Annotated in this window: 217 protein-coding genes, 4 tRNA genes, 13 pseudogenes, 1 CRISPR repeat array and 1 riboswitch (2 of these 236 cut by a window edge); of the genes and pseudogenes, 195 read left to right on the forward strand and 39 right to left on the reverse strand. The window is 52.2% G+C overall.

Annotated features, from left to right (window positions below; translation table 11 throughout):
- The 15 genes and pseudogenes from carB to ET464_RS02715 form a co-directional block, all read left to right on the forward strand.
- Positions 1-1,850: the 3' portion of a carbamoyl-phosphate synthase large subunit gene (carB, locus tag ET464_RS02650; RefSeq protein WP_129438016.1), read on the forward strand. 1,369 nt of this gene lie to the left of the window's left edge; only the last 1,850 of its 3,219 coding nucleotides appear in the window; its start codon lies off the left edge, out of view; its stop codon occupies positions 1,848-1,850.
- Positions 1,851-1,950: 100 nt separating this feature from the next.
- Positions 1,951-2,682, forward strand: coding sequence for an orotidine-5'-phosphate decarboxylase (pyrF, locus tag ET464_RS02655; RefSeq protein ID WP_129438018.1), 732 nt, complete (start codon positions 1,951-1,953; stop codon positions 2,680-2,682).
- Positions 2,675-3,322: an orotate phosphoribosyltransferase gene (gene pyrE, locus ET464_RS02660; protein WP_129438019.1), complete on the forward strand. Its 648-nt coding sequence runs from the start codon at positions 2,675-2,677 to the stop codon at positions 3,320-3,322. The genes pyrF and pyrE overlap by 8 nt, the downstream gene beginning before the upstream one ends.
- A gap of 227 nt (positions 3,323-3,549) precedes the next feature.
- Entirely contained in the window at positions 3,550-5,217 is a 1,668-nt protein-coding gene (locus ET464_RS02665) for a methyl-accepting chemotaxis protein (protein WP_165279874.1), read from the forward strand.
- A 269-nt stretch (positions 5,218-5,486) separates the two neighbouring features.
- Entirely contained in the window at positions 5,487-6,203 is a 717-nt protein-coding gene (locus ET464_RS02670; RefSeq protein WP_244226642.1) for an ABC transporter ATP-binding protein, read from the forward strand.
- The gene (locus tag ET464_RS02675) at positions 6,169-7,224 is read left to right on the forward strand and encodes an efflux RND transporter periplasmic adaptor subunit (protein WP_129438025.1); all 1,056 of its coding nucleotides are present in this window, start codon (positions 6,169-6,171) and stop codon (positions 7,222-7,224) included. Before ET464_RS02670 ends, ET464_RS02675 begins: the two co-directional genes overlap by 35 nt.
- A gap of 3 nt (positions 7,225-7,227) precedes the next feature.
- Complete coding sequence (locus ET464_RS02680; protein ID WP_129438027.1) at positions 7,228-10,083, forward strand: ABC transporter permease; 2,856 nt, start codon at positions 7,228-7,230, stop codon at positions 10,081-10,083.
- 2 nt (positions 10,084-10,085) lie between these two features.
- Positions 10,086-10,970: pseudogene (locus ET464_RS02685) on the forward strand (ABC transporter ATP-binding protein); the annotation flags it as partial.
- Between the two features lie 10 nt (positions 10,971-10,980).
- Positions 10,981-12,486, forward strand: coding sequence for an ABC transporter substrate-binding protein (locus ET464_RS02690; protein ID WP_129438029.1), 1,506 nt, complete (start codon positions 10,981-10,983; stop codon positions 12,484-12,486).
- A gap of 214 nt (positions 12,487-12,700) precedes the next feature.
- Positions 12,701-12,865: a hypothetical protein gene (locus ET464_RS19690; RefSeq protein ID WP_165279875.1), complete on the forward strand. Its 165-nt coding sequence runs from the start codon at positions 12,701-12,703 to the stop codon at positions 12,863-12,865.
- Positions 12,866-12,969: 104 nt separating this feature from the next.
- A tRNA-Met gene (locus ET464_RS02695) sits at positions 12,970-13,046 on the forward strand.
- A gap of 27 nt (positions 13,047-13,073) precedes the next feature.
- Positions 13,074-13,150, forward strand: a tRNA-Ile gene (locus ET464_RS02700).
- Positions 13,151-13,165: 15 nt separating this feature from the next.
- Positions 13,166-13,251: transfer RNA gene (locus tag ET464_RS02705), tRNA-Leu, on the forward strand.
- Between the two features lie 226 nt (positions 13,252-13,477).
- A complete protein-coding gene (locus tag ET464_RS02710; protein WP_129444014.1) occupies positions 13,478-13,768 on the forward strand; it encodes a MazG nucleotide pyrophosphohydrolase domain-containing protein in 291 nt (96 codons plus the stop codon).
- Between the two features lie 65 nt (positions 13,769-13,833).
- Positions 13,834-14,646: an SPL family radical SAM protein gene (locus ET464_RS02715; protein ID WP_129438031.1), complete on the forward strand. Its 813-nt coding sequence runs from the start codon at positions 13,834-13,836 to the stop codon at positions 14,644-14,646.
- A gap of 366 nt (positions 14,647-15,012) precedes the next feature.
- Here the strand turns inward: ET464_RS02715 and ET464_RS02720 are convergent, their stop codons facing one another.
- The gene (locus tag ET464_RS02720) at positions 15,013-16,005 is read right to left on the reverse strand and encodes an S-layer homology domain-containing protein (RefSeq protein WP_129438033.1); all 993 of its coding nucleotides are present in this window, start codon (positions 16,003-16,005) and stop codon (positions 15,013-15,015) included.
- 190 nt (positions 16,006-16,195) lie between these two features.
- On the opposite strand from ET464_RS02720, the gene ET464_RS02725 reads away from it, so the two are divergent.
- A tRNA-Val gene (locus tag ET464_RS02725) sits at positions 16,196-16,268 on the forward strand.
- Positions 16,269-16,321: 53 nt separating this feature from the next.
- Here ET464_RS02725 and ET464_RS02730 read toward each other — a convergent pair.
- Positions 16,322-16,558, reverse strand: a complete 237-nt coding sequence (locus ET464_RS02730; protein ID WP_129438035.1) for a hypothetical protein — start codon at positions 16,556-16,558, stop codon at positions 16,322-16,324.
- A gap of 34 nt (positions 16,559-16,592) precedes the next feature.
- Complete coding sequence (locus ET464_RS02735; protein ID WP_129438037.1) at positions 16,593-16,796, reverse strand: DUF6199 family natural product biosynthesis protein; 204 nt, start codon at positions 16,794-16,796, stop codon at positions 16,593-16,595.
- Positions 16,797-17,003: 207 nt separating this feature from the next.
- Between ET464_RS02735 and ET464_RS02740 the strand changes: the two genes are divergently transcribed.
- The 6 genes from ET464_RS02740 to ET464_RS02760 all read left to right on the forward strand — a co-directional run bounded on the left by ET464_RS02740 (position 17,004) and on the right by ET464_RS02760 (position 22,019).
- Complete coding sequence (locus ET464_RS02740; RefSeq protein ID WP_129438039.1) at positions 17,004-18,053, forward strand: ABC transporter substrate-binding protein; 1,050 nt, start codon at positions 17,004-17,006, stop codon at positions 18,051-18,053.
- Positions 18,053-19,195, forward strand: a complete 1,143-nt coding sequence (locus tag ET464_RS02745; protein WP_244226731.1) for a periplasmic substrate-binding domain-containing protein — start codon at positions 18,053-18,055, stop codon at positions 19,193-19,195. The genes ET464_RS02740 and ET464_RS02745 overlap by 1 nt, the downstream gene beginning before the upstream one ends.
- Positions 19,196-19,362: 167 nt before the next feature.
- Positions 19,363-19,830 carry a GNAT family N-acetyltransferase gene (locus tag ET464_RS02750; RefSeq protein ID WP_129444016.1) on the forward strand — a complete coding sequence of 156 codons (468 nt, stop codon included), beginning with the start codon at positions 19,363-19,365 and terminating at the stop codon, positions 19,828-19,830.
- Between the two features lie 265 nt (positions 19,831-20,095).
- A complete protein-coding gene (locus ET464_RS19695) occupies positions 20,096-20,242 on the forward strand; it encodes a hypothetical protein (RefSeq protein WP_165279876.1) in 147 nt (48 codons plus the stop codon).
- A gap of 47 nt (positions 20,243-20,289) precedes the next feature.
- Entirely contained in the window at positions 20,290-21,387 is a 1,098-nt protein-coding gene (locus ET464_RS02755; protein ID WP_129438043.1) for a glycosyltransferase family 2 protein, read from the forward strand.
- A complete protein-coding gene (locus ET464_RS02760; protein ID WP_129438045.1) occupies positions 21,387-22,019 on the forward strand; it encodes a glycerol-3-phosphate acyltransferase in 633 nt (210 codons plus the stop codon). The genes ET464_RS02755 and ET464_RS02760 overlap by 1 nt, the downstream gene beginning before the upstream one ends.
- Before the next feature lie 108 nt (positions 22,020-22,127).
- Here ET464_RS02760 and ET464_RS02765 read toward each other — a convergent pair whose 3' ends face one another.
- From ET464_RS02765 to ET464_RS19700, 3 genes are all read right to left on the reverse strand, one after another.
- Positions 22,128-22,259, reverse strand: a complete 132-nt coding sequence (locus ET464_RS02765; RefSeq protein ID WP_129438047.1) for a sporulation protein YjcZ — start codon at positions 22,257-22,259, stop codon at positions 22,128-22,130.
- A 232-nt stretch (positions 22,260-22,491) separates the two neighbouring features.
- Positions 22,492-23,208 (reverse strand): DUF2642 domain-containing protein, encoded by a 717-nt coding sequence (locus ET464_RS20170; RefSeq protein WP_244226643.1) that lies wholly within the window; start codon positions 23,206-23,208, stop codon positions 22,492-22,494.
- A gap of 223 nt (positions 23,209-23,431) precedes the next feature.
- Complete coding sequence (locus ET464_RS19700) at positions 23,432-23,599, reverse strand: hypothetical protein (RefSeq protein ID WP_165279877.1); 168 nt, start codon at positions 23,597-23,599, stop codon at positions 23,432-23,434.
- Between the two features lie 213 nt (positions 23,600-23,812).
- On the opposite strand from ET464_RS19700, the gene ET464_RS02775 reads away from it, so the two are divergent.
- The 4 genes from ET464_RS02775 (at position 23,813) to ET464_RS02790 (ending at position 26,166) form a co-directional block, all read left to right on the forward strand.
- On the forward strand, positions 23,813-25,081 hold the full coding sequence (locus ET464_RS02775; protein ID WP_129438049.1) for a DNA polymerase IV: 1,269 nt from the start codon (positions 23,813-23,815) through the stop codon (positions 25,079-25,081).
- Positions 25,078-25,407 (forward strand): YolD-like family protein, encoded by a 330-nt coding sequence (locus ET464_RS02780; protein ID WP_129438051.1) that lies wholly within the window; start codon positions 25,078-25,080, stop codon positions 25,405-25,407. The genes ET464_RS02775 and ET464_RS02780 overlap by 4 nt, the downstream gene beginning before the upstream one ends.
- 90 nt (positions 25,408-25,497) lie before the next feature.
- A complete protein-coding gene (locus ET464_RS02785; protein ID WP_129438053.1) occupies positions 25,498-25,683 on the forward strand; it encodes a hypothetical protein in 186 nt (61 codons plus the stop codon).
- 198 nt (positions 25,684-25,881) lie between these two features.
- Entirely contained in the window at positions 25,882-26,166 is a 285-nt protein-coding gene (locus ET464_RS02790; protein WP_129438055.1) for a phage holin family protein, read from the forward strand.
- 84 nt (positions 26,167-26,250) lie between these two features.
- On the opposite strand, the gene ET464_RS19705 is transcribed toward ET464_RS02790, so the two are convergent.
- On the reverse strand, positions 26,251-26,532 hold the full coding sequence (locus tag ET464_RS19705; protein ID WP_165279845.1) for a hypothetical protein: 282 nt from the start codon (positions 26,530-26,532) through the stop codon (positions 26,251-26,253).
- Positions 26,533-26,687: 155 nt separating this feature from the next.
- On the opposite strand from ET464_RS19705, the gene ET464_RS19710 reads away from it, so the two are divergent.
- Together ET464_RS19710 and ET464_RS02800 are read left to right on the forward strand one after the other, a co-directional pair.
- The gene (locus ET464_RS19710; RefSeq protein WP_165279846.1) at positions 26,688-26,843 is read left to right on the forward strand and encodes a hypothetical protein; all 156 of its coding nucleotides are present in this window, start codon (positions 26,688-26,690) and stop codon (positions 26,841-26,843) included.
- A gap of 137 nt (positions 26,844-26,980) precedes the next feature.
- On the forward strand, positions 26,981-27,229 hold the full coding sequence (locus ET464_RS02800; RefSeq protein ID WP_129438057.1) for a DUF3892 domain-containing protein: 249 nt from the start codon (positions 26,981-26,983) through the stop codon (positions 27,227-27,229).
- Between the two features lie 60 nt (positions 27,230-27,289).
- Here ET464_RS02800 and ET464_RS02805 read toward each other — a convergent pair.
- A pseudogene (locus ET464_RS02805) lies at positions 27,290-28,002 on the reverse strand (MBL fold metallo-hydrolase).
- 155 nt (positions 28,003-28,157) lie between these two features.
- Here ET464_RS02805 and ET464_RS02810 point away from each other — a divergent pair.
- The 3 genes from ET464_RS02810 to ET464_RS02820 all read left to right on the forward strand — a co-directional run bounded on the left by ET464_RS02810 (position 28,158) and on the right by ET464_RS02820 (position 29,533).
- Positions 28,158-28,364: a hypothetical protein gene (locus ET464_RS02810; protein WP_129438059.1), complete on the forward strand. Its 207-nt coding sequence runs from the start codon at positions 28,158-28,160 to the stop codon at positions 28,362-28,364.
- Positions 28,365-28,529: 165 nt separating this feature from the next.
- Entirely contained in the window at positions 28,530-29,093 is a 564-nt protein-coding gene (locus ET464_RS02815) for a stalk domain-containing protein (RefSeq protein ID WP_129438061.1), read from the forward strand.
- Positions 29,094-29,221: 128 nt separating this feature from the next.
- On the forward strand, positions 29,222-29,533 hold the full coding sequence (locus ET464_RS02820) for a DUF1292 domain-containing protein (RefSeq protein WP_129438063.1): 312 nt from the start codon (positions 29,222-29,224) through the stop codon (positions 29,531-29,533).
- 202 nt (positions 29,534-29,735) lie between these two features.
- On the opposite strand, the gene ET464_RS02825 is transcribed toward ET464_RS02820, so the two are convergent.
- On the reverse strand, positions 29,736-31,205 hold the full coding sequence (locus ET464_RS02825; protein ID WP_129438065.1) for an aminotransferase class I/II-fold pyridoxal phosphate-dependent enzyme: 1,470 nt from the start codon (positions 31,203-31,205) through the stop codon (positions 29,736-29,738).
- Positions 31,206-31,409: 204 nt separating this feature from the next.
- Between ET464_RS02825 and ET464_RS02830 the strand changes: the two are divergent.
- A pseudogene (locus tag ET464_RS02830) lies at positions 31,410-32,593 on the forward strand (MFS transporter).
- A gap of 251 nt (positions 32,594-32,844) precedes the next feature.
- Here ET464_RS02830 and ET464_RS02835 read toward each other — a convergent pair.
- From ET464_RS02835 to ET464_RS02845, 3 genes are all read right to left on the reverse strand, one after another.
- Positions 32,845-33,870 (reverse strand): ABC transporter permease, encoded by a 1,026-nt coding sequence (locus tag ET464_RS02835; RefSeq protein ID WP_129438067.1) that lies wholly within the window; start codon positions 33,868-33,870, stop codon positions 32,845-32,847.
- Entirely contained in the window at positions 33,867-34,634 is a 768-nt protein-coding gene (locus ET464_RS02840; protein ID WP_129438069.1) for an ABC transporter ATP-binding protein, read from the reverse strand. The genes ET464_RS02835 and ET464_RS02840 overlap by 4 nt, the downstream gene beginning before the upstream one ends.
- A gap of 198 nt (positions 34,635-34,832) precedes the next feature.
- A complete protein-coding gene (locus tag ET464_RS02845) occupies positions 34,833-35,483 on the reverse strand; it encodes a DUF1054 domain-containing protein (protein WP_129438071.1) in 651 nt (216 codons plus the stop codon).
- Positions 35,484-35,734: 251 nt separating this feature from the next.
- Between ET464_RS02845 and ET464_RS02850 the strand changes: the two genes are divergently transcribed.
- Both ET464_RS02850 and gndA read left to right on the forward strand, forming a co-directional pair.
- Complete coding sequence (locus ET464_RS02850; RefSeq protein WP_129438073.1) at positions 35,735-36,331, forward strand: hypothetical protein; 597 nt, start codon at positions 35,735-35,737, stop codon at positions 36,329-36,331.
- A gap of 324 nt (positions 36,332-36,655) precedes the next feature.
- The gene (gene gndA / locus ET464_RS02855) at positions 36,656-38,068 is read left to right on the forward strand and encodes an NADP-dependent phosphogluconate dehydrogenase (protein WP_129438075.1); all 1,413 of its coding nucleotides are present in this window, start codon (positions 36,656-36,658) and stop codon (positions 38,066-38,068) included.
- Here the strand turns inward: gndA and ET464_RS02860 are convergent.
- Positions 38,065-38,409 (reverse strand): hypothetical protein, encoded by a 345-nt coding sequence (locus ET464_RS02860; RefSeq protein ID WP_129438077.1) that lies wholly within the window; start codon positions 38,407-38,409, stop codon positions 38,065-38,067. The genes gndA and ET464_RS02860 overlap by 4 nt on opposite strands.
- A gap of 136 nt (positions 38,410-38,545) precedes the next feature.
- Here ET464_RS02860 and ET464_RS02865 point away from each other — a divergent pair, with 136 nt between their 5' ends.
- The 9 genes from ET464_RS02865 to ET464_RS02905 all read left to right on the forward strand — a co-directional run bounded on the left by ET464_RS02865 (position 38,546) and on the right by ET464_RS02905 (position 47,848).
- Positions 38,546-39,067, forward strand: coding sequence for a shikimate kinase (locus ET464_RS02865; RefSeq protein ID WP_129438079.1), 522 nt, complete (start codon positions 38,546-38,548; stop codon positions 39,065-39,067).
- 173 nt (positions 39,068-39,240) lie between these two features.
- Complete coding sequence (gene aroA / locus ET464_RS02870) at positions 39,241-40,536, forward strand: 3-phosphoshikimate 1-carboxyvinyltransferase (protein WP_129438082.1); 1,296 nt, start codon at positions 39,241-39,243, stop codon at positions 40,534-40,536.
- Positions 40,537-40,613: 77 nt separating this feature from the next.
- Positions 40,614-41,048: a CoA-binding protein gene (locus ET464_RS02875; protein ID WP_129438084.1), complete on the forward strand. Its 435-nt coding sequence runs from the start codon at positions 40,614-40,616 to the stop codon at positions 41,046-41,048.
- Positions 41,049-41,279: 231 nt separating this feature from the next.
- Positions 41,280-43,169 carry a glucose PTS transporter subunit IIA gene (locus tag ET464_RS02880; RefSeq protein WP_129438086.1) on the forward strand — a complete coding sequence of 630 codons (1,890 nt, stop codon included), beginning with the start codon at positions 41,280-41,282 and terminating at the stop codon, positions 43,167-43,169.
- On the forward strand, positions 43,166-44,908 hold the full coding sequence (gene ptsP / locus ET464_RS02885) for a phosphoenolpyruvate--protein phosphotransferase (RefSeq protein WP_129438088.1): 1,743 nt from the start codon (positions 43,166-43,168) through the stop codon (positions 44,906-44,908). The genes ET464_RS02880 and ptsP overlap by 4 nt, the downstream gene beginning before the upstream one ends.
- Positions 44,909-44,945: 37 nt before the next feature.
- Positions 44,946-45,398 (forward strand): VanZ family protein, encoded by a 453-nt coding sequence (locus tag ET464_RS02890; protein WP_129438090.1) that lies wholly within the window; start codon positions 44,946-44,948, stop codon positions 45,396-45,398.
- Positions 45,399-45,558: 160 nt separating this feature from the next.
- Positions 45,559-45,975 (forward strand): hypothetical protein, encoded by a 417-nt coding sequence (locus ET464_RS02895; RefSeq protein ID WP_129438092.1) that lies wholly within the window; start codon positions 45,559-45,561, stop codon positions 45,973-45,975.
- A 164-nt stretch (positions 45,976-46,139) separates the two neighbouring features.
- Positions 46,140-47,150: a catabolite control protein A gene (ccpA, locus tag ET464_RS02900; RefSeq protein ID WP_129438094.1), complete on the forward strand. Its 1,011-nt coding sequence runs from the start codon at positions 46,140-46,142 to the stop codon at positions 47,148-47,150.
- A complete protein-coding gene (locus ET464_RS02905) occupies positions 47,150-47,848 on the forward strand; it encodes a 5'-methylthioadenosine/adenosylhomocysteine nucleosidase (protein WP_129438096.1) in 699 nt (232 codons plus the stop codon). The genes ccpA and ET464_RS02905 overlap by 1 nt, the downstream gene beginning before the upstream one ends.
- A gap of 40 nt (positions 47,849-47,888) precedes the next feature.
- Here the strand turns inward: ET464_RS02905 and ET464_RS02910 are convergent, their stop codons facing one another.
- Both ET464_RS02910 and ET464_RS02915 read right to left on the reverse strand, forming a co-directional pair.
- Entirely contained in the window at positions 47,889-49,103 is a 1,215-nt protein-coding gene (locus ET464_RS02910) for an acetoin utilization protein AcuC (RefSeq protein WP_129438098.1), read from the reverse strand.
- Between the two features lie 25 nt (positions 49,104-49,128).
- Positions 49,129-49,764: a GNAT family N-acetyltransferase gene (locus ET464_RS02915; protein ID WP_129438100.1), complete on the reverse strand. Its 636-nt coding sequence runs from the start codon at positions 49,762-49,764 to the stop codon at positions 49,129-49,131.
- A gap of 259 nt (positions 49,765-50,023) precedes the next feature.
- On the opposite strand from ET464_RS02915, the gene acsA reads away from it, so the two are divergent.
- Complete coding sequence (gene acsA / locus ET464_RS02920; RefSeq protein ID WP_129438102.1) at positions 50,024-51,751, forward strand: acetate--CoA ligase; 1,728 nt, start codon at positions 50,024-50,026, stop codon at positions 51,749-51,751.
- 206 nt (positions 51,752-51,957) lie between these two features.
- Here acsA and ET464_RS02925 read toward each other — a convergent pair whose 3' ends face one another.
- Complete coding sequence (locus ET464_RS02925; RefSeq protein ID WP_129438104.1) at positions 51,958-55,047, reverse strand: transglycosylase domain-containing protein; 3,090 nt, start codon at positions 55,045-55,047, stop codon at positions 51,958-51,960.
- 216 nt (positions 55,048-55,263) lie between these two features.
- Between ET464_RS02925 and ET464_RS02930 the strand changes: the two genes are divergently transcribed.
- Both ET464_RS02930 and ET464_RS02935 read left to right on the forward strand, forming a co-directional pair.
- The gene (locus ET464_RS02930; RefSeq protein WP_129438106.1) at positions 55,264-55,803 is read left to right on the forward strand and encodes an NfeD family membrane protein; all 540 of its coding nucleotides are present in this window, start codon (positions 55,264-55,266) and stop codon (positions 55,801-55,803) included.
- Positions 55,804-55,823: 20 nt separating this feature from the next.
- Positions 55,824-57,368: a flotillin lipid rafts scaffold protein FloT gene (locus ET464_RS02935; RefSeq protein WP_129438108.1), complete on the forward strand. Its 1,545-nt coding sequence runs from the start codon at positions 55,824-55,826 to the stop codon at positions 57,366-57,368.
- A 103-nt stretch (positions 57,369-57,471) separates the two neighbouring features.
- Here the strand turns inward: ET464_RS02935 and rpsD are convergent, their stop codons facing one another.
- Positions 57,472-58,074, reverse strand: a complete 603-nt coding sequence (gene rpsD, locus ET464_RS02940; RefSeq protein ID WP_129438110.1) for a 30S ribosomal protein S4 — start codon at positions 58,072-58,074, stop codon at positions 57,472-57,474.
- A 394-nt stretch (positions 58,075-58,468) separates the two neighbouring features.
- On the opposite strand from rpsD, the gene ET464_RS02945 reads away from it, so the two are divergent.
- Both ET464_RS02945 and ET464_RS02950 read left to right on the forward strand, forming a co-directional pair.
- Positions 58,469-60,457, forward strand: coding sequence for a sensor domain-containing diguanylate cyclase (locus tag ET464_RS02945; RefSeq protein ID WP_244226644.1), 1,989 nt, complete (start codon positions 58,469-58,471; stop codon positions 60,455-60,457).
- A gap of 108 nt (positions 60,458-60,565) precedes the next feature.
- The gene (locus ET464_RS02950) at positions 60,566-61,288 is read left to right on the forward strand and encodes a hypothetical protein (RefSeq protein WP_129438112.1); all 723 of its coding nucleotides are present in this window, start codon (positions 60,566-60,568) and stop codon (positions 61,286-61,288) included.
- A 41-nt stretch (positions 61,289-61,329) separates the two neighbouring features.
- On the opposite strand, the gene ET464_RS02955 is transcribed toward ET464_RS02950, so the two are convergent.
- Positions 61,330-62,445, reverse strand: coding sequence for an aminopeptidase (locus tag ET464_RS02955; RefSeq protein ID WP_129438114.1), 1,116 nt, complete (start codon positions 62,443-62,445; stop codon positions 61,330-61,332).
- Between the two features lie 246 nt (positions 62,446-62,691).
- On the opposite strand from ET464_RS02955, the gene ET464_RS02960 reads away from it, so the two are divergent.
- Together ET464_RS02960 and ET464_RS02965 are read left to right on the forward strand one after the other, a co-directional pair.
- Complete coding sequence (locus ET464_RS02960) at positions 62,692-62,934, forward strand: HPr family phosphocarrier protein (RefSeq protein WP_129438116.1); 243 nt, start codon at positions 62,692-62,694, stop codon at positions 62,932-62,934.
- A gap of 135 nt (positions 62,935-63,069) precedes the next feature.
- Positions 63,070-63,357 (forward strand): Fpa/YlaN family protein, encoded by a 288-nt coding sequence (locus ET464_RS02965; protein ID WP_129438118.1) that lies wholly within the window; start codon positions 63,070-63,072, stop codon positions 63,355-63,357.
- Positions 63,358-63,397: 40 nt separating this feature from the next.
- Here ET464_RS02965 and cax read toward each other — a convergent pair whose 3' ends face one another.
- On the reverse strand, positions 63,398-64,456 hold the full coding sequence (gene cax, locus ET464_RS02970; RefSeq protein WP_129438119.1) for a calcium/proton exchanger: 1,059 nt from the start codon (positions 64,454-64,456) through the stop codon (positions 63,398-63,400).
- Between the two features lie 204 nt (positions 64,457-64,660).
- On the opposite strand from cax, the gene ET464_RS02975 reads away from it, so the two are divergent.
- A complete protein-coding gene (locus ET464_RS02975) occupies positions 64,661-65,041 on the forward strand; it encodes an Asp23/Gls24 family envelope stress response protein (protein ID WP_129438121.1) in 381 nt (126 codons plus the stop codon).
- 53 nt (positions 65,042-65,094) lie between these two features.
- Here ET464_RS02975 and ftsW read toward each other — a convergent pair whose 3' ends face one another.
- Together ftsW and ET464_RS02985 are read right to left on the reverse strand one after the other, a co-directional pair.
- On the reverse strand, positions 65,095-66,282 hold the full coding sequence (ftsW, locus tag ET464_RS02980) for a putative lipid II flippase FtsW (RefSeq protein ID WP_129438123.1): 1,188 nt from the start codon (positions 66,280-66,282) through the stop codon (positions 65,095-65,097).
- Between the two features lie 17 nt (positions 66,283-66,299).
- A complete protein-coding gene (locus tag ET464_RS02985) occupies positions 66,300-66,641 on the reverse strand; it encodes a YugN family protein (protein WP_129438125.1) in 342 nt (113 codons plus the stop codon).
- A 293-nt stretch (positions 66,642-66,934) separates the two neighbouring features.
- Here ET464_RS02985 and ET464_RS02990 point away from each other — a divergent pair, with 293 nt between their 5' ends.
- The 11 genes from ET464_RS02990 (at position 66,935) to ET464_RS03040 (ending at position 78,362) form a co-directional block, all read left to right on the forward strand.
- A complete protein-coding gene (locus ET464_RS02990) occupies positions 66,935-68,128 on the forward strand; it encodes a M20 metallopeptidase family protein (protein WP_425271738.1) in 1,194 nt (397 codons plus the stop codon).
- Between the two features lie 138 nt (positions 68,129-68,266).
- On the forward strand, positions 68,267-68,710 hold the full coding sequence (locus ET464_RS02995) for a CBS domain-containing protein (protein ID WP_129438127.1): 444 nt from the start codon (positions 68,267-68,269) through the stop codon (positions 68,708-68,710).
- 141 nt (positions 68,711-68,851) lie between these two features.
- The gene (locus tag ET464_RS03000) at positions 68,852-70,555 is read left to right on the forward strand and encodes a DNA repair helicase XPB (protein ID WP_129438129.1); all 1,704 of its coding nucleotides are present in this window, start codon (positions 68,852-68,854) and stop codon (positions 70,553-70,555) included.
- A gap of 15 nt (positions 70,556-70,570) precedes the next feature.
- Positions 70,571-72,061 (forward strand): helicase-associated domain-containing protein, encoded by a 1,491-nt coding sequence (locus ET464_RS03005; RefSeq protein WP_129438131.1) that lies wholly within the window; start codon positions 70,571-70,573, stop codon positions 72,059-72,061.
- An 11-nt stretch (positions 72,062-72,072) separates the two neighbouring features.
- On the forward strand, positions 72,073-72,591 hold the full coding sequence (locus ET464_RS03010) for a hypothetical protein (protein WP_129438133.1): 519 nt from the start codon (positions 72,073-72,075) through the stop codon (positions 72,589-72,591).
- An 88-nt stretch (positions 72,592-72,679) separates the two neighbouring features.
- A complete protein-coding gene (locus tag ET464_RS03015) occupies positions 72,680-73,159 on the forward strand; it encodes a YlbF/YmcA family competence regulator (protein ID WP_129438135.1) in 480 nt (159 codons plus the stop codon).
- A gap of 19 nt (positions 73,160-73,178) precedes the next feature.
- Complete coding sequence (locus ET464_RS03020; protein WP_129438137.1) at positions 73,179-73,442, forward strand: YlbG family protein; 264 nt, start codon at positions 73,179-73,181, stop codon at positions 73,440-73,442.
- A 206-nt stretch (positions 73,443-73,648) separates the two neighbouring features.
- Positions 73,649-74,083, forward strand: coding sequence for a hypothetical protein (locus tag ET464_RS03025; RefSeq protein WP_129438139.1), 435 nt, complete (start codon positions 73,649-73,651; stop codon positions 74,081-74,083).
- A gap of 175 nt (positions 74,084-74,258) precedes the next feature.
- Entirely contained in the window at positions 74,259-75,170 is a 912-nt protein-coding gene (locus ET464_RS03030) for a selenium metabolism-associated LysR family transcriptional regulator (protein WP_129438141.1), read from the forward strand.
- The gene (locus ET464_RS03035) at positions 75,161-76,033 is read left to right on the forward strand and encodes a PHP domain-containing protein (RefSeq protein WP_129438143.1); all 873 of its coding nucleotides are present in this window, start codon (positions 75,161-75,163) and stop codon (positions 76,031-76,033) included. Before ET464_RS03030 ends, ET464_RS03035 begins: the two co-directional genes overlap by 10 nt.
- A gap of 16 nt (positions 76,034-76,049) precedes the next feature.
- Positions 76,050-78,362 (forward strand): DUF4962 domain-containing protein, encoded by a 2,313-nt coding sequence (locus ET464_RS03040; protein ID WP_129438145.1) that lies wholly within the window; start codon positions 76,050-76,052, stop codon positions 78,360-78,362.
- 188 nt (positions 78,363-78,550) lie between these two features.
- On the opposite strand, the gene ET464_RS03045 is transcribed toward ET464_RS03040, so the two are convergent.
- Entirely contained in the window at positions 78,551-80,365 is a 1,815-nt protein-coding gene (locus tag ET464_RS03045; RefSeq protein ID WP_129438147.1) for an Rqc2 family fibronectin-binding protein, read from the reverse strand.
- 171 nt (positions 80,366-80,536) lie between these two features.
- On the opposite strand from ET464_RS03045, the gene ET464_RS03050 reads away from it, so the two are divergent.
- The 16 genes and pseudogenes from ET464_RS03050 (at position 80,537) to ET464_RS03120 (ending at position 96,589) form a co-directional block, all read left to right on the forward strand.
- Entirely contained in the window at positions 80,537-83,320 is a 2,784-nt protein-coding gene (locus ET464_RS03050) for a calcium-translocating P-type ATPase, SERCA-type (RefSeq protein WP_129438149.1), read from the forward strand.
- 132 nt (positions 83,321-83,452) lie between these two features.
- A complete protein-coding gene (gene dapF, locus ET464_RS03055) occupies positions 83,453-84,283 on the forward strand; it encodes a diaminopimelate epimerase (RefSeq protein WP_129438151.1) in 831 nt (276 codons plus the stop codon).
- Positions 84,284-84,799: 516 nt separating this feature from the next.
- Positions 84,800-85,060, forward strand: coding sequence for an extracellular matrix/biofilm regulator RemA (gene remA, locus ET464_RS03060; protein ID WP_005548256.1), 261 nt, complete (start codon positions 84,800-84,802; stop codon positions 85,058-85,060).
- A 13-nt stretch (positions 85,061-85,073) separates the two neighbouring features.
- Positions 85,074-85,693: pseudogene (gmk, locus tag ET464_RS03065) on the forward strand (guanylate kinase).
- A gap of 16 nt (positions 85,694-85,709) precedes the next feature.
- On the forward strand, positions 85,710-85,913 hold the full coding sequence (gene rpoZ, locus ET464_RS03070; protein ID WP_129438153.1) for a DNA-directed RNA polymerase subunit omega: 204 nt from the start codon (positions 85,710-85,712) through the stop codon (positions 85,911-85,913).
- 174 nt (positions 85,914-86,087) lie between these two features.
- Positions 86,088-86,477 (forward strand): DUF2500 domain-containing protein, encoded by a 390-nt coding sequence (locus ET464_RS03075; protein WP_129438156.1) that lies wholly within the window; start codon positions 86,088-86,090, stop codon positions 86,475-86,477.
- Between the two features lie 10 nt (positions 86,478-86,487).
- Positions 86,488-86,646, forward strand: a complete 159-nt coding sequence (locus ET464_RS19715) for a hypothetical protein (protein WP_165279879.1) — start codon at positions 86,488-86,490, stop codon at positions 86,644-86,646.
- A 150-nt stretch (positions 86,647-86,796) separates the two neighbouring features.
- Entirely contained in the window at positions 86,797-88,866 is a 2,070-nt protein-coding gene (locus tag ET464_RS03080; protein WP_129438158.1) for a bifunctional aldolase/short-chain dehydrogenase, read from the forward strand.
- A gap of 30 nt (positions 88,867-88,896) precedes the next feature.
- Positions 88,897-89,274 carry a sensory rhodopsin transducer gene (locus tag ET464_RS03085; RefSeq protein WP_129438160.1) on the forward strand — a complete coding sequence of 126 codons (378 nt, stop codon included), beginning with the start codon at positions 88,897-88,899 and terminating at the stop codon, positions 89,272-89,274.
- 33 nt (positions 89,275-89,307) lie between these two features.
- Positions 89,308-90,527: pseudogene (gene rhaI, locus ET464_RS03090) on the forward strand (L-rhamnose isomerase).
- Positions 90,524-91,992, forward strand: a pseudogene (locus ET464_RS03095) (rhamnulokinase). Before rhaI ends, ET464_RS03095 begins: the two co-directional pseudogenes overlap by 4 nt.
- 29 nt (positions 91,993-92,021) lie before the next feature.
- Complete coding sequence (locus ET464_RS03100; RefSeq protein ID WP_129438161.1) at positions 92,022-92,780, forward strand: DeoR/GlpR family DNA-binding transcription regulator; 759 nt, start codon at positions 92,022-92,024, stop codon at positions 92,778-92,780.
- A 112-nt stretch (positions 92,781-92,892) separates the two neighbouring features.
- Positions 92,893-93,621: a (Fe-S)-binding protein gene (locus tag ET464_RS03105; RefSeq protein WP_129438162.1), complete on the forward strand. Its 729-nt coding sequence runs from the start codon at positions 92,893-92,895 to the stop codon at positions 93,619-93,621.
- Positions 93,618-95,141 carry a LutB/LldF family L-lactate oxidation iron-sulfur protein gene (locus tag ET464_RS03110; RefSeq protein WP_129438163.1) on the forward strand — a complete coding sequence of 508 codons (1,524 nt, stop codon included), beginning with the start codon at positions 93,618-93,620 and terminating at the stop codon, positions 95,139-95,141. The genes ET464_RS03105 and ET464_RS03110 overlap by 4 nt, the downstream gene beginning before the upstream one ends.
- A complete protein-coding gene (locus tag ET464_RS03115) occupies positions 95,131-95,856 on the forward strand; it encodes a LutC/YkgG family protein (protein ID WP_129438164.1) in 726 nt (241 codons plus the stop codon). The genes ET464_RS03110 and ET464_RS03115 overlap by 11 nt, the downstream gene beginning before the upstream one ends.
- A 25-nt stretch (positions 95,857-95,881) precedes the next feature.
- Positions 95,882-96,589, forward strand: a complete 708-nt coding sequence (locus ET464_RS03120) for a FadR/GntR family transcriptional regulator (protein WP_129438165.1) — start codon at positions 95,882-95,884, stop codon at positions 96,587-96,589.
- Between the two features lie 145 nt (positions 96,590-96,734).
- Here the strand turns inward: ET464_RS03120 and ET464_RS03125 are convergent, their stop codons facing one another.
- Positions 96,735-97,373: a helix-turn-helix transcriptional regulator gene (locus ET464_RS03125; RefSeq protein WP_129438166.1), complete on the reverse strand. Its 639-nt coding sequence runs from the start codon at positions 97,371-97,373 to the stop codon at positions 96,735-96,737.
- Between the two features lie 26 nt (positions 97,374-97,399).
- On the reverse strand, positions 97,400-98,308 hold the full coding sequence (trhO, locus tag ET464_RS03130) for an oxygen-dependent tRNA uridine(34) hydroxylase TrhO (protein WP_129438167.1): 909 nt from the start codon (positions 98,306-98,308) through the stop codon (positions 97,400-97,402).
- A gap of 238 nt (positions 98,309-98,546) precedes the next feature.
- Here trhO and ET464_RS03135 point away from each other — a divergent pair, with 238 nt between their 5' ends.
- Positions 98,547-98,834, forward strand: coding sequence for a LysR family transcriptional regulator (locus ET464_RS03135; protein WP_129438169.1), 288 nt, complete (start codon positions 98,547-98,549; stop codon positions 98,832-98,834).
- 92 nt (positions 98,835-98,926) lie between these two features.
- Here ET464_RS03135 and ET464_RS03140 read toward each other — a convergent pair whose 3' ends face one another.
- Positions 98,927-99,841: a J domain-containing protein gene (locus tag ET464_RS03140; protein ID WP_129438171.1), complete on the reverse strand. Its 915-nt coding sequence runs from the start codon at positions 99,839-99,841 to the stop codon at positions 98,927-98,929.
- 243 nt (positions 99,842-100,084) lie between these two features.
- Here ET464_RS03140 and coaBC point away from each other — a divergent pair, with 243 nt between their 5' ends.
- The 12 genes and pseudogenes from coaBC to spoVM all read left to right on the forward strand — a co-directional run bounded on the left by coaBC (position 100,085) and on the right by spoVM (position 113,033).
- Positions 100,085-101,305, forward strand: coding sequence for a bifunctional phosphopantothenoylcysteine decarboxylase/phosphopantothenate--cysteine ligase CoaBC (gene coaBC, locus ET464_RS03145; RefSeq protein WP_129438173.1), 1,221 nt, complete (start codon positions 100,085-100,087; stop codon positions 101,303-101,305).
- Positions 101,302-103,796, forward strand: a pseudogene (gene priA / locus ET464_RS03150) (primosomal protein N'). Before coaBC ends, priA begins: the two are co-directional and overlap by 4 nt.
- A 42-nt stretch (positions 103,797-103,838) precedes the next feature.
- Positions 103,839-104,342 carry a peptide deformylase gene (gene def / locus ET464_RS03155; RefSeq protein WP_129438175.1) on the forward strand — a complete coding sequence of 168 codons (504 nt, stop codon included), beginning with the start codon at positions 103,839-103,841 and terminating at the stop codon, positions 104,340-104,342.
- A 4-nt stretch (positions 104,343-104,346) separates the two neighbouring features.
- On the forward strand, positions 104,347-105,297 hold the full coding sequence (gene fmt, locus ET464_RS03160; RefSeq protein WP_129438177.1) for a methionyl-tRNA formyltransferase: 951 nt from the start codon (positions 104,347-104,349) through the stop codon (positions 105,295-105,297).
- Positions 105,294-106,757 (forward strand): 16S rRNA (cytosine(967)-C(5))-methyltransferase RsmB, encoded by a 1,464-nt coding sequence (gene rsmB / locus ET464_RS03165; protein WP_129438179.1) that lies wholly within the window; start codon positions 105,294-105,296, stop codon positions 106,755-106,757. The genes fmt and rsmB overlap by 4 nt, the downstream gene beginning before the upstream one ends.
- A gap of 107 nt (positions 106,758-106,864) precedes the next feature.
- Positions 106,865-107,911, forward strand: coding sequence for a dual-specificity RNA methyltransferase RlmN (gene rlmN / locus ET464_RS03170; RefSeq protein WP_129438181.1), 1,047 nt, complete (start codon positions 106,865-106,867; stop codon positions 107,909-107,911).
- Entirely contained in the window at positions 107,908-108,678 is a 771-nt protein-coding gene (locus tag ET464_RS03175; protein ID WP_341869740.1) for a Stp1/IreP family PP2C-type Ser/Thr phosphatase, read from the forward strand. The genes rlmN and ET464_RS03175 overlap by 4 nt, the downstream gene beginning before the upstream one ends.
- Before the next feature lie 5 nt (positions 108,679-108,683).
- Positions 108,684-110,879 carry a Stk1 family PASTA domain-containing Ser/Thr kinase gene (gene pknB / locus ET464_RS03180; RefSeq protein WP_129438183.1) on the forward strand — a complete coding sequence of 732 codons (2,196 nt, stop codon included), beginning with the start codon at positions 108,684-108,686 and terminating at the stop codon, positions 110,877-110,879.
- Positions 110,880-110,892: 13 nt separating this feature from the next.
- Positions 110,893-111,816, forward strand: a complete 924-nt coding sequence (rsgA, locus tag ET464_RS03185) for a ribosome small subunit-dependent GTPase A (protein WP_129444024.1) — start codon at positions 110,893-110,895, stop codon at positions 111,814-111,816.
- Between the two features lie 5 nt (positions 111,817-111,821).
- Positions 111,822-112,466, forward strand: a complete 645-nt coding sequence (gene rpe / locus ET464_RS03190) for a ribulose-phosphate 3-epimerase (protein WP_129438185.1) — start codon at positions 111,822-111,824, stop codon at positions 112,464-112,466.
- Between the two features lie 14 nt (positions 112,467-112,480).
- Positions 112,481-112,777 carry a hypothetical protein gene (locus tag ET464_RS03195; RefSeq protein WP_129438188.1) on the forward strand — a complete coding sequence of 99 codons (297 nt, stop codon included), beginning with the start codon at positions 112,481-112,483 and terminating at the stop codon, positions 112,775-112,777.
- A 175-nt stretch (positions 112,778-112,952) separates the two neighbouring features.
- A complete protein-coding gene (gene spoVM / locus ET464_RS03200; protein WP_040711006.1) occupies positions 112,953-113,033 on the forward strand; it encodes a stage V sporulation protein SpoVM in 81 nt (26 codons plus the stop codon).
- 91 nt (positions 113,034-113,124) lie between these two features.
- Here spoVM and rpmB read toward each other — a convergent pair whose 3' ends face one another.
- Positions 113,125-113,313 (reverse strand): 50S ribosomal protein L28, encoded by a 189-nt coding sequence (rpmB, locus tag ET464_RS03205; protein ID WP_129438190.1) that lies wholly within the window; start codon positions 113,311-113,313, stop codon positions 113,125-113,127.
- Positions 113,314-113,553: 240 nt separating this feature from the next.
- Here rpmB and ET464_RS03210 point away from each other — a divergent pair, with 240 nt between their 5' ends.
- From ET464_RS03210 to ET464_RS03230, 5 genes are all read left to right on the forward strand, one after another.
- The gene (locus ET464_RS03210; RefSeq protein WP_129438192.1) at positions 113,554-113,916 is read left to right on the forward strand and encodes an Asp23/Gls24 family envelope stress response protein; all 363 of its coding nucleotides are present in this window, start codon (positions 113,554-113,556) and stop codon (positions 113,914-113,916) included.
- Positions 113,917-113,932: 16 nt separating this feature from the next.
- Entirely contained in the window at positions 113,933-115,723 is a 1,791-nt protein-coding gene (locus tag ET464_RS03215; protein WP_129438194.1) for a DAK2 domain-containing protein, read from the forward strand.
- A gap of 24 nt (positions 115,724-115,747) precedes the next feature.
- Positions 115,748-116,611, forward strand: a complete 864-nt coding sequence (locus tag ET464_RS03220; protein ID WP_129438196.1) for a DegV family protein — start codon at positions 115,748-115,750, stop codon at positions 116,609-116,611.
- A gap of 7 nt (positions 116,612-116,618) precedes the next feature.
- Positions 116,619-118,676, forward strand: a complete 2,058-nt coding sequence (gene recG, locus ET464_RS03225; protein WP_129438198.1) for an ATP-dependent DNA helicase RecG — start codon at positions 116,619-116,621, stop codon at positions 118,674-118,676.
- A gap of 67 nt (positions 118,677-118,743) precedes the next feature.
- Positions 118,744-119,031, forward strand: a complete 288-nt coding sequence (locus ET464_RS03230) for a stage VI sporulation protein F (protein WP_165279880.1) — start codon at positions 118,744-118,746, stop codon at positions 119,029-119,031.
- A 45-nt stretch (positions 119,032-119,076) separates the two neighbouring features.
- Here the strand turns inward: ET464_RS03230 and ET464_RS03235 are convergent, their stop codons facing one another.
- A complete protein-coding gene (locus tag ET464_RS03235) occupies positions 119,077-119,772 on the reverse strand; it encodes an SOS response-associated peptidase (RefSeq protein WP_129438202.1) in 696 nt (231 codons plus the stop codon).
- Positions 119,773-119,868: 96 nt separating this feature from the next.
- On the opposite strand from ET464_RS03235, the gene ET464_RS03240 reads away from it, so the two are divergent.
- The gene (locus ET464_RS03240; protein ID WP_129438204.1) at positions 119,869-121,212 is read left to right on the forward strand and encodes a DUF2515 family protein; all 1,344 of its coding nucleotides are present in this window, start codon (positions 119,869-119,871) and stop codon (positions 121,210-121,212) included.
- A gap of 62 nt (positions 121,213-121,274) precedes the next feature.
- On the opposite strand, the gene ET464_RS03245 is transcribed toward ET464_RS03240, so the two are convergent.
- From ET464_RS03245 to ET464_RS03260, 4 genes are read right to left on the reverse strand one after another with little or no spacing between them, the layout of a single operon-like run.
- Positions 121,275-123,518 (reverse strand): glycosyltransferase family 4 protein, encoded by a 2,244-nt coding sequence (locus ET464_RS03245; RefSeq protein WP_165279881.1) that lies wholly within the window; start codon positions 123,516-123,518, stop codon positions 121,275-121,277.
- Positions 123,515-124,705 carry a DegT/DnrJ/EryC1/StrS family aminotransferase gene (locus ET464_RS03250; protein WP_129438208.1) on the reverse strand — a complete coding sequence of 397 codons (1,191 nt, stop codon included), beginning with the start codon at positions 124,703-124,705 and terminating at the stop codon, positions 123,515-123,517. Before ET464_RS03250 ends, ET464_RS03245 begins: the two co-directional genes overlap by 4 nt.
- Positions 124,706-124,717: 12 nt before the next feature.
- Positions 124,718-125,794 carry a glycosyltransferase family 4 protein gene (locus ET464_RS03255; RefSeq protein ID WP_129438210.1) on the reverse strand — a complete coding sequence of 359 codons (1,077 nt, stop codon included), beginning with the start codon at positions 125,792-125,794 and terminating at the stop codon, positions 124,718-124,720.
- A 25-nt stretch (positions 125,795-125,819) separates the two neighbouring features.
- The gene (locus tag ET464_RS03260; RefSeq protein ID WP_129438212.1) at positions 125,820-126,581 is read right to left on the reverse strand and encodes a glycosyltransferase family 2 protein; all 762 of its coding nucleotides are present in this window, start codon (positions 126,579-126,581) and stop codon (positions 125,820-125,822) included.
- Between the two features lie 195 nt (positions 126,582-126,776).
- Between ET464_RS03260 and gmd the strand changes: the two genes are divergently transcribed.
- Both gmd and ET464_RS03270 read left to right on the forward strand, forming a co-directional pair.
- A complete protein-coding gene (gmd, locus tag ET464_RS03265) occupies positions 126,777-127,892 on the forward strand; it encodes a GDP-mannose 4,6-dehydratase (protein ID WP_129438214.1) in 1,116 nt (371 codons plus the stop codon).
- 44 nt (positions 127,893-127,936) lie between these two features.
- A complete protein-coding gene (locus ET464_RS03270; protein ID WP_129438216.1) occupies positions 127,937-129,010 on the forward strand; it encodes a tetratricopeptide repeat-containing glycosyltransferase family 2 protein in 1,074 nt (357 codons plus the stop codon).
- Positions 129,011-129,165: 155 nt separating this feature from the next.
- Here the strand turns inward: ET464_RS03270 and ET464_RS20950 are convergent, their stop codons facing one another.
- Complete coding sequence (locus tag ET464_RS20950) at positions 129,166-129,558, reverse strand: BclA C-terminal domain-containing protein (RefSeq protein WP_244226733.1); 393 nt, start codon at positions 129,556-129,558, stop codon at positions 129,166-129,168.
- A gap of 3 nt (positions 129,559-129,561) precedes the next feature.
- Positions 129,562-130,518, reverse strand: a pseudogene (locus ET464_RS20525) (collagen-like domain-containing protein); the annotation flags it as partial.
- 283 nt (positions 130,519-130,801) lie between these two features.
- Between ET464_RS20525 and ET464_RS03280 the strand changes: the two are divergent.
- Positions 130,802-131,917, forward strand: a complete 1,116-nt coding sequence (locus ET464_RS03280; RefSeq protein WP_279630119.1) for a DegT/DnrJ/EryC1/StrS family aminotransferase — start codon at positions 130,802-130,804, stop codon at positions 131,915-131,917.
- Positions 131,918-131,974: 57 nt separating this feature from the next.
- On the opposite strand, the gene ET464_RS03285 is transcribed toward ET464_RS03280, so the two are convergent.
- Both ET464_RS03285 and ET464_RS03290 read right to left on the reverse strand, forming a co-directional pair.
- Entirely contained in the window at positions 131,975-132,640 is a 666-nt protein-coding gene (locus ET464_RS03285) for an acetyltransferase (RefSeq protein WP_129438222.1), read from the reverse strand.
- Positions 132,641-132,652: 12 nt separating this feature from the next.
- Positions 132,653-134,338: a DUF4214 domain-containing protein gene (locus tag ET464_RS03290; protein WP_165279882.1), complete on the reverse strand. Its 1,686-nt coding sequence runs from the start codon at positions 134,336-134,338 to the stop codon at positions 132,653-132,655.
- Positions 134,339-134,580: 242 nt separating this feature from the next.
- Here ET464_RS03290 and ET464_RS03295 point away from each other — a divergent pair, with 242 nt between their 5' ends.
- From ET464_RS03295 to ET464_RS03325, 7 genes are all read left to right on the forward strand, one after another.
- Positions 134,581-135,627 (forward strand): mannose-1-phosphate guanylyltransferase, encoded by a 1,047-nt coding sequence (locus tag ET464_RS03295; protein WP_129438226.1) that lies wholly within the window; start codon positions 134,581-134,583, stop codon positions 135,625-135,627.
- A complete protein-coding gene (locus tag ET464_RS03300) occupies positions 135,624-136,577 on the forward strand; it encodes a GDP-mannose 4,6-dehydratase (protein ID WP_129438228.1) in 954 nt (317 codons plus the stop codon). The genes ET464_RS03295 and ET464_RS03300 overlap by 4 nt, the downstream gene beginning before the upstream one ends.
- 72 nt (positions 136,578-136,649) lie before the next feature.
- A riboswitch (TPP riboswitch) is annotated at positions 136,650-136,759 on the forward strand.
- A 213-nt stretch (positions 136,760-136,972) separates the two neighbouring features.
- The gene (locus ET464_RS03305; RefSeq protein ID WP_129438230.1) at positions 136,973-138,004 is read left to right on the forward strand and encodes an ABC transporter substrate-binding protein; all 1,032 of its coding nucleotides are present in this window, start codon (positions 136,973-136,975) and stop codon (positions 138,002-138,004) included.
- A gap of 35 nt (positions 138,005-138,039) precedes the next feature.
- A complete protein-coding gene (locus ET464_RS03310; RefSeq protein WP_129438232.1) occupies positions 138,040-138,342 on the forward strand; it encodes a thiamine-binding protein in 303 nt (100 codons plus the stop codon).
- The gene (locus ET464_RS03315) at positions 138,332-139,111 is read left to right on the forward strand and encodes an ABC transporter permease (RefSeq protein ID WP_129438234.1); all 780 of its coding nucleotides are present in this window, start codon (positions 138,332-138,334) and stop codon (positions 139,109-139,111) included. Before ET464_RS03310 ends, ET464_RS03315 begins: the two co-directional genes overlap by 11 nt.
- Positions 139,108-139,923 carry an ABC transporter ATP-binding protein gene (locus tag ET464_RS03320; protein WP_129438236.1) on the forward strand — a complete coding sequence of 272 codons (816 nt, stop codon included), beginning with the start codon at positions 139,108-139,110 and terminating at the stop codon, positions 139,921-139,923. The genes ET464_RS03315 and ET464_RS03320 overlap by 4 nt, the downstream gene beginning before the upstream one ends.
- Positions 139,910-140,728, forward strand: a complete 819-nt coding sequence (locus ET464_RS03325; RefSeq protein WP_244226645.1) for a TatD family hydrolase — start codon at positions 139,910-139,912, stop codon at positions 140,726-140,728. The genes ET464_RS03320 and ET464_RS03325 overlap by 14 nt, the downstream gene beginning before the upstream one ends.
- A gap of 28 nt (positions 140,729-140,756) precedes the next feature.
- On the opposite strand, the gene ET464_RS19720 is transcribed toward ET464_RS03325, so the two are convergent.
- On the reverse strand, positions 140,757-140,918 hold the full coding sequence (locus ET464_RS19720) for a hypothetical protein (RefSeq protein WP_165279883.1): 162 nt from the start codon (positions 140,916-140,918) through the stop codon (positions 140,757-140,759).
- 159 nt (positions 140,919-141,077) lie between these two features.
- Between ET464_RS19720 and ET464_RS03330 the strand changes: the two genes are divergently transcribed.
- The 5 genes from ET464_RS03330 to coaD all read left to right on the forward strand — a co-directional run bounded on the left by ET464_RS03330 (position 141,078) and on the right by coaD (position 146,319).
- Positions 141,078-141,503 carry a NucA/NucB deoxyribonuclease domain-containing protein gene (locus ET464_RS03330; protein WP_129444028.1) on the forward strand — a complete coding sequence of 142 codons (426 nt, stop codon included), beginning with the start codon at positions 141,078-141,080 and terminating at the stop codon, positions 141,501-141,503.
- A 182-nt stretch (positions 141,504-141,685) separates the two neighbouring features.
- Positions 141,686-142,651: a glycoside hydrolase family 25 protein gene (locus ET464_RS03335; protein ID WP_129438238.1), complete on the forward strand. Its 966-nt coding sequence runs from the start codon at positions 141,686-141,688 to the stop codon at positions 142,649-142,651.
- Between the two features lie 364 nt (positions 142,652-143,015).
- Positions 143,016-143,378 (forward strand): HD domain-containing protein, encoded by a 363-nt coding sequence (locus ET464_RS03340; RefSeq protein WP_129438240.1) that lies wholly within the window; start codon positions 143,016-143,018, stop codon positions 143,376-143,378.
- Between the two features lie 245 nt (positions 143,379-143,623).
- Positions 143,624-144,548: direct repeats of the CRISPR family, unit length 33 nt; unit sequence GTCGCACTCCGTATGGAGTGTGTGGATTGAAAT.
- Positions 144,549-145,235: 687 nt separating this feature from the next.
- Positions 145,236-145,823 (forward strand): 16S rRNA (guanine(966)-N(2))-methyltransferase RsmD, encoded by a 588-nt coding sequence (rsmD, locus tag ET464_RS03350; RefSeq protein ID WP_129438244.1) that lies wholly within the window; start codon positions 145,236-145,238, stop codon positions 145,821-145,823.
- Complete coding sequence (gene coaD / locus ET464_RS03355) at positions 145,798-146,319, forward strand: pantetheine-phosphate adenylyltransferase (protein WP_244226646.1); 522 nt, start codon at positions 145,798-145,800, stop codon at positions 146,317-146,319. Before rsmD ends, coaD begins: the two co-directional genes overlap by 26 nt.
- 93 nt (positions 146,320-146,412) lie before the next feature.
- Here coaD and ET464_RS03360 read toward each other — a convergent pair whose 3' ends face one another.
- Positions 146,413-147,681, reverse strand: coding sequence for a nucleoside recognition domain-containing protein (locus tag ET464_RS03360; RefSeq protein WP_129438246.1), 1,269 nt, complete (start codon positions 147,679-147,681; stop codon positions 146,413-146,415).
- A 168-nt stretch (positions 147,682-147,849) separates the two neighbouring features.
- Between ET464_RS03360 and ET464_RS03365 the strand changes: the two genes are divergently transcribed.
- Positions 147,850-148,329 (forward strand): hypothetical protein, encoded by a 480-nt coding sequence (locus ET464_RS03365; protein ID WP_165279884.1) that lies wholly within the window; start codon positions 147,850-147,852, stop codon positions 148,327-148,329.
- Entirely contained in the window at positions 148,296-148,880 is a 585-nt protein-coding gene (locus ET464_RS03370) for a S16 family serine protease (protein WP_129438250.1), read from the forward strand. Before ET464_RS03365 ends, ET464_RS03370 begins: the two co-directional genes overlap by 34 nt.
- On the opposite strand, the gene ET464_RS03375 is transcribed toward ET464_RS03370, so the two are convergent.
- Positions 148,874-150,142 (reverse strand): nucleotidyltransferase, encoded by a 1,269-nt coding sequence (locus ET464_RS03375; RefSeq protein ID WP_129438252.1) that lies wholly within the window; start codon positions 150,140-150,142, stop codon positions 148,874-148,876. The two genes, ET464_RS03370 and ET464_RS03375, sit on opposite strands and share 7 nt — an antisense overlap.
- Before the next feature lie 167 nt (positions 150,143-150,309).
- On the opposite strand from ET464_RS03375, the gene ET464_RS03380 reads away from it, so the two are divergent.
- The 25 genes and pseudogenes from ET464_RS03380 to ET464_RS03500 all read left to right on the forward strand — a co-directional run bounded on the left by ET464_RS03380 (position 150,310) and on the right by ET464_RS03500 (position 172,388).
- Positions 150,310-150,828, forward strand: a complete 519-nt coding sequence (locus ET464_RS03380; RefSeq protein WP_129438254.1) for a YceD family protein — start codon at positions 150,310-150,312, stop codon at positions 150,826-150,828.
- Between the two features lie 37 nt (positions 150,829-150,865).
- Entirely contained in the window at positions 150,866-151,039 is a 174-nt protein-coding gene (rpmF, locus tag ET464_RS03385) for a 50S ribosomal protein L32 (RefSeq protein ID WP_116043433.1), read from the forward strand.
- 288 nt (positions 151,040-151,327) lie between these two features.
- A pseudogene (gene fapR, locus ET464_RS03390) lies at positions 151,328-151,917 on the forward strand (transcription factor FapR).
- Positions 151,901-152,890, forward strand: a complete 990-nt coding sequence (gene plsX / locus ET464_RS03395) for a phosphate acyltransferase PlsX (protein WP_129444032.1) — start codon at positions 151,901-151,903, stop codon at positions 152,888-152,890. Before fapR ends, plsX begins: the two are co-directional and overlap by 17 nt.
- A 9-nt stretch (positions 152,891-152,899) precedes the next feature.
- Positions 152,900-153,886, forward strand: coding sequence for a beta-ketoacyl-ACP synthase III (locus ET464_RS03400; protein WP_129438256.1), 987 nt, complete (start codon positions 152,900-152,902; stop codon positions 153,884-153,886).
- 15 nt (positions 153,887-153,901) lie between these two features.
- Positions 153,902-154,834 (forward strand): ACP S-malonyltransferase, encoded by a 933-nt coding sequence (gene fabD, locus ET464_RS03405; RefSeq protein ID WP_129438258.1) that lies wholly within the window; start codon positions 153,902-153,904, stop codon positions 154,832-154,834.
- A 50-nt stretch (positions 154,835-154,884) separates the two neighbouring features.
- On the forward strand, positions 154,885-155,634 hold the full coding sequence (gene fabG, locus ET464_RS03410) for a 3-oxoacyl-[acyl-carrier-protein] reductase (RefSeq protein ID WP_129438260.1): 750 nt from the start codon (positions 154,885-154,887) through the stop codon (positions 155,632-155,634).
- A gap of 93 nt (positions 155,635-155,727) precedes the next feature.
- Positions 155,728-155,961, forward strand: coding sequence for an acyl carrier protein (acpP, locus tag ET464_RS03415; protein WP_042160396.1), 234 nt, complete (start codon positions 155,728-155,730; stop codon positions 155,959-155,961).
- 157 nt (positions 155,962-156,118) lie between these two features.
- Entirely contained in the window at positions 156,119-157,357 is a 1,239-nt protein-coding gene (gene fabF, locus ET464_RS03420; RefSeq protein WP_129438262.1) for a beta-ketoacyl-ACP synthase II, read from the forward strand.
- On the forward strand, positions 157,347-158,045 hold the full coding sequence (gene rnc / locus ET464_RS03425; protein WP_129438264.1) for a ribonuclease III: 699 nt from the start codon (positions 157,347-157,349) through the stop codon (positions 158,043-158,045). The genes fabF and rnc overlap by 11 nt, the downstream gene beginning before the upstream one ends.
- A 123-nt stretch (positions 158,046-158,168) precedes the next feature.
- Positions 158,169-161,750, forward strand: a complete 3,582-nt coding sequence (smc, locus tag ET464_RS03430; RefSeq protein ID WP_129438266.1) for a chromosome segregation protein SMC — start codon at positions 158,169-158,171, stop codon at positions 161,748-161,750.
- Between the two features lie 153 nt (positions 161,751-161,903).
- Positions 161,904-162,911 (forward strand): signal recognition particle-docking protein FtsY, encoded by a 1,008-nt coding sequence (gene ftsY, locus ET464_RS03435; protein ID WP_129438268.1) that lies wholly within the window; start codon positions 161,904-161,906, stop codon positions 162,909-162,911.
- A 118-nt stretch (positions 162,912-163,029) separates the two neighbouring features.
- Complete coding sequence (gene ylxM / locus ET464_RS03440; protein WP_129438270.1) at positions 163,030-163,392, forward strand: YlxM family DNA-binding protein; 363 nt, start codon at positions 163,030-163,032, stop codon at positions 163,390-163,392.
- 23 nt (positions 163,393-163,415) lie between these two features.
- Positions 163,416-164,795, forward strand: a complete 1,380-nt coding sequence (gene ffh / locus ET464_RS03445; protein ID WP_129438271.1) for a signal recognition particle protein — start codon at positions 163,416-163,418, stop codon at positions 164,793-164,795.
- Positions 164,796-164,841: 46 nt separating this feature from the next.
- Positions 164,842-165,114 carry a 30S ribosomal protein S16 gene (rpsP, locus tag ET464_RS03450; protein WP_129438273.1) on the forward strand — a complete coding sequence of 91 codons (273 nt, stop codon included), beginning with the start codon at positions 164,842-164,844 and terminating at the stop codon, positions 165,112-165,114.
- Between the two features lie 25 nt (positions 165,115-165,139).
- Positions 165,140-165,370, forward strand: coding sequence for a KH domain-containing protein (locus tag ET464_RS03455; RefSeq protein ID WP_129438275.1), 231 nt, complete (start codon positions 165,140-165,142; stop codon positions 165,368-165,370).
- A gap of 148 nt (positions 165,371-165,518) precedes the next feature.
- Positions 165,519-166,046 carry a ribosome maturation factor RimM gene (gene rimM, locus ET464_RS03460; protein ID WP_129438277.1) on the forward strand — a complete coding sequence of 176 codons (528 nt, stop codon included), beginning with the start codon at positions 165,519-165,521 and terminating at the stop codon, positions 166,044-166,046.
- Positions 166,047-166,050: 4 nt separating this feature from the next.
- Positions 166,051-166,785, forward strand: a complete 735-nt coding sequence (gene trmD / locus ET464_RS03465) for a tRNA (guanosine(37)-N1)-methyltransferase TrmD (RefSeq protein WP_129438279.1) — start codon at positions 166,051-166,053, stop codon at positions 166,783-166,785.
- 159 nt (positions 166,786-166,944) lie between these two features.
- Entirely contained in the window at positions 166,945-167,286 is a 342-nt protein-coding gene (gene rplS, locus ET464_RS03470; RefSeq protein WP_129438281.1) for a 50S ribosomal protein L19, read from the forward strand.
- Between the two features lie 181 nt (positions 167,287-167,467).
- A pseudogene (lepB, locus tag ET464_RS03475) lies at positions 167,468-168,055 on the forward strand (signal peptidase I); the annotation flags it as partial.
- Positions 168,056-168,081: 26 nt separating this feature from the next.
- Positions 168,082-168,972: a ribosome biogenesis GTPase YlqF gene (gene ylqF, locus ET464_RS03480; protein WP_129438285.1), complete on the forward strand. Its 891-nt coding sequence runs from the start codon at positions 168,082-168,084 to the stop codon at positions 168,970-168,972.
- Between the two features lie 21 nt (positions 168,973-168,993).
- Positions 168,994-169,608 carry a ribonuclease HII gene (locus tag ET464_RS03485; RefSeq protein ID WP_129444034.1) on the forward strand — a complete coding sequence of 205 codons (615 nt, stop codon included), beginning with the start codon at positions 168,994-168,996 and terminating at the stop codon, positions 169,606-169,608.
- A gap of 233 nt (positions 169,609-169,841) precedes the next feature.
- The gene (locus ET464_RS03490) at positions 169,842-171,695 is read left to right on the forward strand and encodes a hypothetical protein (protein WP_129438287.1); all 1,854 of its coding nucleotides are present in this window, start codon (positions 169,842-169,844) and stop codon (positions 171,693-171,695) included.
- On the forward strand, positions 171,692-172,000 hold the full coding sequence (locus ET464_RS03495) for an EscU/YscU/HrcU family type III secretion system export apparatus switch protein (protein WP_129438289.1): 309 nt from the start codon (positions 171,692-171,694) through the stop codon (positions 171,998-172,000). The genes ET464_RS03490 and ET464_RS03495 overlap by 4 nt, the downstream gene beginning before the upstream one ends.
- Positions 171,993-172,388, forward strand: a complete 396-nt coding sequence (locus tag ET464_RS03500; protein ID WP_244226647.1) for a YraN family protein — start codon at positions 171,993-171,995, stop codon at positions 172,386-172,388. The genes ET464_RS03495 and ET464_RS03500 overlap by 8 nt, the downstream gene beginning before the upstream one ends.
- 157 nt (positions 172,389-172,545) lie before the next feature.
- On the opposite strand, the gene ET464_RS03505 is transcribed toward ET464_RS03500, so the two are convergent.
- Positions 172,546-174,099, reverse strand: coding sequence for a YifB family Mg chelatase-like AAA ATPase (locus ET464_RS03505; protein WP_129438292.1), 1,554 nt, complete (start codon positions 174,097-174,099; stop codon positions 172,546-172,548).
- Between the two features lie 323 nt (positions 174,100-174,422).
- On the opposite strand from ET464_RS03505, the gene sucC reads away from it, so the two are divergent.
- From sucC to nusA, 56 genes and pseudogenes are all read left to right on the forward strand, one after another.
- Positions 174,423-175,583 carry an ADP-forming succinate--CoA ligase subunit beta gene (gene sucC, locus ET464_RS03510; protein WP_129438294.1) on the forward strand — a complete coding sequence of 387 codons (1,161 nt, stop codon included), beginning with the start codon at positions 174,423-174,425 and terminating at the stop codon, positions 175,581-175,583.
- Positions 175,584-175,671: 88 nt separating this feature from the next.
- Positions 175,672-176,604 (forward strand): succinate--CoA ligase subunit alpha, encoded by a 933-nt coding sequence (gene sucD / locus ET464_RS03515; protein WP_129438295.1) that lies wholly within the window; start codon positions 175,672-175,674, stop codon positions 176,602-176,604.
- A 211-nt stretch (positions 176,605-176,815) separates the two neighbouring features.
- A complete protein-coding gene (gene dprA, locus ET464_RS03520) occupies positions 176,816-177,943 on the forward strand; it encodes a DNA-processing protein DprA (RefSeq protein ID WP_129438297.1) in 1,128 nt (375 codons plus the stop codon).
- Positions 177,944-177,971: 28 nt separating this feature from the next.
- Positions 177,972-180,062 (forward strand): type I DNA topoisomerase, encoded by a 2,091-nt coding sequence (topA, locus tag ET464_RS03525; protein WP_129438299.1) that lies wholly within the window; start codon positions 177,972-177,974, stop codon positions 180,060-180,062.
- Positions 180,063-180,214: 152 nt separating this feature from the next.
- Entirely contained in the window at positions 180,215-181,546 is a 1,332-nt protein-coding gene (gene trmFO, locus ET464_RS03530; RefSeq protein ID WP_129438301.1) for an FADH(2)-oxidizing methylenetetrahydrofolate--tRNA-(uracil(54)-C(5))-methyltransferase TrmFO, read from the forward strand.
- A 36-nt stretch (positions 181,547-181,582) separates the two neighbouring features.
- Positions 181,583-182,128 carry an ATP-dependent protease subunit HslV gene (gene hslV, locus ET464_RS03535; RefSeq protein WP_129438303.1) on the forward strand — a complete coding sequence of 182 codons (546 nt, stop codon included), beginning with the start codon at positions 181,583-181,585 and terminating at the stop codon, positions 182,126-182,128.
- Between the two features lie 27 nt (positions 182,129-182,155).
- Positions 182,156-183,556: an ATP-dependent protease ATPase subunit HslU gene (gene hslU / locus ET464_RS03540; RefSeq protein ID WP_129438304.1), complete on the forward strand. Its 1,401-nt coding sequence runs from the start codon at positions 182,156-182,158 to the stop codon at positions 183,554-183,556.
- 133 nt (positions 183,557-183,689) lie between these two features.
- Entirely contained in the window at positions 183,690-184,460 is a 771-nt protein-coding gene (codY, locus tag ET464_RS03545; protein WP_129438306.1) for a GTP-sensing pleiotropic transcriptional regulator CodY, read from the forward strand.
- A 225-nt stretch (positions 184,461-184,685) separates the two neighbouring features.
- Positions 184,686-185,095 (forward strand): annotated as a pseudogene (gene flgB, locus ET464_RS03550) (flagellar basal body rod protein FlgB).
- Positions 185,096-185,097: 2 nt separating this feature from the next.
- On the forward strand, positions 185,098-185,553 hold the full coding sequence (gene flgC, locus ET464_RS03555; RefSeq protein ID WP_129438308.1) for a flagellar basal body rod protein FlgC: 456 nt from the start codon (positions 185,098-185,100) through the stop codon (positions 185,551-185,553).
- Between the two features lie 27 nt (positions 185,554-185,580).
- Positions 185,581-185,883, forward strand: a complete 303-nt coding sequence (gene fliE, locus ET464_RS03560) for a flagellar hook-basal body complex protein FliE (RefSeq protein WP_129438310.1) — start codon at positions 185,581-185,583, stop codon at positions 185,881-185,883.
- A gap of 38 nt (positions 185,884-185,921) precedes the next feature.
- Positions 185,922-187,487, forward strand: a complete 1,566-nt coding sequence (gene fliF, locus ET464_RS03565; RefSeq protein ID WP_129438312.1) for a flagellar basal-body MS-ring/collar protein FliF — start codon at positions 185,922-185,924, stop codon at positions 187,485-187,487.
- Positions 187,488-187,498: 11 nt separating this feature from the next.
- Complete coding sequence (gene fliG, locus ET464_RS03570) at positions 187,499-188,512, forward strand: flagellar motor switch protein FliG (protein ID WP_129438314.1); 1,014 nt, start codon at positions 187,499-187,501, stop codon at positions 188,510-188,512.
- Positions 188,505-189,323, forward strand: a complete 819-nt coding sequence (locus ET464_RS03575) for a FliH/SctL family protein (RefSeq protein WP_129438316.1) — start codon at positions 188,505-188,507, stop codon at positions 189,321-189,323. The genes fliG and ET464_RS03575 overlap by 8 nt, the downstream gene beginning before the upstream one ends.
- The gene (fliI, locus tag ET464_RS03580) at positions 189,320-190,660 is read left to right on the forward strand and encodes a flagellar protein export ATPase FliI (RefSeq protein ID WP_425271739.1); all 1,341 of its coding nucleotides are present in this window, start codon (positions 189,320-189,322) and stop codon (positions 190,658-190,660) included. The genes ET464_RS03575 and fliI overlap by 4 nt, the downstream gene beginning before the upstream one ends.
- A gap of 7 nt (positions 190,661-190,667) precedes the next feature.
- Positions 190,668-191,114, forward strand: a complete 447-nt coding sequence (fliJ, locus tag ET464_RS03585) for a flagellar export protein FliJ (protein WP_129438318.1) — start codon at positions 190,668-190,670, stop codon at positions 191,112-191,114.
- A gap of 36 nt (positions 191,115-191,150) precedes the next feature.
- Positions 191,151-192,077: a MotE family protein gene (locus tag ET464_RS03590; RefSeq protein WP_129438320.1), complete on the forward strand. Its 927-nt coding sequence runs from the start codon at positions 191,151-191,153 to the stop codon at positions 192,075-192,077.
- 35 nt (positions 192,078-192,112) lie between these two features.
- The gene (locus ET464_RS03595) at positions 192,113-193,483 is read left to right on the forward strand and encodes a flagellar hook-length control protein FliK (protein WP_129438322.1); all 1,371 of its coding nucleotides are present in this window, start codon (positions 192,113-192,115) and stop codon (positions 193,481-193,483) included.
- Positions 193,484-193,518: 35 nt separating this feature from the next.
- A complete protein-coding gene (locus ET464_RS03600; RefSeq protein ID WP_129438324.1) occupies positions 193,519-194,052 on the forward strand; it encodes a flagellar hook assembly protein FlgD in 534 nt (177 codons plus the stop codon).
- Positions 194,049-194,447: a TIGR02530 family flagellar biosynthesis protein gene (locus ET464_RS03605; RefSeq protein ID WP_129438326.1), complete on the forward strand. Its 399-nt coding sequence runs from the start codon at positions 194,049-194,051 to the stop codon at positions 194,445-194,447. Before ET464_RS03600 ends, ET464_RS03605 begins: the two co-directional genes overlap by 4 nt.
- Before the next feature lie 65 nt (positions 194,448-194,512).
- Complete coding sequence (gene flgG / locus ET464_RS03610) at positions 194,513-195,325, forward strand: flagellar basal body rod protein FlgG (protein ID WP_129438328.1); 813 nt, start codon at positions 194,513-194,515, stop codon at positions 195,323-195,325.
- Between the two features lie 60 nt (positions 195,326-195,385).
- Positions 195,386-195,607 (forward strand): flagellar FlbD family protein, encoded by a 222-nt coding sequence (locus tag ET464_RS03615; RefSeq protein ID WP_129438330.1) that lies wholly within the window; start codon positions 195,386-195,388, stop codon positions 195,605-195,607.
- Between the two features lie 5 nt (positions 195,608-195,612).
- On the forward strand, positions 195,613-196,074 hold the full coding sequence (locus ET464_RS03620) for a flagellar basal body-associated FliL family protein (protein ID WP_129438332.1): 462 nt from the start codon (positions 195,613-195,615) through the stop codon (positions 196,072-196,074).
- A 40-nt stretch (positions 196,075-196,114) separates the two neighbouring features.
- Entirely contained in the window at positions 196,115-197,116 is a 1,002-nt protein-coding gene (gene fliM / locus ET464_RS03625) for a flagellar motor switch protein FliM (RefSeq protein WP_129438334.1), read from the forward strand.
- On the forward strand, positions 197,106-198,320 hold the full coding sequence (fliY, locus tag ET464_RS03630) for a flagellar motor switch phosphatase FliY (RefSeq protein ID WP_129438336.1): 1,215 nt from the start codon (positions 197,106-197,108) through the stop codon (positions 198,318-198,320). Before fliM ends, fliY begins: the two co-directional genes overlap by 11 nt.
- Before the next feature lie 22 nt (positions 198,321-198,342).
- On the forward strand, positions 198,343-198,705 hold the full coding sequence (locus ET464_RS03635) for a response regulator (protein WP_129438338.1): 363 nt from the start codon (positions 198,343-198,345) through the stop codon (positions 198,703-198,705).
- Positions 198,677-199,330 (forward strand): flagellar biosynthetic protein FliO, encoded by a 654-nt coding sequence (locus ET464_RS03640; protein ID WP_129438340.1) that lies wholly within the window; start codon positions 198,677-198,679, stop codon positions 199,328-199,330. The genes ET464_RS03635 and ET464_RS03640 overlap by 29 nt, the downstream gene beginning before the upstream one ends.
- Positions 199,320-200,075, forward strand: a complete 756-nt coding sequence (gene fliP / locus ET464_RS03645; RefSeq protein WP_129444038.1) for a flagellar type III secretion system pore protein FliP — start codon at positions 199,320-199,322, stop codon at positions 200,073-200,075. The genes ET464_RS03640 and fliP overlap by 11 nt, the downstream gene beginning before the upstream one ends.
- A 20-nt stretch (positions 200,076-200,095) precedes the next feature.
- Positions 200,096-200,365 carry a flagellar biosynthesis protein FliQ gene (gene fliQ, locus ET464_RS03650; protein ID WP_129438342.1) on the forward strand — a complete coding sequence of 90 codons (270 nt, stop codon included), beginning with the start codon at positions 200,096-200,098 and terminating at the stop codon, positions 200,363-200,365.
- A complete protein-coding gene (gene fliR, locus ET464_RS03655; RefSeq protein WP_129444039.1) occupies positions 200,365-201,156 on the forward strand; it encodes a flagellar biosynthetic protein FliR in 792 nt (263 codons plus the stop codon). The genes fliQ and fliR overlap by 1 nt, the downstream gene beginning before the upstream one ends.
- A gap of 15 nt (positions 201,157-201,171) precedes the next feature.
- Positions 201,172-202,266 carry a flagellar biosynthesis protein FlhB gene (gene flhB / locus ET464_RS03660; protein WP_425271740.1) on the forward strand — a complete coding sequence of 365 codons (1,095 nt, stop codon included), beginning with the start codon at positions 201,172-201,174 and terminating at the stop codon, positions 202,264-202,266.
- A 40-nt stretch (positions 202,267-202,306) separates the two neighbouring features.
- A pseudogene (gene flhA / locus ET464_RS03665) lies at positions 202,307-204,339 on the forward strand (flagellar biosynthesis protein FlhA).
- Complete coding sequence (gene flhF, locus ET464_RS20675) at positions 204,336-206,492, forward strand: flagellar biosynthesis GTPase FlhF (protein WP_341869741.1); 2,157 nt, start codon at positions 204,336-204,338, stop codon at positions 206,490-206,492. The pseudogene flhA and the gene flhF overlap by 4 nt, the downstream one beginning before the upstream one ends.
- 26 nt (positions 206,493-206,518) lie before the next feature.
- Positions 206,519-207,850: a protein-glutamate methylesterase/protein-glutamine glutaminase gene (locus ET464_RS03680; RefSeq protein ID WP_129438346.1), complete on the forward strand. Its 1,332-nt coding sequence runs from the start codon at positions 206,519-206,521 to the stop codon at positions 207,848-207,850.
- Positions 207,851-207,887: 37 nt separating this feature from the next.
- Complete coding sequence (locus ET464_RS03685) at positions 207,888-209,978, forward strand: chemotaxis protein CheA (RefSeq protein WP_129444043.1); 2,091 nt, start codon at positions 207,888-207,890, stop codon at positions 209,976-209,978.
- A gap of 85 nt (positions 209,979-210,063) precedes the next feature.
- The gene (locus ET464_RS03690) at positions 210,064-210,525 is read left to right on the forward strand and encodes a chemotaxis protein CheW (protein ID WP_129438348.1); all 462 of its coding nucleotides are present in this window, start codon (positions 210,064-210,066) and stop codon (positions 210,523-210,525) included.
- Positions 210,526-210,527: 2 nt separating this feature from the next.
- A complete protein-coding gene (locus tag ET464_RS03695; protein ID WP_129438350.1) occupies positions 210,528-211,145 on the forward strand; it encodes a chemotaxis protein CheC in 618 nt (205 codons plus the stop codon).
- Complete coding sequence (locus ET464_RS03700) at positions 211,139-211,636, forward strand: chemotaxis protein CheD (protein ID WP_129438352.1); 498 nt, start codon at positions 211,139-211,141, stop codon at positions 211,634-211,636. The genes ET464_RS03695 and ET464_RS03700 overlap by 7 nt, the downstream gene beginning before the upstream one ends.
- A 1-nt stretch (position 211,637) precedes the next feature.
- A complete protein-coding gene (locus tag ET464_RS03705) occupies positions 211,638-212,072 on the forward strand; it encodes a hypothetical protein (RefSeq protein WP_129438354.1) in 435 nt (144 codons plus the stop codon).
- A gap of 20 nt (positions 212,073-212,092) precedes the next feature.
- Positions 212,093-212,860 carry a FliA/WhiG family RNA polymerase sigma factor gene (locus ET464_RS03710; protein ID WP_425271754.1) on the forward strand — a complete coding sequence of 256 codons (768 nt, stop codon included), beginning with the start codon at positions 212,093-212,095 and terminating at the stop codon, positions 212,858-212,860.
- A gap of 15 nt (positions 212,861-212,875) precedes the next feature.
- Positions 212,876-214,281 (forward strand): annotated as a pseudogene (locus ET464_RS03715) (DUF342 domain-containing protein).
- Positions 214,282-214,332: 51 nt separating this feature from the next.
- Positions 214,333-214,650, forward strand: a complete 318-nt coding sequence (locus ET464_RS03720; protein ID WP_129438359.1) for a hypothetical protein — start codon at positions 214,333-214,335, stop codon at positions 214,648-214,650.
- A gap of 139 nt (positions 214,651-214,789) precedes the next feature.
- The gene (locus ET464_RS03725; protein WP_129438361.1) at positions 214,790-215,431 is read left to right on the forward strand and encodes a DUF6115 domain-containing protein; all 642 of its coding nucleotides are present in this window, start codon (positions 214,790-214,792) and stop codon (positions 215,429-215,431) included.
- The gene (locus ET464_RS03730; RefSeq protein ID WP_129438363.1) at positions 215,424-216,059 is read left to right on the forward strand and encodes a hypothetical protein; all 636 of its coding nucleotides are present in this window, start codon (positions 215,424-215,426) and stop codon (positions 216,057-216,059) included. Before ET464_RS03725 ends, ET464_RS03730 begins: the two co-directional genes overlap by 8 nt.
- Before the next feature lie 190 nt (positions 216,060-216,249).
- Positions 216,250-216,948 carry a 30S ribosomal protein S2 gene (gene rpsB, locus ET464_RS03735; protein ID WP_129444045.1) on the forward strand — a complete coding sequence of 233 codons (699 nt, stop codon included), beginning with the start codon at positions 216,250-216,252 and terminating at the stop codon, positions 216,946-216,948.
- A 143-nt stretch (positions 216,949-217,091) separates the two neighbouring features.
- A complete protein-coding gene (gene tsf, locus ET464_RS03740; protein ID WP_129444047.1) occupies positions 217,092-217,742 on the forward strand; it encodes a translation elongation factor Ts in 651 nt (216 codons plus the stop codon).
- Positions 217,743-217,873: 131 nt separating this feature from the next.
- On the forward strand, positions 217,874-218,602 hold the full coding sequence (gene pyrH / locus ET464_RS03745) for a UMP kinase (protein ID WP_129444049.1): 729 nt from the start codon (positions 217,874-217,876) through the stop codon (positions 218,600-218,602).
- Positions 218,602-219,156 carry a ribosome recycling factor gene (gene frr, locus ET464_RS03750; protein ID WP_129438365.1) on the forward strand — a complete coding sequence of 185 codons (555 nt, stop codon included), beginning with the start codon at positions 218,602-218,604 and terminating at the stop codon, positions 219,154-219,156. Before pyrH ends, frr begins: the two co-directional genes overlap by 1 nt.
- A gap of 66 nt (positions 219,157-219,222) precedes the next feature.
- Positions 219,223-219,987, forward strand: coding sequence for an undecaprenyl pyrophosphate synthase (locus ET464_RS03755; RefSeq protein ID WP_129438367.1), 765 nt, complete (start codon positions 219,223-219,225; stop codon positions 219,985-219,987).
- 38 nt (positions 219,988-220,025) lie between these two features.
- Positions 220,026-220,820 (forward strand): phosphatidate cytidylyltransferase, encoded by a 795-nt coding sequence (locus ET464_RS03760; RefSeq protein ID WP_129438369.1) that lies wholly within the window; start codon positions 220,026-220,028, stop codon positions 220,818-220,820.
- An 11-nt stretch (positions 220,821-220,831) separates the two neighbouring features.
- On the forward strand, positions 220,832-221,971 hold the full coding sequence (locus tag ET464_RS03765) for a 1-deoxy-D-xylulose-5-phosphate reductoisomerase (protein WP_129438371.1): 1,140 nt from the start codon (positions 220,832-220,834) through the stop codon (positions 221,969-221,971).
- An 87-nt stretch (positions 221,972-222,058) separates the two neighbouring features.
- Entirely contained in the window at positions 222,059-223,345 is a 1,287-nt protein-coding gene (gene rseP, locus ET464_RS03770; RefSeq protein WP_129438373.1) for an RIP metalloprotease RseP, read from the forward strand.
- Between the two features lie 7 nt (positions 223,346-223,352).
- Positions 223,353-224,801 (forward strand): proline--tRNA ligase, encoded by a 1,449-nt coding sequence (proS, locus tag ET464_RS03775; protein WP_129438376.1) that lies wholly within the window; start codon positions 223,353-223,355, stop codon positions 224,799-224,801.
- A gap of 39 nt (positions 224,802-224,840) precedes the next feature.
- Complete coding sequence (locus ET464_RS03780; RefSeq protein WP_129438378.1) at positions 224,841-229,157, forward strand: PolC-type DNA polymerase III; 4,317 nt, start codon at positions 224,841-224,843, stop codon at positions 229,155-229,157.
- A 179-nt stretch (positions 229,158-229,336) separates the two neighbouring features.
- Entirely contained in the window at positions 229,337-229,798 is a 462-nt protein-coding gene (gene rimP, locus ET464_RS03785) for a ribosome maturation factor RimP (RefSeq protein ID WP_129438380.1), read from the forward strand.
- 125 nt (positions 229,799-229,923) lie between these two features.
- Positions 229,924-230,686 carry the 5' portion of a transcription termination factor NusA gene (gene nusA, locus ET464_RS03790; RefSeq protein ID WP_129438382.1) on the forward strand. 335 nt of this gene lie beyond the right edge of the window, so only the first 763 of its 1,098 coding nucleotides appear in the window; it begins with the start codon at positions 229,924-229,926; the stop codon falls past the right edge of the window.

Consider the following 230,686-nt stretch of genomic DNA (forward strand, 5'->3'; position numbering starts at 1 on the left):
GGTTCCTGGATAAAATCGAAGGCATCGTAGCGTTTGAAGATAAAATCCGCAAAGAAACGGCGTTGTCGAAAGAAACGCTGTATGCGGCAAAACGGAAAGGCTTCTCGGACCGTTCCATTGCGGAACTGCGCCGCGAAGGCAATCCGAAAGGCAGCAATACGGACGAGCATGAAGTGCGCGCGACGCGTCTTGAACTCGGCATCAAGCCGGTTTACAAAATGGTTGACACATGTGCTGCCGAGTTTGAAGCAACAACGCCTTACTACTACTCGACTTATGAAGTCGAAAACGAAGTAACCGAAACTAACAAGCAAAAAGTGCTTGTGCTTGGTTCCGGCCCGATTCGGATCGGCCAAGGCATCGAGTTCGACTATTCGACTGTGCATGCGGTTTGGGCGATTCAAAAAGCGGGTTACGAAGCGGTGATTATTAACAACAACCCGGAAACCGTATCGACGGACTTCAGCACGTCCGACCGCCTGTACTTCGAGCCGCTTTTCTTCGAAGATGTAATGAACGTCATCGAGCAGGAGAAACCAATCGGCGTTATCGTTCAGTTCGGCGGCCAAACGGCGATCAACCTGGCTGCGCCGCTGGTCAAAGCCGGCGTTCGCATCCTCGGTTCGAGCCTGGAAAGCATCGACGCTGCGGAAGACCGCAAAAAATTCGAAGCGCTGCTTCGCAAGCTTGACATCGCTCAGCCGCAAGGCAGCACGGTAACAAGCGTTGACGAAGCGGTTGAAACGGCGCAAAGCCTTGGCTATCCGGTACTGGTGCGTCCTTCGTACGTCCTTGGCGGACGCGCGATGGAAATTGTATACTCCGATCAAGAGCTGCTGAGCTACATGGAAGTAGCGGTTAAAATCAATCCGGAGCATCCGGTCCTGATCGACCGTTACATGCTGGGCAAAGAAGCTGAAGTTGACGCGATTTGCGACGGCGAAACGGTTCTTATCCCAGGCATCATGGAGCATGTGGAACGCGCAGGCGTTCACTCCGGCGACTCGATCGCGGTATATCCGCCGCAATCGCTGTCGGAGGACATCAAAGCGCAAATCGTCGACATCACGGTTAAAATCGCAAAAGAGCTGAAAGTTATCGGCCTTGTGAATATCCAGTTCGTTATTCATAACGATAACGTATATGTTATCGAAGTGAACCCGCGTTCGTCCCGTACAGTTCCGTTCCTGAGCAAAGTAACGAATCTGCCGATGGCGAACCTGGCAACCAAAGCGATTATGGGCACGAAGCTTGCCGATCTTGGCTATGAAGACGGCCTGTGGCCGGAAGATGACTTCGTATCGGTGAAAGTGCCGGTATTCTCCTTCGCGAAGCTGCGCCGCGTTGACCCGACGCTGACGCCGGAAATGAAATCGACGGGCGAAGTAATGGGCCGCGATCAGCAATATGCCAAAGCACTGTATAAAGGGCTTGTAGGCGCAGGCATGAAAATTCCGCAGCAAGGCGCAATTATTGCGACTGTAGCTGACAAGGATAAAGAAGAAGCGACGGAACTGCTCCGCGGATTCTACCAGCTCGGCTACAAAATTCTCGCAACCGGCGGCACGGCAACAGCTCTTGAAGCGGCCGGCATTAAAGTCGAACGCGTCAACAAGCTGAGCGAAGGTTCGCCTAACATTCTGGACATGATCCGTGAAGGCAAAGCGCATTTTGTAGTGAACACGCTCACCAAAGGCAAAACGCCGGAGCGCGACGGCTTCCGTATTCGCCGCGAAGCGGTTGAGAACGGCGTCGTGTGCATGACCTCGCTGGATACGGTCCGCGCACTGCTTCGGATGATTGAGACGATTAACTTCGCGTCCCGTCCGATGCCGGTTTTGCAAAAATAAATGATTGAGCACGGTCAAACGATTCGTTCCCGGTACAGCGCCTTAGCGGCGCTTGCCGGTGGACGGCGGTTGGCCGTTTATTATGAGAGGAGCGGGAGCAATGTTAACCAAAGATCAGGCAGCCGGCCGGATTATGGTCGCTTTGGATTATCCGGATGCGGGTTCCGCGGACAAGCTGCTGCGCGAGCTGGAAGGCATCCCTTGTTATATGAAGGTTGGCATGCAGCTGTTTTACGCCGCTGGCCCTTCTTTTGTGGACAGCTTGAAACGGCAGGGCTACCGGGTTTTCCTCGATGTGAAAATGCATGATATTCCGAATACCGTCAAAGGCGGCGCGAACAGCATTACAAAGCTGGGCGTCGATATGTTTAACGTTCATGCCGCAGGCGGGTCGGCGATGATGAAGGCGGCGCTTGAAGGCGTGGAGGCTGCTGTTGCAGGCGGCGCCGAACGCCCTGCGGTTATCGCCGTAACCCAGCTGACCAGCACAAGCCAGGAAGTGCTGAACGGCGAGATCGGCATCGCAGGAACGGTGGAGCAAGCGGTGCTCCGCTATGCCAAACTTGCCCAAGAGGCCGGGCTTCATGGCGTAGTGGCTTCGCCAATTGAGGTCGAAGCCATTAAAGCGGCGTGCGGCGCTTCGTTCCAGACAGTGACGCCGGGCATTCGCCCAAGCTGGGCAGCCGTTAATGACCAGTCGCGCATTATGACGCCAAGCGATGCACTGGCGCAAGGTACGGACTATATGGTAATTGGCCGTCCGATTACGGCAGCACCGTCGCCAAGAGAAGCGCTTGAAAAGATCATTGAGGAGATGACTACGCATGAGTAACGTAACATTACAAGAACTTCCGCAGCTGATTGCATCCAAGCTGCTTGAGATCGGAGCGGTAGCGCTTCGCCCGAACGAACCGTTTACCTGGACCTCCGGTTTAAAATCGCCGATTTATTGCGATAACCGCCTGACGATGGCTTATCCAGAAATTCGCGATGCGATTGCCGAAGGGTTCGCGGCGGTTATCCGCGAGCGTTACCCGGACGCCGAAGTGATTGCCGGAACGGCAACGGCGGGCATTCCGCATGCGGCATGGGTAGCGCAAAAGCTGAATTTGCCGATGGCTTACATCCGCGACAAAGCAAAAGGCCACGGCAAGCAAAACCAAATTGAAGGCCGTATCGCACCCGGCCAAAAGGTCGTTGTGATCGAGGACCTGATCTCGACAGGCGGAAGCTCGCTGAAAGCCGCTTTGGCCGTTCGCGAAGCCGGTGCGGAAGTAAGCGCCGTCCTGGCGATTTTCTCGTATCAGTTTACCCAAGCGGTCAATGCGTTTGCAGAAGCGGATATGCCGCTTGAGACGTTGTCCAACTACACGGAACTGATCCAGGCGGCTGTTAAAGCAGGCGCCGTCGCGGAAGCAGACGTGGCCGCTTTGCAAAGCTGGAGAGAAGACCCGCAATCGTACGGCAAATAACCTGAGCCTCGCAAATAACGATAAGCGCATCATGCAGCTTCTGGCATGGTGCGCTTTTTTGTGCAAAATTTATTGGATTTTGTCGAAAATCCATGTAGAGAACCCGCTCGTATACCGATATATAGGGTACAACCTAAGTGAAAACCATGTGCAGGAGAGGCGGGCTATATTTGTTTAGAATGAGTTTGAGATGGTGGCTGAGTTTGCTGGTAGGAATTCCGATTGTAATGTATGCATTTTCAAGCTTTTATTTGCTGAGCGTGCAATCAGACAATGTGAACAAAATGAAGACCAGTATATATGACATCTCCTATCAGGTCGATACGTTAGTATTAAACGCAGACCGTGATATGTATCAGGCGCTTGTTGCGTATTCCAACCTGGCAGCCGGGCAGTTTAACGGCAGCTCCAAAGAGCAGGAATTAAAAAATTTGAACGACAACCTGAAGGAAACGGAAGACCGCATGATGGGGGTCACTCAAATTGTAAACACGCAGCAGCTGCTGGATATGAAAGCGGAGAACGGCAAAAAGGTGAGCGAGCTGCTTGCCGATTTTAACGAGCAGTATAATGCGTGGTCCGATATGATTCAAAAAACGGTTCAAACCGGCCGCTTCGAAATAAGCGCCGACATGAAGCAAAAATTTGAAGCTGGCCGCGCATCGCTTGATGCGCTTGGCAATATGACGGACAATTACGCAGATTCGCAAATTAACGATATCCAGGGCAATGTCGATACGACTGAAAAATCGATTTATGTTTCAATCGTAGTGATATCGGTGGTACTGATCGGATTGGCTATTGCTGTGCTGGTTCCGATATTAAGGACGATTCGTAAGGTGGTCATGAAGACGGTCCGGTTGGCGGATGGAGATTTGACTGTTGAAGCGGACAGCAAGTACCGCCGCAACGAGCTTGGCGATATGGCCAAGGCGCTGGACCGGATGATCAGCTCTATACGCGGGCTTGTTGGCGGCATTGCAGCAACCGCGGAAGTCGTGTCGCAATCCGCGTCCCAGATGCAAACCGCATCGCATAAGTCTGCCGAAGGCGCGGAGCATATTGCGGCCAGCGCTAAAGAAGTATCGCAAGGCTCGCGCGTACAGGCGAATGCAGCCGGCGAAACCGCAAAAGCGATTGAAGAGATGACGGTTGGCATCGGGCGGATTGCCGAAAACACGCTTTCGATTGCAGACCATTCGACACTTACATCGGAGCAGGTAGAAGAAAGCCATACCGCGGTTATGAATATTTCGGTGCAGATGGGCCGTGTACGGGAAGAAATCGATCAGCTGACGCAAATTATTCAATCGCTGGAGCTTCGCTCCGAGCAAATTGCCGCCATTGCGGAAAGTATTACGGCATTTGCCAACCAGACGAATATTTTGTCCCTTAACGCTTCCATTGAAGCAGCCAGAGCCGGCGAGCATGGCAAAGGGTTTGCTGTAGTAGCGGAAGAAATCCGGAAGCTGGCTTCCAGTTCGCTTCAATCCGTGGACGGCATCGGGGAACTTGTAAGCGAAACGAAACAGGAGATCAGCCAGGTGTCGGGTTCGATGGACCGGACATCGGCCGCATTCCAGCAAGGCAGCGTGCTTGTCCAGGACTTGCGGTCAAGGCTTGACGCCATCGTCCAATCCATGCAGCTTATGACGGAACAGCTGCAGGAGAACTCGGCGATAACCGAGCAAATGTCGGCCAGCTCGGAGGAAGTAAGTGCAGCTATGGAGCAGTCGGCTTCCGCCGGCGTAAGCAATTTGGCATTGACTGAACAGGTAACGCACGAAACGGACGAGCAGATTAAGCTGCTTGAACGCATTTCGGAAGGAAGCAGCCGTCTGAACGAAGTCGTTGCAGAGCTGACTGAACAGCTTAACCAATTTAAATTGAAATAAAACGGTATTGTAAACCCCTGCCATCTTTACGGATGGCAGGGGTTTTTTATATGCCAAGAAAGAGGTTCACGGCAAATTATTTTTTTTCAAAAATATTGTAATTGTACGTAACTTTTCCGGAACGTACCGCGTCTAGGGGATGTAGATGAGAATTATGAGATGGATGCTGTCACGGCAAGTGCATCGTATGCTTCCGAATTCTTATCCAGTTGAACAATTGCGATAATTGGGGAACAGAGAGATTAGGGACGAAAGGAGAGGGACAAGGCGTGAAGTCACAGGCAGTTCTGAAGGAGGAGGGTAATGAAAGCGTTGACCGGCCGCTGCTGGAAGTTCGGGGCGTGGAGCGGACGTTCCAGGTCGGAGGCGCGCCGCTTCATGTGCTGAAGTCGATCCGTATGGAGCTGCAGCCCAATCAGCTCGTTATGCTGCGCGGGCGTTCCGGCTCAGGCAAAACAACGCTTCTCAATTGCTTGGGCGGGCTGGATACGCCGTCCAAAGGCGAAATCTGGTTTAACGGACTGCCTTTTCACCGAATGAGCGATCACGAGCGAACGCTGGTGCGGCGGAATGAAATCGGCTTTATTTTTCAGGCCTATGCACTTATGCCGCTGCTGTCCGCCCGTGAGAATGTCGAGCTGTCGATGCGGATGGCAGGTATCAAAAAATCGCTCTGGAAGGAGCGCGTGGAGTATTGCCTGTCGCTTGTCGGCCTGGAAAAGCGGATGCATCACCGTCCGTTTGAGCTTTCCGGCGGCGAGCAGCAGCGCGTGGCGATTGCGAAGGCCATTGCTCACCGGCCCAAAATGCTGCTTGCGGATGAACCTACAGCTGAGCTGGATTCCGCAATGTCAGCGCAAATTATGGCGGTCTTTCAAAATATTATTCGAACCGAACAAGTGACCATTTGCATGACTACACATGATCCTACAATTTTGGAGGTTGCCGACCATGTATACGAAATGGTGGACGGGAAGTTTTTATAAAGGGGCGGCAGCGGCCATTCTTTGCGCTTCGCTGCTGTTCATGAGCGCCTGCTCGCTTCTCCCGGATGAAGCGGAAGAGGAGGTGCTGCCTTCCATCGCACCGCCTCAAATATCCAAAAAACCCGAATACGAGGTAACGACGGCTACGCTGGAGACGAAAGTGCAGGTTGTAGGCAAGCTGCTGTCGACGAAGGAAGAGCCGCTTTATTTTCCAATCGGCAACAAAAATTTAAAGACGCTTTATGTCAAAAGCGGCGATACGGTAACGGCCGGACAGCCGATCGGCGAGCTGGATGTAGACGATTTGCAAAAGCAGCTGAAGTCGCAGCAGCTGGACTTCCGCAAGGAAGAGCTGTCGATGAAGGAAACGCTCCGCAATAAGGATACGATGGACCCGATTGAATTCGAGGAGTTGTCCATCGCATTTGAAGAGAAACGGCAAGCGATCGCCGATCTGCAGGAAGAAATCGGTAAAGCGCAGCTTGTTGCGCCTTTTGCCGGAACGATTATGGATTTGAACGTGCAAAAGGGTGATTTGATTACGGCCTATAAGCAAATCGGGGTGCTGGCCGATACAGCCGCACTTATTCCGGCAGCGAAGCTGACGAAGGACCAGCTGTCCAAAGTGGCGGTTGGCATGCCTGTTGTTGCAAATATCAACAGTGTGGGCGAACTGAAAGGCACCGTCAAGGTGCTTCCGCTGTCCAGCGGCTCCGATTCCGGCAACAACGGGGAACAAAATTTGGACCGGCCTGAAGACTACATGCAGGTGGAACTGAAAGATATGCCCAAAGGGCTGACCCGCGGCATGCCGATTTCGATCAGCATTATCATTAACCGGAAAGAAAACGCCGTCGTTATCCCGCCTTCCACGCTTCGGACGATCGGGTCGAGGACATATGTGCAAGTCGTCGATGACAGCGGTAAACGCGAGGTGGACGTAGAGGTCGGCCAGCAGACATCCACGCAAATTGAAATTTTGCAGGGGCTGACGCCGGGGCAGAAAGTGGTAGGTCGTTAGCCTATGGGGATCCCGCTCTTTCGATTTCTGTTCCGTAAAATGTGGAATACCCGCTGGCTGACCATCAGCACGCTTATGGGACTTATTATTGCAGTTGCTTTTGCGACAAGCATCCCGATGTATGCGGACGGCGCCTTGAAGCGGGTGGTCACGGAATCGCTGAAGGAAAAAAGCGAAGGCATGCCGGCAGGTTCGCTCCTGATGCGCTATCAAGCGCCGGGCGGCGCCAAAACCGATTTGAAAGCACTGGATAGCGTCGACCAGTATATTCGGGAAGGCGTTCCCGCCGCCATTGGTTTTCCAAGCGGAACCTATGTCCGCAACTATTCCATCCGCAGCGCGGATGTTGTGCCGGAAGATTCCTCGAAGGTGGATGCCAGCCGCAGCCGGCAGCTGACGATTACGAGTATGACCGGTCTGCAGGATAAGGTGGAGCTGACGCAGGGCAAATGGTATTCCGAGACGGCCGGCAGCGACGGCACGCTGGAGGCGGTGCTGCTTGAAGAGGCGATGTACCGCAACGACATCCATATCGGCGATGTCTATGAATATCCCGTATACGGCGGTTTAAACTTGACGCTGCGCGTCAAAATCGTAGGCGCCTATAAGCCGCTGAACGATACCGATCCTTATTGGTATCAAGGGCTCGAGTCGATGATGGGCGCCGTTCAAATCGGCGACAAGGCGTTTAACCAGACGCTGCTGGAACAGCAGCATGTGCCGATCCAGAACGCCGGCTGGTATTACGTCTTTGATCTGTCGGACATTCATACCAGCGAGCTTACCCCGCTTGGCCGGACGCTGGAGCGGCTTAATATCGAGCTGTATCAGCGGCTGAAAGATACCCGGATTGAAATATCGTTTGCGAATACATTGAAGGAATTCCGCTCGCAAAGCGTGCAGCTGCAGACGATGCTGTTTATGCTGGCGGCGCCGATGCTGGCGATGGTGTTTTATTTTATCGCAATGAACGCCCGGCAGGCGCTTGATAAGCAGCGAAGCGACATTGCCGTGCTGCGGAGCCGGGGAGCGGGCACACGGCAAATTATATGGATATATTTGCTGGAAGGGCTGCTGCTTGGCATTATCGCGCTGCTGACCGGGCCGTTTCTCGGCTGGTTTATGGCGAAAAGCATCGGTTCGGCGAACGGTTTCCTGTCGTTCGTGAACCGGAAGTCGATTCCGATCGGCTTCGGAACCGAAGCGATCATAGCCGGCGCAGCGGCCGTGCTGCTGGCCATTCTGGCCACATTAATTCCAGCCGTGCTGTATGCCCGTTCCTCTATCGTCAGCTACAAGCGGGACCTCGCCCGTTCCGACCGGGGACCGTTATGGCAGCGCTGGTTTCTTGACATCGTGCTGCTGGGCATCGCGGGTTACGGGTGGTATTTGTTTAACGAAAGGCAAATGCTGACGTTCCAGACCGGGATGACAACGGATCAGCTCAACGTGCAGCCGTTTCTGTTTTTTGTACCGGCGATATCCATTTTTGCGATCGGGTTGTTCTGCTTGCGGTTGTTCCCGTGGCTGCTCAAGCTGTTTAACTGGCTCGGGCGCAAGTTTTTGCCGGTGCCGCTTTATTTAACGCTGACGCAGCTGTCCCGTTCGTCCAAAGGATATTATCCGCTTATGATTTTGCTCATTTTGACGCTGGGGCTTGGCGTGTATAATGCTTCCGCTGCCCGGACGATCGATTTGAACTCCGAGGAGCGCACGCTGTACAAATACGGATCGGACGTCATCGTGCAGACCGTATGGGAAGGCACGGCGGAGTTTACGGGCAACAGCGGAGGAGCCGGCGGTGGAGCAGGCGGAGGTGGCGGCGGGAACGGCGGCGGTCAGCAGGCTGCACCGACCAAAATTTTGTACAATGAGCCGCCATTCGAAATTTTTCGCGGCCTGGAAGGCGTTGAAGCCGCTGCCCGGGTGCTTCAGGCAAAAGCAAGCATTGTCGTATCGAACCGTTCCATTGGCCAAGGTACCGTCATGGGCATTGATAACGTTGATTTTGCCACTGTCGGCTGGTTTCGGGAAGACCTGTTCCCGGTCCACCAAAACTATTATTTGCGCAATATGGGGCTGTATGAAGAAGCAGCGCTTATTCCGACGAGCGTAGCGGAGAAATATCAGCTGAAGCTGGGGGATACGATATCGGCCGGATTCCCCGACGGCAAAATCGACTTTGTCATCGTGGGCATATTGCCGTATTGGCCCAGCCAATATCCGGAGCAGTCGCCGTTTATTATCGCGAATCTCGATTATATTTTTGACCAGCTCCCGCTTATGCCGTACGAGGTATGGCTCAAGATGAAGGATGGCGCCAAGGTCGCTCCGATCCTGGAGAAGCTGAGCGACAGCCACATTGCTGTCGCCTCCGTCAAGGATGTGCGCAACGAGCTCATTACGCAGGCGAAGCTGCCGACCAGAGGCGGCATATTCGGCATATTGAGCTTAGGGTTCCTCGTTTCTGTTATCGTCACGCTCGTTGGTTATGTGCTGTATTGGTTTTTCAACTTGTCGGGACGGGTTGTGCAGTTTGGGGTGCTGCGGGCCATGGGGCTTTCACGCGGCCAGCTGACCGGCATGCTGCTGCTGGAGCAGCTGCTGACGGCCGGCTTGTCAATCGGGCTGGGCATTGTTATCGGCAAGGTAACCAGCCTGCTGTTCCTTCCGTTCCTGCAAACCGCCGAGAACGTCACCGATACGGTGCCGCCGTTCCGCGTCGTCTTTAACTCGCAGGATATGCTGCAGCTGTATGGTGTGGTGGGCTTCATGATCGCGTTCGGCGCGATTCTGCTCTTCGTGCATATACGCCGGCTGCGTGTCCATCAAGCGGTCAAAATGGGAGAGGAGCGGTAACGTTGATCGAATGCGAAGGGCTTGTCAAAATTTACAAAACAGACGATCTCGAGGTCGTTGCCCTGCAAGGACTGAACTTGACGGTGGAGGACGGCGAGCTGATGGCCATTATCGGCAACAGCGGCAGCGGCAAATCTACTTTGCTGAATATATTAGGCGGCCTGGACCGCCCCTCCGCCGGGCAAGTGAAGGTAGGACCGTGGGATTTGCTCAAAATTACCGAAGAGCAGCTTGTCCAGTATAAGCGCGATACGGTAGGCTTCATCTGGCAAAACAATGCGCGCAACCTGCTTCCTTATTTATCGGCGCTGGAAAACGTCGAAATGCCGATGATGCTGTCCGGCAAATCGGATCGTGCTTACGCCAAGCAGCTGCTGGAATGGGTGGGCCTGAAAGAGCGGATGCACAACAAGCTCCATCAGCTGTCCGGCGGAGAGCAGCAGCGTGTTGCGATTGCGATTTCGCTTGCGAACCGGCCGAAGCTGCTTCTCGCTGATGAGCCTACCGGCTCGGTGGATACGGCGACATCCGATATGATTATGGGCATCTTCCGGCGGCTGAACAAAGAGATTGGCGTAACAATCGTCATTGTTACCCACGACTTGACGCTGGCGGGAAAGGTCGACCGCGTTGTAGCGATCCGCGACGGCTTGACGAGCACAGAGTTTATTAAGCGCAATCCGAATATGCTGTCCGGTGAAGAAGCGGTGCAGCTGGCCGACAAGTCGAAGGGGCTGCAGTCCACGGTGCATGAAGCCTATGTTGTGGTAGACCGAGTAGGCCGGCTGCAGGTACCAAAAGAATATTTAACCGCACTGCAAATTAAAGACAAAGCATCGATGGAATTTGACGGTGAGCGGATTATTATTACGCCGCCGAAATCATTGGGGGCTGAAGATGGAGAAGGGGAAACAGTTGGGCAAATGGGCGGCGGCGCTTGTATCGGTGACGCTGTTGGCAGGCGTATTATCGGCTTGCAGCGGCGGCAACGACAGCTCGGCGGAGAAGCGGGTGCTGCGCATCGGCGTTCTTTACGGCAGCGCAGACAATGAGTCCTACACGCGCCAGCAGTATACCGACACGTATGAATATACGCATAAAAATATCGACATCGAAATCGTATCGGCCATTGACTACAACGATACGCGGTTTGAAACACCCGATCCGAACGGCGTAGTAAAGCAGCCGGATCCGTATGAGGAAATGACCAAAATGCTGACCGGAGACAATCCGGTGGACGTTATTATTTTCGGTTACGACTATTTGAAGCGGTTAACGCAGGATAATATGCTTAAGCAGCTTGATCCGCTGATCGCCCAAGATAAATTCGATATTGCCGATTATGTGCCGACGGTAATCGACGGCATCAAGACGGCCGGAGACAATAACATTTATGCGCTGACGCCGTCGTTCAGCTCCTCTGCGCTTTATTACAACAAATCGATGTTTACCGAAGCTGGCGTAGATTTCCCAACGGACGGCATGACCTGGGATCAAGTGTTTGACCTGGCCCGCCTTGTCAGCAAAGGGGACGGAGAAGAGCGCCAATTCGGCTTGACAATGAACCGCTGGGGTTCCGATGCTTATTCCGATCTGATGACGTACAGCGCTCCGCTTGGCTTGAAGAAATGGGACGACAAGCTGGAAAAGATGACGGTTAACGAGCCGGGCTGGCAGGCGGTATGGGAGAAAATCGCCGGCATTTACAAGGACCATATTTCTCCGACTCAGGAAGATATGCAGGCGTTCTATAATAAGCTGAACCAGCCTAACGGCGACGGCAGCTATTATTACAACCCGATTGGCAATGATTTATTCCTGAACGGGCGTGTTGCGATGACCATCGGGGAATACAACTATACGAATGAGATCAAAACTACTATGGACAACGCCAGCAAAATTAAAGACTTTAAGCCGTTTGAATGGGATGTCGTAACGCCTCCGACCCATGCGGAAGCGCCTGGTGTCGGCAACGTGTACTTGAGCGATCTGATGGGCATTAATGCCAATGCGCAAAATGCCGACGACGCTTGGGATTTCATCAAGTTCACGAACAGCAAGGAATGGGCGGAGCTGAAATCCCGCAGCATGACAGAACTGTCGGCCCGTCAAGAATTCATTAAACCGCGCGACGGCCTCAACTTTAACATTAAAGCCTTTACGACACTGAAGCCGATTCCGCCGCAATCCGTGGATCTGAACAAACAGTATATGGAGAACCCTCGTCTGTATGAAGCGGAGCAGCCGGCATATAACCTGTTCCAAGAAGTGCTGCAGGGCACGAAGACTGTGCCGGAAGCTCTGGCCGCATGGGAAACGGAAGGCAATAAAATATTGACCGATATTAAAAACAACCCGACTGGCAGCGGCGTAGGCATCGCAAAGCCGGGTATCCGTTATTAATTCGGCAGGCGTTTAACCGCCGCCAGTCGATGATAAGCTGGAAAGCTGAATAGGAGCAAAGAAGCTGCCCGCTGTGCGCTGTAAGCCGCGCTACATGCGGCTTCTTTGCTTTTTTGGCGCGAAAACAGAAATAGGTTAGCCGCAGCTGCCGATCTCGAATGGTTCTTTCCTTGTTTGGGGAAATATAACTTCAAATAAAGGAGGGAGCTTAGACATGAGGTGGATTTATTGGGTTCGGCTGTATGATACCAAATTTCAGGCGGGATGCCTGGTCAGGCGGATGGAGAACGACTGGTGGGTTTACGGCTACGATTGCCCCAAAGAAATCGAAGTGTTTCGTTCGCGCAAAGGAAGATATGGCGTCCGTTATTTGCCTTGATCAATCGGTTTAAACGAAACTTCCATAAAAAAATGCTTGACTTCCACTAGCACATTCCTGTATATTTATTTTTGTCGCCGTTTCTAAACGGTGGGTATAAATGACGCGGGGTGGAGCAGCCCGGTAGCTCGTCGGGCTCATAACCCGAAGGCCGCAGGTTCAAATCCTGCCCCCGCAACCAACCTTTCGAAATCATGCACATTCGTTAGGGCCCTTAGCTCAGTTGGTTAGAGCGGTCGGCTCATAACCGATTGGTCGGGGGTTCGAGTCCCTCAGGGCCCACCATTTGAAACACCATTCGCCGGGGTGGCGGAATAGGCAGACGCACAGGACTTAAAATCCTGCGGTGAGTGATCACCGTACGGGTTCGACCCCCGTTCCCGGCATACTTAAACTTCAAAAGTTTTTGAGGTTTTGCCTGATCTACATAATCCAAGTCTTGTACAAGACTTACGGAAAGCCTTCATTATAGTATCCTAAGCCGGATGCCTGTAATGCAGGCTTTTTCGTTATGCTTTTTTGGATTGGTTCATGGTTTAGCCGACATATGCAGGGCGTTGAGAATTTGGTAGGATAGTGGTTAATTGATGAATAGGAGCGGAGCAGAACATGATGAACGCAATGGAATTTCAATCGTATGTAAAACAGTTTAGTGAGGATAAAGGTTTTGATACGAGCACGATCGAGCAGCGGATGTTGTATTTGATGACGGAGGTTGGGGAGCTGGCAAAGGAAGTGTTATCCGTTTCTTTTCACCCGGACCGGGAGAAGAGCGAAAATCTTGGATATGAGATGTATGACGTCGTATGGAATATTTTTGACCTGGCTAATAAGCTGGATATTGATCTGGCGGAAGCATTCCGGCAGAAGATGGAGATCAACGATAAAAGAACTTGGGCGTAAAGCCTGCAGTGCCAGCAGACTGGGGATTGTAATGGGCAGTAGCCAAAAAGGAAGGAGCAGCCGGTATGGAAATTAGAGAACGCGAGCCGTCCAAATGGCTGACCAAGGCATCCGGTTATTTGGAAGGGTACAGCCATACGCTAAATCCGTATGCAGGCTGCTCCTTTGGCTGTTCTTATTGCTACGTGAGGCAAATGCCGGTCGGGTTGTTCCGCGGGGAGCCGTGGGGCAGCTGGGTGGACGTCAAACGGTTTGACGCGGACCACTTCCGCAAAGAGTGGTTACGGGAGCTGGGCAAAGGACCGGTCACCGTATTTATGTCCTCGGCAACGGACCCGTACCAGCCGATGGAATACGAGAAAAAAATTACGCGTTCCTTGCTGGAGACAATGGCGGAGCAGCCGCCGGATTTTCTTCTCGTGCAGACGCGGAGCCCGCTGGTGACACGGGATATCGATCTGCTGCTTGCGCTGGGAGCGCATGTGCGCGTCAGCATGACGGTAGAGACGGATCTGGAGCCGATGCGGAAGGCACTTACGCCTTCGGCTCCTCCGCTTGCCGCACGTTTTGCAGCGATGGAACAGCTGCAGGAGGCGGGCATCGCCGTTCAGGCGGCGGTGTCGCCGCTGCTGCCCTGCTCGGAGCAGTTCGCCGGCAAGCTGCTCGCAGCCGCGCCCCGTATCGTCGTCGACGATTATTTTCGCGGGGACGGGAGCGGAGGCAAGCGCACGGGCCGCCTGGCAGTGCGGGAGACGTACGAAAGTCTGGGCATGGGCGATTTCTACCGTCCGGCTTATGCCGACGAGTTCTACGAGCGCTTAAGCGCTGCAGCGCCTCCTAGCATTGTTTATTTCGGACAGGCGGGCTTTCTGCCGTAACGGGCAATAAAGGGGCTTTTTTCGGTAATGGAGCTTGGCCCAAGCGGAGAGAGGCTTTTGCCGTGACGGAACCGGGCACTCAGGAGGGGGCTTTTGCCGGGACAAGCCGGCGGAGTGAGTGTGGGGTCTGCTGTGATGAGCCGGGACGAACTGAGCAGGCTTTACCGTAACAGACTGAGGCTGAGCCTTGGGAGCAGATGGTAGTGAGCTGCAATAGAGTCGTTACGTTTTGCCCCACCCGCACGGCACACTCGCCCCAAAGTAAAAAAGCTTCACCTGCTTCGCTTGCGGGAAACGGATAGGTTTGCCTGCAAGAAACGGGTGAAGCTTTTTTTTTTGAAATAAAGCGTGGCTTATTGCTAATGCTTATTGCGCCGCCGCTTGATCACTGCTGCTCACCGGTTCGGAAGGCTGGGAGCCTGAGCCGGCCGAAGGGGCTGAATCTGTTTTCAGCACTGGTTTGAATTTCGCGTCTACGTATGTTTCTGCTTTTACCGTCGTCACAACTTGCGGATACATCACCCCAGGCTGCGGCAATACGGTTTCAACCGTAATGAGAGCCAGATCGCCTTCAAACGCAATGGAGCTGATCCGCAGCCCGTAGCCCGGGTGCGGCGCTTGTGCCGACACCGTTACTTTGTTGACCTGCTCATTGACCGCATCCACCTGCAGAGACAAGTCGGTCAGCGGTTTGCCTGCCGGATTGCCCGGATCATTGCCGTCAATTGGCGTGAGCTTGATTTTTTCGTTAACATCGTACAGCCAGCCGGCCGCTTCACTGCGGGTAATCGGATTTTTCGGATAAAATTTGTTCGCCGAGTCCGTTTGCGCAATGTTCGTAATCAGGAGGACCTGAATGCTGCTGGAATACGCCGGGTTAATGTCCGCTTCATCCGCTACAATACGGTACAAGTCAATAAGAGGAAATGTGCCCTTGTGCAGCAAGCCTTGAACCAGGTGGTAGGCGAACTGTTCTTTGGTCATCGGGGTTTCGGCTTTGACATCTTTAGGAATGTCGAGACCGTTCAGCTGCCCCACGATAAAAGCATCGGCGTACCAGGCGCCGTCCTTCAGGTTGGCGAAATAGTCCGTAACCTGCGGCTCGCGGATAAAACGGATGTTGTCGATGTTCAGATCGAGCCCTTTTACAATAAGTGAAATGCCGGAGGCATAATCCAGAGTGCCCTGCGGGTTAAACAGCCCGTCTCCCGTGCCCGAAATAATGCCCTGCTTCTCAAGTGCGCTGATTTTGGAATCGTTAGGATCGGCGCTCGTATCGCTAAACGCAAACACGGTCTGCCCAACCATCGTCAGCATAAGACCAATCAGCACAACTGAAAATAAACGTCGGAGTTTCATGCAGTATCACCTCATCATCAATTTGTTGGTCATGTCTTATGAACGTTTAGGGTCTGGAAAATGTTGCAGCATTATTTGATTGGGTGGGGAAAAGTATGAAGCGGATAAATCGGGGTAAAAAATTGAAACTATTAATATTGACTTCCGCCCGGAATATTGGTATATTATTTCTTGTCACTACTTCATTTCTGATCTGTTAGCTCAGCTGGGAGAGCACTATCTTGACAGGGTAGGGGTCAGTGGTTCGAGCCCACTACAGATCATACTTAAAAAACCCGAGAAACGTTGATTTCTCGGGTTTTTTTCTGTTTCAAACTCACAATCCTTGTATGACATAGGTGATAATAAGAAGCGGAGTCATAGCAAGAAATCCTGTTGTGCCCGATATGGACCTGTCTATTTTTTTGAATTTATAGGCGGCGGGCCAACCTAGTGATACAAAAGCGCCAACGATGATGCTTCGCAGCCATGTATGGCTGTCCGGCACGAGCATTGCCGTTGTATAAATGATTAGATAAAGCAGGTTGAATAAAATGACCGTTCGTAAATTCATTGCAAGTTCCCCTTTGTAAACCCATTCTGTCGCCTCATAAAATCAGCCTCAACAGCCATGCTATGATGAAAATTGCCCCTGCAATCAGGCAAACGAGCCCGCGTAACTTGGTGAAGGCGATATCTGAGTCGGTGATTTCTTCCCGGCCTGTTCTTTTAAATATCCATAAATCCGGCTGTTTAACGGCTAATATACCTAATCCCAAAAAGAGACTGCCAAGCACAAATAATAGGATCATGATCTTCGCCTCCTTCATCATGCAATTTTGCACCTGCACGTTTGTACATATTATATTTGTCATTTGTTGTCTAATCTCCTGCCGGCATAAGGTTGAACTCAGCTTGGCCAACCGGCTGCCAGCGTATGTCGCGGCTGCGGCCAAACCTATGATAAGCTGTACGTAAAGGAATTGGCTTTGATAGGCCATAGACGAAAGGGATTACGGATGTCTTTAACGTATGATTATTTACGGCTTTATAAAACGTTTGCCGTTAGGAGCGGCGTGGACATAGCGGTTCAGGCGACGTCGGAGCAGCTGGCGCTGGCGCTTGGCTGTTCGGCCCGCAACGCCAAGCTGATTATCCGCAAAATGGAAGCGCGGGGCTGGGCCCGCTACACGCCGGGCCGCGGCAGGGGAAACGTATCGGAGATTCGTTTTCTGCTTCCTTTTGAGACAACTTTGGAGCAGGAAGCGAAACGTCTGGTTAAGGACGGGAAGGTTGAAGAAGCCTTTAAAATGGTACAGGCGTACGGCGAGCTGTCTTCTTTTCAGGAGGAGACGTTTATGCGGTGGCTGTCCGGTTATTTTGGCTATTCGGTCGAAAGCCGGCGCGGTGAGTATGTGGAAACGTTAAAGCTGCCGCTTTTCCGGGAGCTGAACGGGAGCAGCACGCTGGACCCTGCGCAATCGTTTTATGCGCTCGATATGCATTTGATTCGGCAGCTGTACGATACGCTTGTGGTGCGGGATGCTGCTGCCGGCCGGTATGCAGGGGCGCTCGCCCATCATTGGAAGCGGGATGATTCGGCTGCCGAATGGACGTTTTATTTGCGCAAAGGGGTGCTTTTTCACCATGGCGGGGAACTGACAGCGGAAGATGTACGGTTCAGCTTGTTGCGGCTAAGGGATAACGGATCGCAGCAGCGATGGCTGGCCGAGGACATTGAATCGGTGCATGTGCTGAACCGCTATGCGGTCAAGGTAAAGCTTAAGCGGCCGAATTTTCTGTTTCTCGCTTATGTGAGCTACCCGCCGATGTCGATCGTCCCGCAGCAGCTGGCTGCCCGACCCGCTGTATTGCCGATGCAGACTGTGCCGGCTTCAGACCGGAGTCCGTCAGGTACGGTCCAAAGTTCAGCTGCGGCTCCCTCGGGGATAATGCCCCGGATTCAACTCCAAGCCTGTCGGATACGGCGGTGTCAAATTCGAATCTGCCCTTCACTGAGCTGTTCGCAACTGCGGCTCCGCCCGGTACGGGACCGTATCGTTATGTGATGCAGGACAGCGGAAAATATATAATGGAAGCTTTTGACCGCCATTATGCGGGAAGGGCGATGATTGACCGCATTGAGCTGACGGTTGTGCCGTCCGGCCAAGGACTTGCCCTGCATCCCGCCGCTTCGCTGCTGGTGGATACGGATGATATTCCGGGCAGCGTTCCGGCGCTTGTTCCGGATTGGAGACGGCAAGAGCAATTAACCGGCTGTACGCTCCTTACGTTCAACCAAAATAAACAAGGGCCGCTGGCCGATTATATGGTGCGGCAAGCCATTCGAATGGCGGTAAACCGCTGGAAGATGGCCGAGGAGCTTGGCCGCTCCAGAGTTTGCCCTGCCGACGGCTTTGGCCTAGAGGAGGGGGCTGGCCTCCTTGGAGAAGTTGGCGGCTTGGAAGGAGCTGAGCGCCTTGGGGGAGTTGGTGACCTAGCGGGCGCTAACGGTCCTGGGGAAGTTCGTAGCCGTGCCGATGAGGAGCTTGAAGCAGTTGCCCTCCCTGGCGAAGCGGTCAATCTTGGCGGCGTTGCCCGCCTTGACCTTGCCAGCGCCGCCCCCCTAGCAGGGGCTGCCCGCCGTGCCGCTTCGGCCGCGTACATGGACGCAGACTGGAGCCTGGAGCAGGCTGTTCAGCTGCTGGCCCAGTCCTCGTACGGCGGAGAAGCGCTGCGCCTGATCACTTATGAGCGGCATGCGCCGGATGCGTACTGGTTGAAGCGGGAATTAGCCATCGCCGGCATTTGTTTGGACGTTGAAATTGTTCCTTGGAAAAGGCTGCTGCAGCCTTCTCTCATGGCGCTGGCGGATATGATTTTGTTTGAGCTGCCCAGCAGCGAAGGAATTATCCGGCTGCTCGAAAGCCTCAAATCGCATTTTATCCGCGCGCATTTGAGCGAAGCTCAGGCCGCCGCCATAGATGAGGCGGTTGAATCGCTTTTGTCCGTCCCGGACGAAGAGGAGCGGCAGCGCCTGTTCCGCGGAATCGAGCAGCGGCTGAAGGAGGAAGCGGCGCTGCTGTTCCTGGTACGCAAAAGCGTCCGCAGCCACACGCATCCGTCCCTTCAGGGCGCAAGCCTGAATGCCGGGGGCTGGGTTGATTTTAAACGGTTGTGGTTTGAGCCCGAAGCATACGATGCCGAATAGCCGGAGCAGGAGGGGCGGGCTGGGCATGAACAGGCGGAGCACGCTTAAAAGGTGAAATCCGCTCTTGCGATTTGCCCTTTTTTTCGCTGCATTTCGGCCGCATAATAGGAGCTGCAGAGTATAGGAAACCATAAGTGGAGCGAGGGACTGTGGCGATGGATTTGAAACTGGATATAAAAGAAGACGATTTGACGGGAGACCAGGTGATCGCTCTAATTGCCGAGCATCTTCATGGGATGACGCTTCATTCCCCGCCGGAAAGCATCCATGCTTTACATTTGGACGGGCTGAAGGCGCCGGAATTGACATTTTGGAGCGCATGGGACGGCGGCCGGCTGGCCGGGATGGGCGCGCTGAAGGATCTCGGCGGCGGCCACGGCGAAGTGAAGTCGATGCGGACGAGCGCCGATTATTTAAGACGGGGCGTGGCAACGCAAATGCTGGCGCATATTATTCAGGAAGCGGAACGGAGAGGCTACAGCCGGATCAGCCTGGAGACGGGTTCAATGGATGCTTTTATGCCCGCCAGGAAGCTGTATGCCGGGTTTGGCTTTCACTGCTGCGGGCCGTTCGCAGATTATAAGGAAGATCCGTACAGCGTGTTTATGACCAAGCAGCTGAACCTGCATCCTTGACGGACAGGTATTTCATTGTACGATAATCCCCGCATGTCAAACAAGGCAAGCTTACAAGCGCCTCAATCGGAGCCGCGCAAGCTTTCCTGCTTCTGGAACGCCTGGACAAGGCGTTCTTTTCTTTTATTTTATGGGACAAAATAACTATTCTCCAGTATAATTGAGTTAAATTGTGAATTTATGACATCCTGCGTAACTTCTAGCACCTGTAAGACAATGCCCGTACAGCGGAGTAACGATAGGAATAGGAGGGAAGCAGCTTCGGATGTGGAACGTGCTTGCAAGCGAAATTGAATTCGAAGTGATGTCGTTAAACGAACTGCGTAAATTTTTGAAAAAAAGCAATGTCATCGTCATTGATATTAAACCAGCGCATTCCGACACGGTTATCGTTTTCTATAAAGGAAACTAAATCTTGTCAGCCTGTCATATGTATATTTATATGAAGGGGGCTAAAGTATGGGGATATGGCTGTTAATTCCAGTACTGGCCGGATGTTTCTCCGGCTTTTTTCTGTTCCGCAAACGCACTCTTGTGCTATCCGAGGCGACAGATCAGCAACCCCGCAACATCTCCATTATCATTCCCGCCCGGAACGAAGAACGCAATTTGCCGTTTCTTCTGGATTCACTTAAGTCGCAGACGCTGCAGCCTTATGAAGTGATTGTGGTGGACGATTTCTCGGAAGACCGGACCCGGGAAATTGCCGAAAGTTACGGCGTGAAGGTCATTGCCAACAGCGAGCTGCCGGACAGATGGACCGGCAAAAGCTGGGCGGTTTGGAACGGCTACCAGCATGCTTCCGGCGATATGTTCGTTTTTTTGGATGCCGATATCCGGCTGGCACCGGGGGCGCTTGCTTCTTTGATGAAAGCGAAGGAGAAGTCGGGCGGCGTTATTTCGGTCGTTCCGTTTCACCAAACGGAAAAGTTTTATGAGAAGCTGGCTCTTGTTATGAATGTATTGGGGTTGTTTGCTTTTACGTCGGTGTTCGAAGGCCGCAACCCGCGCAAAGGGCTGTACGGCTCCTGCATTGTCGCTTCCCGTGACGATTACGAGAACATTAACGGCCATGAAAGCATCAAATCCGAGGTGCTGGACGACTTGTTCCTTGGCGCCAAATTTATCGGAGCGGGCATCCCGGTTACTAATTTTATCGGCTACGGGCTTGTGTCGTTCCGGATGTACCCGGGCGGCATCAAAGACGAAATCGAAGGTTTCAGCAAAGGAGCGGTATTAAGCACCTCGACGCTGAATCCGTGGACGATTGTGTTTGTTGCGCTATGGGTGCTCGGGCTGATCGTATCGGAATCCGTATTTGCTTTCATCGGCACCTCTTTCCTTGTTCCTCTGCTGATCGGTTATGTCCTGTATATGCTCCAGCTGTTTTATTTCGTGAAGTATGTAGGCGTTTTTGGCATTGTGATGCCTGTCCTTCATCTTTTCTCTGCGCTGTTTTTTATTGCGGTTATGCTGTATTCGGCTTACCAGGTCGTCTTTCTGGGCCATGTAAGATGGAAGGGAAGGCATGTTCAGGTAGGGGGCAAGCAAAGCTGATGATCGTATTGCTGACGGCGTGTACATTTATTTCCGGCTCTCTGATGTTCTCCTATTGGTTTGGGCTGCTGGCCAAAAAAAATATTAAAACGGTCGGCGACGGCAATCCGGGCGCGCTCAATTTATGGAAAGCAAGCGGGTATAAGTGGGGGATTGCAGGACTGATGCTTGATTTTCTAAAAGGCTACCTGCCGCTTGCGGCCGTGATGCTTGGAAGTGGATACGCCGGCCATTACGGCATGATCCCGATAGCTGTCGCTCCGATCGCCGGGCATGCGTTCAGCCCTTTCCTGAAAGGGAAAGGGGGCAAGGCGATTGCGGTCACCTTCGGCGTCTGGAGCGCCATAACGTGGTTCGAGGCTTCCCTTGCATATGCGGTCATTCTGGCCGTGATGGTTGCCGTCACCCGCGTGGCCAACAAGGGCAAACCGATATCGAGCGAAACGGACGGCTTGCATATTGTGTGCGGCATGCTGCTGCTGCTGGTTTATTTGGCGGTAAGGCCGTTCGCAGCCGCCGTGCTTTGGGTATGGGCCGGAAGCTTCCTGATATTGGCGTATAAACATCGCCGCGAGCTTGCATCTTTCATCAGAAAAAAAACATCCAAAAATGATTTTAACAGCGGAGTATGACAGGCGTTTAAAGCCGCCGCAAGTTTCCCGCTGGCAACTGACGCAATGCCAAAAGGCCCGGAGAAGGGCCTTTTGGATTGTAATGCTATGCGATAGCTAATCTGCAGATTAGCAGCCTTTTCCGTAGCCGCCGCCAAATCCGCCGACGCCACAGCTACATGCGATGATCACCAGCAGAATGAAAAGCACCAGTACAAAACCAGCGCCGCCAAACCCTACACCACCATAACCAAAAGACATTGTTCATTGCACCTCCTTGCGTTGGAGTACTGTATATAATATGTAGGGGATTCCAGAATGTATGGGTGTTTGCCGGGGAGGCATTTGACCATTTCCAGAAGTCATGGCTGATCAGCAGCCATTACGCTTGGGAGAAGGCCGGCGTCAGACGGGTAACGGCATTTGGTACACGCACAGGAGGTTTTTTAACTAAACAAGGCATGGGAGCGGGCAGCTCCCATGCCTTGTTTAGTTACTGCGGCATAAACCATACGATTTCGGAAATGCGGACGTACGTGCGGCGGAAACCGGTCTGCAGGACGACATAGGTTGGCGTCACTTCAAGCAGAACGCCTTCCAGCGGTCCACGGGTTGTCATAAGCACTACGCAGCATCCAAGGTAGCGGCTTAAGGCTTCCGCCGTATACGGCTCCACGTTCGTAACGGCCTGCACCGGGCCGGCCGGTTCCGGGAAGGTTTGCGCGGGACCTGTCTGAGCCGGGCTTACTTGTTCCGGGTTCCACGGATTCCACGGATTCCATGGGTTTTGACCCCATGGCGACGATGGATTGGCTCCTGCCGGCCCCAGCATGGAATTGGGCTGTGCGGCCGGCCCCCATGGCGAAGGACCAAGCTGCGCCGGTCCCGTTTGTGTTCCTCCGGGAAACGGGCTCGCCGATATCGGGGCGGTGCTCGTTTTGTGCGCGCCGCCAAACGGCTCCATCGTTTGCGCAGGAAGAACTTGCGCCGGAGCGGCCTGCAGCGGGTTTATCGGCGCTGGCGCTCCCAGATTGGCTTGAGACGGTCCAAGCAAAGTCGCGCCGGTTGCCGGCAGCGTTTGGGCTTGAACCTGGCCGGGCAATAATTGCGGAATTTTTTGCGCCGCAGCGCCGCCAAGCGGCAATAAGCTTTGTGCCGCGCTGAACGGCACGGATACGAGCTCGCTGCGTTCCTCATTTGGTTGATACAAGTTATCAGCTCCCTGAAGATATAGACTCGAACCCATCATATGCAGCAAATGCCCAGCCGTTCAGCAATTGGGCGTTTGCCTTATAGTCTGCATCCATGTGCAGCTGCAGCTCTCGGCTTGTCCGTTTCCGCACCAAAATAAGAGGCCCGTTAAACGGGCCTCTTAGCGGAATGATGCACGGGAATGTTTTTAAATACAGGGAGGTTTAAGCATTCGGCGGGTATTAGTAGCCTTTACCATAGCCTTCGCCGTAGCCGCCGCCGTAACCGCCGTAACCGAGTCCGCCGCCAAAGCCGAAAATACCGCAGCTGCAAGCAATGATTACGAGCAGAATGAAAAGTACCAATACGAAACCAGCACCGCCAAAACCGCCGCCAACAAATCCTGACATATTGAGTGCACCTCCTTGTGGATTGACTACTCTTTACATTATGAAGCTGGTTCTGCAAAAGCTTGGGTGTTTGTCGGGGAGGCATTTGACCAATTCCGGCAGCCCGCTTTTTCGGCAGGGAAGGAAAACCAGAAAAAACCTGTGGAATAAGAACTGGTGTTCGTCATATAATAATAGCGAACACCAGTTCTTACAGTGGAGGGTGGCATCGCAATGCCGGATAAAGGGGAACGAGTCATTATGCTCGCGGACTGCCAGTCGTTTTATGCTTCGGTAGAAAAGGCTGAGCATCCCGAATATGCAGACAAACCGCTTGTTGTTGCCGGCGATCCCGAGCGAAGGTCCGGGATTGTGCTGGCTGCATGCCCGATTGCCAAGGCATATGGCGTTACGACCGCCGAGCGTCTCGGAGAGGCGCTTGCCAAATGCCCTTCGTTAGTCGTTGTAAAGCCGCATATGCAAAATTACATTGATGTATCAATGCAAATTACGAATATTTACACCAGCTACACCGATCTGGTAGAGTCCTATAGCATCGACGAGCAGTTTCTGGATGTGACAGGTTCACTCCATCTGTACGGTACGGCGGAGGAGTTGGCCCGGATCATTCAGCGCCGGATTTTATCGGAAACGGGCGTGTATGCGCGTTTCGGCATTTCGGGCAATAAAATTTTAGCCAAAATGGCTTGCGACAATTACGCCAAGAAAAGCGATTTGGGCATTTATACATTGCCAAAGAGCAATTTGGCCGGGCTATGGAAGCTTCCGGTCAACAACATGTTTATGGCCGGCAGCCGGATGACCCGGCATTTTCACGCGATGGGGCTTTCGACGATCGGCCAGGTGGCAGAGACGCCGCTGTCCAAGCTGAAGCAGATGATGCGGCGCAAATTTGGCAAAAACTCCGATATTCAGGCGGAGTTATATTGGCGTATTGCCAACGGCATTGATAACAGCCCGGTTACGCCGGGCACGCATGGGACGGACCCCCAATCGGTCGGGCATATGATGACCTTGCCCCGCGATTATGCAACGCTGGCGGATATTAAGGTCGTTCTCCTGGAGCTGACCGAGCTTGTATGCCAGCGCTGCCGGGGCCTCGGCTATATGGGGAATGTGATCTCGGTTGCCTGCATGGGCGCCGACTTCGAACGCCCTTCAGGATTCAGCCGCCAAATGAAGATGGAGGAGCCCACCAATATTACGAATCAGGCGTACCGGGCTGCCTGCAAGCTGCTGGAACGGCATTGGGACGGCTTGCCTGTCCGCAAGGTTGGCGTCAGCGTGTCTCAGCTCAGCTCCGATGAGGAGTACCAGCTTTCGTTGTTTGATTTGGATAAGGAAAAGTTCAAAGCGCTTGAACGGGCTACTGACATGATTAAACGGAAATACGGCGACGCAAGCATTATGCGGGCGGTTTCCAAAACTTCTGCCGGCCAAGCGATCGACCGCTCCGCTAAGATCGGAGGGCACTACAAATGACTAGAAAAAAACTGGAAGGAAACGGAATGTGGGAATCCAGCCGGATGATGCTTCCCGAGCACAAAGCAGCTATTAATGAACGGGAGCGGGAACTGCGGCGCAGGAAACGGATTGAGCTGGATGAGAGCGAATGGGAGCGAATCTCCGCTATGATGGCGGAGTCGCTGGAGCGGCGCAAGCCGATTACGCTGCGCTTGTACGACCCGTACGAGGCGCGAGCGGCCGAAGGGGTGGTGGAACGGATTGACGTGCCGGGCGGGCGTGTACGCTTGGATGGCGTGTGGGTGCGGGTAAAGGATGTGGAAAGCGCGGCGCTGGCCGATTAAATGTGCGGGCAGCATGACAGCGCCCAATCAAAACCGCTGATCCGGGCATAGGCTACTATCATCAATGAACAACAGGAAGGGGCTTCTCCTATGGCTTCGTCCGATACGGAAATTGGCACGATTAGCGCGGATGATTTGGCGGTTATTGCAGCAGTAGTGGTCATTATTGGCGATGCGCTTGCCTTGTGGGCAGTGTGGCGCGCCCGGGCTGAAAATTTGGAGTCCTCATCAGCGGGGAGCAAAGCAGGGGACCGTTCATCCCGAAAAAAATCATAGTCCTGCAAGAGGCTGCGCCTGTAGCTTCTTGAAGGGCTTTTTGCATAAACAATGCGGACAAGCTCAAGCAAGCGTGAAGCATATCAGAAAGAGCGGCGCATACAATGAATGCACAAGGACGTGCTTGCAAGGCGTGTCCGCATCCGGTCCGCGCGCAGGATTTCATAACGGAAGTGAAATCGGGAGGAGTGGTCGCTAATGTGGGATGAAGTGAAAGACCTGATTGACCCTAACCTGTTCATTGTGGTTGCCGCCTGCTGGGCAATCGGCTACATTTTGAAGCAGACGCCCAAAATACCGGATTGGACCATTGTTTATTTGGTTACGATCGCTGCTATTTTATTTACGCTATGTATACTTGGATTTCATGTGCAAAGCGTGCTCCAGGGCATATTATGCGGAGCGTTCTCTGTTTACGGCAACCAAATTTTGAAGCAGACGACGGAAGGCATCACTTTAAACAGGAACAGAGGAGCCAAATAAAAAAACAGCCGCTGGACGGATGTTTCCCGATCCAAGGAAAGGGAAGCGCCTTACAGCGGCCGTTTGTTATGCTGCCCTATAAAGTTACAGCGGCCGATGGCCGCCGCCATGGAAACCTCCGCCGCCGTGGAAGCCGCCTCCGAAGCCGGGACCGCCATGGAAACCTCCGCCAAAACCCGGGCCGCCGTGGAAACCGGGACCGCCGTGGAAGCCTGGTCCGAAGAAAGGGCCGTGGAAGCCGCCGAAGCCGAAGCCGAACGGGAAAGGAATAGGAAGCGGAAACGGGTACGGATAAGGATACGGCGGATAATAAGGCGGATAAGGGGGATACGGGCCAACACCAACGCCAACTGGGCCGATAGCCATTGAGATTGCCTCCTTGCAAAGATGAAAGTGATGAAATAGCCTATGCGGCCGTGCGGAAAAGCGTGAAATAAACTTCCTAATTTGCAGCGCCCCTGCATATACATAACTATAGGACGGATCGGCGGAGGCGAACGCGGTTGGAGGAATACGCCTATATGGCGGTATGGCTTATCGGCTTATTTGGCCTAGTAGGCATTGTAATCGCCGAGGTGGCCAAAGTTGTTGCTCAAGACCAGGATGCAGCGGAACATTCAGAACAGCCGTCCAGGCTGTATAAGCTGTGGAAAGCTTCGCGGAAGAAAAAAGAGTAACGCAATCGTAAATATCATAGCTGCGGCCGGCCGAGCTGGCCTGACGAATGCATAATTTAGCCTGCCCCGGTTTATACTAATTGCCGTTCCAGCTAGGAAGCGGTTGTAGAACCGCTATAACAAAAGGAGCGAGAGCGATGAACGAGACAGGCGCATCCAACGAAAGAGAACATTTTGTTGCGGTACAAAAAAACGGGGACGGTGATTTAACCGCCTTCCAGACGTCTGCAGGCAGAGTGCTGGATTACGGCACGGCGTTAACCGAAGTGCAGGCGGGGAATATCGCGGGTGTCAATGCGTTTAAAGGACGCGATGGCGAAACCTATATTCGCGGGGATGCCGACGGCGACCCGACTAACAATTTAGATAATCTGCCGATCTTTTGACCGGAAACGTATAGGAAGAGGCGCCAGCATCCAGCGATGCGGCGCCTCTTTGCTTTGCGGTCAGACCGGCTGTACCTCTCCGGTGCGAATAAAGCGCATCCGGCCGGTCCGGCCTTCAAACTGCTCCATGGCATCTCCGTAATGCATGAGCCACAGCCGGCTTTGAATCGAATCCGGCAGCGTGAGCAGCTCGTCCAGCGTTGCATGAACTTCTCCGGGGCCGGCAAGCTGGCAGTCGTGATAAATCGTTTGAACACCGTCCTGCACCAGCTTCTCCAGCAGCCCAGGGTTAAAACGCATATCGGCGGAGTAAAAGAAGCGGCCGTTAAATAAAAAAGAATAACTGTTTTTGCCGTCGATATGGTCGGTACGGATCGGCTTCACGACGATGCCGGGTGCAATTTCGTTATTCTGATCCGCTTCAAGCGGGCGTACGTCAAAAAAATGCTCAAGCTTGTTCAGCTCCCCTTGCGTCAGCCCGCCGCGCAGCGTATGCTCCCACAGCGGTTCCGCCAGCGTCGATGCCAGGTAAAGCACAGGCTTGCGCTTATGCACAAACATCATTTGAAACGCATATTCCTCGAGCCCGCCGACATGGTCGGCATGGATGTGGCTGATCAGGACGCCGTCCAGCTCGCCGAAGGAAATTCCCCGGTTATGCAGGGCGCGCGGCAGTGTAATGCCGCAGTCCAGCAGCAGCTTAAAGCCCCCGCTTCCAATAAAGCGTTATTATTGTCGTACATTTTGGCAAATGCGCTTCCGGTGCCAATCATTTCAATGTTCACCCCGGATCCTTCCTTTCCGCTTTAGCTTCTTCATTAAATGTAACAATAATTTTAAGCAGCGGCAATGCGAATACGGGCGCAAACCGTCCTCCGCCTGCATACGATGCATCATCATACATGCAGCCGGAGGGCGGGATTTTATAATGGCAAAAGGGAACAGCAAAGCCAAGGTCGTCAAAAAAACAAAATCAACTGAACGGAAGCAATATCATTATAAGCTGGTATTATCGGATACTTGCGCCGTATGCAAAACGCCGTGTGAACGCGGAATGAGCTATTTGGCGCGCATGAAAAAGCCAGGGGCCGTCGGCAAAGGGGTGCCGTGTATTCTGACTCGTACGTATTCCTGATCATTCGCGGGCGTCATTTCCCGGGCAACCGCAGCTTTCAGCATGATTTGACATCCGCTCAGAAGCAAGGCGCAGGACAAATATTTTATAGGGACAGCCGCAACTTTACCTGATAGGCAGAGTATAACTTTACATCCAATACAGCGGATGGAGGGTTTTGCCATAATGAAATACAGGAAAGTCGTTGTATGGCTGTGCGTGCTGATGCTTGTCGGGGGAACGGCTATATTTGCGGATGCGGCAGTACAGAAAGTGCGGGTCATTATTAACGGACAATCGGGCGATGGCGGCCTCGTCATGGACGGCAAGACGTATTTGCCGCTTCGCGAGGTGGCGAGCGGACTGAATGCCATTGTCGACTGGGACAATCAGAATAAGAAAGCGACGATTATTAAGCCGAACGTTCATTTGGTATTGTTTAAGGACAACGCGATATTCGGCAAAGTGTCCAAAGGCAATAAATATACGTTTAACGTATTTGCCCAGGTGGATAATTTGAAAACAAGCATATCTGCGGTCAAAGTATCCATATTTGATCCATACGGCAACGAGAAGACGATTCAATCGCAGACGCTTGATATGAACAAAGATAACTTCTGGTACCGGACGCAGGATATTCAGTACAGCTTTGATTATACAGGCAAATACGCGGTCCGGTTTTTTATGAAAACAAGTCCGGACGCTGAATGGACTTCTGTATCGGAAATTTTGATCTCTTCGGAGACGTAATGGAAGGCGCTTTTTGCTTGCAAGGAAGCAAAGGCGCCTTTTTTGGCATACGGTTAATGTTTGACCGGAGATGGTTCACGTGGTACGATACGGAAGAAAAGCATCAATTACTGAAATGGGGTTAATCAATGAGCGAGCATGTGCATGATGAGAATTGCAACCATGACCACGATCATGAGCATGAAGAGCATGTATTCGTCGTCACGAACGATGAAGGCGAAGAACGTGAGATGGTAATGGTATATACATTCGAATCCGAGGACCAAGTGTATGCAGTTCTGCTGGATCGTAACGATATTGAAGCAGACGGCGTTATTTTCCGCATTGAGGAAGAGAACGACGAAGCGTTCCTTGTCGGTATTGAAGACGACGAAGAATGGGATCGCGTTGCAGCGATTTATGAAGAAATCGCCCGCACCGAAAACGAAAAAAACAGCTAATGCAAGGAAAGGGGCCAACCGGCCTCTTTTTTGTTGAAAATCATATGATGGGCTGCGGCTGCGGCGAAGCGCCCAAAGCCAAACAAAAAGCTGCAATTCCTTGTGAACGGCTCCCCGATGGCAGGTTAACGCTATCGGGGAGCCGTTCCTTTTTTTCAAGGAAAGCAGCTTGTTGTGTTGGAGGCAACAGCCAAACCGGCGTTTAAAAAATAGCCGTTTCTTCTACAATGACTTTAACAAATTCGATGCTGCGGTCTTCCGGGCCTTTCACCGGCAGCCCAACCTCAACATGATCAACGATGTAATCAATATTTTTTTGCGAAATGACTTCGCCCGGGAGCAGGATCGGAATGCCCGGCGGATAAACGTAAATAAATTCCGCAATAATGCGTCCGGCCGATTCCTTGAATGGAATCGTTTCCGTCTCGGCGTAAAAGGCGTCGCGCGGCGTCAGCGAAAGCTGCGGAATATCCGGGATTTTGACCACAAGCTCGCGAGCTTCAGCGCCTTCATGGTATGCAGCGGACAAATCCCGCAGCGCGGTTAACAGCTTTTCAATGGTTTCTTCTGTATCACCAGGCGTTACCAGGCAAAGAATGTTATACATATCGCTCATTTCGATTTCCAGGTTATGGTTATCGCGGAGCCAGTTTTCCGTGTCGTAGCCCGTTAGGCCGAGGTGGCGGATATGGATCGTTACCTTCGTCGGATCATAGTCATACGTAGCTTCACCGCCCAGCAGCTCCTCGCCGAAGCAATACAAGCCCGGGATCTGGTTGATTTGCTCGCGTGCATAGGTCGCCAGCCTGATCGCTTTTTCCGCCATGTCATGGCCGTTAATCGCCAGATTGCGGCGGGATGTATCCAGCGAACCAAGCAAAATATAAGAGGTCGACGTTGTCGTCAGCATGCTTATAATCGTTTGTACCCGATAAGGATTAATAAAGCCTTTGCGTACGTTCAGAATGGAGCTTTGCGTCATCGAGCCGCCAAGCTTATGGACGCTTGTTGCCGCCATATCGGCGCCGGCTTGCATCGCGGACATCGGCAGTTTCTCATGGAAGTGGATCAATACGCCATGCGCTTCGTCAACCAGCACCGGAATGTCGAAGGAATGGACGAGCTCCACGATTTCTTTCAGATTGGCGCAAATGCCGTAATAGGTCGGGTTGATGACGAGCACGGCTTTGGCGTCCGGATGGCGCTCCAGCGCCCGCCGAACGGAACGGGTTGTAATGCCGTGGTCGATCCCGAGGTTTGCGTCACGGGCGGGCGATATAAATACCGGGCGCGCGCCCGCGAAAATAATGGCGGACATAACGGATTTATGAATATTGCGCGGGACGATGATTTTATCGCCTGGCGAGCAAACCGTCAAAATCATCGTCATAATCGCGCCGCTCGTGCCTTGTACCGAAAAATATGTATAATCGGCCCCAAAAGCATCGGCTGCCAGCTTCTGAGCTTGTTCGATAACGCCCGTCGGCTGGTGCAGGTCGTCAAGCGGGGCAATATTGATCAGGTCGATTGACAGTGCGTTATCGCCGATAAATTCCCGGAATTCCGGGTCTGTGCCTTGTCCTTTTTTATGTCCGGGAATATGGAATTGTACCGGATTATTAGCCGCGTGGTTGCGTAGTGCTGTGAACAGCGGGGTTTTGTTGTGATCCATCGCTTTCATCCCTGCCTTTTCTGCTGAAATCAAAATATCTAATCAATCATTCAATGCGCAAACAAACTAGGATGAGTATAGCAAAAACAGTTCGGAATGCAAGAATCATTTTTTGCAGGCGGCTATGATTTCGCATAATGTTCAATTGTAAAACCGGCATGGCGGAGTAATTGTGTTACGATAACGAAAGGAGGCTGGAAAAAAATGAAGGATAAACGGATATTAATTGTAATGAGCGTGCTGGCCATTACCTTTATCGGATTTGGCATTATTATTCCGGTTATGCCGCAAATTATAAGCGAAGCGGATCCGGCTGGAGCGGAACGCCATACGGGTTATATGCTTGCGCTTTATTCGGCCATCTCCTTTGTGCTGTCGCCGCTTTGGGGAGGCTTGTCGGACAAGATAGGAAGAAGGCCGGTTATTTTAATAGGCATCGCCGGTTTTGCCGTCAGCTTTTTGCTGTTTGGGCTAGCATCGGGGAACCTCCCCCTTATGTATTTGTCGCGTGTGCTGGGAGGCTTGTTCTCCGGGGCGGTCACATCGGTTATTGTTGCTTATGTAGCAGATATTACGCCGCCTGAACGCCGGACCAAAGGGATGGCGCTTGTCGGCATGTCCATCGGCCTCGGGTTCACGGTAGGGCCGGGCTTTGGCGGGCTGCTCAGCTTGATTTCGCTGGAGGCGCCGTTTTATGCCGCATCGGCGCTTGCGTTTGTCACGCTTGTGCTCGCATTCCTGAAGCTGAACGAATCGCTTGCTCCGGATAAGCGCCGGCAGGCGTCGGTGAAGCGTCCGTCGCGGTGGACGGCGTTTGCCGGGCCGCTTAAATATTTGTATGTGCTGGCGTTTTTTGTGACCTTTACGCTGGCGGGCATGGAAGCTACGCTGCAGTTTTTTGGCATGCGCCGGTTTGATGTAACTCCGATGCAGGTTGGCATTCTCTTTTTTGTATGCGGGCTTGTCGGGCACTGGTGCAGGGCGGCTTTGTCCGCAGACGGATTAAAAGAGGGGAAGAGCCCCGTTACATCGGAGCCGGACTCATTGTTTCCGGCATCGGCTTTTTCCTGCTGCTGGAGGCGCATTCGCTGGGATGGGCGATTTTGTCGCTTGCTGTTTTCGGTATCGGCAATTCGCTGATCCGCCCATGTGTAACATCGCTTATTACGCAAAAAACGACCGTCAGCCAAGGGGTTGCTTCCGGCTTAAGCTCTTCCATGGACAGCCTGGGGCGTATTGCCGGACCGCTGATGGGTACGGCTTTGTTTACCGTGGATATGCGGCTGCCTTATTTGCTGGGCGGCGTATTATGTTTTGCCGCCGTGCTGCTGCTGCTTCAATTCAGGCGGCTGGACAGCCAAAGGCTGGCTGCGGCGCAGCCGGAATAGACGGCAGCCGCGGCAGTTTGCGCGCGGCGATAAGAGAGAAGCCCCTGGCTGCAGCGCTTTAACAAGCGCTGCAGCCAGGGGCTTTTGCTGTTGCGGGCATGCATGCGGCAGGCCGAAGCACGCCGCCTCACCGCTCTTTGCGCAATTTGCGGCAAAGGAACGGTCCGGCGGTGCCGATTTCGCAGCTTTTGTTGCCGCTGCATGCGGCAGCGTTCACATAACTTCCGGCACAGTTACAATCTCTGCACAGCCTACATTCGGCGATGCTTGCGCAATGCCAAAATATTCAGCAGCACAAAGGCAAGCGACAACCCGATCAACACGAAGGCGTCCGTCTGGATGCGCGCCCATCCTTCGCCGCGCACCATAATGCTTCGCATGGCGTCCGCGCCGTAATAAAGCGGCATGATGTAGCTGAGCTTTTGCAGCCACGGATTCATGGCGTCCAGGTTGAACAAGCCGGAGAAAAACACTTGCGGCACAATGACAAGAGGGATGAACTGCACGATTTGAAACTCGCTGCTTGCAAAGGAGGAGAGCAGTGTCCCTAATGTTAATGCGGCCAGCGCAAGCAAGAAATTCACAAGCAGCACATAGGCCATGCTGCCGTTCATATACAGTCCCAGCACATCAACGGCGAACCAGGCGATAAGCGAAGCCTGCAAAATCATAAAAACGCCGAAGCCGGCCAAATAACCGGCAACCACTTCCGACCGGCGGATTGGCGTGGCCAATAGCCGTTCCAGCGTTCCGGTCGTGCGCTCGCGCAAAAACGAAACGCCCGCCAGTAAAAAAACAAAGAAAAAGGAAAAAAAGCCGATCAGCACCGGGCCGTAATAATCAAAAGGAGCCATTTGCGGTCCGCCGTGCAAATACGTGACAGCCGGCATCGCAGCAGAACTGCCGCTTTCCCCCGGCAGGGCGTTTTGTACAAAAGCCAGCAGGCTGCGGCTTTCGCTTGGATCACTGCCTTCCAAATGAATTTGAAGCCCTGGCGGGCCGGATGCGGCGTAACCGTCCAGCGTTCCGTCCTTCAGAGCAGCGTTTGCTTCTTCCTCGTTTGAGTAAACCGTTATGGCAGCGCCTTGCGTCTGCATGAGCGATATAGCTTGTTCAGGCAATCCGACGGCGCCGATCCGCGGGGAAACCGATTGCCCGTCAAATACCAGCTTCATTAGCGTTAATATAAGAAGCGGGGCTATAAATAGAAGCGCCATGGTCCGCTTATCGCGGATAAATTGCTGCCAGATGCGGATAGCGAGCGCGCGTATGCTCATGGGCGTCCTCCTTTGCCCAAAGCGATAAACGCTTCTTCTATCGAAGCGGCTCCGGCGCTGAATTTGATTTCATCCGGCGTGCCAAGCGCAATAAGCTTGCCGCTCTGAATGAGGCCAAGCCGGTCGCATTTTTCCGCTTCATCCATGACGTGGGTGGTCACAATGATGGTGGTGCCGGAGCTCCGCAGCCCGCTCAGCTCCTGCCAGATCGTCCGGCGCAGCAGCGGGTCAATGCCGACGGTCGGCTCGTCGAGAACAAGCAGCTCCGGTTCGTGCAGCAGGGCGATTGCGAGCGAAAGCCGGCGTTTCATACCGCCGGAGTAGGTACGCACTGCCCGGGCCAGATCGCCGGAAAGGTCAACAAGACGTGCGCAGTCCTCAATACGGGCTTGCAGCTGTTTTCCCTGAAGCCCGTACAATGCGCCGAAAAAAGCCATGTTCTGCCTGCCGGTCAGCTCGTTGTACAGGGCATCGGCTTGCGCCATATAGCCGAACCGCCGCAGCATCGACCGCTGAGGCATCCGCTCATGCAGCAAGGTGACGGTGCCGCTGTCGGTTTGCTCAAGCCCGGTGATGGCGCGGATCAGTGTTGTTTTCCCGGAGCCGGACGGGCCAAGCAGGCCAAACAGCTCTCCTTTCGGTATCGACAGAGTAATACGGTCCAGGACGGTTTTGTCCCCGTAGGTACGGGTAATACTTTGAACGATGACCGCTGACGCCTTTTGTCCAATAAAATCTTCGCTGCATACTTTCGTTTCTTCCATCCGGAATCGCTCCTCTCTGGAACAGAAATCCATCTACCTTCGATTATCAGGAGAGCGGAGGCGCTTGTAAAGCAGGTTTTGCAGCAGCAGGCTAAAAGCCGGTTGGCGTCGGCGGCGGAGCGGCTGATGAAACCAAAAGACCTGCATCGTTTGCAGGTCTTTTTTAGGGAGCTGTTTCGGCAGGGCGCCGCCAGCCGTTTACAGCAGCGAACGCCGGTAGATCGGCATAAGCGTCTCGAATGTTTCTTCCGCCAGCCGGATTAATCCGGGGCCGTCTTGAAGCAGCTTGTCGCCGGCCGGAATATGGCGCCCGATCAGCAGCTCGGCTTTTTTGACGTCGCGGAAACGGACGAGCGTATGTTCCCAAGTCTCTTTCGTGAAGGAAGAGGTAGGAACGGCTTCTTTTTTCATATGGTCCATGGAAAGCATATAGCCGTCCGGAACTTCGGCTGCGAGATTGTCCGCCTGGGCAAGCAGCGCGGAAGCGATGGCGGCTTTATTCGGCACCTCATAAATGAAAGCGAGCCACATAAACAAATGGTCGTCGAACAAGCCGATTTGAAAATGCGGGTAAGCTTTGTAGCCGCGTTTGTTATGACATAACGCCAGCCACGTATCTTTGGGCGGATTGACGGTCCGGCGCGCATGTTTGGCGATGTGCAGAAACAGCTCCTGCCCGGCCGCAGGCGCCAGCTTGCCGGCCAGCTCTTCCCCGATTTGCTTGAATTTAGGCTGAATGCGCTGCTGAATCGCGTTCATTCGGTCCTCAAGCCCTTCAATTTGAAACGTATCGAAATCAATTTGGCTGAATCCGGTAAATCCGGTCGCCGTTTGAGTTGGTGTTGGCATAGTTGTCCATTCCTCCGTCTGCCTATACAGAATTGATATCTTTTTTATTTTGCCGTTTTGCAGCTGTTTCCGCAAGTGGAGACATCGGACGGATCGCGGATTTTTTGTTAGGCATGGCGGTTTGCCGCCCCTTTCCGCGAAAATTAGTCAATAAACCAAGTTGCCAGAACATAAGATGGAGTATAAGATATGGATAAGAACAAATTGTCAGACAATTCAGTTAACTATTCCGTAGTAAGGGAGGGATTGCCGTGAACAAAAGCTACGAAGTCGAGTATTGTAATCTGGAGCTGCGATTTGACCGCCGGCAAATCCAAAATCTCATCCGCGATCTTATTCAGGAAGGGTACTCCTTGTATTGGAGCGAAACGGAATATCAGTTTCTCATCTCCATACGAACCGGTCGGAAGCTGGTCAAACTCAGGTTTCAACGCATGAAAAACCGTTACAAAATTGTGGGCGATTATATTATTAAGGACGAAAAGCTGTCGGAGCTGATCGAAAAGCTGATCAATGATACACGTGGACATGCGGTGGTCAAGCGGATCAAGGATCGTCAGATCGTCATTGAAAACATAATGTTCGGCGAAATTATAAGACTTGTGGAGGTGTCCGGCATGGAACATCGCATCGTGTATCAAAAGAAACCCTTTGTTACAATAGAGGAAATGATCAAAGCTTATCAATCGAAACGCGCGGAGGAGCGGGCGCCTGTATTACGCTATGAGCTGGATTATGAGCTGTCCGTCTTGTTTGAGGCGCTTCAAAATGGACAGGATGAGGCGGCTGCCGCATCCAAAGAGAAGCTGACGGCATTACGTTCGGAAATGCTTCAGCTGGAGCTATGAGCGGTTTATGAGTTGTACGGCAACTAAATACCACACATAACCCCGCCGGCAGCCGGCGGGGGTTATGTGTCTGCAGCTGTTTTCCAAATTTTCATCCCGGGCTCCGGGCAGCTTCCTGCAGACGGCCGTCTCCATTCTGGAATTCCGCAGCGGGAATTTGGAGCCGGATGGCGGTTTGCGCCGCTTTATAAGATAAACTTTTCAGCAGGGTCAAATTTATTGATTGCGAAAATCATCTTTTTACAGCGAATTCGGTTTTCAATTGTCAGAAAAAACGGTAGAATGAAACTGACTTAAAATTACAGATGAAGGATGGATAACCAGATGTCAAAACAGCAAGTTGGTGTTGTAGGCCTCGCAGTTATGGGTAAAAATCTGGCTCTCAATATTGAAAGCAGAGGGTTTACCGTGTCCGTGTATAACCGTTCCCGCGAGAAAACCGATGATCTCATCCAAGAATCCGCCGGCAAAAATCTGTTTCCGACATACAGCGTGGAGGAGTTCGTCCAGTCTCTGGAAACACCGCGCAAAATCCTCATTATGGTACAAGCAGGCGCCGGTACGGACGCGACGATCAATGCGCTTGTTCCTTATCTGGACGAAGGCGATATCATTATTGACGGCGGCAACGCTTATTTCCCTGATACGCAGCGGCGCAGCAAGGAGCTGGAGGCGAAAGGTTTCCGCTTTATCGGCACCGGCGTATCCGGCGGCGAAGAAGGCGCGCTGAAAGGCCCGGCCATTATGCCAGGCGGCCAGGAATCCGCTTATAAGCTTGTAGAGCCGATCCTTACCGCTATTTCCGCTAAAGTCGGCGATGATCCGTGCTGTACATATATCGGACCGGACGGTGCCGGCCATTACGTTAAGATGGTCCATAACGGCATTGAATACGGCGATATGCAGCTCATTTGCGAAGCTTATCATTTGCTCGAATCGGTTGCCGGCTGCTCGACGGAAGAGCTGCAGTCCATTTTTGCCGAGTGGAACAAAGGCGAGCTGGACAGCTACCTGATTGAAATTACGGCCGATATTTTCTCCAAATACGACGCCGAAACGGGCAAGCCGATGGTGGATGTCATCTTGGATTCCGCCGGACAGAAAGGTACGGGCAAGTGGACCAGCCAAAGCTCGCTTGATCTTGGCGTGCCGTTGTCCATCATTACGGAGTCGGTATTTACCCGGTTCCTGTCTGCGATGAAAGAAGAACGCACGGCCGCAAGCCGGGTGCTGAAAGGCCCGGACCAAGCGCCGTTCCAAGGCGACAAGGCGGCGTTTATCGAATCGGTCCGCAAAGCGCTGTTCGCGAGCAAAATCGCTTCGTACGCGCAAGGCTTCGCCCAAATGCGCGCGGCTTCCGACGAATACGGCTGGAATCTCCGCTACGGCGATATCGCGATGATTTTCCGCGGCGGCTGCATTATCCGTGCAGGCTTCCTGCAAAACATTAAAGACGCGTACGACCGCGATTCGAACTTGCGCAATCTTTTACTTGATCCGTATTTTAAAAATATCGTGGAATCGTACCAAGGCGCATGGCGCGAAGTCGTGGCAACCGCTGTTGTAAACGGCGTCCCCGTTCCTGCTTTTGCCAGCGCGCTGGCTTACTTCGACAGCTACCGCACGGAGCGGCTGCCTGCCAACCTGCTGCAAGCGCAGCGCGACTATTTTGGAGCGCATACTTTTAAACGTGTAGACAAGGAAGGCGTATTCCATCACAACTGGATGGAAGCTTAATAGTTTTTGGAGGAGCTTGTCCGGAGAGAATCCCGGAGCCCTTCCGGCGAAAGGCCGTCAACGGCGTCGCGCAGCCATCTGCGCAGCCGGTCTGCCTCTTGGTCGGAGTAATGATGCCGGTGCACAAGAGACATGGCGGCTTCGGCAAAGGAATGGAAGCTTTGAATGAGGCGTGGCTGCGCAAGTCCCAGTAATTCAGGGGCTGCGTCGGCCACCTTTTTTTTAATATATTCGAGCATCCAGATGACATCTTCCCGGCAAAGCGGATGATCGGGATTCATAATGGTGTTTATCCGTTTTTCGGTTGGATGCGCGTCCCATAACTCGGATTTGGGAATCATGCGCGTCACTCCTTTTCGAAATAAAAGGTATCACTATCATCCATACGGCAGTTTAAACTTTTTTATACCCGGTCACTATGAAAAATGATATGATAATACGAAAAACGCAAGAACGATAAAAAAGGTGGCCATTGACGTGTCAGCAGTGACTAACAAAATTGTTCTGGTCGGTTTTATGGGAACCGGCAAATCAACCGTCAGCCGGCTGCTTGCGGACGAGCTGGGCTGGCAGCGCATTGACTCCGATGAGGAAATTGTCCGCAGGGAAGGCCGGACGGTTGCTTCCATCTTCGAAGAGCATGGGGAAGCCGGCTTCCGGCAAATTGAAAGCGAGGTCATCGCTTCCATCATGAATGCGCCCGAGCCGGCCGTTGTCGCTACCGGAGGCGGAGCGCCGCTTGCTGCGGCGAACCGTGAGGCGATGCTCGCAGGCGGTTATGTGGTCGCGCTCAAAGCGGATGCGGCGCATATTATTAGCCGCGTGAAGGCAGATACGGCGAGGCCGCTGCTTGCCGGCGACGCAGAAAGCCGTGTGCCGCTGCTGCTGGAGCAGCGCAAGACGCTTTATGATTTTGCGCACCATATGATCGATACGACGGAGTTGACGGCAGAAGAGGTTGCGGCGCTTATTGTGAAAGGCTGGAATGAAACCCGTTGAATCATATCCGTAAGCAGGCGGCGACGTATACCGGTCTGCTTTAAGCGTGGAAAGCGTTGCACCGGTGGGGTGCAGTTATTTTCGGCGCTGCAGTTTCGTTCCCGCTTACGATGAACCTTACTATGCAATTTGCGAGATTGTCATTTACGACATTATAAAGGAGAAATAGACTTATGGACGTTATTGTTACCCCGACTCCGCGATTAAACGGAGAAATTCAGGCGCTTTCCTCCAAAAACTACACGACGCGCTACCTGCTTGTAGCGGCACTAGCCGAAGGGACCAGCACGATCTATTATCCGGCGCACAGCGAGGACAGCGATGCGATGCGGCGCTGCATTCGCGATTTGGGCGCCAAAGTGGAAGAAGATGACGAAAAAATCGTCATTACCGGCTTTGGCCGCCATCCGCTTCCGGTCAGCGAGCTGGATGTGGGCAACGCCGGCGCGGTGCTCCGCTTTTTGATGGCGATTGCATCCCTTTGCCCGGACGTAACCTTCATTAACCGTTACCCGGATTCCTTGGGCAAACGCCCGCATGATGATCTGATTGATGCATTGGGCCAGCTGGGCGTATCCGTTACGCACCGCGAAGGCAAGCTGCCGATTACGATTAAAGGCGGCAGCCCGCGCGGCGGCAAAATCCGTGTATCGGGCAATGTCAGCTCGCAATATTTGAGCGCACTCTTGTTCCTGACGCCGCTGCTGGAAGAAGACAGCGAAATTGAAGTGCTGCATGATTTGAAATCGAAAGTGGTTGTAGGGCAAACGCTTGAAGTGCTGGAGCAAGCCGGAATTCAGATCGAAGCGAGCGAAGACTTGATGTTCTACCGTGTTCCGGGCCGCCAAAGCTACAAAGCGCAAAACTATACCGTGCAAGGCGACTATCCGGGATCTGCCGCGATACTGGCTGCAGCGGCGGTTACCGAATCGGATGTAACGGTGCACCGCCTTGCGGAAAACAGCAGACAAGGCGAGCGGGCAGTTGTCGATGTGCTGCGCATGATGGAGACGCCGCTGACGCATGAGAACGGCATTGTCCATGTGCAAGGCAACGGCAAGCTGAAAGCTGTTGAATTCGACGGCGACCAGGCGACCGACGCCGTGCTGGCTATGGTGGCGGCAGCAGTATTTGCGGAAGGAACTTCCCGTTTCTACAACGTAGAAAATCTGCGGTACAAGGAGTGCGACCGCATTACCGATTATTTGAACGAACTGCGCAAAGCAGGGGCGAACGTGGAAGAGCGCCAAAGCGAAATTATTGTACACGGCCGACCGGAAGGCGTTGAAGGCGGCGTGGAAATTAATGCGCATTACGACCACCGCGTCATTATGGCGCTGACGGTTGTCGGCTTGCGTGCGAAAGCGCCGATCCGTATCAAGGACGCGCATCACGTTGCGAAATCGTATCCGATCTATTTTGACCACTTAAAGGCATTAGGCGCTAAGGTGGAGTGGGTCGAAGCCTAATCGGAGGTTACCCGCCGATTGCCGCTAACCTTTGTCCATTTGCCGCCGTATAATGGTTGCGAAGGAGGGGATGAACGATGGCATTTGAAAATCCGCCGAGAGACCAAATCCGGGAGCTGCTGAAAGCCAGCAGCGTAATTGCGGTTGTCGGGTTGTCCGATAACCCGGACCGGACGTCGCATATGATCGCCAAAGCCATGCAGCAAAAAGGGTACCGGATTATTCCGGTTAATCCCGGCGCCAGCTCCATTCTGGGCGAACGCTGCTACGGAACGCTGGCCGAAATTCCGTTCAAAGTCGATATTGTCAACGTATTTCGGCGCAGCGAGTTTACGCCGGATATTGCGCGGCAGGCGGTTGCAATCCGCGCCAAGGCGCTGTGGCTTCAGCTTGGCGTCGTTAACGAGACGGCGGCGCGTGTTGCCCGCGCTGGCGGGCTCACGGTAATTATGGACCGCTGCATTAAGGTCGAGGATTCGATTCTGCTGCCGAACGGCAAAGGGAGAAACTGACCGCGATCAAAAAAAAGACCCCCTTCTTCAACAAGAAGTTAGCCTTGGACGGCCAGAAGCGGGCTTCACGAACATGGACCAATTAACATTCGGCGGGCTTTTACGGGCTCGCCGTTTTATTTTGACAAATATCAGGTGAACGCTTACCATCTGTAGTAGAGAAACGATCGAATAGAGCAGTGATTGCAGTTAATGCCGCGGCTTATTTGTAACAGGCACTGGAGGTGCGCAATGAATTTCATGGGTAGCCTGCAGCATCTCGGGAGAGCGTTTATGCTGCCGATGATTGTGCTGCCGGCCGCAGCCATTTTTTTGTTTTTAAGCCAACTGCCGTGGGGGTACGTCGGGCTCGACCCGATGGCGGGTTACTTGTCCTCGGCAAGCAAGGCGATCTTTGCATTTTTGCCTTACATATTTGCTTTAGGCGTCTCGCTTGGCCTTACGGGCAACGCTCTTGCCGCAGGCATGTCCGCTCTTGTCGGGATGGTCATTTACAGCGGCATTACGAGCGCGGCGAATCCGGCGATCGAACCGACGGTATTCGTCGGCTCGGTTATCGGCATTATTTCGGGATTTAGTTACAGCCGGTTTAAAAATTTGCGCCTGCCGGAATCGATCCAGTTTTTTGGCGGCCCGCGTTTTGTCCCGTTGTTTGTCAGCTTTATCAGCTTCGTCATGTCCCTTGTGATGATCGGCCTCGCGCCCAAAATTCAATGGCTGCTGGAGGAGCTGGGGCGTGTGGTGGACTCGGGCGGCGGCTTCGGGGTATTTTTGTTTGGTTTTGTGCAGCGTATCCTTGTTGTTTTTGGCCTGCACCATCTGGTCAGCAACGTATTCTGGTTCCAGATCGGCGCTTATGAAACGGCGGACGGCACAACCGTATACGGCGACCTGCCGCGTTTTTTTGCCGGCGATCCGTCGGCAGGTGCTTATATGGCAGGCCTTTATCCGACGATGATGTTTGCGCTGCCGGCCATTGCTTTTGCCATCATTCACGAAGCGCGCGAAGATTTGAAACCCAAAATCCGGAAAACGTTTTTGACCGCCGCGTTATCCTCGTTTTTGACCGGCGTAACCGAACCGGTTGAATTTGCTTTTTTGTTTGTAGCGCCTTATTTGTACGTCGTCCACGCTTTTTTGTCCGGCTTTATTATGTGGGTCACCTACGAGCTTGGCATCCGGCATGGATTTTCGTTCTCGGGCGGCGCCATTGATTATGTGCTGAATGAACATTTGGCAACCCGGGGGCTGCTTATCATCCCTATCGGCATTGCGGTTGGCGGCTTGTATTATTTTCTGTTCCGCTGGGCGATCCGCCGGTTCCGCATTCCGACGCCCGGACGGGAAGAAGGCTCCCAGCTTGACGATTGGGCGGAGGATATTCCGTACCGGGCTCCGCTTGTGCTTCAGGCGATTGGCGGCAAAGAAAATGTGCTTCATATGGAAGCCTGCATTACAAGGCTCAGGCTGAAAGTGTCGAATGAGAAGCAAATCGATACGAATGCGCTCCGCAATTTGGGCGCAGCCGGCGTAATCCGCCTTGGCGGCGGGCATGTGCAGGTTGTCTTTGGCACTTATTCCGAACTGATTCGGGAAGCCATTATGAAATCGATTCACCGCGACCAGGAGCAGGTATCATTCCATGCGCCGGTGCAAGGCCGGATGATTCCGCTGGAGGAAGTGCCGGACCCGATTTTCTCGGGCAAAATGGTTGGCGGTGGCGTTGCTTTTTTACCGGAAAAGGGTGAGCTTGTTTCTCCGATTCACGGCACGGTAGTGCATATTTACCCGACGATGCATGCGATCGGCATTCGCTCGAAGGACGGGCTTGATGTTCTGCTGCATATCGGCATCGATTCCTCCCAGCTCGGGAACAAGGGCGCTTTCCACGCTTATGTGGAGAAAGGAGATACGGTAAAACCCGGAACGCTGCTTATCCGCTTTGATCTGCTGATGGTCCGGAGGGAAAGCAAATCGATTGCAACGCCGATGGTCATTACGAACTCGGACAATATGGTTCAATCGTGGCGGTTCGGCCCGTTCAAAGCAGTCAAGAAAGGGCAGGCATCCGTCATGTCGGTGGTGCTTAAAGAGAGAAACGGTGGAGGGGTTAAACCATGATTCAAGCTGTAGGAGCATCGGCTGGAGTAGCGATCGGCAAAGGCTTTGTGCTCCCCAATTGGGAATGGGAGTTGCCTGAGCAGCGGATTGGCGTAGCGGATTTCGCCCGCGAATTCGAACGGGTATATGAAGGGATCCGCACATCGAAGCAGGAAATCGAATTGATCCGCGACGAACTGAAAGATGTTGTTGGAGCTGACGAGTCGACTATTTTTGATGCCCATTTGGCGATATTGGACGATCCGGTGTTTATGAATGAGATTGAAGGGATTATTCAGCGGCAGTATAAAGCAGCGGAAGTTGCGGTCAAAGAAGCGATTGACCATTTTGTCACCATGTTTGATTTGCTCGACGACGATTATATGAAGGAACGCGCGCTCGATATTAAAGACGTCGGCAACCGGCTGCTGAAGCATCTGCTTGGCGCTCCGGAAATTACGCTTCCTTCGGATACACAGCCGTTTATTTTAATCGCGAAGGAACTGTCGCCTTCTCAGGCAGCCCACTTAAATCCGAATCATGTACTTGGAATTGTCACGCTTGGCGGCAGCTTGACATCCCACTCCGCCATTATGGCGAGAGCGCTCGGCATTCCGCTCATCGTTGGGGTAGAGGGCAAGCTGGAAGAGCAGCTTCAGACCGGACAGCTTATTGTAATGGATGGAACCGACGGCAAGCTGTACATCGATCCCGACGAAGAAGTGATCAAGCGGTACAGCGAGCTGCAGCGTGTGCAGAATGAGCAGAAACACGCCCTTCATCTGATTGCCGGGCACAAGCCGGAAACGCCTGACGGCAAAACGTTAAAGCTTGGAGCTAACATCAGCTCGTATAAAGAGCTGGAGATCGCTTTGTCCAGCGGCGCGCAAGGCGTCGGATTATTTCGCACCGAGTTTCTGTATATGGACCGCAGCCGCTTTCCGAAGGAAGAAGAGCAGTTCGAAGTATACCGCGACGTAGCCGTTCGTCTGGATGGCGCGCCGCTTACGATTCGTACGCTTGATATCGGCGGCGATAAGCAGCTGGATTATTTTGAACTGCCGGAGGAAGATAATCCGTTTCTAGGCTTCCGGGCGATCCGCATTTCGCTGGAGAGAACCGATTTGTTCAAAACGCAGCTTCGTGCGATCTTGCGTGCGAGCCACTACGGCACCGTTAAGGTGATGTATCCGCTAATATCCTCGGTAGACGAGGTGCGGGCAGCCAATGCGGTCATGAACGAAGCCAAACGCGAGCTGGAGCGTGAAGGGAAGCCGTTCGACAAAAACTTGAAAATCGGCGTTATGATCGAAGTGCCGGCGGCAGTTATGATAGCCGATTTGCTGGCGCAGGAAGTCGATTTTTTCAGCATCGGAACTAACGATCTGGTACAGTTCACGCTGGCGGTCGACCGGATGAACGAAAGTATCGCCCACTTGTACGAACCGTATCATCCGTCCATTATCCGCATGCTGAAAGCAACGGTGGATGCGGCCAAACGGCATGGCACGACGGTAGGCGTATGCGGCGAGCTTGCAGGAGACGTTAAAGCCCTCCCGTTATGGCTGGGATTGGATGTGGATGAGATCAGCATGTCCGCCCATTCGATTCTCCCGGTAAAAGAAAGGCTGCTGCGCACGAAGCAAAGCGACAGCCGCCAGCTGCTGCCGCAGCTGCTGGAATGCGCCACAAGCGCCGATATTGTCGCCGAGCTGATGCGGTTTATGGCAAATCATGATTCTACAGGAAAGGCCTCCTAATCAGAGGCCTTATTTCTTGCTTAAAAGGAGCATTTTTATGAAACAGGTTGAGGATCATCAAAGCAGCGGATCGTCATGGCGGATTGTCCGGTGGCTTCCGGCAGTTGTCTGGATGGCTGTTATTTTTTTTCTTTCGTCCCGTACAGGAGATGACGTCAATTCGTTCCTGCCGTTTTTCCATCACTTTTTCCCGCAAATGCAGGATTTTAACTGGGGCCATTTTATTTCTTATTTTGTGCTTGCTGCAACGTTGGATTACGGATTCGGAGCGAAGGCGCAGAAAGCCGGATTCAAAATCGGCATAATTCTGCTGTGCGGTTTGTACGGCGTAACGGATGAATACCATCAATCGTTTGTCGACGGCCGCTCGTCGGACTGGCATGATATCCGCAACGATATGATCGGCGCTTCCATTATGGTGCTGCTGATCATGGTGCCGGCACTGCAACAATGGTGGCGGAAGCTGAAGCGGCTAAACCGCACGCGGTAACCAGCTGGATTAAAGCCAGTAAAGGGTATTTTTTTTGAAAAATTTACAAACCGCCGCAAGCAGGGTTTCTGCAAAAAAGGTCGAATTATTTATCCGTGTGTTTCAGAAATGCTCGGTATGAGGCGGCTCTTGCAGCTTCTGTACGAAGGAGAGGACAAATGTGCAAAAGACTTGTTCTTGCGGCAATTCGATGAAAATGAAATTGCGCACTGTGATTTATTCAGGCAAAGTGGAAATTGACAACGTTCCGATTTTTTCTTGCTCGGCCTGCACCCGAAGCGAAGTCATCCCGGAGGTCAAGCCGGACTTGACCGGGCTGATATCGCAGCTTGGCGCCGAACCTGCGAAACAAACCTTTTTGTTTAATGAATGCAATGAATGGGCAAATTTGCTAGTAGAAGCAAGCGAAAGCCGCCGGAAGCTTCCGGATGAATCGGTGGTCCGGCACCTTGCTCAGGCCAGAGTGGATGAATTATTGGATCTGTATTTGCTGGCCCAGTCATTAAACGATCAGGCATGGATGGAAGATTTGAACAAACGCCTTGGACAGCTTAGCCGAAAAGTGCTGCATACATAATGAAAGCGGTCACGGAACACGGAATCCTAATCTCGAATGACAAATCGTTACATCGCTTTCAGATAAACATGCGTCAACATTGATTAAAGTAATATTTTGTCGTATGATTATTCTAATATGCAGCGTGCGAAAATAAAAATTTGAGGGTAATGGAGAGAAGATCCGTGACGGTAACCATTTATGATGTAGCAAGAGAAGCAGGAGTATCAATGGCTACGGTATCCCGGGTTGTCAACAACAATCCGAACGTAAAGCCCGCTACTCGCAAAAAAGTATATGAAGCGATCGAACGCCTCGGCTATCGGCCGAACGCAGTTGCACGCGGATTGGCAAGCAAAAAAACAACGACGGTTGGCGTCGTTATTCCTGATATCTCCAACTCGATTTTTGCCGAGGTTGCTCGCGGAATCGAAGATATAGCGAATATGTACCATTATAATATTATCTTGTGTAACGCGGATAAGAAAAAAGAAAAAGAAATCCGGGTTATTAATACGCTGCTTGAAAAACAAGTGGACGGGCTCCTCTTTATGGGCGGCGCCGTAACCGAAGAGCATGAGCAAGCGTTTCGCACCGCTAATGTGCCGATCGTGCTTTGTGCGACAACGGACGAGAAGGGGCAAATCCCTTCCGTTGATATTGACCACGAGGCTGCCGCATACGATGCGGTCGGCAAACTGATCAGCAACGGTCATACACGGATTGCGATGATCAGCGGCACGCTGCAGGATCCTGCAAACGGCTATGCCCGTTTCCAAGGCTACAAACGCGCTCTGCAGGATGCAGGTTTGCCGTATGACGACGAAATCGTCCGCGTAGGCAACTACCGTTACGAGTCCGGCGTTGAAGCGATGAAATATTTCGTAGAGCTGGCTGATCGTCCGACGGCTGTTTTTGCTGCAACGGACGAAATGGCAATCGGCGCGATTCATTGCATTCAAGATTCCGGTCTTCATGTACCGGAAGATATTTCGGTCATCAGTGTGGACAACAGCCGTATGGCGTCGATGGTTCGTCCGCAGCTTACGGCTGTAGCGCAGCCGATGTATGACATCGGCGCGGTTTCGATGCGTCTGCTGACGAAGCTGATGAAGAAAGAGAATGTGGAGCGCGGCACGGTTGTGCTTCCGCATGAAATCGTGGAACGCCAATCGGTTGGAGGAATTTCGAAATAATGGGTTACGGCACAATCGGCATTATTGGTGCCATGGCAGAAGAGATTGAACTGCTGCATCAACATGTGCAAGTATCAAGCGAAACGGCCGGTGCCGGGATTACGTACTACGAAGGCACTTTGCATGGGAAACCGGTTATTTTTTGCAAGTCGGGCGTCGGTAAAGTAAACGCAGCCGTTTGCACCCAGCTGCTTATTCATCTGGGAGCAGATTGTGTATTGTTTACCGGCGTAGCCGGAGCGCTTGATCCTACGCTCAATATCGGCGATATTGTCGTTTCATCAACCTGTATGCAGCATGATATGGACGTGACGCCGCTTGGCTATAAGCGTGGCGTAATTCCTTATCAGGAACGCTCGGAATTTGCGGCGGACCCCAAGCTGGTGGAGCTTGCTGTGCAAGCGGGAGACAAGCATTTTGCCGGACGAACGCTCGTTGGCAAGGTGCTGTCCGGCGATCAGTTTATTGCAAGCCGTGAAATCGTGCACGATTTATACGAGTCGATGAACGGAGCATGCGCCGAAATGGAAGGCGCGGCGGTTGCCCAAGTATGCGATATGAACAATACGCCGTTTGTTGTGATTCGCTCCATGTCGGATAAAGCGGATGGTTCCGCACATATTAATTTTGCCGAATTTACGATTCAGGCAGCTAATCATTCTTATACGATGATTGAAGAAATGGTTAAAAATATGTAAAACAACCCGCCTATGTGAAGCATAGGCGGGTTGTTTTACGTTATAAGTCCTGAACCGCGATTTGGCAAATATCGCGGTTTTTGCGTTCGATTTCCGCCCGGCGCGGAATAGGCGGAACCTCGCTTAAATCGTCCATCCAATACAGAGGCAATGGAACCGGGCTTTGGGCAGCCCACGCTTCCGTCCAGGAGGAAGGCAGCCGGACGGTTGGCACAGCCCCGCCGCGGCGTGAAGACTCGTCTGCGCCGATCTCGGCAATAAGCGGGTGATCTGTCATCGCAAGCCATACGAGCGCCCAGGCGCGGGGCACTACGCGCCATATGTCATAACCGCCGCCGCCAAGGGCGACCCAGCGTCCGCCAGCATATTGATGCGCAAGCTCATGAATCAATTTGGGGATTGTGTAATAGATACGAGTGCTGCAATACATATGAGATAAAGGGTCAAACGCATGAGCGTCGCAGCCATGTTGGCTGACGATAATGTCCGGCTTGAAAGCTTTCGCTACTTTGCCGATGGTTGACTGAAAGCTTTCAATCCAGGAATCGTCTTCCGTATAAGGCTCAAGCGGAATATTAAACGTTGCTCCGAAGCCGCGGTCGGAGCCTTTTTCATAAACGAAGCCGGTTCCCGGAAACAAATATTTGCCTGTTTCATGAATGGAATATGTACATATATCCGGATCATCGTAAAAGGCCCACTGGACGCCATCGCCATGATGGACATCGGTGTCGATGTACAATACCCTTGCGCCATAGCGGGCTTGCAAATGTTTGATTGTGATAGCCGTATCGTTATAGACGCAAAATCCGGCTGCTTTATGCGGAAAGCCGTGATGCAGCCCTCCGCCCATATGGTAGGCATGAGCGGCATGTCCTTTCATAACCGCGTCCGCTGCTGCAGTGGAGCCGGCAACAATCGCTGCCGCAGCGTCATGCATGCCTTCAAAATAAGGCGTATCCTCTGTGCCAAGGCCATATTGCTCAGCTTGCGCGATAACGTTTTGCGGCGGCGCTTTCGAGCTGAGCTGGCGTACGATGCCGATGTAATCGTCTCGGTGAACGAGGCGCAGCAGGCGTTCGGTCTCTTCATCGGAACAGGCGGAGGGCTGCATCATCAGTTGTGCCGGCAGCGCGCCTGTTTTCGATAACAGATCTTGTGATAACGTTAAACGAAGCGGGTCAAATGGATGGTGAACCGCAAATTGATAGCGGGCAGAATCCGGATGATGAACGAAAACAGCATCGTATGGCATAACGCTTTCATTTCCTCTCTGCGGATTAATACATAAATCGCTGTCTGAACCGGACCCGGTCAAATTGTTCGACCGATTGCAAAGGCACCTCTTTGCCAATGCGCACCATAAGACAATTGGCGGGATGGGAGCAAATTTCGGGATCATCTGTCGCAAACCAAACCATACCTACGGATTTCATCAAATGCTCCATCATTTTACGATAGTCCCATACGCTTAGTTTTGTGCCCTCCAAGTCCCAATGCCAATAATATTCCGTTGTGTAGACAATCGCGTTCTCCAGCTGGCCGTCCTCAAACGCAAGCTGAATCATTCGCTTGCCCAGCCCGAAAGAGCGGTAGCTGCCGGCAACTTCGATGGCTCCTAATTCAATTAAATCTTCCATGCCGCCTTCGGACCAGCGCTCCAGTTCATCGGGATAATGGAACGTGACATAACCGACGATAAGGCTATTTTCACGCGCAATAATGATACGCCCTTCTTCCAGCTCGGCAATTTCAATCAGAGCCTCATGCTGGTCTTTAGGCCTGCGAAATGCGTCAAGGTCGTCGTGCATGGACATTTGCTTCAAACGTTCAGACGGCACCGGCCCTTCCAAAAAAAGCTCCCGCCCGTCCGGAAGCAGCAGCGGCAGCTGTCTAAAGCGCTTCCGATGTTCCAATGTCGGTGGCCTCCTTTCCAGCCATTACGCTTCCTATCATGGTCTGGCTATCTTGGTTATAACAAACTATGGTACTAATGAAAAGCATAGCTCCTTTAAAAGCGGATATGGTATAATGAGACATGTGGCGGTTAAGTGAATTTTTTAGCAAGATGGGCAATAATCGATATCAATCCATGTGCCAGCATGGGGTGATGACTTGTTTGTAAGCGCATACCTTAATTAAAATTGCATGATTTTAATGGGAGAGTGATAGTGTATGATCAACTTGCATCAAGAACGTATTCCTGCTGTAGCGAAACATTCCAACTTGCTTAACTACGAAGAAACAGCGGCTTCCTTTGACTGGAAGGAAATAGAAAAACAATTTTCCTGGTACACGACGGGCAAAGTTAATATGGCCTATGAAGCAATTGACCGCCATGTTGAAGAAGGGCGCGGCAATAAAATCGCATTGTATTATAGCGATTCTGCCCGCGATGAATCGTATACGTTTGCACAGTTAAAAGAACAATCCGACCGGTTTGCTAACGTGCTGCGCAAGTTTGGTCTTGCCAAAGGAGACCGCGTCTTTATATTTATGCCGCGTACGCCGGAGCTTTATTTTGCAGCGCTGGGCGCTTTCAAGATTGGTGCAGTTGTCGGTCCGCTGTTTGAAGCGTTTATGGAAACGGCCGTTAAGGACCGTTTGCTGGACAGCGAAGCGGCTGCCATTGTGACGACGCCGGCTCTGCTTGGACGTATCCGCCGCGAGGAGCTTCCTGATCTGAAACAGATCATTGTAGTTGGCGACGAGGTACCGGCAGGGGAAGGAATCGTTGATTTTAAAGCGGAGATGGCGCAAGTTTCCGATCAATGCGACATCGAATGGCTGGACCGTGAGGACGGGCTGATCCTGCATTATACGTCCGGGTCTACCGGCAAGCCGAAAGGCGTTTACCATGTTCAAAATGCAATGATCCAACATTATTATACAGGCAAGGTTGTCCTAGATTTGAAGGAGGACGACATCTATTGGTGTACGGCCGACCCGGGCTGGGTAACCGGTACCTCCTACGGTATTTTTGCCCCATGGCTGAACGGTGTTACCAATGTTATTCGCGGAGGACGGTTTAGCCCCGCAGACTGGTACGGCACATTGCAAAAATACGGCGTGACCGTATGGTACAGCGCGCCAACGGCGTTCCGCATGCTGATGGGAGCAGGAGACGATGTTGTATCCCAATTTGACCTGAGCAAGCTGCGCCATGTGCTTAGCGTAGGCGAGCCGCTTAATCCGGAAGTCGTCCGCTGGGGGCTTAAAGTATACAACCAGCGCATCCACGATACGTGGTGGATGACGGAGACCGGCGGCCAGCTCATTTGCAATTATCCGTCAATGGATATTAAACCCGGCTCCATGGGCAAGCCGCTGCCGGGCATTCAAGCGGCTATTATCGACGATAATGGCAATGAAGTGCCTCCATACCGGATGGGCAATCTGGCCGTAAAGACGCCATGGCCGTCCATGATGCGCAAAATTTGGAAAAACCCTGCCAAATACGAAGAGTATTTCCGCTTGCAAGGCTGGTATATTTCCGGCGACTCGGCTTATATGGACGAAGACGGCTATTTTTGGTTCCAGGGCCGGATCGATGATGTTATTAATACGTCAGGCGAGCGCATAGGGCCGTTTGAAGTAGAAAGCAAGCTGGTTGAACATCCGGCGGTAGCCGAAGCAGGCGTTATCGGCAAACCGGATCCGATGCGCGGTGAAATTATTAAAGCATTTATTGCGCTTCGTGAAGGCTATTCACCGTCCGAAGAGCTTAAACAAGATATTTCGAAGTTTGTCAAAATCGGTTTGTCCGCACATGCTGCGCCAAGGGAGATCGAATTTAAAGATAAACTTCCTAAAACGAGAAGCGGAAAAATTATGCGCCGCGTATTAAAAGCGTGGGAGCTGAACCTGCCTACGGGCGATTTGTCCACAATCGAAGACGACTGATAGGGCCGAAAGGCAGCAGCGCTGCAAGCGGATGGATTTCCGCCTGCAGCGCTTTTTGCTGAAACGCGATTGCAGCAGCAGCAAGGTCAGGGAAATAGATAAAATTCAAAACAAAGAAGCTTCTTCCTTTTCCTAAGAAAGGGAGAAGCTTCTTTGTTTTGAATGGACTGCCACACACCCGAGACTACGGTAGGTGACGATCCGTCTTATTGAAGGTTAATGGATTTGGAAGGGGAGGACTCTCCCCATAAGTTTTTGGCTGTTACATATACGGAACCGCCCATTGGAGCTTGGATATCCACCGAAGGGTCCGATACGGACGAGATCAGCTTAAAGTCGCCGTCTTTCCCTTTGAAATAAACATTGTATTCAATGACCGATTCTCCGGCGGCATTCGCATTCCAGGTCACATGGTAGCTGGATCCGCTGTTTGTTGCATGCAGCCCGGATGGGGCGTCAGGCGCCGTCATATCCGTGCCGGAATGGTTATTACCGCCAGGAGTAGTCTCAGGGCTGTCTTCACCGTTGCCGTCTCCCGCAGGAGGCATCGTTGGCGGAGTTAAAATACCGCCGTATTGCACGGTCGTGCTTGGTGACGATTCATGGCCAGCCACATCCACTGCTTTGACATAGAAAGCGGCTGCTTGCATTCCGCTTAATGAGATCGTGGTCTCGTAAGGATTGCCTGCAAGAATCGAATTGCCGGCCTGCTGGAAGCTTACGCCGTCCGTCGTTTCATAAACCCGGTAACCTACAACATCCTCGGATGTGCTGGCTGCAAAACTAATGGTCACGTTGCCGCCGCTGGCGTTAATTGCTACATTGGTTGGCGCTGCAGGAGGCTGACCGTCGTCCGTTCTTGGGTCCTGCTTGGAAGGCGCTGATTTGTCTGCGTCCATCGGCAAGTAATAGGACATGTTGCGGCGGCTGCTTGCCGGCAGCTTGTCTTGAGCGGCTTGAATTTCATCCATCAGCTCATCCAGCGGCTTCTCACGTTTAATGAGCAGCTTTTGCTGCGTCATGTCGGCAGGCGTCGCCGGATTTGGAATATAGTTCACGCCGTTATACGTTACAATTTGCATGTTAACTAACGATTCATCCGTTTTGGTCGGTATAAATGGCTTGTTGAACCAATCCGTTACGAGCATGCCGGAATCTTTGGCAAGCTGGCTTGGAAGAAGCCCGCTGGCGCTCGAAACAGTCGCTTTCACAATACCGGAAGGCTGACTGAACTCCTTGGTCGGGAACAAATCCGGTTTCTTGCTGGTTACTTCATTCATAATATCCGCCCAAATGGAACGGGCGCGTTTTTTGCCGCTGTCGGACAGCGAGTAAGCTTGTTTCTCGTAGCCGGCCCAAACGCCAAGCGTAATGTCCGGCGTGAAGCCCATAAACCAGACGTCGCCATAGCTTTGGGTTGTTCCTGTTTTGCCGGCAATCGGAATCTTTTTATAATTTTTAAAGTCGCTTACAAGCGAATGTGCCGTGCCAGCCGAGCTGGAGACAACGGTACGAAGCATGTCCGTCATCAGGAATGCGGTTTGCTCGGAGAACACTTTCTTCGGCGCCGCTTGATGCTGATAAACGATATTGCCGTCGGCATCCGTAATATGGTCAATCATATATGCATCGTTAAAGACGCCGTTATTCGGAATGGAACCGTAGGCATTGGTCATCTCTTCAACGGTAACGCCTTTGCTCAAGCCCCCGATTACGCCGGTTTGAGCATATTCATCTTCAGGCTGCAAGGTTGTGATGCCCAGATTACGGACAAAATCCCATGCGTTTTTGATGGTTACTTTATCGTTGAAAATTTTTAGCGCCGGCAGGTTCAGCGACCGGTTAAGCGCATCGCGTGCTGTTACGAGGCCCCGGTAGTTATCGTTCGAGTTTTTCGGGATATGGAATCCTTTTTGCCCGTCCTTCAGCACCATCGGCGAGTCGTCCAAAATGCTGGCCGGCTGAATCATGCCTTTATCAATCGCAGGCAAATAAGCGGCGAGCACTTTCATGGCCGAGCCCGGCTGCCTTGTCATTTGAGTCGCAAAGTTCATTTGCTCTTCATAGAAGTCTCGTCCTTCAATCATGCCCAGAATAGCGCCGGTTTTATGGTCGATCATAACGGCAGCCGTTTGCTCCATCCCTTTGGTTTTACTGTCGGGCGAGAAGTTATCCGGGTTGGACGAGATGCCCTGCATAATTTGATATACCGCCGGGTCGATTGTTGTGTAAATATGATAACCGGCATGCAGCAGCTGCTCTCGGGATTCCTCCAGCAGTGTTGCGTTCTCCGGTTTGCTCAGATCAGCTTGCGTAAGCGTTTTGTTTTGCTGAAGCAACAAAATTTGAGCAGCTTCGCGTTCGGACTCCAGCATCAGGTAAGGGTACGTGGTGTACGCTTTTTTCGCAGGCTTGGCCAGCGACGAGCGGAGGTCAAACGCTTTGGCCTCATCATATTCGGCCTGCGTAATTCTTCCGGTCTCCAGCATGCGGGTCAGAACTGTACCTTGGCGTTCAACGGCAAGCTTAAATCCGTCCTCGTTAAATTCGCCTTTGCTTGTAAAAGCGGTGTAAGCGGAAGGGCGCTGCGGCAGCCCCGCCAAATAAGCTGCTTGCGCAATATTTAACGACTTCAAGTCGTCGATATTAAAAATGCCCTTTGCTGCGGCTTTAATGCCGTAAAGGTTATAACCTGTAGAGCCGTTGCCAAACGGAACTTTATTCAGATAAGCGGTTAATATTTCCGGCTTCGTCAAATAACGCTCCATGCGCAAAGCGAGAAAAATTTCTTTTACTTTGCGGGAATCGGTTTTATCCAGACTTAAAAATACGCGGCGCGCCAGCTGCTGAGTAAGGGTGCTGCCGCCGGTTTGCGTATCTTCATTCAAGAGCTTTTGTTTCACAGCCCGTCCAAGACCGCTGATATCAACGCCATGATGCTCGAAGAAATTGTTGTCTTCGGTTGCAACAACGGCATTAATTACATTTTGCGGCAAGTCCTCATAGGTGATCGGAAGCCTGTCCTCTTCGGTTCGAAGCTGGCCGACAAGCGAGCCGTCATTAAAATACACAAAGCCTGTTATCGAGTTTTCATTTACTTTTTCTTCAATTAAGGCTCTTGGTCTTACCGGTTCATCTTTGACGAGGGCTGCTACATATCCGGTTAAAGCACCTCCGACTAATAAAGCGATAAAAATTGCGAAATAGACCAGCCACTTGACTGTAATGAGAGAAACGATTCCGAACGTTCGCCATTTGCCTTTACGAGGCGGCGATGGCTTGCGATCTTCCTGCATATGCATAACTCCTCCTCTGAATAACAGATCTATTATAGCAATAAATTGGTCTTAGGAATAGCGGGAGCGGAAATCGAAAACCAGCTTCTAAGCGGGAGTTCTCTCCAAATAAACGTTCGCCCAAATGAATTTGTTGCAAGGTGAAACTATACGGGGAAATAGGCGTATTAAAGAGTAAGATATAACAATTAATGGGAGATGAGAAAGGAGGAGGAAATGGAGGCGTTATTATGGGGGTGTTTGATTGGCGGCGCGTTATATGCGATTGTGTTCGTCGTATTTGGAGACGGGATCAGCCAAGCAATTGACGGCATGTTTGAGTTTTTATCATGGGACGGCCATCCGTGGGCGGAACCTACCACCATTGTAGGCGGCATTACGGTATTCGGCGGCGCAGGGCTGCTGCTGCGGCAATATTCTTCGCTTGGAGCATTAGCCGTAATCGTTCTGGCGCTTGTCATTGCGGCAGTTGTAAGCGGCGCTCTGTTTTTCCTATATGTCCGGCCGATGAAAAACAGCGAAAACTCCATCGCTTATTCCCTTCGGGAGTTCACGGGCGCTTTGGCCGAAGTCATAACCCCCATACCTGAACAGGGCTACGGCGAAGTGCTGGTTAAGGCTGGGGCGGGATATACGAACCAGATTGCGGCCAGTTTCGAAGGGAAGCCTATTCCCGGCGGTGCCCGGGTTGTCGTAGTTGAAGTAAAAGAGGATACGCTGTATGTTTCGGAGCTGGACTTGGGACAAATTCAATAAGCGGCAAAGGAGCTGGATAAATGGAGCAGTATATGGTTGTACCGGTTATCGTAATAGGGGTGTTGGTTGTACTGGCGCTTGCATTCTGGGCGCGTTACAAGACGGTAAGCCCGGATGAGGCGATGATTGTGACGGGTTCATTTTTAGGCAGCAAAAATGTAGCAGTTGATGAGACAGGCCGACGCATTAAAATTGTGCGGGGCGGCGGCGCATTTATTCTTCCTATTTTCCAAAAATCGGAATTTTTATCGTTATTATCCCATAAATTGGATGTCTCTACGCCTGAAGTTTATACGGAACAAGGTGTTCCGGTTATGGCGGACGGCGTTGCTATCATCAAAATCGGCGGTGTAGTTGAAGACGTAGCGACAGCAGCCGAGCAATTTATGGGCAAGCCGGTTGAAGCGCTGAAAAGCGAAGCGCAGGAAGTGCTGGAAGGCCATCTGCGTGCCATTCTTGGCACGATGACCGTTGAGGAAGTATACCGCAACCGCGACAAGTTTGCACAGGAGGTGCAGGGCGTTGCGGCAAAGGATTTGAAGAAGATGGGGCTGCAGATTGTATCGTTTACAATCAAAGATTTGCGCGACAAACATGGCTATCTGGATGCGCTCGGCAAGCCGAGAATCGCAGCGGTGAAACGGGATGCCGATATCGCGGAAGCGGAAGCGATCCGGGATTCCCGGATCCAGAAGGCTCGCGCGGAGGAAGAAGGGCAAAAAGCCGAGCTGCTGCGTGACACGAATATTGCGGAAGCGTCGAAAGAAAAAGAAATGAAGGTTGCTTCATTTAAGAAAGAGCAGGATATGGCGCGGGCGGAAGCGGACCAGGCGTATTCGATCCATGAAGCGCGGGCGAAGCAAAGCGTGGTCGAAGAACAAATGCGCGTCGAAATTGTCCGCAAGGAACGGGAAATCGACATTGAGGAAAAAGAAATTTTACGCCGCGAGAAGCAATATGATGCAGAAGTGAAGAAGAAGGCCGACGCCGACCGTTATGCCGTTATACAGGCAGCGGAGGCTGATAAGGAGAAACGTCTGCGCGAGGCTGACGCGCTGCAGTACCGGATTGAAGCGGAAGCAAGAGCGCTCGCCGAGCAAAAAAAGCTGGAGGGCCTCGCAATTGCGGAAGCCGAGAGAGCGAAGGGTACCGCAGAAGCGGAGGTTGTCCGGCTGCGCGGCTTGGCGGAAGCGGAAGCGAAAGAAAAGCTCGCCGAAGCGTTCGGCAAATTTGGCGAAGCGGCCGTTCTCGACATCGTTGTGCGGATGCTGCCGGAGCTTGCCGGCAAAGTGGCTGAGCCAATCGCCGCCATTGATAAGCTGACCGTTGTGGATACCGGCAACGGTGAAGGAGCCGCGCGGGTGAGCAATTACGTCACTTCGCTTATGGCGACAGCGCCGGAGATGTTGAAGAGCGTATCCGGGCTTGATGTGAACGCCTTGATTCAAGGGCTGACCAGCAAGGCGGTTTCTGCTCCTGCCCGTAAGTCATCCGCGGTTCTGGCGGCGCCAGCTGGCGCTGCTCCGTCGCCGGCTGCTGCAGTACCGCCTGCGCCGGAAGCTTAAGCATAAAGAATTGCATCCAAATCAAGGTGCGCTGCAGGATAAATGAGCAGCGTACGAAAATGAAAAACCCCTGCTGATCCTAGGATCAGCAGGGGTTTTGTCATTAACGGCTGTAGAACTCGACGATTTGTTTTTCGTCGATCTCTTGCGACAGCTCAGCACGTTCTGGCAGGCGAACGAATTTGCCTTCCATCGACGTGTCGTTGAACTCGAGGTAGTTCGGAAGGTGATGCAAGCCTTCACGAGCTTCCTTGATCGATTTCAGACCGCGGCTGCGTTCACGCAGGCCGATTACGTCGCCTACGGAAACCGTGTAAGAAGCGATGTCTACTTTTTTGCCGTTTACCGTAACGTGACCGTGCGATACCAATTGGCGAGCACCGGCGCGGGAGTTTGCAAGGCCAAGACGGAACACAAGGTTGTCCAGACGGCTTTCAAGCAAGATCATGAAGTTTTCGCCGGAGATACCTTTCAGTTTCGTAGCTTTGTCAAACAGGTTGCGGAATTGTTTTTCGCCCAAGCCGTACATCAGGCGAAGTTTTTGTTTTTCTTGCAATTGAACGCCATAACCGCTCAGCTTTCTGCGTTGGTTAGGGCCATGTTGGCCTGGAGGGAATGGGCGTTTTGCAAGTTCTTTGCCAGTACCGCTCAGGGAAATGCCAAGGCGGCGGCTCAGTTTAAATTTAGGTCCGGTATAACGTGCCATGTGTCGTATTAACTCCTTCATCAAAGAAAAGTATTTTGAGAATGGGGTTAGGTTTCGCCGATTGCATTCTATGCAGCATAAATGCCGCCTGAAGGACAGTTCAGCCGCTGGCCCGTCAGCGAATTGCAATCATGAGGGTGACACAAAACGATTTGCCCATGCATTCATCTATTGATATTATATGAATTTGAGGTGTAATGTCAAGGAGAAGCGGTCGGCGAAAGCTTCCAGAAGCAGCTGACTTTTTCCTGCGAAAACAGGAACTAAAGTCCTATAATCTTCATCAGATATAGTGCAAAATTCTTAAGAATGCAGTATGATACTTATATTATAAAAGTTTCCATTAATCATTGGCTGGCTCCTTGGTACAAGAGAGAAGGGCTGGGTGTTACATATGAAGAGCGGTAGAAGAGAAAACGGACCGTCTGCCTCCGGTCCGGTGCAGGATGAGAAGTTCGCGCGCCTATGGGAAACGGACAAGCCGGCGGCGCGCTCGTTGCTCGCGGAAAGTTATAAAGAATGGGTAAATGAAGCGGCGGAACTGCCGCTGTTTCAGCATGTTACAATTATGCTTCTCGACCCGTCCGGCGAGCTGAGCGGATGGAACGGCTCTTCTTCGGCGGCAGATATAGCAACCCGGTCTATCCGGACAATGAGGGGCCAGTTCAATCACGATGAGCCGGGACAGATTCATCTTATAAATGCGCACGGATTGGACGCGGCTGTTATCGAAATCAAGCTGCCGGCCTCCGAACCTGCGTCCATCTATTGGATTGCAGCCACCGAATCCGGCGGGCTGCCGGACGGCCAGGTTGTTCAGCTTGGAGCTAAGTGGTGGCGCAGCTGCTTTTACCGGCTGCTGGACCGGCTGCATATTCGCGAACTGGAAGCGGAGCTGCAGCAGACCGTTCAAAAAGCGTCAGCCAACGAAACGTTGCACCTGGCTGCCAAGCGGCTGTACGATCAGTTCGAAGTATCGGCCGTTTTGACGGAGCTGCTTGCCAGCCTGGCAGCTTTTTACCCCCGCGCCGAGGTGCTGCTGTTTTTATCCCAGGATTACCGGCATGAAGACCCGCGTGTCAAACCTTTAATGTTCAAAAATACAACCCATGATCTGGTTGCCAAAGCTTTTCTCGAAGGACGCCGCGTAATGGAGCGCCGGCCGGACGGCTCCGTAGATATCGCTCTGCCAATGTCGGGCAAGCAGGCCAATTATGGCGTCTTGTGCGCTGCTTTTGCTCCTGATGAATGGGATGAAGCCCATATGGCTTCCTTTATGCTGCTGGCGGATTCGGGCGGAACGGCTTTCGAGAATGCAAGGCTGTATGAGCAGTCCAATGTGATGATCGACGAGCTCCGTTTAATTAACGAGCTGGCGAAGCAGCTCAACCAGTCGTTGAAGCTGAGCAAAATTTTTAATTATGTCACAACGGAGCTGCTTCGAATTTTTAATGCGGATTATTGTTGTGTTCTCCAGCTCGACAAACGGCAGGGCCGTTTTACGGTAATGAGCAGCAACATCCCGGCTATGAGCGAATTCAACTTTTTGCCGGACTACGGCTTTAGCGGCATCGTCTGCCGAACGAAGGAACCGATCATTATTTCAGACTACTGGCAAACGCGAGTGGTGGATTCTGCGCTGATGGATCAGACGGGTGCGCGATCGCTGATTGCATCGCCGATTTTGATCGAGAATGAAGTAGCTGGCGTTGTCATGACGATGCATAACGATCCGAACTATTTCTCTTACGACAATTATAAGCTGCTCCAGGTTATTTCCACACATATCGGTCTTGCGGTGACGAATGCTTCGCTGCATGCGGAAGTGCGGCGTATGGTCATTACGGATACGTTAACCGGCCTTCATGCGCGCCATTATTTGAATGAGCAGATTCAAAGCCGCCAGCGGAAAGATACATTAGGTTCACTTATCCTGGTGGATATTGATTATTTCAAACAGGTGAACGATACGTTCGGCCATCAAGTGGGCGACCGGATATTGGTGCAGGTCAGCGAAATTATAAAAGCGAGTATTCGCCAAGGCGATATTGCGGCAAGATGGGCGGGGAAGAGCTGGCCATCTACTTGCCGGGCATCCCGTCGGATCAGGCTTACCGCATTGCGGAACGGATTCGGACCCGTGTTCAAGAAGAGACGCTGCCGGAAGTATCGGTATCTTGCGGCGTATCGGAGTGGACGTTCGAACATGAGAAGATTAGCGTCGAATCTTTGTTTTACCGGGCGGACATGGCCTTATATGAAGCCAAACATAAAGGGAAAAACCAAATCTGCATTCGTACGGGATGATCAAGCGAGCAGGTCGCTTCGATGCCCGTTACGGCCCCAAACGCTGCTGCTGCAGCGTTTTTTTATTAGATATTAGCAGCCGCAACTCCGGTCCCGGCAGAAGAGAAGAGCCTCAGTTGTATAAGGAAACGTCATGGCAGGGCAAATTAGAACCATGATGGAATGCTGGAGGAGGCAGGGAGCAGTGGGAACACTTCAAAAAGTAGCGAGTGCCGTCGTGGCGCTGGCGGCGGTTTGCTGTCTGGCGAGCTGCGGCGATGCAAATCGAAACGCGGATGAATGGCTGAGCTTATCAATTTCCGGTTTGGCGGGCATGGATGCTTTTGCGTATTCAGGACAGACGGTGACGACGCTTCCGAGCGGCATCTCCTATAGTCCGCGCAAATTTTCGGGGCAAGTTGTTGATCATCGTATGGCGAAGCAAAGCGGAGAGCAAGAATCGGATGCAAAACCGACCAATCTGTTATATGCGATGCAAAATATGAACAAGCAAGTCAGCTTCGGCAAGCAGCCAAAAGACCCGTCTCAAGTCAGCTTGATTGTCAAAATTTCGCCGGAGGACGCTTTGAACATTTGGAAAAACGATTTAACCCAGCAGATGGAGCAAATCAGCCTGAATGAGCCTCCGGCGGATGCGCCTTATAAAGCGGCGTGGGACAAGGAGCTCAATCGTTCGAAGAAGGCACTGAATGAACAGCTGAGCACGCTGAAAGTAAACTCGGAATATGAGGTTATCGTCGACCGCGACCGGATGCTGCCGATTATGCTGCATGAAACATCCAAAGCGGCTTATACCAAAAAAGGGAAAACCATCGAAGAAAACCGCAATACCGATATCACTTTCAGCTCATTCAGCTCGGCCAATTCCTTAGCGCATAAGCCCCGGCTAATTCGCAGTGCAAAATAAAAAGGACGCAGAGCTGGCAGCTCTGCGCCGGGTAAAACACATTATTTCAAATGATCCGGATTCAAAATTTCAAGCTCCGGAATTACAAACTTGCCGTCCTTGCGGATCAGGCGGTCGTCAAACCAGATTTCGCCGCCGCCGTATTCCGGACGCTGGATCAGCACCATATCCCAGTGAATGCCGGAGGTGTTGCCGTTGTAAGCTTCGTCGTAGCATTGGCCTGGCGTGAAGTGGATCGAACCGTCGATTTTCTCGTCAAACAAAATATCTTTCATCGGATGCTGGACGTACGGGTTGACGCCAATAGCAAATTCGCCGACATAACGTGCGCCTTCATCAGTGTTAAACACATTGGTAATCCGTTCGTTATCGTTGGATGTGGCTTCGACGATTTTGCCGTTTTCGAAGCGCAGCTTCACGTTTTCGAATACGAAACCGTTATACGGGCTTGGCGTGTTGTAGCTGATTGTGCCGTTTACGCTGTCGCGTACAGGAGCCGTGTACACCTCGCCGTCCGGAATGTTCCGTTTGCCCGAGCATTTTACAGCCGGAATGTCTTTGATCGAGAACGTCAGGTCGGTTCCCGGGCTGACGAGACGGACTTTGTCCGTTTTGTTCATCAGGTCGACAAGCGCGTCCATCGCTTTGTCCATTTTGGCATAATCCATCGTGCAAACGTCGAAATAAAATTGCTCGAACGCATCCGTGCTGGTGGAAGCCAGCTGTGCCATCGAAGGGCTTGGGTAACGGAGCACGACCCATTTGGTTTTCTTCACGCGGATTTCGGAATGGACATGGTGGTTGTACAACGTATTGTACAGCTTCAACTTGTCATCTGGCACATCCGAAAGCTCGTAAATATTTTGGCCGCCGCGAACGCCTATGTACGCCTGCATTTGTTTCATTTGATGCGCGTCGATTTCCGCCCATGTGCGGATTTGCTCTTCCGTTGCATCCATCAGAAGCTGGCGGATCACTTGATGGTCGCGAATGTTAACGTAAGGCCGGCCGCCGGCTTTATGAACTTCGTCTACAAGCGCCTTTACGAGCGGATTGTCGATGCCGAATGCTTCTATCAGGACATTCTCGCCGGGTTTAACTTCCGTAGAGTAATTAACGAGTACTTCGGCTAATCTTTTTAAACGTGGATCTAACAATGTACTTCACCCTTCATCAATCAAAATTGTAATACACACCTATTATATGCTAATTTATAAAATAAAACGAATGCTTAATGGACAACATTTACTTGTAATTTCAGATTGTGTTCAGCCCAGTTAGCAAAAATTTCCTATAATTTGAAGTTTATGAAATAGAAGCGTTTTGCTACTTGAACGAATGGGTAATTCAGGTTATGATGTTGTCAGAGGTAAGCTTTACTAAATTATTTGGAGGGATCTCCCATGTCCAACAATGCAGCTATTGTAGAAATTTCTCAGGCGGCTAGCCAATTCCGCTCTTCCATCGTTTTGCAAGCCGACAATAAATATATCGATGTTAAAAGCATTCTCGGACTGTTCACGACATTGGTGGGAGGCCATGCATACGAACTTCATGTACATGGACCGGACGCTGAAGAAGCTAAAGCAAAGATGAGCGAAGTATTCGCTAAACATAACTTGAACGTTACGATTATTTCGGAGTAATTGCTGCAAAAACGATTGGTAACAGAAAGCGCCCGTGATTACCGGGCGCTTTTTGTTTTGTCCTTGTGTATTATGTTCATTTCGTCTAATATAAGAATTATAGAAGACCGCGGATAGACGCACAGGGGGAAAACGATGTCTTCACCGGAGATTACGGTACAATTGCATGATAAGGCGCTTCGAATCCTTACGGATGACGCGAATAAAATAGAGAAACTGATTGAGGTTCAAATGCAAAATTTGACCACCCGTCAATGTCCGTTGTATGAAGAAGTGTTGGACACTCAAATATACGGCTTCTCACGGGAAGTTGATTTTGCAGTCCGTGCCGGGCTCGTGGAAGAGAAGAGCGGCAAAGAAATGATCAGCAGGCTGGAGCGCAATCTCGCTACGCTTTATGAAGCCTTAAATCAAAAAGAGTAGTCTCCCGAAGAGACTACTCTTTTTTTTTGCCCTACAACGGCTATACGAGGAAAAAGGCAACGCCCAGGATAAGGTACACCATCAGCAGCAGGAAACCTTCATACCAGTTCGTTCGGCCGTCCCGTGATACGGATGAAGCGATAAAGACGGATACGCCAAGCGCCGTAAGCTCGATAGGGGTGAAGACGATGTCCATCGTGTTGCCCATAAACGCGCTGACGAATATAAGCACCGGAGCAACAAACAAAGCGATTTGCAGGCTGCTTCCGATCGCAATTTCGACTGCGCCGCCGATTTTGTTTTTTAACGCCAGCAAAACTGCCGCGCTGTGTTCCGCCGCATTGCCGACGATCGCTACAACAAACGCCCCGACAAACAGCTCGGATAACCCGAATTTATGCGTAAACGTATCCAGCGTATGTACCAGCCATTCGCTGACGAAAGCGACCATTACAGTCGCCACAACCAGGAATAAAACCGATTTGCCCTTTGACCATAACGGCTCTTCTTCGTGGTCCGGCTTCATTTCCTTGTCGGCCAGCATATCCTTATGCGTAATCATGGAGAAAACAAGCCAGAGCAAATACGAGACAATCAGAATACCGGCAACAATGAGGCTCAAAGTTTGATCCTTCTTGACGGTGAAGTGCTCGGCTCCTACAAATACAGCGGGTACAAACAATGCGATGACCGCCATAATCATCAGCGTGGAGTTATGTTCGCCAAGCCTTGCGTTAAACGATTGTTCCTTGAACTTGAGACCGCCGCTGAATAAGCTGAGCCCCAGCACGAGCAGCAGGTTGCCGATAATGGAACCGGTAATGCTCGCTTTGACGGTTTCAAATAGCCCTTCCTTGATCAGGAAAAAGGCGATGATCAGCTCGGCTGCGTTGCCGAATGTTGCATTCAAAAAGCCGCCGACGCGGTCTCCGGCATAATGGGCGACGCTTTCCGTCGCTTTGCCCAGGAAACCGGCAACGAAGATGACGGCAATAGCCGACAAAATAAACTGCACGGTCATATCCCAATGTGCAAAATGGCCTACGGCACTTAGTACAAACATGACGATCAAGCCGAGGTAAAACAATTTTCCTTTCACGCAGGTAACACCTCTTTTTTCAAAATAACAAAAACGTATGTATTACAATATATAGGAAAAATTTGATGAAGTAAACTTTGCCAATTAACTTGTTTCTGCCGCTAAGAAATCCGGCCCGTAACAAAACCGTTATATGGTGCATCTTGCTTCCGTTTTACCCATCCGTTACAATGAATACAAATGGTAATATGAGGAGTGAGAACAATGACCGAGGACCTTCAATCAGGCATTATTCGTATTTCTGACGACGTGGTTTCGACAATAGCTGGTCTTGCCGCACTGGAGACACCGGGAATCGCCGCGATGTCCGGGGGCATTTCCGAGGGTCTTGCCAAACGTCTGAGCGGCAGGAACGTACAAAAAGGCGTATCGGTAGAAGTCGGTCAGCTGGAGGCAGCCATTGACCTTCGTGTAATTGTACATTATGGCATTCCTATACAAGAAGTTTGCCGTCAGCTTCAGCTGAACGTACGGGAAGCAGTTGAGAATATGACCGGCTTGAACGTAGTAGAGGTTAATGTAAAAGTCGAAGGAGTCGCTTTCAAGGAAGAAGAAGCGGCGGAAGAAACGCCAAGATTAAAATAAATAATAAAAGGTACTGTTCATCGGAACAGTACCTTTTATTTTTAGTGGAGCGGCTAAGCTACGACGCCTAAGGCTGGCTTCTTCTCTTCTGTACCGCGGTTGTATTCCCTCGAAATACTTAGCAGCACGCCCATGCTCATCAGACAAACAAGAAGAGACGAACCCCCGTAGCTTATAAACGGCAGGGTAACCCCGGTAATCGGGATGGTGCCCGTTACGCCGCCGATGTTAATAAATGCCTGAATCGTAAACAGCCCCACGATACCGGCTCCCACGACCGTTCCGTAAATATCCGGGCAGCGGAGAGCCACAATAAGGCCGCGCCATAAAAACAGCAAATAAAACAATAAAAACAAGGCGGAGCCGATAAAACCGAGCTCCTCGGCAATGACCGAAAAAATAAAGTCATTGTACGGATAAGGCAAGTAATGCAGCTTTTGCACACTTTCGCCGAATCCTGCCCCAAACAGACCGCCATGGCCAAGCGCCTGCAGCGAGGACACCAGGTGAAACGCCGAGTCCTGCTGATTGGCGGGGTCAAGCGGATGCATATAAGAGGTAAACCGATTAATCCGGTATTGCCAGCCTTTCGGGTCGGCTGCCATCCAGATGGCAAACACAACCACCACCAAAGCGAGCACGGCTCCGCCTGCAACCGTAATCTGCCTCAGGTTTGCCCCGCCTGCAAAAATCATAATCGAAGCGCATGCCGCCAGCACGAAGCAGGAGCCCATGTCCGGCTGCAATAAAATAAGGGCGCAAATAAAACCGACGATAATGATGACAGGAAGCAGCCCTTTTTTAAAATCACGGAATTTCTCGCCTTTTTTCGAAATTAATGCTCCCAAATATAATATGATGGCAAGCTTTGCCGGCTCTGTCGGCTGAATGCCGAGTGACCCGACGCCAAACCAGCTTCGCGCACCGTTAATAGAACCTGAGCCCATAAACGGTACAACCATAAGCATGAAGACAACAGGGAGAAAAAATAAAATAAAGCTTTTTTTGAAAAACGTGTAGCGCATGTTCATTAGAAACAGCATCATGAATATGCCTATAGCTGCCCAAGCTACTTGCCGTTTCGTAAAATAAAGCGCATCGTTGTGAAACTTCGGATCGACGACGGTCAGGTTCGAGCTCGCGCTGAATACCATCACGAGCCCAAAACCTACAAGCAGAAGCGTCATAATGAGGAGCAGAAAGTCCGGTCTTCCGCGACTTGCGTTCTGCGTCGTTTTCATATGTGCTATGCTGGTCGCTATTGAAGCATTTGCTTCAGTTGAGCAAGCCGGTCGTTTGCTATTTTCAGGATCGGCTGCGGAACCGGCGATTCATATTCAAGCCCGTGCGGAAAAGTAGCTCGTCCAATATAAACCGCTTCCACGGCTAAAATAGCATGCGGCGACTCCAGCCTTCCTTCAACAGCGCGGGTATTCATCCGAAGATAATACACTTCTCCGCTTTGATCTTCGAGCTTGCAGTCATATGTAGCGCGATAATATTCCCATTGTCCACGGAAAAAACCAAGCTTCTCAGTGGATTCATCCAGATGGGCCAAATCGCTTTGCACGCCTTCAAGCCCGCTGTTTTGAATGATCATGTTGCAACCTCCTCCATTCATTGTGAAGCGCTTCGCTTCTTCGATTTCGGTCTCGTTCGATGTCTTATACGATTATGAGGTGTGATGTCTCAGGCATAGGTGTATATTCATTTCCCATGATAGTATTTTTCCCCAGCCAGCGCAAGACTTACTCCGAGACAGCCGAATGGGCGTCAAGCATTATTTTTTACCAGCTAAAAGAACGGCTGGAGCCAGAGTTGTGCTTTATTCTTCCTAGCCGCTTCTGGTAAACTATTAAAATAAGAAGCAGTGAACGAAAGGAGATGTTTAGCATGGCCATGGCAAAAGAAGAGTTGCCCTACGAGCTGAACGATCTTTTCCCACACATGGTAAAGTGGAGACGGCATTTGCACCGTTATCCGGAGCTGTCGTTCCAGGAGGAGAAAACATCACGTTTCATCGCGGAACGACTGCTTGAGATGGGCTGCGAGGTGCGGGAGAAAGTTGGCGGGTACGGTCTTGTCGCTGCGATAAAAGGAAATTTGCCGGGACCGGTCATCGCGCTGCGTGCGGATATGGACGCGCTCCCGATTCAGGATGAGAAAGATTGCGAATATGCGTCTACCGTCAAAGGGGTTATGCATGCATGCGGCCATGACGGCCACACCGCGGCGCTGCTTGCGGTTGCTTCCTACTACCAGAAGCATAGGGAAGGGCTGGCCGGCGAACGCCGGCTGTTATTCCAGCCGGCAGAGGAATCGACGCCAGGCGGAGCGGTCAGCATGATCCGTGACGGCGCTCTGGAAGGCGCAGATGCCGTATACGGCGTTCATTTATGGACACCGCTGCCTTACGGCCAGGTTTCTTCGAAGCCGGGAGCGTTTATGGCGGCGACGGATGAATTTACGATTGAAATCACCGGGCTTGGCGGCCACGGCGGCATGCCGCACAAAACAATCGACACCGTCATTATCGGGTCGGCGCTTGTGCAAGCTTTGCAAACGATTGTCAGCCGCAGCGTTAATCCGCTTGATTCGGCGGTTGTAACAATCGGTTCATTCCATGCCGGCACCGCAAACAACGTTATCGCGGAAAAATGTGAGCTGAAAGGCACTATCCGCACATTTAACGAATATGAACGGGAGCGTATCCGCAAACGGATCGAGCAGATGGTCCGCCATACTTGTGAAATGCATGGCGCAAAGTACCAGTTTGATTTGCGGGTCGGATACCCGCCTGTCGTCAACGATGAACGCGAAGCGGCTCGTTTTATGCAGGTCGGCGAACAGCTTTTCGGAGCGGAAGCCGTGCAAGTATCGGATGCCATTATGGTTGCGGAAGATTTCTCTTATTATTTGCAGCGCGTTCCCGGCTGCTTTATGTTTGTAGGCGCGGGCAATGAGGAAGTTGGCGCGTCATACGCCCACCATCATCCAATGTTTAATTTCGACGAGCGCGCGATGAAGGATGCCGCTTCGCTGCTGATTGCGATGGCGGAGAATTACGCTGACGAAGCTGAGAAGTAACCGGGATCTTGCTCATGAACCGTGCAAATAAAGGATAAGTTATGGCCGGAACGGTTACGTTATACGAAGAGGCGGGCTTCCGCCAGGTCTGCAGGTAGACCCGGCGGAAGCTTATTTTTTTCGGGCGGAGGTGCCGGGATGGTCAAGAAGGTTAAAGAGTTAATGTCGACGGATTGTGTAACAGCTACTTTGCAGGATAATGTATATGAGTTAGCCGTTTTGATGAAAAATCATGATACCGGCTATATCCCTGTCGTAGAAGGGAAAAAACTGATCGGGGTCGTCACGGACCGCGATCTGGTCATCCGGGGTTACGCAGAAAAGCATCCCGGATCGGCGGTGGTCAAACAGGTCATGACCGCTGAAGTGGAGACGATTGAGCCGGATGCAACAGCGGATGACGCTGTCAAGCTGATGGCTGCGCGCCAAATCCGCCGGCTGCCGGTGGTGGACGGCGGCGAGCTTGTCGGAATCGTTACGCTAGGCGATTTGGCCGTTCATGATTCGCTTCTGGCGGAAGCCGGACATGCGCTAAGCGGCATATCCGAGCATGAGCATCGCGAACAGCCGCATGTTCATTAATACTCAATAACTGCAAAAAAAGCCGGTTTCCGTTTTTTTACAACGGGACCGGCTTTTTTGCGGGCTGTTTATGCCGGCCTGACGGATAATTGGGGCATTTTAGCAAAATAATAAAAAGGAAAATGATGAAGGCTGGGGAGAATGGCCATGTACGCGGATAAGCCGCTCATTATTCAATCAGACATGACGGTGCTGCTGGATACGGTTCATCGGGATGCCGAAGCGGCCAGAACGCAGCTGATCCGTTTTGCGGAACTTGCCAAACGGCCCGGCTTGATGCACACGTACCGCATGACGCCGCTGACGTTATGGAACGCCGCGGCCGGCGGCTGGAGCGCTGGCGATGTTCTTTCGGCGCTTAGCAGCAATGCCAGATACGGATTGCCGATGCAGACAGAAGCAGCGATTACCCGGTATATGGGGCGGTACGGCAAGCTTCGGCTGGAGCTTGGGCAGGCTGGCAGCTTGTTGCTGCGCGGCGACAGCGGACTGCTTGCAGAGGCAGCCGGGAAACCGGCTGTTGCGGCTTTTTTGCGCGGGCGGGAGGCAGACGGGAGCTGGTGTGTGTCTCCGGATTGCCGCGGACGGCTGAAGCAGGAGCTGACAAGAGCCGGCTATCCGGTAATTGACACCGCCGGCTACCACGATGGGGAAGCGCTGGCTGTCTCCATGCTTTCTGTAACCAGATCAGGCCAGCCGTTTGCGCTGAGGGATTATCAGCAGCAAGCGGTGGATGCCTTTTACCGGGAAGGCTCTGTGCAAGGAGGGAGCGGCGTAGTTGTGCTGCCGTGCGGGGCGGGCAAAACGATTGTAGGCTTGGCCGCTTTAGCCAGATCGAATAGCGCTGCGCTGATTTTAACCTCCAATACCACTTCGGTGAAACAGTGGAAACGCGAGCTGCTGGAACGGACATCATTGGCCGAAGAGATGGTCGGCGAATATACCGGCCAGTTGAAGCAGGTCCGTCCGATTACCATTGCGACTTATCAAATTATGACGCACCGTCCGTCGGCTGAGTCGGGTTACCCGCATATGAGGCTGTTTTCGGAGCGGGACTGGGGGCTGATTGTATATGACGAGGTCCATTTGCTGCCGGCCCCTGTCTTCCGGATGACGGCGGAGATCCAGGCGACAAGGCGGCTTGGCTTGACCGCAACGCTGGTGCGGGAAGACGGGTGCGAAGAAGATGTCTTTTCGCTGATCGGGCCGAAACTTTATGAACTTGTATGGAAAAATGCCGAGTCGATGGGGCATATCGCCACTGTCTCCTGCTCGGAAATTCGGGTTCCGCTTCTACCCGAAGCCGCACAGCAATACCACGCGGCCCCTGAACGGGCCAAACAGCGGACAGCAGCGGAAAATCCCGCGAAGCTTCCGGTCATTCGGAAGCTGCTGGAGCGGCATAGCGGCAAGCAAACGCTGATCATCGGCCAATATTTGGACCAGCTGCATGAAGTGTCGGAGAAGCTTGGCGTCCCGCTGATTACGGGCGAGTTGAGCCAGCCGGAGCGAGAGGCGTGGTACGACAGGTTTAAAAAAGGGGAAGTGCCCGTACTGGCCGTATCTAAGGTTGCTAATTTTGCCGTTGATTTGCCGGACGCAGCTGTAGCCATTCAAATTTCCGGAAGCTTTGGTTCGAGGCAGGAGGAGGCGCAGCGGATCGGCAGGCTGTTGCGCCCGAAGGCAGGCAGCAATGAGGCATGGTTTTACACTATTGTAACCGAAGGCACCAAAGAAGAGCAGTTCGCGCGCAAACGCCAGCTGTTTATGGTGGAACAGGGTTATCAATATGAAACGGTAAGAGGTGCGGTCTCCGTGGACAAAGCCCAGAGGCTGGATACCTAGAAAGGGGAACAGCGGATGTACGTGCAGCAAATCGTGCAAAAGCTGCCGCAAAATGAATTGCAGCAATTGCTGGAAGAGACGCCGGTATGGCAGCATGCACGCCAAGAGGGGTTAGCCTGGCCGGATGCGGTCAGGGACGAGCAGGCGCTCCGCAAGGCGATAAGCGCCTTGACGCCCTATGGTGCTTACGTGCTGAAGTTTCAGCTTCGTTACAGCGGAGGCGCGCCGCTGGAGGAAGAGCAGCTGCTAAAGGCCGGGATGGCGGCAGGCGTTATGGCCGGCATCGAACTGCGGGCTGGAATAAGGGAGCTGCTTGCATGCGGTTTGTTATTTGCCGTGAACAAAATATGGGGAGAAAGGATTCTTTTTGTGCCTCAGGATTGCAGCAGCAAGCTGATCCGCCTGTTCTTCCCGCTTGTACCCGAAGAGGCGGAGGAAGCAGGCTTAGGCAGCGGGCTGCAGGCGTTTGGACAGGCAGCGCTCCCACTCGGGCGGCAGCTGCTTGGCGCGTGGTCGGAGCTTTCGCAAGCGGGAACAGAACTGACGGCCAAAGGGCTGCTGCCCAAAAAAATAACCGCCAAGCTGCAGCAAAAGCTAAAGCTGGCGGACGAAATATTAAGCCGTTTTTTTCAGCCAAAGGGGGCGGAGGAGGAATATCCTCTTTCAGCTGCTTTTGTGTGCCACACCGGTTTAAGGTTTGGCTTGTTTGCCAAGGAAAGCCGCCGGCTTCGCTGGGATAAGGCGGGCTTAACGGATTGGCTGAGCGCGGCCGGAGCTAATAAGGAACATGAGCTGCGCGATTGGCTCGCCGATGAGCTGCTGGCAGCAAGTCCCGAACTGTATCTGTTTGCAGCCGCTTTAAACGGACTGCCGGCCGACAGGTGGATGAGCGAGCGGCTGCTGCTCGAATGGCTGGAGCGCACTGTTATGACGGACGCTCATCCATCCCGCGCGTTGGACGGGCTGGCCGAGTCCGTCCGCTATTGGCTGGAGCTTATGCAGCAATGCGGCTGGCTGGAGCGGGCAACTGCTTCTGACGGCAGCATCTGCTGCAGATGGACGCTGGAACATCAAACAATCGCTAGCGCGGCTGAACAGCCCGGAACAGGCGTGGCGCCGCAGGCACTTGTACAGCCGAATGGCGAAATCATTGCTTTTCCCGAATGTTCGTATTTGCTTCGCTGGGAGCTGGCTGCTGCAGCTGAACTTGTGGAAGACGATTATGTAGCCGTCTACCGGCTGACGGACCGTTCCATCCAGCGGGCTGTTATGAACGGAAGAACCGCGGAAGAGCTGCAGCAGATGCTCCGTGCTGCTTCCGGCGATGCGCCGGTTCATGAGCCGCTGCTGGACTGGGTTGCCAGAACGGCAAAACAGGCCGGACTGGTCACTATGAACCAAGCCATGCTGCTGCAATGCGAAGATAAGCAGACCGCTGATGATTTGGCGTCAAACCCGTCAATTGCGGCCTGCCTTGGGGAGCGGCTGGGGAACGTCATTTTGTAGTAGATGAAAGGATGGCCGAACGGCTGTATGCCAGTCTCATGCAGGCCGGTTACCCGGCACGGACGGGATCAACGGCTAATGCGGAGCATGCCCGTAAAGTGCCGTCTATTCCTGTTGGCGTCCTGTCAGCTTCCCGGCCGGCACATCAGCATGAGCCGCTTGTTCCTTGTGCGGCCGGCCTGCTCGGAAGCGCGATGGAGCTTAGCCGGTATGAATTGCTCGTACAGCCTCCGGAACAGCGTATGCCGCTTTTGCCGCAAATGGCCGATATTCCTGCGATGTGGCTTGGCAAGCTGCGCGCGTATCACCACTCCACTTGCAAAGAGCTGCTGGAGCGGGCGGTAGAATGGCAGATGCCGGTGCAGCTGAAGTTAAAAGACGGCTTGCGGGCTTTTGTGCCGGAGAAACTGCTGGAGCATGCAGATAAAGGATGGGCCGTGAAAGGCCGTCTGCGCGATAACGGATTATCCAAGCCGGTAGTGTTAACGCCGGATTCGTGGGATGAACTGAAGCTGCTTGTACCGGAATGAATCGGCTCTATTCACATCATTTGTATTGGCTTTAAGGAAATGTTGTGTTAGTGTAGAGTTAAGCGAATAGGAAAGAAGGTGGCAATAGATGCCGGCAGTTGAACGTTTGGCAGTGAATGCGGAACCTTGGTCGGGCAATTCGATCGATATGGCATCACTGCTGCTAAGTGCTTATGAGCTGGGAGATTCCATCAATCAATCGGCGGAAGTGGCCGAATATTTATATTGGAAAGAAATCGTTGAGAAGGACGAGCATGTGCGCGCCGTGCAGCGCCGGTTTTTCAAGGCAAAAGAGCTGTTTGAAGAATGCCAGCGCTTCGGGCGGTATCATCCGGATTTTCATTCCGCCAGGAAAGAAGCCAAAAAAATCGAGCAAGAGCTTGCCGAGATCGAATGCGTAAGCAAGTTTAAGGCGGCGGAGCTCGCGGTGGATACGCTGCTGCACGATGTAGCTGCGATGCTTGCAGAAGCGGTGTCCGATACGATTAAAGTTCCAAGCAATCAGGAGAAGCCAAGCGGCTGCGGCAACGGCGGCTCATGCAGCTGCGGAAGCGGCGGTTGCGGTTAAATGGGGATGGAGGTGTGAGATGCTCCCGGAACGAACAGGCTATATTATTTGGGTTAGCGATTTGAAAGCGGCAAGAACGCTGGAGAAATACGGAACCGTTCATTATATGTCCCGCAGAATGCACTATGTTGCTATGTATTTTAACGCTGAACGTGCCGATGATACGATTCGGCAAATCAGCAAGCTTCCGTTCGTTCGGAAGACGGAGCGGTCTTACCGGAACGAGCTGAAGACGGAATACAGCAAAGATACGGAAGATAAAACACGTATGTACAGCTTATAATACTGCAAGAACAACGATCCTTCCCGGATACATGCCGGGGAGGATTTTTTTGTTATAGAGGCCGGCTATCAGTCAGGAATTATAATTTAGATTTTACTTATATTTACATATTTATCATCTGTTTATTTTATTGTTGAAAGCATGATGTATTGCACCTATAATAGTAGGAAAGACCTGGTTCTTAAGTTGGAGGTGGCGGTCGTTGTATGAAAGATCGATTGACGGACAGATGGAGTACATATGAATCCTTTTATGTTGACTTGTATGACAAAAAAGTTGCCGATATCGTCATCACTAACCATGCCAAAAGCCGGTGGCTGGATCGTGTGGAAAGCGAAAGAACCGGGTATGAGGACATCGCCGCTTTTATGTGGGAATGCTTGAAGCAAGACCGGATTAAGTCGTATTACCGCAATGAGCAGGATGTTTATCTGATCGACGAAGATCTTGTATTTGTGGCCGAATTTGCCGAGTCTCACACGGAGACGGATATTATCGGCAATCCGCTTCATAAGATGATCGTGGTCACTTTTCTTGGCCGTATGTCTGAAACGATTGAGCTGAGAGACCTGAAATCGTATTACTCCTGGCTGCGTCATTCGCGGCGTATGACTTTGGTGAAGAACAGCAGAAGGAAATGATATTTTTAATAATTTGTAAAATAATCATAAAATAATAATGACCGGCTGATTACAATTAATCGTTGTGATGCAGCCGGTTTTTTTTATTTATATTTGCACTTTTGAGGCAAGTTAACAATTTTTTCTGCAGAGTGTAGTATAATATTTGCATCATAATGAGATAGGTAGGACAAATATGGCGCTTAACTTTCATCAGCTGCATATATTTTATACCGTCGCGGAAAAAGGCAGCTTCTCCGCAGCAGCGCAAGCCTTGCATATGACACAGCCCGCCGTTACGATGCAGGTGCAGTCACTGGAGGATTATTTCGGGACCAAGCTGCTTCTTCGTTCAACCAAACGGATTGAGCTGACGGAGGCAGGCAAAGTACTAATGCCGTATGCGCAAAAAAGCATCGAGCTGATTAAAAATACGGATCAGGCGATGGCGACTTTCACGCAGCAGCTGAAAGGCAAATTGCTGCTCGGGTCCAGCTTGACTATCGGGGAATATATATTGCCGCGTTTGCTTGGTCCTTTCGGGCAGGAATATCCGCATATTACCATTAGCATGAAGGTGATCAATACAACACAAATCATGGAGGAAATATTAAATCACCAGTTGAATTTCGGGTTGATTGAAGCGCCTGTTAATCACCCGGATATGCACATGGAGCCGGTTATGAATGATGAACTGAAGCTGGTTGTGCCAAAAGGGCATCCGCTAGCAGGAAGGGACAACGTTTCGATGGAAGAAGCGCTTAACTATCCGTTTGTGCTTCGGGAGCAGGGTTCAGGCACCAGAATCGTTATGGAAGAGCAGCTCCGGATGCAAAATATCGATCCGTCCCGAATGAAAATCGTCATGGAGCTGGGCAGCACAGGAGCGGTCAAATCGGCTGTAGAAGCCGGGTTTGGCATTTCCGTTATATCGTCTTCCGCCGTGAAGCATGAGGTTGCGCTCGGACTTATTCATGTGGTGCCGCTGTCCGATATGGTATTTAAACGGCATTTTTATTCCATTTATTTGAAATCGTCGCTGCTTCCGATTTCGGCCGTTACTTTTTTATCTTTTTTGAGAGAGAGGGATTTGCGGCAATGGCTGTAAGACGGGCAGATTTGCATACGCATACAACGGCTTCGGACGGCACGGCGTCTCCTGCGGAAAATGTGAGGCTGGCAAAACAAGCGGGTCTCGCCGCTGTTGCGATTACGGATCATGACACAATGGCCGGCGTGGCGGAGGCCGTTCGGGAAGGCGAGAAGCAGGGTATTACGGTCGTACCGGGTGTCGAAATCAGCACTTCGCTGAACGGCTGCGATATTCATATTCTTGGCTATTATCCCGATATGGAAAATGAGCGGTGGCTATCCCGGCTGCACGACCTGCGCCGGGTCCGGGAGCGGCGCAATGAGCAGATGGCCGGCAAGCTGAAGGCGCTGGGCATTGCGGTTGAGGCAGCCGAAGCCGAGCGGATCGCGGCGGAGAAAAGAGACGCCCCCTTGAACGGCCAAGCTTCAACGGGCAGGCCGCATTTTGCCGAGCTGCTGGTTCGCAAAGGTGTAGTTCGTACCGTTCGCGAAGCGTTCGACCGTTATTTGGGCGAAGGCTGTCCTGCTTATGCGGATTTATCCCGCATTACGCCGCAGGAGGCGGTGCTGTGGATTCGGGAAGCCGGCGGGACCAGCGTACTTGCTCATCCCGGCCTATACCGCAACGATGCGGTTGTGGAACAGATCGCCGCCTGCGGCATCGACGGGATTGAAGTGTTCCATTCCGATCATGGACCGGAAGACGAGCGGAAATACAAGACGCTGGCGCAAGCACGCGGCCTGATCATGACAGGCGGCTCCGATTTCCATGGCAGCAAAGGGGACTCTTCGTATCATGGCGATCTGGGCAGCGTCTGGATCGAAGCCGGTGTAGTGGAATTATTGAAAGGCAAAGGCAGCAACTTATTTAGGCAATAGGGAGAGGAGCCTGACCATGATAGCATTGTCCGAGCCGCAGAGCGGCAAGATGTCCGTACCGTACGCCCCCGATGAACACACGGCACTGCTTGAAAATCCGCCGCGCTTTACATGGATGCCGGCCGTACAGGAAAAGGGCTATTACGTGCTGCAGTACAGCACCTCTGAATCGTTTGAACAATTGAAAACGGTTACGGTGCAAGGGATTCCTTATAATCTATACACGCCGTCCACGGTGCTGGAGCCGGGGCGTTACTATTGGCGTTATGCACTAGCAGCGGATCCGGCGGAAGGCGGCGGGCAGTCGGGCTGGAGCAAGGTTCGGGCGTTTACGGTGCCGGAAGGATTGCCGGAGACGCCTTTACCCGGCAGGGCGGAGCGGTACCTCGGCACAAACACGGCACATCCGCGTCTATGGCTGAACGCGCAGCAGATCGCCGATTTTCAGGCGGAGCTCGCCAAAGACCCTGCATACTGCGGCTGGGACCGGTTCTATGCGCAATCTGTGAAACGGTGGATGGATGCAGCGCTTATACCGGAACCGGAGCGGTATCCGAACGATAAGCGGGTTGCCCGCTTGTGGCGCCAAATGTATATGGACTGCCAGGAAGCGCTGTATGCCGTTCGCCATTTAAGCGTCGCGGGGATTATGACAGAAAATGCTGCGATGATTGCCCGCGCCAAGGAATGGCTGCTTCATGTCGCGGGCTGGGATACGGAAGGCGCAACCGCCCACCATTATAACGATGAAGCGGCGTTTCGGGTTGCGGGGGCGCTGGCCTGGGGGTACGACTGGCTGTACCCGCATTTATCCGAACAGGAGCGGGCTGAAGTAAGGGCGGTGCTGCTGCGGCGTACCGGCCAGGTGGCGGACTACGCGATGAACCGCGTCAAAATCCATCATGTGCCGTACGACAGCCATCCCATCCGTTCCCTTTCGTCAGTGCTGGTCCCGTCCGGCATCGTGCTGCTGCACGAAGATCCGCAGGCCGCGGAATGGCTGGATTATACGCTGGAATATTACGCCTGCTTGTATTCGCCGTGGGGCGGAGAGGACGGAGGCTGGGCTGAAGGGCCGCAATATTGGACGACGGGCCTCGCGTTTGTGCTTGATGCGATGAATTTGATCCGGGGTTATACAGGAATTCAGCTGCTCGAAAGGCCGTTTTTCACAAAAACAGGCGATTTCCCGCTGTATTGCGCCGCGCCGGGCACGGTTCGCGCCAGCTTCGGCGACCAGTCGAATTTAGGCGAGCCTGTAAGTTTGAAGACCGGCTTCAATATCCGGCAGTTTGCCGGCCTGACAGGCAACGGGCTCTATCAATGGTATTACGAACAAACGGCGGAGTCGGATAAAGACGCCGATACGAAATTTTATAATTACGGCTGGTGGGATTTCCGCTTTGACGAAATGATGTACCGCCATGATTATCCGGATGTTGCAGCGGTGCCGCCTGTAAACGGGGCGATTGAGCCTGTCAAATGGTTCCGCGATATTGGCTGGGTGGCGATGCACAGCCGCATGGACGACCCGGAGAAGCATATTATGCTGCTGGCCAAAAGCAGCCGATACGGCTCGATCAGCCACAGCCACGGGGATCAGAACGGCTTTTTGCTCCACGCGTACGGCGAACCGCTTGCAATTGAAAGCGGACATTATGTGTCATACGGCAGCACCATGCATATGAACTGGCGCCGCCAAACGTTATCGACCAATAACATCATTGTGGACGGTCTTGGCCAGTACGCTGGCAAAGATAAAGCGTTGTGCATGGAAGCAACCGGAATTGTGGAGGATGCCCGGTACTTGCCGGATAACGGCGGCTGCGGGTATGCCCGAATGGATGCAGCAAATGCCTACCTGAGCCATGTGCCTTATTTGCAGCGGTATACGAGAGAATTTTATTTCATCGGCGATTCATATATCGTTATTGCGGATGCGGTAGATTTGTCGCAGCCGGCCAAGCTGGACTGGCTGATGCATACCCTTTATCCGATGGAGCTGGACGGCCAGACGTTTCATGTCAATGGGGTAAAAGCGGATATGACGGGCACTTTTGTGTACAGCTCATCCGGAGAATTGGCGCTTTCGCAGCATAACCGGTTTACGGGCGTAGATCCGGCTGAATTGGACGGCCTGGATAATCAATGGCATCTGCATGCGCAAACCGCAGCGGCGGCGCGCCACCGCCTGGTGACGCTGCTTGTGCCAAGCCGGAAAGGAACGGCTAAGCAAGTATCGTATCGCATGACGGAACGGGGCGAAGGCGTTGCTATTTCGTTCAGGGATGCAGCAAGCGGTGCGAGCCGTGAAATTGAAGTGCTGTAGCCGGGACTGCTAGATACAAAAAAACAATGTCATTAAAAACAAGAAGCCCGCTGTTTTTACCAGAAACAGCGGGCTTCTTGCGGCTTGTAGGCCGGCGGCGGTTCCGGCTGCTTTGCCCCGCCGGAACCATTTACTGGCCCGGACAAGCTCTTTCCCGGTCATCGGGCGGCCTTAGGCATACCGGTCGCTTATACGATTTTGACCGGCAGCGATTTCAGCTTGCTTTCGTCCGGTGTAATATAAAGCGTCTTCTGGTTGTCATAAATGACAAACCCCGGCTTCGCGCCGCTTGGCTTGCGTACATGCCGGATGAACGTATAATCGACAGGCACCTGGCTCGATTCCCGCGCTTTGCTGTAATGGGCAGCCAGCATGGCCGCTTCCTCTAACGTCGCATTGCCAAAGTCGCCGCCACGGATGACGACATGCGAACCCGGAATATCCTTCGTATGGAACCAGGTATCCGACGGCGAGGCGAGGCGGTTGGTCAAATATTCGTTTTGCGTGTTGTTTTTGCCGACGTAAATCGGCACGCCTTCCGAGGACGTATAGCACGCCAGCGCCGGACGGTCTTGTTTTTTTCGCTTCGGTCCGCGCTTGCTTCGGTCGCGCAAGTAGCCTTGGGCAACGAGCTCCTCGCGTATTTCCTCAATATCGGCGAGCGCTGCATGTTCCAACTGCTGAAGCACCTGCTCGAAATAAGCGATTTCGGCTGCGGCGATCTCCATCTGTTCGTTCACATAAGCAATGCTGCTTTTTTGCTTGGCGTATTTGCGGAAATAACGCTGCGCGTTATCGGAAGGGCCAAGCTGCGGATCAAGCGGAATCGTCACTTCCGCCTGCTCCTCATCGTAAAAATTAACGAGCGTAATGGAGCTGTCTCCCCGATTGATCTGATGCATATAAGCGGTCAGCAGCTCGCCGAGCACCCGGTATTTCTCCGAGTCTTGCGCTTCCTCCAGCGTTTCCTTCAGCTTCTCCACTTTTTTCTCGTTTTTGCCGATCTCATTGTGCACGAACCGGATCAGGTCGCCTGCCCGCTGCTTGACCGTATCCCGTTCGGCTTTATCGCCATAATAAGCTTCCAGGCATTCGCTTGGCGACTGGAACGGCTCAACCTGCACGGACGGCTGTTCGGCCAAATGCCGCAGTGCCGTAATGTAAAACGAAGTTTTGCCGTTCGCGTCGGTAACGATCACCGGGGAAAAATCCCCTTGCTTCATCTGCGCCGTAAAGGCGCTGAAGCTGTGCCACAACGCGCTGCCGGCTTTTGCCGCCTCCTCGTGCGAGGCATGAGGGTGCGTGCCCGCTGTCGAACCGCTTGCCGCCTCAAATGCCGGTGCGCTTGCCCGGTAGGCCAGCTCCTTGCCCAGCAGCGGGCTGAAGCCGCTGAAGGCGGCGACCAGCTTGCGGTCGAGCCGCAGCTCGCCGCTTTCGTCTGCTTGGCGAAGCGCCGCTTCCATCTCGGCTTCGGACTGAACGGCGAAAGGATCGGTTTTGTGCTGGTCCGGCGGAGACGTATAGGTGCTGCCCGGCATGACGATCCGGTAGGTGCTGATGGCCGGCGTCACATGGTGAATGCCGTCATGGATCGTTCCGGTTGCCGGGTCCATCAAGATGATGTTGCTGTGCCGACCCATCAGCTCGATGACGATCGTTTTGGATGACAAATCACCTAGCTCGTCGCGGTGGCGGACACCGATGCGGATAATCCGCTCCCGCCCGACCTGCTCAACGGACTCGATAACCGCTCCTTCGCAATATTTGCGCATCAGCATGCAAAACATCGGCGCTTCCATCGGATTGATAAAGGAGCTGGTTGTCCAGTGTACACGCGGATAAGTCGGGTTGGCGGATAGAAGCAGCTTGCCGTTAATACCGTTGCCGCGAATGCTGAACACCAGATCATGCTCCGCCGGCTGATGAATTTTATGAATACGCGCGCCAACTGCGCGCTCAAGCTCTTTCACGATGCTGTATGTAACGATTCCGTCTAAAGACATAACGATAGTTTCTCCTTCAATATAAGCTATTTACTATCATGCCATAGTTAACGCAAAAACTTAAGTCCTTGGGATATTTTTTGGGTTGTCCGAATACATTTAGGCATACGAAGGATGGTTGTCTGCCATGCGGCTGCATGCGGGCGACGGATAACGGGAGGGAATAAAGCGATGGATGGATTGAAATGGCATCAGCTTGGGACAAGCGAGCTGCAGGAGCAGCTTGGCACCTCGCTGGAGAAAGGGCTCACGGACGCGCAAGCTTCCGAGCGGCTGCAGCGGGACGGCCGGAACGAGCTTACCGAAGGGAAGCGGGTTTCGCCGATACTGCTGTTTCTGAATCAATTTAAAGATTTTATGGTGCTGGTACTGATCGGGGCAACGCTTATTTCCGGATTGCTGGGCGAATATTTGGATGCCATTACGATTATTGCGATTTTAATTATAAATGCGGTGCTGGGCTTCATCCAGGAGGTTCGGGCGGAAAATTCGCTCCGGGCTTTAAAAGAGCTGTCGGCGCCTATTGCCAAAGTCATTCGCAGCGGCGTGCAAATGTCCGTGCCGGCTAAAGAACTTGCAGTCGGCGATATCGTGCTGATCGAAAGCGGGGACCGGATTCCGGCGGATATCCGGCTGATTGATGCCAATAGCTGTTACGCCGAGGAATCCGCCTTGACCGGCGAATCGGTTCCGGTTAACAAACATGCCGCCGCCATCGCCGATGCGGAGCTGCCGCTTGGCGACCAGCGCAACATCGGTTTTATGGGCACGATGCTGACGAGAGGCACCGCCAAAGGCGTTGTTATCCGGACGGGCATGAATACGGAGATGGGCAAAATCGCCGGGCTGATCGAGCAGACGGAAGCAATGGAGACGCCGCTGCAGCACCGGTTGGAGCAGCTGGGCAAAATTTTGATCATTGTGGCCATCTCCTTAACGGTATTGGTTGTCATTGCCGGTATTTTGCACGGGCAGCCGGCTTACGGCATGTTTTTGGCCGGCGTCAGCCTGGCGGTTGCCGCTATACCGGAGGGGCTGCCGGCAATCGTTACGATCGCGCTGGCGCTTGGCGTGCAGCGGATGATCAAGCGGAAAGCAATCGTCCGCAAGCTGCCGTCGGTGGAGACGCTGGGCTGCGCATCGGTTATCTGCTCGGACAAAACAGGGACGCTGACGCAAAACAAAATGACCGTCACGAACGTATGGTATGGAGGCCGCAGCCTGGAAGTGACCGGGGACGGCTACAATCCGGCGGGATCGGCGCTGGAGGACGGCAAAGAAGTTGATATTAAAAATGACAGCACGCTTCGCCGGCTGCTGCAAATCTCGGCTCTGTGCAACAATGCGGTGCTGATTCATACGGAACAGGACGGGAAGAAGAAACGCGGCAAAGAAAAACAACAGGAAGAATGGGAGCTGAGAGGCGACCCGACGGAAGGCGCACTGGCTGTGCTGTCGGCCAAGCTGGGCGTTTCCGCCAAATCGCTGGAAGGGCTGTACAAGCGCGAGAAGGAGTTCCCGTTTGACTCGGAACGGAAACGGATGTCCGTTGTTGTTTCGCATCAGGGCGGGCGGATCATTTGCACGAAAGGCGCGCCGGACGTGCTGATGGATTTGTGCACCTATGTGCTGTGGGACGGCAAGGTCGTTCCTTTTACCGCAACGCTGAAACGGAAATGCATCGAAGCGGCCGAAGGGATGGCCGAGTCGGCGCTCCGGGTGCTTGGCCTTGCTTACCGCGATTTGCGCCCGGCGGAAACATGCGACAACGAGCAGGAAGCGGAATCGCAGCTGACGTTCGTCGGGTTGACCGGCATGATCGACCCGCCGCGCAAAGAAGTCCGCGACGCGATTGCGGTATGCAGACGCGCCGGCATCAAAACCGTCATGATTACCGGCGACCATCAGCGTACGGCGGAAGCGATTGCGGCGCAGCTGGGCATTATGCCGCGCGGCGGAATCGCGATCAGCGGCAAGGAGCTGGAAGCGATGAGCGACGAGCAGCTGGACCGGCTGGCGGACAATATTTATGTATATGCGCGAGTGTCGCCGGAGCATAAGCTCCGTATCGTCAAGGCGCTCCAGCGCCACGGGCATGTTGTTGCGATGACAGGGGACGGCGTTAACGATGCGCCTGCCATCAAAGCGGCGGATATCGGCATCGCCATGGGCATCTCCGGCACAGATGTTTCGAAAGAAGCTTCTTCGCTTGTATTAAGCGACGACAACTTTGCTTCGATTGTAGCGGCAATTGAGGAAGGGCGCGGCATTTACGAAAATATTCGCAAATTTATCCGTTATTTGCTCGCTTCCAACGTCGGCGAAATATTGGTCATGTTTTTGGCGATGATGGCAGGCATGCCGCTGCCGCTTATCCCGATTCAAATCCTGTGGGTAAACCTCGTGACGGACGGCCTGCCGGCAATGGCGCTTGGCGTCGACCAGGCGGAAAAAGATTTGATGCAGCAAAAACCGCGCGGCGCCAAAGAAAACATATTTGCCAGAAGGTTAGGCTGGAAAATTATTAGCCGCGGCATATTGATTGGCGTTTGTACGCTGGCCGCCTTCTGGATTACGCTGCGCATCGCGCCAAACAGCGCGGACCAGCTGGTCAAAGCGCAAACCGTTGCTTTTGCCACACTGGTGCTCGCCCAGCTCATCCATGTATTTGATTGCAGAAGCTCAAGGTCGATCTTCCACCGCAACATATTGCAAAACAAATATTTGGTGTTTGCGGTATTGTCCTCGCTGCTGCTCATGCTGGCAGTGCTTTACATCGAACCGCTCCGCCCGATATTCAAGACGGTGCCGCTTGGCTTCCGGGAATGGTGCCTTGTGTTTGTAGCCGCAGGCATTCCGACGTTCTTTATGGGCATCGGCAGCGTGCTCAGCTCCAACCGCCCGAAGAAAAAAATAACAAAAATGACGGGTATGGCGAAGCCTTCCGTACGCTGACAGCCGAAATGTTCAAGCCGAAACGGAAATTCGTGCAAATAATGATGCGATTGATGAATACCGTTTCGGATTCTGTTGCAGTATGCTTATAGGAAACTCAGCTTAGCTGCAATAGAAGGAGTGCCTTGATCGATGAATTTTACGAAAATGCATGGCCTTGGCAATGACTTTATCGTCGTTGCGGGCGAACGCGAATTGCCAAGCAACGCTTCCGAACTGGCGGTTCAATTGTGCAACCGGTTTTTTGGAATCGGAGCTGACGGGCTGGTCTATATTTTGCCTTCCGAGGTTGCCGACTTCCGGATGCGCATTATTAATTCCGACGGCTCGGAAGCAGAACAATGCGGCAACGCGATCCGCTGCGTGGCGAAGTACGTATATGATAACGGCTTGACGGACCGCCGCACCATTACGATTGAAACACTTGGCGCTGGCGCACAGGAAGTTGTGCTGCAGGTTGAAGACGGCAAAGTGCAAACCGTACGCGTTGACATGGGCGAGCCGATTTTGAATGGGCTTAAAGTGCCGACCACGGTTGACGCCGAGCAGGTCGTATCCCATCCGATCGAAGTGGATGGCAAGACGTTCCAGTTCACAGCGGTTTCGATGGGTAACCCGCATTGCGTGATTTATGTGGATGACGCGGTCAATTTTGATTTGGCAACCTGGGGACCAAAGCTGGAAACCCATCCGATGTTCCCGCGCAAAATCAATGTGGAATTCGTAACCGTCAAATCCCGCACGCATACGGATATGCGCGTATGGGAACGCGGAGCCGGCCCTACGCTTGCTTGCGGAACGGGCGCTTGCGCAACGGTTGTCTCGTCCGTGCTGAACGGTTTAACCGAAAGAACGGCAACGGTCTCGTTAAAAGGCGGCGATCTGCAAATCGAGTGGAGCGAAGCCGACAATCACGTTTATATGACCGGCCCTGCGGCTGAAGTGTTCCGCGGCACGGTGTAACAGCAGCGGAAGCGGGCTTCGTGCAAGCGAAGCCGCAACAGCTGCATGAAGCAAAAGGGAACCTGCCGTTTACGGATAGCGTTCCCTTTTGGCGTTTTGGCCAGAAGCTCAAATAGGCGGGATATTGTTTCTTTTTAACCATTTTTCGCTTCTTTTCGCATTTTCTCTTGTTCGTTTGCAAGAAATCCTTTAGAATAGTTCAAAGGAAATGATGAAGGGCCGCAAATTTGGCATCGTTTTTATTCAGCCTCCAGCTGTAAGCATTTGTGATGCAAAGCGGCGCAACGGTTGATATGAACGTATGCCCCGGACTTTTTTCGTCAACAATAATGTAATGGTTCCGTATTATTCCAGTTTTTTTGTGTTCATATCATCTCAATAGATCAAGCTTATCCGAACTGCAAACATGCATGATACGGGCATTTTATTTCCGTGAAACAAGCATTCCCGTTTCGGCGGGCGGTACAGGTTTCTGCTTGGGAAGTTGCGCGAGGAAGACCGGAGGGGGATCCTTAGTTGGCCATTAAACTTATCAATATCGGGTTCGGGAACATCGTTTCCGCAAACCGAATCATCTCGATCGTAAGTCCGGAATCGGCGCCGATCAAACGGATTATTCAAGAAGCCCGTGATCGCCACATGCTGATTGATGCGACTTACGGCAGACGGACACGCGCTGTTATTATCACGGACAGCGATCATGTAATTTTGTCCGCCGTGCAGCCGGAGACGGTTGCCCATCGTTTGTCCACTAAAGACGACGATAATGACGAATAGTACGGGGAGTAATATGAATAAGGGATTGTTAGTTGTGTTATCCGGACCTTCCGGTGTCGGCAAAGGAACTGTGTGCTCCGTGCTTCGCAAGAAGCTTCCGGATCTTGTTTATTCGGTATCGGCAACGACTCGTTCGCCAAGACAGGGCGAAACGAACGGAGTTAATTATTTTTTTAAGACGCGCGAGCAGTTTGAAGAAATGATTTCGCGTGATGCTTTGCTGGAGCATGCGGAGTATGTAGGCAACTACTATGGAACGCCGCGTGATTTTGTGGAGCGTACAATTGAAGAAGGCAAAGATATTATTTTGGAAATTGAAGTACAGGGCGCCTTAAAGGTGAAAGAGAAATTCCCTGAAGGCATTTTTATTTTCCTGCTGCCCCTTCGCTGGATGAGCTGAAGCAGCGCATTACCGGAAGAGGAACGGAAACCCAGGATACGATCAATCATCGGATGTCCGTTGCGGTAGAAGAGATGAATTTGCTTCGCCATTACGATTATGCGGTTGTGAATGATGAAATTGACTTGACATGCCGCCGGATCGAGAGCATTATTATTGCCGAGCATTGCCGCAAGGAACGTTTTTTGGAGGAGCTCTCCAGTCCCGAGGCTGCACCAATCGAGAAAGCCTGAGTGAGGTGGAACAATTATGTTATATCCGTCTATTGATGAAATGGTGAAAAAAGTAGACAGCAAATATTCGCTTGTTGTTGCTGCTTCCCGCCGTGCGCGTATGCTGCGCGATGGTGCGAAATCTGAACTTCGCAATCCAAGATCGCATAAGTTCGTTGGCGTAGCGCTGGAAGAAATTTATGGCGATTACATTCAAGTGGAAACGAAGCCGGAAGACTAAGCGGCTGAATGCGCTGCACACACAGCCGTGTAAAGAAGATAACCCTTTGCTTAATTGAGCAAGGGTTATTTTTTTATGTGTGAAATAGATATCATAATTATATAATATCGTATCCCCGCTCGAATAAGAGTTATGTTAAAATGAATAGACTTGGGGGGAATTGGAGGAAATGGTATGGTAATAGGAGATGACGGATTTTCTAATGGTTTTTTTGGGGGAATTCCGCCTGTGTTTATTTTCTTTTTTGTTTTAATTTTTGTGTTGGTTATTGGCACTATTATTTTCGCTCTTGTGCGCGGAATCGGCACATGGGCTTCCAATAATGCGGCCAACGTCGAAACGCAAAACTGTAAAGTCGTATCCAAAAGGACAGAGGTCCGCGGCGACCACGATAATTTCAGAGCGAATACGAATTATTACGTTACGTTCGAGTTATATAATGGCACCCGGGTAGAACTGCCGGTAAGCGGCCCGGATTTTGGCGTAATGGTGGAGGGCGATTACGGTACCGTCACTTATCAAGGTACAAGGTTTAAGCAGTTTACAAGACAAATAACAGGGTAGGGGGCGCCTAATGGTAGAGGCTGTTTCTATATTTCCCGTTTTCCTTGTGCTTATTTATTTTGCTTTAATTGTAATGGGCGTTGTACTTGCCGTTCTACTCATTATGCTTGTGCTGCGAGCCATTAAGGCGCTTGACTTATACATAGAAGATAAGAAGCGGCGGCTATAACGTGCCGCACTTTCGTGAAGGTATGGATTCCTTACAATCCATGCCTTTTATTTTTGTTTTTATTTTTTTATAAAAGCGTATTCAAACGAAAACGAATCTGCTATTATACAGATAAACAAAAACGAACAATCACAAACGGAGGAGAACACAATGGTTCAAAGCTTATGGGAGCAATCGAAAGCGTCACAACTGCAGGCCGGGCTGGATGAGCTTGTTTACCGTTCCAATCTAATCGGCACCGACCGCCGCGTATGCAACTGGGGAGGCGGCAATACATCAAGCAAAACGGTGGTGCAAGATTTTCGCGGCCGCGACGTTGAGGTGATGTATGTCAAAGGCAGCGGTTCCGACCTTGCAACGATGAAAGCCGGCAATTTCACCGGCTTGCGCATGGAAGACATCCGCCCGCTGTTTGAACGGGATGCCATGACCGATGAAGAGATGGTCGCTTATTTGGCCAACTGCATGATAGACGCCAAGCATCCGCGCGCTTCGATCGAGACGCTGCTTCATGCTTTTCTGCCTTTTAAACATGTGGACCATACTCACCCGGATGCCATTATCAGCTTGTGCTGCGCACATAACGGCAAAGAGCTGGCACGTGAAATATATGGCGACCGTTTCGTTTGGGTGCCTTATGTGCGTCCCGGCTTTGCTTTATCCAAGATGATTGCGCAGGGCGTCCTCGACAACCCGAAAGCCGAGCTTGTGCTGATGGAAAAACACGGCCTCGTCACATGGGGCGAAACAAGCGAAGCTTGTTATGCAAAAACGATCCAAATCATTAATGAAGCCGAGCAGTTTATTGAAGCCCGTGTCCATAACGACAAGCTGTTCGGCGGCGCGAAGCATGAGCCTCTTCCCGCTGATGTCCGCCGCGCGGTTGCAGCGGCCGTCATGCCGGCGATTCGCGGCGCGGTAAGCGATTCGAAAAAAATGATCCTCACCTTCGACGACGAAGCGGATGTGCTGACATTTGTCGGCGGCCATCATTCTGCGCAGCTGTCGCAAGTTGGCGCAGCATGCCCGGACCATCTGGTGCACACGAAGGTCGTGCCGCTGTTTGTGAACTGGAAACCGGATGCAAACGATATCGAAGGGCTGAAGGCGGTTTTGAAGGAATCGATCACCGCTTACAAGCAGCAATATGAAGCTTATTTCAACCGGAACAGCAGCGAAGGCGACGTCATGTTCGAATCGGCTCCGCGCGTTATCCTTATCCCTGGCGTCGGCATGATCAATACCGGCAAAAGCTGGTCCAATTCGAAAGTAAGCGGCGCGCTTTACCACCGCGCGATTGCGGTTATGCGCGGCGCGACGGCGCTGGGCGAGTTTGTATCCTTAAGCGAAAACGAATCGTTTAACGTGGAATATTGGCCGCTCGAGCTGTACAAATTGTCGCTTGCGCCTGCCGAAGCCGAGTTTTCCCGCCAAGTGGCGCTTATTACGGGCGGAGCCGGCGGCATCGGCAGCGAAACGGCACGCCGGCTCGTGTCCGAAGGCGCACATGTCGTGCTTGCCGACTTGAACCTGGAGGGCGCGCAGCATGTCGCAGAAGAATTGAACGCCAAATATGGCGAGAACCGGGCGATTGCCGTTAAAATGGATGTAACAAACGAAGAGCTTGTTCAATCGGCATACCAAGAAACGGCGCTTACTTACGGCGGCATAGACATTATTGTCAATAACGCCGGTCTCGCAACTTCCAGCAAGTTCGAGGACACTTCCCTCAAGGAATGGAACTTGAACATGAATGTCCTTGGAACCGGCTATTTCCTGGTCGCACGTGAAGCTTATAAGGTAATGCTGGAGCAGGGCATCGGCGGCAATATGGTCTTTATCGGCTCTAAAAATTCAATATTTGCAGGCAAAAGCGTTACCGCATACAGCGCGGCAAAAGCGCTGGAAGCGCATCTTGCACGCTGCATCGCGGCCGAAGGCGGCGAGCATGGCATCCGCGTCAATACGATTCTTCCGGATGCGATTTTGCAGGGCTCGGCGATCTGGAACAGCAATTGGCGCAACGAACGCGCAGCGGCTTACGGCATCGAGCCGGACCAGCTGGAGGAGCATTACCGGAAACGGACGACGCTGCTCGTGAACATCTATCCGAAAGATATCGCAGAAGGCGTCGCTTTCTTCGCTTCTTCGAAATCGGCTAAAACGACCGGCTGCATGCTGACGATTGACGGCGGCGTGCCGGCAGCTTTTACACGATAAGCGGCTATAGGGAAAAGGAGAGGTTGACAGATGCAGAAGCAGGCATGGGGAGAACGACATTGGTTTATACCGGACGGCTACATTCCGGAAACAAGCTCGGGTTCGCTGACGAGCCACGAATCGGTTTGCGTGCTGAATACGTCGGACCGCGATGCGTCGCTTTCCTTTACGATTTATTTCGAAGACCGGGAGCCGATGGAGCATATTGCCTTTACCGTTCCCGGACGAAGAACCAAACATATTCGAACAAGCTTGCTGCAAAAGGACGGTGCGCCGATTCCGGTCGGCGTGCCCTATGCGATCGCGGTCGAAAGCGATATTCCGGTTGTCGTCCAGTACAGCAGGCTTGATTCTACGCAAGCGGAAAATGCGTTAATGTCGACGCTCGCTTTTCCGGTCAAAGGGTAAGCTTAAATTCCAAGCAGAGAGGATGTTGGCGATATGTCGGACCGCGCCTATTCATTATTTGAAGAGCAGCAGCAAGCACGCGGCATCAAGCTGGAGCAAGTACGGGAGAAGCTGAAAGCGCTCCGGATCGAAACTCCGTCCTGGGGTACGGGGATTCCGGTACACGGTTCAAAAATTTTCAAAAGGTTGGCGTTCCGCGCGACCCGTTTGAAAAATTTGACGATGCCGCCGTTGTGCATAAACTGACCGGCCTCGCTCCTTCCGTAGCGATTCATATTCCTTGGGACAAAGTGGAGGATTACAGCAAACTGAAAGCGCATGCAGAAAACGTCGGGCTGAAAATCGGCGCGGTTAACCCCAACCTGTTCCAGGAAGACGATTACATGCTGGGCAGCGTGACGAACACCGATGAGGCAGTGCGCCGCAAAGCGATCCAGCATTTGCTGGAATGCGTCGACATTGCCAAAGAAACCGGGTCGCGCGATTTGAGCTTATGGTTTGCAGACGGGACCAATTATCCGGGCCAAGGCGATATCCGCCGCCGCAAAGCATGGATGCACGAGGCGCTTTCGGAAATGTATAAAGCGCTGACTCCAGACATGAGAATGCTGATCGAATACAAAACGTTTGAGCCGGCGTTCTATCATACCGATATCGCCGATTGGGGCATGGCGTATACGATGGCGCAAAAGCTTGGCCCGCAGGCGCAGGTGCTGGTCGATACCGGCCATCATGCGCAGGGCATCAACGTTGAGCATATCGTCGCTTATTTGATCGACGAACAGCGGCTCGGCGGCTTCCATTTCAACAACCGCAAATATGCGGATGACGATCTCATCGTCGGCACAATTAATCCGTACGAACTGTTCCTTATTTTTTATCAAATTTTAAATGCGGCAAACGATTCCGACGCCGGTATCGCCAGCACCGTCAACCATATCGCGTATATGATTGACCAGTCGCATAATATCGAGCAAAAAATTCCGGCCATGATCCGATCTGTCCTGAACGTACAGACCCAATACGCAAAAGCGCTGCTCGTCAATCACGAAGAAGTGCTGGATGCGCAAAACCGGAATGACGTGCTGGGCGCGGAAGACGCGGTGCGCAAAGCATTTGAATTCGATGTTACGCCGCTGCTGCATGCTGTCCGCGAGGAGCAGGGGCTTCCGCTTGATCCGATGAAAGCGTATTTGAACAGCAGCTACGGTACGGACATACTGGCAAGGGGCAAAGGCGGTGCCAGCTGGTGACCGTTCTGGCCTACGATATCGGAGCGAGCAGCGGCAGGGCGATTATCGGCCGGTTGACGGACAGCACCATGCAAACCGAAGAAATCCACCGGTTCCCGAACGATCCCGTTATGGCCGGCAGCCGCATGCACTGGGATATTTTGCGGCTGTTTCATGAGCTGAAGCAGGGGCTGCTGAAGGCGAAGCAAGCCGGTGCCGCCCCGCCAGCCTTGGCATTGATACGTGGGCGGTCGACTTTGGTTTAATCGGCCGGGACGGCGAGCTGCTTGGCAATCCGTATCATTATCGCGACCGGCATACGGAAGGCGAGATGGAGCGGGTATTTGCGAGCGTGCCGCAAAGCGAGATTTTTAGCCGGACAGGGATTCAATTTTTGCCGTTTAATACGATCTACCAACTGACGGCTATGAAACGCAGCAGTTCTCCGCTGCTTGGCATTGCACATAAGCTGTTGATGATTCCCGATCTTCTCCGGTATTATTTAACGGGAGAGATATTAAGCGAATTTTCGAATGCGACTACAACTCAGCTGTTTAACCCGCGGCTCGGCGATTGGGATAAGGAGCTGATCGGGAAGCTTGGCTTGCCGGAGCATCTGTTTGGCGCGATTGTCCATCCGGGCTCGGCCGCAGGCTATGTAAGACCTTCGGTCCGGTCCGAGCTTCAAATCGGCGAAATGCCGGTCATTGCCGTTGCGGAGCATGATACGGGTTCGGCGGTTGCGGCTGTTCCGGCGCTGGAGCGTTCTTTTGCTTATTTAAGCTGCGGCACTTGGTCGCTGATGGGAACGGAAGTCGAACGGCCGGTTCTTGATGAGCGGGCGCAGAAGCTTAACTTTACGAATGAAGGCGGCGCAGGCAACACGTACAGGCTGCTGAAAAATATAATGGGCCTCTGGATTTTACAGGAAACAAGGCGTGAGCTGGAGCGTGCAGGGCAGTCCTATACGTTCCCGCAGCTTGTCCGGCTGGCAGAAGAGGCGAATCCCTTTGCGGCCTTGATCGAGCCGGACGATGCTTTGTTTTTACACGCGGGCGATATGACGCCGCGCATCCGCGAGTATTGTCTCCGGACGGGGCAGAAGCCTCCGGAAGAGGTTGGCGCTGTAGTGCGCTGCATTCTCGAAAGTTTGGCGCTGCAATACCGCCGCGTATACGAAATGACGGAGCAGCTGTCCGGGCAAACGTTTGGCGGGCTCCATATGGTAGGCGGCGGCATTCAAAACAGCCTGCTGTGCCAATGGACGGCTAATGCCATCGGCAAGCCGGTATGGGCCGGCCCGACGGAAGGCAGCGCCATCGGCAATCTGGCCGTACAATGGATCGCAAGCGGCGAGCTTCGGGATATTTGGGAAGCGCGCCGGGTGATACGGGATTCCTTTCCGGTGGATGTGTACGAGCCGGAAGACCGGGCGTCTTGGGAAGAGGCCTACGGCCGGTTCCTCCGCCTGACGGAATCGGAATAATTTCAAGCAGGAAGAATGGAGAGAAGGTTATGCTGGTTGCAGAACGGTATGAAAAAATCGTACAGCTTGTGAATGAAAGAGGAAGCATCCGGGTTTCCGAATTAAGCGAGCTGTGCCAGGTGACAGAGGAAACGATACGGCGGGATTTGGACCGTCTCGAACAGGACGGCAGGCTTAAACGTTCACATGGCGGTGCGGTCAGCGTAAAAGATCAGCAGCCGGAAACTCCATTTGCAGAGAGGGAAATTGCACATGCCGAGGAGAAGAAACGGATCGCCGAAGAGGCGGTGAAGCTGATTCAGCCCCATGACCGCATCGTGCTTGATGCAAGCTCTACGGCATGGTATATGGCCGCTATTTTGCCGGATATGCCGATTACCGTGCTGACCAACTCCATTAAAGTAGCGGTGGAGCTAAGCACGAAGGAAAAAATCGAAGTCATTTCGACGGGCGGGTTGCTTTCTTCGCGGTCGCTATCTTACGTAGGGCCGCTTGCCGAGCGGTCGCTGGACGCTTATTACGTAGGGAAGCTGTTTTTATCGTGCAAAGGCGTTCATCTGGAGCGCGGCATCAGCGAATCCAACGAGCTGCAAGGACGGATTAAGCAAAAGATGATCGGTATCGCCGAGAAGGTTATTTTGCTGGCGGATTCAAGCAAATTTGGCGTGCAGGCGTTTACCCACGTAGCGGAGCTTGGCGAGGTTCATACCGTCATTACAGACCGGATGATCGGACAGGAGACATTAGCCCGGCTGCAGGAAAAAAATATACCGGTCACGACGGTATAACGCTTCGTGTTCCTCCCGCAAGGGAGGGATTTTTTTCGGATCAACTTGTCTGACAACCTGATAAAGCGAATATAAATAGAAGTGCCACTCTTGAAACAAGAAGGTGCCCTCCATGAAGGTTTCATTATTTATTACCTGCTTAAGCGACGCGATTTATCCCCGCGTAGGGGAGGCGATGGCGCGGCTTCTGGCGAGATACGGCGTCGAGCTTCATTTTCCAAAGATACAAACCTGCTGCGGCCAGCCTGCATTCAACAGCGGTTATTGGGACGAAGCGCGGACATCGGCCAGAACGATATTGGATGCGTTTGAAGACAGCGATTTTGTTATTGCGCCATCGGGCTCTTGCACGGGAATGATCCACCATTATCCAAAGCTGTTTGAACAAGATCCCGTCAACCTGGCAAGAGCGCAGAGGCTGCAGGAGAAAGCGTACGAATTTACGCAATTTCTTGTGCAGGTGCTTGGGGTGGAAGATGTCGGCGCCAGCTTTCCGCATAAGGTAACGTATCACCCTTCCTGCCACGGTTCACGGATTTTGGGCATTAAAGACGAACCGATGACGCTGATGAAGCATGTGGAAGGGCTGGAATTGGTACCGCTTCCTTATGCGGAAGACTGCTGCGGCTTCGGTGGCACGTTTGCTGTAAAAATGTCCGATATATCCGGTGCGATGGTGACGGAAAAAGCCGACCATGTGCTGGAGTCGGAAGCAGAGGTGCTGGTTGGGCTGGATATGGGCTGCCTGATGAATATCGGCGGCAATTTGCGGTACCGGAACAAACCGGTCAAGGTGATGCACTTGGCTGAACTTTTGTACGAAGGGGTGACGAGCCGATGAGCGCAGCTTCCCAAAAAGCGGCTGGTTCTACTGTTAAAGAGCGGGCGGGTCTCGCTTTAAACGACGATTTCCTGCGCAAAGCGGTCCGCTTCACGACGGAACGGCTGCGCAACGGCAAAAAAACCGCTTCCGCCGATCAAGGCAATTGGGAGGAATGGCGCGAACGCGGCCGTCAAATCCGCCTGCATACGATTGCCCATTTGGACTATTATTTAAATTTATTTGTCGAGAATGCGCGCGCGAACGGCGTCCATGTCCATTTTGCCGACAAAGGGGAAGATGCGGTAGCCATCGCGCTGGAAATTGCGGAACGGAAAAACGCCAAGTCCGTTGTTAAATCGAAGTCGATGGTTTCCGAGGAGCTGCATCTGAACAAGGCGCTGGAGCAAATCGGCGTAGAAGCGGTCGAAACCGATCTGGGCGAATATATTATTCAGCTGGCGGACGAGACGCCGTCTCATATTGTCATTCCGGCCATTCATAAAAACCGCTACCAGATTGCCGAACTGCTGTCCAAGGAAGCGGGAGAGACGCTGCCGCCGGATACGACGGCTTTGGCCGGCTTCGTGCGGCGCAAGCTGCGCGAGAAATTTCTCGAAGCGGATATCGGCATGACGGGCTGCAACTTTGCGATTGCCGAAACCGGCTCGATGGTGCTGTTCGAGAATGAGGGGAACGCCCGTATGGTCACCACGGTACCGAAAACGCAAATCACCCTGATGGGCATGGAACGGATTATTCCATCGTTTGAAGATCTTGAAGTGCTTGCGACATTGCTGCCGCGTTCGGCTACGGGACAAAAGCTGACGATGTATATGTCCGCCATCTCGGGGCCACGCCGTTCGGAGGACGCGGACGGTCCGGACGAAATGCATATTATTATCGTGGACAACGGACGTTCGCTGCAGCTTGGCGATCCGGAATTCCAGGAGCTGCTGAACTGCATCCGCTGCGGCGCTTGCTTGAATGCATGCCCGGTATACCGCCATATCGGCGGCCATTCGTACGGCGGCACGTACAGCGGCCCGATTGGCGCGGTGCTGACGCCGGCGCTGAAGCAAAATGTCGCGGAATGGGACGATATCGCCAACGCGTCCAGCTTATGCGGCGCTTGCTACGAAGCATGCCCGGTCAAAATCCCGCTGCATGAAATGCTGGTTTATTTGCGCCGGCGCAAGCAGGAGGGCGGGTACAACGATAAGCTGGAGACGGTCGGCATGAAAGGGTTCGCGGCAGTGACCGGCAGCTCGAAGCTGTTCAAGGGCGCAGTCAAAATCGGCCAGCTCGGGCAAAAGCTTGTGGTGCGCAATGGCGGCATTCCGCTCAAGGTCGGCCCGCTTAAAGGCTGGAACACGTACCGGATATTCCCGAGCCTGCCGAAGCAGTCGTTCCGCGACAGCTGGCATACGATTGAGCAGGAAATCCGCGGCGAACTGAAAGCGATGGATCCGGCGATGAAAGCGCGGATGGAAGCGATCCGGAATCGTCAAGGAGGAGGCGCAGCACATCATGGCTCATGAGCATCAAGCTTGGCTGAACCATATGGAGCAGCAATCAAAAGCGAAGCAGCAGCAGTTTATGGACGGCATTGCCGCAAGGCTGAAGCGGCCGCGCCAGCTGGAGAAGCCGGAACAGCCGTTCCGCGGCGCCCCGGAGTTTTGGCAATCGTATACGCTGGGTGAAGAGGAGCGTGTGCATACGTTTTCCGAACATTTCAATAGCGTTGGCGGGCATGTTGTCCGCGCTGCCGATATGGAGGAAGCAAAAGCATTTATCGTCAGCAAAGCCGAGGAGACGGGCGCGCGTTATCTGGTGCGTCAGCAGGAGCCGGCGCTGGAAGCGCTGGCTCTCGAAGAAGCGCTGCCTGAAGCGGAATTGTCCGTCTGGAACAGCGGCACGGAGGAGAATTGGAAAGCGCGTGCCGCCGAAGCGGACTTTGGCATTGTAATGGCCGACCATGCGGTTGCGCATACCGGCTCGGTTGTTGTGCGGTCAGCGAAGGAGAAAGGAAGATCGGTCAGCCTGCTGCCGACCGTACTGCTGATTATTGTCCCGGTTGAACGAATCGTCACGAGACTTGGCGAGGTGTTGAAGCCGCTTGACGAAAGCGGTCGCGAGCACCTGCCGGCAGGCATTCATTTTATTTCGGGTCCCAGCCGTTCTTCGGACATTGAGAATGATTTGACGATTGGCGTTCATGGCCCGGGAATCGTTTATGCTATACTGGTTGGCTAGATAAACGAAACGGAGGATTCGCCTGTTGGAAGTAACGAAGCTGACCAAACAAAATCATTACGAAGCGATTGCGGAGCAGATCAAGCAGCTGATTACAGCCGGCAGCCTGAAGCCGGGCGATAAGCTGCCGTCCACCAAGCAAATGTCCGAGCAGTTTGGCGTCGGGCGCTCGACGACCCGTGAAGCGTTAAGCGCGCTCAAGGCGATGGGGCTGATCGATATTCGGCAAGGGGGAGGATGTACGGTCATTGGGCCGCCTTCCGGCCCGGCGGAGCTGCCGGAGCTGGAGAAGCTGCGCCTGAACAAAGCGACGCTGCTGGAGCTGCTGGAAGCGCGCAAATCGTTTGAATCGTCCAATGCCGCATTAGCGGCCGGTAAACGGACCAAAGAGGACATTGACAGCTTGAAGCGGATTGTCGAGCAGATGAAGGATGCAATCGGAGATGAAGCGGAAGGTGAACGAACCGATATCCAGTTTCATCTGACGATTGCCAAAGCAACCCATAACGCTGTGCTCCTCCAGCTGTACGAGTCGGTGATGAACGAAATCGAAGCGGCAATCCGCGACGTGCGCCGAGTGGAAATATACGCGAACGCCGCTGTTGCCAGCCAGCTGTATGAGCAGCATTCCGCTATTTTTATGGCGGTGGCAAGCGGAAACAGCGAGGCGGCGGAAGCGGAGATGAAACGCCATTTGGGGCACATCGAATCGATTCTGCACAAATATATGTAAGCGGCCGGACTAACAGCCGAATAACCACGCAAAAATCCCGCCTGCACCTCGAAACGAACGTTAACCGCCATATGAATGGGGTTGCGGTTGTTCGGGCGCCGGCGGGATTTGTGTGCCGGGGCGGCAGTCCATGTATCGGATCGGATTATAGCCGGTCTTGCTTCTTAATATGATAAACACATTTGCTGCCGCCTTTGGCCAGGCATTCCGTCCGTTTCACTTCGGCGTCCAGCAGCGATTCAAACAGTCGCCGCTCGCAAGTACAGGCATGCGTATAGTTATTCGCCACTTGCGCAATCGGGCAGTTGTATTCCGTTAACACATATTCATGGTCGCTTGTTTGGGCAAGCTCCGCCATATAGCCGTTTTCGTTTTGAATATCGGCCAGCACGGAAACTTTGTCGTGAAACGGCATGTTCTCCATCCGGCTTTCGTATTTGTGCTGCAGCGTTTCCTTGCGGCGTTCAAACAGCCGGTTCACCATGACCTCGCCGGATTCGGCTGCAAGCTCGCCAAGCAAATCAAGAGCAATGGTATTATAGTTTTTCGGAAAAAAAGAGTCCGCTTGCGACGAAAGGCTATATACGGCTGTTGGCCGCCCCATCGGCTGCCGCAGCGTCCTGGACTGGATCAGATGATCTTTCTCCAGCGTGCCGATATGCCGGCGGACGGCCATACTCGTAATGCCAAGCTGCTCCGTCAAGTCTTTGGCGCTAAGGCTGCCTTGCGTTTTGAGCATATGCATAATTTTCTCGCGGGTAGACAAATCTGCTTGTTCGTTCATCTTTGATCACCGCCTGATTTTATGGCTTACTTGCTTGCAATTCTGGCGAGCTCGTGCTCTTCACATGCGGTGGAGCAGAAACCGTGACGGGTCTCCAAACAATCCTCGCAAACGATATGCTGGCGATGGCAAGTGTCGTCCTTGCAGTTAATATAATGGTCGGCAGGCGTATCGCAATGATAGCAGCGGCCAACTACGACATCTTCGTCCGTATGATTGATCGGAACGGAAATCCGCTCGTCAAATACATAACATTTGCCGTCGAACAAACGGCCTTGTACCTCTTCGTCCTTGCCATAGGTAACGATGCCGCCGTCCAGCTGATATACATCGGTGAATCCTTCGTTCATCAGAATGCCGGTCAGCTTCTCGCAGCGGATTCCGCCCGTGCAGTATGTCAAAATCGGTTTGTTTTTGTGTTCTTCGCCCAAGTTGTTGCGAACCCACTCCGGAAACTCCTTGAACGTTTCCACTGTCGGGCGGATCGCGCCGCGGAAGTGGCCGAGGTCGTATTCGTAATCGTTGCGGCCGTCCACGATAATAACGTCGTCGCGCTGCAAATATTCGTAGAACTGTTTAGGAGAAAGATGCGTGCCCGTCAGCGTGTTAGGATCAAGCGGCTGCTCGTAGCGGAGGGTAACCAGCTCTTTCTTGAAGCGGACGAACATTTTTTTGAACGCGTGGCTGTCAGCCGGGTCCACTTTAAACACGATATCGGAGAAAAGCGGGTTGGCGCGAAGGTCGCGCATATAGGTTTCCGTTTGCTCCACCGTACCGGAGAGCGTTCCGTTAATGCCTTCTTCGGCGATAAGAATACGGCCTTTCAGGCCAAGTTCCTTGCAATAGGCTAAATGCTCGGCGGTAAAGGCTTCCGCATCAGGGATCTGGACATATTTATAAAACAGCAAAACTTGATACGGCTGCTGATGACTCATTTCGTTTGAACTTCCTTCCTGAAAATAAAGTGAAGCGGCAGAAAGGTAACCTCTCTCCCGCTAACCGTTTGTTAGGTGCATAAATTATGCACTCATTATAAAAAAATGGCGTCTTTTTGTCAACATAGATGTATAGAAAGTGCTGAAAACTTCCAGCGGGCATTGACAAAACAAACTGATCAAAACATAATTAGTATATATTAATATATATAAAGTAAACGGAACGAGGAGATGGCTTATGAACCTGGAACAATTGGGTTATGCGGTGGAGGTAGCCAAGGCCAGATCGTTTTCAGCCGCTTCCAAACGATTGTTTCTAAGCCAATCGGCGGTCAGCCAGGCCGTTATGAATTTGGAAGAAGAGCTTGGCGTCAAACTTTATTTGCGGACGAAGTCGGGCGCAAGCGTCACGCCGGAAGGCAGTTTGCTTATTGCCAAAGCCGAAGAAATATTAAACAAAGTCGATGAACTAAAACTAGCGGCGCGCCGGCAGCAAGGAGCGAATGCGGCTGAACCGGCAGAATAATTGGAAATGCTTCGGCAATCAAACAGGCAGGCAGCCTTTGCTAAGGACGAACGGTAATCGTCCTGCAATGGCTGCCTGCCTGTTTGTTTTTATCATTTGCCGGACTTCAGGAACTGCTCGATAAATTGCTCGGACTTCTCAATGTTTTTGGAGTTGCTGCGAATAGCTGCAATAAGTTCGACTGGCTGCGTCTTCGTCACGATCGGCAAGCCTTGCGCGAGCTTCGTGCCGCTGATATCGATACCGTATACATGCTCATCCGGATTATCTTTTGTAGCCATTTTTACGGCGGTACCGCTGCCGGCATCCAGGTAAGGCTTCCATTGTCCGGAAGCAAGATCGTCTAAAGGAAGGAAGGCGTCCTGCGGACCCATCCAGTCAAATGCTTTTTTATCCATGATGTAAATATCCGGCCGTTCCGTTGCCAGGACGACGACTGCTTTTTGCTGCGCGGCCATGTCGGTTTCATTGCTCGCATCAAGCGGCAAGTAGTTCAGCAGCACCTTAAACCGCTTCCAGTCCGGAAATTTGCTTAAGAGCGATTGCTCTAGCGGACCGGTCTCGTTGCTGAAATCGTTCATATAATAACCGCCGAGCATCATAATGGATACATCAACCGGGGGGAGCTTGGCAAGCCTTGCTTTTTCCTCCTGATGGTTGTGAAATGCGCTAATGCCGTAAATAATAAGTGCCAGGACGACAATGCCGCCCAAAACGTGAAACTTGTAATACCGCCAAAAATGGTCCAGCTTTTCCGCTGAGCGGGCCATTCCTTTATACTTGCCGTACGCTTTCTGGTTGAAAGCTTCGGCTGCTTTGCGGTCTTCGTAAGTCAGAATATAACGGTAAGCTTTCGTTATTTCGTCGAAGCTTTCGTCTTTTCCTTCGCCGCTCCGCTCTTTCGCGCGAGCTCTTCGGAGCAGTGTGTCATAACGCTTCTCCACTTCTTCTCTTGTTGCCGTTTCCGGCAAGCCAAGCCGTTCGAATGACTGTTTCAGCTCGTCCATGAAGTCACCTCTGTTGATATTAAATTACCTCTAATGCTATACGTAAGTATATAACCTCGGGCTTCAAATTTCCATGCTTGCCCTTAAACCGTTTTCAACAGGCAGATCTCGTCGTTAAACGGGAGCGGGCGGATCGAAGCCGCCCTTTATTTGGCGAGCCCGTATGGTATGATAGGATAAATGTTCAATTATTCGGCTTGAATAGGCTTTTCAGCCGTTTTAGCTTTGCTGCGGGGGGAAACAATGTTAACAGGCAAAACGATCATACTCGGCATTACGGGCGGCATTGCCGCTTATAAAGGGGCTGCTTTGTGCAGCAAGCTTGTGCAGGCCGGCGCTGAGGTCCATGTCATGATGACCGAATCGGCGGCTAAATTCATAACGCCGTTAACGCTCCAGACGTTGTCGCGCCATCCGGTCCATATCGACACATTTGACGAGCGGAATCCATCTGTCGTGACGCATATTCATCTGGCGGATAAAGCGGATCTGATTGTTGTCGCCCCGGCAACGGCCAACGCGATTGCGAAGCTGGCGGGCGGCTTTGGCGACGATATGCTGACAACGACACTGCTGGCGGTAACCTCGCCGATCCTGATTGCGCCGGCCATGAATGTCCATATGTATGAGCATCCGGCAGTTGTTCGCAATATGGAGCTGCTTGCAGAACGCGGAGCGATGTTTGTTGAGCCGGGCACAGGGCAGCTGGCTTGCGGGTACGTAGCCAAAGGAAGGCTTGCGGAGCCGGAAGAGATTGTACTGGCCGTAGAAGCTTTTTTCCGTCAGGAGCAGAAGCTGGCAGGCAAAAAAGTGCTTGTGACGGCAGGAGGCACCATGGAGCGGATTGATCCGGTCCGTTATATTACGAACGATTCTTCGGGCAAAATGGGATTTGCCATCGCTGAAGCAGCCAGGCTGATGGGGGCAGACGTAACGATTGTGGCGGGAAGGACTTCTGTTCAGCCGCCCGGCGGCGTGAAGGTAGTCCGCGTGGAATCGGCGCAGCAAATGCTTGAAGCGGTTCAAGCAAGGTACGGGGATTCGGATATTGTCATTAAAGCCGCCGCTGTTGCCGACTACCGCCCTGTCCATGTGCATAGCCGTAAAATGAAAAAGTCGGATGACAAGCTGGTGCTGGAGCTGGAAAAAACGGCCGATATACTGGCAACGCTCGGCGCAGCCAAGCAAGGGCAGTTTCTTGTCGGTTTTGCAGCGGAGACGGATCAGGTCGAGCAATATGCGATGGACAAGCTGAATCGCAAACATTGCGATTTGATTGTCGCAAACGATGTCAGCGCGGATGGCGCCGGCTTTAACGTGGATACAAACGTTGTGCAAGTGTACGGCCCGGAAGGTCTTGTCGAGGCGCTGCCGCTGATGTCCAAGCGGGAAACCGCTGTCCGGCTGCTGGCTATCATTGCCGCACGGATGGAGCGGCGTCATTCCGGAGGCGAGGCGGAATGATCGCCAAAGTGATTGTGGACGTGCCGAGCCGCCAGACGGACCGGCCGTTTGATTACAAGGTGCCTCCGGAAATGGAGGCATGGATTGAGACCGGCAGCCGCGTAGGCGTTCCGTTTGGCGGCCGGGTGCTGCAAGGTTTTGTTATTTCGCTGGCGGCCGGCACGGAATTGGATCCGAAACGGGTGAAGCCGATTGCCGAGCTGCTTGACCCGGCTCCGCCGCTGCTGCCGGATCTGATCGAGCTGGCCAAGTGGATGAGCGACAAATATGTATGCACATGGACGGCGGCGCTGCAAGCGATGGTCCCATCTGCATTAAAAGGAAAAGCTGAACGCTACGTCGTGATGAACGGCGCCGGAGTGCCGGCAGCCGCAAATGGACTGGCCTTTCCGCTGCCGGCAGAGCTGGAGGCATGGCTCGCCAAAGAAGGTTACGTTAAGCTGGAGGCGCTGCTTGCCCGATATCCGGAACATGCGGCAATCGTCAAGATTGCGCTCAAAGACGGACGGCTGGCCGAACGGACTTCCATTCAGGACCGTATCGGCATCCGTAAAGTGCTGACGGTGTACCCGCCGGAGGATTTGGCATGGGGCCGGCAGGCGCTGTCGGAGCTGCCGCCGCGGGCGGGCAAGCAGCGCGAGCTGTTTGCTTTTATGCTGGAGCGGGGGGAGCCGATGCCTTTGCAGCAGCTGCTTGCGGAGGCGGGAGGTTCGGCGGCAAGCGTACGCGCGCTGGCGGACAAAGGGCTGCTGCTGCTGCAAGAGGAAGAGCAGCAGCGCGATCCGTATGCCGGCCGCGAATTTCAGCGGACGAAACCGATGGCGCTTATGCCGGGCCAGCAGCAGGCTTTTGGGCATATAGCAGATGCGATAGACCGCTCGGAACCTCGTGTCATGCTGCTGCACGGCGTGACAGGCAGCGGCAAAACGGAAGTGTACCTGCAGTCCATCCAGCATTGTCTGGATAAAGGACGGCAGGCCATCGTACTGGTGCCGGAAATATCGCTGACACCGCAAATGGTGGAACGGTTTAAAGGGCGTTTCGGCGATCTGGTAGCGGTGATGCACAGCCGGCTGTCCCATGGAGAGCGTTATGATGAATGGCGCAAAATCCGAAACGGGGCCGCGCAGGTTGCGATCGGCGCGCGTTCCGCCGTATTTGCGCCTTTTGAGCATATTGGCCTTATTATTATTGATGAAGAACATGAATCGTCTTATAAGCAAGAGGATACGCCCAAATATCATGCCCGCGACGTAGCGGTCCGGCGGGCGCGCCAGCATGGGGCAGCCGTCGTGTTAGGCTCGGCTACGCCTTCGCTGGAGTCATATGCGGCAGCCTCGCGCCAGTCGGCAGGCAGCGGCTCGATGCTGCTGCCGATGCCGGACCGGGTGGCAGGCAGGCCGATGCCGCCTGTCCATGTTGTCGATATGCGCAGCGAGCTGATGAGCGGCAACCGCTCCATGTTCAGCCGCTCGCTCCATGAGGGGCTTGCGGAGCGGCTGGAGCGGGGCGAGCAGTCGGTGCTGCTGCTCAACCGCAGAGGATATTCGACGTTTGTCATGTGCCGGTCATGCGGATATACAGCTACTTGTCCGCATTGTGACATCTCGCTGACGTTCCATCAGAAGTCGCGGGCGCTGCGCTGCCATTACTGCGGCCATGCGGAGCTGTCGCCCGCCGCCTGCCCTTCCTGCGAAAGCGAACATATCCGCTACTTCGGGACCGGCACACAGCGGGTCGAAGAAGAGCTCGCCAAGCTGTTCCCGGGCATTCGGGTTATCCGGATGGACGTAGATACCACTTCGGAGAAAAACGCGCACGAAAAGCTGCTGAAACGGTTTGGGAACCGTGAGGCGGATGTGCTGCTTGGCACGCAAATGGTTGCGAAAGGGCTGGATTTTCCGTATGTTACGCTGGTTGGCGTCATTGCGGCCGATACTTCGCTAAATTTGCCCGATTTCCGCTCGGGGAGCGGACGTTCCAATTGCTGACGCAGGTAGCGGGGCGCGCGGGCAGGCATGAGCTGCCGGGCGAAGTTATTATCCAGACGTATTCGCCGGAACATTACGCGATTGAAACCGCCCGGCACCATGATTACAGCGCTTTTGTTGCGGAAGAGTTGAAACATCGCAGCGTCATGGGCTACCCGCCGTTTTGCCGGCTCGTGCTTATTACGATGTCGCATGAGCAGCTTCCGCTGCTGTCGGCAGCTGCCGAGCAGTTTGCGGAGCAGCTGCGGGGACTGGCGGCAAGCGCCGGTTACCTCGGCCAGCTGGATAACGGCGCTCCCAAGTCGATGGAGGTGCTGGGGCCGACAGCATCATCGATTTCAAAAATGAAAGATCGCTACCGTTTTCAATGTGTGATAAAATATCGTGGAAACATTGACGTTTCGGCCTTGCTGCGTGCGGCGATGATGCCTTTTATGGAAGGGCCGGCCCAGCGCCAGGTGCTGTTCAGCGTTGATGTGGATCCGCAAGTTATTTTGTAAATCCAACATTATAGATTGTTTGTGAAAAGGAAGGGAACTGACATGGCAATTCGTATTATTGTAAAAGATCCGGATCCGGTTCTGCGCGAAACGGCAAAGGAAGTTACGAAATTTAACTCCAACCTGCAAAAGCTGTTGAAAGATATGGCCGAAACGATGTATGACGCGGAAGGCGTTGGCCTTGCTGCGCCGCAAATCGGCATTTCGAAGCGGGTCATTGTGGTTGACGTAGGAGATGAGAACGGACTGATCGAGATGGTCAACCCTGTCATTACCGAAAGCGACGGCGAGCAGGTCGGGCCGGAAGGCTGCCTCAGCATTCCGAACCTGAACGGCGAAGTGCGCCGCGCCAACCATGTCGTGGTAACCGGGCAGAACAGCGCTGGCGAAACGTTCACGGTTGATGCAACCGGTTATTTGGCGCGTGCATTCCAGCATGAGATTGATCATTTGAACGGCATTTTATTTACGGACATCGCAGAATCCATTTACGACATTTCCGAGCGTTCGGAATCGTCCGGCCGTTCTTCTAAAGGCGGCGAATAACGTTATGCGTATTGTATTCATGGGGACGCCGGATTTCGCCGTCCCTTCTTTACATGTTTTGCTGGAGCAAGGGTACGACGTTGTTGGCGTTGTGACGCAGCCTGATCGTCCAAAAGGCCGCAAACGCACCCTTACGCCTCCTCCGGTCAAGGAAGAAGCCATGAAACGCGGCCTTCCTGTATTGCAGCCGGAGCGGATGCGGAGCGAAGAAGCGGTTGCTGCTTTGGCTGAGCTGAAGCCGGATTTGATTGTAACGGCGGCATATGGGCAAATTTTGCCGAAAGCGGTACTGGAGCTGCCGCGCTTCGGCTGTATTAACGTGCACGGCTCACTGCTGCCGAAATACCGCGGCGGCGCGCCGATTCAGCGCTCGATTATTAACGGCGAGAAGGTGACCGGCGTTACGATTATGTATATGGCGGCCGGACTGGATACGGGCGATATGATCAGCCGCGTCGAAGTGCCGATTGCCGATGATGACACGTCGGGCACATTGTTTGCGAAGCTGAGCGAAGCCGGCGCGGCTTTGCTGAAGGAGACGCTGCCGTCTATTATCGGCGGCACGGCCAAAGCCGAACCGCAGGTGGAAGAAGATGCCACCTACGCCCCGAATTTGACCCGCGACGACGAACGTATAGACTGGAGCAAAACAGCGCTTCAGATTTACAATCAAATCCGCGGATTGTCGCCAATGGCCGGAGCTTTCACGTATTTGGCCGGGGAAGTGTTTAAAGTGTGGGCGGCATCGCCTCACAGCTCCGTGAAGCCGAATGCAGCGGCTGCTGCCGGCGAAGTGCTTCAAGCGGACAGCGAAGGCATTGCAGTGCAAACGGGCAGCGGCGTGCTGCTGCTGAAGGAAATTCAGCCGGCCGGCAAACGCGCGATGGCTGCATCCGAATGGCTGAAAGGCGCACGGCTTGAAGCTGGCGTCGTGTTTGGCGGTGAGCCGCAATGAGTAATCAACGCAGTCCTCGCGCTGGCCGGAAGCCTGCTCCAGAAGCCGGCGCACCCGGTAAGGGAACGCAGCCGAAGCGCGCGCCGAAGCCGCGCTCCGCACGCGAGCTCGCTCTCGATACGCTGCTCAAGGTGATGGAAACCGGCGCTTACAGCAACCTGCAGCTGAACCGTACGCTGCAGGAAGCGCAGCTTGCGCGCGCCGACGCAGCGCTCGTGACCGAGCTTGTGTACGGAACGATCCAAAGAAGAGCCTCACTGGATTACTGGCTGGGCCAATTTGCAGCCAAAGGCTTGCATAAGCTGGAGCCTTGGGTGCTGGAGTTGCTGCGGCTGAGCGCGTATCAGCTGCTTTATTTGGACCGGATCCCGTCCCACGCAGCTGTTAATGAAGCGGTTGTAATCGCCAAGCGGCGGGGGCATCAAGGAATATCCGGAATGGTAAACGGCATGCTTCGCAATATGGTCCGCCGCCGGGAGGAGCTAGTGCCTGAAGCGATTCAAGCGGACAGCCCAGCTGCGCTGCTTGCAGTCAAACATTCGTATCCGGAGTGGCTGGTAAAGCGCTGGATTGACCGGTACGGTTTCGAACTGGCGGAGACGATATGCGAATCCGGCAACGAACCGCCGCATGCGTCGGTTCGCGTGAACGTGCTGAAGCAATCGGCCGCCGAAGCGCTGGGATTGCTGAAGGAAGCGGGGTATACGGCCGAGCTTTCTGCCGCATTGCCTTCGGCCGGTATCGTAATTGACCGGGGCGGCAACTTGGCGGATACCGACGGTTACCGGGAAGGGCGCTGGACGGTGCAGGACGAAAGCTCCATGCTGGTTGCAGTGGCCGTAGCGCCGCAGCCGGGGATGAAGGTGCTGGATTGCTGCGCCGCTCCGGGCGGCAAAACAACCCATCTGGCCGAGCTGATGCAGGGCAAAGGCAAAGTATGGGCAAACGACATTCATCCGCATAAAAAACAGCTGATTGAAAGCCATGCGCAGCGTCTCGGCCTGGACAACGTCGAGGCGATTACGGAGGATGCCGCCAAACTTGGCGAGCGGTTCGCGCCGGAGTCGTTTGATGCTGTATTGCTTGATGCGCCTTGTTCCGGATTTGGCGTTATACGCCGCAAACCGGAAATCAAATGGACCAAGACAGCCGGGGATGTAGCAGCGATTGCCGCACTGCAGGGGGAACTGCTGGAGACGGCAAGCAGCCTGGTCCGTCCCGGCGGCGTGCTTGTATACAGCACGTGCACGATTGAACGGGAAGAAAACGAGCTTCAAGTGGAACGGTTTCTGGAACAACATCCGGAATTTGACTTGGACGCGGAATGGAATGACGCCGTACTTGCGCCGCTTCGTGAAGCAGGGGTTGTGGACGCTTCTTTTACAGGATGTTTGCAGCTGCTCCCGCACCATTTTCAAAGCGACGGCTTTTTTATTGCCCGGCTGAAAAAACGGCTATAAGAGCTAATGTGGCTCCGCATAGGCGTTTGTGGTAGAATATTCGACAACGGCGCGCGGGAAAAATTTTTCATGCGCCTTATTAAAACGTACAGGTGTGATATTTAGTAATGAAACCGTTCATTTATGACTATACGCTCGACCAGCTTCAGGATTGGATGAAAGAGAACGGCGAACCTGCGTTCCGCGCCGGTCAGCTGTTCGACTGGCTTTATGTCAAACGGGTCAAACAGTTTGAAGAGATGACCAACCTTCCGAAGGAACTGAGGCAGAAGCTTGATGACCAGTTTGCTTTCGTGACGCTGACCGAGATTACTAAGCTCGAATCCAAAGACGGCACCGTCAAATATTTGTTTGGCCTGCATGATAACCATGCGATTGAGACGGTTGTCATGCGCCATAATTACGGCAACAGTATATGCGTAACGACGCAGGTCGGCTGCCGGATCGGCTGCACGTTTTGCGCATCGACGCTTGGCGGCCTGAAGCGGAATTTGACTGCCGGCGAGATTGTGGCGCAAGTGGTTACCGCCCAGCAAATGCTGGACGCGACAGGCGAGCGCATCTCGAGCATCGTCATTATGGGCTCGGGCGAGCCGTTTGAGAACTACGATGCGACAATGGCGTTCCTTCGCACAATGATTCATGAAAAAGGTCTGAATATCGGACAGCGGCATATAACGGTATCGACCAGCGGAATTGTGCCAAGCATTTACAAGTTTACGGAAGAAAACACGCAAATTAACCTGGCGATCTCGATCCATGCGCCTAACGATGCACTGCGTTCCAAGCTGATGCCGGTCAACCGCCGTTATCCGTTTGAAGACGTGATGGAGTCGCTTCGCCACTATATTGCCAAAACAGGACGCCGGGTTACGTTCGAATACGCGCTTATCGGCGGCGTAAACGATCAGCCTGAACATGCACAGGAGCTTGCAGATGTACTCAAAGGCTTGCTCTGCCATGTCAACCTCATTCCGGTCAACCATGTGCCGGAACGGAAATATGTGCGCACGTCGCGCGATGAAATTTTCGAATTTGCCCGCGTGCTGGAGCGCAACAACATCAATGTGACGATCCGAAGAGAGCAAGGACATGATATTGCGGCTGCTTGCGGCCAATTGAGAGCGAAACATATGGAGTCCACGGCGAGGTGATAGCGTTGATAACGGCGAACCAAAGCGATGTCGGCAAGATTCGTCAATTAAACGAAGATTACTCATGGGTCGGCCAGCTGGCTGACGGAATAACGCTCGCCATTGTGGCGGATGGCATGGGAGGACATCAGGCTGGCGATGTGGCCAGCCGAGTAGCCGTTGACGCTATGAAAGAAGCGGTGTCGCGTGCGATTGGAGACGGCGCTTTTACGCCTGAAGAAGGGCGGGCGCTTATCCGAAGCGCGATGGAAGGCGCCAATGCAACGGTATTTGAATTGGCATCCGGGAATGAGCAGTATTACAACATGGGCACAACGCTGATTGCCGCATTAGTGCGGGGCAGCGAAGCGACGATTGGTCATATCGGGGACAGCCGTGTCTATTTGATCGATTCTGCAGGTATTAAGCAGATTACGGAAGATCATTCGCTTGTGAACGAGTTGGTTCGTTCCGGCCAGATCAGCCCTGAGGAGGCTGCTCATCATCCGAGAAGGAATGTCGTAACGAGAGCGGTTGGAACGGATGAGTACGTTGAAGCTGACGTGCTGACGGTACAGCTGGAGCAAGATGCCGTGCTGCTGCTTTGCAGCGACGGTTTGACAACAATGGTGAGTGACGAGCAGCTGCTCGAAACGATTACAACGAAAGAGCTGGAGCTCTCCGCCAAGGCGGAACGCCTCATTCAGCTGGCTCTGCAAGCCGGAGGAGATGACAACGTTACAGTCACTCTTCTTCAGCATTCCGCAGGCACGAAGCAGGAGGTGTAAAGATTGTGATAGGACATGATTTAGGCGGACGCTATGAGATTATATCCCGGATCGGCGGGGGCGGCATGGCGCTTGTCTACAAGGCGCATGACGTGCTGTTAAACCGTTATGTCGCTGTTAAAGTGCTGCGTCAGCAGTTTGTTCATGATGAGGAATTTATTCACCGCTTTCGCCGCGAGGCGCAATCGGCAGCTGCGTTATCCCATCCGAATGTCGTCAGCATCTACGATGTTGGACAAGAGGATGATACCCATTATATCGTCATGGAATATATCGAAGGCCATAATTTGAATGAGATTATACAAGAACGCGCGCCGCTGCAGGCAGAGGAAGCGGTGCGTATTGCCGTGCAAATCGCGGATGCTCTAGACCATGCGCATTCTAATCATATTATTCATCGCGATATTAAACCGCATAATATTCTGATCGGCAAAAACGGCCGGGTCAAAGTAACGGATTTCGGCATCGCAAGAGCCGTCACCTCGTCTACCATTACGCAAACCGGCTCGGTTGTCGGGTCGGTCCATTATTTTTCGCCGGAGCATGCCAAAGGTGTAACCGCCGGCGAGAAGTCGGATATTTATTCGCTTGGCATTGTGCTCTATCAGATGGTGACGGGCCGCCTTCCTTTTCTGGGAGAAAGCCCGATCAGCGTAGCGCTTAAGCATTTGCAGGAACCGTTTGAGGAGCCGCGCAAAGTAAATCCGCATATTCCTCAAAGCGTGGAAAACATTATTTTAAGGGCAATGCGCAAAAATCCTTCTGAGCGGTACGTTTCCGCTCGTGAAATGTTAAGTGATCTGGACAATTGCCTGCGGCCGGAAAGACTGAACGAACCGAAAGCCGATTTTGAATCGGATCATGATCTGGAGGAAACAAGGGTCATGCCGGCGATTCGTCCCGGCGATTTCAAGCCAGCAGCCAGCATTGCAGATAAGCCGCCTGAGCGTCACCCGGCGCATGCGAATCCCGCTCATTCTGCGTCTCCTGTACTGGAACGAAAACAAGCCAGCGCAGACACCGCTTCTCCGAAAGCGAAAGGCTGGAAGCGGCCGACAACGATTGTTATCTCGACACTCGTTATATTGGCTTTAATCATTTGCGGCTTTATATGGCTGCTTGGCAAACTTGACACGCCTGAAGTGGACGTGCCAAATGTCATTGGCCAGACGGAAGAAGCGGCAAGGCAGATGATTGAAGAGAAAGGCTTGAAAGTTGAGGAGCCTGTCCAGCATGAATATAACGATGAGATAGCTAAAGGTATCGTCTTTGACCAGAATAAGCAGCATATGACGACCAAGCAAGGTTCCAGCATTGCTCTAAAGGTCAGTGACGGGCCGCAGCCTGAATTGTTAAGCGATTATCGCGGACAGCAGATCAAATCGGTCAAAGATGCGCTAATCGCGTTAGGCGTTGATGCCAATAGCATCCAAGTGACCGAACAATACAGCGATGATCAGGATCCGGGAGTTGTCCTGGAGCAGACGCCGGCGCCGCAGTCGGAATTTGTGCCGGAAGAAGCGACTTTTACTTTTGTGGTCAGCAAAGGCAAAGAAACGTTCAACATGCCTAAACTTGTCGGCAAGTCGCTTGCGGATGCGAAGAAGATGATCGCGGATGCCGGATTAAAGCTTTCCGACGATGATATTTTATATGAAAGCAGTTATGAGTATGCCAAAGACCAAGTTATTGACCAGTCTCCGTACGCGGCGGGCGAAGCGGTATCCAAAGGCGCAAGCATCTCGCTTCGCGTAAGCTCGGGCGCACCGGCAGATGCTAAGCAATATCAGTTTAACGTGGACATTTCGCCGGCCCAGGAAGGCAAAAAAAGCGAAGTGCTGCTTATTTACAGCGATGCCCGCGGCCAAAATGTAGAAGAGAAGCATACGATTACGAAACGCCAAGTGTTCCCGGTAACGGTCATTTTGTCGCCGAACACGGAAGCGACGCTTATGGTCATGAGGGATGACCAGTTTATCGATACGGTATCGATCAGCTACGACGATATTGTGAATGGGGAAACGTCATCCGTCGTCGCGGTGCCGGCCGATAATAAACCGGCGGACAGCCAGCCGAGCCCGGACCAGTCGCCGGATAATCCGGCAAGCCCGGATAATGGCAGCGGCACGGACGCCGGACATAACGGCAATAATGGAAACGGCGACGGCAAGAATCACGGCGGCAATGAAGGAAATAACTAACAAGGGGATCGACATGGCTGAACAGCAGCTCAAAGGACGGATTGTAAAGGCGTTAAGCGGATACTATTATGTGCGGCCGGATGAAATCACGAGCGCTGGCCACGATATTCAATGCCGGGCGAGAGGCGTGTTCAAAAAACGCGGCCTCTCGCCGCTTGTCGGCGATCATGTAATCTACAGCCTCACCGAAAACGGGGAAGGCGTAGTAGACGAACTGCTTCCGAGAAGAACGGAGCTCGTTCGTCCGCCGGTTGCGAATGTGGACTTGGCCGTCCTCGTCTTCTCGGTGACAGAACCGGCGCTTAATTTGCAGCTGCTTGACAAATTTCTCGTCCATATTGAACATGCCGAGATCCGCCCGGTTTTATGTTTAAGCAAAAGCGATCTGGAGCACGAAGGATCGCAGTCGATTGAAGCTAAAGCTGCAGCGGACAAAGTAAGAGAGCTGTATACCTCGATCGGCTACGAAGTGCTTGGCACCAGCTCCCGGCACAGCGAAGGCATTGACCAGCTGCTGAGCAGGCTTCAAGGGCATGTAGCTGTATTTGCCGGCCAGTCGGGCGTCGGCAAATCCTCGCTGTTAAACGCCATTGTGCCGGGTCTTGCGCTTGAAACCAATGTAATCAGCAACAAGCTCGGGCGCGGGAAGCATACGACCCGCCATGTAGAGCTGATAGACGTAGGCGGTGCATACGTTGCGGATACGCCAGGCTTCAGCCAGCTGGACTTTCAAGAGCTGGGCATCGAGGATCTTGGTTATGGATTTATAGAAATGAGGGAGCTCGCTCCCAAATGCAAGTTCAGGGGCTGCACGCATGTGCATGAGCCGGGCTGCGCTGTGCTGGAAGGGATAGAGAAAGGCACAGTGGCGAAAAGCCGCCATAGCCATTATTTGCAGTTCCTTGAAGAAATGAAGGAAAAAAAGCGGAGGTACTGACACATATGACAATTATAGCTCCTTCCATTTTATCAGCCGATTTTGCCCGTCTGGGCGCAGAAGTGACGGCAGCGGAACAAGCCGGCGCAGATTGGATCCATATCGACGTCATGGATGGCCATTTTGTTCCGAACTTGACATTTGGCCCGCCGGTCATTAAAGCAATCCGCTCTGCAACCAAACTTCCGTTTGACGTACATTTGATGATTGAACGCCCGGAACTTTCGATTGCCGATTATGTTAAAGCAGGAGCTGACCGGATTACGGTTCATGCGGAAGCAACGGTTCATCTGCACAGAACGCTTCATCAAATTAAAGAATTTGGCTTGCCGGCAGGGGTTGCCATTAATCCGGCTACTCCGGTGTCCGTACTGGAGCCGGTTCTGGATGATGTGGATCTCATTCTGATTATGACCGTCAACCCGGGTTTTGGCGGGCAATCGTTTATCCCTTATTCGCTGGACAAGCTTCGCGAGCTTCGTGTTATGCTGCAGCGCCGCGGATTGCAAGACATGCTGGTGCAGGTCGATGGGGGTGTCAATACGGAAACAACCCGGGCTATTCAGGAAGCTGGCGCTAATGTGCTGGTTGCCGGCAGCGCGGTGTTTGATAAAGCGGACCGGAAGGCGGCAATCGCTGCACTTCGATAAGAGGGGGCTTTCGGATGGAAACGGAACTAGAGGAAATAAAGGTGAGCAAATGGAGAACGGCGTCAGGGATACTGCTCTACAGCGTTGCTGCGGGGGTATTGCTGGCGATCTTCTCCATGATTCCAAACATGATCCGATTTGTGTTTTCGCTACTCGCACTTTATTTGGTTATACGTTTTTTTCGAAAGGTTGAATCGTGGAAAAGCCGGACCGTATTTATCGTTTTGGCACTTTTCTTTTATTTTCTGGCGGCGATTGTCGTAGCGATGGTCCGCTTTGTAAATTCGGGCGAAATTCCGGCGGCGCCTTAACAGCTGCCGCTCCGGGGTGTTCCGGGTTGGAATAGTACGGCTTATCGCCGCATAGGATGGTTACATGAACGATGGTTCGTGTAACCTTTTTTTTATGCCGATGCAGCTGTCTGGCGGCCGGGTATATAGATGTGTAATGGACCATCAAGGTGAGCGAGTCTGAGGAGGGATGAACATGAAATTTTACACGATCAAGCTGCCAAAATTTCTGGGCGGATTTGTAAAGGCCATATTGAATACCTTCCAAAAAAGCTGAAGCTGATACTGCCGCCTTCGATTGGTTTGTCTATGAAAAAAAGCACCTGAGTAATCAGGTGCTTTTTGCATCGTTGTCGAACGTAATGTTCTTACACGCGTGTAACCTTGCCGGATTTCAGTGCGCGGGTGCTCACCCATACGCGTTTTGGTTTGCCGTCAACCAGAATGCGAACTTTCTGAACGTTGGCGCCCCAAGTGCGGCGGTTTTTGTTGTTGGCGTGGGAAACATGGTTTCCTGTTCCAGGTCCTTTACCAGTGATAAAGCATTTGCGGGACATGACTACACCTCCTTCAGGAATTGCATAAAGCAAAACCAACTTCGTAAGCAATTTTCAATAATAAAATTACTTCTTACCAATTAGAAACATACCCACTTATCGTATCACATATTCAAAAACTGTTCAACCTGTATATAGGGCTTTATCAAGGAATAAAACGCCGATTAGACTTCAATAACAGTATCATTTATAGTACAATAGTACATAAGTCCATACTCATAAAGAGAAGGAGTGATTTCCATGCCTCTGCAACTAAACAACGAATTGGGCCACATCTATATAACGGACGAAAGCATAGCTGTTATTGCAGGCTCTGCAGCCATGGATTGTTATGGACTTGTCGGAATGGCATCGCGTAAACAACTGAAGGATGGAATTGCCGAATTGCTTGGCCGAGACAATCTGTCCCGTGGTGTTGAAGTCCGCCGGGAAAAGGACGGGCTTCTGCATATCGACTTGTACATAATCGTAAGTTACGGAACCAAAATTTCCGAGGTAGCGCATAATATTCAATCGAAAGTGAAATACGTTCTGAATGAGGTTATCGGCCTGGAAGTTCACCAGGTTCACATATTTGTTCAAGACGTAAGGGTTACTACTTAGGAAGGGGAATCATTATTTGAGTAAGCGCTTCATAAACGGAAACGATTTTACAGCTATGGCTGCTCTTGGTGCGGACTACTTGCAGCGCAACGTGGAACGGGTGAATGCATTAAATGTGTTCCCGGTACCTGACGGTGATACAGGAACCAATATGAATTTGACGCTCCAGTCGGGTATGCGCGAGCTGCACGCTAAACCATCCGCCCATTTGGGTAAAGCCGCCGAAGCGCTTTCGAAAGGACTCCTGATGGGTGCCAGGGGCAATTCGGGCGTCATTTTGTCGCAAATTTTCCGCGGATTTTCCAAGTCGCTCCAATCGCTGGAGCAGGCGGATCCGGTACAATTTGCTGCAGCGATGCAAAGCGGCGTCGATACGGCTTATAAAGCGGTTGTAAAACCGATTGAGGGCACGATTCTAACCGTTGCGCGCGAAGCGGCCAAACATGCGGTTCAATACGCGAGGAGAGCAGCCGATCTGAACGATTTGATGCAAGAAGTATACGCTAAAGCGCATGAGACGCTTCAGCGTACGCCAGATATGCTGCCTGTACTGAAGCAGGTTGGCGTTGTCGACTCCGGCGGCCAAGGCTTGCTGCTTATCTATGAAGGGTTTATGCACTGGCTGGCTGGCTCTGCGGTTTCAGCATCTGCAGGAGCGGAAGCTGCCGCGCCGGCAGCAGTGCTGAAAGGATCTGCCCCTGCGGCTGCCGTTATCCGCAAGCAAGCACCGGCATCTGCGCAATCCCGTTTGTCAACGGAAGCGATTGAGTTTCTTTACGATATGGAATTTTTTATTAACCGCACACTTGGCGGAAGTTCCGCTTCCTTTTTTAATGAATCCGCTTTCAGGAATGAGCTGGCAAAAGACGGCGATTCGATTATCGTCATTTCCGACGAGGATACGGTCAAAGTGCATGTTCACTCCCGCAAACCGGGCGATGTATTGAACTTGGCTCTGCAATACGGCGAATTGATGGATATCCGTATTTTGAATATGCGGGAACAGCACCGTGATCTGCTTGCTGCAGAACAGTCCGGCGAACACGAAAGCATCGAAGGGCCGTATGAGCTGCCTCATGAAGAATTTTCCCCGGCTGAGCTGCTGGCAGGTTCCGTTCAGGCGGTGCCTCCCGGCCAGGTTCACGAGTGGGCGCCGTTTGGCCTTATTGCGGTTGCGATGGGCGAAGGGCTGAGAACGATCTTTTTGGGTAATGGGGCAGACATTGTGTTGTCAGGCGGACAAACGATGAACCCAAGCGCCGAAGATTTCGTAAACGCTATTGAAGCTTTGCCGGCAGAGCATGTATTTATCCTTCCAAACAATGGGAACATTGTGCTGGCCGCTGAACAAGCAGCTTCCTTGTGTGAACGGAAAGTGACGGTTATCCCGACCAAAACGATTCCGCAAGGACTGGCAGCGCTGCTTGCGTTCCAAGAGGAACAACCGGCAGAGCGCAACGAAGAATTCATGATTAACGCAGCGAAGCAGGTGATATCCGGCCAAGTTACGCATGCGGTAAGAGATACGTCCATTGATGGCATCGATGTAAAAGAAGGCGACTACATCGCGATTTGCGAGAAAAAAATCGTCGCTTCGGAGAAGCAGCTGCTGGCAGCCTGCCAGACGCTGATTCGAAGCATGATGGAAGGCGGCGGCGATCTGCTGACGGTACTGACGGGCGAAGATGCCGGCGAAGCAGATACGAAAGAGCTGGCACAGTGGCTGGGAGATGTGTATCCGGAGCTGGAAATCGAGGTCATTAACGGCGGTCAGCCGCTGTATCCTTACTTGTTTGCGATTGAATAACGATTGTGGTTGGAGAGTGATAGGATGGGCAAGATCATTATAATGACGGACAGTACGTCCGATATCCCGCAGGAGGTTCGTGAACGGCTTCAAATTGAGATGATTCCGTTAAAAATCGAAATTGACGGCGTTACGTATTTGGATAATGTAACGCTGGATCCGGACTCGTTTTATGAAAAGCTGGCAGCCGCATCTGCTTTGCCCAAAACATCGCAGCCGTCGCCTACCGAGTTCGTGGAAGCGTTCCAGCGCATTTTGCAGCAGGAACCGGATGCTTCCATCATTTCTTTTCATCTGTCCTCCGAGTTTAGCGGAACGTATCAATCGGCGCTTATTGCGTATTCGATGCTGGAGGAGCAGGCGGATATTACGATTATCGACTCCAAATCGGCATCATACGGTTTCGGGGCGCGGGTAGTCAAAGCAGCGGAAATGGCGCTGGAAGGCGAATCCAAAGAGGCGATTTTGGAAGAAGTGAGCCGCCTTGAGAAAGAAACCGAAGTGTTTTTTCTAGTCGATACGCTTGAATATTTGCAAAAAGGGGGCAGAATCGGCCGGGCATCCGCAATTATTGGCACGTTGTTAAATATTAAGCCGATCCTGTCGATTGACAAAGACGGTTTTGTCACATCTGTCGATAAAGTACGCGGCACCAAAAAAGCAATGAACCGCATTATTGAACTGCTGCATCAAAAGTTTGATCCGCAGGAGCCGGTTGCTATTATTATGGCTTGGGCCGGCCGCAAAGATGCCGCGATGGATCTGCACGAGCTTGTGAAAAACAGCTTCAACGTGCAGAAAACGGATTTTACTACGATTGGCCCGGTTATCGGTAATCATGCCGGACCTGGGACATCGGCCGTTTTTATGTATAAATTGAAGGGTTGATTGTAACATGAATATGCTGGATCAATTAACGGTCCGGCAAGTGAAAGGCGTGAGCGCTTCGAAGGAAGAAGAGCTTCACGCCTTTGGCATACATACCGTGGCCGACTTGCTGGACTACTTTCCTTTTCGGTATGAAGATTACCGCCTGCGCAGCTTAACGGAGATTAAAGACGGGGAGAAAGCGACGGTAGCGGGAGTAATCCGCGGCAACCCCATGCTTCAGCGGTATGGTAAAAATAAATCAAGATTAACAAGCAAAATCGAAGTGGACGGCATGCTGATCACAGCCGTATGGTTTAACCGCCCGTTTCTGAAAGACCAGCTTGTGCCGGGGCGGCCGATCAGATTAACCGGCAAATGGGAGCCTAACCGGCTGCAGTTAACGGTTTCGGAGTCGGAATTTGCGGATCAGGAATCCAAATCGGCCAAATCAGGCACCTTGCAGCCCGTCTATTCGGTTGGCGGCGCGATTACCCAGACCTGGCTGCGCAAAACAGTCCGCCAGGCGCTCGCACAATTTGGCTCGATGATTCAGGAAGTGCTGCCTGCTGAGCTGGTCGAAAGCAGACGGCTGGTTCCGCGGCGGGAAGCGGTAGAAGGAATTCATTTGCCGGACGGAACAACGGTTGGCGCGGAAGCAAGACGGCGGCTTGTTTATGAAGAGCTGTTTCTGTTCCAGCTGAAGCTCCAGGCGTTCCGCTCTCTTAATCGCGATCGTGCCGACGGCATTATGCATAGTATCGAAGCAGAAACGATCCGGCGCTTTGCGGCCAGCCTCCCTTTTGAACTGACGGCGGCGCAGAAAAAAGTTGTAAACGAAATCGTTCACGACATGCGCCAGCCGTATGCGATGAACCGCCTGCTGCAGGGCGATGTCGGTTCAGGCAAAACCGTTGTTGCCGCTATTGCCCTTATGGCCGCGGTCCGGAGCGGGCATCAAGGGGCGCTTATGGTGCCGACCGAAATATTGGCGGAGCAGCATGTCCGTTCCTTGCAGAAGCTGTTTGCGGGTGAAGGCTTCCAAGTGGCGCTGCTGACGGGCAGCCTGACGGAACGAAAACGGAGGGATGTGCTTGCCGGGCTGCAAATGGGCATGATTGATATTGTCGTCGGCACGCATGCGCTCATTCAGGAAGATGTCTTTTTTCGCAGCCTGGGGCTTGTGGTGACCGACGAACAGCACCGGTTTGGCGTCAATCAGCGCAGCATATTAAGGCGCAAAGGGATGAACCCCGATGTGCTGACGATGACGGCGACTCCGATTCCAAGAACGCTGGCGATTACTGCTTTTGGCGATATGGACGTCTCCACGCTGCGGGAGCGGCCGCATGGACGCAAGCCGATTAAAACCTATTGGGTGAAGCATTCAATGATGGACCGGGTATACGGTTTCATCCGGCGTGAAGTGAATGAAAGCCGGCAGGCGTATATTATTTGCCCGCTGATCGAAGAGTCGGACAAGCTTGATGTGCAAAATGCGATTGATGTGCATGTGCAGATCCAGCAGGCATTTCCCGATTTGCGCGTCGGGCTTCTGCACGGACGGATGTCCGCGGCGGAAAAAGATCAGGAAATGCACAAGTTTGGCGCTAACGAATCGCAGGTGCTTGTTGCGACAACAGTTGTCGAGGTTGGCGTAGACGTGCCTAACGCGACCCTAATCGTCATTATGGATGCAGAGCGGTTCGGGCTGTCGCAGCTGCATCAGCTCCGGGGGCGCGTTGGACGCGGAGCCCATCAATCGTATTGCGTATTGGTTGCGGACCCGAAATCGGAAGTGGGCCGCGAACGGATGAATGTCATGACGGAAACGGACGACGGTTTTGAAGTGGCTAGACGGGATTTGGATTTGCGCGGTCCGGGCGATTTTTTTGGCACGAAGCAAAGCGGCCTTCCGGATTTTAAGCTGGCGGATATGGTGGCCGATTACGGGGTGCTGGAGCAGGCGAGGGACGACGCGGCGGAGCTGACCGGCCGGGAAGATTTTTGGGTAAATCCGGCGTATTCGGGCATCCGCGAAATTTTGAAGCAGGATCATATTTTTCAAGGCGAGCAGCTAGATTAGTCAATATCATCATCCATCCGGCATATAGATAACCGATTAGCTTTGGCGGATGGAGGTGTACGGCGAAGTGAGCTATCAAAAATACGGCATTAAGCCGGAACTGGTTGAACGCGTCAAATTCAAGCTGAAAAATCCGGTCATCAAGGACCGGATGCGAATGCTGATATCCAACGTAACGAAATACGACTTGCAGGACCGTGTGAAGGTGCGCAAGCTGGTAAAATCCGCTGCCCTGATCTTACATGAAAATTTGACGGAGCTGCAGGAAGAACAGCTCGTCCATTTTATCGTATCGCTAAAGATTGATCCTAACAACACGTTCCACTTGCTTAAGCTGTGGAGCATGTTCCGCTGACCTTAACCGGTCAGCTTTTTTTATGGGCAGCGGCATAAGCATGCTTTAAAACAGCTCCAGCTGGTCGGCCTGCGGTATCGGAAGGATCAGCTCGGGCGAATCGTTGCGGACAGAGCCTACGGCTGCAGAGACGGCGTAAGCCTCCATCTCTTCCGGGGGATAAGGCTGAAGCAGCTTTTGCAGCTCCGCTGTTGATGTAATGCTCCGGTCCAGCCATATTTGCTCTGCCTCAGGCGGCAATATCACCGGCATCCGGTTGTGAATAGAAGCCTTGAGTTCATTTGGTTGTGTGGTCACAATGGTGCATGTGCTCACTTTGCTTCCGTCCGGGGCGATCCAGCTTTCGTACAAACCGGCCATGCTGAATAATGTACGGTTTCGCATAACGATACGCATCGGCTGCTTGCCTGAAGCCGTTATTTTCCATTCGTAGAAGCCATCTGCAGGGATAAGGCAACGTTTCCGCTGAAGCGGACCGGCAAACGCTGGTTTGGCAGCTGCTGTTTCTGCTCTTGCATTTATCATCATGAATCCGGTTTTCGGATCGTCCGCCCATGGCGGAACCAGCCCCCATTTCAGTTCGCCCAGCCTGCGCGTTGTGCCGTCATGAATGATGGCCGGAATTAGTTGTCCGGGCGCAATATTGTATTTGGGCTGATGGAATGGAACGTTGTTGCCGTTAATCCAGTAATGCGCCATCAGCTCGTCCAATGTGACCGTCAATGTATATCTCCCGCACATAGGGCTACATCCTTTCGTTAAATAGTATGGAAGGCGCCGCCTTTACTCATAATGGTAATCTAAGCCCTAATCGGAGTAAAGGATGGCAACCATGTAATGGCAAGCAGCAAAAGATGGAAGTTCAAAAGTTTGGCAGCCGGACTCATCCGGATGCCGGTTTCGTTGTATGATATGATCGCCGCTAAATGGCTCTCTTGGAGGGATTCCCGGCATTTCACCTTGACAGTAGCGGAATTAACTCCGGAAGCAAGCGGGCAGATGACCGCTCATGTACAGGCGGATTATGCTATGAACCGCCGCCAAAACGGCAGACTGCAGATGGAAGCGGCTTTGCCGTTAGGCGAACTGGAAAAGCCGGCGAGCCGGCACCGCGATGTATGGCTGGCCAAGCTTAGCTGCGACGACCGGGAGCAAATCGAACGCGTCCGGGCGGAAACCCGGCTGCGGAACCGGAACAACGTAACGCGGACGGAGGCTTACAGGCGCCTGTATTTGCGGAGGCCGGAGCTGCATTGGGCGCTGCTGGCCCATATGGTTTCCCGGAACGCGGGCTGGAACATGACGGATTTGAAAGGCGAGTGGCTGCCGCGTTTAATACGTGAAGCGGATCGGAATTTGCTGTTCCAGCTGCTTGAGCGATGCAACAGTTATATTTTTCACGACGCATATGTTCAGCTTCGGTTATATGAGTACAGCCTTGCGGCTGGACGAAGCTTTATGTACTTGCTTCCGGAGCTGGGCGTATCAAGATGGATGGTGCCGGTATGGGAGCAATTTTGGGAAACGCGCAATCCGGTGCCTTTAACCGTCGCCCTAATTATTAATGAACAGCATTTTATCGAGCAGCGGGTTATTCAAAAACCTTTTTTTCAAGAGCAGGTGCTCCCTGCGTTTATTACAAATTTGCAGGCGCTGCTCCTATTTAATACCGTTCTGCTGCCTTATGGCAGAGAGCAGGAGCTAAGGCTGGCCGGGCTCAGCATTGAACGATTTGAACGGATAGAGAAACGGATCGAATTTGGCAAAAGCTTATATGCCCTTTTGTACGGTGCTCCCTCCATTAAGAACGGCGTGATTGATTTTGTACAGCGCACCGCACATACGGGCTCTCGGGCGGATTATGCTCCTTTGCTGTACCAGGCCGGGCTTCCCAGCCTGACAGAGCCGGCGGCTCCTTATCAGAAACGGCTGCATGGCGGAAACATCGAGCCGGGGAAGCCGCTGCTGCTCAGTCCGGTATTAGAGGAAGCATGGAGCGATAGGGCGTTGTCTTATCCGGAAACGGGGGACTGGTACCAATCTGCACTGGATGTGGAGCCTTATGTTCACAAAATGCCGCTCCCGCATTTGTTTGAGAAAACGCGAGAACATCTGTTTCTGATGAACAAAATGGAGCTGGCCGTGCTCGCCAAGGAACGAATGAACGGCAGCGGCCGCTAAAACAAAAAAAGGCACGAAAATGAAGGACAGTCGTGCCTCCGGTATGCTTTTTAGCAAGCGAATTATGTTTTGGGATCGTGCGCATGTATAAGCTGCTCTATAGCTTCCCGGGCTTTATCCGCTGTATGCCTCCATGTATATTCGTTTAAAATTTTGCGGCTTGCGCGCTCCCCCGTCGCTTTAATCTCATCACGGTTCTCGAAAGCGTAGCGCATTGCGCGCCGTAACGCGCCAAGATCGGTGTTTATCCACCACACATCGGACAAAATCGGGACACTGCCAATAGCCGGCTGAATCGTGGCAACTTCTGTGCTGTCTACGAGATAAGCGGTGTCGGCGCTGCAAAAGTCGGCACTTGGCCCTTTGTCCGGCAAAATGACGGGAATTCCGCACGCCATCGCCTCAATAATGGGCAGCCCAAAGCCTTCGCCACGGTATGCGTGGACGAGGCAATCACAAGCTTTGTATAAAGAAGCCATCTCCCGTTCTGTATACTCCTGTTCCATATAGACAATATGAGGGCTGTTGGCTGCCTCGGCAGCTGCAGTAAGGAAGGCGGTGCTTGTAGCTCCTTTGTAGAAGGATTGGGTTCCGAAATCTTTAACAATCAAGCTGACATCTTCATCCTGCCGGAATTCTTCCGTATAAGCTTGAATTAATAGATCGACGCCTTTGCGCCATATGGTTCCGCCTACAAATAAAAAGCGAAAACCTGCCGGCACATCCAGCGCCAGCGGCTCAACTTCAGGATGGAAAATATGTTCGTCTACGCCAAGCGGAATCACTTTAATTTTGTGCTCGTCAAGGCCGGATCTCACATAACATTCTTTATTGTAGTTGCTGTATACCCATACTTGATCCACCCAATATTTCATCGGGGCATACCAGGCTGTAGGCAAGGAGCCAAATTCCCAAGGCTGCATCACGATCCAATGCTTGCTGACCGGCACCGTAAAGTTCGGTGGATATTGATGGCTGACTGTCACATCTGCCGTCAAGGTTCCTTGCGTGAAAGGCGGACGGAAAGCGCCAATCGTCAGCTCGATATGGGAGTGGCTGGACAGGTAGCGGATGATGTTCCGGTTGACTTTAGCCAAGCTGTGAATATCGGCTACCGGACCTTCCCATGCAAGCGAATAGGGCTGATTAGACGCGGTGCCGCTGTTCAAGGCAGTTCCGTCCAGAATGCTGCGGATGATGTCTGCAACCGCACGGGCAGAATATTTCTGCTCGATATCGAGCCGGGCCTGCTTCGCAATGCGCTCGCGTTTCTCTTGGTCTTCATAGGCTTCGCGCAGCGTCCTGCGCACATTGCCGGTTGTGACCTTTGCCCATTGATGCCCTTGATAGAATCCGGGGAGTGTTTGCTGGAGGACAACGTCTACTTCTTCCAGTTCAGCTTCCGGTTCGATAAGAAAAGAGTTGGTTTCCTTCATAAACTCGGTTGATCCGCTCCAGTTAATCGTTATCGCCGGTTTGCCCATCGCCATCATTTCCATACACGGCATTCCCCAGCCGTTGGCCCGGTCTGTTGACACGTAACAATCGCTGCTATGGTACAGCGACAGAAGGTCATCTATCGGAATTTTGTCCTGGATCAACTCAATATGCGGATGATTCGTTAGGTCCGGGATGTAGGAGCGGATTAACGAAGGCAAATCGACATGCGGATGCCAGGAAGGGACGTAAATCTTCAAGACAAGGCTGACATCCTCGTCCGCTGAGAACTCCTCGCAGAAAGCTCTCACCAGCAGGTCGATGCCTTTGCGATAAACAAAAGCGCAAGTATACAGAAATTTAAATGATTTTACGGCTTCGTGAAAAGGATAAGGCCGGAATGATTGATTATATTTCTCGGATTGAATCGAATAGGGCACGAGCTTCAGCTTATCCCGGTCCACTCCGCTTCGGCTAAACGTCTCCATATTAAATTGGGACGGCAGCCATATTTCATCCATTGCGTTACACCACTCCACCCATGCCGGCGGGATACGGTCCGTTTCAAAAATCGTAATGCCTATTTTTTTGGCAAAAGAGATGCCTTCAAAATGAATCAGCGGAAAAGTGTCGGGCTGAGCGTGAATGATTAATACAGGCTTCTCGCCGATAGCTTCAATCGGCTTGTTCACGCGCTCAAGGAAAAGCCTATCTTCCTCTCCGATCTCCTTCTCATGCCTGCCGATAGGAACAAGATGAACCGGAATATTTAACAGGTCCAAGCTGCGCAGCAAATTTCGGGATACGTTGCCGTAACCGGTAATTTCTCCGATCGGTGCGACCCATACAATACCTGTGGGCAAGGTCAACGCCATTTCTCTCCTTTCAAATATGTTGCCGTAAGCTCGCTTACGTAATCGACATCCGCCAGCTCCATGCCTTGATGGCAAGGGATATAGAGGCCGTTATGATTAATATGTTTGGCTGCGGGATACGAATCCTCGATGTTTCCAAACTGCTGCTTGTAATATGGCTGATTCAGCAGCGGCATCATGTAACGGGTTTCGACGCCGTTTTTTTCCAGAAACATCGCATAATCATCCCGGTTGCCCCGTTTTAGTACAATCGGATACATCATATACGCATGTTCATGCCCTTCCGGAATATAAGGCAGCTGAAGCGCATCCTCATATTGGCTTAAAGCGCGCGTATAAGCTTCGCCGATCGTTTTGCGATGAAGCATCATTTGGCCGGTTTCTTCCAGCGCCGCAACGCCTAGCGCGCCTTCAAGCTCGGTAATCCGATAGGAATAACCCATCCGGACAAAGGAAAAACGCCTCTGAACCAATGACTCCATAAAAGCATCGTCTAATTCATCATCATCATCTATATTCAAGTAGATCGTATCCCGGCCATGCTGCATAATGGAACGCAGCAATTTCTCATCCGACTCATCTTTCATCGTAATGACCCCGCCGACTCCGGTTATGAGAAGATGAGCGACATAGGTCGAGAAGCAGGCGTAATCGCCAAACGTGCCGACGGACCGTCCTTTATAATGGACAAACATCGTTTCGCAAGAATCTTCAATGACTTGCAGCTTATGCCTGCCGGCAATCTCCATGATCGGATCCATATCGCAGGGCAAGCCAAACAGATGCACAGGAATGATGACTCGGGTGCGGCCAGTTATATGCTTTTCGATTTCACGGGGGTTTATATTGTAGGTGTAAGGATCAACATCAACAAAGACGGGTTTCATATTCAGCTGGATGACGATATTGGAAGTAGCGACAAAAGTAATGGCCGGAACAAGTACTTCATCCCCATCCGCGTAGCCGTGTTTTTCTTTTAAAGCGGCCAGTGCGATTTGCAATGCACAAGTCCCGCTGGCTGTAAATACGGAAGTTTGGCGCTGATGTTTTTTGGCAAACTGGTGTTCAAACTGTTGGATATATTTGCCGGATGAAAGCCGGTTATGATCTAAAGCGTCGAGAACATATTTTTTGGCATTGTCCGAAATGTTCATATGCCCCAAAGGAATATGCCGTTTCATGATTCGAACACCTCATATTTTGAATTTCTCCACTTCTTTTGCAATCAGCCCGATCATTTGATCTTTTCCATAACGGTCCGTTATGTCTTTGCGCGCTTGCTTTCCTTTTTCTTTTGCCAGCTCAGGGCGGCTGTAAACTTGCCGCATATGTTTTCGAAGATCGGTTAAGCTTGGTTCAGCCCAGCGGTGCCCGTTGAAAAGGTAAATATGGTCATGAATCGTTGTAAGCTGCTCAACCTGAATCGGATAGGCATTATTTTCAGTTATAAAGTCTGTAGGACCGCTCCAATTCGTTACAATAACCGGCAGCCCCAATATCATCGCTTCCATCACCGGCCGTCCCCAGCCTTCGCCTCTTGTCGGCAGCACGAATGCATCACTGGATTGATACAGTTGAATCAGCTCGTCGGTTGGAACAATCCGGTTTACAATCCGTATTTCCGGAGCATCCGGTATTGCGGCTATCCATTCCTTTACCGCCGCGATGGCCGCGTCATGCCCGTCAGTCGTTTTGATGATCAAGGAAACCGGGTCCTGCGATGTAAACTCTTCGATATAAGCTTTGATCAAAATGTCGTAGCCCTTGCGGTCCGACCAGTCAAATACCGATAGGAACGTAAACGGACCGCCAGTAGAAGCTGGAGGCTCAGGTAAAACCTGATCCGCCCAGGCGCAGTAGCTCGGGATCACTTTAAGGTTTGCTGTAATGCCGGCGCCGGCAAAAGTCTGTTTGTTGAAGGAAGAGAACACCCATATTTCATCAAACGCATTCAATTTGGGCAGCCAAAAATCAGGAATACGATCCGTTTCAAACCCGGTCCGGGCGATGTTGATGCGAAATTGCGGCTTGCGCGTAATGAAAGAGCCCATGTAATTGCAAATGTATATATCGTTATGCTGCAAAACCGTCTGCTCAAAACGTTCGATATACCGGATCTCCTCTTCGTTAAGCGCCGAATGCTTCGATGACGCATCCCGGGGGATGATTTTGACACGGCAGCCCGCTTTATCCAGCGCATGCAGCAGAAACCGGTTATCTTCGGCAAAACCGTAACCGTTATAAAACATGCCCTCCAGCAATACGTCCATGATCGTTTAGTCCTCTCTTACACTCTTACAGCAAAAGATTAAGCGCTTTGAAATGTTCTTCCGTATCCGTAAACGTAAGTTTCCCGTAAAGCTTCCGGTTATCGATATATTGAGGAATGCCTGCTTTGCGCAGCGTATCGCTAAATACGACATAATCGTAACGATCGGTATCATCAATATAGCTGACATAAGGCAGCACTTCTTTACGGACAAGGTAGGTGCAATGGATGACTTCAACTTCGATTAAACCTTTTACATGCTGAAACAATACTTCGTTATATAAATGCGAATGTTTATAGTACCCGTATTCATTGGTCACATAATGATAGTTGGAATAAAGGCTGGCTTGATTGTCGCCATTGCGCAGCAAAGGGCCGATAACGGGAAGAGAGGTTTCAAGAAGCTTCTCCAGCGTATCCGGCGCAATAAAATTATCGCAGTCCACAACAAAATAATGGGAATTCCTCTCCATTGCCCATTCAATGGATTGCTGCCGTATTTTTTTAAGTACCGTCAGTTTCAAGGAATTCCAGTCATGCGGCTTGTAGTCCTGCACCGGTTCGGGAACATCGCTTGAATCGTAATAAATTTCGGAATAGTTCGGCCGCACTTTTTCGATCCATTGCTCGAGCACTTCAGCCGTATTATCGGTGTTGTTGTTTGTACGAATGTACAATTTGATAAGCGAAGACGGATAGGTCTGGTTTTCAATAAGCTGGAGGAAGAACGGCAATACATGTCCTTTTTGTTTAGCCAATATCGCAATCGTCACATAATCAGCGGGCACATCAACACTTCCTTTCTATTATCTCGTGTATCATATGTTTGTTTGGATAGGAGGGTGATGAGCAAGTTCCCTTGCAGGGTATTGCCCTAGTCTTGCTATAACAATAGACAGATTTCTCATGCCGTTCTCCAGGATTGCTCATATTCTGTTGAAACGGCCTCAAATGCCGAAATACGTGGGTTAATGGAGGAAACCATGACAAAGGTCGCTTTCATTACAGGAATAACGGGGCAAGACGGCGCTTATCTGGCGCAGCTGCTGCTGGAGAAGGGCTATTCGGTGCATGGGCTTAGGCGGCGCAGCGCCTTATCCAATACAGGGCGTATTGACAAACTTGTCGTCCAAGCTAAAAAAGAAGGGAAACAGCTCGTATTGCACTACGGGGACTTAACCGACTCTACAAATCTGGTCCGCCTTATCCATGAAATCCAACCGGATGAAATCTATAATTTGGCGGCTATGAGCCATGTGCATGTAAGCTTTGAGACACCCGAATATACAGCTAACGCGGACGGGATCGGCACACTTCGCATTCTGGAAGCGGTAAGGTCGCTTGGGCTCGCGTCAACAACCAAAATTTATCAAGCTTCGACTTCAGAACTGTACGGCCTTGTACAAGAGGTTCCCCAAAGCGAAAAGACGCCGTTTTATCCGAGAAGCCCTTATGGGGTTGCCAAATTGTACGCCTATTGGATTACAGTAAACTACCGGGAAGCGTACGGCATGTATGCTTGCAACGGTATTTTGTTTAATCATGAAAGCCCTTTGCGGGGGGAAACCTTCGTCACCCGCAAAATTACGAGAGCAGCATCCCGCATCGCGCTTGGACTGCAGTCTAAGCTGGAACTCGGCAATTTATCGGCCAAACGGGACTGGGGCCATGCCCGCGATTATGTCGATGCCATGTGGCGGATCCTGCAGCAGGATGAGGCGGAAGATTATGTCATTGCTACCGGGCAAACAACCGAGGTGCGGGAATTTGTCCGGCTGGCTTTTGCGGAAGCGGGAATTGAGCTTGCTTTTGAAGGCGAAGGGGCGGATGAATACGGCTATGTGGTGGCTTGCCGAAATCCGGATTATATGCTGCCTGCAGGCTATAAGGCGGTTGAAGTGAATCCGAAATATTACCGGCCGGCGGAGGTGGATTTGCTGCTTGGCGATCCGCGTAAAGCGAATGCGAAACTTGGCTGGCAGCCGTCGCACAGCCTTCAGGACCTGGTGAAAGAAATGATGGAAGAAGATTTGCGGGAAACCCGGAAAGTGGCGGATTTGCGCAAATTAGGTTATGAAGCCTACTTGGATATCGAATAACCGTTCAGGATGGGAATATGGCATAGAATGGAGGGAGTGCAGCTGTGGTTTCAATAAGCCTCTGCATGATCGTCAAAAACGAAGAAGGGACTTTAGGGCGCATTTTGTCGGCAATGAAAGATATAGCGGATGAAATCATTATTGTAGATACCGGTTCAACCGACCGGACAAAACAAATCGCCTATTCATTCCGGGCAAAAGTGTATGATTTCGAATGGATCAATGATTTTGCCGCGGCACGAAATTATTCCTTTAGCAAAGCAACGAAACAGTACATTATGTGGCTGGATGCTGACGATATCATCGAAAAAAAAGACCAGCTTCTTCTCAAACGGCTGAAACAACATCTGGACCCCGTGATAGACCGTGTAACGATGGCTTATCATCTTGGCTTTGACCAGAAAGGCAATGTCACATACAGCCTGAGAAGAAACCGGATTGTCAAAAGGGAACGGAACTTTCAATGGATTGGCCCCGTTCATGAATATTTGCATTGTTATGGAACGGTCTATCATGCAGAAGCAGCTGTAACCCATTCGAAGCAAAAGGAGTATACAGACCGCAATTTGCGGATCTATTTGGAACGTCTGGCGGCAGGAGAGCACTTTACGCCGCGTGACCAATACTATTTTGCGAATGAGCTTAGGACGCATGAAAGATATTCCGAAGCAGTCGAGTGGTATACGAAGTTTTTGGATGGGAAGCAGGGATGGATAGAAGACAATATATTAGCGTCGCTTCGCCTGGCTGAATGCTACAGGCGTCTAAAAGATGAAGATAAACGGTTCCAAGCTTTAACGAGAGCACTGAAATATGACAAACCGAGGCCTGAGCTTTGCTGTGATATCGGCGCCTATTTTTTGGAACTTGGCCAATACAGAACAGCTGCTTATTGGTATGAACAGGCGTTGAAAGCGGAAGAGCCGGAAGGCCAAATGGCGATGATTAATTTAGCGAATTCAACCTGGATTCCGCATATCCAGTTATGTTTATGTTACGACCGGCTTGGCGATTATGAGAAAGCTTATGAACACAATGAGAAAGCACGGGAATACAACCCGACACATCCAAGCGTCGTTTACAACACCAATTATTTTAAAGAACGCCATGGAAAATAAACCGATAGCAAAAGCCGGCGTCGTTTCTTTGAAAAGAAAGGAAAACGATGCCGGCTTTCTTCTATTGTTAGTTGAATTGCGCCGTCATCAGAATAAAGACAACGGATGAAACAAGACAAACCGGCCGAAAGGCCCGTTTGTCTTCACCATTGCGATTATGGCGTTGGGTCAAGCAAAATGAGATCTAATTGCGCACCTACGTTAGGTGCTATGGAAAGTGTAGCAGCAATCAGCGAATTATTGCGAAGCGTAATAATATCTCCTGCAGTAAGAGCGATAAAGGCATCGCCTGATATTTGGCCAGTGGCCACTAAAGTGCCTACTACGGTAGAAGGATCAACCGTGCCGTTGACAGCTATCCCGAAGGAAGCGCCAACTCCCGCCGTTGTCGTAACATCAAAAGCGACACGGTAAACACCGGTAAGCGGAACGATGACAGCAGTACTGCCAGCTGTATGCGTAACGCCGTTTAATGGACCGTTATCGCTGAACGGCACGTCGGCTCCGCCGGTAATTATTGCATCAAGAGCTGAGGCAATATTGTACACGTATCCGTATGCTCCGATTGGCCCTGTCGCGCCAGTTGGCCCTGTCGCGCCAAGCAGCCCCGGATCGCCCGTAGCGCCAGTTGGCCCTGTCGCGCCAAGCGCTCCCGGATCGCCCGTAGCGCCGGTTGGCCCTGTCGCGCCAAGCGCTCCCGGATCGCCCGTAGCGCCGGTTGGCCCTGTCGCGCCAAGCGCTCCCGGATCGCCCGTAGCGCCGGTTGGCCCTGTCGCGCCGAGCGCTCCCGGATCGCCCGTAGCGCCGGTTGGCCCTGTCGCGCCAAGCGCTCCCGGATCGCCCGTAGCGCCGGTTGGCCCTGTCGCGCCAAGCGCTCCCGGATCGCCCGTAGCGCCGGTTGGCCCTGTCGCGCCAAGTGCTCCCGGATCGCCCGTAGCGCCGGTTGGCCCTGTTGCGCCAAGCGCTCCCGGATCGCCCGTAGCGCCGGTTGGCCCTGTCGCGCCAAGCGCTCCCGGATCGCCCGTAGCGCCGGTTGGCCCTGTCGCGCCAAGTGCTCCCGGATCGCCCGTAGCGCCGGTTGGCCCTGTCGCGCCAAGCGCTCCCGGATCACCCGTAACACCTGTTGGCCCTGTCGGACCTGGAATACCTAAACCTGAACGTCCTTCTGGTCCTGGAGGCCCTGTCGGACCTGTTGCACCTAATGGTCCTGCAACCCCTGAAGCTCCTGCAGGCCCTGTAGCGCCTGTAGCGCCAGTTGGCCCGATAGGACCAGTCAACCCAGTTAACCCAGTCAGCCCAGTCAAACCGGTTAATCCGGTTAAGCCTTGTTCGCCTTGTGGTCCTGTCGGCCCTACCGGTCCAGTTGGTCCGGTTGGCCCTGTTGGCCCTGTTGGACCGCCAGCAGGTCCAGCTGGCCCTACCGGTCCAGTCAATCCAGTCAGCCCTGTTAATCCAGTCTGTCCGGTCTGTCCGGTCTGCCCGGTTTGACCAGTTAAACCTGTTTCTCCATCAGCCATGTTAAGAATCACCTCTCATTAAAGAATACTAAATTATATGAATTGACCGCTGTACGGACACGGCATTTCTCTCATTTATTGCTAGATTTCCGCATATTTTCATGTTTTGCTCACTTGGCTGGTTCACCTCGGCAAACTGCACATCTGATCTGCTGCTCATTTTTATACAGAGCCATTAGGCTGGAGCGCCTTTCCGACATTTATAGCAAAGCATAAGATGAAAGGTGAAAGGCAGAGCTGTTTCTATCGTTGCATCATAGAAGGAGGAACCAGGGTGTTAAAGAAGATACCGGTTGCCGTTCCTGTCCTTAACGGGAATGAAAGCAAGTATGTGATGGATTGTATAGAATCAACATGGATTTCTTCCAATGGGTCCTATATTGGGAGATTTGAACAACAATTTGCAGACTTTTGCGGTGTCAAACACGCGGTTTCTTGCACAAGCGGCACTACAGCGCTTCATCTTGCTCTGCTGGCGCATGGGGTTCAAGCCGGCGATGAGATTATTATGCCGACTTTTTCCTTTATCGCAACGGCAAATGCGGTAGCGTATTGCGGGGCAACCCCCGTATTTGCCGATTCTGATCCGGATACATGGAATGTAGACCCTGCCAGTATCGTATCTAAAATAACGGATAAAACAAAAGGAATCATCGCCGTCCATTTATATGGCCATCCAGCTGATATGGACCGGATTAATGAAATGGCGGAGCATTACGGGCTGTTCGTGCTTGAAGATGCTGCTGAAGCGATCGGAGCGGAATACAAAGGCAAGCGTACCGGGAGTCTGGGCGACAGCGCGGTGTTCAGTACATTCGGCAATAAAATTATTACGACCGGAGAAGGCGGCGTGTTTACAACCAATCAGGATGAATTGGCTGCAAAAGCCAGATTGCTTAGAGGGCAAGGGATGGACCCGGACCACCGTTATTGGCACCCGATTATCGGCTACAATTATCGAATGACCAATATCCAGGCGGCAATCGGCTGCGCCCAGATGGAGAAGGCGGAGTGGCATATTGCAGAACGGATTAGGGTAGCTGGGCTGTACGGGGAGGCGCTGCAAAGCTTGGAAGGCATAAGCCTCCCGGTTCAAAAGGAATGGGCGAAACATGTTTATTGGATGTATAGTGTAGTGCTTGAGGGTGCAACCGAGCAGCAGCGCGATCTGGTAATGCGGCAGCTGCTTGAGTTAGGCATTGAAACGAGGCCTTTTTTTTATCCGATGCATACGATGCCGCCTTATCGTCATCTGCAGCCGGATGAAGATTTTCCAGTTTCCATGAAGCTGTGCGCATCCGGCATTAATCTTCCAAGCCATGCGCTCCTTACAAAAGAAGATATTCAATGGATAGCAGACTGCTTGGCCAAAGTGTTATCCAGATGCTGACGCCTTATGAGCAAAGCCTTACGCCTTAGGCCGGGACATCGCGTATCCGGCTTAAGGTTAAGGCTTTGGGGTCTGGCGGATTACTTTGGCCGGCACGCCGTATGCGACACAGTCTGAAGGAAGCGGGCGAACGACGGTTGATCCGGCGCCAACTGTTGTCCACGAACCGATGGAGATCCCGTCGATAACAGAGGTGCCGGTTCCGAGAAAGGAACCTTCGCCGACTTTTACATTTCCCGACAAAGCTGAGCCGGGTGCAATATGGCAAAACCTTCCGATCTCGCATTCATGGTCAACGGACGCATTCGTATTGATAATGGCATAATCCATAATAGACGCTTCGGCATTAATGACCGCACCGGGCATGACGGCGATTCCAGCGCCTAAAGATGCAGACTGCGCAACATATGCGCGAGGGCTGACCGCATTAACAGGCTGGAATCCGATGGCGGCCGTTTGCAGCGAGAGCTTATAGCGCATCCGGTTGTCTCCGATCGCAATAAAAGCATGCCGGACGCCTTGGTAATACAGCTCCGGCAAAATGCTGTCATCGCCAAGAACCGGAACGCCTGCGCACATCCGGTTTTGCTGCCGGCTTGTGCATCCGGCAATCTCGATGGACGGATCGGCCAGAAGAATATCAATGATGACTTTAGCATGGCCGCCGGCTCCTATAACCACAACTTTGCGTGTTGCGATGCGATCCTCTCCTTTCAGCAGCATGCAGCTGCAAGGCTATAGGCTGTCAATCAGCTCGATAAATTCCGCAGCGGCATCCTTCCATGTCCGGTTTAACGCTCCGCTTATGGCCGCGCGCTGCCTGTCGGGAAGTTCGGCATGCCGAACTCGAAGCTGGTGGATCGCCCACTGGATTTCCGGCACGAGATGCGGATGGAACGTAATAAACGAAGACAAATCCTCGATGACTTCAAGTGCGACATTAATCCGGCTAATCGCGACCGGCGTACCTACCGATAGCGACTCGAGAATTGGAAAAGGGCAGCTTCCTTCGAATTCGGTAGGAACAATAGTGCCGATCGCATATTTGTACAGCGCAGGAAGATGGCTGAAAGGAATCCTCCCAAGAAATACAACGCTATTCAGCGTCCCCGGGTAATATCGCTTCAGCAGCGCTTCATATTCGGGACGAAGCGGATTATCATCGAAGCGGTCCGTGAACACAAGCGCAAGATCGGAATCATGGCCGTCGGGGCTTTGCTTGTAGTTTAAAAAAGCTTCTATTAACCGTAAGTGGTTTTTATGAAGGCGGATGGCTGACGGAAAAGTAATGTAGGACGTGTGCAGCTGGTATTTGCTCCGAAACGCCTGTTCATCCGGAATGCCAGCCGCGTCATATTCCGCACTGGGAGCTGCCAGCCGGATTACCTTCACCTTGTCTGCAGGAAGCTTTAAGTATTGCAGCCCTTCGTGGTCGCGGATGAAGTTGCTGCTGCAAACGACACGTGCTGCTTTTGCCGCAAGTGCTTTCACAATCGGATCCAAATAGTGTAGAAATTCCGGCTGTTTCCGGATGTACACATCATAGAAATGGACATAAACCAAATCATGCAAAACAACGATATTCGGGCGCTCCAGCTGTTCTGCCAGCTCAAGACCGATGTAAGGGATAATCCACGCGTCAACCGGGGCATGCCGGTTCAGCCAGCCGGCGTCCGGAAAAGCGCCGAAAAAAAGGCGGTTCGGGTATTTATGCATGAAATATTGAAAGGTCGATAACACCTCATCCATATTATGGGCCATGGCGAATACATGGACCATCGTTTGATCGTCATGCTGCAGCAAACCTTCCGCCAGCCTGACAGTATATCGGCCGATGCCTTCGCCTCCGAGGGTAACCTGCTGCGAGAATCCGAGGAAAATGCCGATTTGCCTGGCGTGAACAGGCGTTTGTGGTACAGCGGAAGGCTTAAGTCCAGCTAAAAGCCGCTGGCATTCCGGCGTATGGATAAGGCTGGTAACCAGCCTCCAGCGCGACATTTTGACAAGCATATTCATATGGATGCGCAGCTCGCCCTGCTGCGGTCGCCGGTTTAACAGCTGTTCGTACAGGCGTGTTACAAACGTCTCCGGATGGAGCCTTCTCGCAGCGTGAAGAACTTGAATGATGGAATAGCCGTGCGGCGCAGTCAGCGCCGGCGATTGATAGAGATGCTGGGCTTCCTTGCTGTTTATGATATCGGAGACGATATACGATCTTGTATGCCCATTGTTCAATAAGGAAAGATGAGAAGCGAATCCCGGCTGGTCCGGCTCGCGATTCAACAGCTGTTTGTACAGCTCCCACAAAAAAAGCTCGTTATCCAATTCATAAATATCGCGCAAATATTGAATGACAGTCGAGGTGGTGCTCATGCTTTCGGAGAAACGCCGGCTGCGGTATCTAAGCTCGATATAATTCATCGCATTGTCTCCTTTCCGTCTATTCCCGATACCCGATATATTCATGTATGCGGCAAGCGCCCTAATTTATAACCAGCCCGTAATTCGTCCATTAACATTCTCTTTCAGAGGCATATACTGATACGAGCAAATTGAAAGATTGCATGATGGTTTATAGAAATAGAAGATTTGAGACTTCCGCTTTACCCGCCCTTAGCCTACAACATCCTGCTTTTCATTTTTATTCAGCGAGGTGGTTGGTTTTGAAGGTCGTCATTATGGCAGGCGGCAAAGGTACGCGATTTTGGCCGATCAGCACGGAGGCCATGCCCAAGCAGTTTTTAAAGCTGACATCGGACGACGAAACGATGCTGCAGCAAACCTATAATCGGTTTCGTTCGATTGTAGCGGAAGAAGATATTTATATTGTGGTAAACCCCGGTTATTTGGATTTGGTGAAGAAACAGCTGAAAGGGCTGGACGACAGCCGGATCATTCTGGAACCGGAGCAGCGGGATACCGCGCCTTGCATTGCCCTGGCGGCACGTTATTTTCTCCGGCTTCAAATGGACGAGGTTATCGTCACAGCGCCTTCCGATCAATATATGGATGAACCGTTATTGCTGGAGGCGGCGATTCGGGAAGCGGAAGCTATTGCCCGCCAAGATAAAGCGGTTGTTACGTTTGGCATCGTCCCGACGAGAGCCGAGACCGGCTATGGATATATTGAAGTTAAGCAAGGTTATGCGGCGGGCAGCCGCAATATTTGCGAGGTGGCGTCTTTTATTGAGAAACCTAGCAAAGCAAAGGCGCTGGAGCTTATCGAGAACCCGCGCATGTATTGGAACAGCGGCATATTTATATGGAAGCCGTCTACAATCGCTTATTACATGGAATGTTATCAGCCGGAGATGTGGAAAATTTTCGAAGCCGATAATCCAAACTTTCAGCAAGCTTATGTTTCACTTGCACGGCTTTCAATTGATTACGCCATTATGGAGAAAATACCGGCTTTATTTATGATCCCGATCCGGTTTATGTGGGATGATGTCGGCACGTGGACTTCGCTGGAGCGCATATTCGAGCGGAACGCCGACGGCAATTTAATGTCGGACAATATTTACACATTGGAAGCCGGCAACAACATTATTTTTACAGAGGGCAAGAAGACGCTTGTCATCGGCGTCAATAACGTCATTATTGTATCCACGGATGAAGGACTGCTGGTGTGCCACAAGTCGGAGGAGCAGTATATTAAACAGCTGCTGGCGGCTGCGGAACCAGGCCATGGAGGGATGAAGAAGCCGTGAAAGCTTTTATTACGGGGATTGCCGGTTTTGCAGGAAGCTATTTGGCCAGTCATTTAATCCGGCAAGGATTCGAAGTATCCGGTACCGTCCGCCACTCCACCAGGCTGGATAACCTGAAGCCGATCCTCCATCACATCCAGCTGTACGCATGCGATCTGCTTGACCGCGAAACGGTTTTTAATACGATCCGGGATGCAAAACCGGACTATATTTATCATTTGGCGGCGGACAGCAATGTCACGGCTTCTTGGGATCATTCCCTGGATACGCTGTATAACAATATCGCCTGTCAGGCTCATTTGTTGGATGCCATACGCATTTGCCATCCCGGGTGCCGGATATTGATTGCCGGTTCCAGCGAGCAATACGGATATGTGAAGCCGGAGGAGCTTCCGATTAAGGAAACGAATCCGTTCCGGCCGTTAAACCCGTATGCAGTAAGCAAAATTTCGCAAGAGCATCTGGCTTATCAAAATTATAAAACATACGGGCTGCATACCGTTATCGTACGCACCTTTCATCATACCGGACCGGGCAGAAGCGACAATGTCGTCACTTCCAGCTTCGCCAAACAAATTGCAGAAATTGAAAAAGGGCTGAAGCCGCCGATTTTGCATGTCGGCAATCTGTCGGCTGTCCGTGATTTTCTCGATGTGCGGGATGTGGTGCGCGCCTATAAGCTCGCGCTGGACTGCTGCGAACCGGGAGAAGCTTATAATATCGCTTCCGGCCATGCGCTTTCGGTCAATGAGATGCTTACGATGTTGTTGTCATTCAGCCAGGCGTCCATTGAGATACAGGTAGACCCTTTACGGCTGCGGCCTAGCGATTCCGCCGCAGTATATGCCGGCTATGAGAAATTTCATGCCCGAACAGGCTGGAAGCCGGAAATCCCTTTGGAGCAGACGCTGCTTGACTTGTTGAACAGCTGGAGAGCGAAGCTGAGCTAAGAGACAGAGCCCGCCGGCAGCAGAAAGGTTTGACATCAGCCGTAAAGGCAGTATAATTCATTTTATACAATCAAATAGCCAAACGGGAGCTCGGGGAACCGGGCTGAGAGGAAAACTATCCTGTTTTCGACCGTAGACCTGATCTGGATAATGCCAGCGGAGGAAGTGTTGACGCATCCGTTTATTTGCTCTGAAAAGATGCGGCAATTGCGGCTTTTGCGATACGCAGCGTATAAACGGCATCCTTCCGGTTCGGAAGGGTGCTTTTTTTTGCATGCATCCGTGTATACGTATCCGCTATGCGTCCATTCTATGAATCAGAGTGAGCTAGTACGGGCACGGTCCCCGTTCAGCTGGAAGATTGGCGAACAGTACGTTAGGAGAGGGAGAGAGACATGAGTACGCGTAAACGAACATGGGGGTTTAAATTTTTAGCGGCTGCGGCAGCGGTTGCCGTAATGCTGGCGGGCTGCAGTTCCAATGGCAGCACAAAGGGAGAGGCGGGGCAGGGCGAAGACTCCGCCAAGCTTACTAAAGTGAAGGTTGTGCTGGATTGGACGCCGAATACGAACCATACCGGCCTGTACGTGGCCCGTGACAAAGGTTTCTTTAAGGAGCAAGGGCTCGATGTCGAAATTGTGCAGCCCGGCCAGGACGGCGCCGATAAAATGATCGCTTCCGGCAGTGCTGATTTTGGCGTCAGCTACCAAGAGTCGGTTACGATGGCCCGGATTGCAGGCGTGCCGCTTGTATCAATTGCGGCGGTGATTCAGCACAATACGTCGGGGTTTGCGTCCCCTGCGGCAAAAGGAATTGATTCGCCGGAAAAATTTGAAGGCAAAACGTACGGCGGCTGGGGCGCTCCGGTGGAGGAAGCGGTCATTGCCTCGCTTATGCAGGAGAAACATGCCGATGTGAACAAGGTGAAAATTTTGAATATCGGCGATACGGACTTTTTTACAGCGGTTAAACGGGATGTCGATTTCGCCTGGATTTATTATGCTTGGACAGGCGTGGAAGCCGAGCTTCGCGGCGAGAAGCTGAACATGCTTTATTTGACGGATTACAGCGATAAGCTGGATTATTATACGCCGGTGCTGGCTACCAGCGAGTCGATGATCAAGAGCAAGCCGGACATTGTCAAGGCGTTTGTCAAGGCGGCTTCCGAAGGATACAACTATGCGATTGAGCATCCGGACGATGCGGCGGAAGTGCTGATCAAAGCTGAACCGGACTTAAACGCGGACCTTGTCCGCGCCAGCCAGAAGTGGCTCGCTGACAAATACAAGGACGATGCGCCGCGCTGGGGCGAGCAAAAACTGAGCGTGTGGCAAAATTACGCGGATTGGATGTACGAGCATAAGCTGCTGGACAGCAAGCTGGAAGCGGACAAAGCGTTCACGAACGACTTTTTGCCAGAAGCTTAAACGATCACGATCCGAAAAAAGGGAGATGCAAAACTATGGCGAATGCATTAGTCAGCATTCAAATTTTACCGAATGCGCCTGAAGGCGCAAGCAAATACGAATATGTCGACCGGGCCATCGACATTATTAAAGCATCCGGCGTCCCGTATCGTGTCGCGCCGCTGGAGACGACGATGGAAGGCGAGCTTCACAAGCTGCTTATGATCGTTCAGCAGATGAATGAAGCGATGACCGACCAGGGCTGTTCCTCTGTTATTTCGCAGGTGAAAATTTTGTTCAATCCGACGGATGGCGCTTCGATGGGTACATTGCTGGAGAAATACCCGGATGGGCAATAAAATGAACTGGCGAAAGTGGCTGCCGCCTGCGGCAGTCATACTCGTCCTATTGGCCGCTTGGCAAATCGCCGTTACCGTAACCGGCACCGGAGAGTGGCTGCTGCCGTCTCCGCTGCGCATTATTGAAACAGCCGCGGAAGTATGGCCAAGGCTCAGCGAGCATATGCTGGCTACGATAGAGCTCGTTTTGCCGGGTTTTGCAGGGGGAGTGGGCGCAGGCTTTTTGCTTGCGGCGCTTCTTCATTTTGTTCCCGGAGCCAAAAGCGGCATTTACCCGCTGCTCGTCCTGTCGCAAAACGTGCCCATCATCGCGATTGGCCCGTTGCTGACGTTATGGTTTGGATACGGCATTGTGCCAAAGCTGATTTTGATGTGGCTGGTATGTTTTTTCCCTGTATCGGTTGCGTTGCTGGCGGGTTTGAATGACGTTGACCCTAAACTCCGCAATTATATGGAAATGATCGGTTCAAGCAGATGGCAGCTGTTTTGGCGGCTGGAGCTGCCCAATGCAGTGTCCCATTTATTTTCCGGGCTGAAAATCGCTGCCTCCTACAGCGTGCTGACCGCCGTTGTAGCAGAATGGATCGGCTCGCAAAAAGGGCTTGGTTATTTTATGCTGCTCGCTTCCAACGGCTTTCAGACGGCACGCGTATTCGCTGCTGTATTTCTTATTGTAATTCTCAGCTTGCTGATGTATGGGCTTGTGTCGCTGGCGGAGCGGCTGCTTGTCCGTTGGAAGCAGGTTCAGAAAGGAAGTGAGCGGCGGTGAATAAGCGAGCAGCGGATCGTCAGCCCGTGTTGGACATTACCCGGGTACATAAAACGTTCGGCAAAGGCCAAACGGCAAAAGAAGTCATCGGAGGCTTGTCGCTGCATATCCACGAGGGGGAGTTCGTCTCGATCGTTGGACCTTCCGGCAGCGGGAAAACGACGTTGTTTCAAATGATTGGCGGGCTTGAGCTTCCGAGTGAAGGCGAAATCCGCGTAAACGGACAGCTCATTAACGGCAAACGCGGCCATATATCGTATATGCCGCAGCAGGCGTCCTTGCTGCCTTGGCGGACAGTGGCGGACAATGTGGAGCTTGCGCTGCATATTGCCGGAATGAAGCGCAGCGATGCTGAGCAATCCGCGCTGGAATGGCTGGATAAAGTTGGCCTCGGCAGCTATGCCGAGGCGTACCCCGGCGTGCTGTCCGGCGGTATGCAGCAGCGCGTATCTTTTTTGCGGGCGCTGCTTTCGCCGCAGCGGCTTATGCTGCTGGATGAACCGTTTGGCGCGCTGGATGCGCTGACGCGGCTGAACATGCAGCGCTGGCTGATGTCGATCTGGGAGGAGAACCGCCGCTCGGTGCTGCTGGTGACGCACAGCATTGAGGAAGCGCTGCTGCTCTCGGACCGGGTTATTGTGCTGTCGGCTTCGCCTGCAGTCGTGCTTGACGAATTCGAGGTGCCGTTTGCAAGGCCGCGCAAAGAATCATTGTGGACGGACGAATTGTTTAATGCGTACAAACAGAAGGTTTATGACCTGCTTCAAGATCATACGAATACGAGAAGGGGTGCCGCAAGTGCCGGAGAATAACCGCCAGTCATGGATTGTGGATGCTCATATTCATTTTGTACAGTACAGCCGGGAAGACAAGGAATTGCTGCTGGAGAGGTTTGCAGAAGCGGGCGGACGCACGGTCGTAGCCGTATCTACGGATTTGGCTTCATCGCAGGAGACAAGAGAGCTGGCAAGCCGTTATCCGAAGCAAGTGCATCCGGCTTACGGCTATCACCCTGAGCAGCCGGTTCCGCCGGAAGCGGAAATCGAACGGCTGCTGCAATGGATCCGGGAACGGCATCAGGCAGGGGAACGGTTCGCAATCGGGGAAGTTGGCTTGCCTTATTACAACAGGACAGATGCGGAAGCAAACGGCCGGCCTTTTGACGAAACGCCTTATTTGTCGCTGCTCGGACGGTTTGCGGCGCTCGCAGCCGAACTTGACTTGCCGATTGTGCTGCATGCGATCTATGAGGATGGAGGCAAAGCATGCGAAATTGTCCAGAAACACGGCGTACAAAAAGCACATTTTCATTGGTTTAAAGGCGGCCAAGCAGTTGTAAAGCGGCTCATGGACGCCGGGTATATGATTTCAATTTCGCCGGATGTGGCCTACGAGCCGGAAATTCGCGAACTGGTGCGGCAGTATCCGCTGGAACTGATGATGAGCGAAACGGATGGCCCGTGGCCGTTTGAGGGCAAATATAAAGGGCAGCAGACAGAGCCGGCGATGGTCCGTGATGTCGTTGCCGAAATTGCTGAAATTAAAAATTTGTCTTATGAAATTGTTGCGGACGCGTTATTCCGGAATGCTTCGAGAATGTACGGCTTAAAGGGATAGATGGACCGCCGCCAGGGCACTGGCGGCTTTATTTTTTCCCTTTGCGGGATGCCGCCCAGAACGCCAAAATAATAAGCGGAATGAAAATAAACCACGGAATCGTGATCGTTCCGCCCACCAGAACCGCTAAAAATAGGACGACGATGATGCCGATAATGATATACAGGCATCCTCTCCCAAACGTCTCCATGTGCAGCCTCCTTGATATAATCGTATTTAACAATGTACTTCTATAGGGCATCCGATTATGCCTGCAACGTCTATTTTTGGTTGTTCTTGCCACTTGCAGAAGGTACAATAGCTGTACAGCATGGATCTGCAGGAGGAAGCCGTATTGAAGAAAAAAAGCATGGTGTCATTGTTATCCGTTATCGTCATTGCAATTACCGCTTATGTCTATCCGTCACTGGCGGATGATCATAAGCAGCCTTCTATCCGGCAGGATGCGCAGGCGGATTATACGATCTATTTTCCGCTGGACAAATATCCGGAGACCGGCCAACATATTCAAGCGGCAATTCGCAGAGGCGAACCCGCTGTCTGTACGATTGACCGGGAAGGCGCGGAACAGAACCGGAAAGAATCGCTGCACGGCGTGCCCACCCGCAAAGGTTATGACCGCGATGAATGGCCGATGGCTATGTGCCGGGAGGGCGGCGAAGGCGCCGACATCCAATACGTGACGCCTTCGGATAACCGGGGAGCCGGTTCATGGATCAGCAATCAGCTGGATCAGCTGCCGGACGGTGCTGAAGTGTTATTTGTGGTCAAATAATGTGTTGAAATTAAGCTTCCTGTGGCTTACGGCTCGTTCGTAAGGCATCAGGAAGCTTTTGTAATTTTGGGGCGGGATGTTTGTCTTCTCGCACGTTTGGGTCGTCTAAACGCCGTGACCAACGGGTCTTTCTATGAATCTATTAATCGTATACAGGCCAGTTACAAGGAGTGGAACAAGTTATGCAAAATAGAAGCGCCGGCAACGCCCAAGGCATCGACGTCTCCCGTTACCAGGGCCAGATTGATTGGACTAAGGTCCGAAATGACGGGATCTCTTTTGTATTTGTCAAAGCAACAGAAGGGGAGACAGGACGAGATCCCTATTTTGCAAGGAATGCAGAAGGAGCGGCAGCAGCAGGGCTGCTTGTGGGGGCATACCATTTTATGCGGGCAACAACGCCGGATGGGGCCATACGCGAAGCGCAGCACTTTTACCAAACCGTATCTGCCTCAGCAAAGCTGCAACTGCCGCCGGTTATGGACTATGAACAAAATAACGGTGGATTAAAGGATGCGGACATCAACAAGGTGGCGAAAGCCTTCTTATCGGAAACGGAACGGTTGTTTGGCGTACGGCCGATCCTGTATTCCGGCAACAGTTTTGCTAGCCATTTTGACGCAAGTTTGGGCGCATACCCGTTATGGGTGGCCAGATACAGCACTACAGCGCCGGTTAATGTGACGGCATGGTCGGCTTGGACATTTTGGCAATACAGCGGCGGAGATTCCGGCGGTACTAGGCCGGGCGGCGGAAGACGGGTTGCGGGAATATCAACCCCAGTGGATTTAAACGAATATGCAGGCACAGAAGCGCAGCTCCGCGAAACTTTTGCGCCTGATCAGGAGGGACAGCCCATGACAGAAGCAGAACGGCAGGAGATGGATCAGTTGAAGGCAAGAATTGCAAAGCTGGAAAGCTATTTAAACCTTTCGGGCAATCAAATGCCACCCGCTTGGATTAATGAGGCGGCCTGGGCAGCTAAACAAGCCGGCATTATTACAAGCATTAACGATAAAGGCAATCCGGAGTTTATTTCGATTCAAATGCTGTACAACGCAGGGTTATGCAATCCGGAGCTTATAGCGTTCTTCAAGCAGTTCAGCGCCGGGACGCGCGAAGCGATAGAAGCGCTGCTGGCGGAGTGAACCGGGCGATTCGGATACGGAAAGTCCCCAAGCAGTTTTATTTATCATGAGCACTCCCTTCTGGGGATGCTATTTTAATTGTCACTGTACTTCTACATTTGAATTGGCCGTTATTATACCATTCTTGGATGTGAGAAGGAGGTCATAACGAGGCGGATGCAGGCATTTTGAATTAGAAGAACTCAAATAAAAGGTTGATCATAGGACTTGTGCAGCAGGTAAATGGTTTTTTTTGGAGAATTCAAATGGACATGGCGGTCTGTTGTCACAAATACGTCATAGGATAAAAGGAAAGTAACATGGTGGCCTTTTATGCGCATACGAGTGAACGCGGCGAAAATTAATAGCTGCTAGACCCTCTCGAATGAGTGGCATTCATAAAGGTAGACCGGAATGGCTCAATTATTTGAAGTTGAAGAGTGGCTATGATTTCGAAGCGAATCTCGAAGGGAAAATGGGGAAAATCCCCCATGCCATTTATGGAGCAGAACTGGTTGAACGAATTTATGGCAAGGGAATTGGACGCTTACTTGCCTACAGCATTGCCGGTCATCATACCGGACTCCCGGATTGGTCCAGCATCGAAGGGGCTGGACCAGCCTCATTGCAGTTTAGAAAATCGCAAGTCAATGATCTGGATCTTGAACAGATCGATCCCTCGTTTATTGCAAAGCTTCAGGAGTTCATGCCTCTGCAACCGCCGTGGAAGTTTAAAGACGGAAGGTGATGCCCTGCTTTTTCAAGAAGTCAAAGTTGAGCATATAGGTGTCAAAACTGTTTATGACATGGAAGTGCGAACGTGAAGCTCACATATTTTTTCTGGGGGGTTCGCACCATGAATTTTGTCGTGTTAACCCGATTTTCTTGCTTTGTTGAAGAAATTAAGTGGTGACTTATCCTTTGAATAGATAGATAATTATGGAATTAGGTATGATTAATCTCGATAGGTGATCAATCGCACCTAATTTCGCTGTCGCACTCCGTATGGAGTGTGTGGATTGAAATAAAGCTAAGCGTATTTTTACAAACCAAGATAAAAGGGGTCGCACTCCGTATGGAGTGTGTGGATTGAAATATATACTGCTGCCATTTATCTGCGTCATGGTGCGGGGTCGCACTCCGTATGGAGTGTGTGGATTGAAATGTCTCTTTCGTGAGTAAACATTTGTCCCGGAGAAAGTCGCACTCCGTATGGAGTGTGTGGATTGAAATTCACGGCGCTCGCCGTTCGTGCCAACCTTGCGCTGCGTCGCACTCCGTATGGAGTGTGTGGATTGAAATGCTTGGTGTAAGTCGTAAACGATGACGCAATAATTAGTCGCACTCCGTATGGAGTGTGTGGATTGAAATCCTTCTCCGTTGCTCCCTAAATGATTCAGCCAAATCGTCGCACTCCGTATGGAGTGTGTGGATTGAAATAGAAAATGGATTTTTACCAGTCATTATTTATACATGGGTCGCACTCCGTATGGAGTGTGTGGATTGAAATAAAATGGGTTGCCAGATAATAAAGACCCGCCAAGGTCGCACTCCGTATGGAGTGTGTGGATTGAAATTTCCGGGTGTCGCGGCCAGGCGGACACGTCCTGCGTCGCACTCCGTATGGAGTGTGTGGATTGAAATCATCCGAAGGCAGCCGCTCGATTGAAAGGCGTAAAGGTCGCACTCCGTATGGAGTGTGTGGATTGAAATCTCATAACCATCCGGTATGTCCAACCCAATATCATCAGTCGCACTCCGTATGGAGTGTGTGGATTGAAATTCTTTTGTATTCAATGACTTGTTCGACGCGCAAAGTCGCACTCCGTATGGAGTGTGTGGATTGAAATGATCTTTTTATGACGTTGAAAAAGGAGACTTGGGAGTCGCACTCCGTATGGAGTGTGTGGATTGAAATTTGACGGCCACGACGGCCGCCGCAGCGCGAGCCTGGATTGAAATTCGAAAGTGGAGATCATACTGCGAATCCTGTCACGGGTCGCACTCCGTATGGAGAAGGTTTGTCGACAATACAGAGCCATACGTAGATTAGAAAACCTCTACGAAACGTTATATTATCGTTATGAGTCGGATAAAACGTTTACGTACAAAAAAATCATGATGAATTAAAAAGGGAATCAGAATATATACACCATCACCGCCTTTAAAAGAGGCGGTTTGTTGTTTCATCCCCAAAACGTCACCTTGCACTGAAAAATCGCAGCTGTAATAGATGTGTTTTTTAATTGCTGAAAATCCCTTTAGAAACAGTATCTTATTATTAAGTATCAAACAAAAAATCGGGCATCCCTTTCGGGACGCCCTTTCATGGGAGAGGAGAAACCGGACGAAGAGCTTATGGGGAAACGTAAGTCTTCTCCGCGGTTGTCTACGGCATCTTTCGAAGCCGATGATTGTATTTTTACCGAATTGCAACTGATTATACCTGCGGCGGAAAAAATTTGTCCCTATATGGAAAAGTTTCATCCCGGCCGGCGAAGAATGCCAAGCCCAATCGTCGCAATAGCGGCAGAGCCGTACGCTTCCTTCAAAAAGCAATTATGTGGTACGATAGGCGGGTAATACATAGAAGGAGGCATTTGCAGTGAGAGTAATTGCCGGCGCAGCCAAAGGGCGGCCGTTAAAAGCAGTGCCCGGGATGAACACGCGGCCGACGACAGACAAAGTAAAGGAAGCGATCTTCAGCATGATCGGTCCTTATTTTGAAGGCGGATACGCGCTTGATTTATTTGCAGGTACGGGCGGACTTGGCATCGAAGCCTGGAGCCGGGGGATTGAACGGGTCATCTTTATTGATAAGGAGAAAATAAGCATCGATGTCGTACGTGCCAATGTGCAGGCGGCGGGGATGTCGGATTTTGCGCAAATATTCCGGAATGACGCGGAACGCGCGTTAAAAGCGTTAAGCAAACGCGGTGTGCGCTTCCGGCTTGTCTTTTTGGATCCGCCGTATCGGATTGTTTCCATGGACGAATTAATGGGCGAGATGATCGCGCTGGATTTGCTGGAGGATCAAGCGATTATTGTGGTGGAGCATGACGCGGCGCATGAGTATCCGGAACATATTGAGGGCTTCACGCGGCTGAGAGCCGCGAAATACGGCGATACAGCCGTGTCCGTGTACAGGCATCAGGAGGACAGCGAGAATGGAGGAGAAGAAACCGATGCATGATTCTGGAAGCGCTCCAAAACGAGTGGCGGTATACCCGGGGAGTTTCGACCCGATTACATACGGACACTTGGATATTATTCAGCGCGCAGCCAAAATGTTTGACCATTTAATTGTGGCGGTGCTGAACAATACGAGCAAAAAACCGCTTTTTTCACTGGATGAACGTAAAGCGCTGCTTGCTGAAGTGACCAAGGATATTCCTAACGTCAGCATTGACGGATTTCGCGACCTGCTGGTCCGTTATATGAAATCGCAGAATGCGAATATTATTATCCGCGGCATACGTTCGGTTACCGATTTTGAATATGAACTGCAGCTTGCTTCGATGAACAAAAAGCTGGATGATAATATTGAAACCATGTTTATGATGACGAACCCGAAATACTCTTATTTAAGCTCCAGCATTGTCAAAGAAATTGCGACTTTTAACGGCGAAGTGCACGAGCTGGTGCCGCCTATCGTAGAGGAGCAGCTGAAGCGCAAGCTAAATCCGTAGCCGCCGTGAAGAAATCCGCTGTTTGTTTATCAGGGCGCGGCTTCGGCGGCGGACGGTACCGGAAACTTACAGCGGGTGGCTGAGAAGCGGGGATTACACCCGCTTTTTCCATCTTGCCGGGAGCAGCAGCAGCCCGAACACCAAGCACGCACCGGCCAGCAGCAGCGCTCCGGTTACGGTATAGCCCCAGATGACAGGCATATCGGAAGCCGCCAGCGGCTGCGGAAGGAGAAGCGGCAGCTGTGAATGGTGTTGGCCGATCATGGCAGGCGAGGAGGCGCCGCTTGCGCCGGACGCCAGCCGGATCAGCGCAAGCGCAGGCTTCCAGAGCAGCAGCGTAATTACAAAAGCAAAAGCGGCGTGCAGCAGCTTCGACAACGCAAAGGGGAGCAGCCTCAATTCGGTGCCGCCTACAGCTTGTCCAGCCTGCAAAATGCCGGAGATGCCGCTCCAGCTTAACGCGGCGGCGGCGACAGCAAGCGGCATTGCTTCCGGAGCGCCATGCAGCGGTGTTACTGCTGCGGCGTAAGCGCCTAAATGGCTTTCCATTACTAATGGAAGCACATAGGCCAGCCATCCATCCGGCTGTCCGGCCAGCAGCGAGAGCAGCTTGATCACAACCGAAGCAAAAATCATAAGCCCGCCGATGACCAGCAGCTTTTGCACGCTGCTGGAGACGGATTCGCCAAGCAATTGCCCGAAGCTGCGGCCGTCTTCTTTGCGCCCTTCTTCCATTGCAGCGGCGGCTCTGCGCCATAAGGAGCCTTTTATTCCCGGGCGGTGAGCGGCCGTCTTTGCCATTTGGGCTGCATCAGCTGATTTAGTTGTTTCAGCCTCTTGGGCCGGTTCGGAGAGCCGTCTCCGCCGAAACGCAGCCTGCAGAGCAGCCGTCAACAGCCCTGAAAGCCAGACAGCGGCTGCAAGCAGCAAACCAAGCTCGGGACGATGCAGGAAACCCGCGCTGAATACAACCATCATAAAGACCGGATTGGGCATATGGGCGAGAGCCAGCAGCCGGTTTCCTTGCGATGGGGTCAGCCGCCCAGCGCGGACCAGCCTGGCTGCCGTCTCTGCGCCGGCCGGAAAACCGGACATCCAGCCGGCGGCAAGCGCCAGCCCGGAATCGCCGGGCAGCTTTAGCAGCCTGGAAGTTACCGGCTGCAGCATAACGCCAAGCGCGCGCGATAACCCGTAAGCGGATATGATTTCAAGCACAACAAGAAAAGGAAGCAAGCCGGGAAATACGATATTCCACCAGATGGTTAAGCCTTGCAAAGAGGCTTTGAAAGCAGCGTCAGGCTGAACGATAACTGCAAATACAAGCAGGATGGATGCCATGGCAATCAAGATGGTACGCATCATAGCCGTTTCGTTCCTTTCATAGCTTTATCGTTACAGGGACTTTTGCGGGACGAGTCCGAAACGGTACATTATACGCTTTGGACGGGCAGCTTAGACCAAGCCGGCATCGATCCGGCGGCATCCTTGTAGTTAATGCAAAACCGTGTCCAAGAGAGGAGTGATGCGGCAATGGGCAGAAGAGACAAGCTGCGGGCTGCTGCGGCTGCAGTGGCAACGGCTGTTCTGATGTGGCTGCTGCTCTATGCACAGACGCCTTATGTCGTTTACGAGCCGGGCGTTGCCATTCCGCTCGATGGCATGGTACAGGCCGGCGCTGCTGCAGGGGAGCCGTCTGCTGGCCGTTTTATGATGACAACGGTTACGGTCAGTCCGGCGAATTATTGGCATGCGATAGAAACCGTGTGGAACTCCAATATGGATTTGTATGAGAAAAAAACAGTGATGGGCAGCGATTCCGAAGAGGAGTATATGAGCCGGATGGCGGTTATTATGCGAGGCTCCGAGGACGATGCGATTGAAGCGGCGTATCGTTACGCCGGCATCGAATATGCGGTTGTTCCGCAGCAGGTTGCGGTCGCTGCCCCGTTACCGGGCTCTTCGCTGCAGGAAGGGATGTGCTTGTCCGTTTCAAAGGCAGCGCAGCCATAGCCGGGCTTGACGATCTGGAAGGCGCACTCAGCCGCTACAAGCCTGGCCAGCAGGTTGAGCTTCTCGTTAACCGCAGCGGCACGGAAACGGAAGTTCCGGTAAAGCTGGGGGAATATGGTTCGCCCGTATCGGCCGAAGGCGCGGCGCAGGCGCTGCAAGCCGCTCGGCTAGCCGAATTGCGGCAACTGGTGCCGACGAATCCCGTTAATAAGGTCGCTGTAAATGCCGGCGAAGTAGGAGGCCCGTCTGCAGGGCTTATGTTTGCGCTGGAAACGATCGATTTGTTGACGCCGGGAGATTTGACGAAAGGGCTGCAAATCGCCGGTACCGGCACGATTAATGCAAGCGGCGAAGTAGGAGCAATCGGAGGCATATCCCATAAAGTGGTGGCCGCAGAGCGCAAGGGAGCGGAATTGTTTCTCGCTCCCGAAGCGAATGCGAAGGAGGCGGCGGCTAAAGCCAAGTCGATGGGCAGCAGCATGAAAGTGGTCCGTGTCCGGACGCTGGATGAAGCGGTGCAAGCGATTCAAACGTTTCGGGCATCTTATTGATGGCGGGCGGATTTATGTTGCACGATCACCGGTTTCTCTTTGAAATCGCGGTACAATTCGCCGGATTTGACAGGGCCAGGCAAGCCAAGCCGATAGGCGATGGTAGCCTGCGTATCCAGCTCCAAATAGCGGTACCGGCCGGGAGGCCTTGCCGCACTTAGCAGGACCGGAAGCCGGGCAGTGCTCCGCATTTGCCGAAGAAGGGTTTGGCCCTTGTCCGTAAACCCTAAAACGCGGATATATTCTACGCCGGAGCGCAGCTTGTCCGCCGTCATATCCGCTTTGGCATGCCCCAGCAGGACGGACAGCAGCGCGCGCTGCAGCTTTGTGCGCGTATACCGTTTCGTTTTTAGCGCATCAATCAGCTGCTCGAAACTGGCGGTTTCCAGCTTCGGAAGCGTTTGAACGATCCGGTTCTCCAGCCCTTCCGCTATTTCGCGGAAGTCTGCCAGCTGCTCTGCCGTCCGCATCCCGATCGCATAGAGCAGCTGAGGGAACAGATTGTCCCAGCTGACAGGCGCTCTGCCGGCTTCATATTCCCGTTCCAGCACTTGATACGTGCTGATTGGTACATACGCCTTTGCTTCTGCGGGACGGCCTGTTTCCAGCAGCATCCGGCGGATCGCCGTCGCGCTGGCAATATGGCTGTCCGAAGCGGTTGTTTCGTTGTAGCCGGACTTTTCGCGGCGGATGGTAAGGGGTGTCATGGAGCCGTTTATGCGCTCCAGCGCAATCAGATAATGCAGGCCTAACGTATGGTTTGGCTGCGCAAACGGGAATTGTGACGCTTCCGGATAGCCGCTCTCCGTTAAATACTGCGCGAGCGCCGCGCTGTGTGCAGCCGGATAGTTCACGCCGGCCTGCAAACGCTCACGGAGCAGCTGCCGAAACCCGGCCGGCTCGGAAGCTATCGCTCGTGCGGCTTCGCGGAGCAGGCCGATCTCGCCGCTCTCCGTCCCGAAGCAGAAGGCGTCTACGACGCCGGTCGCTTCCAGAAGGGATACGGCTCCGTAAGCGAACCAGTCGGCAGCTTGAGTGGCGTAAGCGGCAGGCAGCTCGATGACGAGGTCGCACCCGCCGCGCAGCGCCGCTTCAGTGCGGGCCCATTTGTCCAGCAAGGCAGGTTCGCCGCGCTGCAAAAAATGGCCGCTCATGACGGCTACGACGGCATCGGCTTCTGTCAGCCGCACCGATTGCTCCAGGTGGTAAAGATGCCCGTTATGGAATGGATTATATTCAACGATCAGACCGACCGCGCGCATGTTATCGCTCCTGTTCCGATGGAATTGTGAACAAATTCCATCTTAACATAAGCGCGTCCGTTTTATTGCATTCTGATACGGCGATAGGCGAAAAACCGTGTGAAAATGTTGACAAAACATCTCGCGGATAGATATAATAATTTTTGTTTGTTTGGGGTGATGATCTAATGATGATTCATGTTCAAGAAACACTGTCTAAAGGTTCGACAACAACCTTTGATGAACAGATCGATGTAACCGAATTGTTTAAAGAGCGCAGAGATGTAATCAGCTCAGGACCACTTCATGTTTTATTGCGCGTGACTGGCGGCGAAGGTATTATTACGGTCGAAGGCGAATTGAAGATCGATTTGGTTATGGCTTGCTCCCGCTGCTTAAACGATGCTCCGGAACATATCGTTATCCCCATCTTTGAAACGTTAAAGCCTGCTTCCGGCAAAGCGGAAGCCGAAACAGACGAAGAGGAAGATGACGACGTTATTATCGTGGAAGAGGACAAGATTGACCTGAAGCCTCTTGTGGAAGAAGTGCTTTTGCTCTATCTGCCCCGCATTCCGTTATGCGATAATGATTGTAAAGGTCTATGCCCAAACTGCGGGCAAAACTTAAATGAACGTCAATGCGGCTGCAGCACGGACAAGATTGATCCGCGTTTTGCAGCGCTCAAAGATCTGTTTAAGGAATAGTTAACGACCATTTGAATCTGTGAAGGAGGTGGGAAACATGGCAGTACCTCAAAGAAGAACGTCCAAAACTCGCCGCGACAAACGTCGTACGCATTTCAAGCTGGCAATTCCGGGCATGGTTAAATGCGAACAATGCGGAGAGCTGAAACTGGCTCACCACGTATGCAAAGTGTGCGGTTACTACAAAACGAAAGAGATTATTTCCCAATAATCTCTCCGTTTCCCACGAAATAGCACTTCATCCGCGCGGGTGAAGTGCTATTTTTTATAATGATTTGGGTTGCTTCGGGAAGCCTATAACAAGGCGCCATTGTCCGCAGGACGAGGGGCATCCGGGCGTTTCATTGCGCGCGGCTGCTTTTTTTTATATACTTAGTTAGTACCTGGTGATAATAGCTGATTGTACTTATTGCGGAATTGTAAAAGGCGAACTTCGGAACATTGGAATAGAAACCGTCATTTTGATTATGGGCAGAAGGTGGTGTGGAGTATCGAACGAATGCCGAAAAGGCAGCGTCATCAGCAGCTCACACGGCTGATTGAAGAAAATCCGTTTATGACGGATCGGGAGCTAACCCGTCAGCTTAAAGTGAGCATTCAGACGATTCGTTTGGACCGGCTGGAGCTTGGGATACCGGAACTGCGCGAGAGGATGAAACTGATGGCGGAGCGATCGTATGATACGGTCAAATCGCTGCCGCTCCATGAAGTAATAGGTGACATTGTTGATTTGCAGCTCGATAAAAGCGGCATTTCCATATTTGAAATAAAAGAAGAACATGTTTTCTCCAGAACAGGCATCGCCCGCGGGCATCATCTGTTTGCGCAAGCCAACTCGCTGGCTGTTGCGGTCATCAACGACGAAATCGCCTTGACGGCGGCGGCAGACATCCGGTTTATCCGGCAAGTTAAACTTGGAGAGAAATGTATTGCGAAAGCGTATGTAAGATCCGCAGGGGCAGCAAAGCGAAAGTGGAGCTGTTCACTTATGTTGGCGATGAGATGGTATTCCAGGGCAGCTTTATTATTTACCGATCCGCAAGCGGAGCGGAAAGCGAAGGGGGAGATGACCATGCGGATCGCCATTGATGCGATGGGAGGCGACCATGCGCCGGATTTGATCGTAAAAGGCGCATTGGATGCGGCTATCGAATGGCCGGATACCGAGTTGCTGCTAGTGGGCGACCAAGCTCGAATTGAACCTCATCTTTCGGGTAACAAACTTCCGAACATTATGATTTGCCATGCGGATGAAGTCATCGGATCGGATGATGAGCCGGTTAGAGCGGTACGCCGCAAAAAAAATTCGTCTATGGTAATTGCCGGACAGCTCGTCAGAGAAAAACAAGCCGATGCCATGCTGTCGGCAGGCAATACGGGCGCGCTTATGACAACCGGACTGCTCGTTGTCGGCCGGCTGGAGGGCATTGAGAGGCCTGCGCTCGCTCCAGTGCTTCCTACGCTTGATGACGTTGGTGTGCTGGCGCTTGATCTTGGCGCCAATATGGACGCCAAACCGGAGCATCTGCTCCAGTACGCCATTATGGGCAGCTTGTACCGGAACAAAGTTCACGGGATCGGCAAACCGCGCGTAGGCTTGCTGAACGTCGGCACGGAAGAGGGCAAAGGCAATGAGCTGACCAAAGCTGCCTACAGCCTGCTTGAACAAGCGCCGATTCATTTTGTCGGCAATGTGGAAGCGCGGGATGTGCTGACGCGTAACTGCGACGTGCTCATTTGCGACGGGTTTGCAGGCAACATTTTGCTCAAGGCGATGGAAGGCACGGCCAGCTCCGTATTTTCGGTGCTGAAGGATTCTTTCCAAAAATCGTGGCTGACCAAAATTGCCGCCGCGATTATGCTGCCGCAGCTTCGCCAATTGCGGTCCAAAATGGATTACAAAGAGCATGGCGGAGCGCCGCTGCTTGGACTGAACGGCCTTGTCATGAAATGCCACGGCTCTTCGGATGCTTTTGCTGTTAAAAATGCGATCAGGCAAGCGCGGATTGCTTTGCAGGGGAAATTGACGGAGTCGATTGCAGCAGAAATAAATAGGAAATGAGTGGTCGCAGTGAATTTATATCCTGTTGGCATTATTGGGACCGGTAAATATGTCCCGGAACAAATTTTATCCAATCATGATCTGGAACAAATGGTAGAAACCAACGACGAATGGATTGTGACCCGCACAGGCATTCGCGAAAGAAGGATTGCTTCGAAGGAACAGGCAACCTCGGATCTGGCTTATGAAGCTTCTCTGAAAGCGCTCAAGGCTGCAGGACTTGCGCCCGAAGATATTGAACTCATTATCGTCGCCACGATTACGCCGGATACGTTTTTCCCTTCGACAGCATGCGTGCTGCAAGAGAAGCTTGGTGCGAAAAAAGCGGCTGCCTTTGATCTTTCGGCTGCATGCTCCGGATTTATTTACAGCCTCGCGACCGCTTCGAACATGATTGCAACGGGCATGTACCAGAATGCGCTTGTCATCGGCGCCGACACCTTGTCGCGCATTACGGACTATACCGACCGCAATACGTGCATCCTGTTTGGTGACGGAGCAGGAGCGGCTGTGCTTGGACGCGTGCCGGAAGGCCGCGGCTTCCAATCGTTTGAACTTGGCGCTGACGGTAGCGGCGGACCGCTTCTTAACCTTGCAGGCGGCGGTTCGCGCCTGCCTTCTTCGGAGGAAACGGTTAATTCGAAAGCTCATTATATTTACATGGCGGGCAATGAAGTGTTTAAATTTGCAGTGCGCATTATGGGCAGCGCGGCGGAGCAGGCGCTGGCCAAAGCAGGCAAAACCAAAGAAGACATTGATTTGCTGGTGCCGCATCAAGCGAATATCCGCATTATCCAGTCCGCGTTAAACCGCCTGGAACTGCCGGATGACAAAGCGATGATCAACGTGGACAAATACGGCAACATGTCGGCTGCGTCCATCCCAGTAGCCCTTGCGGAAGCGGTGGAGCAAAACAAAGTAAACGAAGGCGACTGCCTGGTGCTTGTCGGCTTTGGCGGCGGCCTGACCTGGGGCGCTTCAGTACTGATCTGGTAACGGAGGGAACAATTCGTGAGCAAAACAGCATTCGTATTCCCGGGCCAAGGCGCGCAGGCGGTTGGCATGGGCAAAGATATTTATGAAGCGCATGAAGGCGCACGCGCCGTATTTGAGCAGGCGGATGCCGCGCTTGGCTTTGCGCTTAGCGATATGATTTTCAACGGGCCGGATGATGCGCTGAAGCAAACGGCCAATACGCAGCCGGCGCTTCTGACGGTCAGCGTTGCTTTGTTGAAGGCGCTGCAAGATAAAGGTTTAACTGCGGATTACGTCGCAGGCCACAGCTTGGGCGAATACAGCGCGCTTGTTGCAGCAGGAGCTTTGTCGTTTGAGGATGCGGTCAAAACCGTCCGCGCGCGCGGTCAGTTTATGGAAGCGGCTGTTCCGGGCGGCCAAGGCGCAATGGCTGCGACGCTTGGAGCGGAACGCGAGGCGCTTGCGGCGCTTTGCGCATCGGTCTCATCCGAAGGCGAAGCTTATGCCGTTGAGCTTGCCAACATCAACTGCCCGGGGCAAATCGTTGTCTCCGGCGCGGCAGCGGGTGTTCAAGCGGTTGTAGAGCGCGGTAAAGAAGCGGGAGCGAAACGGGTGATTCCGCTGGAAGTGAGCGGGCCATTCCACTCTTCGCTGATGAAGCCGGCAGCTGATAAGCTGGCAGGCGTACTGGAGTCCGTAGCGATCTCCGACGCAGCTGTGCCTGTTGTTGCTAATGTAACGGCTCGTCCGGTATCGGCTGCGTCCGATATTAAAAAATTGCTTGTAGAGCAGGTTTATTCTCCCGTATTATGGGAAGACAGCGTGAAGTACCTGATTGAGCAAGGGGTTGACACGTTTGTTGAGATCGGCTCGGGCACTGTGCTTGCCGGACTGATTAAAAAGATCGACAAATCGGTCAAAATCATTTCCGTCAACAGCCTTGAATCGTTGTCGAATGTAGAGGTATAAAGAACGGCCTTTCAGGCATTCTTTAGCCTATCTTTGAAGGAGGAACTCCGATGTTTGCTGATCTGACCGGCAAAAAAGCGCTTGTTACCGGCGCTTCGCGCGGCATTGGCCGTGCAATTGCGATTGGCCTCGCCGAAGCGGGCGCTGACGTTGCCATCAATTATTCGGGCAGCGAAGCGGCCGCAGCCGAAACGGCGCAGGCGGTTGAAGCGCTTGGACGCCGCGCCATTATCATTAAAGCCAATGTCGGCAAAGCCGACCAGTTTGAAGCGATGGTCAAAGAAGTGACCGAACAATTTGGCGCGATTGACATTCTGGTGAATAATGCCGGCATTACAAGAGATAATTTAATTATGCGCATGAAGGAAGAGGAATTTGACGAAGTCATCGAAACGAACCTGAAAGGCGTCTTCAACGGCATTAAAGCTGTGACGCGCCCGATGATGAAGCAGCGTTCCGGCCGCATTATCAATATCTCCTCTGTTGTCGGCACGATCGGCAATCCCGGCCAAGCCAACTATGTGGCGGCAAAAGCCGGCGTCATCGGCTTGACCAAATCAAGCGCGAAGGAATTATCGTCCCGCGGCATTACGGTCAATTGCATCGCACCCGGCTTTATCCAAACCGAAATGACGGACAAGCTGACGGATGAGATCAAAACCGCGATGTCTGCGCAAATTCCGCTTGCACGTTTTGGCGCGGCGGAAGACATTGCGAATGCGGTTCGCTTCCTGGCGTCCGATGCAGCTTCCTACATGACTGGACAAACCATTCATGTAGACGGCGGAATGTATATGTAACTTCATTTTTAAATGCATGATTCATGAATAAAACGGTTACGTATGGCATTTTGTCTTTAATTCTCGTATAATACCATGGAGGAGGTGAACCGGATGTCCGAAGTAGTAGAACGTGTAAAACGTATCGTCGTCGACAGACTTGGCGTAGACGAAGCGGAAGTCACGCTGGAAGCTTCCTTTAAAGATGACCTCGGCGCTGACTCTCTTGATGTCGTGGAGTTGGTCATGGAGCTTGAAGACGAGTTTGATATGGAGATCTCTGATGAAGATGCAGAGAAGATCACCACAGTGGGAGAAGTTGTGAATTACATACAATCTCTTAACTAAGGGCTTAAGCCCACAAACAAAGTCCCGTTGTAAAAGACGGGACTTCTCTCCATCTTATGGAGTTTATGAGTGCCAGCCAATAAGCTGCATAAGCTTTATATACACATTTACTTGGCGACTGTTAGGTCGCTATATTGCTGTCTGTTGAGGTGAAAAAATGAAACAAAGAGTTGTTATAACTGGCCTTGGGGTCATGACATCCCTTGGTACTGAGGTTGAACCATTTTGGGGAAATCTGCTGGAGGGCAAATCCGGCGTTTCGTACATAGAGCAATTTGATGTTTCTGAATATCCGACAAGAATTGCCGCAGAAATTAAAAACTTCAATCCGGAAGATTATGTAGAGCGGAAAGAAGCGCGCAAAATGGACCGTTTCGTTCAATTTGCGGTAGCAGCCAGCAAGTCCGCTATTGCGGATGCCAAACTTGAAGTTGGCGCTAACGTAGATGCCGAGCGGGTTGGCGTTATTGTCGGTTCCGGCATCGGCGGTCTTGGCACATGGGAGGAGCAGTTCAGCCTGCTGACCCAGAAAGGGCCGAAACGGGTAAGCCCGTTCTTTATCCCGATGATGATTGCCAATATGGCATCCGGACAAGTATCAATGCTGACCGGCGCAAAAGGGCCTAACACGGCTATCGTTTCCGCCTGCGCGACGGGTACGCACTCGATCGGCGAATCGTTCCGTCTGATCCAGACCGGACAGGTGGATGCGATGATTTGCGGCGGTGCGGAAGCAACGATCCGTCCGACCGGCCTTGCAGGCTTCTCCGCCATGCGTGCGATGTCTACACGCAACGATGAGCCGGAGAAAGCAAGCCGCCCGTTCGATACCGGACGCGACGGCTTTGTTATGGGCGAAGGCGCCGGCGTTCTCGTGCTGGAATCGCTCGAGCATGCTAAAGCTCGCGGCGCGCATATTTATGCCGAAGTGATCGGCTACGGCCTGAGCAGCGACGCGCATCACATGACGGAGCCCGATCCGGATGGAGCGGCGCGCTGCATGACGATGGCAATCCGCGATGCCGGCATTAAGCCGGAAGATGTGGATTACATCAATGCGCATGGCACGTCGACGCCGGTGGGCGACCGTTCGGAAACGAATGCGATTAAGCAGGCGTTTGGCGACCATGCCTACAAGCTGGCTGTCAGCTCGACGAAGTCGATGACGGGCCATCTGCTTGGCGCAGCCGGCGGCGTAGAGGCGGTTATTTTGGCGCTGACGCTGCAAAACGGTATCATTGCCCCTACGATTAACTTAGAAGAACAAGATCCGGAATGTGACCTCGATTATGTGCCAAACCAAGCTCGCAAAGCCGACGTGAAGGTAGCGATTTCGAATTCGTTCGGATTTGGCGGTCATAATGCGACGGTTGCCATGAAAGTTTATGAAGCGTGACGATTTTGTTCAACTGCAGAAAAAGCTGGATATCCGGTTTAATAAGCCCAAGCTTTTAAAGCAGGCTTTTACCCATACTTCATATGTCAATGAGCATAAGCGCGGCGGCATCGAGCATAACGAGCGCCTGGAATTTCTGGGCGATGCCGTTCTGCAGCTGCTCGTTTCCGAATTTTTGTTCTCGACCTATCCCGGGCGTCCGGAAGGCGAATTGACCCGAATGCGGGCGTCTATCGTCTGTGAGCCGTCGCTGGCGAAATTCGCCGAGCGGCTGGACCTGGGCTCGTACGTTTTTCTGGGACGCGGCGAGGAGCAGCTTGGAGGGCGGCAGCGCCCTTCGCTTCTTGCGGATTTGTTCGAATCGTTTGTTGGTTCGCTTTATTTGGATGCCGGTATCGAACGGACGAGACTGTTTCTGCAGGAGCATATGTTTCCTCATATTGATGCGAATGACAGCGGTTTGCTGCTGAAGGATTTTAAATCGAAACTTCAGGAAAAAGCCCAGCACGGCAACCTTGGCGTTGTCGAATACCGCATTGCAGAGGAAAGAGGCCCTGCACATGACCGTGAATTTGTGGTGGACGTTTACGTTGGCGACAATCACGGCGGCACCGGTGCCGGACGAACGAAAAAGGAAGCGGAGCAGCGCGCGGCTGCGGAAGCTTGGCGCTCGTTGACGCAGGAGTAATGCGCGAGACTTGGAAAAACCTCCAAATCCGAATGCGAGCGGATTTGGAGGTTTTTTGATCGTTTGCAGCATCCGGCTGGCAGGCGATTGTGGTACAATAGGCGGTGAGGTGAACACCATATTATGTTCCTGAAACGGATCGAATTATCAGGCTTCAAATCGTTTGCCGACCGTACGGAAATGGAATTCGTCAACGGCATCACAGCGGTTGTTGGGCCAAACGGCAGCGGCAAAAGCAATATTTCGGACGGCATCCGCTGGGTGCTTGGCGAACAAAGCGCCAAAAGTCTGCGCGGCGGCAAAATGGAAGACATTATTTTTGCCGGAAGCGATGCGCGCAAAGCGGTCAATTACGGAGAAGTGTCTCTGACGCTGGATAACTCCGACGAAGCGCTGCCGCTCGAATTTAATGAAATAACAGTTACGCGCCGCGTTCATCGGAGCGGGGACAGCGAATATATGATTAACAAGCAGCCTTGCCGGCTGAAGGATATTACGGAATTGTTTATGGATACCGGCATCGGCAAGGAAGCGTATTCGATTATCGGGCAAGGCCGGATCGAAGAAATTTTGAGTACGCGTTCGGAAGACCGGCGCGGGATTTTTGAAGAAGCGTCCGGCATTGTGAAATACAAGAGCCGCAAACGCGAAGCGCAAAAAAAGCTGGATGACACGGAGCAAAATCTGCTGCGTATTCATGACCTCGTAACGGAGCTGGAGGATCAGGTCGGGCCGCTGAAAGAGCAGTCGGAGAAAGCTCTGCATTATAAAGCGCTGCGTGAGTCGCTGAAATCGCAGGAAATTTCGATGTACGTACATAATATCGAAACGGTCCATACCTCTTGGTCGGAAGCGAATCAGCGGCTGAAACGGCTGGGCGAAGAACAGCTTGCGTTATCGGCTGTTGTAAGCAAGCACGACGCTTTGCTGGAGAAGGACCGGCTCCTATTGCGCGAGCTGGAAAATGAGCTGGACCGCTTGCATGCGGAAATGCTGCAGCTAAGCGAAGATTACGAAAAATGCGAAGGGCACGGCGAAGTGCTGAAGGAGCGCGGCCGCAACCTGGAGCAGAACAAGCTCCAGCTGGAGGAGTCGATCGCTTCGCATGATGCCCGGATCGGCGAGCTGACGAAGGAAGAAGCCGCTATCCGCAGCAATGCGGCGATGATGGAGCTGCGCCTGGCGGAGCTGAAAGCAAAGCTGGCGGAGGAAGAAGCAAGGCTGCTAGGCGTTGCCGGCGGAGCCGGAGCCGATGCGGTAGAGACGCTCAAAAACGAGCTGCTTGATACGATGAGCGAAATGTCGCGTCTGCGCAACGAGCTCCGTTATGCCGAGCAGCAGCGGGAGGCAACCGAGCGCCGGATGGAGCGGCTTTCGGACGAAGAAGCAAGATGGAAGGCGCAGCAGGAAGCGTTAAATGCCCGCAAAGCGGAGCTCGATGAGAGACTTGAGGTTACGCTGCAGCAGCTGGCGAGTGCCCGTGACGCTTATGTGAAAGAGTCGGAGAAAGCGAAGCAGCTGGGCGGCTATGTCGACGAGACAGCTGTATCCATCCGCAAATGGGAGCAAAAGCTGGACTCTGACAGCTCACGCCGGGATACGATGAAGGAAATGCAGGATGCGCTTGACGGTTTTATGCAAGGGGTGCGGGAAGTGCTGAAAGCGTCCCGCCGCGGCCAGTTAAGCGGCGTGCACGGCGCCGTAGCAGAGCTGATCCGCGTTCCGCAGCGCATTGAGACGGCTGTCGAGACCGCGCTTGGCGGCGCGCTTCAGCATATTGTCATGGAGAACGAGCAGACGGCTCGTACAGCCATCAGCTTCTTGAAGCAGCGCCAGCTTGGCCGCGCCACGTTCCTGCCGCTTGACGTTATTAAAGGGCGCCAGCTGTCGGAGCAGGACAAGCGCCTCGCCGCTTCTGTCGAAGGTTTCGTAGGGGTAGCGGCGGAGCTTGTGGACTGCGAGCCGCAGTATGCCTCCATCGTCGGCAATTTGCTTGGCAATGTGCTGCTGTCCGAGACGCTGGAGCAAGCGAACCGGATTGCGTCCAAATGCCAATACCGGTACCGCGTCGTCACGCTCGAAGGCGACGTTGTTAACGCGGGCGGCTCTATGACAGGCGGCAGCCTCATGAAAAAAGGCGCAAGCCTGCTTGGCCGCCAGCGGCAAATCGAAGCGCTGGACAAAGAGATTAAAGATGCCGAGATGACGCTCGGCCAGCTGAAAGACAAATTAAGCGACTTGCGCAAGGAACAATCGATTGCTTCGCAAAATATCGAAGAGCTTCGCGCGCAAGGCGAGCGGTTCCGCATCGAGGAGCAGCAGGTCCGTTCTGAGCTGCAGCAGGTAACAGCAGAAGCCAAGCTGCTTCAGGAGCAGCATCAGCTGCATTCGGCTGACCGGTCTACGCACTTGGCGGAGCAGGCCAGCCTGCAGACGACGGCGGCAGCGGCGGCGGAACGTCTGGAGCAGCTGCAGATTGATGAAGCGCGGCTTCAGCAAGCTATCCAGCTGGCCGAAGAGCAGCGCAAAGCGAATGAGTCGGCTAAAGAAGAACTGCAAGGCCAGCTGACCGATCTCAAAATCGCCGTCGCCAAAACCGATCAAGAGAAGCAATCGTTTGAGGACCAGGCTTCGCGGGTCCGTTCCGATGTGCAGCGCACCAAGCAGGAGCTGGCGGGTTACCGTTCGATGCTGGCTCAGCTGGAGCAAGACGTGGAGCGGCATGGTGCGGAAAGCACCCGCCAAATCGAGCAGCTGAACGAGCTGAAACTGCTGAAGCAAACCTGCGCGGAGCAAACCGATCTGAAACGTTCGGAACGCGCGCAGCGTCTTCGCGGCATCGAAGAAGGCGAAGGCGAGACGAAAGAGCAGCGCATCAGCCTGCGCCATGTCGAAGAGCAGATGCGGCAGACGGAAATTGCCGTCAATCGGCTGGATGTCGAGCTGGACAACCTGCTCCGCAAGTTAAGCGAGGAATACGGGCTTAGCTTCGAGCTGGCCAAAGAGCAATATCCGGTTCCCGAAGATGTGGCCGCTGTCCAAGGCGCGGTCAGAGATTTGAAACGGCAAATTTCGGCGCTTGGCGATGTGAACCTTGGCGCGATTGACGAATACGAACGCGTCAAAGAGCGTTTTGAATATTTGAGCACGCAAAAGGACGATCTGGTCGAAGCGAAAACGACGCTGTACCAGGTTATCCGCGAGATGGACGATGAAATGTCGAAGCGGTTTAAGCAGACTTTCGAAGCGATCCGCACCCATTTTGTCGTCGTGTTCGCCAAGCTGTTTGGCGGCGGGCGCGCCGACCTTATTATGGTCGAGCCGGATCGCGTGCTCGACACCGGGATCGATATTGTTGCGCAGCCTCCGGGCAAAAAGCTGCAAAACTTGCAGCTGCTGTCCGGCGGGGAACGGGCACTTACGGCAATTGCGCTGTTGTTTGCGATTTTGCAGGTGAAGCCGGTGCCGTTCTGCGTGCTTGACGAGGTGGAAGCGGCACTGGATGAAGCAAACGTATCGCGTTTTGCCCAGTATTTGCGCGAGTTTTCGGAGCTGACCCAATTTATTGTCGTAACCCACCGGAAAGGCACGATGGAAGAAGCGGATGTGTTATACGGGGTTACGATGGAAGAAGGCGGCGTCTCGAAGCTCGTTTCCGTAAGGCTGGAAGAAGATGCCGAGGAGCAGGAATCGGCGCTTGCTTAAGCAAGCGATCGGCTTCTGCTTTAGCGCAGCAGCACGCGGAGCCTGACCTCAGCGGCAGGTTCGATCAAGCGGTTGTGGCCGCAGGCAGATGCCGATCCTTGTATCGCAGACACAGCCTGGCTGAAAGTATGATGGATGGGAGATGGACAAGAGATGAGCTTTTTCAAAAAGTTGAAAGATAGCATTGCCAGCAAAGCGGAAGCTGTCACCAGCGTATTTAAAGAAGGGCTGAGCAAAACCCGTTCCGCTATTGTTGAGAAAGTGGAAGAGCTGATTACACGCCGCAAAAAAATCGACGAGGAATTTTACGAAGAGCTGGAAGAAATTCTCATCGGTGCGGACGTTGGCGTAACCACTGTCATGAAGCTGATCGACGAGCTTCGCGCCGAAGTGAAAGCGCGCAAAATTGAACAGGCAGCCGAGCTGCAGCCGATTTTGTCCGAGAAGCTGGTCGGCTTGCTCAAAGGCGGCGGCGATCCGGGCCTCAACATGTCGGCTGACGGCATTACCGTATACTTGTTCGTAGGCGTCAACGGGGTTGGCAAAACAACAACCATCGGCAAGCTGGCCCATAAATTTAAAAGCGAAGGCAAAAACGTGCTGCTTGCGGCGGGCGATACGTTCCGCGCGGGCGCCATCGAGCAGTTGGAAGTGTGGGGGCAGCGCGTTGGCGTTGACGTCATCAAGCAGCAGTCGGGTTCCGACCCGGCAGCAGTCATGTTCGACGCGGTACAGGCGGCCAAGCAGCGCCAGGTGGACGTTCTGCTGTGCGATACGGCAGGCAGGCTGCAAAATAAAACGAACCTGATGGAAGAGCTGAACAAAATATTTCGTGTTATTCAGCGCGAGCTTCCGGATGCTCCGCACGAAGTGCTTCTCGTGCTGGACGCGACAACGGGGCAAAACGCGCTCAGCCAGGCGAAGCTGTTTGGCGAAAAAAGCGGCGTAACCGGCCTCGTATTGACGAAACTGGACGGTACGGCCAAAGGCGGCATCGTTATTGCAATCCGCAATGAGCTGAATTTGCCGGTGAAGCTTGTCGGGCTTGGCGAAAAGATGGGCGATCTGCAGGAATTTGATTCCGAGCAGTTTGTGCATGCTTTATTTGCCGGGCTGATCCAGCAGGAGACGGCTGCGGACGACGCGGAGGAAAGCCGCTAAACGCGGCTTTTCGTGCTGACAAGTACAAAAGCTTGACAGTCATCTAGGCTATCCTGTATGATAAAAGTCGTTGGTTTGGTGTAAAGGCTTTTCCCTTGACGGAAGGAGGCCTGCCACTATGGCAGTTCAAGAGCCACATGCCCTTGCTAAGACGACTCGGATCAATGCATTATTTGATTTTTATGAACCTCTGCTGACTGAGAAACAGCGGACGTTCCTGAAATATTATTTTCTGGACGATTATTCGCTTGGCGAAATCGCTTCGGAATCCGGCATTAGCCGTCAAGCGGTATACGAACATATCAAGCGCGCACAGAACGCGCTGGAAGAATACGAAAGCAAGCTGAAGCTGCTCGAGAGGCATGAGCGGGTCAGCCGGACGGCCGGCGAGCTTGCTGAAGTGATCCATACGCTTTCGCTTCAAGATCAGGATAAACAATTGCTGAAGTCGGCCATCGACCGGCTCATGCAAATGGAATAAAGCAATCCCGGAGGTGAACCAGTATGGCCGCATTCGAAAGCTTATCAAGCAGACTGCAAAATGTATTTGGCAAGCTGAGAGGCAAAGGGAAAGTTTCGGAAGACGACGTCAACGAAGCGATGCGCGAAGTAAGGCTTGCGTTGCTTGAAGCGGACGTAAACTTCAAGGTCGTCAAAGACTTTATCGCTAAAGTGAAAGAACGCGCCATCGGTCAGGAAGTGATGAAAAGCTTCACCCCCGGCATGGTAATTATCGACATTGTCAATAAAGAACTGACGGAACTGATGGGCGGAACGCAAAGCAAGCTGGCGAAAGCGAACAAGCCGCCGACGGTCATTATGATGGCCGGCCTGCAAGGCGCCGGTAAAACGACGACGTCCGGCAAGCTGGCGAAGCTGCTGCAAAAAGCGAACCATAAGCCGCTGCTTGTTGCGTGCGACATTTACCGTCCGGCAGCGATCAAGCAGCTGGAAGTACTTGGATCGCAAATCAATGTACCGGTATTTACGCTTGGCGATCAAGTGTCGCCTGTAGAAATTGCGCGCCAAAGCTTGCAGCATGCGAAGGACAACCATTACGATTATGTCATCATCGATACGGCCGGACGGCTACATATCGATGAAGCGCTTATGGAAGAGTTGAAGCAAATCCATGAGTCGGTTAAACCGGATGAGGTGCTGCTGATCGTCGACTCCATGACGGGCCAGGATGCGGTTAATGTCGCCAAAAGCTTCCACGAACAGCTGGAACTGACCGGCGTCATTCTGACGAAGCTGGATGGCGATACGCGCGGCGGCGCAGCTTTGTCGGTCAAAGCGGTAACAGGCCAGCCGATCAAATTCGCCGCGATGGGCGAAAAGATCGATTCGCTCGAACCGTTCCATCCGGACCGGATGGCATCCCGTATTCTCGGCATGGGCGACATGCTTTCCCTGATTGAGAAAGCGCAGGCGGGCATTGATGCCGAGAAAGCGGCTGAGATGGAACGCAAAATGCGCAATGCGGAATTTACGTTCGACGATTTCCTGGATCAGATGGAACAGGTTCGCAAGATGGGACCGCTGGACCAGCTGCTTGAAATGATGCCGGGGATGAACAAAGTGAAAGGCCTTAAAGACATGAAAGTGGACGATAAGCAGATCGGAAGAGTGGAAGCGATCGTCCGTTCCATGACCAAGGAAGAGAAACAAAAGCCGGAACTGCTGAACCACAGCAGACGGAAGCGTATTGCAGCCGGCAGCGGCACTACCATTGCCGAAGTGAACCGCTTGATCAAGCAGTTTGACGATATGCGCAAAATGATGAAGCAGTTTACAAGCATGATGGGACCAAAAGGGCCAAAAGGCGGCAAAAAAATGCTGAAAGGCCTGCTTGGCAAAAATATGAAGTTCCCGTTCGGCTAATACCCGCGGGAACAGCAGCGTTGATTAGTTGAAGGAGGTGAATCTCTTGGCAGTACGTATTCGTCTGAAACGCATGGGCGCTCATAAAGCTCCTTTCTACCGCGTAGTCGTATCCGATTCCCGTTCGCCGCGTGACGGCCGCTTTATCGAAGAAATCGGCACTTACAACCCGGTTGCACAACCGGCTCAAGTAACGATTGATGAAGAAAAAGCGCTGAAATGGCTGCAAACTGGTGCGCAAGCTTCTGATACCGTTCGCGACCTGCTTTCCAAAGCTGGCGTTATGAAAAAATTCCATGAGCTGAAACAACAGAAATAACTGTTGATCACGGAGGGCCTTTAGAATGGAAGATCTGATTCTTATCATAGCTAAGGCTTTAGTGGATTATCCGGAGGATGTACGGGTGGATGTGAAGGAGGATGAACGGAGCGTTGTTTATTCGCTGTCCGTTCATCCTGGCGATATTGGCAAAGTAATCGGCAAGCAGGGGCGTATTGCGAAAGCGATGCGCACCGTTGTAGCTTCCGCAGCTGCCAAATCGCAGAAACGCGTCATCGTTGATATCATATCGTAACATTCGTGCGCCGGAAGGGCCGGGATCTGATCCTGGCCCTTTTTCATCATTTGTATACATATTGAATCGTAAGCAGCGAACTTGCCATGCATAGCGGCAAGGCGTTTATAAATAGATTTTACTGGTACAATAGCTAAAGAGGTGGCTTATGAGCGAGAAACAGTTGTTTACGGTTGGCAAAGTGGCCAATACGCACGGTATACGCGGCGAGCTGAAAATTGTGCCGCAAACGGATTTTGCGGAGGAACGCTTCGCGAAAGGAAGCAAGCTGATTTTGCAAAAGGAGGACGGTACGGAACAGGTGCCGGTTGAAGTCCTTGCTTCGCGGCTGCAAAAAAACGTATACGTCATTAAACTGAAGGACTACGACAACATTAACGATGTCGAGAAATATAAGGGCTGGCTGCTGAAGATTGCCGGAGAAGACCGTGCGCCGCTTGAAGAAGGCGAATATTATTACAGCGACATCGTGGGCTGCCGGGTTGTGACCGTTCAAGGCGAGGAGCTTGGCGTCATTTCCGAAATTTTAAGCCCTGGCGCGAATGACGTATGGGTTGTTGATCAAGCGGGGCATCGATCCAAGCAAATATTGCTGCCGGTTATTGACGAAGTGATCTTGGATGTGAACATCGCAGAAAAGCTCATTAAGGTCGAGTTGATGGAAGGGCTGATCTAACGCGATGAAAATTGATGTGTTAACGCTGTTTCCGGAAATGTTCGACGGCGTGTTCAACGCAAGCATCCTCGGAAAAGCGAAAGAGAAGGGCATTGTAGACCTGCATGCTATTGATTTCCGGCCTTACGCCAACAATAAGCATAATACGGTTGACGATTACCCGTATGGCGGCGGCGGCGGGATGGTATTGAAGCCGGAGCCGATTTTTGCTGCGGTCGAGGATTTAATGAAGGATACGGCTGTCAAGCCGCGCGTCATTCTCATGTGCCCGCAAGGGGAGACGTTTACCCAGAAAAAAGCTGAGGAGCTGTCTAAATCCGATCATCTCGTCTTTATTTGCGGTCATTATGAAGGCTATGATGAACGAATCCGGGAACATCTCGTAACGGACGAGCTGTCCATTGGCGATTATGTGCTGACCGGCGGCGAGCTGCCGGCCATGACCGTCATCGACAGCGTCGTCCGGCTGCTGCCTGGCGTGCTTGGCAACGAATCGTCTGCAGTAACTGACTCCTTCAGCACCGGGCTGCTGGAGTATCCACACTATACTCGTCCTCCCGCATTTCGCGGCTGGGAAGTGCCTGAAGTGCTTTTATCCGGCCATCATGCCCGGATCGAGGCATGGCGCAGAGAGCAGTCGCTGCTGCGCACGCTGCGCCGCAGGCCGGATTTGCTGGAATCGGTCGACCTGTCGCCGAAAGAACGGGAATGGATCAAAAAGCAGCTTGAAACAGAATAACGCTCATTTTTTAGGCAAAATCATTGTTTTTTCGCGCTATCTGTGATAGAATCGTAAATGTTGTTTTGTATAGTCGGACGGTCCGCTAATGGCAATGAACCCGTTCACAGGAACGTGGCGAGCCCTTAAGAACGTCTGTTGTGGAAGGAGTGACCCGATATGAATTTGGTACAAGCGATTACGCAAGAACAGCTCCGCAGCGATATTCCTAACTTCCGCCCAGGCGACACGCTGAAGGTTTACGTTAAGGTTATCGAGGGTTCGCGCGAGCGTATCCAGCTTTTCGAAGGCGTTGTAATTAAACGCCGCGGCGGCGGTATCAGCGAAACGTTTACAGTACGCAAAATTTCCTACGGTGTGGGTGTGGAAAGAACTTTCCCGATCCATTCGCCTAAAATCGATAAAATCGAAGTGGCTCGCCGTGGTAAAGTACGTCGTGCGAAACTGTACTACCTTCGCAACCTGCGCGGTAAAGCTGCAAGAATTAAAGAAATCCGCTAAGTTGAAACGACTAAAGGAGCTTGTTCACGCAAGCTCCTTTTGTTATTTAGCCCGGCTGCACTTGAACCGCCCTTGTGAATCCGATATGCTATTAGTAATTATGTTCCGATAAACTTTACTTATAGAAAGAAGGCAAATCGATGGACTCACAGCAGCTACATACGGATTCGTCCGATAATCCCCAAAGCAAAAGGGCGGAAAAGCATACAAAGAAATCGTGGATTGGATTAAGGCGCTTGCCATTGCCGTGCTGTTGGTCTTTGTGATCCGCACATTTTTGTTCTCTCCTTTTATTGTGGATGGTCCTTCGATGCAACCCAATTTTTATACAGGAGAACGTCTCATCGTTAACAAAATTTTGTACAAGGTCAGAAATCCTCATCCGGGCGAAGTCGTCGTATTCCATGTGCCTGAGCAGGGCCGGGATTTCATTAAACGCGTAATTGCGGTTGGCGGGGATACAATACGGGTTGACGGGGACGATGTGTACGTCAACGATCAGAAGATTGAAGAACCGTATTTGAAGAAGGCCATTCAGGAAGCGCATGATCGCGGCGAGCTGTACAATAACGGCGCAAATCCGAACTACCCGAACGCGGAGCACTCGGAAACGACCGTGCCGAAAGGTTATATTTTTGCAATGGGCGACCATCGCAATAACAGCCAGGACAGCCGCGATTTAGGCTTCATTTCGGACAAGGAGCTTGTAGGCCGCGCCGATATTATATTCTGGCCGCTGAATAAATTGAGTTTTATTAAGCATTATTAAGAGCAAGTGCATGACGAGGTGAATTCATGACCATTCAATGGTTTCCCGGTCACATGACCCGGGCGAAAAGGCAAATACAGGAAAAATTAAAGCTCATCGATATTGCCATAGAGCTGTTGGATGCGCGAGTCCCGATCTCAAGCCGGAATCCGATGGTGGATGAGATATTAGGCGGCAAGCCAAGACTTATCGTGTTGAACAAATCGGATCTTGCCGATCCGAAAGCAACGGAGCAATGGGTGAAGTTTTTTGAAGCAGAAGGCCATCAATGTGCGGTCGTCGATTCATCAACAGGCACGAGAGTTGGCGATATTCCGCTTAAAGCCAAGCAGATTCTGCATGAAAAAATCGAACGCCAGATCGCGAAAGGGATGAATCCCCGTGCGATTCGCGGGCTTATTGTCGGCATTCCGAATGTCGGGAAATCGACTTTAATTAACCGGCTGGCTGGACGCAACATCGCGGCAACGGGCGACCGTCCGGGCGTAACCAAAGGACAGCAGTGGATTAAAGTCGGCACGGAGATGGAACTGCTCGATACGCCGGGGATTTTGTGGCCCAAATTCGAGGATCAAGTCGTAGGGTACCGGCTTGCGATAACAGGTGCAATTAAAGAACAAATTTTAAATGTCGAAGATATCGCTTTTACGGCTGTTAAAGAGCTGTCGGCCCGTTATTGGCCAACGCTGAGCGAACGGTTTGGCCTTACCCAGCCGCCGAAGGATATCGAAGATGCGGATGAAATTGTCCGAGTGATGGAAGAGATCGGACGCAAACGCGGCGCTTTGATGGGAGGAGGCCGCGTGGATCTGGAGAAGGCATCCGGCATTATTTTGCGCGAGCTGAGAGCTGGCAAGCTGGGCCGCATTACGCTGGAATCGCCGTATCCGCCGGGCGTGGAGAAACTTTTGGACTAACGATGCAATGGGGAAACGATGATGCTGGAATATGAAAATGAGCTGTGGAAGGAAGGCTACACTTCCATTGCCGGAGTCGACGAGGTTGGTCGGGGCTGTTTGTTTGGCGATGTAGTTGCGGCTGCCGTTATTTTGCCGCCGCATCTGGTGCTTGAAGGCGTTGACGACTCCAAGAAGCTGTCCGAGAAAAAGCGCGATAAGCTGTATGACGTCATATTGCAGTCCTGCACTGCTTGGGCGGTGGGCCGGGTTGATGTGGAAACGATAGACCGCATCAACATTAAGCAGGCGTCCCGCCTTGCCATGAAGCTTGCTGTCGAGGCGCTTCATGTTAAAGCTGACTACTTGCTGGTCGACGCGGAAAAAGTGGATGTGCCGCAGCCCCAGCTTGCGATCATTAAAGGTGATGCCACAAGCCAGTCCATTGCGGCTGCTTCGATTATCGCAAAAGTGACGCGTGACCGGCTATGCGCGGGGGAGTGGGAGGCGTTATATCCGGCATATGGAATTGCGGTACATAAAGGTTATGGAACCAAGTTTCATCGCGAGAAATTGCTGGAATACGGGCCAAGCCCGCTGCACCGCCAATCGTTTTTGAAAAAAATTATTCAAGTAGAACAGCAGCTGTTGTTCTGAATGTTCAATAGCGGGAAGGGCGAAGAACGCCCGTAATGCGCCGGATCTCCAAGATCCGCAGCGTCATTGCGGGCGTTTTGCTTTAGCTGCGCTGGTATTCGCAGACATTTCCTGATTAGCATGATGACGCTTCGGAATGTGCAGCGGCTGCTTTTTGCCTGGGTGGGTTCATTGAACGCGGTTATCCGCCGATAAATATGTCATATTGAAGCGTATGAACGGAGCGGTGGACGATGAATATCAATCAAATGATGCGCAGCTTGCTTGGAGAAGTGGCAGGAGCCGAACCGCGTGCGCTGGAGCTGAAAGTTGGACAGGTTGTGCGGGGAATTGTGATTCAAATGATGGATAATAACGAAGCGGTTGTGCAAATAAACGGCATGCAGGTTAAAGCGAGCCTTGAATCGCCGCTAAAGGAAGGCCAAAGCGCGCTGCTGCAGGTGCAGTCGCAGTCGCATGAAGGAATGATTGTCCTGAAAGCGGCAAATGGCGGCAGCGCTATGGTGTTTAGCGATACGGTAAGCGAATGGCTGAAGCAGCTGGCGCTGCCGCAAGAGGCGCCATGGGCGGATGTTTTGGTGCGTCAGCTCAAAGCCGGGGGAGCTTCGCTTACGCCGGAGACGGCTTCCTACTTCAAGCAGGCGTCGGCGTCGGTGCCGCAAGGCGCAGATCAAGAGCGGTGGATGAATGCCGCCGCCGCAGCTTTTAACCGCGGTTTGCCGGCATCAGCCGCTGTTATACAAGGGCTGCAGCAGACAATGTATGGTGAACCGCCGCATGAGCTGCTGCAGACTCTTCAGCAGCAGCTGGGACAACTGGCGGGCGAGGCAGCTGCAGGCAAGCTGCCGCCTGCAGCTGCCAAAGTGCAGGCATTGCTCGTACAAGCCGCTTCTTTTGCACCGGCAGATAACGAGCCGGACGCCCTGGATGTTGCGCTGCAAGCCCAGCCAGCACGGCCGCAAGCAGCGCCATTTGCCGCTGCGCGTTATGCAGCGGACTTCCCGGCGCTGGGAAGGCAGCCGCTGTCCGGGCTGTCTGGCAAGGAGCTGCCGCAAAGTGGCTTGCCGCCGGCAAGCACCCGGCAAGCATCGATTCATACGGCGGTTGCACCGGCATCAGCCGCCGGCGGAGAACCTAACTGGCTTAATCAAATGATGAAGTGGCTTGGCGTTGATCATGAGCATCAATTGCTTCGCCAGCTGGGAGCAGAGGGAGAGCCGTCCCCCCTCCCGGCAGGCAGGCCGCTTCCAGCGGGGCAAGAAACGGCAGTTGGCACAACACCGGACGCCCGGATGCTTGAGCGCCATAGCGAGCCGCAAGCTGCTGCTGCAGCGGCAGGCCGTGATGCAGAGGCAGCGGTTGCCGAGAAGCCGGGACCGTTGGATTTAACGGCTGTACTTAAAGAAGAAGCGGGAAAAGGAGCGGCAGAGGTGCGAAACGGCGGGACAGCGGACCGTTTGGCCGGGCAGCCGGGCCTTGCTCCAGGGGGCCAGGACGGGAAAGCGGCGCTGCCGGATAATTTGAAAACGGCATTGTTGTCACTGGCGTCATCAGATGAGGTGCCGGCTAACATCAAAGAGACGGCTCAGCAGCTTGTCCATCATATAACCGGCCAGCAGCTGCTGCTGGCTCCTGAACGGAATGGGCAGATGTTTACGCATTTGACGATGTATGTTCCGATCTTCACCAAAGACGGGCGTCAGACGGCCTCCGTGCAAGTTCAAACAAGAAGAGGCAGGCGCGGAGAATTGGATGCGGATAACTGCCGCCTCATGTTCGACCTGTCGATGCAAACGCTGGGGCAAACGATGGTAGATGTAGCCGTAACGGATAAAATTGTCGGCATTACTTTATGGAACGACCATCCCGCCATATCGGCGCTTACCGCACAAGCCAAAGCGGAAATTGCGCAAAAGCTGAGCGGTGCGGGCTACAAGCTGCTGTCTTTTAAAGCGCAGCCATTCCCGGCTCCTGAGACGGCTGGAGAATCAGCAGGGCCTTCGGCCCAAAACAAATATCCGCCTGCTGTTCCAGCTGCTTCTTGGTTTGCATCGAGTCCGTACAAAGGGGTGGATTTCCGGGCATGAACAGAAAAGGGAACTTTGCCGAACAGCCTCTGCTGCCGCCGCGCAAAGCGGTTGCGTTAAAATACGAGCCTGGCGTAAACCAGGCGCCGGTCGTAGTCGCGAAAGGGACAGGGCATACTGCGGATAAAATATTGGAGAAAGCAAAAGAGCATGGCGTACCCGTGCAGGAGGACGCTTCTTTGGTTGAAGTGTTATCCAAGCTGAACATTGAACAGGAGATTCCTGCTGAACTGTACACGCTGGTAGCTGAGATTTTAAGTTTTATATATCGGGCAGACCGGAATGCGAGGGAAAGCATTGAATAAGGAAGCCGGACAAGGAAAATCGGTAAAGCCGGACCGAAGGCGGGAAACCGGCCAATATGGGGAAGAAGCGGCATGCGGTTACCTTCAGCAGAAAGGATACCGGATTATCGAACGCAACTGGCGGTGCCGCTCCGGCGAGATCGATATTGTAGCTGAGGAGGATGGGAGGCTGGTTGTGGTTGAAGTCAGGACAAGGCGCTCAGCCCGCCGGTTCGGCACAGCCGCCGAATCCGTCAACTACCGCAAACAGAAGCAGGTGGCGGATACCGCACAGTTTTATTTGCGGACGCGAGGCTTCGGGGATGTTTCTGTCCGGTTTGACGTCATTACCGTTGAATTGGATGGAGCATTCGTGCGTGAGATTAACCATATTGAAGCTGCCTTTTGAAGCGATATAAGCTTGCAGCAGACAATAAGCTTCAGCGCCTAAAGGATACATGAAGAGGCTGAAGCTTATTTGTTTGGGCTGGACCCCGGGACCCCGGGACCCCGGGACTACGGGACTGAAGCAGAAGGCTGTTGTCCTCATGGCTTGAAAGCCATTGTTATTTAACGGCAGCCTGATCCATCCGGCGGTATTGCAGCGCTTCAGCGACATGCTCTTCGCCAATATGCTCACAGCCGCCAATATCCGCAATGGTTCTGGCAAGCCGCAAAATGCGGTCATAAGCCCGCATGCTGATGCCTAGCATCTGGAAAGCCTGATCCATTAGCTCGGCAGCCGGCTTGCTGATATGCGCTGCTCGGCGTAATGGAGCGCCTGACAGCCGGGATATTCCATGGTGGCCATCGCGTGCGTGCCTCGCCGCTTGCCTGGCTCTCGCCTCTTCAACCATATGCCGCATCTCGCGGGACGAGAGGGAGCTTTTGTTATCCGCTGCAGGAGCGGATGCTCGCGGCACTTCCAATTGCAGGTCTATCCGGTCAAGCAGCGGGCCGGAAATTTTGGAGCGGTAACGGGCTATGGAGGTAGGGCTGCATGTGCAATGATTATCGCCGTAATCGTGGCCAAAGTAGCCGCAAGGGCAAGGATTCAGCGATGCGGCAAGCATTATCTGGGCAGGGAACCGAAAAACGGCTTTCGCCCGCGCTATGGTGACCATGTGATCCTCCAGCGGCTGGCGCAGCACTTCAAGCACAGGCCGTGAAAACTCTGCAAGCTCATCCAGGTATAAAATGCCGCGATGCGCAAGTGTCACTTCTCCGGGCTTAGGAATCGAGCCCCCGCCAATCAAGCCTGCGCTCGATATGGTGTGGTGGGGAGAGCGGAACGGGGGAGTTTGAATCAAGCCTGCAGCGTTCCGGTCCAGCTTGCCGGCGGCGCTGTATATTTTAGTAACCTCAAGCGACTCTTCCTCCGACAGCGGCGGCAAAATCGTAGGCAGCCTGCGGATCATCATCGTTTTGCCGGTACCCGGAGGGCCGATCAGCACAATGTTGTGCCTGCCGGCAGCCGCAACGAGCATCGCGCGTTTGGCTTGCTGCTGTCCGATGACGTCGCTATAATCGCCAACTGAAACTTCATCATGGAACGGCTGTTTGGGCGGGTGGCCGTTTACGGAGGAAGGATCGTAGCGGATATGCTCCCAGCCGCTTGTTTCTTTCTGTGCCAAATCCCGCAGATCGGCGATGGCGAACAGCTCCATCCCGCCGATCCATGCCGCTTCTTCCGCGTTGGCAAGCGGGAGAAGCACTTTGCGGATGCCGGAGCGCTTCGCCATTTCAAGCAAGGCAAGAACGCCCGGCACCGGCCTGACTTGTCCGTTAAGCGCTAACTCGCCGATTAGCAGCACGCGCTCCAGCAGCATGCCGTCCAGCTGCCCGCTGGCGGTCAGAATGCCGGCGGCAATCGCCAAATCGAAAGCGGTGCCTTCTTTGCGCAAATCTGCAGGCGCCAAATTGACGGTAATCCGGTCGAGCGGAAATTTATAACCGCTGTTTTTAATGGCAGCGCGCACGCGCTCCACCGATTCCCGGACTGCCGGATCGGGCAGCCCGACCACATTCACTTGCGGCAATCCGCTGGAAATATCGGTTTCCACAAGGATTGACTGGCCTTCGACACCAAGTACGCTTCCGCTGTGCATCAAGCTGTACATAACAAAAAAACACCTCCATCTCAATTCGGATGAAGGTGCTTCCTCACGGATCCGTTCCATTGCATCAGCAATCTTGTACTTCTTTTCTACGATTATATTTTTTTTGCGTTAATTATGCAACAGGAATGCATGAATGCCCGGGAAAACAGCGAATAATAAATAACAGCGTTTTTATTTCATCTCAAATTGAGATGATATCCATATTAAAAAAGCGCTTCATAATGGTCAAAAAAAAACGCCATTGTTCGGAAAAGATGCTACAATAATAGATGTTTGTGTGTACCTAATGACTGATTTAGTCTGCGAAATGGAGGATTTCAAACATGAATATCCATGAGTATCAAGGGAAAGAAGTTTTGAAACAATACGGCGTCTCGGTGCCGGAAGGCAAAGTTGCCTTTACGGTGGACGAGGCTGTCGAGGCCGCACAATCGCTTGGCACGCAAGTGGTTGTTGTGAAAGCACAAATCCATGCAGGTGGACGCGGTAAAGCGGGTGGCGTGAAAGTGGCCAAAAACCTGGATGAAGTGCGTACTTATGCAAATGAAATTTTGGGCAAAGTGCTAGTAACCCATCAAACCGGCCCTGAAGGCAAAGAAGTGAAACGCCTTCTGATCGAGCAAGGCTGCGACATTAAAAAAGAATATTACGTCGGCGTCGTGGTTGACCGAGCTACTGGCCGCGTTGTTATGATGGCGTCTGAAGAAGGCGGTACGGAAATCGAGGAAGTAGCGGCAGCGACTCCGGAGAAAATTTTCAAAGAAGTCATTGACCCGGTTATCGGCCTCCAACCTTTTCAAGCGAAAAAACTTGCATACGCTATCAATATTCCGAATGAGCTCGTCAATAAAGCCGTTCAATTCATGCAAGCGTTGTATGCTGCATTTGTGGACAAGGACTGCTCGATTGCCGAGATTAACCCGCTTGTCGTAACGGGCGACGGCAATGTCATGGCATTGGATGCGAAGCTGAACTTTGATTCCAATGCTCTGTTCCGCCACAAAGACATTCAGGCGCTGCGCGACCTGGACGAAGAAGACGAGAAGGAAATCGAAGCTTCCAAATACGACCTCAGCTACGTTGCGCTTGACGGCAACATCGGCTGTATGGTTAACGGCGCCGGTCTTGCTATGGCTACCATGGACATTATTAAATACTATGGCGGCGAACCGGCTAACTTCCTGGACGTAGGGGGCGGCGCAACGAAAGAGAAAGTAACGGAAGCGTTCAAAATCATCCTTTCCGATACGAACGTAAAAGGTATTTTCGTCAACATTTTCGGCGGCATTATGCGCTGTGACGTTATTGCTGAAGGCGTTATTGCAGCAACGAAAGAGCTGGGCCTCGACAAGCCGCTTGTTGTCCGTCTCGAAGGCACGAATGTAGAGCTCGGCAAAAAAATGCTGAACGAATCCGGCCTGAACATTGTGGCAGCGGATTCCATGGCAGACGGCGCGCAAAAAATCGTCGCTCTTGTTAAATAAGAAGCAATTCTTATCGAAGTAGACTACCGAACAGAAGCGCAGCGCTTTACGCGGCGCCTACGAATTCATTCAGGGGATGTGAGTTTCGATGAGTATTATGGTCAATAAAGATACAAAAGTAATTACCCAAGGGATTACAGGCAAAACGGCCTTGTTCCATGCGAAAGGCGCACTGGATTACGGTACGCAAATGGTTGGCGGCACATCGCCGGGCAAAGGCGGCTCCAAAGTCGACATTACGCTGGAGAACGGCAGCACGGTTTCCTTGCCGGTATTCAATACGGTTGTCGAAGCGGTCAACGCTACCGGCGCTACGGCCTCGGTTATTTATGTACCGCCTGCATTTGCGGCAGATGCGATCCTTGAAGCGATTGACGCTGAATTGGAACTCGTTATCTGTATTACGGAAGGCATTCCGGTGCTCGACATGGTAAAAGTTAAACGTTACCTCGAAGGCAAAAAGACCCGCCTGATCGGTCCGAACTGCCCGGGCGTTATTACACCGGGCGAATGCAAAATCGGCATTATGCCGGGTTATATCCATACGCCTGGCCATGTAGGCGTTGTATCCCGTTCCGGGACGCTCACGTACGAAGCGGTTCATCAGCTGACGACCCGCGGCATCGGCCAATCGTCCGCTATCGGTATCGGCGGCGACCCGGTTAAAGGCACGGAGTTTATTGATGTGCTGAACATGTTTAATGAAGATCCGGATACGTATGCGGTTATTATGATCGGCGAGATCGGCGGCACGGCTGAAGAAGAAGCGGCTGAGTGGATCAAAGCGAACATGAAAAAACCGGTTATCGGCTTTATCGGCGGCGCTACGGCTCCTCCGGGAAAACGTATGGGCCATGCCGGTGCGATCATCTCCGGCGGCAAAGGTACTGCAGCCGAGAAAATCGCTACTCTGGAAGCTTGCGGCATTAAAGTAGCGCCAACGCCTTCCGAAATGGGCTCGACGCTTGTCAGCGTACTTGAGGAAAAAGGCCTGCTCGGCAAATGCGTTACAGTTAAATAAGTTAAACGGAAGCTTAAAGCTTCTATTTTAAAGGTAAGCAACCTTTCTGGACTCTTGAAATAAGAGCGGAAAGGTTGCTTTTTTATTTTCTCATTTTGTAAAACGCGCACGGCAGTCATGATACGAAAATAAGGGCTAAGCTTGCATTCTTTGTTTTTGTAACGCACAATAGAGGGCGAGCCTGCCATGGAAATTAAGGGGCGGTTCATTGATGAGTACAATTGAAGAAATGTGCAGACGTATGATTATTTTGCTGCATGAAACGGCAGGCATCGGCTGGCAGGCTATACAACGGGCGGTTGCCGCCCAAATGTGGCAGAAGGACCATGCATCCGCCGAAGAGTGGCAGCGTATCGGCCTGCTTCCGAAGCAAGCAGCTGCCGCATCGGAACGGATGAAGCATGATCTGGAAGGCTCCCGTTCGCCGTATATCCGGGCAAAACGGATCGGTGCGCATGTCATTACGCGGTTTGATCCGGAGTATCCGGAGCTGTTGAAACATACGCCGCAGCCGCCATGGGTTCTGTACGCTCTTGGCCGCCTTGAATTGCTCACGCGGCCTTCGATTGCGGTTGTCGGGACAAGACAGCCGACTGCATACGGCCGCCACACCGCCGTGAACATAGCTGAGACGCTTTCGGAGAACGGTATGACTGTTGTAAGCGGGATGGCTAGAGGGATCGATTATTGGGCCCATACCGGAGCTCTGAATGGCATAGGCAGTACAGTGGGGGTACTTGCATCTCCCATCGATACATGTTATCCTCCAAATCACTACAATCTGTATCGGCAAATTGAAGAGGAAGGGCTGCTTCTCTCGGAAACCCCTATCGGAGTTTCGCTGCATCCCGGCATGTTCCCGCTGCGAAACCGCATAATTGCGGGGATGACTTTAGGAACGGTTGTAGTCGAAGCGGCATCGCGGAGCGGTTCGCTCATAACAGCACGGGATGCTAATGAGATGAATCGTAATGTTTACGCTGTTCCGGGGCCAGTCTCATCGCCAAAAAGCTCGGGAACGAACGAGTTGATTTTAAACGGTGAAGGGAAAATAACGCTGGGAGTCGAACAAGTGTTAGAAGATTTCGCCTATATGCACGAGGAACTGGCGCTTATAACCGGGCGTTCCGCACGCCGACCGGCAGTAACTGGCACAGAGGCGACGCTTAGCCCGGAGGAAGAGCAAGTGCTGGGCTTGCTCCGGGAAGAGCCGCGCACAGTAGACGAGCTTCAAGGGCTTTCATCCATTCCGTTTGGACTTTTGAACACAGTTCTGATAAATTTATGTATAAAACGGAAAATCGAGCAGCAGCCCGGTTCAATATATATTGCATTGTAACAAGCAGTGGAGAGAGGAGGCGCCACCTATGGCAGATTCGTTAGTTATCGTAGAATCCCCCGCCAAAGCCAAAACAATCGGCAAATACTTAGGCAGCAAATACATTGTGAAAGCTTCGATGGGGCATATTCGCGATTTGCCAAAAAGTCAAACCGGCGTCGATGTTGAGAACAATTTCCAGCCTAAATACATTACGATCCGCGGCAAAGGGAGCGTTCTGAAGGAACTGAAGGATGCCAGCAAAAAAGTGAAAAATGTTTTTCTGGCGGCCGACCCTGACCGCGAAGGCGAAGCCATTGCCTGGCATTTGGCTCATTACTTAGAATTGAACGAATCCGACACATGCCGCGTTGTATTTAATGAGATTACGAAGCAGGCTGTGAAGGACGCTTTTAAAACGCCGCGTAAAATCAATATGGATCTTGTAAACGCACAGCAGGCGAGAAGAATTCTGGACCGCTTGGTCGGTTACAAGATCAGTCCGCTGCTGTGGAAAAAAGTGAAAAAAGGGTTGTCTGCCGGCCGTGTCCAATCGGTTGCGGTAAAGCTGATCATTGACCGCGAGAATGAGATTGACTCGTTCATCCCGGAAGAGTATTGGTCGATAACGGCTAAGCTGATGCATGAGGGTACGCCGTTTGAAGCGAAATACTATTCGCTTGACGGGGAGAAACGTGAGCTTGGCAGCGAACAGGCCATGCAGCAGGTGCTGGATGCGATGGAAGGCGGCAGCTTCCTTGTAGCCGATGTGAAGGAGAAAGAACGGCAGCGCCATCCGGCAGCGCCGTTTATAACAAGTACGCTGCAGCAGGAAGCCGCTCGCAAGCTGGGCTACAGAGCATCCAAGACGATGTCGATTGCCCAGCAGCTTTATGAAGGCGTGGAGCTGGGGAAAGAAGGTACGGTGGGTCTGATTACGTATATGCGTACAGATTCGACGCGTATTTCTCCGGTTGCGCAGGAAGAAGCCAAGGAATACATTACGGAACGTTACGGCGCCTCTTTTGTACCGGAGCAGCCTCGGAACTACACGAAGAAAAACAGCAATGCGCAAGATGCCCATGAAGGCATTCGTCCGACTGCGGTTTCGCGTGATCCGGAATCTATGAAGCCGTATTTGACGCGTGATCAGCTGCGCCTGTATAAGCTGGTTTGGGAACGTTTCGTATCCAGCCAGATGGCATCTGCTGTGCTCGATACGATGACGGTTGATTTGAATTCGGGCAAGGCGACCTTCCGGGCGACCGGTTCGAAAATCAAATTTGCCGGCTTTATGAAGGTTTATGTAGAAGGCAATGATGACGGTACGGAAGAAGAATTCAAGTTTTTGCCGGCGCTTGCCGTAGGAGACCGCATTAGCTCGGATGCCATCGAACCGAAGCAGCATTTTACGCAGCCGCCGCCGCGTTACAGCGAAGCGAGGCTTGTGCGAGCGCTTGAGGAGCTGGGGATCGGACGTCCAAGCACGTACGCGCCGACGCTGGAAACGATCCAGAAGCGCGGGTATGTAGCGATTGAGGAAAAACGGTTTATTCCTACCGAGCTGGGCGAATTAGTCATTCAGCTGATGGTCGAATTTTTCCCGGAAATATTGGATGTGGAGTTTACCGCCCATATGGAAGAAGATCTTGACCATGTGGAAGAAGGCAAGGAAGACTGGGTAAAGGTGCTTGCTTCCTTCTATGATTCGTTCGAGAAGCGGCTTGAAGTCGCGGAAGAAGAAATGAAAGAAATTGAAATCCAAGACGAAGTTTCGGATGAAATTTGCGATAAATGCGGACGCCATATGGTTTACAAAATGGGCCGTTTCGGCAAGTTTTTGGCATGCTCGGGTTTCCCGGAATGCCGCAATACGAAGCCGATTGTGAAAGATATCGGCGTGACTTGCCCGAAATGCCATGAAGGCAAAATTATTGAGCGGCGCAGCAAAAAAGGCCGGATATTTTACGGCTGTGACCAATATCCGGGCTGTGATTACGTTTCTTGGGATAAACCAACGGGCAAACCTTGCCCAAAATGCGAAACGATGCTCGTAGAGAAACGGAGCAAAAACGGCACAAGGCTGCAATGTCCGTCTTGTGATTATTCAGAAGAGGTACAGGACGAAGAGCAAGCTTAGCGACGCACCTCATTCTCCTAACAGGAGAATGAGGTGCTAGGTGTGTCTGTACGGAAAAAAAGCGCGTTACAGACACATGCCAAATTTGCCGGACAAACCGGTATAGCCGGGCCTTAAGGCCGAATAGGTATAAATAATGGAGGTTTAATTACGTGTCACATACTCAACAAGTTACAGTCATAGGCGCTGGCCTGGCAGGCAGCGAAGCTGCATGGCAAATTGCGAATCAAGGCGTGCCGGTTATTTTATACGAGATGCGCCCTGTCCGCCAGACGCCTGCGCATCATACGAAAAACTTCGCTGAGCTGGTATGCAGCAACAGCTTGCGGGCGAACGGCTTGACGAATGCGGTAGGCGTGTTAAAGGAAGAGATGCGCCGGCTGGAATCGCTTGTCATTGGCAGTGCCGACCGCAATGCAGTACCGGCAGGCGGTGCGCTAGCTGTTGACCGGGATCTGTTTTCCGGCGAAATCACAAGGCTGCTGCATGATCACCCGCTTGTCGAAGTACGGAACGAGGAAGTTACGGAAATACCGCAGGACGGCATTGTCGTCATTGCAACCGGCCCGCTGACGGCGCCGTCGTTGTCCGAGCAAATCCGCGGGTTGCTGGGCGAAGAATATTTTTATTTCTATGACGCAGCGGCTCCCATCATTGAGAAAGACTCGATCGACATGAGCAAAGTGTATTTGGCTTCCCGTTATGATAAAGGCGAAGCGGCTTATTTGAATTGCCCGATGACGGAAGAGGAATTCGATGCTTTCCACGAGGCTCTTACGACAGCGGAAACCGCGGCGCTTAAGGAATTCGAGAAGGAAGTTTATTTTGAAGGCTGCATGCCGATTGAAGTAATGGCAAGCCGCGGCAAGCAGACGGTGCTGTTCGGGCCGATGAAGCCGGTTGGCCTTGTCAATCCGCACACCGGTAAACTGCCGTACGCCGTCATTCAGCTGCGCCAGGATAATGCGGCCGGCACGTTGTACAATATGGTAGGCTTCCAGACGCATTTGAAGTGGGGCGAGCAGAAGCGGGTGTTCTCGATGATTCCAGGCTTGGAAAATGCGGAATTTGTCCGTTACGGCGTCATGCACCGGAACACGTTCATTAATTCGCCGCAGCTGCTGCGTCCGACGTATCAAACGAAAAACAGGGAAAATTTATTTTTTGCAGGCCAGATGACCGGGGTGGAAGGTTATGTCGAATCCGCCGCTTCCGGTATGATTGCAGGCATTAACGCGGGCAGACTGGCGCGCGGCCTGGAGCCGGTGGTGCTGCCAGCAGACACGACGCTGGGCAGTATGGCGCATTATATTACAACAGCCGATTTCAAGCATTTTCAGCCGATGAATGCAAACTTTGGACTTTTTCCGCCGCTGGAAAAACGGATCCGCAACAAAAAAGAGAAAAACGAAGCGATTGCAAATCGTGCTTTGGACAGCATCGAAGCGTTTAAACAGCAGTTTTTAGCACCTGCTAATTCATAAATCAATTCGATTAGATCGGCAAAGGAGGCAGATGAGATGGAAATGCAATTTCATGCCACAACGATATGCGCGATTCGCCATGAAGGCAAGGGTGCGATTGCGGGTGACGGCCAAGTTACCTTCGGCAACAGTATGGTAATGAAGAATACCGCCAAAAAAGTAAGAAGGCTGTACAGAGGGCAGGTTGTCGCCGGTTTTGCCGGTTCGGTTGCCGATGCGATCACGCTGTTCGAAAAGTTTGAAGCCAAACTGGAGGAGCATCACGGCAACCTGCAAAGATCCGCAGTGGAACTTGCAAAAGAATGGCGCTCCGACCGGGTATTGCGCAAGCTGGAAGCGATGCTGCTCGTAATGGATAAAACCGGGCTGCTGCTCATTTCGGGCAACGGCGAAGTGATTGAGCCGGATGACGGTATATTGGCGATTGGTTCGGGCGGCAACTTTGCATTATCCGCCGCGCGTGCTCTGAAGCGCCATGCCCCTCAGATGGAAGCAAAAGATATGGCCCGTTCTTCACTGGAAATCGCTGCCGACATATGCGTATATACGAATCATAATATTATTGTTGAAGAGGTAGAATAGCGAACGATAGAGACGGAGGGGAATTTGATGGTGAATGATGGATGGACGCCCAGGCAAATCGTAGCCGAGCTGGATAAGTATATCGTAGGACAAAAGCAAGCTAAACGTTCAGTAGCCATTGCGCTTCGCAACCGATACCGCAGAAGCAAGCTGGATGAAGCGTTAAGGGACGAAATCGTTCCGAAAAATATTTTGATGATCGGGCCAACCGGTGTCGGCAAAACGGAAATTGCCCGCCGTCTCGCCAAGCTGGTGAAAGCGCCTTTCGTCAAGCTGGAAGCCACCAAGTTTACGGAGGTCGGCTACGTTGGCCGCGACGTAGAATCGATGGTCCGCGATCTGGTGGAAACTTCGATACGTATGGTTCGGGAAGAAAAAACGGAGAAGGTGAAAGACAAAGCGGAGTCGATGGCCAATGAGCGGTTAGTGGCGCTGCTTGTGCCGGCAGCGGCCAAATCGAAGTCGCAAAAAAATCCGTTCGAAATGCTGTTTGGCAATAACGGTTCGTCTAAAGAGGAAGAGGAGCAGCCGGAGCAGGATCAATCGGTTTTGCAAAAACGTTCGCAAGTGAAAAAGGATTTGGCGGCCGGTCTGCTTGAAAATGAAGTGGTCGAAATTGAAGTGGAAGACGCGGCTCCTAATATGCTGGATATGCTCGGCGGTCAAGGGCCGGAAGGCATGGGGATGAACCTGCAGGAAATGTTCGGCCAGTTTATGCCGAAAAAAACAAAAAAGCGGAAGCTTCCAATTAAAGAAGCGCGCAAAGTATTAACGCAAGAAGAAGCGAACAAGCTTATTAATATGGACGACGTCATATCGGAATCCGTAGCGCGTGCAGAGCAGTCCGGCATTATTTTCATCGATGAGATCGATAAAATCGCAAGCCCTTCGAAAGGGTCCGGCCCGGATGTATCCCGCGAAGGCGTGCAGCGCGACATTCTGCCTATTGTAGAAGGTTCCACTGTAATGACCAAATACGGCCCGGTACGAACGGATTACGTGCTGTTTATCGCAGCCGGAGCGTTCCATATTGCAAAGCCGTCCGACCTTATTCCGGAGCTTCAAGGCCGCTTCCCGATTCGGGTTGAACTAACAAGCTTGACGCTGGACGATTTTGTGAGCATACTAACAGAGCCGAAAAATGCGTTAACAAAGCAATACGCGGCGCTGCTCGCTACGGAAGGCATCGAAATCGAGTTTTCGGCTGATGCAATCCGGGAGCTTGCTTCAATCGCAGCCGAAGTGAATCGGAATATGGAAAACATCGGCGCAAGACGCCTTCATACGATTTTGGAAAAACTGTTGGAAGATCTGTCGTTTGAAGCGCCGGATATTACACTCGAGCATATGACCATAACGCCGGAATATGTTCGCGAGAAGCTAGGAAGTATTGCCAAGGACCGCGATTTAAGTCAATATATATTGTAGCTTCTATGGCAGACAAAGCGTTACAGCCGCTTGGGCCGTAACGCTTTGTAGCGGAACAAAAGCAAAGCCTCACAGCAATCGTTAGGCTTTGCTTTTGTTCCGCTTGGCGGGATTAGTTTTGGGAGGCAGTAGCATGACATTACTTACAAAAACAAGAACATTAAACAGGCTCCTTCAGCGCGCAGCCGGAAAGCCGCTCAGCTTCCGGGAAATGGCGGAGGTGCTCTGCAGCACGATACAATCTAATGTGTTTGTCGTCAGCCGTAAGGGGAAAATTCTAGGCTGTGCAGCGGTGCAAGCGTTCGACCATGACGCTTTGCGCGCCATGTCGACGGACGAGCTCCGTTTTCCGCTGGCGAGCAACCAGCGTTTTCTCGAGATGCAGGAGGCGGTGACCAATGTGTCCCCGGATTCCGGTGTATCGGAATCTTTCGCCGTGCTTGGCGAACAGGAAATTATGACCGTCGTGCCGATTACAGGCGGCGGTGCACGCTTAGGCACGCTTGTGTTAACCCGCCGCAACGGCGGATTCGACGATGATGATCTGGTATTGGCCGAATATGGCTCTACGATCGTTGGCATGGAAATTTTGCGCGAGCGGGCGGATGAGATCGAACAGGAGGCCCGCAGCCGGGCTGCCGTTTCGGTGGCGATTGGCTCATTGTCGTTCAGCGAACTGGAAGCTGTGGAGCATATATTTGAAGAGCTGGACGGGAAAGAAGGCTTGCTGGTCGCATCCAAAATTGCCGACCGGGTAGGCATCACACGTTCAGTTATTGTAAATGCCCTCCGGAAATTGGAAAGCGCCGGTGTCATTGAGACTAGGTCGCTAGGTATGAAAGGCACTTACATTAAAATACTGAACAGCCAGCTTCTAACTGAACTTGAGAAAATGAAAATGTAAATTGGGTATATTAACCTATTTACAGCATCCTTTAGCCCCATCTCCTAAGATGGGGCTTTTTTCATATTGTAATAATTTAGGAAATTCAGGAATATAGTCATGTCGGCAAATATCGACATGTCTGTCTCATTTTCTTCATTTTTTCTTGTCGAATTAGGAAGGAATGGGCAGGAAAATGTTGAATAGGTAAGTATTACTCAATTATTTGGAAAGTGGTGAAAGTACGTGAATTTGCTAAATGGCGCCGCATTTCAAAGGATGGAAGGTGCGGTAAAAGCTGCAGAAATGCGACAGCAAGTGATTTCTAACAATGTAGCGAACGCCGATACGCCTAATTTCAAACGTTCCGAGCTCGTATTTGAGGAAATGTTAAAGCAGGAAATGGGGGGAATAACGTACAGCTTGCAGGAAATCGGACGGATGCCCGTCATATTCCAATTGGACCAAATCAAACAGCAGTCCCTGATGCTAAACTCGTAACCGATCAGAATACGATCATAGGCAATAACGGTAACAATGTGGACATTGACCGGGAAATGTCACTGCTCGCCAAAAACCAATTGTCCTATAACTTCTATATCCAGCAAATTAATCACGACGTGACTATGATGAGAACGGCAATCGGAGGTGCATAAGCTTGAATATTAATTTTGGCTTCGATATCAGCTCTTCCGCGCTTACGGCGCAGCGCCTGCGAATGGACGTGATCTCGTCGAACATCGCCAACGCCGAAACAACCCGTGCTTCGTATGTCAACGGCCAATATCAGCCTTATAAGCGGAAAGAGGTTGTTTTTGCCCCGATGCAGCAAAGCTTCTCCGACGTGCTGGCGGGTCAGATGAACGGAAATAGTTCTCCGGGCCAAGGGCTTCGAGTCGCCCAAATTAAAGAAGACAATGCTCCTTTTAAACTGGAATACAATCCTTCCCATCCCGATGCTAATGCAGATGGCTATGTCCTGATGCCAAATGTGGATGTGACCAAAGAAATGGTCGATATGATCTCCGCATCCCGGTCCTATGAGGCCAATGTAACGGCGCTTAACGCATCGAAAGCGATGTTCTCCAAAGCGCTGGAAATCGGAAGCAAATAATACGGTGTCTGAAAGGAACGGAACAGCATGATACAAGCACTTGCATTAAACCAGGCAGTCCCTGTTCAAAAACAAGCCGCTTCCCTTGTGCAATCAACGCCAGCGGAATTGAGCCAGTCATTTGGCGACTATTTGCAGAAGGCGCTTGACGGAGTCGGCGCTCAGGAGCAAAACGTACATACCTTAAATGATAACTACTTAGTCGGAAAGGCAAGCGTTACGGATGTGCTTATCGCCACTCAACAGGCAGAGCTCAGTTTGCAGCTTACCTCACAAATCCGCAATAAAGTAATTGACGCATATCAAGAGATCATGCGGATGCAAATCTAACAGATGGACTTGGTATAGTATTTGGGTGAGGTGACAACGTGAACGAAAAAATTGCCCAGTATCGCGGCAGGCTGACGCAGTTTTGGAGCCAAATGGGCAAAAAGCAAAAGCTGTGGCTTGGCGCATCCTTAGGCGTACTGATCATTGCCATTATATTATTGACTTACATATTTACGAGAACCGAATATGAAATCGCGTTCCAAAACCTGGATTCCACCGATGCATCGGCCATTATGAACTATTTGGACAGCAATGGCATTCCGTATAAGCTTGAAGGCGGCGGAACAAGCATCTCGGTGCCAAGCAGCGCAGCAACTCGCGCGAAGGTGAACGTCGGATCGCTTGGACTTGTGCAAAACGGCTCGATCGGCTTTGAAGCGTTCGACACCGGCAGCTCGCAATTCGGGATGACGGAAAATGAATTTAATGTCAAATATTTAAATTCTTTGGACGGAGAAGTTCAACGGCTGTTGAACGCGATGCAAGGCGTGCAGCAATCCCATGTTTTAATCAATTTGCCGGAAGACAGCGTGTTTCTGTCGACGGAAGATAAACGGGGGGCTTCTGCATCCATTACGTTGAAATTTGTAAACGGCTATACGCCAACGCAAAAAGAAATCGACGGTTATTATAATCTCGTCAAAACCGCTGTGCCTGACTTGGCGATCGAGGATATTACAATCTCCAGTCCCAAAGGCGAGCTGTTGGCTTCCGAAGACGGAGCGGTATCTTCCTCCAACACAGATGCGGTTGACGCCCAGTTCAAAATTCAAAAGAAATACGAAACGGACTTGAAAAACAATATCGCACAGTTTCTTGGTCCTATCGTCGGTTCGGATAACCTGGTCATCAGCGTTACGAGCAGCATGAACTTTGACAAGAAGACAACGGAAGAAAATTTGGTTAAGCCGCTGGATAATAACAATAACAACGGCATTATTATCAGCGAGCAGAACGAAACATCGTCTTCCACCGGCGGAAGCGGCGCTGCAGGCGGCGTAGCCGGAACCGGCGAATCGGATGTGGCGAACTATACGGATAATTCGCAGTCGGGCAATTCGTCTTCCGAAAGCAGCTCGCAGATTACTAATTATGAAGTCAACCGGATCAATAACAAAATCGACTCCGCTCCATACGCGCTGAAAGATTTGTCGATTAGTGTAGGCATTGAGCAAAGCAAGCTGTCAGGCACGGCTAAGGATGAAATTACTTCCTATTTGCAGTCGCTTGTTCGCGCCCAGCTCGCCGACTCCGGCCAAGACTTGACCAATGCGGCGCTCGTAAACAGCAAAGTATCGGTAATCGCCCAAACGTTTGCGCAGTCCGGCGAAACTTCATCGGCGAAGACGCTTTCGACGCCATGGATGATCGGAATTGGCGCTGCCGCTCTTGCTGTAATCGGCGGCCTTGTTGTAGCAGTTGCAAGACGGCGCAAAAAACCGGAAGAAGTCATCGAATTCGAACCGCCGGCAAAAGTCGAATATCCTACGCTTGATTTTGAGAGCACCGGCGATAATCAGGCTCGCAAAAATCTTGAAACGCTGGCCAAACGCAAGCCGGAAGAATTCGTTAATCTTCTTCGCACCTGGCTTGTGGAGGAATAGAGGTGGTTCAAATGTCCAAGAACATGCAAGGCCTAAGCGGCAGGCAAAAAGCTGCCATATTGCTAATCACACTGGGCCCGGAGGTGTCGGCACAAATCTTCAAGCATTTGCATGAAGAAGAAATCGAGCAATTAACGCTCGAAATTGCGAACGTCCGAAAGGTGGATAGCGCTGAACGGGAAAGCATCCTTAGCGAATTTCATCAGATTTGCATGGCCCAGGAATATATTACGCAAGGCGGTATCAGCTACGCCAAAGATATATTGGAAAAAGCGCTTGGCGAGCAAAAAGCGGTGGAAGTGATCAACCGTCTGACAGCTACGCTCCAAGTAAGGCCGTTTGATTTCGCCCGCAAAGCGGAACCGACACAAATTTTAAACTTTATTCAAAACGAGAATTCTCAAACCATCGCACTCGTTCTTTCTTATTTGCAATCGGAGCAGGCATCGCATATTCTTTCTTCTTTGCCGCAAGACAAGCAAGCGGACGTTGCGCGCCGCGTTGCATTGATGAATAGCACATCTCCGGAAGTGATTTCACAAGTGGAGCGCATTTTGGAACAAAAGCTGTCCGCAACGGTTACTCAGGATTACACCAATGCTGGCGGCATCGATTCCATTGTTCAAATTTTGAACGGGGTCGACCGCGGCACGGAACGCACCATTCTCGATGCGCTTGAAATCCAGGATCCGGAGCTTGCGGAAGAAATCAAAAAACGGATGTTTGTATTCGAAGATATCGTCAATATCGACAACCGTTCCATTCAACGGATTATCCGCGATATCGAAAATGCCGATCTGCAGCTTGCACTCAAAGTGGCAAGCGAAGAAGTGCGCGAAGCGATCTTCCGCAATATGTCGAAACGAATGTCCGAAACATTCAAGGAAGAAATGGAGTTCATGGGACCTGTACGGCTGCGTGACGTCGAGGAAGCTCAGACCCGTATCGTCGCTACGATCCGCAGGCTAGAAGAAGCCGGGGAGATCATTATCGCCCGCGGCGGAGGAGATGACATCATTGTCTAATCTGATCAAATCCTCCCATGTCATTCCGCTTGAGCAGCTCAAAGTGCTTCAAGCGCTTAGACAAGCTTCTTATCAGATTCAGCATGAACAGCCGGTTGTACCGTCCGAAGAGCCGTCGCCCGATCAGGCAACGATTGCGCTTCGCGATCAAATTTTAAATGACGCCGAATCGGTGGCCAAAGACAAAATTACCGAAGCGGACCGAATCAGCGGACAAATGCTTCAGGATGCCAAAGCTCAAATCGATTCCTGGTGGGAGCAGAAGCGGGCGGAGGATGAAGCCCAGTTTGAAGCTTCCAGGCAATCGGGTTATGAACAAGGCTACCGCGAAGGAGCAGCAGCGGCGGAAGCCGAGCTGCGGGCTGCATGGGAGCATAAGCTGTCCGAAGCTGCCGCATTATTGGAAGCCGCTTATGAGATGCGTGAACAAATCATTCAGGAAGCGGAGCCATTTCTGGTCGATCTCAGCTGCTCGATTGCAGGGAAAATCATCGGCACGCATTTTAACGAAATGCCTGAACTGGCTACACAGCTTATCGTTAATGCTTTATCGCGCCGGCGGGAGCAAGGCGTCATTACGTTATGTGTTGCGCCTGGCCAGCTAGCGTTTGTACAAGCGGCTCGTGACGAGCTGCAGCTCGCTATCGACTCGCAGGCCGAGCTTCAAATCATTCCCGATCCGAAAGTGGCGGATCACGGCTGCGTTATCCGGTCGGCATACGGCAGCGTTGACGCCCGCATTGATACCCAGCTTTCCGAAATTAAGAAAGAGCTGCTGCTGCTTGCTCACCAAGGCAGGGATGAAGCGTGAACGGCGAACCACTCAAGAGGCCTGTGCTTAACGCAGCCAAATATAAAGAACAGCTTGTCCGAATCGATCCGATACGGGTGAACGGCAAAGTAACACAAGTGATTGGGCTTACGGTTGAGTCCGAAGGCCCGGATGCGAGCATCGGCGAAGTATGCCTCATTTATCCAAACAAAAGCGCAAAGCCAATCAAAGCGGAAGTGGTAGGCTTCCGGGATAATAAGGTGCTTCTAATGCCGTTAGGCGAGCTTCAAGCGATCAGCCCCGGCTGCGACGTGGTCGGAACCGGCAAACCGCTGACGGTGCAGGTTGGCTCCGAGCTGCTGGGCAAAGTGCTGAACGGTCTCGGTGAACCGCTTGACGGATCGTTCCTGCCCGGGCGCATGCCGCATTACTCGACATCGAATGAACCAAGCAATCCGCTGCTTCGGCCGCGAGTCAAGACGCCTCTTGGCATCGGCGTACGCGCCATTGACGGCTTGCTGACGGTCGGGCAAGGGCAGCGCGTAGGCATATTTGCCGGTTCCGGCGTTGGCAAAAGCACGCTGCTTGGCATGATTGCGAGAAATACGACGGCAGATGTAAACGTCATAGCGCTAATCGGCGAACGCGGCCGTGAAGTTCTTGAGTTTATTGAAAAGGACCTTGGCCCCGAAGGGCTTGCGCGTTCGGTTGTGATCGTCGCCACATCGGATCAACCTGCGCTTATCCGGATGAAAGGCGCGCTGATTGCAACGACAATCGCCGAATATTTTCGCGACCGAGGCCTCAATGTGATGCTGATGATGGATTCGGTCACCCGTTATGCAATGGCGCTGCGCGAGGTAGGGCTTGCAATCGGCGAGCCGCCGGCTACGCGAGGTTATACACCGTCGGTTTTTGCCAATTTGCCGAAGCTGCTTGAGCGTGCCGGTACCGGCGTGCACGGCTCCATTACGGCCTTTTACACAGTGCTGGTCGATGGCGACGACATGAATGAGCCGATTGCCGACGCTGTCCGCGGCATTCTGGACGGCCATATCGTGCTTAGCCGCCATCTGGCGAATAAAGGGCAGTACCCGGCAATTGATGTGCTGCAGTCGGTCAGCCGCGTTATGAAAGAAATCGTGACGGACGAGCAGTCCGATGCGGCCAATGAATTCAAGCGCCTTCTCTCTATTTATAGAGATTCGGAAGACTTGATCAATATCGGGGCGTATCAGAGCGGTTCGAACAAAGAAATTGATAAAGCTCTGGAATCAATTGAACAAATTCAGAGCTATATTCGCCAAAAGACGAATGAAAAAATATCGCTTCAAGAAGCCCAAGACCAGCTGGTCATTGATTTTTACAGGAGATGAGTAAGAAGTGGCTGCTTTCCGGTACTCTTTTCAAAAAATCGTAGATTTGAAATCAAGCGAAAAAACGCAAGCGGAATGGTTGTTGTCATCCGCGCTTGGCGAGCTCCAGTCCGAGGAGCTATCGCTGCGGCAGCTGCAGGAAGAACGGGAAGTTTGGGAACGCAACGTATTGGAAAACGCCCAGTCTTCCACTTCCCTGGCTGAGCTTCAGCTCATCCAGCAATACATCGAGTTTCTGGACGAATCCATTGCGCGCAAGCTTGCGGCAGTGAAGCGTGCCCAAAAGTCTGTTGAGCTGAAAAGAATGCGGCTGTCCGATACCGTCAAAGACGAAAAGGTATGGCTGAAAGCGAAGGACCGTGCCCTCGAGCGTTTCCGTTATGACATGCAGCTGAAAGAGCAGAATGAGCTGGATGAGTTCGCTACCGTCCGTTACATCACATCTGCTCCGTAACAAACGAGCAAGGCTGGCTAGAAGGAGTGATCGATTTTGACGGATTTAGAAACCGAGAAGCAGGGTTACAGCGTGCTGGAGCGGATTATGTTTTTTGTGACGCCAATCCTGTTTACGCTCGTGCTGCTTGGTGTTCTGCTGACTTTATTCAATTTTGACATGCGCAATAAAATGCTGGAGATCGGCGATTCCATTCCGCTGCTGAAAGAAGTGCTGCCGGAGCCGCAAACGAAGGCAGAAGGGCACACTGGCGGTTCGGACGATCAGACGCGTTCAGCGAATTTGTCGAAGCAAGTAACTCAGCTGCAGGCAGAACTGACGGATAAAAGCAAAGAGCTGGAGCAGGCAAACGAAGCTAAAACCGCACAGGATCAGCGGATTGCCGACTTGCAGGCGGAGAACGACCAGCTGAAGCTGACGGCTGAATCGGCTAAAGATGAGGAATATGAAGCGAATGTGAAAGAGCTGGCTAATGTTTACGCCAAAATGATGCCAAGCAAAGCCGCGCCTATACTGGAATCTATGAATGTAGACGAGATGGCGCTGGTGCTTGGAGCGATGGCGCCGAACAACCGCGCCCGCGTGCTCGAAAAGATGAACCCGCAAGTGGCTGCGGAAGTGTCCCTGAAGCTGAAGGATGCGGTTACCTCCAAAGACCTAGATATTAAAGCATTGCAAGCACAGTTAAAGGATGCGGAAAACAAGCCGTCTTCAGCGACGCAGTCTGCCGCTGCCATACCGTCAACGCTTGACGATGCGCAGCTGAAATCGACGTTCTCGACGATGGACCCGAAAAGCGCTGGTACGCTTCTGATTAAAATGGCTGCTGTCAGCCCAAGCAAAGTGCTTCGGATTTTAAAAGCGGTTGATGATTCGACGCGGTCCAGCATTTTGGCTGAAATGTCCAGCCAGGATGATAAAGTGACCGCAGATTTGATGGCTCAGCTAATGGCCGGCAAATAACCGATTTTCTGTAACAGGAAAGGAGGTGAAACAAAATGGGAATGAATGTTTCGCAAGCATTGCCGCAATCCGTACCGGTAGCGTCCTCCGCTGGTTCTGCTCAGGCGCCAAGCGGCGGCGCAGGCGCTTTTCAGCAGCTGGTGCAAAAAGCAGGACAAGCTGTCCCCGCAGCAAACGGCACAGGCGGAGCAGCAGCCAAACCGCAGGAGGCGCTTATTCCGGTGCAGGTGGAAGATGCGGCAGCTCAGCTGGATGGTCAGCCTGCGGCAGAAACCTTGCTGGACCTCATCGGGAAGCTGCTCGAAGGGCTGCAGCAAACGGATGATCAGGACGAGCAAGCAGACAGACCTGCCGATGAGGAGCCAGACGATCTGCAAGGCGCTTTGGACCAGCTTAACGCGCTGTTTGCGCTGCTTGGCGCGGAGCCGGTTGTTCCTTTTAACAGCCAGCTGGCGGGACAAGCACAGTCCGCTTCTGCCAATGCCGAGGAGCTGAAAGCAACGATCAAGGACGCGCTTATTGAGCTTCAGGGCATGATTCAGCAAGGAACTGTACAGCAAGTGCGCGGAACGGATGTGAACGAGCTGCTTCAGGGCCAATTGAAATCTATTGCAGAGCTGATCAGCGGCGGACAAGACAAACCGGCTTCAGGCAAAAGCAAAACTGCGGCTGAGCAGACCGCTGGCATAGGAAACAGCTTCAGCATCCAGTCCGACAGCAAAACGGCACCGGCGAATTCTGCAGCGCTGCTGCAGCGGTTATCGACGCAAACATCCAATTTGTCGGTCCTCATCGCTTCCGCAAACCAGGAGCAAGCGCCGGAAGATCGTGAAGACGGGCTGCGAGGACAACCGGCCGAACTTTTTTCAAGCATATTGAATCAAGCTAATCCGACGGCTGCAGCATCTTCTCCGGCCGCAGCGGCTAAAGGGGCCGTTGCCGGATATGTCAATGCGAATCAATTTGCGCAATCCATGACGGATTTTATCGTACAAAAGTTTGATGTCACGTCTTTAAACGGCGTAACGGAAGCTAAAATTCAACTGACGCCGGAACATCTCGGAAAGCTGGATTTACGCATTTCAGTCCAAAACGGTCAGCTGACCGCGATATTCCATGCAGATTCGGCTGCGGCAAAAGATATGCTGGATAATCAAATGGCCCAGCTGAGGTCTGCGCTTCAAGCGCAAGGCTTGACGGTTGACAAGCTGGAAGTTTGGGACGGGCAGCCTTCGGCTTATTTCTCCGAGGGGCGCGAAGGGCGAGGCGGCAATGGCCAGCAAGCGCCAAAAGCCAAATTTGACGATGCGTTGGAAGGCGTAGATGCAGACTTTGAAGAAGAAATGGCTGAACAGCAGGCCATTCAGCATTTAGGTTACGGCAGAGCGATCAACACAGCTGTATAGGCAAGGCAGCCATAGCAGGACGGAGGTGAACGGATATGGCAGTTAGCGGAATATCCGGCAATTCGTACAACAACCCGCCCAAAAGCGTTACAGGCGGAAGCGGCTCGGAGCTTGGCAAAGACGCTTTTCTTCAGCTGCTTGTCGAGCAATTAAAAAATCAGGACCCGATGAACCCGATGGACAATACGCAATATATTGCGCAGCTTACGCAGTTTACTTCCGTCGAGCAGCTGATGAACATTTCGACGAAGCTGGACAGCCTTTCGATGGATTTAGGATCGGCATCCACCTTAATCGGCAAAACGATCGGCTGGGCGGAGATGAACGACGAAGGGCAGCCTGTTATGAAAAGCGGAGTTGTCGATTCGATCTATGCGGGTGACGACGGATTGTACGCGCAAGTTGGCGACAGGCAAATTCTGCTTAGTGTCATTCAGTCGGTAACGGATGCTTCAGAAGCTCCGGATGGCACCGGCGAGCAGCCGGGTGACGATAGCGGGAATGCCGCTGATGGCGGAGACGGCGCCGATGGCGGAAGCGGCGAGGCTGAAGGAGCGGAGCAGGCATGAACGATTCGATCAGGATCGGTCAGCTGTATCCGGTTAACCAGACTCCGCTCGCCAAAGGGAAACCAGCGCCTGCAGGAGCTGCAGCGGGTACAGGAAGTTCTTCTTTCAAGGAGCTGTTGGAGAGCAGCAAGCTAAAGTTCAGCCATCATGCGGAGATCCGCATGAAGCAGCGCGGCATTGAGCTGCGGGCGGATTCCATTGCCCAAATCAATCAAGCCGTTGAACAGGCAGAGCAAAAAGGCGCTGTAAATTCGCTGATTGTATATCGCGATATTGCGATGATTGTGAATGTGCCAAGCCGGACTGTCGTAACCGCGATGGACGGCAAGCAGATGGAAAGCACCGTTTTTACGCAAATTGACAGTGCCGTAATTGTAAAGGAAGGCCGGACCTAACAGGGGCCGCAGGCTGCGGAACGAATGAAGCAGCCCATTCCAACACAGATGGAGGATGAAGGGAAATGCTCAGATCGATGTATTCCGGCGTATCCGGGATGAAAGCCTTTCAAACGAAGCTTGACGTAATCGGCAACAACATTGCTAACGTCAATACGGTTGGGTTTAAATCCAGCCGCATTATGTTTTCGGATATTTTGAGCCAGACGGTCAGCGGCGCAACAACGCCTGAAGCAGACGAACAAGGCGGCGTCAATCCGAAGCAGGTAGGCCTTGGCGTAGCGGCTGCTTCGATCAGCACCGTCCATACGCAAGGCAGCGCGATGACCACGAACGACGGCAAAGACTTGCGTATTGACGGCGACGGATTTTTTGTGGTGCAGGCTAACGGCGACAGCGAAATGCTGCTGACACGCGCCGGCAATTTTACGCTGGATGCCAATCGGCAGCTGGTTACGGCAGACGGCTACTATGTACTGAGCACTGACGGTACGCCGATTACGCTGGATGAGGACGTAACGTCCTTCTCGATCTCCCAGGACGGCAACGTCATGGCGACAACAGCGGACGGCACGGAATCGGTCGGCCAAATCGCAATTGCCCGCGTTACGAACCCAAGCGGCCTTGAAAAAGTCGGCGGCAGCAAATACCGCCTGACCGGAAATGCCGACTTGGCGGATTCCGTCGAAGATCTGATTGATGCTCCCGGCGTAGACGGCCGCGGTTCGATTATTGCCGGACAGCTTGAGATGTCCAATGTCGACTTGACCGACGAATTTACCGAGATGATTGTCGCGCAGCGCGGTTTCCAAGCGAATTCCCGCATCATTACGACTTCCGACAGCATTTTGGAAGAGGTCGTCAACCTGAAGCGATAACAGTTAAGGAAAGCTGGCGGGGGACTGTCAACGTCCCCCTCATGCATTGGGGGGTAAATTATGATTACGGTTACGCGGCTTAACGGGACGCAAGTAATGATTAATGCATTGCTCATTGAGACAGCCGAGGCAACACCCGATACAGTCATTACGCTATCGACCGGCAAAAAAATCGTCGTCAAAGAATCGACGACTGAGCTGCGGGGCCTTGTACAGCAGTTTCTAAGAACGATCGGATTAACTGCAGCGGCAGCCCACAAGATCGAGCAAACGGAGGACTAATCGTTATGAAAAAGATGCTGCCTTGGATCGTTACCTTATTGCTGGCGATCTCCCTGATTGCCGTAGTTGCGATCATTTTATTTAATTCGATTGTGGATGATCCGCCCAAAACAGCGGACGCACAGCCGGTTGCGGTGAAGAAGCTGAATGCTGACGAACTGGTTGCGGTAACTTCCGAGCTGAAGGATTTCAAACGCAACTTGAAAGATCCCGATTATGTCGTTCTTCTGAATCTCGCTTTTCAGCTGGACAGCAAAAAAGCCAAAGCCGAGTTCGACAAAGTGCTGGATATTGAAGTGAAACCTATCATTAACCGGGTTGTGGCGGATATGAGCGAAGAAGATTTGAGAGGTTCGCAAGGCGAAGACACTTTGGAAGCCAAATTGCTGACGCTCATTAATCCAGTGCTTCCGACCGGCAAGCTCGTCAAGGTTGAAATTACCGATTTTATTATCCAGCAGCTTTAGCATGTAGAAGAAATGCCGACATGAGAAGGGGGTGAGAGAGTTGGTTGATGTATTATCGCAGAATGAGATTGACGCGCTGCTTGCCGCATTGTCCTCCGGCGAAATGGATGCCGAGGAGCTGAAAAAGGAAGAAACAACGAAGAAAATCCGGGTGTACGATTTCAAGCGCGCCGTCCGTTTCTCGAAGGATCACATTCGCAGCTTGACTCGCATACACGAGAATTTCGCGCGATATTTGACAACCTACTTCTCCGCGCAGCTTCGTACTTTCGTTCAAATCAGTGTCGTGCAGGTGGAACAGCTGCCTTATGACGAATTTATCCGCTCTATTCCGAAAATGACCATTTTGAACATTTTTGAAGCGGAGCCGCTGGAAGGCAGAATGGTGCTGGAGGTTAACCCTAATGTCGCCTTTGCCATGCTGGACAGGCTGTTAGGCGGTCCGGGAATGGCGCCTGCCAAAATCCAGAATTTGACCGAAATCGAAACGATTGTGATCGAGAGAATTTTTAGAGGCACGTTTGAAAGCTTAAAGGATGCCTGGAAGACGATCTTGGACATATCGCCTCGTCTGGAAGCGCTCGAAACGAATCCGCAATTTATGCAAATCGTTTCGCCCAATGAGACGATTGCGCTTATTTCATTAAGCACCAAAATTGGCGATACGACCGGCATGATTAATTTATGTATCCCGCATGTTGTACTTGAACCGATTATGCCGCGCCTGTCTGCACATCATTGGTTCGTATCGCAAAAGAAAGAGCGCGCGCCTGAGGAAGTAGAGATGCTGGAGCACCGCGTCAGCAAAGCGAAACTTCCGATTGTAGCTGAGCTTGGGGATTCTACGATAACGATCCAAGAGTTTCTAAGTTTAAATGTTGGCGACGTTATTTCCCTGAAAAAACCGACGAACGAAGGGCTTCGCATTAAAGTTGGCGATAAGCTGAAGTTTATAGGCAGCCCGGGAAGTATTAAAGATCGCCTGGCCGTTCAAGTAGACGAGGTAGTCAGCGAAGGAGTGGAAGAGGAATATGACGAGTAAAGACTATTTGTCCCAAGAGGAAATTGATGCGCTGCTTCGCCAGTCCTCTGCTGGTGAAGAGCAAGGAGCATCTGCGGCGCCGGAAGAAGATCTTGGTTCGTATTTGACTCCGATTGAACAAGATGCGCTTGGCGAAATCGGCAATATTACTTTCGGCAGCGCAGCGACGGCGTTATCTACGCTGCTTGGCCGTAAAGTCGACATTACGACGCCTGAAGTTAATCTGGTAAAACGGGAAAATTTAAGCGATGAATTTCCGAAGCCGCATGTCGCGGTTAGCGTGCAGTATGTAGACGGCTTTCAGGGCATTAACTCGCTTGTGATTAAGACCAAAGACGCCCAAGTGATTGCGGATTTGATGCTTGGCGGCGAAGGCACGGTTACAGCCGAAGAATTAAACGAAATACATATAAGCGCCGTACAGGAAGCCATGAATCAAATGATGGGCTCTTCTGCGACGTCGATGTCTACGATATTTAACCGTCTGGTCAACATATCTCCTCCAGGCATTGATATATTGGACGTGAACAATGGCGAAGGCGTATCGCATCTGCCATCCGACGATGTGTTTATTAAAATATCGTTCCGTCTAACCATTGGCGACTTGATAGATTCCAGAATTATGCAGCTGATTCCGATTCCGTTTGCGAAGCAAATGGTGGCCACCTTGATGGGAGCTGAAGAAGAAGCAGCGCCGGCTTATGAAGCGCCAGCAGCCGTATACGCTCCGCCGGAACAGCCGGCCCCTATGTATGCGCCGCCGGCAGTCCATCAGGAGCCGATTTTTGAACAGCCTGCGCCAGCAGCCGGAATGGGAGTGCCATTTGACACAGGAAGTCAGCCTTCCGTACCACAAGCTTTCGGAAACGTTTCGACAAGAAATGTCAATGTCCAGCCGGTACAGTTCGCAAATTTCAACAATGCTTCCTATGTTCAACAAGATGCGACAAATCTTAATTTACTTCTCGACATTCCCCTTAAGGTAACGGTAGAATTAGGAAGGACCCAGAAGCAAATTAAGGATATTTTGGAATTGTCGCAAGGCTCGATTATCGAGTTGGACAAGCTTGCCGGAGAGCCTGTTGATATTTTGGTTAACAACAAGCTGATTGCAAAAGGTGAAGTTGTCGTAATCGACGAAAATTTTGGTGTTCGTGTCACGGACATCGTTAGCCAATGGGACCGCATTCAAAAATTACAATAGTTCCTTAGGAGGAAACAAGAAGATGGCAAACCGTATTTTGATCGTAGACGACGCAGCGTTCATGCGCATGATGATTCGAGACATTCTTACCAAGAACGGTTATGAAGTCGTCGGTGAAGCCCAGGATGGCTCCCAGGCAGTGGAAAAATTCAAGGAGCTGAAGCCGGACCTCATTACGATGGACATTACGATGCCTGAGATGGACGGGATTTCCGCTCTGAAGGAAATTAAAAAACTCGATCCGAATGCCAGAGTCATTATGTGCTCCGCTATGGGCCAGCAGGCTATGGTTATCGATGCGATTCAGGCCGGTGCAAAGGACTTTATCGTAAAACCGTTCCAAGCGGACCGGGTTATTGAAGCGATTAAGAAAACGCTTGGTTAACGGCAATGATTCCATCTTTTTTACAGTTGGCTTCTTTCAAACAACCGGCGGCAGCTTTGCCGCAGATTTTGCTCGCTACGGGGATATAGACGGCGCTCCCGATGATTTGAAAGCTCCGTCCGCTAATTTGGCGGGGAGTGTCGTTTGGGTCATCGTTGCCCTAATTATCGTCATTGCACTGATTTATATCGTAATCAAGTTTCTTGCAAAACGCAGCCAGGCCTGGGGAACGAACCGTTCCCTCCGTTCGCTTGGAGGTATTACGCTTGGACAAAACAAGTCGCTTCAAGTTGTGGAAATTGCCGGCCGGCTGTATGTCGTAGGGGTAGGGGAGAATGTTACCCTTCTCGACCTGATCGACGACAAAGAGGAAGTACAGGCTTTGCTTTCGGCTCTTGAGCTGAAGCCGCAGACGGTATGGCCAACCAACGTGCTGGCTAACGCGCTTCAGAAGCTGCGGCGCGGCAAAATCGAACAAAACTCGGCCGATGAATGGGATTCGGCCGGCTCGTTTGAGCAGCTGCTCCAAGACAAATGGAACCGCCAATCAGAACGAAAGCAGCAGATGGAGTCGATGCTGCATAACTCAAAACATAATGAACGGTCGATGGATGATGAAAAATAAGTGGTTACTGACAATCGCTTTTGCACTAATGCTCGTAATGGCTATACAAACGCATGCTCATGCCGAACCTCTTCCGGATATCTCCATCAATGTTGGCAATTCGGATGATGGCCAGTCGGGCACAAGTTCGTTATCCATTCTGCTGCTTATTACGGTACTCAGCATCGCGCCTGCCATTCTCGTATTGATGACCAGCTTTACCCGGATTGTAGTTGTTCTTGGTTTTGTCCGGACTTCGATCGGCACGCCGACAACGCCGCCGACCCAGGTGATTATCGGGCTTGCGATGTTTTTGACCTTCTTTGTAATGGCGCCTACCTTATCGCAAGTTAATCAGGTCGCTCTTCAGCCGTATTTGAAGCATGAAATCTCTCAAACGGAAGCGTTCAAGAAAGCGGAAGTGCCGATGAAGAAGTTTATGTTTTCCAATACGAGAGAAAAAGATTTAAAGCTGTTTATGGATTATTCCAAAGCGGAAAAGCCAAAAACGTATGAGGATATCCCGCTTACCGTACTTGTCCCGGCTTATGCGATTAGCGAGCTGAAAACGGCGTTTCAGATGGGCTTCATGATATTCATTCCGTTTCTCGTCATTGATATGATTGTGGCGAGCGTTCTGATGTCCATGGGGATGATGATGCTGCCGCCGGTAATGATCTCTTTGCCATTTAAACTGCTGTTATTTGTACTGGTAGACGGATGGTATTTGGTCGTTCGGTCATTATTGCTCAGCTTTAACACGTAGCGGGCGAGGGGGAACTGCAGATGAGTACAGATTTTGTTATCGGCCTGGCAGGGCAAGCCGTATATACCGTTCTAATCAGCAGCGCGCCAATGCTGGCGCTTGCTTTGATTGTAGGCTTAATCATTAGCATCTTTCAGGCAACGACGCAAATTCAGGAACAAACGCTTGCTTTTGTACCTAAAATCGTAGCCGTGCTGATCGCTCTCATCGTATTTGGGCCATGGATATTGAACACCATTATTCAGTTCACTTACGACATCTTGAGCAATCTCTATAAATATATCGGATGATGGATGCAATCGTACAAGGGTTTCCTATTTTTTTGTTGATATTTTGTCGAATAACAGCATTTTTCGTCGTAGCTCCAATATTTGCGTTTCGAAATTTGCCGAATACGTTTAAGATTGGCCTCGGTTTTTTTATTTCCCTGCTTGTCTTTTTAACCTACGGCTTTAGCCAAACCGTTATAACGGACGCCACCTATGTGCTGATGATTATACGGGAAATATTGATCGGTCTTGCCATGGGGTTTGTTGTCTATTTGTTTTTTGCAGTTGTGCAGGCGGCTGGCGGGTTCATGGACATGCAGATCGGATTTGCGATGGCGAATGTGATTGATCCCGTAACCGGAAGTTCGGCGCCTTTGCTCGGCAATTTCAAATATATGCTGGCGATGATGCTCTTTTTAATGATGGACGGCCATCATTATCTGCTTAACGCTTTAATGGGCAGCTACAGCTGGCTGCCGCTTGATAACGAGGTGTATGCGCATTTTGCAGACGGCCGGATTTCGGATTTGCTGCTCCGCTTGGTTGGCAATACGTTTCTGTTAAGCTTGCAGGTTGCGGCGCCGATTATTGTGGCAATGTTTCTGACGGACGTCGGGATGGCTTTTTTAGCGAAAACCGCGCCGCAGTTCAACATTTTTGTTATCGGCATTCCGTTAAAGCTGTTGATCGGGTTAGCGCTGCTTATGCTCATCATGCCGGAAATTGCAACCTTGTTCAGCCATTTGTTTTCCATCATGTTCGATTCGCTTGAAAAACTGTTTGCCGTTATGCAGGGCAAGAGCGGGACGTAAGGAGGCGGCATGCGTGTGCGGACATCATACCGCTTAAAACTTGATTTACAGCTGTTCAGCCAGGAAAAAACCGAACGGGCCACGCCGAAGAAACGGCAGGAGTCGCGGAAAAAAGGGCAGGTTGCCAAATCTAACGAGCTGCCGAGCTCCCTTATTCTTTTATTTGGATTTTTATGCTTGATTATGATGGGCGGTTATTTCAAGCATCGCATACTGCTCCTCTTCGGAAGTTTGTTTCAAGACTGGCTGACCATGGATTTGAACGCCGGGAGCTTTATGAGGCTGGCAACGCATGTCATTACCGATCTGCTGCTGCTGCTTGCTCCCCTGTTTGCGGTAGCGGTTTTATTTGCAGTCGTGGGCAATGTTGTACAATTTGGCTTTTTGTTTACGGGTGAACCGCTTAAGCTGAAGTTTTCGAAGCTGAACCCGGTCAATGGCGCCAAAAATATATTTTCTGCCCATACGCTGGTAGAGTTTGTGAAAAGCGTATTGAAAGTAATTCTGATCGGAATCTGCGTCTACATAACGATTAGCAGCGAATGGTCCCGCATCATGGCATTATGGAGCGTTCCGGTCGACCAGATCTTCAGCTTTGCAGCCGGATTAACGATGAGGCTGGGAATCGAGATTGGTGCAGTGCTCGTCGTATTGTCGGCAGCCGATTTTATGTACAAGCGTTACGAGCATGAGAAAAGCATCCGGATGTCCAAGCAGGATATTAAGGATGAGTACAAAAAAACGGAAGGCAATCCGATCATTAAAGGGCGCATTCGCGAACGGCAACGGAAGATGGCGCTCATGCGGATGATGCAGGAAGTACCTAAAGCGGATGTAATCATTACAAACCCTACCCACTTTGCTATCGCACTTAAATATGACCCCGCCGAAATGGATGCTCCTGTTATCGTTGCGAAAGGGATGGACCATGTTGCCCAGCGCATCAAGGAAATCGCCAAGGAAAACGGCGTCATGACGATGGAAAACAAGCCGCTGGCCAGAGCGCTGTATGAACGATCGGAAATCGGGGATGTCATTCCGGCCGATTTGTTCCAGGCTGTGGCGGAAGTGCTGGCTTATGTATACAAAGTGAAGGGAAGAAGGAAGTAGCATCTAGTATGAAAGAGGGCATGAGGAAGGAGGCAGCGTCATGAAGGCTAAGGATCTCGTCATCTTGTTGGGGATTATCGGCATCGTGCTGATGATGGTTATTCCGATTCCAACGCCGCTTTTGGATATTTTGCTTATTTTAAACATTTCATTGGCGCTGATGATACTGCTGATCGCAATGAATACGCGGGAAGCACTTGATTTCTCCATATTCCCCGCTATCTTGCTTGTAACCACATTATTCCGGCTTGCTTTGAACGTATCGACGACAAGAAATATTTTGGCTCATCATGAAGCCGGCCAGGTCGTCAAAACGTTCGGCAGTTGGGTTGGCGGCGGCGAAATCGCGATTGGTTTCATCGTATTCCTGATTCTCGTTGTCGTTCAATTTATCGTGATTACAAAAGGTTCGGAGCGGGTAGCGGAGGTCGCAGCCAGATTTACGCTCGACGCGATGCCCGGTAAGCAAATGAGTATTGACGCCGATTTGAATGCGGGTCTTATTAATGAAGCGCAAGCGCGCGAACGGCGGCAAAAAATCGAACGGGAAGCCGACTTTTACGGCGCCATGGACGGCGCCAGCAAATTTGTGAAAGGCGATGCCATTGCCGCGATTATTATTTTGCTGATTAACCTGATCGGCGGTTTCGTCATCGGGATGGCCGTTCACGGCATGGGGTTTAAAGAAGCGCTGAGCACCTATTCCATTTTGACCATCGGCGACGGTCTGGTCAGCCAAATTCCAGCTCTTCTGATCTCGACGGCTTCAGGCCTCATTGTAACGAGAGCTGCCTCCGACGGCAACATGGCCGAGGATGTAACAAGCCAGCTGCTCAAGTATCCGAAGCTGCTCTATATCGTAGGCGGCACGGTAGCGCTGCTTGGTTTGTTTACGCCAATCGGCATTTTCCGGACATTCCCGTTTGCAGCATTAGTCATTTACGGAGGCTGGCGGATGCAGAAGGCTTTATCCAAGCAGAAACACGAAGAAGATATGCTTGTAGAGGAACAGCAGATTGAAGAAGTCCGCAGCCCGGAAAGTGTGATCAATCTGCTTCAGGTCGACCCGATTGAATTCGAGTTCGGCTACGGGCTAATTCCGCTGGCGGACTCGCAGCAGGGCGGGGATTTGCTCGACCGGATCATTATGATCCGCAGGCAGTGTGCGCTTGAGATGGGGCTTGTAGTGCCGGTTATCCGGATCAGGGATAACATCCAGCTGAAGCCTAACGAGTACTTGATCAAAATCAAAGGCAACATCATTGCCCGCGGCGAGCTTCTGCTAAACCATTACCTCGCCATGAGCCCGGGTTTTGAAGATGATTCCGTAGTTGGCATTGAGACGGTAGAGCCGGCGTTTGGCCTGCCGGCCATTTGGATTGATGATGCGATGAAGGAACGGGCTGAATTGTCCGGTTATACGGTTGTAGATCCGCCTTCCGTCGTAGCCACCCACTTGACGGAAGTCATTAAGCGGCACGCGCACGAGCTGATTGGCCGCCAGGAAACGAAGACGCTCATCGACAACGTGAGAGAGACGTATCCGGCGCTTGTGGATGAAGTTGTTCCTTCAATCTTGTCGGTAGGGGATATCCAGAAGGTACTTGCCAAGCTTTTGAAGGAAAAAGTTTCGATCCGCGATTTGGTTACAATCTTTGAAACGCTTGCCGATCACGGCCAGTTTACGAAAGATACGGATGTGCTGACAGAATATGTGCGACAAGGCTTATCCCGCCAAATTACGCAGCAATTTTCGCCAAACGGTGAAATGCTTCGCGTCATAACGGTTGGGCCGGGCTGGAGAAAAAAATTGCCGAGTCGGTACAGCAAACGGAACATGGCAGCTATATTACGCTGGATCCGGTGTCCACTCAGCAAGTTTACCAAAAATTGAATGAACAGGTGGGACGCCAAATTCAATCCGGCCAGCAGCCGCTTGTACTTGCATCACCTACGATCCGGATGTATCTTCGCCAAATCATTGAGCGGACGATGCAGGATGTGCCGGTATTGTCGTACAGCGAGCTGGAACCTAACGTCGAAGTGCAAAGCATCGGGGTGGTGAATTTATGAGAGTAAAGCGATATGTCGTAAGCGAGCTGCCTGAAGCGGTACAAATGATCCGCAGCGAGCTTGGCAAAGACGCCGTTATTTTAAATACAAAAGAAATTCGTGTCGGCGGCTTTATGGGCATGTTCCGCAAGCGGAAAATGGAGGTGCTCGCCGCGGTCGAATCCGGCGGCGGCGCTCCTTCCGCCGCGCCTGCGGCGTCAGTCCCTGCTGCACCGGCGGCAGTGCCGGCCGCTTTGCGCGGGGTGCCAGCTGCATACGAACAGCCGGCCGCAAGCGCTTATGCCCGGCAGGCTGCCGCCGCCGTGCGTGGGATGCCCGCATCGCCGATGCCGCAAGCGTCGTCGCAAGCGCCGCTCTTCGGGCATCCTGCGGCCGAACCGGTGCCGCCGCGCCGCGAAGAGCGCAAAAACAACGATTTTTTGCTGGAAGAGCTGCGCGGCATCAAGCAATACATATCACAGCTTGCATCGAGAGGCGAAGAGCCGGCGATGCTCCCGGAGGCGTTACAGGCGCTGCATGACAGGCTGACTGAACAAGAGGTTGCTCCGGAACTTATCGACCGCCTGATCGGCGAGATTCGCAACCAGCATGAAGACAGGCAGCTTGTGCTGCACAAGGATGAAGTATGGGAGTCGGCAAAGCAGTTTCTGGAAGAGTGGCTTGCTCCGTACGACGTTCAGCCGGTAGGCGAATCGGCGCGGGTAGTTCATTTTGTCGGCCCGACCGGCGTCGGCAAAACAACAACCATTGCGAAGCTGGCTGCGGAGCAGACGATTGGCCGCGGGAAAAAGCTCGGTTTCATTACGTCGGACACGTACCGAATTGCCGCCGTTGACCAGTTGCGAACCTACGCCAACATTTTGAACATTCCGCTGGAGGTCGTGTTTTCTCCAATGGATTTGTCGAAAGCTTATCTTCAGCTGGAAGACCGCGACCTAATATTTATGGATACGGCGGGCCGTAATTTCCGCAATGAGCTTCAAGTGTCCGAAGTGAACAGCTTGTTTAATCCCGGCGAGCATAATGAGACGGTCATGGTGTTCAGCCTCACCGGCAAAACGAAAGACATGGCTGCGGTTGCGGAGCATTTTATGAAATACGGCGTTCGCAAAGTGCTGTTTACGAAGCTGGACGAGACAAGCGTATACGGCGCCGTCTTGAATCTCATCGTACAGCTGCAGCTGAATCCGACTTATGTTGCCAGCGGACAGACCGTGCCGGACGATATTGCGCCATTCCATCCGCAGCAATATATCGCTCTGCTTCTGGGGCGCCGGCGGATGAGTGATCAGGCGGAAGCGTTACGCAAGCTTATACGCGGCAGAGTCTCGCAGGAGCAGCAGCGTGCGGAGACGCGTCTCATTACCGTCACAAGCGGCAAAGGCGGCGTTGGGAAATCGAATTTCAGCTTAAACTTTGCGCTGGCGCTTCAAAGCCTGGGGCAAAAAACGCTTGTTTTTGACGCGGATGTGGGCATGGCCAACATCGACGTGCTTATGGGCATATCGTCATCGCATACTTTTTACGACCTGCTCAGCCGGAAAAAGACGATTGAGGAAGTGATTCAGGAAGGCCCGGGCGGCATCCATTTTATTGCCGGCGGCTCAGGCATTGCCGATCTGCTGGAGTTGAAGCCGGAGCAGCTGCGTTACGCTGCAGAGCAGGTCGCTTCCCTGCAAGACCGGTATGACGTCATCTTGTTTGATACAGGTGCGGGATTAAGCCGGGAAGCGGTCAAATTCATGGAGTCGTCGCAGGATACGATCGTTGTCACTACTCCGGAGCCAACGTCCATTACTGATGCGTACGCCTTGCTGAAGCTGGTCCATTCCCTGCAGATCGAAACCCGCTTTAAGCTGGTTGTAAACCGTGCTTTGGATCATAAGGAAGGCAGCCATACGGCGGATAAAATCATATACGCCGCAGACCGGTTCCTGCAGCTCAAGCTGGAGAAACTGGGGATTCTTCCCGATGATCCCAGCGTTTCGAAGTCGGTGCGCAGGCAGTCGCCGTTTATGATTGCTTTTCCCGGCAGCCCGGCAGCCCGGGCGATGGAACAGCTGGCGCGATATTATTTGGAGCTGCCGAATAACACCCGCGGTTCCGGCGGGATAAGAGGATTTATACATAAGATGTTCAGTCCACCACGATAGCCTGTAAATCCTTGAGGGGGGAAAAAATGGAGCCGTATCGCATACTTGTCGTGGACGATTCGCCGTTTATGCGCGCAATTTTCAGCGATTTGATCATGCAGCATTCCGATTTTACGATTATCGGGACCGCAGCTAACGGAGAAGAAGGGGTTGAAGCGGTTAAACAGCTGCAGCCTGATGCGGTCACGCTTGATCTGGAGATGCCTCAGATGAACGGGCTCGAAGCGCTTCAAACGATTATGAAGGAAACGCCGACCCCTGTCGTTATGCTGTCCGGCATCAGCGAACAAAACACCAAAGAGACGATTAAGGCGCTTCAATACGGAGCGATCGATTTTATCCGCAAGCCAACCGCATCCGATGATATAAAGCAGGTTGGCGAGCTGCTGATCGAGAAGCTGAAAATTGCCGTAATGACCAAAAAGGTAAAGTCGTTTAAGACGGAATGGAAGGCAGCCGAACCGGAACAAACGCTAAAAACAGCCGCTTCGATAATCGCTGACCCGCCGTCATTCCCGTATCGGGAGCAAAATCATAACGCTGCTGAACCATCCGGGCAGCCGGCACCAGCCAAAAAGTCAAAAGCTGCAAATGCCGCGAAAACATACGCGAATTCGCCGTTTTCGCTGAATACAGCTAAACCCAAGCCTGGCGGAAGCAAGCAGAACAGCAGCAGAAAGCCGGAACACCGGCAAACGCCAGCCGGAAGCGCCGGACGTTTTATACATACGAATGAGGATTCAACGGCGCAAGGAGCCGATAAATTAAATAAACCGACGGTCTTCCGCCATGTGGTTGCCATTGGCACCTCAACCGGAGGGCCAAGGGCTTTGCATGAAGTGATCAGCGGACTGCCGGCCGATTTGCCCGCACCTGTTCTTGTCGTCCAGCATATGCCTCCGAAATTTACGAAGTCGCTGGCGCAAAGGCTGGACAGCTTCAGCCAATTAGAAGTAGTGGAGGCTGCGCAAGGGGAACGGGTTCGAGCGGGTGTCGTCTATATCGCGCCAGGCGGCAGCCATATGGAGCTGGCACAGGATCGCAGCGGCTACTGCATCAAGCTTACGGAGCAGCCGCCGCGAAACGGTCACCGTCCCTCCGTGGATGTGCTGTTTGAATCGCTTGTTCCCTACCGCGAGCTCGATCGGCATGCGGTCATTATGACGGGAATGGGCAGCGACGGGGCAAAGGGGATGGCGGCGCTGGCCGAAAGCGGCGCGGTATCCGCGATCGCTGAAGCGGAAGAAACCTGTATCGTATACGGCATGCCGCGCTGCGCGATTGAAAACGGATCGGCCAAAACCGTGCTTCCGCTGCAGCAAATTGCCTCAAATCTAGTTTCTAGCGTTACTCAATAGTCGGATCCCGACTACTCTATCAGGAGGTGCATGAATGATGGACATGAACGCATATCTGTCGATGTTTATCGATGAATCCAATGATCATTTGCAGGCGCTGAACGAAAACCTGCTGCAGCTGGAGGGCAATCCGGAGGATATTAGCATTGTACAGACGATTTTCCGGTCAGCCCATACGTTAAAAGGGATGTCTGCCACGATGGGGTTTGAGGATCTGGCATCGCTTACGCATGAAATGGAAAATGTGCTTGATTTGGTACGCAACAGCAAGTTAAAAATGGACGATTTTATTTTCGACACGTTATTTAAAGGACTGGATGCCCTAGAGGCGATGGTTCAAGATATCGTCAACGGCGGCACCGGCAAAGCGGATGTGCAAACCATTGTAACAGCGCTTGTCTCTATCGTAAAAGGGGACTATGCCAAAGGAGGACAAGCTCCGCAGCCTGCTGCTGCGGCCTCAGTCCAACCAGCCGCTGCAGCAGCGGCTTCGGCTTCCTATATGCTGGACGAATTCCAAGCTTCGATTTTGGAACAGTCGATTCAAAGCGGGCATCAAGTCTACCATGTCGTTGTCACCGTCCGTGAAGATTGCATGCTGAAAGCGGCCAGAGCGTATATGGTGTTCGATCTGATTGAACAAAACGGTGAAATTGTCAAATCGGATCCTTCCGTGCAGGATTTGGAGCAGGGCAGCTTCGAGCAGGCATTTTCGATCTTTACGATATGCAATTTGGCAGCGGACGAGCTGCAAAAGCGGATTTCGGATATTTCGGAAATCGAGCAGGTACAGGTGACCTCGCTTGATCTGGAATCGTTAAAGCTGATGACGGCTAAACAGCAGCAGACGGCTGCCGCAGGATCGCAAGCACCTGTCCAAACGGAACAAGCCGCCGCCGCAGGAGCTGCGCGGGAGGAAGCGGCGCGCCAAGTGGCTGCCGGACGGAATCAGGCTGCAGCGGGCGGGGCTGCAGCAGTATCCAAAACGATCCGCGTGGATATTGAACGGCTGGACACGCTTATGAACCTGTTCAGCGAGCTGCTCATTGACAGGGGCCGCTTGGAACAATTGGCAAGTGAAGTGAAACGGTCGGAATTGACGGAAACCGTTGAGCATATGTCACGGGTCAGCAACGACCTTCAAAATATTGTGCTGAAGCTTCGCATGGTGCCGGTAGAGTCGGTATTTAACCGGTTCCCGCGCATGGTGCGCGACCTTGCGAAATCGCTTGATAAAAAAATCGATCTGATCATTACGGGGGCTGATACAGAGCTTGACCGTACTGTAATTGATGAAATCGGCGATCCGCTGGTCCACTTGCTGCGCAATTCCGTCGACCACGGCGTTGAAACCGTCGATAAGCGGCTGGCCGCAGGCAAGCCGGAAACCGGTACGGTTCATCTTCGCGCCTACCACAGCGGCAACCATGTCTTTATTGAGGTGGAAGACGACGGCGGCGGCATCAATCGCGAGAGGGTGCTGCAAAAGGCGCTCGCGAACAAGGTCGTATCCGAAGATCAAGCCAAAAAAATGAGCGCCGACGAAATCAATATGCTGATCTTTGCTCCTGGCTTCAGCACGGCAGAAGTCATTTCGGATATTTCCGGACGCGGCGTCGGCCTTGATGTAGTCAAATCGAAGATCACTTCGCTGGGCGGCAATGTCTCGATTGAATCGGAATACGGCAAAGGAACCAAATTCTCCGTACAGCTGCCGCTTACGCTTTCGATCATTACCGCTATGCTGATCAAGCTGGGCTCGGAGAAATATGCGATTCCGCTTTCATCCATCGTGGAAACCGGCATTATCCGCCAGGAAAATGTATTGAATGTGCACGGTTCCAAAATGGTAGAGTTCCGTAACACGGTTATTCCGCTAGTTTCGTTAAGCCGTGTGCTGGATGCGCTGGACTTTAACGAAACCGAAGAAGACGAAACGGAAATTATCGTGATCCGCAAAGGGGAGAAGCTGGCTGCCGTAATGGTCGACCAGTTTATCGGCCAGAAAGAAATTGTATTGAAATCTATGGGCAATTATTTGAAAAATGTCGATAAAATTTCCGGCGCAACCATTCTTGGCGACGGTCAGGTAGCTCTTATTATTGATCCAAGCTCGCTTATCAAATAGAGCAAGCGGGCTGGAGTGGAACCTATGGCAGGCATGATTCCTATAAGGCTAAATCATTTCTTAATTTCTCGGGAGGGTACGGAATATGGCGGAAGAGGTAAAAGTTATCGTATTTGCGCTGGCAGACGAAGAGTATGGCATTGAAGTGGACAAGGTTCGCACCATTGAAAGAATGATGCCGATTACGCGCGTTCCGAAAACACCGGCTTTTGTAAAAGGAGTAATCAATCTTCGCGGCATTGTGGTCCCGGTCATTGATCTTCGCGGCCGTTTTCAGCTGCAAGAGACGGAACCGACGGATAACTCCCGCATTATTGTAGTTGCCGTTAACGAAATGGAAGTTGGTTTTATCGTAGATTCGGCCAACGACGTTATTGATATTGATACGGATACGATTGATTCTCCGCCGGAAGTCGTGGGCGGCATTAAAGCGAAATATTTGCACGGCATAGCCAAAATCGGCGATAACCGGCTGCTTATTATGCTGAATTTGTCCGAAGTATTAAACCGGAATGAAATTATTCAGCTTGAGCAGCTTGAGGTATAACGGTGAGTGTATTTAGCCGTTTCGAAGCTTTTGAATTTGATGTGCTCCGAGAAGTGGGGAATATCGGGGCCGGCCATGCGGCGACGGCATTGTCGCACCTGCTGAATAAACCGGTTGATATGTCGGTGCCGCGCGCAAGCTTGCTGGCGTTCGAACGTATCGCGGATTATGTAGGCGGCCCCGAGCAGGTCGTTACCGCCATTTATTTGCGGGTGGAAGGCGATGCTCCCGGCAACCTGTTTTTCATTATCGACGAGCATTCCGCTAACCGGATGCTGTGCCAGCTGCTTGGAATGGAACCGGTTCAGGGAGCTTTTTCAGAGCTGGAGCTTTCGGCGCTATGCGAAGTAGGCAATATTTTGGCCGGCTCTTACCTATCATCGCTGGCAGATTTGACCCGGCTGAATATGATGCCGACAGTCCCTTCCATCACGATGGACATGGCCGGAGCGATCCTCAGCTACGGCGTCATGCTTTACGGGGAAATGGGCGATTCCGCTTTGCTGATCGAAACGTCATTTTTGGAAGGCGGAGAATCGCTCGACGGACATTTTTTCTTTATTCCCGATCCGGAATCATTTACTCAAATATTTGAGGCGCTGGGAGTGCCCGTATCATGATGCAGCAGCATTTGGTCAAAGTTGGAATGGCAGATTTGAATATTGCTTGGGAAGGCGCCATCTTGCGGACAACGGGGCTTGGCTCATGCGTAGGACTTACATTATATGATCCCGTCAAAAAGATTGCCGGTATGGCCCACATCATGCTGCCATCTTCAGACATTGCCAGAGAAACTGCTTTCAATAAAGCCAAATATGCGGATACCGCATTGCCGGAACTGATTGAGCGGATGAAGGAAGCGGGAGCTTGCCCGTCAAGGCTGCAGGCCAAAATGGCTGGCGGCGCGCAAATGTTTGCGTTCGCCGGCCAAGCGGATGCGATGCGGATCGGATTACGCAATGCGGAGTCGTGCAGCCGGATGCTTGAAGCGTGGTCCATTCCTGTCGTCGGGCAGGATACTGGCGGCAACTACGGCAGAACGATTGAAATTGACAGCAGCAACGGTGTGCTAGCCATTCGCAGCGTGCCGTTCGGGACAAAGGAGATTTAAGATGCTTGGAACATGGCGATGGAATGTAATGCTGGGCATCATTGGCCCGGTTTTGACGATATTGTTTTCAATTGGGCGCAATCCGCTTCCGGTTATAGGGATGCGGAGCGGGTACGCATTCGTCGCCTTTTTCCTGCTCGCTTACGTTTTGCGGTTTGTTCTGGCGATCATATTGAAGCCCGCTGATTTGCAGGACAAGCCTGCCGGAGAGACGGCTGCAGGAATGAAAGTCGATTTAAGCACGCCGGACGAAAGCGATGATTTGAACGAACTGCTTAAATCCGGCTTGGAGGCAGCAGCTTCGGGCAGTCCCGGTACAAGCCGGGAAGAACAGCAGGCTTTGTTTAAGCCGCTGAATCCGCAAAAGCTGGTAATGGCTCAAAACCAGAATCCTGAGGAACTGGCTAAAGCTGTGCGTCATCTGACAGGGAGGTGAGGACGATGGTCGTATCGAAAATGCCGCAGACCACCATGCAATTGTGGCAGGCATGGAAGGACGAAAGGGATGTTGAAGCGAAGAAGCAGCTCATTGAACAATATTTGCCGCTTGTTGATTATGTCACAAACCGGATGGCAATCGGCCTCCCTAAAACCGTTTCGAAAGATGATTTGAGCAGCAACGGCGTAATGGGGTTAATCGACGCCATAGAAAAATTCGACTATTGCAGAGGCAACCAATTCGAAACCTATGCTTCATGGCGGATCCGCGGAGCGATTATTGACGGGTTAAGACAAGGCGACTGGGTGCCGCGCTCCGTAAGGGAAAAGGCGAAAAAAGTAGAAGAAGCGTATCAGGTGCTGGAGCAAAAATATATGCGGTCCGTCACGGATTCCGAAATTAGCAGCTATTTGAATATAAGCGAAAAAGATTTTACAACAATGCTGCAGGAAATCGCCGTCACTACGATATGTTCGCTGGAAGATCCGATCCGGGAGGAAGAATCCGAGACTAGATTGTCTCTTCTTGTAGATGAAAAGGCCAAAAATCCGGATTACAAGGTCCACGAGTTTTATTTGAAGGAATCGCTTGTGCAGGGCATTAAAAAATTGACAGAGAAGGAACGGATCGTGATCTCTTTGTTCTATTACGAAGAGCTGTCGCTGAGCGAAATCGCCGATGTCATGTCGCTGTCGCCGTCACGAATCTCGCAGCTTCATTCGAAAGCTATTTTGCGCTTGCGCGGAGCTTTAGCTAAACATAAAGACCAACTTTTGCAGCATTAGAAGGGAGGAAGTCGGGTGGAAGATCAACATTTGGAGTCTTACCTGCGTATTCAGATTTCAGCCGATAAGCTGACTGCATTCTTAATGTTCACCCGCATTTCCGATGACTTTGCCTGCACGCCGGAGCAGCTGGAGCGCTTTGTACGCAGCAAAGGGGTTGTTTATGGCATTAATCAGGCGGCCATTTATAAAATTTGCGCAGATCCGGTATTGTACTGCAAAGAGCAAACGGTTATTGCAACGGGTGAGGATGCCAAACCGGGAGCTGACGGTTATGTCAGATTCCTTTATGATATGGATCAAGCTGAACGCCGTCCTGCGGAGATGCAGGACGGCAAAGTTGATTTAAAAGAGATTAGCCAGCTCCGCAACGTGAAACGCGGCCAGCTGATTGCGGAGCGTGTGGAGCCGAAGCCCGGACCGCCTGGAAAGCTTGTAACAGGAGAGCAGATTCCATCCAGGCTGGGCAAAACCGCTTATTTCAAAATCGGCAAAAATGTCGTTTGCAACGCGGAACAAACCGGACTTTATTCGACGATCGACGGTCTGATTACCTTAACGGACCGGGACAAAATTAATGTATTCCCGGTCTATGAAGTGAACGGAGACGTCGATTACCGGGTCGGCAATATCGACTTTGTCGGCACCGTCGTCATTCGCGGCAATGTGTTAAGCGGATTCCGGGTGAAAGCCGCAGGCGACATCCGGGTCATCGGCGGCGTCGAGGGCGCCGACATTGAGGCGGACGGGTCGATCGAAGTGACCGGCGGCATTTTGGCAGGGAATAAAGGGCTTGTGAAAGCCGGGAAAAATGTGAAAAGTTCCTTTATACAAGACGCTAATGTGGTAGCAGGCGACGAGGTGCTGGTTACGCAAAGCATCATGCACTCTAACGTGCGTGCAGGTAAGCAGGTTGTTTGCTCGGGGCGAAAGGACTGATCGTTGGCGGCATTATTCAAGCCGGCGAAACGATAACAGCACGTACGGCAGGCAATACGATGTCGACGGCTACGACGCTGGAGGTTGGCGTAAAGCCGGAGCTTCGTACTGAGTTAATGGAGCAGCGCAGCCTGGTCAAGCAGTTAAATGAATCGCTTGATAAAACAGACAAAGCGCTTGTCATACTGGATCAGCTCGCTGCCGCCGGCAAGCTCACTCCGGACCGGATGGGCATGCGTGCCCAGCTGGCCGTTACTAAACGCCAGTCTGCAAGCCAGATTGATAATGCCAAGGAGCGGATTCTTGAAATTGAAAAATCGCTGGAGGATACGGAACACGCCAAAGTGAACATTGTAAATATGATCTATGGCGGCACGAAGGTTGTAATCGGACGTTATACCCGATTCGTCAAAGATCCGCTCCAGCGTGTTTCTTTTGCTTATCTGGATGGCGATATTTCAACCGTCGCTTATCGGAACTAACTTGCTGCAATGCCCGTTTGAACCATTTCGCTGGTGAAGGGGGAGGCGCATTTGACTTATCAGCCAATTGATCTGCAGTTATCTATACCTCGCACGCCTGAACAAGGCAGTGTACAAGCACAGGCCGTTCACCGTTCGGTTGCGGAGCAGCAGCAGCTGGCTGCGCAGACCGGGAAAGAAACGGAGCGGCTCCGCACAAGCAGCACGCCTGTTGAACAATCCGGAAACACGCATATTCGCAGCGGCGAAGAACGCCAGAAGCAGGCGGCCAGGCCGCTGGACAAGCGGACTGCCAAAAATGCGGGAGCGGAAGAGGAAGAGAAACCCGCTCATCCTTTTAAGGGACATCATATTGATATTTCGCTGTAGCTGTACATTGGGGTCGGAACCGGCTGCAGCAGCCTGTTCGCTATTTTAGTTTCTTCATTAGAATAGATGATATTCGCACGGCCGGGGATTGCCGACCGAACCCGATGGAACGTAAGCCTTAAAGGAGAGACAAAAAAGCATGTGGCAATACATTGCTTTGCTGGGAGCAGTTATCGCAATTGCGGCACTCATTATGCCGCGGAACAAGAATGAAACGGCCGTTTCGGCCAAACCGCTGCAAAAAATGGAGCTTGCCTTCGAGCAGTTCATGGAGAATATGGAGCTCGATATTGAAGAAATGAGCAGCCTGGCTGCTGAAGCGCATCGGCAGACGAATGAAAGGCTGGATGCGCAGCACCGCAAAATCGTCGAGCTGGAGCAGCAGCTGGCGGAACTTCGCTTGTCTTCTCCGGCGGCTGACTGTCCGCCCGCGGCCAGCACAACAGGCTCTGCGCCTGCATGGGCTGAGGGTACTGCGCAAGGCGCGGGCGTGATTGCCGCAGCTGCAGAAGCTGCCGCTGCGGCTTCCGTGGCCGTTTCAGCTGCAAGCGGAGCTGGCGACACGGCTCCGGACGTTGATGAGCAGCCAAGTCCGTCCGCTGCGGAGACGCATGCTGATGCTTCTGCAAGCGGTACGATTCAAGCGCGGTATGAACAGCTGATTCAGCTTTATAAGGAAGGCAAATCGATCGAAGCGATTGCCAAACGGCTGCAGATGAACAAAGGGGAAGTGCAGCTGATTTTGCAGCTGGCCAAGCAGGAGGCGGCCGCCCATGCTTAGAAACCGGAGTTTTGTGCTGGGAGCGGGCATCGGCATCATTTGCGGAGCGCTGCTGCTGCAGCTGATGCTTGTTGGACAAGACCGTATAAAGACGGATGCTGATGCTGATACAAGCGGTACTGGGGAAGCGATGTACTCGCAATCCGAAGTGGACGCGATGATTGCCGCGGAAAAGGATTCGTGGGCGCTAAACCATGCCGAAGGTAACACGCCGGCCGCTTCTTCAAGCCCAGCGCAGCAACAGGGAACGGCGGCTCCTTCGTCCGGGGAGCCGGAAAAACCCGCGGAGCAGCAGCAGGCGCCGGCGCAGCCGAAACCCGAGGATAACGGCAGCCAGCAGGAAGTTGCTGCAGACGGATCCAAGCAAGCGGGCTTGCGGATTATACGGATCGAGAACGGTATGGGCTTGGAGCAGGCTGGAAGCTTGCTGCAGAAGGAAGGGCTCGTTGCACAGCCTGATGATTTTGTCCGCCAGATGAAAAAAAGCGGAAAGAAGGCGCGTGCCGGTTATTTTCTAATTGCCGGCCAGCCGACGCTGGAGGAAATCGCGGATATCGTGTCCAGCGCGCCGCTTAGTTCCGCGCAAAAGAATTTGCTGGACAAGCAGCTCGCCCGGCAGGCCGAGTAAGCTGCAAACAAATGAGAACAGCCGGACATCGCGTTGTTGCACTGCGTATGCAGTTATGGTATATTAATTGACGGTGTTAAAAACACACGCCCCGTCAATTCCGTTAACGGTGCTTCCGAATCGGGAGTTTTAACGGAAGATGCGACAGGCGGAGGCTAAATCCAAAACCATTACAGGAGGTGTTGAAGAAATGGCGGTTATTTCCATGAAACAGCTTCTCGAAGCTGGGGTACACTTCGGTCACCAGACTCGTCGCTGGAACCCTAAGATGGATCGTTATATCTTCACAGAAAGAAACGGAATTTACATCATCGATTTGCAAAAAACGGTTAAAAAAGTGGAAGAAGCTTATAACTTCGTTCGCTCCGTTGCAGCGGAAGGCGGCACTGTTCTTTTCGTAGGTACGAAAAAACAAGCGCAAGACTCCGTTAAAGAAGAAGCGGAACGTTGCGGCAATTTCTACATCAACCAACGTTGGCTCGGCGGCACGCTGACTAACTTCCAAACGATTCAAAAACGTATTGATCGTCTGCGTCAAATCGAAACTTGGGAAGAAGACGGCACGTTCGAAGTTTTGCCGAAGAAAGAAGTTATCATTCTTCGCAAAGAGAAAGATCGTCTCGAGAAATTCCTCGGCGGCATCAAAGGCATGAAAGGCCTGCCTAGCGCGCTGTTCATCATCGATCCTCGCAAAGAGCGTATCGCTGTTGCGGAAGCTCGCAAGCTTGGTATCCCAATCGTAGGTATCGTTGATACGAACTGCGATCCGGACGAAATCGATTATGTAATCCCAGGCAACGACGACGCTATCCGCGCTGTTAAATTGCTGACTTCCAAAATGGCTGATGCCATTGTTGAAGCAAACCAAGGCGAACAAACGACTGCATAATACATGCTCGGTGAGCCTATAAAGGGTGGTCAGATGGTGAAAGCCTCTCACCGCCCTTTTTTTGAACATAAAAGCGGGAAACGAACGTCTCTCGCGCAACGGTGATTATAATAACGAAATACCGAAATCCAGGAGGGTTTAATATGGCAGTTAGCGCTAGCGCAGTAAAAGAACTTCGTGAAAGAACAGGAGCAGGAATGCTCGATTGCAAAAAAGCACTGGAAGAAACAAACGGCGACATCACGAAAGCAATTGAATTCCTTCGTGAAAAAGGTCTGTCCGCAGCAGCAAACAAAGCCGGCCGTATCGCTACGGAAGGCGTAATCGAGTCCTACATCCATGCAGGCGGCCGTATCGGCGTTCTGGTTGAAATCAACTGCGAAACCGACTTCGTTGCTAAAACCGATCAATTCAAATCTTTTGCTAAAGACATCGCTATGCAAATCGCGGCAGCAAGCCCTAAATATGTTCGCCGTGAAGAAGTTCCTGCTGAAGAGCTGGACAAAGAACGCGAAATCTTGAAAGCACAAGCATTGAACGAAGGCAAACCTGCCAACATCGTTGAAAAAATGGTTGAAGGCCGTCTGGCTAAATACTATGAAGAATATTGCCTGCTTGAGCAACAATTCGTAAAAGATCCGGACAAAAAAATCTCGGCTCTTCTGAACGAAAAAATCAGCTCGATCGGCGAAAACATTTCGATCCGTCGTTTTGTTCGTTATGAACTGGGCGAAGGTCTCGAGAAGAAACAAGATAACTTCGTTGAAGAAGTTATGGCACAAGCTAAGCTGTAAACCGAACGCACAGGCGGGGCGGCACTTCCGCCCCGCCTTCTTTGTAGCCTTTTTTCTTTGACACTCGTATGTTAGGCAGAACAATTTGAAATAGGCCCTTTCCGACTAGGGGCATGATGGAGGTATGAATGTTGGAGAGGCCAGTTTATAAACGCATTGTACTTAAAGTGAGCGGTGAATCCCTTTCGGGTAACGCAGGTTACGGCATTGAAGCTTCGATGATTTCTTCGATCGCGGAACAAGTGAAGGAAGTTGTTGCACTTGGCGTTGAAGTGGCAATCGTCGTTGGCGGAGGCAACATCTGGCGCGGTATTGCAGGTACAGCAAAAGGCATCGATCGGGCTACCGCCGATTACATGGGCATGCTGGCAACGGTTATGAACTCGCTGGCGCTGCAGGATGCGCTGGAGCAGATTGAAGTTCCGACCCGCGTCCAAACGTCGATCGCCATGCAGCAAATCGCAGAGCCTTACATTCGCCGCCGCGCGATTCGCCATCTGGAAAAAGGCCGCGTCGTTATTTTTGCAGCCGGCACAGGCAATCCGTTTTTCTCCACGGATACAACCGCCGCGCTTCGTGCAGCAGAAATCGAAGCGGAAGTTATACTTATGGCCAAGAACAAAGTGGACGGCGTTTATTCCGCCGATCCGTTTAAAGATAGCAGCGCTGTGAAGTTTGAAGAGCTGACTTATTTGGATGTCCTGAACAAAAACTTGGGCGTTATGGACTCTACCGCGTCTTCGTTGTGCATGGACAACAACATTCCGCTTGTGGTGTTCTCCATTACGGAACAGGGCAACATTAAACGTGTAGTGCTTGGTGAAAAAATCGGAACGATCGTGAAAGGAAGTGCGAAGTAGTGCCACAAGCTGTGAAGAAAAACGCTGAAGAACGGATGGACAAAGCTATTGCAGCTTTGAAACGCGAGCTTGCAACGCTGCGTGCAGGACGCGCGACACCAGCTCTGCTGGACCGTGTTCAAGCTGAATACTATGGCGCCGTTACACCGCTTAACCAACTTGCGAATATCAATACGCCGGACTCCCGTACGCTCATGATTCAGCCGTGGGATAAATCGTCTATTGGTGCTATCGAGAAAGCGATTCTCAAGTCGGATTTGGGGCTTACCCCGTCCAATGACGGTTCCGCGATCCGTATTTCGATTCCTCCGCTGACAGAGGAGCGCCGCCAGGAGCTTGTTAAGCTGACGAAGAAATTTGGCGAAGAAGCGAAAGTAGCTATCCGGAACATTCGCCGCGATGCGAATGACGATATTAAAAAGCTGGAAAAAGAATCGATTTCGGAAGATGAATCGCGCCGCCACCAGGAAGATATCCAGAAGGTTACGGACCGTTTTATTGCAGAAGTTGAAAAAGTATTGAGCGCTAAAGAAAAAGAAATTATGGAAGTCTAAATGCAAGCAAGCCCCTCCTCAGCCAGGTGGGGTTTGGTTTTTGAAATCCGTGCAGGAGGAACGAAGATGATCAAGCGACTTTTAGGGAAACTTGACAGGTCATCCAAGAAGCCTGTTGACCTGGAGCGCACGGACAATGTTCCAAGGCATGTGGCCATTATTATGGACGGTAACGGCCGATGGGCGAAAAAGCGGGGATTGCCTCGAATAGCAGGGCACCATTCCGGTATGAAAGCAGTCAAACGGGTAACACTGGCAGCTAAAGCGGCCGGTGTGGAATATTTGACGCTGTACGCATTTTCAACGGAAAATTGGAAACGTCCAAAAGAAGAAGTCGATTATTTAATGAAGCTTCCAATGGAGTTTTTGGAGCTGGAACTGGCAGATCTGATCCGCAACAATGTTCAGGTCAGAATGATGGGCTATACGAATGAACTTCCAAAGCAGACGCTAAACGCACTGGAGGACGCTGTCCGGAAGACGGCCAGCAATACAGGCTTAATCCTTAATTTTGCCTTGAATTACGGAAGCCGCAGAGAAATGATGGAGGCTGTTAAGCAAATTGCGGACGATGTGCAGGCAGGCAAACTGGACTGTAATCAGATTGATGAGCAGCTGATGTCTACCCGTTTATTAAGCGGCGATCTGCCGGACCCTGATCTGCTGATTCGGACAAGCGGCGAGATTAGGCTTAGCAACTTTATGCTTTGGCAGCTGGCGTACAGCGAGATGTGGTTTACAGAAGTGTATTGGCCGGAGTTTTCCGAGGAGCATTTTCATGAAGCATTAATGGAATATAAGCGGCGTGCCCGGCGATACGGCGGGTTATAAGCCACACAAGCTTCAAGAAATCGGAGTGTGACCATACTTTGAAACAACGAATTATTACAGGTTTATCGGCCGCTGTTGTATTTGTTGCAGTTGCAATCGCTGGCGGCTGGTTGTATACGGCTCTTGTTATTTTTTTGGCAATAGTTGGATTTGCGGAATTCGTTAAAATGAACGGGGAGAAGTGGAGCTCCGCGATTTCGATTATCGGCTATGCAGGCATGATCGCATTTTTATTGCCTTGGTCTGCGTGGGGGATGGAACCGCCGTCTTCCATGGCCGTCGTGTGGCTTCTTATGCTTGTGCTGCTGGCTTTGACGGTTGTTACCAAAAATAAAAAAACAATCGACAGCGCCGCGCTTATGCTTTTAGGCGCTTTATATGTTGGTCACGGCTTTAACGCGATGATTCAAGTGCGTGATATTAATGAACACGGATTTTTCTGGACCTTTTTATGCTTTGGCTGCATTTGGGCATCCGATGTCGGCGCATATTTTGCCGGGCGAGCTTTCGGTAAACATAAGCTGTGGCCGTCCATCAGCCCGAATAAAACGATTGAAGGCGCAATCGGCGGCGTCGTTTTGTCGCTGATCATTGCAACCCTATGCAAACTCTTATTCCCGGCTTGGATTGGCTTACATACCGCATGGCTGATTGCCGTTATTGCGGCTGTCGCCGGACAATTTGGCGACTTGATTCAATCCGCATACAAACGGGTGCGGGATATTAAAGATACAGGCAACATCCTTCCAGGCCATGGCGGGATTCTGGATCGCTGCGACAGCTGGCTCATTGTATTCCCATTGCTGCTGATCAGCGACTTGCTGCCGAATTAGGAGGGCTTGGCATGAAAAAGATTGCGATTTTAGGTTCAACAGGCTCGATCGGCACGCAAACGCTTGACGTAGCCGCAAACGAACCGGAACGTTATCAAATTACAGGTTTGGCTGCCGGAAGCAACGTAGATGTGCTGGTCGAGCAGGCTAAGCAGTTTCAGCCGCAAATCGTCAGCTTGGCAACCAAAGAAGCGGCTGAGCAAGCGTCTCTTGCACTGCCTGCTTCTATTAAAGTGGTGTACGGGGAAGAAGGACTGTTGGAAGTTGCTGCGGCAACGGACGCAGATGTCGTTGTTACCGGCATCGTTGGCAGCAGAGGGCTTCCGGCTACGCTGGCTGCCATTGACGCAGGCAAAACAATCGCCCTTGCCAACAAAGAAACGCTGGTTACAGCGGGACATATTGTAATGGAGCGCGCAGCACGCAAAGGTGTGGCGATTTTGCCGGTAGACAGCGAGCATTCGGCCATTTTCCAATGTTTGAACGGCGAAGACAAATCGGCGATACACCGGATTACGCTTACGGCTTCAGGCGGCTCCTTCCGTGACAAAACGCGGGCGGAGCTGGAGGGCGTAACCGTATCGCAAGCGTTAAACCATCCGAATTGGTCGATGGGGGCCAAGGTAACGATTGATTCCGCTACGATGGCAAACAAGGGGCTGGAAGTGATCGAGGCTCACTGGCTGTTCAATATGTCGTATGACCAAGTAGATGTACTCATCCATCCGGAAAGTATCGTTCATTCATTCGTTGAATTTAACGACTACAGTGTAATCGCTCAAATGGGGCTGCCGGATATGCGTGTGCCGATCCAGTACGCGCTGACCTATCCGGAGCGCCGCCCTTCGCCGGCCGGAAGAATGAATCTCGCTTCCATCGGCCGGCTGAATTTCAGGGAGATGGATCTGGAGCGGTACCCTTGCTTGAAATATGCTTATGAGTCCGGGCGTGCCGGCGCTTCTGTTCCAACCGTATTTAATGCTGCCAATGAAGTGGCGGTGGCCCGGTTCTTACAAGGGGAAATTTCATTCCTCGGAATCGAAAAGGTAATCGAAACGGTGCTGGACAAGCATTCTGCTGTGCCTGTTAATGATTTGGCCGCTATCGCCGAAGCGGACGCTTGGGCGCGCCGCACAGCAGCAAATGTATAGCGCAGCAGGCAAAAGCTGGTTCTCTTGTATCGGGCGCGAGAATAATGATAATCTATGTACAGGCCGTTACGAACAGGAGGCAAGGCTATGCATATGATTCAGGTCGTCTTTTTGACCGTGCTCGTTTTTTTCGTTATCGTGACGATTCACGAATGGGGACATTTCTTTTTTGCCAAACGGGCAGGTATCCTTGTTCGGGAATTTGCCATAGGGTTTGGTCCTAAGCTGTTCTCTATGAAAAGAGGCGAAACCCGCTATACGCTGCGGCTTGTGCCGGCTGGCGGATATGTCCGGATGGCGGGCGAAGATCCCGAAATTGTCGAAGTGCAATCGGGCCAGACCGTTGCGGTGCGTCTAAAGAACGATAAGGTGACGCGTATTTATTTGGACCGGCTCGATGAACGGAGCAATGTCATTCGCGGAGAAGTGACCGCTATTGATCTGGAGAAGCAGCTATACATCAGCTTGGATGTCGAGGGCGATATCGAGCGTTATGCTGTACACCCGCAAGCGGTCATGATTAATAAAGGCAACGAAACGCAGATCGCTCCTTATGACCGCCAATTCGGCAGCAAAACCGTGGGACAGCGGGCGCTGGCGATTTTTGCCGGTCCAGCAATGAACTTTGTTCTTGCGTTTGTATTGTTCAGCACCTATATTCAGATGGCGGGTATTCCGACTGCGGAGCCTGATCATATTCTTGTAGATGCTGTAACGGACGGAATGCCGGCGCAGCAAAGCGATATTAAGCCCAACGATGTGCTGAATGCGGTGAATGGCCAGCCAATAGGAGCCGATTTTGATAAAATGATTGATATTATCGGCAAATCGCCGGGCAAGCCGGTGACGGTTGACATTACCCGTAACGGGCAAAAGCTGCAAATTAAGCTTACGCCGGTCGCGGACAGCGAAGGCGTCGGCAAAATCGGGATAACGGCAAAATATCCAAAAGTTCCGACACGCCATGCGACGTTTAGCGAAACGATTTCCGGATCAGCCAAGCTGATGAAAAATATGACGGTAACCATTTTCCAAGGATTTGGGAAAATTATTACCGGTGATTTCAAGCTGGATGACTTAGGAGGTCCGGTCCGGACGGCTGAAGTGACCAGCGAAATTGCGAAGCAAGGCATTACGCAGCTTACGTCGTGGACTGCGCTGCTTAGTTTGTATCTCGGGATATTCAATCTGCTGCCGATACCGGCGCTGGATGGCAGCCGTTTGCTGTTTATCGGGCTTGAAGCGCTGCGCGGAAGGCCGATTCATCCGAATAAAGAAAGCATGGTTCATTTTATCGGCTTTGCGCTTATTATGCTGCTGATGCTGGTAGTGACCTACAACGATATTTTGCGTTTGGTAAGAGGGGAGCCATAAGCCGTTTATGTCAAAGGACAAACAATTTGTAACGGAGATTACGCCGCAAAGCGAAGATTTCTCCAAATGGTATATTGATGTCATCAAAAAAGCCGAGCTCATGGATTATTCGCCGGTGCGCGGCTGTATCGTGTTCCGCCCGGAAGGCTATGAGCTGTGGGAAAATATTCAGCGCGACCTGGACCGCCGCTTTAAAGAAACGGGCCATCGTAATGCGTATTTCCCGCTGTTTATTCCGGAGAGCTTTTTCCAGAAGGAAAAAGAGCACGTGGAAGGCTTTAATCCGGAGCTTCCATGGGTAACGGAAGCGGCAGGCGAGAAGCTGGAAGAACGTCTGGCCGTACGCCCGACGTCGGAAACGATGTTTGGCCATATGTATGCCAAATGGATTCAATCGTACCGCGACCTTCCGGTGCTCATTAACCAGTGGGCCAATGTGGTCCGCTGGGAGAAACGTACGCTGCCGTTCCTACGCACAAGCGAATTTCTGTGGCAGGAAGGCCATACCGCCCATGAGACGGAACAGGAAGCGCGTGAAGAAACGATGCGCATGCTTGAAGTTTACCGCGATTTCGTAGAGGAATTCCTTGCGATGCCGGTTATCGTCGGCCAAAAAACGCCTTCGGAGAAATTTGCCGGAGCGGTTGATACCTTTTCGATTGAAGCGATGATGAAAGACGGCCGTGCGGTACAAGCCGGTACATCCCATTACTTGGGCACTAACTTTGCCGTTGCATTCGATATTAAGTTTTTGGATCGCGAAAATACGCTTCAATACGTGCACACCACCTCTTGGGGGACAAGCACGCGCCTGATCGGCTCAATGATTATGGTGCATGGCGACGACCGCGGCCTTGCATTGCCGCCGAAAGTAGCGCCTACGCAAGTGATCATGATTCCGATCGGTCCTGCCAAAACGCGCGAGCAAGTCGTCGGCCGGGTAGACGAGCTGTATGCCGAGCTGAAAAAAGCAGGCGTACGCGTTCGTGTGGACGACCGTGCGGATGTCAGCCCGGGCTGGAAATTTAACGAATACGAAATGCGCGGCGTGCCTCTCCGTCTGGAGCTTGGCCCACGCGATATGGAAAACGGCGTAGTCGTTCTCGTATCCCGCATTTCTGGGGAAAAACGAATCGTAGAGCAGGCGAACCTTGTCCAAGAGGTAGAAAAAATGCTTGCCGAAATTCAAACGGAAATGTTCGAGAAAGCGAAGCAATTCCGCGACGAGAACTTCAAATCGGTTGATACGCTGGATGAAATGAAAGCTTCGCTGGAAGAAAAACGCGGCTTTGTGCTTGCCGGCTGGTGCGGTTCGGAAGCTTGCGAGAAGCAAGTGAAAGAAGAAACGGGTGCTACAAGCCGCAACATCCCATTTGAGCCTAAAGAACATAAATCAACGTGCCTTGTATGCGGCGAGCATGCGAAGCATACGGTTGTATTTGCACGGGCTTATTAATTTCGGGGTACTCGGTTTGCGTAAGGGGAGGAGTAAGCGATGAGTCATACCGGAGATCAACGGCAACGCTTTGAGCTGCTGCTGAAGCAGGCCGAGCTGCCGCGCGAGCTGGTACAAACCTATTTTCAGGATGGCTTTATTGAGCAGGTCATCGTGAGCAACAGCAATCGGGAATGGACGTTTTGCATCCGCAAAACGTCCTTGATTCCTTTACAGGCCTATAATGGCCTGGGACAAGCCGTCCGCCAGAAATTTGCTCATATCGCGGACACTTCATTCCGATTTATCTATGATGATACGGTCTCAACCGCGTCGATTGTAACGGAATATTGGCCGTTGTTTCTGGAATGGGCGCAGCGTACAATCGCTTCGGTTAACGGCTGGCTGGCCAAAGCATCCGTCGATATCGAAGACAGCCAAGTGACGATTTTGCTGCTGGACGCAACAGGTCTGGAGCTGGCGAAGAAGAAAAGAATCGACGACGAAGTAACGGGCTTTTTCGACAGATATTTTGCCAGAAGCTGCAGAGTGAAGCTTGCAGTCGGGGAAGTAAAACAAGAGGTGTACGAACAGTTCGCCCAGAAGATCGAGCAAGAGGAACGCGAAGTCGTTCAGCAGATGATGGCGAACGCCGCTGCGGAGATGAGCGCAGGCGGCGACGGCGGCGAGGAGCCGGTCCGGCTGGCGGTTGGGTACGACATCCGGGAAGAGCCGGTGCCGATTATGAACATTCGCGAAGAAGAGAAGAAGATTGCCGTACAAGGCACGGTGTTTGGCTTGGAGATGAAGGAGCTGCGCAACGGCAGCACTTTGTTTACGTTCAACGTCACCGACTTTTCCGATTCCATTGCGATGAAGATGTTTGCGAAAACGAAAGAAGACGTCAAAGTGCTGAGCCAGCTGTCTAACGGCAAATGGATCAAAGCGCGCGGACGTATTGAATATGACCGGTTTATGCAGGAGCCGGAACTTGTCATGATGCCTAATGACCTGCATGAAGTCTTTGCGCCGCCGGAGCGCAAAGATATGGCGGAAGAGAAGCGGGTCGAGTTCCATCTTCATACGACGATGAGTACGATGGATGCCGTCACGCCGGTTGACGCTTATATTAAAACAGCAGCCAAATGGGGCCATAAAGCGATTGCCATTACGGATCACAGCAATGTGCAATGTTACCCCGATGCGGTTAAAGCCGGCAAGAAACACGGTATTAATGTGTTGTTTGGCCTGGAAGCCAATATCGTAAACGATTCGGTGCCGATGGTTATTAACCCGCGCGAGGAGCAGCTCGCCGAAGGGGAATATGTCGTATTCGATATCGAGACGACGGGCTTGTCGATCATCAATAATAAAATTATCGAGCTCGCCGGCGTCAAAATGCGGGAAGGCAAAGAAATCGGCCGATTCTCGACCTTCATTAACCCGCATGAGCGGATTCCTTATCATATTCAGCAATTAACGAACATTAACGACGATATGGTGAAGGATGCGCCCGAGCTGGAACCGAAGCTGCGCGAGTTCGTGGCGTTTATCGGCGACGCGGTGCTGGTAGCCCATAATGCAAGGTTCGATATCGGTTTTATCCAGGCGAACTGCAAGCAGCTCGGCATACCGGAGGTTACGAACCCGGTGCTGGATACGCTCGAGCTTGCCCGGTTCCTGCATCCGTCAATGAAAAACCACCGCCTGAACACGCTGGCGGACAAATATAAAATCAGTTTGGAAAACCATCACCGCGCCATCGACGATTCGATTGCTTTGGGCGGCGTATTATTTGGACTTATTAAAGATGCTGCAGAGCGCAATATTACCGGACTACATCAATTAAATGATTATGTCGGACTTGATTTGTCCAACATGCGGCCATTCCACAGCGGCATATATGCGCTGAATGCCGTCGGCAAAAAAAATCTGTTTAAGCTCGTGTCCTTGTCGCATACCGAATACTTTAAGCGGGTCGCTACGATTCCTAAAAGCAAGCTGGTAGAAATGCGCGAAGGACTGCTTATCGTATCCGGCTGCGAGAAAGGCGAGTTTTTTGAAACGGTGCTGAACAAATCGTATGAAGAAGCGGTGGAAGTGGCGCGCTTTTACGATGTGCTTGAAATCCAGCCGGTTGGCTTCTACATGCATTTGGTGGAAAAAGGGCTGGTCGGCAGCCGCGCCGAAATCGAGCAGGCCATCCGCCGGGTATGCCAAATCGGCGATGAGCTGGGCAAGCCGGTTATTGCCACCGGCAACGTCCATTACCTGCATCCGCGCGACAAAATGTTTCGCGACATTACGATTCACGGCATTACCGGCTTCAGCCCGCTGAAGGACCAGACGAAGCCGGACGCCCATTTCCGCACAACGGACGAAATGCTGCAGGAGTTCGCTTTCCTGGGCGAGGCGCGTGCACGCGAGGTTGTCATTACGAACACCAACGCGCTTGCGGACCGGTTTGAACCGTTCCAGATGTTCCCGGACGAGCTGTTTACGCCAATTATCGAAGGTGCGGAGGAAGAAATCCGCAGCACCTGCTACAATACCGCCAAGCAGATGTACGGGGATGAATTGCCGCAGGTCGTGATCGACCGTTTGGAGAAGGAGCTTGTTCCGATTATCAAATACGGATTCTCGGCCAACTATCTCATTTCCGAGCGGCTTGTCAAAAAATCCAATCAGGACGGTTATCTGGTCGGCTCGCGGGGTTCGGTAGGTTCTTCAGTTGTCGCTACCTTCCTTGGCATTTCCGAGGTTAACCCGCTGCCAGCCCATTATTTGTGCCGGAACCCGGAATGCCGTCACAGCGAATGGTTTCTGGACGGCAGCGTGCCAAGCGGCTTTGACCTGCCGGACAAATCCTGCCCGAATTGCGGGCAAACGATGAAGGGTGACGGCCAGGATATTCCGTTCGAGACGTTCCTTGGCTTTAAAGGGGATAAAGTCCCCGATATCGACTTGAACTTTTCCGGGGAATACCAGCCGCATGCCCATAACTTCACGAAAGAAATGTTCGGCGAGAAAAACGTGTTCCGGGCCGGTACCATCGGTACCGTTGCGGAGAAAACAGCGTTTGGCTTCGCCAAAAAATACGAAGAGCATCACGGCAAAAAATGGCGCGGCGCAGAGCTGAACCGCCTCGCGGCGGGCTGTACCGGCGTGAAACGCAGCACCGGCCAGCATCCGGGCGGCATTGTCGTTGTTCCGGATTATATCGAAGTGGAAGACATTACGCCGGTGCAATATCCGGCCGATGACGTAAACGCAGAATGGAAAACGACCCATTTTGACTATCACGCCTTTGACGCCAATCTGCTGAAGCTTGATATTCTGGGACACGATGATCCGACAATGATGCGGATGCTGCAAGATTTGACCGGGGTGGATCCGACAACCATTCCGATGAATGATCCGAAAGTGATGAGCTTGTTTAACTCCACCAAGGAGCTTGGCGTATCGCCGGAACAAATCCGGACGCCTGTGGCGACCTACGGCGTGCCGGAAATGGGCACCAAGTTCGTCCGCCAGATGCTGCAGGAGACGCAGCCGTCCACGTTTGCCGACTTGCTGCAAATTTCAGGCTTGTCGCACGGCACGGGCGTTTGGCTTGGCAATGCGCAGGAGCTGATCAAAAACGGCACCTGCAACATTAAAACCGTTATCGGCTGCCGCGACGATATTATGCTTTATCTTATTTATAAAGCAGGCATGGACGCCGGACTCGCCTTCAAAATTACGGAAAGCGTCCGTAAAGGCAAAGGCTTGACGCCGGAATGGATCGAGGAGATGAAGCGGTGCAAAGTGCCGCAATGGTATATCGACTCCTGCCTGCGCATCGAGTATATGTTCCCGAAAGCCCACGCCGCGGCCTATGTGACGTCGGCCGTGCGCACGGCATTTTTTAAACTTTATTATCCGATTGAGTTTTACGCGACGTATTTTACCGTCCGCGCCGAAGACTTTGATCTCGACATTTTGTGCCAAGGTTATGACGCCATTCTGAAACGGCTGATCGAAATTGAGGAGAAAGCTTTTACAGCGACGCCTAAAGAAAAAGCAAGCGTATCGCTGCTGGAAATGGCGCTGGAGATGACAGCCCGCGGCTTCTCCTTCAAACCAATCGACCTGTACCGCTCGGATGCGACCAAATTCCAGGTGGACGGCGATTCGCTTATTCCGCCGTTCTCTTCGATTGCCGGCATCGGCGAAAATGCGGCCCGCAACATCGCCGCTTCCCGCGCCGAAGGAGAGTTTTTGTCCGTCGAAGACTTCCAGATGAAGTCAAAAGCAACCAAAACGATTATTGAGGTGTTAAGCGGAATGGGCTGCTTCCGCGGCTTGCCGGAATCGAACCAGCTCTCCTTATTTTAGGAGCAAAGGCACATTAAACCTGAACCTGCCTTGTCACTGTAATTTGGTTATGTTATAATTTTTTTGGTAATGATGTTGATAAGGCTCGGATTCGTAAAGAGTGGGGAAACCCACTCTTTACGTTTTGATTAAGGGCTTTATGATTTATTTGCATGTTCCTATCGGGGGGTCAAGTCAAGTTGAACACTTCTAAAATCAAATCCGTCGTTGAAGAAATGGTGCTGCCTTTTCTCGATGACAACGGCTTTGAGCTGGTCGATATCGAATACGTCAAAGAGGGCAGCAGCTACTTTTTGCGCGTATTTGTAGACAAAGAAAACGGGATTGATATTGACGAATGCGTCCGAATCAGCGAATTTTTGAGCGAGCAATTGGATCAGAACGATCCGATTCCGGGCAACTACTTCCTGGAAGTTTCATCTCCGGGAGCTGAACGCCCCCTCAAGAAGCCGGACGATGTCCGGAAAGCGGTCGGCAAGCATGTCTATATAACGACTTATGAGCCGGTTAACGGCGAGAAGGAATTCGAAGGGGAACTTACCTCTTTTGACGGAGAGCAGCTTACCGTTCGGGTAGGGAAACAGGATCAGGTCATTCCTTATGTGAAGGTGGCAGGCGCAAGGCTGGCTATTGTGTTCTAGCAGTCCGGCGCCTCTCTTGCAAGAAGAGCAGCTTATGGTACACGCTTTCATAGGTGCAAAGCAAGCCGAGTTTCTCTCGAGAAAAGCTATTGGGGATAACGAAGAATAGGGGGAAGTCCATTCCAATGAGTATGGAATTTATTGAAGCACTGTCAGAGATTGAACGAGAGAAAGGCATTACGAAAGATGTGCTGCTGGAAGCGATTGAGGCTGCTCTGATCTCCAGCTACAAACGCAACTTTAACACAGCGCAAAATGTGCGCGTTGATATTAACCGCCATACCGGCAGCATCAAAGTGTATGCGCGCAAAACCGTCGTAGACGAACCTTTGGATCCGCGCCTTGAAATTTCGGTTGATGCGGCAAGAGAAATCAACCCGCACTACCAACTGGATGATATCGCCGAGATTGAGGTTACGCCAAGAGACTTCGGCCGGATTGCTGCGCAAACCGCAAAGCAAGTTGTCACGCAGCGCATTCGCGAAGCGGAACGCGGACTTATCTACAATGCATTCATCGATAAAGAAGAAGACATCGTAACCGGCATTGTTCAACGCCAGGACGTTCGCAACTTGTTTGTTGACTTGGGCAAAGTGGAAGCGGTTCTTCCGCTGACCGAGCTGATGCCAACGGATAAATTCAAGCATGGCGACCGTGTCAAATCGTACATTACGAAAGTGGAAAATACAACCAAAGGGCCGCAAATTATTTTGTCCCGTACCCATCCGGGCCTCTTGAAACGGCTGTTTGAGCTGGAAGTTCCGGAAATTTACGACGGCGTCGTTGAAATCCGCTCGGTTGCACGGGAAGCCGGCTTCCGTTCCAAAATCGCGGTCTACTCCCGCAACCCGGAAGTGGATCCGGTCGGATCATGCGTAGGGCAAAAAG

This window comes from Paenibacillus protaetiae (genome assembly GCF_004135365.1).
Lineage (GTDB): Bacteria > Bacillota > Bacilli > Paenibacillales > Paenibacillaceae > Paenibacillus_AP > Paenibacillus_AP protaetiae.

Excerpts from the sequence above, each read along its gene's own strand:
- pyrF (WP_129438018.1), top strand. The coding sequence starts at position 1,951 with ATGTTAACCAAAGATCAGGCAGCCGGCCGGATTATGGTCGCTTTGGAT.
- pyrE (WP_129438019.1), top strand. The coding sequence starts at position 2,675 with ATGAGTAACGTAACATTACAAGAACTTCCGCAGCTGATTGCATCCAAG.
- ET464_RS02665 (WP_165279874.1), top strand. The coding sequence starts at position 3,550 with ATGTATGCATTTTCAAGCTTTTATTTGCTGAGCGTGCAATCAGACAAT.
- ET464_RS02675 (WP_129438025.1), top strand. The coding sequence starts at position 6,169 with ATGTATACGAAATGGTGGACGGGAAGTTTTTATAAAGGGGCGGCAGCG.
- ET464_RS02680 (WP_129438027.1), top strand. The coding sequence starts at position 7,228 with ATGGGGATCCCGCTCTTTCGATTTCTGTTCCGTAAAATGTGGAATACC.
- ET464_RS02690 (WP_129438029.1), top strand. The coding sequence starts at position 10,981 with ATGGAGAAGGGGAAACAGTTGGGCAAATGGGCGGCGGCGCTTGTATCG.
- ET464_RS19690 (WP_165279875.1), top strand. The coding sequence starts at position 12,701 with ATGAGGTGGATTTATTGGGTTCGGCTGTATGATACCAAATTTCAGGCG.
- ET464_RS02710 (WP_129444014.1), top strand. The coding sequence starts at position 13,478 with ATGAACGCAATGGAATTTCAATCGTATGTAAAACAGTTTAGTGAGGAT.
- ET464_RS02715 (WP_129438031.1), top strand. The coding sequence starts at position 13,834 with ATGGAAATTAGAGAACGCGAGCCGTCCAAATGGCTGACCAAGGCATCC.
- ET464_RS02720 (WP_129438033.1), bottom strand. The coding sequence starts at position 16,005 with ATGAAACTCCGACGTTTATTTTCAGTTGTGCTGATTGGTCTTATGCTG.
- ET464_RS02730 (WP_129438035.1), bottom strand. The coding sequence starts at position 16,558 with ATGAATTTACGAACGGTCATTTTATTCAACCTGCTTTATCTAATCATT.
- ET464_RS02735 (WP_129438037.1), bottom strand. The coding sequence starts at position 16,796 with ATGATCCTATTATTTGTGCTTGGCAGTCTCTTTTTGGGATTAGGTATA.
- ET464_RS02740 (WP_129438039.1), top strand. The coding sequence starts at position 17,004 with ATGTCTTTAACGTATGATTATTTACGGCTTTATAAAACGTTTGCCGTT.
- ET464_RS02745 (WP_244226731.1), top strand. The coding sequence starts at position 18,053 with ATGCAGGACAGCGGAAAATATATAATGGAAGCTTTTGACCGCCATTAT.
- ET464_RS19695 (WP_165279876.1), top strand. The coding sequence starts at position 20,096 with ATGTGGAACGTGCTTGCAAGCGAAATTGAATTCGAAGTGATGTCGTTA.
- ET464_RS02755 (WP_129438043.1), top strand. The coding sequence starts at position 20,290 with ATGGGGATATGGCTGTTAATTCCAGTACTGGCCGGATGTTTCTCCGGC.
- ET464_RS02760 (WP_129438045.1), top strand. The coding sequence starts at position 21,387 with ATGATCGTATTGCTGACGGCGTGTACATTTATTTCCGGCTCTCTGATG.
- ET464_RS02765 (WP_129438047.1), bottom strand. The coding sequence starts at position 22,259 with ATGTCTTTTGGTTATGGTGGTGTAGGGTTTGGCGGCGCTGGTTTTGTA.
- ET464_RS19700 (WP_165279877.1), bottom strand. The coding sequence starts at position 23,599 with ATGTCAGGATTTGTTGGCGGCGGTTTTGGCGGTGCTGGTTTCGTATTG.
- ET464_RS02775 (WP_129438049.1), top strand. The coding sequence starts at position 23,813 with ATGCCGGATAAAGGGGAACGAGTCATTATGCTCGCGGACTGCCAGTCG.
- ET464_RS02780 (WP_129438051.1), top strand. The coding sequence starts at position 25,078 with ATGACTAGAAAAAAACTGGAAGGAAACGGAATGTGGGAATCCAGCCGG.
- ET464_RS02785 (WP_129438053.1), top strand. The coding sequence starts at position 25,498 with ATGGCTTCGTCCGATACGGAAATTGGCACGATTAGCGCGGATGATTTG.
- ET464_RS02790 (WP_129438055.1), top strand. The coding sequence starts at position 25,882 with ATGTGGGATGAAGTGAAAGACCTGATTGACCCTAACCTGTTCATTGTG.
- ET464_RS19705 (WP_165279845.1), bottom strand. The coding sequence starts at position 26,532 with ATGGCTATCGGCCCAGTTGGCGTTGGTGTTGGCCCGTATCCCCCTTAT.
- ET464_RS19710 (WP_165279846.1), top strand. The coding sequence starts at position 26,688 with ATGGCGGTATGGCTTATCGGCTTATTTGGCCTAGTAGGCATTGTAATC.
- ET464_RS02800 (WP_129438057.1), top strand. The coding sequence starts at position 26,981 with ATGAACGAGACAGGCGCATCCAACGAAAGAGAACATTTTGTTGCGGTA.
- ET464_RS02810 (WP_129438059.1), top strand. The coding sequence starts at position 28,158 with ATGGCAAAAGGGAACAGCAAAGCCAAGGTCGTCAAAAAAACAAAATCA.
- ET464_RS02815 (WP_129438061.1), top strand. The coding sequence starts at position 28,530 with ATGAAATACAGGAAAGTCGTTGTATGGCTGTGCGTGCTGATGCTTGTC.
- ET464_RS02820 (WP_129438063.1), top strand. The coding sequence starts at position 29,222 with ATGAGCGAGCATGTGCATGATGAGAATTGCAACCATGACCACGATCAT.
- ET464_RS02825 (WP_129438065.1), bottom strand. The coding sequence starts at position 31,205 with ATGGATCACAACAAAACCCCGCTGTTCACAGCACTACGCAACCACGCG.
- ET464_RS02835 (WP_129438067.1), bottom strand. The coding sequence starts at position 33,870 with ATGAGCATACGCGCGCTCGCTATCCGCATCTGGCAGCAATTTATCCGC.
- ET464_RS02840 (WP_129438069.1), bottom strand. The coding sequence starts at position 34,634 with ATGGAAGAAACGAAAGTATGCAGCGAAGATTTTATTGGACAAAAGGCG.
- ET464_RS02845 (WP_129438071.1), bottom strand. The coding sequence starts at position 35,483 with ATGCCAACACCAACTCAAACGGCGACCGGATTTACCGGATTCAGCCAA.
- gndA (WP_129438075.1), top strand. The coding sequence starts at position 36,656 with ATGTCAAAACAGCAAGTTGGTGTTGTAGGCCTCGCAGTTATGGGTAAA.
- ET464_RS02860 (WP_129438077.1), bottom strand. The coding sequence starts at position 38,409 with ATGATTCCCAAATCCGAGTTATGGGACGCGCATCCAACCGAAAAACGG.
- aroA (WP_129438082.1), top strand. The coding sequence starts at position 39,241 with ATGGACGTTATTGTTACCCCGACTCCGCGATTAAACGGAGAAATTCAG.
- ET464_RS02875 (WP_129438084.1), top strand. The coding sequence starts at position 40,614 with ATGGCATTTGAAAATCCGCCGAGAGACCAAATCCGGGAGCTGCTGAAA.
- ET464_RS02880 (WP_129438086.1), top strand. The coding sequence starts at position 41,280 with ATGAATTTCATGGGTAGCCTGCAGCATCTCGGGAGAGCGTTTATGCTG.
- ptsP (WP_129438088.1), top strand. The coding sequence starts at position 43,166 with ATGATTCAAGCTGTAGGAGCATCGGCTGGAGTAGCGATCGGCAAAGGC.
- ET464_RS02890 (WP_129438090.1), top strand. The coding sequence starts at position 44,946 with ATGAAACAGGTTGAGGATCATCAAAGCAGCGGATCGTCATGGCGGATT.
- ET464_RS02905 (WP_129438096.1), top strand. The coding sequence starts at position 47,150 with ATGGGTTACGGCACAATCGGCATTATTGGTGCCATGGCAGAAGAGATT.
- ET464_RS02910 (WP_129438098.1), bottom strand. The coding sequence starts at position 49,103 with ATGCCATACGATGCTGTTTTCGTTCATCATCCGGATTCTGCCCGCTAT.
- acsA (WP_129438102.1), top strand. The coding sequence starts at position 50,024 with ATGATCAACTTGCATCAAGAACGTATTCCTGCTGTAGCGAAACATTCC.
- ET464_RS02925 (WP_129438104.1), bottom strand. The coding sequence starts at position 55,047 with ATGCAGGAAGATCGCAAGCCATCGCCGCCTCGTAAAGGCAAATGGCGA.
- ET464_RS02930 (WP_129438106.1), top strand. The coding sequence starts at position 55,264 with ATGGAGGCGTTATTATGGGGGTGTTTGATTGGCGGCGCGTTATATGCG.
- ET464_RS02935 (WP_129438108.1), top strand. The coding sequence starts at position 55,824 with ATGGAGCAGTATATGGTTGTACCGGTTATCGTAATAGGGGTGTTGGTT.
- rpsD (WP_129438110.1), bottom strand. The coding sequence starts at position 58,074 with ATGGCACGTTATACCGGACCTAAATTTAAACTGAGCCGCCGCCTTGGC.
- ET464_RS02945 (WP_244226644.1), top strand. The coding sequence starts at position 58,469 with ATGAAGAGCGGTAGAAGAGAAAACGGACCGTCTGCCTCCGGTCCGGTG.
- ET464_RS02960 (WP_129438116.1), top strand. The coding sequence starts at position 62,692 with ATGTCCAACAATGCAGCTATTGTAGAAATTTCTCAGGCGGCTAGCCAA.
- ET464_RS02965 (WP_129438118.1), top strand. The coding sequence starts at position 63,070 with ATGTCTTCACCGGAGATTACGGTACAATTGCATGATAAGGCGCTTCGA.
- ET464_RS02975 (WP_129438121.1), top strand. The coding sequence starts at position 64,661 with ATGACCGAGGACCTTCAATCAGGCATTATTCGTATTTCTGACGACGTG.
- ftsW (WP_129438123.1), bottom strand. The coding sequence starts at position 66,282 with ATGAAAACGACGCAGAACGCAAGTCGCGGAAGACCGGACTTTCTGCTC.
- ET464_RS02985 (WP_129438125.1), bottom strand. The coding sequence starts at position 66,641 with ATGATCATTCAAAACAGCGGGCTTGAAGGCGTGCAAAGCGATTTGGCC.
- ET464_RS02990 (WP_425271738.1), top strand. The coding sequence starts at position 66,935 with ATGGCCATGGCAAAAGAAGAGTTGCCCTACGAGCTGAACGATCTTTTC.
- ET464_RS02995 (WP_129438127.1), top strand. The coding sequence starts at position 68,267 with ATGGTCAAGAAGGTTAAAGAGTTAATGTCGACGGATTGTGTAACAGCT.
- ET464_RS03000 (WP_129438129.1), top strand. The coding sequence starts at position 68,852 with ATGGCCATGTACGCGGATAAGCCGCTCATTATTCAATCAGACATGACG.
- ET464_RS03005 (WP_129438131.1), top strand. The coding sequence starts at position 70,571 with ATGTACGTGCAGCAAATCGTGCAAAAGCTGCCGCAAAATGAATTGCAG.
- ET464_RS03010 (WP_129438133.1), top strand. The coding sequence starts at position 72,073 with ATGGCCGAACGGCTGTATGCCAGTCTCATGCAGGCCGGTTACCCGGCA.
- ET464_RS03015 (WP_129438135.1), top strand. The coding sequence starts at position 72,680 with ATGCCGGCAGTTGAACGTTTGGCAGTGAATGCGGAACCTTGGTCGGGC.
- ET464_RS03020 (WP_129438137.1), top strand. The coding sequence starts at position 73,179 with ATGCTCCCGGAACGAACAGGCTATATTATTTGGGTTAGCGATTTGAAA.
- ET464_RS03025 (WP_129438139.1), top strand. The coding sequence starts at position 73,649 with ATGAAAGATCGATTGACGGACAGATGGAGTACATATGAATCCTTTTAT.
- ET464_RS03030 (WP_129438141.1), top strand. The coding sequence starts at position 74,259 with ATGGCGCTTAACTTTCATCAGCTGCATATATTTTATACCGTCGCGGAA.
- ET464_RS03035 (WP_129438143.1), top strand. The coding sequence starts at position 75,161 with ATGGCTGTAAGACGGGCAGATTTGCATACGCATACAACGGCTTCGGAC.
- ET464_RS03040 (WP_129438145.1), top strand. The coding sequence starts at position 76,050 with ATGATAGCATTGTCCGAGCCGCAGAGCGGCAAGATGTCCGTACCGTAC.
- ET464_RS03045 (WP_129438147.1), bottom strand. The coding sequence starts at position 80,365 with ATGTCTTTAGACGGAATCGTTACATACAGCATCGTGAAAGAGCTTGAG.
- ET464_RS03050 (WP_129438149.1), top strand. The coding sequence starts at position 80,537 with ATGGATGGATTGAAATGGCATCAGCTTGGGACAAGCGAGCTGCAGGAG.
- dapF (WP_129438151.1), top strand. The coding sequence starts at position 83,453 with ATGAATTTTACGAAAATGCATGGCCTTGGCAATGACTTTATCGTCGTT.
- rpoZ (WP_129438153.1), top strand. The coding sequence starts at position 85,710 with ATGTTATATCCGTCTATTGATGAAATGGTGAAAAAAGTAGACAGCAAA.
- ET464_RS03075 (WP_129438156.1), top strand. The coding sequence starts at position 86,088 with ATGGTAATAGGAGATGACGGATTTTCTAATGGTTTTTTTGGGGGAATT.
- ET464_RS19715 (WP_165279879.1), top strand. The coding sequence starts at position 86,488 with ATGGTAGAGGCTGTTTCTATATTTCCCGTTTTCCTTGTGCTTATTTAT.
- ET464_RS03080 (WP_129438158.1), top strand. The coding sequence starts at position 86,797 with ATGGTTCAAAGCTTATGGGAGCAATCGAAAGCGTCACAACTGCAGGCC.
- ET464_RS03085 (WP_129438160.1), top strand. The coding sequence starts at position 88,897 with ATGCAGAAGCAGGCATGGGGAGAACGACATTGGTTTATACCGGACGGC.
- ET464_RS03100 (WP_129438161.1), top strand. The coding sequence starts at position 92,022 with ATGCTGGTTGCAGAACGGTATGAAAAAATCGTACAGCTTGTGAATGAA.
- ET464_RS03105 (WP_129438162.1), top strand. The coding sequence starts at position 92,893 with ATGAAGGTTTCATTATTTATTACCTGCTTAAGCGACGCGATTTATCCC.
- ET464_RS03110 (WP_129438163.1), top strand. The coding sequence starts at position 93,618 with ATGAGCGCAGCTTCCCAAAAAGCGGCTGGTTCTACTGTTAAAGAGCGG.
- ET464_RS03115 (WP_129438164.1), top strand. The coding sequence starts at position 95,131 with ATGGCTCATGAGCATCAAGCTTGGCTGAACCATATGGAGCAGCAATCA.
- ET464_RS03125 (WP_129438166.1), bottom strand. The coding sequence starts at position 97,373 with ATGAACGAACAAGCAGATTTGTCTACCCGCGAGAAAATTATGCATATG.
- trhO (WP_129438167.1), bottom strand. The coding sequence starts at position 98,308 with ATGAGTCATCAGCAGCCGTATCAAGTTTTGCTGTTTTATAAATATGTC.
- ET464_RS03135 (WP_129438169.1), top strand. The coding sequence starts at position 98,547 with ATGAACCTGGAACAATTGGGTTATGCGGTGGAGGTAGCCAAGGCCAGA.
- ET464_RS03140 (WP_129438171.1), bottom strand. The coding sequence starts at position 99,841 with ATGGACGAGCTGAAACAGTCATTCGAACGGCTTGGCTTGCCGGAAACG.
- coaBC (WP_129438173.1), top strand. The coding sequence starts at position 100,085 with ATGTTAACAGGCAAAACGATCATACTCGGCATTACGGGCGGCATTGCC.
- def (WP_129438175.1), top strand. The coding sequence starts at position 103,839 with ATGGCAATTCGTATTATTGTAAAAGATCCGGATCCGGTTCTGCGCGAA.
- fmt (WP_129438177.1), top strand. The coding sequence starts at position 104,347 with ATGCGTATTGTATTCATGGGGACGCCGGATTTCGCCGTCCCTTCTTTA.
- rsmB (WP_129438179.1), top strand. The coding sequence starts at position 105,294 with ATGAGTAATCAACGCAGTCCTCGCGCTGGCCGGAAGCCTGCTCCAGAA.
- rlmN (WP_129438181.1), top strand. The coding sequence starts at position 106,865 with ATGAAACCGTTCATTTATGACTATACGCTCGACCAGCTTCAGGATTGG.
- rsgA (WP_129444024.1), top strand. The coding sequence starts at position 110,893 with ATGGCTGAACAGCAGCTCAAAGGACGGATTGTAAAGGCGTTAAGCGGA.
- rpe (WP_129438185.1), top strand. The coding sequence starts at position 111,822 with ATGACAATTATAGCTCCTTCCATTTTATCAGCCGATTTTGCCCGTCTG.
- ET464_RS03195 (WP_129438188.1), top strand. The coding sequence starts at position 112,481 with ATGGAAACGGAACTAGAGGAAATAAAGGTGAGCAAATGGAGAACGGCG.
- spoVM (WP_040711006.1), top strand. The coding sequence starts at position 112,953 with ATGAAATTTTACACGATCAAGCTGCCAAAATTTCTGGGCGGATTTGTA.
- rpmB (WP_129438190.1), bottom strand. The coding sequence starts at position 113,313 with ATGTCCCGCAAATGCTTTATCACTGGTAAAGGACCTGGAACAGGAAAC.
- ET464_RS03210 (WP_129438192.1), top strand. The coding sequence starts at position 113,554 with ATGCCTCTGCAACTAAACAACGAATTGGGCCACATCTATATAACGGAC.
- ET464_RS03220 (WP_129438196.1), top strand. The coding sequence starts at position 115,748 with ATGGGCAAGATCATTATAATGACGGACAGTACGTCCGATATCCCGCAG.
- recG (WP_129438198.1), top strand. The coding sequence starts at position 116,619 with ATGAATATGCTGGATCAATTAACGGTCCGGCAAGTGAAAGGCGTGAGC.
- ET464_RS03235 (WP_129438202.1), bottom strand. The coding sequence starts at position 119,772 with ATGTGCGGGAGATATACATTGACGGTCACATTGGACGAGCTGATGGCG.
- ET464_RS03240 (WP_129438204.1), top strand. The coding sequence starts at position 119,869 with ATGGCAAGCAGCAAAAGATGGAAGTTCAAAAGTTTGGCAGCCGGACTC.
- ET464_RS03250 (WP_129438208.1), bottom strand. The coding sequence starts at position 124,705 with ATGAAACGGCATATTCCTTTGGGGCATATGAACATTTCGGACAATGCC.
- ET464_RS03255 (WP_129438210.1), bottom strand. The coding sequence starts at position 125,794 with ATGGACGTATTGCTGGAGGGCATGTTTTATAACGGTTACGGTTTTGCC.
- gmd (WP_129438214.1), top strand. The coding sequence starts at position 126,777 with ATGACAAAGGTCGCTTTCATTACAGGAATAACGGGGCAAGACGGCGCT.
- ET464_RS03285 (WP_129438222.1), bottom strand. The coding sequence starts at position 132,640 with ATGCTGCTGAAAGGAGAGGATCGCATCGCAACACGCAAAGTTGTGGTT.
- ET464_RS03290 (WP_165279882.1), bottom strand. The coding sequence starts at position 134,338 with ATGAATTATATCGAGCTTAGATACCGCAGCCGGCGTTTCTCCGAAAGC.
- ET464_RS03305 (WP_129438230.1), top strand. The coding sequence starts at position 136,973 with ATGAGTACGCGTAAACGAACATGGGGGTTTAAATTTTTAGCGGCTGCG.
- ET464_RS03310 (WP_129438232.1), top strand. The coding sequence starts at position 138,040 with ATGGCGAATGCATTAGTCAGCATTCAAATTTTACCGAATGCGCCTGAA.
- ET464_RS03315 (WP_129438234.1), top strand. The coding sequence starts at position 138,332 with ATGGGCAATAAAATGAACTGGCGAAAGTGGCTGCCGCCTGCGGCAGTC.
- ET464_RS19720 (WP_165279883.1), bottom strand. The coding sequence starts at position 140,918 with ATGGAGACGTTTGGGAGAGGATGCCTGTATATCATTATCGGCATCATC.
- ET464_RS03330 (WP_129444028.1), top strand. The coding sequence starts at position 141,078 with ATGGTGTCATTGTTATCCGTTATCGTCATTGCAATTACCGCTTATGTC.
- ET464_RS03335 (WP_129438238.1), top strand. The coding sequence starts at position 141,686 with ATGCAAAATAGAAGCGCCGGCAACGCCCAAGGCATCGACGTCTCCCGT.
- ET464_RS03340 (WP_129438240.1), top strand. The coding sequence starts at position 143,016 with ATGAGTGGCATTCATAAAGGTAGACCGGAATGGCTCAATTATTTGAAG.
- coaD (WP_244226646.1), top strand. The coding sequence starts at position 145,798 with ATGGAGGAGAAGAAACCGATGCATGATTCTGGAAGCGCTCCAAAACGA.
- ET464_RS03360 (WP_129438246.1), bottom strand. The coding sequence starts at position 147,681 with ATGATGCGTACCATCTTGATTGCCATGGCATCCATCCTGCTTGTATTT.
- ET464_RS03365 (WP_165279884.1), top strand. The coding sequence starts at position 147,850 with ATGGGCAGAAGAGACAAGCTGCGGGCTGCTGCGGCTGCAGTGGCAACG.
- ET464_RS03375 (WP_129438252.1), bottom strand. The coding sequence starts at position 150,142 with ATGCGCGCGGTCGGTCTGATCGTTGAATATAATCCATTCCATAACGGG.
- ET464_RS03380 (WP_129438254.1), top strand. The coding sequence starts at position 150,310 with ATGATGATTCATGTTCAAGAAACACTGTCTAAAGGTTCGACAACAACC.
- rpmF (WP_116043433.1), top strand. The coding sequence starts at position 150,866 with ATGGCAGTACCTCAAAGAAGAACGTCCAAAACTCGCCGCGACAAACGT.
- plsX (WP_129444032.1), top strand. The coding sequence starts at position 151,901 with ATGCGGATCGCCATTGATGCGATGGGAGGCGACCATGCGCCGGATTTG.
- fabG (WP_129438260.1), top strand. The coding sequence starts at position 154,885 with ATGTTTGCTGATCTGACCGGCAAAAAAGCGCTTGTTACCGGCGCTTCG.
- acpP (WP_042160396.1), top strand. The coding sequence starts at position 155,728 with ATGTCCGAAGTAGTAGAACGTGTAAAACGTATCGTCGTCGACAGACTT.
- fabF (WP_129438262.1), top strand. The coding sequence starts at position 156,119 with ATGAAACAAAGAGTTGTTATAACTGGCCTTGGGGTCATGACATCCCTT.
- rnc (WP_129438264.1), top strand. The coding sequence starts at position 157,347 with ATGAAGCGTGACGATTTTGTTCAACTGCAGAAAAAGCTGGATATCCGG.
- smc (WP_129438266.1), top strand. The coding sequence starts at position 158,169 with ATGTTCCTGAAACGGATCGAATTATCAGGCTTCAAATCGTTTGCCGAC.
- ftsY (WP_129438268.1), top strand. The coding sequence starts at position 161,904 with ATGAGCTTTTTCAAAAAGTTGAAAGATAGCATTGCCAGCAAAGCGGAA.
- ylxM (WP_129438270.1), top strand. The coding sequence starts at position 163,030 with ATGGCAGTTCAAGAGCCACATGCCCTTGCTAAGACGACTCGGATCAAT.
- ffh (WP_129438271.1), top strand. The coding sequence starts at position 163,416 with ATGGCCGCATTCGAAAGCTTATCAAGCAGACTGCAAAATGTATTTGGC.
- ET464_RS03455 (WP_129438275.1), top strand. The coding sequence starts at position 165,140 with ATGGAAGATCTGATTCTTATCATAGCTAAGGCTTTAGTGGATTATCCG.
- rimM (WP_129438277.1), top strand. The coding sequence starts at position 165,519 with ATGAGCGAGAAACAGTTGTTTACGGTTGGCAAAGTGGCCAATACGCAC.
- trmD (WP_129438279.1), top strand. The coding sequence starts at position 166,051 with ATGAAAATTGATGTGTTAACGCTGTTTCCGGAAATGTTCGACGGCGTG.
- rplS (WP_129438281.1), top strand. The coding sequence starts at position 166,945 with ATGAATTTGGTACAAGCGATTACGCAAGAACAGCTCCGCAGCGATATT.
- ylqF (WP_129438285.1), top strand. The coding sequence starts at position 168,082 with ATGACCATTCAATGGTTTCCCGGTCACATGACCCGGGCGAAAAGGCAA.
- ET464_RS03485 (WP_129444034.1), top strand. The coding sequence starts at position 168,994 with ATGCTGGAATATGAAAATGAGCTGTGGAAGGAAGGCTACACTTCCATT.
- ET464_RS03490 (WP_129438287.1), top strand. The coding sequence starts at position 169,842 with ATGAATATCAATCAAATGATGCGCAGCTTGCTTGGAGAAGTGGCAGGA.
- ET464_RS03495 (WP_129438289.1), top strand. The coding sequence starts at position 171,692 with ATGAACAGAAAAGGGAACTTTGCCGAACAGCCTCTGCTGCCGCCGCGC.
- ET464_RS03505 (WP_129438292.1), bottom strand. The coding sequence starts at position 174,099 with ATGTACAGCTTGATGCACAGCGGAAGCGTACTTGGTGTCGAAGGCCAG.
- sucC (WP_129438294.1), top strand. The coding sequence starts at position 174,423 with ATGAATATCCATGAGTATCAAGGGAAAGAAGTTTTGAAACAATACGGC.
- sucD (WP_129438295.1), top strand. The coding sequence starts at position 175,672 with ATGAGTATTATGGTCAATAAAGATACAAAAGTAATTACCCAAGGGATT.
- dprA (WP_129438297.1), top strand. The coding sequence starts at position 176,816 with ATGAGTACAATTGAAGAAATGTGCAGACGTATGATTATTTTGCTGCAT.
- topA (WP_129438299.1), top strand. The coding sequence starts at position 177,972 with ATGGCAGATTCGTTAGTTATCGTAGAATCCCCCGCCAAAGCCAAAACA.
- hslV (WP_129438303.1), top strand. The coding sequence starts at position 181,583 with ATGGAAATGCAATTTCATGCCACAACGATATGCGCGATTCGCCATGAA.
- hslU (WP_129438304.1), top strand. The coding sequence starts at position 182,156 with ATGGTGAATGATGGATGGACGCCCAGGCAAATCGTAGCCGAGCTGGAT.
- codY (WP_129438306.1), top strand. The coding sequence starts at position 183,690 with ATGACATTACTTACAAAAACAAGAACATTAAACAGGCTCCTTCAGCGC.
- fliE (WP_129438310.1), top strand. The coding sequence starts at position 185,581 with ATGATACAAGCACTTGCATTAAACCAGGCAGTCCCTGTTCAAAAACAA.
- fliG (WP_129438314.1), top strand. The coding sequence starts at position 187,499 with ATGTCCAAGAACATGCAAGGCCTAAGCGGCAGGCAAAAAGCTGCCATA.
- ET464_RS03595 (WP_129438322.1), top strand. The coding sequence starts at position 192,113 with ATGGGAATGAATGTTTCGCAAGCATTGCCGCAATCCGTACCGGTAGCG.
- ET464_RS03600 (WP_129438324.1), top strand. The coding sequence starts at position 193,519 with ATGGCAGTTAGCGGAATATCCGGCAATTCGTACAACAACCCGCCCAAA.
- ET464_RS03605 (WP_129438326.1), top strand. The coding sequence starts at position 194,049 with ATGAACGATTCGATCAGGATCGGTCAGCTGTATCCGGTTAACCAGACT.
- flgG (WP_129438328.1), top strand. The coding sequence starts at position 194,513 with ATGCTCAGATCGATGTATTCCGGCGTATCCGGGATGAAAGCCTTTCAA.
- ET464_RS03615 (WP_129438330.1), top strand. The coding sequence starts at position 195,386 with ATGATTACGGTTACGCGGCTTAACGGGACGCAAGTAATGATTAATGCA.
- ET464_RS03620 (WP_129438332.1), top strand. The coding sequence starts at position 195,613 with ATGAAAAAGATGCTGCCTTGGATCGTTACCTTATTGCTGGCGATCTCC.
- fliY (WP_129438336.1), top strand. The coding sequence starts at position 197,106 with ATGACGAGTAAAGACTATTTGTCCCAAGAGGAAATTGATGCGCTGCTT.
- ET464_RS03635 (WP_129438338.1), top strand. The coding sequence starts at position 198,343 with ATGGCAAACCGTATTTTGATCGTAGACGACGCAGCGTTCATGCGCATG.
- fliP (WP_129444038.1), top strand. The coding sequence starts at position 199,320 with ATGAAAAATAAGTGGTTACTGACAATCGCTTTTGCACTAATGCTCGTA.
- fliQ (WP_129438342.1), top strand. The coding sequence starts at position 200,096 with ATGAGTACAGATTTTGTTATCGGCCTGGCAGGGCAAGCCGTATATACC.
- fliR (WP_129444039.1), top strand. The coding sequence starts at position 200,365 with ATGGATGCAATCGTACAAGGGTTTCCTATTTTTTTGTTGATATTTTGT.
- flhF (WP_341869741.1), top strand. The coding sequence starts at position 204,336 with ATGAGAGTAAAGCGATATGTCGTAAGCGAGCTGCCTGAAGCGGTACAA.
- ET464_RS03680 (WP_129438346.1), top strand. The coding sequence starts at position 206,519 with ATGGAGCCGTATCGCATACTTGTCGTGGACGATTCGCCGTTTATGCGC.
- ET464_RS03685 (WP_129444043.1), top strand. The coding sequence starts at position 207,888 with ATGGACATGAACGCATATCTGTCGATGTTTATCGATGAATCCAATGAT.
- ET464_RS03690 (WP_129438348.1), top strand. The coding sequence starts at position 210,064 with ATGGCGGAAGAGGTAAAAGTTATCGTATTTGCGCTGGCAGACGAAGAG.
- ET464_RS03705 (WP_129438354.1), top strand. The coding sequence starts at position 211,638 with ATGCTTGGAACATGGCGATGGAATGTAATGCTGGGCATCATTGGCCCG.
- ET464_RS03710 (WP_425271754.1), top strand. The coding sequence starts at position 212,093 with ATGCCGCAGACCACCATGCAATTGTGGCAGGCATGGAAGGACGAAAGG.
- ET464_RS03725 (WP_129438361.1), top strand. The coding sequence starts at position 214,790 with ATGTGGCAATACATTGCTTTGCTGGGAGCAGTTATCGCAATTGCGGCA.
- ET464_RS03730 (WP_129438363.1), top strand. The coding sequence starts at position 215,424 with ATGCTTAGAAACCGGAGTTTTGTGCTGGGAGCGGGCATCGGCATCATT.
- rpsB (WP_129444045.1), top strand. The coding sequence starts at position 216,250 with ATGGCGGTTATTTCCATGAAACAGCTTCTCGAAGCTGGGGTACACTTC.
- tsf (WP_129444047.1), top strand. The coding sequence starts at position 217,092 with ATGGCAGTTAGCGCTAGCGCAGTAAAAGAACTTCGTGAAAGAACAGGA.
- ET464_RS03755 (WP_129438367.1), top strand. The coding sequence starts at position 219,223 with ATGATCAAGCGACTTTTAGGGAAACTTGACAGGTCATCCAAGAAGCCT.
- ET464_RS03765 (WP_129438371.1), top strand. The coding sequence starts at position 220,832 with ATGAAAAAGATTGCGATTTTAGGTTCAACAGGCTCGATCGGCACGCAA.
- rseP (WP_129438373.1), top strand. The coding sequence starts at position 222,059 with ATGCATATGATTCAGGTCGTCTTTTTGACCGTGCTCGTTTTTTTCGTT.
- proS (WP_129438376.1), top strand. The coding sequence starts at position 223,353 with ATGTCAAAGGACAAACAATTTGTAACGGAGATTACGCCGCAAAGCGAA.
- ET464_RS03780 (WP_129438378.1), top strand. The coding sequence starts at position 224,841 with ATGAGTCATACCGGAGATCAACGGCAACGCTTTGAGCTGCTGCTGAAG.